Source organism: Buttiauxella cochleicola (genome assembly GCF_021282405.1).
Taxonomy (GTDB): Bacteria; Pseudomonadota; Gammaproteobacteria; order Enterobacterales; family Enterobacteriaceae; genus Buttiauxella; species Buttiauxella massiliensis.
In genome coordinates this window covers 57,672-288,357 of record NZ_JAJSOU010000001.1, presented here as the reverse complement: position 1 = coordinate 288,357, position 230,686 = coordinate 57,672, and the positions used below count along the sequence as shown (strand labels likewise).

General features: G+C 49.3%; 211 protein-coding genes, 2 tRNA genes and 2 pseudogenes (2 of these 215 only partly in view). 98 read left to right on the top strand and 117 right to left on the bottom strand.

The genetic code is table 11. The features are described 5' to 3' along the window. The 5 genes in view from LVQ79_RS01315 to trpA are tightly spaced (at most 7 nt apart) and all read left to right on the top strand, a layout consistent with a single transcriptional unit that may run on beyond the window. Positions 1-182: the 3' portion of an anthranilate synthase component 1 gene (locus LVQ79_RS01315; RefSeq protein WP_232863627.1), read on the top strand. Its footprint begins 1,381 nt before the window's first position; 182 of the gene's 1,563 nt are visible here — the last part of the coding sequence; its start codon lies off the left edge, out of view; it ends in the stop codon at positions 180-182. Continuing rightward, entirely contained in the window at positions 182-1,777 is a 1,596-nt protein-coding gene (gene trpD / locus LVQ79_RS01310) for a bifunctional anthranilate synthase glutamate amidotransferase component TrpG/anthranilate phosphoribosyltransferase TrpD (RefSeq protein WP_151993620.1), read from the top strand. The genes LVQ79_RS01315 and trpD overlap by 1 nt, the downstream gene beginning before the upstream one ends. 3 nt (positions 1,778-1,780) lie before the next feature. Next, complete coding sequence (gene trpCF, locus LVQ79_RS01305) at positions 1,781-3,142, top strand: bifunctional indole-3-glycerol-phosphate synthase TrpC/phosphoribosylanthranilate isomerase TrpF (RefSeq protein WP_232863626.1); 1,362 nt, start codon at positions 1,781-1,783, stop codon at positions 3,140-3,142. Positions 3,143-3,149: 7 nt separating this feature from the next. Next, the gene (gene trpB / locus LVQ79_RS01300; RefSeq protein ID WP_034457050.1) at positions 3,150-4,343 is read left to right on the top strand and encodes a tryptophan synthase subunit beta; all 1,194 of its coding nucleotides are present in this window, start codon (positions 3,150-3,152) and stop codon (positions 4,341-4,343) included. Continuing rightward, positions 4,343-5,152, top strand: coding sequence for a tryptophan synthase subunit alpha (gene trpA, locus LVQ79_RS01295; RefSeq protein ID WP_151993622.1), 810 nt, complete (start codon positions 4,343-4,345; stop codon positions 5,150-5,152). The genes trpB and trpA overlap by 1 nt, the downstream gene beginning before the upstream one ends. 48 nt (positions 5,153-5,200) lie before the next feature. Here trpA and ompW read toward each other — a convergent pair whose 3' ends face one another. Further along, positions 5,201-5,833, bottom strand: a complete 633-nt coding sequence (gene ompW, locus LVQ79_RS01290; RefSeq protein ID WP_232863625.1) for an outer membrane protein OmpW — start codon at positions 5,831-5,833, stop codon at positions 5,201-5,203. Between the two features lie 259 nt (positions 5,834-6,092). Here ompW and LVQ79_RS01285 point away from each other — a divergent pair. The 5 genes and pseudogenes from LVQ79_RS01285 to LVQ79_RS01265 form a co-directional block, all read left to right on the top strand. Further along, a pseudogene (locus tag LVQ79_RS01285) lies at positions 6,093-6,416 on the top strand (type 2 periplasmic-binding domain-containing protein); the annotation flags it as partial. A gap of 278 nt (positions 6,417-6,694) precedes the next feature. Further along, positions 6,695-8,218 carry a DUF1254 domain-containing protein gene (locus tag LVQ79_RS01280; protein ID WP_232863624.1) on the top strand — a complete coding sequence of 508 codons (1,524 nt, stop codon included), beginning with the start codon at positions 6,695-6,697 and terminating at the stop codon, positions 8,216-8,218. A gap of 52 nt (positions 8,219-8,270) precedes the next feature. Further along, positions 8,271-9,689 (top strand): DUF1254 domain-containing protein, encoded by a 1,419-nt coding sequence (locus LVQ79_RS01275; protein WP_232863623.1) that lies wholly within the window; start codon positions 8,271-8,273, stop codon positions 9,687-9,689. A 377-nt stretch (positions 9,690-10,066) separates the two neighbouring features. After that, complete coding sequence (locus tag LVQ79_RS01270; protein ID WP_232863622.1) at positions 10,067-12,046, top strand: alkyl/aryl-sulfatase; 1,980 nt, start codon at positions 10,067-10,069, stop codon at positions 12,044-12,046. A 51-nt stretch (positions 12,047-12,097) separates the two neighbouring features. After that, positions 12,098-12,463 carry a hypothetical protein gene (locus tag LVQ79_RS01265; protein ID WP_232863621.1) on the top strand — a complete coding sequence of 122 codons (366 nt, stop codon included), beginning with the start codon at positions 12,098-12,100 and terminating at the stop codon, positions 12,461-12,463. A gap of 229 nt (positions 12,464-12,692) precedes the next feature. On the opposite strand, the gene LVQ79_RS01260 is transcribed toward LVQ79_RS01265, so the two are convergent. Then, entirely contained in the window at positions 12,693-13,052 is a 360-nt protein-coding gene (locus LVQ79_RS01260) for a hypothetical protein (RefSeq protein ID WP_232863620.1), read from the bottom strand. 277 nt (positions 13,053-13,329) lie between these two features. Continuing rightward, positions 13,330-13,410, bottom strand: coding sequence for a BrnA antitoxin family protein (locus LVQ79_RS01255; protein WP_370639821.1), 81 nt, complete (start codon positions 13,408-13,410; stop codon positions 13,330-13,332). Positions 13,411-13,544: 134 nt separating this feature from the next. Here LVQ79_RS01255 and LVQ79_RS01250 point away from each other — a divergent pair, with 134 nt between their 5' ends. After that, positions 13,545-13,787: a hypothetical protein gene (locus tag LVQ79_RS01250; protein WP_232863619.1), complete on the top strand. Its 243-nt coding sequence runs from the start codon at positions 13,545-13,547 to the stop codon at positions 13,785-13,787. A gap of 209 nt (positions 13,788-13,996) precedes the next feature. Here LVQ79_RS01250 and LVQ79_RS01245 read toward each other — a convergent pair whose 3' ends face one another. Further along, complete coding sequence (locus LVQ79_RS01245) at positions 13,997-14,824, bottom strand: aminoglycoside phosphotransferase family protein (RefSeq protein ID WP_232863618.1); 828 nt, start codon at positions 14,822-14,824, stop codon at positions 13,997-13,999. A gap of 311 nt (positions 14,825-15,135) precedes the next feature. Here LVQ79_RS01245 and ydfZ point away from each other — a divergent pair, with 311 nt between their 5' ends. Then, the gene (ydfZ, locus tag LVQ79_RS01240) at positions 15,136-15,339 is read left to right on the top strand and encodes a putative selenium delivery protein YdfZ (protein ID WP_064511879.1); all 204 of its coding nucleotides are present in this window, start codon (positions 15,136-15,138) and stop codon (positions 15,337-15,339) included. A gap of 142 nt (positions 15,340-15,481) precedes the next feature. Here the strand turns inward: ydfZ and LVQ79_RS01235 are convergent, their stop codons facing one another. Beyond that, positions 15,482-16,006: a lipocalin family protein gene (locus LVQ79_RS01235; protein ID WP_232863617.1), complete on the bottom strand. Its 525-nt coding sequence runs from the start codon at positions 16,004-16,006 to the stop codon at positions 15,482-15,484. 118 nt (positions 16,007-16,124) lie between these two features. Here LVQ79_RS01235 and LVQ79_RS01230 point away from each other — a divergent pair, with 118 nt between their 5' ends. The 4 genes from LVQ79_RS01230 (at position 16,125) to LVQ79_RS01215 (ending at position 20,306) form a co-directional block, all read left to right on the top strand. Beyond that, complete coding sequence (locus LVQ79_RS01230) at positions 16,125-16,853, top strand: MerR family transcriptional regulator (RefSeq protein WP_232863616.1); 729 nt, start codon at positions 16,125-16,127, stop codon at positions 16,851-16,853. Positions 16,854-17,198: 345 nt separating this feature from the next. Next, a complete protein-coding gene (locus tag LVQ79_RS01225; RefSeq protein ID WP_232863615.1) occupies positions 17,199-18,158 on the top strand; it encodes a YbgA family protein in 960 nt (319 codons plus the stop codon). A 276-nt stretch (positions 18,159-18,434) separates the two neighbouring features. Then, a complete protein-coding gene (locus LVQ79_RS01220) occupies positions 18,435-19,214 on the top strand; it encodes an MBL fold metallo-hydrolase (protein ID WP_232863614.1) in 780 nt (259 codons plus the stop codon). Positions 19,215-19,331: 117 nt separating this feature from the next. After that, entirely contained in the window at positions 19,332-20,306 is a 975-nt protein-coding gene (locus tag LVQ79_RS01215) for a GlxA family transcriptional regulator (RefSeq protein ID WP_232863613.1), read from the top strand. A 370-nt stretch (positions 20,307-20,676) separates the two neighbouring features. Here the strand turns inward: LVQ79_RS01215 and LVQ79_RS01210 are convergent, their stop codons facing one another. The 20 genes from LVQ79_RS01210 to LVQ79_RS01115 form a co-directional block, all read right to left on the bottom strand. Beyond that, complete coding sequence (locus LVQ79_RS01210; RefSeq protein WP_232863612.1) at positions 20,677-21,246, bottom strand: hypothetical protein; 570 nt, start codon at positions 21,244-21,246, stop codon at positions 20,677-20,679. An 81-nt stretch (positions 21,247-21,327) separates the two neighbouring features. Beyond that, positions 21,328-21,912, bottom strand: a complete 585-nt coding sequence (locus tag LVQ79_RS01205) for a hypothetical protein (protein WP_232863611.1) — start codon at positions 21,910-21,912, stop codon at positions 21,328-21,330. A 121-nt stretch (positions 21,913-22,033) separates the two neighbouring features. Next, a complete protein-coding gene (locus LVQ79_RS22530) occupies positions 22,034-23,341 on the bottom strand; it encodes a VasL domain-containing protein (RefSeq protein WP_232863610.1) in 1,308 nt (435 codons plus the stop codon). Next, complete coding sequence (gene tssH, locus LVQ79_RS01195; protein ID WP_232863609.1) at positions 23,338-25,890, bottom strand: type VI secretion system ATPase TssH; 2,553 nt, start codon at positions 25,888-25,890, stop codon at positions 23,338-23,340. The genes LVQ79_RS22530 and tssH (LVQ79_RS01195) overlap by 4 nt, the downstream gene beginning before the upstream one ends. 15 nt (positions 25,891-25,905) lie before the next feature. Then, positions 25,906-29,211, bottom strand: a complete 3,306-nt coding sequence (locus tag LVQ79_RS01190; RefSeq protein WP_232863608.1) for a type VI secretion system protein — start codon at positions 29,209-29,211, stop codon at positions 25,906-25,908. 136 nt (positions 29,212-29,347) lie between these two features. Next, on the bottom strand, positions 29,348-29,971 hold the full coding sequence (locus LVQ79_RS01185; protein WP_232863607.1) for a DotU family type IV/VI secretion system protein: 624 nt from the start codon (positions 29,969-29,971) through the stop codon (positions 29,348-29,350). Continuing rightward, positions 29,968-31,362 (bottom strand): type VI secretion system baseplate subunit TssK, encoded by a 1,395-nt coding sequence (tssK, locus tag LVQ79_RS01180; RefSeq protein ID WP_232863606.1) that lies wholly within the window; start codon positions 31,360-31,362, stop codon positions 29,968-29,970. The genes LVQ79_RS01185 and tssK (LVQ79_RS01180) overlap by 4 nt, the downstream gene beginning before the upstream one ends. 1 nt (position 31,363) lies before the next feature. Further along, the gene (locus tag LVQ79_RS01175) at positions 31,364-31,963 is read right to left on the bottom strand and encodes a type VI secretion lipoprotein TssJ (protein ID WP_232863605.1); all 600 of its coding nucleotides are present in this window, start codon (positions 31,961-31,963) and stop codon (positions 31,364-31,366) included. Next, a complete protein-coding gene (gene tssA, locus LVQ79_RS01170) occupies positions 31,960-33,021 on the bottom strand; it encodes a type VI secretion system protein TssA (RefSeq protein ID WP_232863604.1) in 1,062 nt (353 codons plus the stop codon). Before tssA (LVQ79_RS01170) ends, LVQ79_RS01175 begins: the two co-directional genes overlap by 4 nt. Positions 33,022-33,028: 7 nt before the next feature. Further along, positions 33,029-33,328, bottom strand: a complete 300-nt coding sequence (locus LVQ79_RS01165) for a PAAR domain-containing protein (protein WP_232863603.1) — start codon at positions 33,326-33,328, stop codon at positions 33,029-33,031. Positions 33,329-33,342: 14 nt separating this feature from the next. Next, the gene (locus LVQ79_RS01160) at positions 33,343-35,265 is read right to left on the bottom strand and encodes a type VI secretion system Vgr family protein (RefSeq protein ID WP_232863602.1); all 1,923 of its coding nucleotides are present in this window, start codon (positions 35,263-35,265) and stop codon (positions 33,343-33,345) included. Continuing rightward, positions 35,253-36,206, bottom strand: coding sequence for a type VI secretion system baseplate subunit TssG (tssG, locus tag LVQ79_RS01155; RefSeq protein WP_232863601.1), 954 nt, complete (start codon positions 36,204-36,206; stop codon positions 35,253-35,255). The genes LVQ79_RS01160 and tssG (LVQ79_RS01155) overlap by 13 nt, the downstream gene beginning before the upstream one ends. Next, positions 36,197-37,996, bottom strand: coding sequence for a type VI secretion system baseplate subunit TssF (gene tssF, locus LVQ79_RS01150; protein WP_232863600.1), 1,800 nt, complete (start codon positions 37,994-37,996; stop codon positions 36,197-36,199). Before tssF (LVQ79_RS01150) ends, tssG (LVQ79_RS01155) begins: the two co-directional genes overlap by 10 nt. A gap of 8 nt (positions 37,997-38,004) precedes the next feature. Then, complete coding sequence (locus LVQ79_RS01145; RefSeq protein ID WP_232863599.1) at positions 38,005-38,388, bottom strand: GPW/gp25 family protein; 384 nt, start codon at positions 38,386-38,388, stop codon at positions 38,005-38,007. An 84-nt stretch (positions 38,389-38,472) separates the two neighbouring features. Continuing rightward, on the bottom strand, positions 38,473-38,964 hold the full coding sequence (locus tag LVQ79_RS01140) for a type VI secretion system tube protein Hcp (RefSeq protein ID WP_232863598.1): 492 nt from the start codon (positions 38,962-38,964) through the stop codon (positions 38,473-38,475). 27 nt (positions 38,965-38,991) lie between these two features. Next, on the bottom strand, positions 38,992-40,464 hold the full coding sequence (tssC, locus tag LVQ79_RS01135; protein WP_370639820.1) for a type VI secretion system contractile sheath large subunit: 1,473 nt from the start codon (positions 40,462-40,464) through the stop codon (positions 38,992-38,994). 5 nt (positions 40,465-40,469) lie between these two features. Beyond that, on the bottom strand, positions 40,470-40,934 hold the full coding sequence (gene tssB / locus LVQ79_RS01130; protein WP_232863596.1) for a type VI secretion system contractile sheath small subunit: 465 nt from the start codon (positions 40,932-40,934) through the stop codon (positions 40,470-40,472). Positions 40,935-41,282: 348 nt separating this feature from the next. Further along, positions 41,283-41,786 carry a hypothetical protein gene (locus tag LVQ79_RS01125; protein ID WP_232863595.1) on the bottom strand — a complete coding sequence of 168 codons (504 nt, stop codon included), beginning with the start codon at positions 41,784-41,786 and terminating at the stop codon, positions 41,283-41,285. Then, positions 41,787-42,641, bottom strand: a complete 855-nt coding sequence (locus LVQ79_RS01120; protein ID WP_232863594.1) for a winged helix-turn-helix domain-containing protein — start codon at positions 42,639-42,641, stop codon at positions 41,787-41,789. It lies immediately after the preceding gene. 160 nt (positions 42,642-42,801) lie between these two features. Then, positions 42,802-43,464 carry a LuxR C-terminal-related transcriptional regulator gene (locus tag LVQ79_RS01115; RefSeq protein WP_232863593.1) on the bottom strand — a complete coding sequence of 221 codons (663 nt, stop codon included), beginning with the start codon at positions 43,462-43,464 and terminating at the stop codon, positions 42,802-42,804. A gap of 424 nt (positions 43,465-43,888) precedes the next feature. Here LVQ79_RS01115 and LVQ79_RS01110 point away from each other — a divergent pair, with 424 nt between their 5' ends. Both LVQ79_RS01110 and LVQ79_RS01105 read left to right on the top strand, forming a co-directional pair. Continuing rightward, positions 43,889-44,737, top strand: a complete 849-nt coding sequence (locus LVQ79_RS01110; RefSeq protein WP_232863592.1) for a transcriptional regulator — start codon at positions 43,889-43,891, stop codon at positions 44,735-44,737. Beyond that, positions 44,734-45,228 (top strand): hypothetical protein, encoded by a 495-nt coding sequence (locus LVQ79_RS01105; RefSeq protein ID WP_232863591.1) that lies wholly within the window; start codon positions 44,734-44,736, stop codon positions 45,226-45,228. The genes LVQ79_RS01110 and LVQ79_RS01105 overlap by 4 nt, the downstream gene beginning before the upstream one ends. Positions 45,229-45,273: 45 nt before the next feature. Here LVQ79_RS01105 and LVQ79_RS01100 read toward each other — a convergent pair whose 3' ends face one another. The 12 genes from LVQ79_RS01100 to LVQ79_RS01045 all read right to left on the bottom strand — a co-directional run bounded on the left by LVQ79_RS01100 (position 45,274) and on the right by LVQ79_RS01045 (position 59,474). Beyond that, the gene (locus LVQ79_RS01100) at positions 45,274-46,455 is read right to left on the bottom strand and encodes a DUF1120 domain-containing protein (protein WP_232863590.1); all 1,182 of its coding nucleotides are present in this window, start codon (positions 46,453-46,455) and stop codon (positions 45,274-45,276) included. 13 nt (positions 46,456-46,468) lie between these two features. Further along, on the bottom strand, positions 46,469-48,937 hold the full coding sequence (locus LVQ79_RS01095) for a fimbria/pilus outer membrane usher protein (RefSeq protein WP_232863589.1): 2,469 nt from the start codon (positions 48,935-48,937) through the stop codon (positions 46,469-46,471). A gap of 26 nt (positions 48,938-48,963) precedes the next feature. Beyond that, a complete protein-coding gene (locus LVQ79_RS01090; RefSeq protein WP_370639819.1) occupies positions 48,964-49,674 on the bottom strand; it encodes a fimbria/pilus chaperone family protein in 711 nt (236 codons plus the stop codon). A gap of 484 nt (positions 49,675-50,158) precedes the next feature. After that, positions 50,159-50,836 carry a fimbrial protein gene (locus LVQ79_RS01085; RefSeq protein ID WP_232863587.1) on the bottom strand — a complete coding sequence of 226 codons (678 nt, stop codon included), beginning with the start codon at positions 50,834-50,836 and terminating at the stop codon, positions 50,159-50,161. Positions 50,837-50,906: 70 nt separating this feature from the next. Beyond that, positions 50,907-51,557 carry a DUF1120 domain-containing protein gene (locus tag LVQ79_RS01080; RefSeq protein ID WP_232863586.1) on the bottom strand — a complete coding sequence of 217 codons (651 nt, stop codon included), beginning with the start codon at positions 51,555-51,557 and terminating at the stop codon, positions 50,907-50,909. 552 nt (positions 51,558-52,109) lie between these two features. Next, positions 52,110-52,787 carry a hypothetical protein gene (locus LVQ79_RS01075; RefSeq protein ID WP_232863585.1) on the bottom strand — a complete coding sequence of 226 codons (678 nt, stop codon included), beginning with the start codon at positions 52,785-52,787 and terminating at the stop codon, positions 52,110-52,112. A 70-nt stretch (positions 52,788-52,857) separates the two neighbouring features. Next, complete coding sequence (locus tag LVQ79_RS01070; RefSeq protein WP_232863584.1) at positions 52,858-53,505, bottom strand: DUF1120 domain-containing protein; 648 nt, start codon at positions 53,503-53,505, stop codon at positions 52,858-52,860. A 318-nt stretch (positions 53,506-53,823) separates the two neighbouring features. Next, positions 53,824-54,972 (bottom strand): hypothetical protein, encoded by a 1,149-nt coding sequence (locus LVQ79_RS01065; protein WP_232863583.1) that lies wholly within the window; start codon positions 54,970-54,972, stop codon positions 53,824-53,826. A gap of 45 nt (positions 54,973-55,017) precedes the next feature. Further along, entirely contained in the window at positions 55,018-57,525 is a 2,508-nt protein-coding gene (locus LVQ79_RS01060; RefSeq protein WP_232863582.1) for a TcfC E-set like domain-containing protein, read from the bottom strand. A gap of 28 nt (positions 57,526-57,553) precedes the next feature. Beyond that, on the bottom strand, positions 57,554-58,045 hold the full coding sequence (locus LVQ79_RS01055) for a CS1 type fimbrial major subunit (protein ID WP_232863581.1): 492 nt from the start codon (positions 58,043-58,045) through the stop codon (positions 57,554-57,556). A gap of 41 nt (positions 58,046-58,086) precedes the next feature. Next, the gene (locus LVQ79_RS01050; RefSeq protein ID WP_232863580.1) at positions 58,087-58,821 is read right to left on the bottom strand and encodes a hypothetical protein; all 735 of its coding nucleotides are present in this window, start codon (positions 58,819-58,821) and stop codon (positions 58,087-58,089) included. A 440-nt stretch (positions 58,822-59,261) separates the two neighbouring features. Continuing rightward, a complete protein-coding gene (locus tag LVQ79_RS01045) occupies positions 59,262-59,474 on the bottom strand; it encodes a ubiquitin-like domain-containing protein (RefSeq protein WP_232863579.1) in 213 nt (70 codons plus the stop codon). A 219-nt stretch (positions 59,475-59,693) separates the two neighbouring features. On the opposite strand from LVQ79_RS01045, the gene LVQ79_RS01040 reads away from it, so the two are divergent. Continuing rightward, a complete protein-coding gene (locus LVQ79_RS01040) occupies positions 59,694-60,437 on the top strand; it encodes a YciC family protein (RefSeq protein WP_151995899.1) in 744 nt (247 codons plus the stop codon). Positions 60,438-60,496: 59 nt separating this feature from the next. Further along, a complete protein-coding gene (locus LVQ79_RS01035; RefSeq protein ID WP_064511702.1) occupies positions 60,497-61,033 on the top strand; it encodes a septation protein A in 537 nt (178 codons plus the stop codon). A gap of 153 nt (positions 61,034-61,186) precedes the next feature. On the opposite strand, the gene LVQ79_RS01030 is transcribed toward LVQ79_RS01035, so the two are convergent. After that, positions 61,187-61,465 (bottom strand): hypothetical protein, encoded by a 279-nt coding sequence (locus tag LVQ79_RS01030; RefSeq protein WP_232863578.1) that lies wholly within the window; start codon positions 61,463-61,465, stop codon positions 61,187-61,189. Positions 61,466-61,798: 333 nt separating this feature from the next. On the opposite strand from LVQ79_RS01030, the gene yciA reads away from it, so the two are divergent. Further along, positions 61,799-62,191 carry an acyl-CoA thioester hydrolase YciA gene (yciA, locus tag LVQ79_RS01025; protein ID WP_232863756.1) on the top strand — a complete coding sequence of 131 codons (393 nt, stop codon included), beginning with the start codon at positions 61,799-61,801 and terminating at the stop codon, positions 62,189-62,191. 58 nt (positions 62,192-62,249) lie between these two features. On the opposite strand, the gene dcp is transcribed toward yciA, so the two are convergent. Genes dcp through guaD form a run of 5 tightly spaced genes read right to left on the bottom strand, consistent with a single transcriptional unit; the run spans position 62,250 to position 70,199 of the window. After that, positions 62,250-64,295: a peptidyl-dipeptidase Dcp gene (gene dcp, locus LVQ79_RS01020; protein ID WP_232863577.1), complete on the bottom strand. Its 2,046-nt coding sequence runs from the start codon at positions 64,293-64,295 to the stop codon at positions 62,250-62,252. 37 nt (positions 64,296-64,332) lie between these two features. After that, positions 64,333-65,103, bottom strand: coding sequence for a xanthine dehydrogenase accessory protein XdhC (gene xdhC / locus LVQ79_RS01015; RefSeq protein WP_232863576.1), 771 nt, complete (start codon positions 65,101-65,103; stop codon positions 64,333-64,335). Next, positions 65,100-67,445: a xanthine dehydrogenase molybdopterin binding subunit gene (xdhB, locus tag LVQ79_RS01010; RefSeq protein WP_232863575.1), complete on the bottom strand. Its 2,346-nt coding sequence runs from the start codon at positions 67,443-67,445 to the stop codon at positions 65,100-65,102. Before xdhB ends, xdhC begins: the two co-directional genes overlap by 4 nt. Next, positions 67,435-68,871: a xanthine dehydrogenase small subunit gene (gene xdhA / locus LVQ79_RS01005; RefSeq protein WP_232863574.1), complete on the bottom strand. Its 1,437-nt coding sequence runs from the start codon at positions 68,869-68,871 to the stop codon at positions 67,435-67,437. Before xdhA ends, xdhB begins: the two co-directional genes overlap by 11 nt. Next, on the bottom strand, positions 68,868-70,199 hold the full coding sequence (gene guaD, locus LVQ79_RS01000) for a guanine deaminase (protein WP_232863573.1): 1,332 nt from the start codon (positions 70,197-70,199) through the stop codon (positions 68,868-68,870). The genes xdhA and guaD overlap by 4 nt, the downstream gene beginning before the upstream one ends. 356 nt (positions 70,200-70,555) lie before the next feature. Here guaD and ydfG point away from each other — a divergent pair, with 356 nt between their 5' ends. Then, positions 70,556-71,305: a bifunctional NADP-dependent 3-hydroxy acid dehydrogenase/3-hydroxypropionate dehydrogenase YdfG gene (ydfG, locus tag LVQ79_RS00995; protein ID WP_232863572.1), complete on the top strand. Its 750-nt coding sequence runs from the start codon at positions 70,556-70,558 to the stop codon at positions 71,303-71,305. Between the two features lie 95 nt (positions 71,306-71,400). Then, entirely contained in the window at positions 71,401-72,087 is a 687-nt protein-coding gene (locus tag LVQ79_RS00990; protein WP_064511730.1) for a GntR family transcriptional regulator, read from the top strand. Between the two features lie 38 nt (positions 72,088-72,125). Here LVQ79_RS00990 and LVQ79_RS00985 read toward each other — a convergent pair whose 3' ends face one another. Then, on the bottom strand, positions 72,126-73,577 hold the full coding sequence (locus LVQ79_RS00985) for a mannitol dehydrogenase family protein (RefSeq protein ID WP_232863571.1): 1,452 nt from the start codon (positions 73,575-73,577) through the stop codon (positions 72,126-72,128). A gap of 226 nt (positions 73,578-73,803) precedes the next feature. Continuing rightward, a complete protein-coding gene (locus tag LVQ79_RS00980; RefSeq protein WP_232863570.1) occupies positions 73,804-74,130 on the bottom strand; it encodes a YnfA family protein in 327 nt (108 codons plus the stop codon). Between the two features lie 110 nt (positions 74,131-74,240). Here LVQ79_RS00980 and LVQ79_RS00975 point away from each other — a divergent pair, with 110 nt between their 5' ends. Continuing rightward, a complete protein-coding gene (locus LVQ79_RS00975) occupies positions 74,241-74,591 on the top strand; it encodes a DUF1283 family protein (protein WP_134182297.1) in 351 nt (116 codons plus the stop codon). Between the two features lie 63 nt (positions 74,592-74,654). After that, positions 74,655-75,212, top strand: coding sequence for a spermidine N1-acetyltransferase (gene speG / locus LVQ79_RS00970; RefSeq protein WP_232863569.1), 558 nt, complete (start codon positions 74,655-74,657; stop codon positions 75,210-75,212). Positions 75,213-75,259: 47 nt separating this feature from the next. Here the strand turns inward: speG and LVQ79_RS00965 are convergent, their stop codons facing one another. Beyond that, a complete protein-coding gene (locus LVQ79_RS00965) occupies positions 75,260-76,300 on the bottom strand; it encodes an oxidoreductase (protein WP_232863568.1) in 1,041 nt (346 codons plus the stop codon). A 280-nt stretch (positions 76,301-76,580) separates the two neighbouring features. Between LVQ79_RS00965 and ydgT the strand changes: the two genes are divergently transcribed. The 11 genes from ydgT to gstA all read left to right on the top strand — a co-directional run bounded on the left by ydgT (position 76,581) and on the right by gstA (position 86,484). Further along, positions 76,581-76,796, top strand: a complete 216-nt coding sequence (gene ydgT, locus LVQ79_RS00960; protein ID WP_134182293.1) for a transcription modulator YdgT — start codon at positions 76,581-76,583, stop codon at positions 76,794-76,796. Between the two features lie 92 nt (positions 76,797-76,888). Next, positions 76,889-77,341 (top strand): DUF2569 domain-containing protein, encoded by a 453-nt coding sequence (locus LVQ79_RS00955; protein ID WP_151995878.1) that lies wholly within the window; start codon positions 76,889-76,891, stop codon positions 77,339-77,341. Between the two features lie 90 nt (positions 77,342-77,431). Then, positions 77,432-78,013: an electron transport complex subunit RsxA gene (gene rsxA, locus LVQ79_RS00950; RefSeq protein ID WP_034455395.1), complete on the top strand. Its 582-nt coding sequence runs from the start codon at positions 77,432-77,434 to the stop codon at positions 78,011-78,013. Continuing rightward, positions 78,013-78,591, top strand: a complete 579-nt coding sequence (gene rsxB / locus LVQ79_RS00945) for an electron transport complex subunit RsxB (protein WP_232863567.1) — start codon at positions 78,013-78,015, stop codon at positions 78,589-78,591. The genes rsxA and rsxB overlap by 1 nt, the downstream gene beginning before the upstream one ends. Then, positions 78,584-80,641, top strand: coding sequence for an electron transport complex subunit RsxC (rsxC, locus tag LVQ79_RS00940; protein WP_232863566.1), 2,058 nt, complete (start codon positions 78,584-78,586; stop codon positions 80,639-80,641). The genes rsxB and rsxC overlap by 8 nt, the downstream gene beginning before the upstream one ends. After that, entirely contained in the window at positions 80,642-81,691 is a 1,050-nt protein-coding gene (rsxD, locus tag LVQ79_RS00935; protein ID WP_151995875.1) for an electron transport complex subunit RsxD, read from the top strand. It begins immediately after the preceding gene. A 9-nt stretch (positions 81,692-81,700) separates the two neighbouring features. Next, positions 81,701-82,327, top strand: a complete 627-nt coding sequence (rsxG, locus tag LVQ79_RS00930) for an electron transport complex subunit RsxG (protein ID WP_232863565.1) — start codon at positions 81,701-81,703, stop codon at positions 82,325-82,327. Continuing rightward, positions 82,324-83,013 (top strand): electron transport complex subunit E, encoded by a 690-nt coding sequence (locus LVQ79_RS00925; protein WP_232863564.1) that lies wholly within the window; start codon positions 82,324-82,326, stop codon positions 83,011-83,013. The genes rsxG and LVQ79_RS00925 overlap by 4 nt, the downstream gene beginning before the upstream one ends. Next, positions 83,010-83,645, top strand: coding sequence for an endonuclease III (nth, locus tag LVQ79_RS00920; protein ID WP_232863563.1), 636 nt, complete (start codon positions 83,010-83,012; stop codon positions 83,643-83,645). The genes LVQ79_RS00925 and nth overlap by 4 nt, the downstream gene beginning before the upstream one ends. A 616-nt stretch (positions 83,646-84,261) precedes the next feature. Then, entirely contained in the window at positions 84,262-85,770 is a 1,509-nt protein-coding gene (gene dtpA / locus LVQ79_RS00915; RefSeq protein ID WP_232863562.1) for a dipeptide/tripeptide permease DtpA, read from the top strand. A gap of 111 nt (positions 85,771-85,881) precedes the next feature. Beyond that, positions 85,882-86,484, top strand: coding sequence for a glutathione transferase GstA (gene gstA / locus LVQ79_RS00910; RefSeq protein ID WP_232863561.1), 603 nt, complete (start codon positions 85,882-85,884; stop codon positions 86,482-86,484). A 44-nt stretch (positions 86,485-86,528) separates the two neighbouring features. Here gstA and pdxY read toward each other — a convergent pair whose 3' ends face one another. The 5 genes from pdxY to anmK form a co-directional block, all read right to left on the bottom strand. Next, positions 86,529-87,389 (bottom strand): pyridoxal kinase PdxY, encoded by an 861-nt coding sequence (gene pdxY / locus LVQ79_RS00905; protein WP_151995868.1) that lies wholly within the window; start codon positions 87,387-87,389, stop codon positions 86,529-86,531. 99 nt (positions 87,390-87,488) lie between these two features. Next, positions 87,489-88,763 carry a tyrosine--tRNA ligase gene (gene tyrS / locus LVQ79_RS00900; protein WP_232863560.1) on the bottom strand — a complete coding sequence of 425 codons (1,275 nt, stop codon included), beginning with the start codon at positions 88,761-88,763 and terminating at the stop codon, positions 87,489-87,491. Positions 88,764-88,905: 142 nt separating this feature from the next. After that, complete coding sequence (gene pdxH / locus LVQ79_RS00895) at positions 88,906-89,562, bottom strand: pyridoxamine 5'-phosphate oxidase (protein ID WP_232863559.1); 657 nt, start codon at positions 89,560-89,562, stop codon at positions 88,906-88,908. A 182-nt stretch (positions 89,563-89,744) separates the two neighbouring features. After that, positions 89,745-90,068, bottom strand: a complete 324-nt coding sequence (mliC, locus tag LVQ79_RS00890; protein ID WP_232863558.1) for a C-type lysozyme inhibitor — start codon at positions 90,066-90,068, stop codon at positions 89,745-89,747. 162 nt (positions 90,069-90,230) lie between these two features. Then, positions 90,231-91,352: an anhydro-N-acetylmuramic acid kinase gene (gene anmK / locus LVQ79_RS00885; protein WP_232863557.1), complete on the bottom strand. Its 1,122-nt coding sequence runs from the start codon at positions 91,350-91,352 to the stop codon at positions 90,231-90,233. Between the two features lie 282 nt (positions 91,353-91,634). On the opposite strand from anmK, the gene slyB reads away from it, so the two are divergent. Next, complete coding sequence (gene slyB / locus LVQ79_RS00880; RefSeq protein ID WP_064511755.1) at positions 91,635-92,102, top strand: outer membrane lipoprotein SlyB; 468 nt, start codon at positions 91,635-91,637, stop codon at positions 92,100-92,102. A gap of 104 nt (positions 92,103-92,206) precedes the next feature. Here the strand turns inward: slyB and slyA are convergent, their stop codons facing one another. Further along, complete coding sequence (slyA, locus tag LVQ79_RS00875) at positions 92,207-92,647, bottom strand: transcriptional regulator SlyA (RefSeq protein WP_232863556.1); 441 nt, start codon at positions 92,645-92,647, stop codon at positions 92,207-92,209. 174 nt (positions 92,648-92,821) lie between these two features. Between slyA and LVQ79_RS00870 the strand changes: the two genes are divergently transcribed. From LVQ79_RS00870 to LVQ79_RS00860, 3 genes are read left to right on the top strand one after another with little or no spacing between them, the layout of a single operon-like run. Further along, positions 92,822-93,058 (top strand): DUF1656 domain-containing protein, encoded by a 237-nt coding sequence (locus tag LVQ79_RS00870; RefSeq protein WP_034455380.1) that lies wholly within the window; start codon positions 92,822-92,824, stop codon positions 93,056-93,058. A 3-nt stretch (positions 93,059-93,061) separates the two neighbouring features. Further along, complete coding sequence (locus LVQ79_RS00865; protein WP_232863555.1) at positions 93,062-93,919, top strand: efflux RND transporter periplasmic adaptor subunit; 858 nt, start codon at positions 93,062-93,064, stop codon at positions 93,917-93,919. A gap of 8 nt (positions 93,920-93,927) precedes the next feature. After that, a complete protein-coding gene (locus tag LVQ79_RS00860; RefSeq protein ID WP_232863554.1) occupies positions 93,928-95,949 on the top strand; it encodes an FUSC family protein in 2,022 nt (673 codons plus the stop codon). Between the two features lie 2 nt (positions 95,950-95,951). Here LVQ79_RS00860 and sodC read toward each other — a convergent pair whose 3' ends face one another. From sodC to LVQ79_RS00845, 3 genes are all read right to left on the bottom strand, one after another. Continuing rightward, positions 95,952-96,473: a superoxide dismutase [Cu-Zn] SodC gene (gene sodC, locus LVQ79_RS00855; protein WP_064511759.1), complete on the bottom strand. Its 522-nt coding sequence runs from the start codon at positions 96,471-96,473 to the stop codon at positions 95,952-95,954. 81 nt (positions 96,474-96,554) lie between these two features. Further along, positions 96,555-97,451: an aldo/keto reductase gene (locus LVQ79_RS00850; protein WP_232863553.1), complete on the bottom strand. Its 897-nt coding sequence runs from the start codon at positions 97,449-97,451 to the stop codon at positions 96,555-96,557. 57 nt (positions 97,452-97,508) lie between these two features. Then, positions 97,509-97,748 (bottom strand): DUF1289 domain-containing protein, encoded by a 240-nt coding sequence (locus LVQ79_RS00845; protein WP_232863552.1) that lies wholly within the window; start codon positions 97,746-97,748, stop codon positions 97,509-97,511. A 185-nt stretch (positions 97,749-97,933) separates the two neighbouring features. On the opposite strand from LVQ79_RS00845, the gene eptA reads away from it, so the two are divergent. The 5 genes from eptA to rnt all read left to right on the top strand — a co-directional run bounded on the left by eptA (position 97,934) and on the right by rnt (position 102,629). Beyond that, the gene (gene eptA / locus LVQ79_RS00840) at positions 97,934-99,562 is read left to right on the top strand and encodes a phosphoethanolamine transferase EptA (RefSeq protein ID WP_232863754.1); all 1,629 of its coding nucleotides are present in this window, start codon (positions 97,934-97,936) and stop codon (positions 99,560-99,562) included. 72 nt (positions 99,563-99,634) lie between these two features. Next, complete coding sequence (locus tag LVQ79_RS00835) at positions 99,635-100,234, top strand: TetR/AcrR family transcriptional regulator (RefSeq protein ID WP_232863551.1); 600 nt, start codon at positions 99,635-99,637, stop codon at positions 100,232-100,234. A 54-nt stretch (positions 100,235-100,288) separates the two neighbouring features. Further along, positions 100,289-101,386, top strand: coding sequence for an alkene reductase (locus LVQ79_RS00830; RefSeq protein ID WP_232863550.1), 1,098 nt, complete (start codon positions 100,289-100,291; stop codon positions 101,384-101,386). 89 nt (positions 101,387-101,475) lie between these two features. Beyond that, a complete protein-coding gene (gene gloA, locus LVQ79_RS00825) occupies positions 101,476-101,883 on the top strand; it encodes a lactoylglutathione lyase (RefSeq protein ID WP_064511763.1) in 408 nt (135 codons plus the stop codon). Positions 101,884-101,975: 92 nt separating this feature from the next. After that, complete coding sequence (rnt, locus tag LVQ79_RS00820) at positions 101,976-102,629, top strand: ribonuclease T (protein ID WP_151995854.1); 654 nt, start codon at positions 101,976-101,978, stop codon at positions 102,627-102,629. Between the two features lie 66 nt (positions 102,630-102,695). Here the strand turns inward: rnt and LVQ79_RS00815 are convergent, their stop codons facing one another. Continuing rightward, complete coding sequence (locus tag LVQ79_RS00815) at positions 102,696-103,040, bottom strand: Grx4 family monothiol glutaredoxin (RefSeq protein ID WP_232863549.1); 345 nt, start codon at positions 103,038-103,040, stop codon at positions 102,696-102,698. Positions 103,041-103,402: 362 nt separating this feature from the next. Between LVQ79_RS00815 and LVQ79_RS00810 the strand changes: the two genes are divergently transcribed. Together LVQ79_RS00810 and sodB are read left to right on the top strand one after the other, a co-directional pair. Next, a complete protein-coding gene (locus tag LVQ79_RS00810) occupies positions 103,403-104,251 on the top strand; it encodes a C40 family peptidase (protein WP_232863548.1) in 849 nt (282 codons plus the stop codon). A 192-nt stretch (positions 104,252-104,443) separates the two neighbouring features. Beyond that, positions 104,444-105,025, top strand: coding sequence for a superoxide dismutase [Fe] (gene sodB / locus LVQ79_RS00805; protein ID WP_034455367.1), 582 nt, complete (start codon positions 104,444-104,446; stop codon positions 105,023-105,025). Between the two features lie 52 nt (positions 105,026-105,077). Here the strand turns inward: sodB and cydH are convergent, their stop codons facing one another. Then, positions 105,078-105,167, bottom strand: coding sequence for a cytochrome bd-I oxidase subunit CydH (gene cydH / locus LVQ79_RS00800; protein ID WP_034455366.1), 90 nt, complete (start codon positions 105,165-105,167; stop codon positions 105,078-105,080). A gap of 295 nt (positions 105,168-105,462) precedes the next feature. Between cydH and purR the strand changes: the two genes are divergently transcribed. Then, positions 105,463-106,488 carry an HTH-type transcriptional repressor PurR gene (purR, locus tag LVQ79_RS00795; RefSeq protein WP_232863547.1) on the top strand — a complete coding sequence of 342 codons (1,026 nt, stop codon included), beginning with the start codon at positions 105,463-105,465 and terminating at the stop codon, positions 106,486-106,488. A gap of 20 nt (positions 106,489-106,508) precedes the next feature. Here the strand turns inward: purR and punR are convergent, their stop codons facing one another. Continuing rightward, positions 106,509-107,420: a DNA-binding transcriptional activator PunR gene (punR, locus tag LVQ79_RS00790; RefSeq protein WP_064511769.1), complete on the bottom strand. Its 912-nt coding sequence runs from the start codon at positions 107,418-107,420 to the stop codon at positions 106,509-106,511. A 115-nt stretch (positions 107,421-107,535) separates the two neighbouring features. On the opposite strand from punR, the gene punC reads away from it, so the two are divergent. The 5 genes from punC to LVQ79_RS00765 all read left to right on the top strand — a co-directional run bounded on the left by punC (position 107,536) and on the right by LVQ79_RS00765 (position 114,123). Beyond that, a complete protein-coding gene (punC, locus tag LVQ79_RS00785; protein ID WP_232863546.1) occupies positions 107,536-108,729 on the top strand; it encodes a purine nucleoside transporter PunC in 1,194 nt (397 codons plus the stop codon). 297 nt (positions 108,730-109,026) lie between these two features. Continuing rightward, positions 109,027-110,175, top strand: coding sequence for a cyclopropane fatty acyl phospholipid synthase (gene cfa, locus LVQ79_RS00780; protein ID WP_232863545.1), 1,149 nt, complete (start codon positions 109,027-109,029; stop codon positions 110,173-110,175). A gap of 206 nt (positions 110,176-110,381) precedes the next feature. After that, entirely contained in the window at positions 110,382-111,701 is a 1,320-nt protein-coding gene (locus LVQ79_RS00775) for a PTS sugar transporter subunit IIC (RefSeq protein ID WP_232863544.1), read from the top strand. A gap of 50 nt (positions 111,702-111,751) precedes the next feature. Beyond that, positions 111,752-113,143: a glycoside hydrolase family 1 protein gene (gene gmuD / locus LVQ79_RS00770; protein WP_232863543.1), complete on the top strand. Its 1,392-nt coding sequence runs from the start codon at positions 111,752-111,754 to the stop codon at positions 113,141-113,143. 56 nt (positions 113,144-113,199) lie between these two features. Beyond that, complete coding sequence (locus LVQ79_RS00765; protein WP_232863542.1) at positions 113,200-114,123, top strand: LacI family DNA-binding transcriptional regulator; 924 nt, start codon at positions 113,200-113,202, stop codon at positions 114,121-114,123. A 44-nt stretch (positions 114,124-114,167) separates the two neighbouring features. Here LVQ79_RS00765 and LVQ79_RS00760 read toward each other — a convergent pair whose 3' ends face one another. Further along, the gene (locus LVQ79_RS00760; RefSeq protein ID WP_064511775.1) at positions 114,168-114,809 is read right to left on the bottom strand and encodes a riboflavin synthase; all 642 of its coding nucleotides are present in this window, start codon (positions 114,807-114,809) and stop codon (positions 114,168-114,170) included. Between the two features lie 351 nt (positions 114,810-115,160). On the opposite strand from LVQ79_RS00760, the gene mdtK reads away from it, so the two are divergent. From mdtK to LVQ79_RS00745, 3 genes are all read left to right on the top strand, one after another. Continuing rightward, positions 115,161-116,534 carry an MdtK family multidrug efflux MATE transporter gene (gene mdtK / locus LVQ79_RS00755; protein WP_064511776.1) on the top strand — a complete coding sequence of 458 codons (1,374 nt, stop codon included), beginning with the start codon at positions 115,161-115,163 and terminating at the stop codon, positions 116,532-116,534. A gap of 153 nt (positions 116,535-116,687) precedes the next feature. Continuing rightward, positions 116,688-116,764: transfer RNA gene (locus LVQ79_RS00750), tRNA-Val, on the top strand. A 26-nt stretch (positions 116,765-116,790) separates the two neighbouring features. Next, a tRNA-Val gene (locus LVQ79_RS00745) sits at positions 116,791-116,867 on the top strand. Positions 116,868-117,087: 220 nt separating this feature from the next. Here the strand turns inward: LVQ79_RS00745 and LVQ79_RS00740 are convergent. The 30 genes and pseudogenes from LVQ79_RS00740 to LVQ79_RS00595 all read right to left on the bottom strand — a co-directional run bounded on the left by LVQ79_RS00740 (position 117,088) and on the right by LVQ79_RS00595 (position 153,618). After that, a complete protein-coding gene (locus LVQ79_RS00740; protein ID WP_232863541.1) occupies positions 117,088-118,425 on the bottom strand; it encodes a VasL domain-containing protein in 1,338 nt (445 codons plus the stop codon). Between the two features lie 38 nt (positions 118,426-118,463). Beyond that, positions 118,464-118,907, bottom strand: coding sequence for a type VI secretion system baseplate subunit TssE (tssE, locus tag LVQ79_RS00735; protein ID WP_232863540.1), 444 nt, complete (start codon positions 118,905-118,907; stop codon positions 118,464-118,466). Between the two features lies 1 nt (position 118,908). Continuing rightward, positions 118,909-119,445 (bottom strand): type VI secretion system lipoprotein TssJ, encoded by a 537-nt coding sequence (gene tssJ / locus LVQ79_RS00730; RefSeq protein ID WP_232863753.1) that lies wholly within the window; start codon positions 119,443-119,445, stop codon positions 118,909-118,911. Further along, positions 119,426-120,526, bottom strand: coding sequence for a type VI secretion system baseplate subunit TssG (gene tssG, locus LVQ79_RS00725; RefSeq protein WP_232863539.1), 1,101 nt, complete (start codon positions 120,524-120,526; stop codon positions 119,426-119,428). The genes tssJ and tssG (LVQ79_RS00725) overlap by 20 nt, the downstream gene beginning before the upstream one ends. Further along, a complete protein-coding gene (gene tssF, locus LVQ79_RS00720; RefSeq protein WP_232863538.1) occupies positions 120,481-122,244 on the bottom strand; it encodes a type VI secretion system baseplate subunit TssF in 1,764 nt (587 codons plus the stop codon). Before tssF (LVQ79_RS00720) ends, tssG (LVQ79_RS00725) begins: the two co-directional genes overlap by 46 nt. Before the next feature lie 31 nt (positions 122,245-122,275). Then, positions 122,276-123,874: a type VI secretion system protein TssA gene (gene tssA / locus LVQ79_RS00715; RefSeq protein ID WP_232863537.1), complete on the bottom strand. Its 1,599-nt coding sequence runs from the start codon at positions 123,872-123,874 to the stop codon at positions 122,276-122,278. Next, positions 123,874-126,960: an ImcF-related family protein gene (locus tag LVQ79_RS00710; protein ID WP_370639814.1), complete on the bottom strand. Its 3,087-nt coding sequence runs from the start codon at positions 126,958-126,960 to the stop codon at positions 123,874-123,876. Before LVQ79_RS00710 ends, tssA (LVQ79_RS00715) begins: the two co-directional genes overlap by 1 nt. A gap of 326 nt (positions 126,961-127,286) precedes the next feature. Then, positions 127,287-128,456, bottom strand: a complete 1,170-nt coding sequence (locus tag LVQ79_RS00705) for a KPHS_23130 family T6SS system protein (RefSeq protein WP_232863536.1) — start codon at positions 128,454-128,456, stop codon at positions 127,287-127,289. 4 nt (positions 128,457-128,460) lie between these two features. Next, on the bottom strand, positions 128,461-128,727 hold the full coding sequence (locus LVQ79_RS00700; RefSeq protein WP_232863535.1) for a PAAR domain-containing protein: 267 nt from the start codon (positions 128,725-128,727) through the stop codon (positions 128,461-128,463). 44 nt (positions 128,728-128,771) lie between these two features. Then, positions 128,772-129,812, bottom strand: coding sequence for a putative type VI secretion system effector (locus tag LVQ79_RS00695; RefSeq protein WP_232863534.1), 1,041 nt, complete (start codon positions 129,810-129,812; stop codon positions 128,772-128,774). A gap of 219 nt (positions 129,813-130,031) precedes the next feature. Continuing rightward, entirely contained in the window at positions 130,032-131,066 is a 1,035-nt protein-coding gene (locus tag LVQ79_RS00690) for a putative type VI secretion system effector (protein ID WP_232863533.1), read from the bottom strand. 12 nt (positions 131,067-131,078) lie between these two features. Next, a complete protein-coding gene (locus LVQ79_RS00685; protein ID WP_232863532.1) occupies positions 131,079-132,119 on the bottom strand; it encodes a putative type VI secretion system effector in 1,041 nt (346 codons plus the stop codon). A gap of 12 nt (positions 132,120-132,131) precedes the next feature. Beyond that, on the bottom strand, positions 132,132-133,172 hold the full coding sequence (locus LVQ79_RS00680) for a putative type VI secretion system effector (protein ID WP_232863531.1): 1,041 nt from the start codon (positions 133,170-133,172) through the stop codon (positions 132,132-132,134). 41 nt (positions 133,173-133,213) lie between these two features. Continuing rightward, positions 133,214-135,991: a T6SS effector BTH_I2691 family protein gene (locus tag LVQ79_RS00675; RefSeq protein WP_232863530.1), complete on the bottom strand. Its 2,778-nt coding sequence runs from the start codon at positions 135,989-135,991 to the stop codon at positions 133,214-133,216. Positions 135,992-136,032: 41 nt separating this feature from the next. Then, positions 136,033-136,998: a DUF4123 domain-containing protein gene (locus LVQ79_RS00670; RefSeq protein ID WP_232863529.1), complete on the bottom strand. Its 966-nt coding sequence runs from the start codon at positions 136,996-136,998 to the stop codon at positions 136,033-136,035. 12 nt (positions 136,999-137,010) lie between these two features. Then, positions 137,011-139,392, bottom strand: coding sequence for a type VI secretion system Vgr family protein (locus LVQ79_RS00665; protein WP_232863528.1), 2,382 nt, complete (start codon positions 139,390-139,392; stop codon positions 137,011-137,013). Positions 139,393-139,610: 218 nt separating this feature from the next. After that, positions 139,611-139,967 carry a putative T6SS immunity periplasmic lipoprotein gene (locus LVQ79_RS00660; RefSeq protein WP_232863527.1) on the bottom strand — a complete coding sequence of 119 codons (357 nt, stop codon included), beginning with the start codon at positions 139,965-139,967 and terminating at the stop codon, positions 139,611-139,613. Further along, positions 139,964-140,494, bottom strand: a complete 531-nt coding sequence (locus tag LVQ79_RS00655; RefSeq protein ID WP_232863526.1) for a type IV secretion protein Rhs — start codon at positions 140,492-140,494, stop codon at positions 139,964-139,966. Before LVQ79_RS00655 ends, LVQ79_RS00660 begins: the two co-directional genes overlap by 4 nt. A 9-nt stretch (positions 140,495-140,503) precedes the next feature. After that, on the bottom strand, positions 140,504-140,953 hold the full coding sequence (locus LVQ79_RS00650; RefSeq protein WP_232863525.1) for a putative T6SS immunity periplasmic lipoprotein: 450 nt from the start codon (positions 140,951-140,953) through the stop codon (positions 140,504-140,506). Beyond that, positions 140,947-141,129: pseudogene (locus LVQ79_RS00645) on the bottom strand (type VI secretion protein); the annotation flags it as partial. The gene LVQ79_RS00650 and the pseudogene LVQ79_RS00645, both read right to left, overlap by 7 nt. After that, positions 141,128-141,562 carry a putative T6SS immunity periplasmic lipoprotein gene (locus LVQ79_RS00640; protein WP_232863524.1) on the bottom strand — a complete coding sequence of 145 codons (435 nt, stop codon included), beginning with the start codon at positions 141,560-141,562 and terminating at the stop codon, positions 141,128-141,130. The gene LVQ79_RS00640 and the pseudogene LVQ79_RS00645, both read right to left, overlap by 2 nt. Beyond that, a complete protein-coding gene (locus tag LVQ79_RS00635) occupies positions 141,559-142,089 on the bottom strand; it encodes a type IV secretion protein Rhs (RefSeq protein ID WP_232863523.1) in 531 nt (176 codons plus the stop codon). Before LVQ79_RS00635 ends, LVQ79_RS00640 begins: the two co-directional genes overlap by 4 nt. A gap of 12 nt (positions 142,090-142,101) precedes the next feature. Then, the gene (tssH, locus tag LVQ79_RS00630; protein ID WP_232863522.1) at positions 142,102-144,735 is read right to left on the bottom strand and encodes a type VI secretion system ATPase TssH; all 2,634 of its coding nucleotides are present in this window, start codon (positions 144,733-144,735) and stop codon (positions 142,102-142,104) included. A 194-nt stretch (positions 144,736-144,929) separates the two neighbouring features. Next, the gene (gene hcp, locus LVQ79_RS00625; protein WP_151995764.1) at positions 144,930-145,421 is read right to left on the bottom strand and encodes a type VI secretion system effector Hcp; all 492 of its coding nucleotides are present in this window, start codon (positions 145,419-145,421) and stop codon (positions 144,930-144,932) included. A 2-nt stretch (positions 145,422-145,423) separates the two neighbouring features. Next, positions 145,424-147,148, bottom strand: a complete 1,725-nt coding sequence (locus LVQ79_RS00620) for an OmpA family protein (protein ID WP_232863521.1) — start codon at positions 147,146-147,148, stop codon at positions 145,424-145,426. Positions 147,149-147,151: 3 nt separating this feature from the next. Beyond that, positions 147,152-147,805 (bottom strand): type VI secretion system protein TssL, short form, encoded by a 654-nt coding sequence (tssL, locus tag LVQ79_RS00615; protein WP_232863520.1) that lies wholly within the window; start codon positions 147,803-147,805, stop codon positions 147,152-147,154. Further along, entirely contained in the window at positions 147,802-149,139 is a 1,338-nt protein-coding gene (tssK, locus tag LVQ79_RS00610; RefSeq protein WP_232863519.1) for a type VI secretion system baseplate subunit TssK, read from the bottom strand. Before tssK (LVQ79_RS00610) ends, tssL begins: the two co-directional genes overlap by 4 nt. Positions 149,140-149,151: 12 nt before the next feature. After that, positions 149,152-150,702 (bottom strand): type VI secretion system contractile sheath large subunit, encoded by a 1,551-nt coding sequence (gene tssC / locus LVQ79_RS00605; protein ID WP_232863518.1) that lies wholly within the window; start codon positions 150,700-150,702, stop codon positions 149,152-149,154. A 31-nt stretch (positions 150,703-150,733) separates the two neighbouring features. Then, positions 150,734-151,228: a type VI secretion system contractile sheath small subunit gene (tssB, locus tag LVQ79_RS00600; protein ID WP_232863517.1), complete on the bottom strand. Its 495-nt coding sequence runs from the start codon at positions 151,226-151,228 to the stop codon at positions 150,734-150,736. A gap of 425 nt (positions 151,229-151,653) precedes the next feature. Further along, positions 151,654-153,618, bottom strand: coding sequence for a PhoX family protein (locus LVQ79_RS00595; RefSeq protein WP_232863751.1), 1,965 nt, complete (start codon positions 153,616-153,618; stop codon positions 151,654-151,656). A 675-nt stretch (positions 153,619-154,293) separates the two neighbouring features. Here LVQ79_RS00595 and LVQ79_RS00590 point away from each other — a divergent pair. From LVQ79_RS00590 to LVQ79_RS00575, 4 genes are read left to right on the top strand one after another with little or no spacing between them, the layout of a single operon-like run. After that, a complete protein-coding gene (locus LVQ79_RS00590) occupies positions 154,294-154,824 on the top strand; it encodes a Csu type fimbrial protein (RefSeq protein ID WP_370639813.1) in 531 nt (176 codons plus the stop codon). 21 nt (positions 154,825-154,845) lie between these two features. Then, positions 154,846-155,565: a fimbrial biogenesis chaperone gene (locus LVQ79_RS00585; RefSeq protein ID WP_370639812.1), complete on the top strand. Its 720-nt coding sequence runs from the start codon at positions 154,846-154,848 to the stop codon at positions 155,563-155,565. 16 nt (positions 155,566-155,581) lie between these two features. Further along, positions 155,582-157,903 carry a fimbria/pilus outer membrane usher protein gene (locus LVQ79_RS00580; protein WP_370639811.1) on the top strand — a complete coding sequence of 774 codons (2,322 nt, stop codon included), beginning with the start codon at positions 155,582-155,584 and terminating at the stop codon, positions 157,901-157,903. Positions 157,904-157,944: 41 nt separating this feature from the next. After that, positions 157,945-158,916: a Csu type fimbrial protein gene (locus LVQ79_RS00575; RefSeq protein WP_151995755.1), complete on the top strand. Its 972-nt coding sequence runs from the start codon at positions 157,945-157,947 to the stop codon at positions 158,914-158,916. A gap of 25 nt (positions 158,917-158,941) precedes the next feature. Here the strand turns inward: LVQ79_RS00575 and LVQ79_RS00570 are convergent, their stop codons facing one another. Further along, the gene (locus LVQ79_RS00570; RefSeq protein WP_232863516.1) at positions 158,942-159,877 is read right to left on the bottom strand and encodes a LysR family transcriptional regulator; all 936 of its coding nucleotides are present in this window, start codon (positions 159,875-159,877) and stop codon (positions 158,942-158,944) included. A 94-nt stretch (positions 159,878-159,971) separates the two neighbouring features. On the opposite strand from LVQ79_RS00570, the gene LVQ79_RS00565 reads away from it, so the two are divergent. After that, complete coding sequence (locus tag LVQ79_RS00565; protein ID WP_232863515.1) at positions 159,972-161,180, top strand: MFS transporter; 1,209 nt, start codon at positions 159,972-159,974, stop codon at positions 161,178-161,180. Positions 161,181-161,255: 75 nt separating this feature from the next. Here LVQ79_RS00565 and LVQ79_RS00560 read toward each other — a convergent pair whose 3' ends face one another. The 4 genes from LVQ79_RS00560 to LVQ79_RS00545 form a co-directional block, all read right to left on the bottom strand. Then, positions 161,256-161,540, bottom strand: a complete 285-nt coding sequence (locus tag LVQ79_RS00560; RefSeq protein ID WP_232863514.1) for a heavy-metal-associated domain-containing protein — start codon at positions 161,538-161,540, stop codon at positions 161,256-161,258. Further along, entirely contained in the window at positions 161,537-161,899 is a 363-nt protein-coding gene (locus LVQ79_RS00555) for a mercuric transporter MerT family protein (protein ID WP_232863513.1), read from the bottom strand. Before LVQ79_RS00555 ends, LVQ79_RS00560 begins: the two co-directional genes overlap by 4 nt. Further along, positions 161,871-163,016: a transglutaminase-like domain-containing protein gene (locus LVQ79_RS00550; protein WP_232863512.1), complete on the bottom strand. Its 1,146-nt coding sequence runs from the start codon at positions 163,014-163,016 to the stop codon at positions 161,871-161,873. The genes LVQ79_RS00555 and LVQ79_RS00550 overlap by 29 nt, the downstream gene beginning before the upstream one ends. Before the next feature lie 183 nt (positions 163,017-163,199). Next, positions 163,200-164,063, bottom strand: a complete 864-nt coding sequence (locus tag LVQ79_RS00545) for a helix-turn-helix domain-containing protein (protein ID WP_232863511.1) — start codon at positions 164,061-164,063, stop codon at positions 163,200-163,202. A gap of 257 nt (positions 164,064-164,320) precedes the next feature. Here LVQ79_RS00545 and deoC point away from each other — a divergent pair, with 257 nt between their 5' ends. The 14 genes from deoC to LVQ79_RS00475 all read left to right on the top strand — a co-directional run bounded on the left by deoC (position 164,321) and on the right by LVQ79_RS00475 (position 178,359). Continuing rightward, positions 164,321-165,022, top strand: coding sequence for a deoxyribose-phosphate aldolase (gene deoC, locus LVQ79_RS00540; RefSeq protein ID WP_232863510.1), 702 nt, complete (start codon positions 164,321-164,323; stop codon positions 165,020-165,022). Between the two features lie 73 nt (positions 165,023-165,095). Continuing rightward, positions 165,096-166,025 carry a ribokinase gene (locus LVQ79_RS00535; protein ID WP_232863509.1) on the top strand — a complete coding sequence of 310 codons (930 nt, stop codon included), beginning with the start codon at positions 165,096-165,098 and terminating at the stop codon, positions 166,023-166,025. Positions 166,026-166,030: 5 nt separating this feature from the next. Continuing rightward, positions 166,031-166,531, top strand: a complete 501-nt coding sequence (locus LVQ79_RS00530) for an RbsD/FucU domain-containing protein (protein ID WP_232863508.1) — start codon at positions 166,031-166,033, stop codon at positions 166,529-166,531. 12 nt (positions 166,532-166,543) lie between these two features. Beyond that, positions 166,544-167,605, top strand: coding sequence for an alcohol dehydrogenase AdhP (adhP, locus tag LVQ79_RS00525; protein ID WP_232863507.1), 1,062 nt, complete (start codon positions 166,544-166,546; stop codon positions 167,603-167,605). Continuing rightward, entirely contained in the window at positions 167,602-168,756 is a 1,155-nt protein-coding gene (locus tag LVQ79_RS00520; RefSeq protein WP_232863506.1) for a mandelate racemase/muconate lactonizing enzyme family protein, read from the top strand. The genes adhP and LVQ79_RS00520 overlap by 4 nt, the downstream gene beginning before the upstream one ends. A gap of 16 nt (positions 168,757-168,772) precedes the next feature. After that, a complete protein-coding gene (locus tag LVQ79_RS00515; RefSeq protein WP_232863505.1) occupies positions 168,773-169,723 on the top strand; it encodes an aldo/keto reductase in 951 nt (316 codons plus the stop codon). Next, complete coding sequence (locus LVQ79_RS00510; protein ID WP_232863504.1) at positions 169,720-170,583, top strand: amidohydrolase family protein; 864 nt, start codon at positions 169,720-169,722, stop codon at positions 170,581-170,583. The genes LVQ79_RS00515 and LVQ79_RS00510 overlap by 4 nt, the downstream gene beginning before the upstream one ends. Positions 170,584-170,656: 73 nt before the next feature. Beyond that, complete coding sequence (locus LVQ79_RS00505) at positions 170,657-171,961, top strand: MFS transporter (protein WP_232863503.1); 1,305 nt, start codon at positions 170,657-170,659, stop codon at positions 171,959-171,961. 84 nt (positions 171,962-172,045) lie between these two features. Beyond that, the gene (gene fucO / locus LVQ79_RS00500; protein WP_232863502.1) at positions 172,046-173,215 is read left to right on the top strand and encodes a lactaldehyde reductase; all 1,170 of its coding nucleotides are present in this window, start codon (positions 172,046-172,048) and stop codon (positions 173,213-173,215) included. 16 nt (positions 173,216-173,231) lie between these two features. Beyond that, on the top strand, positions 173,232-174,149 hold the full coding sequence (locus LVQ79_RS00495) for a dihydrodipicolinate synthase family protein (RefSeq protein WP_232863501.1): 918 nt from the start codon (positions 173,232-173,234) through the stop codon (positions 174,147-174,149). Between the two features lie 4 nt (positions 174,150-174,153). Next, positions 174,154-174,486: an L-rhamnose mutarotase gene (locus LVQ79_RS00490; protein WP_232863500.1), complete on the top strand. Its 333-nt coding sequence runs from the start codon at positions 174,154-174,156 to the stop codon at positions 174,484-174,486. Positions 174,487-174,586: 100 nt separating this feature from the next. Then, positions 174,587-176,107 (top strand): carbohydrate porin, encoded by a 1,521-nt coding sequence (locus LVQ79_RS00485; RefSeq protein ID WP_232863499.1) that lies wholly within the window; start codon positions 174,587-174,589, stop codon positions 176,105-176,107. 225 nt (positions 176,108-176,332) lie between these two features. Next, positions 176,333-177,463 (top strand): Gfo/Idh/MocA family protein, encoded by a 1,131-nt coding sequence (locus LVQ79_RS00480; RefSeq protein ID WP_232863498.1) that lies wholly within the window; start codon positions 176,333-176,335, stop codon positions 177,461-177,463. Next, positions 177,460-178,359: a sugar phosphate isomerase/epimerase family protein gene (locus tag LVQ79_RS00475; protein WP_232863497.1), complete on the top strand. Its 900-nt coding sequence runs from the start codon at positions 177,460-177,462 to the stop codon at positions 178,357-178,359. Before LVQ79_RS00480 ends, LVQ79_RS00475 begins: the two co-directional genes overlap by 4 nt. Positions 178,360-178,545: 186 nt before the next feature. Here LVQ79_RS00475 and LVQ79_RS00470 read toward each other — a convergent pair whose 3' ends face one another. The 3 genes from LVQ79_RS00470 to LVQ79_RS00460 all read right to left on the bottom strand — a co-directional run bounded on the left by LVQ79_RS00470 (position 178,546) and on the right by LVQ79_RS00460 (position 180,999). Continuing rightward, positions 178,546-179,634 (bottom strand): FUSC family protein, encoded by a 1,089-nt coding sequence (locus LVQ79_RS00470; RefSeq protein WP_232863496.1) that lies wholly within the window; start codon positions 179,632-179,634, stop codon positions 178,546-178,548. A gap of 157 nt (positions 179,635-179,791) precedes the next feature. Then, positions 179,792-180,703: a LysR family transcriptional regulator gene (locus tag LVQ79_RS00465; RefSeq protein WP_232863495.1), complete on the bottom strand. Its 912-nt coding sequence runs from the start codon at positions 180,701-180,703 to the stop codon at positions 179,792-179,794. 92 nt (positions 180,704-180,795) lie between these two features. After that, on the bottom strand, positions 180,796-180,999 hold the full coding sequence (locus LVQ79_RS00460) for a hypothetical protein (RefSeq protein WP_232863494.1): 204 nt from the start codon (positions 180,997-180,999) through the stop codon (positions 180,796-180,798). A gap of 561 nt (positions 181,000-181,560) precedes the next feature. On the opposite strand from LVQ79_RS00460, the gene paoA reads away from it, so the two are divergent. From paoA to LVQ79_RS00440, 4 genes are all read left to right on the top strand, one after another. Next, positions 181,561-182,184 carry an aldehyde dehydrogenase iron-sulfur subunit PaoA gene (paoA, locus tag LVQ79_RS00455; RefSeq protein WP_255668710.1) on the top strand — a complete coding sequence of 208 codons (624 nt, stop codon included), beginning with the start codon at positions 181,561-181,563 and terminating at the stop codon, positions 182,182-182,184. After that, positions 182,181-183,131: an FAD binding domain-containing protein gene (locus LVQ79_RS00450; RefSeq protein ID WP_232863493.1), complete on the top strand. Its 951-nt coding sequence runs from the start codon at positions 182,181-182,183 to the stop codon at positions 183,129-183,131. The genes paoA and LVQ79_RS00450 overlap by 4 nt, the downstream gene beginning before the upstream one ends. Before the next feature lie 4 nt (positions 183,132-183,135). Continuing rightward, positions 183,136-185,334 carry an aldehyde oxidoreductase molybdenum-binding subunit PaoC gene (paoC, locus tag LVQ79_RS00445; protein ID WP_232863492.1) on the top strand — a complete coding sequence of 733 codons (2,199 nt, stop codon included), beginning with the start codon at positions 183,136-183,138 and terminating at the stop codon, positions 185,332-185,334. Positions 185,335-185,545: 211 nt separating this feature from the next. Then, positions 185,546-185,794: an ElaB/YgaM/YqjD family protein gene (locus tag LVQ79_RS00440; protein ID WP_064511796.1), complete on the top strand. Its 249-nt coding sequence runs from the start codon at positions 185,546-185,548 to the stop codon at positions 185,792-185,794. Positions 185,795-185,853: 59 nt separating this feature from the next. Here the strand turns inward: LVQ79_RS00440 and nlpA are convergent, their stop codons facing one another. The 8 genes from nlpA to arnB all read right to left on the bottom strand — a co-directional run bounded on the left by nlpA (position 185,854) and on the right by arnB (position 194,146). Then, positions 185,854-186,669, bottom strand: a complete 816-nt coding sequence (gene nlpA, locus LVQ79_RS00435) for a lipoprotein NlpA (protein ID WP_232863491.1) — start codon at positions 186,667-186,669, stop codon at positions 185,854-185,856. Positions 186,670-186,783: 114 nt separating this feature from the next. Beyond that, the gene (gene arnF / locus LVQ79_RS00430) at positions 186,784-187,164 is read right to left on the bottom strand and encodes a 4-amino-4-deoxy-L-arabinose-phosphoundecaprenol flippase subunit ArnF (RefSeq protein ID WP_232863490.1); all 381 of its coding nucleotides are present in this window, start codon (positions 187,162-187,164) and stop codon (positions 186,784-186,786) included. Beyond that, the gene (gene arnE / locus LVQ79_RS00425) at positions 187,164-187,487 is read right to left on the bottom strand and encodes a 4-amino-4-deoxy-L-arabinose-phosphoundecaprenol flippase subunit ArnE (RefSeq protein ID WP_134182216.1); all 324 of its coding nucleotides are present in this window, start codon (positions 187,485-187,487) and stop codon (positions 187,164-187,166) included. Before arnE ends, arnF begins: the two co-directional genes overlap by 1 nt. Next, positions 187,484-189,145 (bottom strand): lipid IV(A) 4-amino-4-deoxy-L-arabinosyltransferase, encoded by a 1,662-nt coding sequence (gene arnT, locus LVQ79_RS00420; protein WP_232863489.1) that lies wholly within the window; start codon positions 189,143-189,145, stop codon positions 187,484-187,486. The genes arnE and arnT overlap by 4 nt, the downstream gene beginning before the upstream one ends. 4 nt (positions 189,146-189,149) lie before the next feature. Then, on the bottom strand, positions 189,150-190,046 hold the full coding sequence (arnD, locus tag LVQ79_RS00415) for a 4-deoxy-4-formamido-L-arabinose-phosphoundecaprenol deformylase (protein WP_232863488.1): 897 nt from the start codon (positions 190,044-190,046) through the stop codon (positions 189,150-189,152). Next, complete coding sequence (gene arnA, locus LVQ79_RS00410; RefSeq protein ID WP_232863487.1) at positions 190,043-192,025, bottom strand: bifunctional UDP-4-amino-4-deoxy-L-arabinose formyltransferase/UDP-glucuronic acid oxidase ArnA; 1,983 nt, start codon at positions 192,023-192,025, stop codon at positions 190,043-190,045. Before arnA ends, arnD begins: the two co-directional genes overlap by 4 nt. Next, positions 192,022-193,005, bottom strand: a complete 984-nt coding sequence (arnC, locus tag LVQ79_RS00405; RefSeq protein WP_232863486.1) for an undecaprenyl-phosphate 4-deoxy-4-formamido-L-arabinose transferase — start codon at positions 193,003-193,005, stop codon at positions 192,022-192,024. Before arnC ends, arnA begins: the two co-directional genes overlap by 4 nt. Position 193,006: 1 nt before the next feature. Next, complete coding sequence (arnB, locus tag LVQ79_RS00400) at positions 193,007-194,146, bottom strand: UDP-4-amino-4-deoxy-L-arabinose aminotransferase (RefSeq protein ID WP_232863485.1); 1,140 nt, start codon at positions 194,144-194,146, stop codon at positions 193,007-193,009. A gap of 441 nt (positions 194,147-194,587) precedes the next feature. On the opposite strand from arnB, the gene LVQ79_RS00395 reads away from it, so the two are divergent. Continuing rightward, a complete protein-coding gene (locus LVQ79_RS00395) occupies positions 194,588-196,207 on the top strand; it encodes a phosphoethanolamine transferase (protein ID WP_232863484.1) in 1,620 nt (539 codons plus the stop codon). Between the two features lie 19 nt (positions 196,208-196,226). Here LVQ79_RS00395 and LVQ79_RS00390 read toward each other — a convergent pair whose 3' ends face one another. Further along, on the bottom strand, positions 196,227-196,784 hold the full coding sequence (locus LVQ79_RS00390; protein ID WP_232863483.1) for a helix-turn-helix domain-containing protein: 558 nt from the start codon (positions 196,782-196,784) through the stop codon (positions 196,227-196,229). A gap of 726 nt (positions 196,785-197,510) precedes the next feature. Between LVQ79_RS00390 and LVQ79_RS00385 the strand changes: the two genes are divergently transcribed. From LVQ79_RS00385 to LVQ79_RS00315, 15 genes are read left to right on the top strand one after another with little or no spacing between them, the layout of a single operon-like run. After that, positions 197,511-199,961, top strand: a complete 2,451-nt coding sequence (locus LVQ79_RS00385; RefSeq protein WP_232863482.1) for a beta-glucosidase — start codon at positions 197,511-197,513, stop codon at positions 199,959-199,961. A gap of 53 nt (positions 199,962-200,014) precedes the next feature. After that, the gene (gene gspC / locus LVQ79_RS00380; protein ID WP_232863481.1) at positions 200,015-200,803 is read left to right on the top strand and encodes a type II secretion system protein GspC; all 789 of its coding nucleotides are present in this window, start codon (positions 200,015-200,017) and stop codon (positions 200,801-200,803) included. A gap of 8 nt (positions 200,804-200,811) precedes the next feature. Further along, the gene (gspD, locus tag LVQ79_RS00375) at positions 200,812-202,773 is read left to right on the top strand and encodes a type II secretion system secretin GspD (RefSeq protein WP_370639810.1); all 1,962 of its coding nucleotides are present in this window, start codon (positions 200,812-200,814) and stop codon (positions 202,771-202,773) included. Continuing rightward, the gene (gspE, locus tag LVQ79_RS00370) at positions 202,766-204,244 is read left to right on the top strand and encodes a type II secretion system ATPase GspE (protein ID WP_232863480.1); all 1,479 of its coding nucleotides are present in this window, start codon (positions 202,766-202,768) and stop codon (positions 204,242-204,244) included. The genes gspD and gspE overlap by 8 nt, the downstream gene beginning before the upstream one ends. Positions 204,245-204,246: 2 nt before the next feature. Beyond that, complete coding sequence (gene gspF, locus LVQ79_RS00365; protein ID WP_232863479.1) at positions 204,247-205,467, top strand: type II secretion system inner membrane protein GspF; 1,221 nt, start codon at positions 204,247-204,249, stop codon at positions 205,465-205,467. Between the two features lie 12 nt (positions 205,468-205,479). Beyond that, complete coding sequence (gene gspG / locus LVQ79_RS00360; RefSeq protein ID WP_232863478.1) at positions 205,480-205,914, top strand: type II secretion system major pseudopilin GspG; 435 nt, start codon at positions 205,480-205,482, stop codon at positions 205,912-205,914. Continuing rightward, positions 205,914-206,429: a type II secretion system minor pseudopilin GspH gene (gene gspH / locus LVQ79_RS00355; RefSeq protein WP_232863477.1), complete on the top strand. Its 516-nt coding sequence runs from the start codon at positions 205,914-205,916 to the stop codon at positions 206,427-206,429. Before gspG ends, gspH begins: the two co-directional genes overlap by 1 nt. Then, a complete protein-coding gene (gene gspI / locus LVQ79_RS00350) occupies positions 206,426-206,788 on the top strand; it encodes a type II secretion system minor pseudopilin GspI (protein ID WP_232863476.1) in 363 nt (120 codons plus the stop codon). Before gspH ends, gspI begins: the two co-directional genes overlap by 4 nt. Beyond that, entirely contained in the window at positions 206,785-207,396 is a 612-nt protein-coding gene (gspJ, locus tag LVQ79_RS00345) for a type II secretion system minor pseudopilin GspJ (protein ID WP_232863475.1), read from the top strand. Before gspI ends, gspJ begins: the two co-directional genes overlap by 4 nt. Further along, on the top strand, positions 207,393-208,370 hold the full coding sequence (gene gspK / locus LVQ79_RS00340; RefSeq protein ID WP_232863474.1) for a type II secretion system minor pseudopilin GspK: 978 nt from the start codon (positions 207,393-207,395) through the stop codon (positions 208,368-208,370). The genes gspJ and gspK overlap by 4 nt, the downstream gene beginning before the upstream one ends. Continuing rightward, the gene (gene gspL / locus LVQ79_RS00335; RefSeq protein ID WP_232863473.1) at positions 208,367-209,815 is read left to right on the top strand and encodes a type II secretion system protein GspL; all 1,449 of its coding nucleotides are present in this window, start codon (positions 208,367-208,369) and stop codon (positions 209,813-209,815) included. Before gspK ends, gspL begins: the two co-directional genes overlap by 4 nt. Further along, complete coding sequence (locus LVQ79_RS00330; protein ID WP_232863472.1) at positions 209,812-210,552, top strand: type II secretion system protein N; 741 nt, start codon at positions 209,812-209,814, stop codon at positions 210,550-210,552. The genes gspL and LVQ79_RS00330 overlap by 4 nt, the downstream gene beginning before the upstream one ends. A gap of 24 nt (positions 210,553-210,576) precedes the next feature. After that, positions 210,577-212,154, top strand: a complete 1,578-nt coding sequence (locus LVQ79_RS00325; RefSeq protein WP_232863471.1) for an ExeA family protein — start codon at positions 210,577-210,579, stop codon at positions 212,152-212,154. Then, positions 212,151-212,726 carry a general secretion pathway protein GspB gene (locus tag LVQ79_RS00320; RefSeq protein WP_232863470.1) on the top strand — a complete coding sequence of 192 codons (576 nt, stop codon included), beginning with the start codon at positions 212,151-212,153 and terminating at the stop codon, positions 212,724-212,726. The genes LVQ79_RS00325 and LVQ79_RS00320 overlap by 4 nt, the downstream gene beginning before the upstream one ends. Positions 212,727-212,731: 5 nt before the next feature. Beyond that, a complete protein-coding gene (locus LVQ79_RS00315) occupies positions 212,732-213,562 on the top strand; it encodes a prepilin peptidase (protein WP_232863469.1) in 831 nt (276 codons plus the stop codon). A gap of 18 nt (positions 213,563-213,580) precedes the next feature. Here LVQ79_RS00315 and LVQ79_RS00310 read toward each other — a convergent pair whose 3' ends face one another. From LVQ79_RS00310 to LVQ79_RS00290, 5 genes are all read right to left on the bottom strand, one after another. After that, a complete protein-coding gene (locus tag LVQ79_RS00310) occupies positions 213,581-214,477 on the bottom strand; it encodes a transporter substrate-binding domain-containing protein (RefSeq protein WP_232863468.1) in 897 nt (298 codons plus the stop codon). Between the two features lie 270 nt (positions 214,478-214,747). After that, positions 214,748-215,950, bottom strand: a complete 1,203-nt coding sequence (locus LVQ79_RS00305; RefSeq protein WP_232863467.1) for a cytochrome c — start codon at positions 215,948-215,950, stop codon at positions 214,748-214,750. 6 nt (positions 215,951-215,956) lie between these two features. Next, positions 215,957-217,849, bottom strand: a complete 1,893-nt coding sequence (locus LVQ79_RS00300) for an NAD(P)/FAD-dependent oxidoreductase (protein ID WP_232863466.1) — start codon at positions 217,847-217,849, stop codon at positions 215,957-215,959. Positions 217,850-217,861: 12 nt separating this feature from the next. After that, positions 217,862-218,338 carry an ester cyclase gene (locus LVQ79_RS00295; RefSeq protein WP_232863465.1) on the bottom strand — a complete coding sequence of 159 codons (477 nt, stop codon included), beginning with the start codon at positions 218,336-218,338 and terminating at the stop codon, positions 217,862-217,864. Between the two features lie 15 nt (positions 218,339-218,353). Continuing rightward, entirely contained in the window at positions 218,354-219,784 is a 1,431-nt protein-coding gene (locus tag LVQ79_RS00290) for a gamma-aminobutyraldehyde dehydrogenase (protein ID WP_232863464.1), read from the bottom strand. A gap of 279 nt (positions 219,785-220,063) precedes the next feature. Here LVQ79_RS00290 and LVQ79_RS00285 point away from each other — a divergent pair, with 279 nt between their 5' ends. Both LVQ79_RS00285 and LVQ79_RS00280 read left to right on the top strand, forming a co-directional pair. After that, the gene (locus LVQ79_RS00285; RefSeq protein ID WP_232863463.1) at positions 220,064-220,789 is read left to right on the top strand and encodes a FadR/GntR family transcriptional regulator; all 726 of its coding nucleotides are present in this window, start codon (positions 220,064-220,066) and stop codon (positions 220,787-220,789) included. Positions 220,790-220,813: 24 nt separating this feature from the next. Then, on the top strand, positions 220,814-221,509 hold the full coding sequence (locus tag LVQ79_RS00280) for a cache domain-containing protein (RefSeq protein ID WP_232863462.1): 696 nt from the start codon (positions 220,814-220,816) through the stop codon (positions 221,507-221,509). Positions 221,510-221,561: 52 nt separating this feature from the next. Here the strand turns inward: LVQ79_RS00280 and LVQ79_RS00275 are convergent, their stop codons facing one another. The 3 genes from LVQ79_RS00275 to puuE form a co-directional block, all read right to left on the bottom strand. Continuing rightward, positions 221,562-223,040, bottom strand: a complete 1,479-nt coding sequence (locus tag LVQ79_RS00275) for an APC family permease (protein ID WP_232863461.1) — start codon at positions 223,038-223,040, stop codon at positions 221,562-221,564. A 230-nt stretch (positions 223,041-223,270) separates the two neighbouring features. Then, positions 223,271-224,719: an NAD-dependent succinate-semialdehyde dehydrogenase gene (locus LVQ79_RS00270; protein ID WP_232863746.1), complete on the bottom strand. Its 1,449-nt coding sequence runs from the start codon at positions 224,717-224,719 to the stop codon at positions 223,271-223,273. Positions 224,720-224,730: 11 nt separating this feature from the next. Continuing rightward, positions 224,731-225,996, bottom strand: coding sequence for a 4-aminobutyrate transaminase (gene puuE, locus LVQ79_RS00265; protein ID WP_232863460.1), 1,266 nt, complete (start codon positions 225,994-225,996; stop codon positions 224,731-224,733). A 110-nt stretch (positions 225,997-226,106) separates the two neighbouring features. Here puuE and pdxR point away from each other — a divergent pair, with 110 nt between their 5' ends. Further along, complete coding sequence (gene pdxR, locus LVQ79_RS00260) at positions 226,107-227,588, top strand: MocR-like pyridoxine biosynthesis transcription factor PdxR (RefSeq protein WP_232863459.1); 1,482 nt, start codon at positions 226,107-226,109, stop codon at positions 227,586-227,588. Here pdxR and LVQ79_RS00255 read toward each other — a convergent pair. The 3 genes in view from LVQ79_RS00255 to LVQ79_RS00245 are tightly spaced (at most 14 nt apart) and all read right to left on the bottom strand, a layout consistent with a single transcriptional unit that may run on beyond the window. Then, a complete protein-coding gene (locus tag LVQ79_RS00255) occupies positions 227,585-228,685 on the bottom strand; it encodes a type 1 fimbrial protein (protein ID WP_232863458.1) in 1,101 nt (366 codons plus the stop codon). The genes pdxR and LVQ79_RS00255 overlap by 4 nt on opposite strands. A gap of 14 nt (positions 228,686-228,699) precedes the next feature. Beyond that, positions 228,700-229,242, bottom strand: a complete 543-nt coding sequence (locus tag LVQ79_RS00250) for a fimbrial protein (RefSeq protein WP_232863457.1) — start codon at positions 229,240-229,242, stop codon at positions 228,700-228,702. Further along, positions 229,226-230,686: the 3' portion of a fimbria/pilus outer membrane usher protein gene (locus LVQ79_RS00245; RefSeq protein WP_232863456.1), read on the bottom strand. 1,074 nt of this gene lie beyond the right edge of the window; only the last 1,461 of its 2,535 coding nucleotides appear in the window; its start codon lies off the right edge, out of view; it ends in the stop codon at positions 229,226-229,228. The genes LVQ79_RS00250 and LVQ79_RS00245 overlap by 17 nt, the downstream gene beginning before the upstream one ends.

The window sequence follows — 230,686 nt, the reverse complement described above, 5'->3', positions numbered from 1 at the left end:
ATCTAGACACCTGCATCGTTATCCGCTCCGCCTACGTCGAAAACGGCATTGCCACCGTACAGGCTGGGGCTGGCGTGGTGCTAGATTCCGTACCGCAGTCCGAAGCTGACGAAACACGTAACAAAGCCCGCGCTGTACTGCGCGCTATCGCTACCGCGCATCATGCACAGGAGATTTTCTGATGGCTGACATTCTGCTGCTCGATAATATCGACTCGTTTACCTATAACCTGGCCGATCAGCTGCGTGCTAACGGACACAATGTCGTCATCTACCGTAACCATGTTCCAGCACAGACCTTAATTGAGCGTCTGGAAACCATGGACAACCCGGTACTGATGCTCTCACCAGGTCCTGGTGCGCCTAGTGAAGCGGGCTGTATGCCTGAATTGTTGACGCGTCTACGTGGCAAATTGCCGATTATCGGTATCTGCCTCGGTCACCAGGCGATTGTTGAAGCGTACGGTGGTTATGTCGGCCAGGCGGGTGAAATCTTGCATGGTAAAGCGTCGATTATTTCCCATGACGGCGAAGCGATGTTTGCCGGTTTACCGAATCCGCTGCCGGTTGCACGCTACCACTCACTGGTTGGCAGCAACATTCCGGCGGGTTTAACGATTAACGCTCATTTCGACGGTATGGTGATGGCGGTTCGTCACGACGCCGACCGCGTGTGTGGTTTCCAGTTCCACCCGGAATCTATTCTGACCACGCACGGCGCGCGCCTGCTGGAACAAACGCTCGACTGGGCGCTGCTGAAGTTAAAACAAGCCAACACGCTGCAACCGATTCTCGACAAGCTGTACAAAGCACAGACGCTGAGCCGTGAAGAAAGCCACCAGCTATTTGCTGCGATTGTGCGCGGCGAGCTGAAGCCAGAACAACTGGCTGCGGCGCTGGTCAGCATGAAAGTTCGCGGTGAGCATCCCAACGAAATTGCCGGTGCCGCGACTGCAATGCTTGAAGCCGCAGCGCCATTCCCAAGCCCGGATTATCCGTTTGCCGATATCGTCGGCACCGGCGGTGACGGCAGCAATAGCATTAATATTTCCACCGCCAGCGCCTTTGTGGCCGCCGCTGTGGGCCTGAAAGTCGCCAAACACGGTAACCGGAGTGTTTCCAGTAAATCTGGCTCTTCCGACTTACTGGCCGCGTTTGGTATTAATCTGGAAATGAGTGCTGAAGCGTCCCGTAAAGCACTTGATGATTTGGGCGTCTGTTTCCTGTTCGCACCGAAATACCACACTGGTTTCCGCCATGCGATGCCCGTGCGCCAGCAGTTAAAAACCCGCACCCTGTTTAACGTGCTCGGGCCGCTGATTAACCCGGCTCACCCGCAAATGGCGCTGATTGGCGTTTACAGTGCAGAACTGGTGTTGCCGATTGCCGAAACCCTGCGAGTCCTGGGTTACAAACGTGCGGCAGTGGTACACAGCGGTGGAATGGACGAAGTGTCTCTGCATGCCACCACGCAAGTTGCTGAGCTGCATGACGGCGAGATCAAAAGCTACCAACTGGAAGCGACTGACTTTGGCCTTCCTGCTTATCACCAGGACCAGCTTGCAGGCGGCACACCGGAAGAAAACCGTGACATTCTCAGCCGCCTGTTACAAGGTAAAGGAGAGACAGCTCATGAGTCCGCTGTAGCGGCAAACGTCGCAATGTTAATGCGCCTGCATGGGCAAGAAGATCTTAAAGCGAACGCACAACGAGTGCTGGAAGTACTGCGCAGCGGTGCTGCGTATGACCGGGTTACAGCGCTGGCAGGAAGAGGATAAGTCATGCAGGAAACAGTATTAAAGAAGATCGTCGACGATAAGGCGATTTGGGTTGAAGCACGCAAGCAACAACAACCCCTGGCAAGTTTCCAGAACAACATCGTACCGGCAACACGCAATTTTTATCATGCTCTGCAAGGTGCCCGTACAGCCTTTATTCTGGAGTGTAAAAAAGCCTCTCCATCTAAAGGCGTGATTCGTGATGATTTTGACCCGGCGCGTATTGCTAATGTTTATAAACACTACGCTTCCGCCATTTCAGTACTGACTGACGAGAAATATTTCCAGGGCAGCTTCGATTTCCTGCCAATTGTCAGCGACATCGTCACGCAGCCAGTATTGTGCAAAGACTTTATTATCGACGCGTATCAGATTCACCTGGCGCGTTTTTATCAGGCCGATGCCTGCCTGCTGATGTTATCGGTACTCGACGACGAACAATATCGCCAGCTCGCTGCCGTTGCGCACAGCCTGAATATGGGCGTGCTGACCGAAGTGAGTAATGAAGAAGAATTGGAACGTGCGATTGAGCTGAAAGCAAAAGTTGTCGGTATCAACAACCGCGACCTGCGCGATTTATCCATCGACCTCAACCGCACACGCCAGTTAGCGCCGCGATTAGGCCATGGCGTGACGGTCATCAGCGAGTCCGGCATCAGCAATTACGGCCAGATTCGTGAACTAAGCCATTTTGCCAACGGCTTCCTGATTGGCTCCGCCTTAATGGGCGAAGACGATCTCAATGCAGCGGTTCGCCGCGTCACATTAGGCAACAACAAAGTTTGCGGCCTGACCCGTGCGCAAGATGCTCGCGCCGCCTATGAAGCGGGTGCCATTTATGGCGGCCTGATTTTTGTGCCAACATCACCGCGTTTCGTTAGCGATGAAACCGCCGCATCGGTGATTGCTGGCGCACCGCTGAAATATGCAGGCGTATTCCGCAATACTCCAGTTAATGAAGTCGTGCAAAAAGCTGAGGCATTCTCGCTTAATGCTGTTCAATTGCATGGCGACGAAGATCAGACGTACATCGACGAGCTACGTGCCATCCTGCCTGCGAACGTGCAAATCTGGAAAGCACTTAGCGTTAAAGAGAGTTTACCGGCGCGTGATTTAAACCACGTCGACAAATATCTCTTCGACAATGGCCAGGGCGGCAGCGGGCAAAGCTTCGATTGGTCCCTCCTGGCAGGTCAGAATCTGGAAAACGTCATTCTGGCTGGCGGACTGGGTGCAGATAACTGCGTCGAAGCGGCAAAAACAGGCTGCATAGGTTTAGATTTCAACTCAGGTGTCGAAAGCGCACCGGGTATTAAAGATGCTAACAAGCTGGCTGCCGTCTTTCAGACGCTGCGGGCTTACTAAGGAAAATATCATGACTTTACTTAATCCCTATTTCGGTGAGTTTGGTGGCATGTACGTGCCACAAATCCTGATGCCTGCACTGCGTCAGTTAGAAGAAGCTTTTGTAGCCGCACAAAGCGATGCTGAGTTTCAGGCTGAATTTAACGACCTGCTAAAAAACTATGCCGGCCGCCCAACAGCACTGACCAAATGTCGTAACCTGACAGCTGGCACCAAAACCACCTTGTATTTAAAACGTGAAGATTTACTGCACGGCGGCGCACACAAAACCAACCAGGTTCTCGGCCAGGCGCTGCTTGCCAAGAAAATGGGCAAAACTGAAATCATCGCCGAAACCGGTGCCGGTCAACATGGCGTGGCTTCCGCATTAGCCAGCGCCCTGCTCGGCCTTAAATGTCGCATTTATATGGGTGCAAAAGACGTAGAGCGCCAGTCGCCGAACGTGTTCCGTATGCGCCTGATGGGTGCTGAAGTGATTCCTGTACATAGCGGCTCTGCCACGCTCAAAGATGCCTGTAACGAAGCATTGCGCGACTGGTCTGGAAGCTACGACACCGCGCACTATATGCTCGGCACCGCAGCAGGCCCACATCCATTCCCGACCATCGTGCGAGAGTTCCAGCGCATGATCGGTGAAGAAACCAAAGCGCAGATCCTTGAAAAAGAAGGCCGCCTGCCAGATGCAGTTATCGCCTGTGTAGGCGGTGGTTCTAACGCAATCGGCATGTTTGCAGACTTTATCAACGATGCAAAAGTCGGCCTGATTGGTGTTGAACCAGCCGGGCACGGCATCGAAAGTGGTGAGCACGGCGCACCATTGAAACATGGTCGTGTTGGCATCTATTTCGGGATGAAATCCCCAATGATGCAAACTGACGAAGGCCAGATTGAAGAGTCTTACTCTATCTCTGCCGGTCTGGATTTCCCGTCTGTCGGCCCTCAACATGCGCACCTGAACAGCATCGGTCGTGCCGATTATGTTTCAATCACCGATGACGAAGCGCTTGAAGCCTTCAAAACGCTGTGCCGTAGTGAAGGTATTATCCCGGCGCTGGAATCTTCCCACGCACTGGCTCACGCGTTGAAAATGATCAAAGAGAACCCGGAAAAAGAACAGCTGCTGGTGGTAAACCTCTCCGGCCGTGGTGACAAAGACATCTTCACCGTTCACGACATTCTTAAAGCGCGAGGGGAAATCTAATGGAACGTTATCAACACGCATTTGAACAGTTGCAAGCTCGTGGTGAAGGCGCTTTTGTTCCCTTCGTTACTCTGGGCGATCCATCGCCAGAGCAGTCACTAAAGATTATCGACACGCTGATTGAAGCGGGTGCAGATGCGCTGGAGTTGGGCATTCCCTTCTCCGACCCGCTGGCAGATGGCCCGACCATTCAAAACGCGGCTCTGCGTGCTTTTGCCGCTGGTGTCACACCAACGCAGTGTTTCGAAATGCTGGCGGTAATTCGTCAGAAGCACCCGACGATTCCGATTGGCTTGCTGATGTATGCCAACCTGGTGTTTAGCCGTGGGATTGATGAGTTTTATGCGCTTTGCGAGAAAGTGGGTGTCGATTCTGTATTGATTGCTGATGTGCCAATCGAAGAGTCTGCGCCATTCCGCCAGGCAGCAATGCGCCACAACGTCGCACCAATCTTTATCTGCCCGCCAAATGCGGATGACGCGCTGCTGCGTGAAATCGCGACCCATGGCCGTGGTTATACCTACCTGCTTTCTCGTGCCGGTGTCACGGGTGCAGAAACGCGCGCCCAATTGCCGCTGCATCATCTGGTAGAAAAACTGACTGAATTTGGTGCCGCACCATCACTTCAGGGCTTTGGGATTTCTGAACCATCGCAGGTGAAAGATGCCATTGACGCGGGCGCTGCGGGTGCAATCTCTGGCTCAGCGATCGTGAAGATTATTGAGAAGAACCTTGATAAGCCTGACGTGATGTTAAGTGAGCTGAAAGCGTTTGTTCAGAGTTTGAAAGCTGCGACAGTCGCAGCCTAAGTCGACAAAAGGCCGGAGCAATTCCGGCCTCTTTTCATCACAAATACATTAAAAACGATAACCTGCCGAGAACATAAATACCCACGGGTCAATCCGCGTCTTGATATTCTGCTCTTCACCACCAGCTTTAAACTTCACTTCGGTATCGATATCCATATACCAGACGGACATGTTCAACAGCCAATTATCGTTGACCATATAATCCAGCCCAACCTGACCCGCAGCCCCCCAGGAATCTTTCACGCTAAGATCGGTTAAGCCTGCATCTTTGCCAGTCTGATTAAAGTCGGTATCAAAAAAGGTGGTGTAGTTAATGCCGGCGCCAACATACGGACGCACTTTGCTTTTCGCATCACCAAAGTACCACTGTGCCATCAGTGTTGGCGGCAGTTGGCGAACGGTAGCCAGATCACCTGTCGCACCTAAACCAACACGGTGGCGAAATGGTGTAGCCGCAAGCAACTCGATACCGATGTTATCGGTCACCATATAGTCAAATGTCAGTCCCAGTTGGGTATTGTTGCTGACGCTAAAACCGCCCATGCCAAGCACATTGTCAGAGCCTTCCGTTGGGCGAACGGTTGCTGAACCCGCGCGCATGAAGAATTCCCCTTGTTGATGCGCCAATGCTTCGCCAGATAAACAGGTTAATGCAAGTAACGCCATAGACAACTTTTTCATAGCCCTCTCCTTGTTATGGTTTTATAAGCGGGCTGAATATACTCAATTTTGGGTACAAATTGATCTAACACCGATCACACTTCGCCGGGTAATTTAACATTTAATGATCTGGATTAATTTTTCGCATTTTGCTTAAAGTCGTAACTTTGGTGTCGTTTGATCCATAACCCGACATAATCTGGCACGGGTAATATTATTTAGAACCAAATACAAAATGGGCAGTACTGTTCAGTAACAGTGCTGCCCATTTGTCTAAGATGTGATGAATTATCGCTTTATCACTAATAACCGCATCCTACCTTTGATGCTGGAAGATACAGATGAGCAATTAACCGTTGAGATGCGAGGACAACTTATCAGCAACGATATTGATGTCATGGCTGACGGAATACGCAGCGGTCTGGGAATAGGAAGAATGTTTGAGCCGGTGTATGAATTTCAGCCCGATAAAGAGCAATTTATCCCGGTGATGATGCCTTACTGGAAAACCTATCCACCGGTTTATCTTTACTATTTAAAAAGCACCGGCAAAGCAAAGCGAGTCAAGGCGCTGATTGATTTCTTAATAATGAAAACAAAATAATAGCCATCAACATAACCTGTTTTAACGTGCGCGGCCGTTTGTTGCGCTAGCTGAATGAAAGATGCGCTGATGTATTTTCTATCATTTATTAAAATTTAAAATTAAATACATTTTTTAAATTATCCCATTATTTTGGGGGAGCATTGTGCAATGCTTAATACTCAACAGACATTGTGGAGCAGTTTTTTGAGGATATCTTCTGCAGTAAGTTAAACCTCGATTTCCAGCTACACTGAACTATAAATTTATCTTAGTTCATCATTTGTTTAAGGGATAACATGGCTTTAACGCGCAGAGAGTTTTATAAATTCGCTCTGGGATCGGTGGTCGGTTTAGCCGTCCTCAGACAATCCCCCTCAGTGCTTGCGGACTCACGTCCACTACAAATCACCTTAAAGCATGGAGCAGGAGATAAAGGGGAAACTCTCGGTGGTCTCCCTCCCGCTAACTCCATGTGTTCGGTCACTGACTTTGATTATCAACTTAAGTATCAGCGCGCTTTCGAAGCGGTGTTGTGCTACATGCCTGCGGTAGCGATTTACAGTTTTCGCCGCGCAGCATTTGAAAATTTGGGGCTAAAGGATAATGACATAATCGCTTACTCAGCCCCGGCAACACCTAAGCTTGAAGCCATTACCGCGAACAGCACTACACCTTACATCACCGCTTTTACCGACTTGCGCAATGGGCCGGTTGTTCTGGAATTACCCGCAGCGGGAAGCGATGGCAGCCTGTACGGGCAGATTGTGGATGCCTGGCAATTCACCATTGCCGACGTTGGCCCGGCGGGGCTTGATAAAGGCAAAGGGGGCAAGTTTTTATTAACTCCGCCAGGCTATAAAGAGGCGGTGCCACCGGGTTATATCCATATCCCGTCGCCTAATTACCGCGTTGCTTTCGCTTTCCGTTCTGTACCTGTTGCAGGCAAAACCTCGCAAGATGCCTACCATTATTCAAAACGCCTGCGGATGTACAATTTATCGCAAGCGGATTCACCGCCCACGCAGCGCTTTGTCGATCCCATCAATGACCGTTACCCGACGCTGCCCTATTACGATGAGCGGCATTTCAAAGATTTGCATGCAATAGCCAGCGTAGAGCCTGTCAGGGAACAGGACAAAATCATGATGGGCATGCTTTCTTCTCTGGGAATTCATCAAGGCGAGGCTTTTAATCCTGACGAGAAAACCACCAAAGCATTACGCCAGGCGGCCATTGATGCCTGGTTTTACCTGCAAAACTGGTTCGATAATATTCCCAAAGACAAGCTGTACTGGCCGGACAGGCATTATGCGTCACTGCTGATGGCCGATAAAAATAAAACATTCACCTTCGTCTACGACGATAAGACCGACATTATTGAACGGGCCGCAGAGTATTTCTGGTGTACTTATATGCCGAAAGAACTGACCGACTCTCCCGCGACGCAATATCTGATGTCGATGGCTGATAATAATGGCAACCTACTCGCGGCGGGTAAGCTATATAAAATTAATATCCCTGCCAAAATACCGGTTAAACAATTCTGGGCATTAACCGTTTATAACCGTGACACCATGTCCTTTATTTACAGCCCATCAGAAAGAACCACCTTGTCGTCGTATGACCTGGAAAAAATGAAAAAAGAAGCCGATGGCAGCGTCGATATTTACGTCGGGCCGCAAGCGCCTCAGGGGCTGGAAAATAACTGGATCCCCACCAGCGGGAAACGTCCATTACCCGCGATGCGTTTTTATGGCCCAACGGAAGAATTAAACAATAAAACTTTTAAGTTGAATGACTTCGAGTTAGTCAGCATGTGATTCATGTGAAAACCAGACATGACCAAACATATTTTCCTGAAAGGAAACACCTATGATTAATCTAAAACCTTTAGCCAAAGCGATACTGTTAACCGGATTGCTTGGTGCCTCTTCGCTCACGCTGGCACAGACTCAGGCGCAGACCTGGCATGATCCATTGCTCACATTGCAGGGCACGCCGGACGTGGTTAACAAAGGCCTTGATGTTGACGGTTACAGCTCGGCAATTTCTGCCTGGAGCTGGGGATACCCGATCGTGCGTATGGAACAAGTAGTGCGTGATTACACCAACGTGCCGTCACCCAAACCGGCAACCAGTTACCGCGCCCCTCTGAACCAGATTGGCTGGGCGACAGAACTGGCGACACCTGACGCAAAAGATATGCCGACCGCCAACAATGACACGCTGTACATGAGCGCCGTCGTGAAGTTGGATGAGCCTTATATTCTCACCGTTCCTGATACGCATGACCGCTATTACGTGGTTGATGTATTCGATATGTGGCAGGAGCTGGAGCACTACATCGGCAGAAGAACCACCGGCACGCAGGCGGGGAAATTCGTCTTAGTCCCACCAGGCTGGAAAGGCGAGCTGCCCGCTGATGCGAAAGTACTGCATGTTTCAACCAACAAAATCTGGCTGTGGGGGCGTTTGCGCGTCAAACAGGGCGAGGACATGGCGCCTCTTCATCAGCTACAAAATGAATTTAAACTCACTTCACTTAGCGGGAAAGTTTATTCCGACACCCTGCCACCGCTGCCTGAATTGAAAAATGATGGCCTCGATTTCTTCCGCCTGTTAGCCGCTGCGCTGAAAGAGAACCCGGTCAAACCTGAGGATAAAGGTTTATTCGGCCAGTTCAGTCGTATTGGCCTGACGGACAGCGGATTTAATCCTGAAGCTGTGCCAAAGGTGATGACTGATGGCGTGAAGCGCGGTCTGGCAGATGCGCCAAACGTAGCGGCTTCAACGTTAACCAGCACCTCTGAAGACCGAAACGGCTGGAGTTACGTGCGGGGGCTGGATTCCTTCGGCTATAACTACCCACTGCGCGCGTTAGTTTCCGGGCCGTACCTTGGTGGACAGGGTGAGAAAGAGGCCGTCTACCCGATCCGCTATAACGACAGCGAGAATCAGCCACTGACCGGAGCTAATGATTACACCATCAAGCTGCCGAGCGAGCCTCCGGTGAACGCCTTCTGGTCAATCACCATGTACGATGCCAAAACCAAAATGCTGGTTAGCAACGAGCTGAATCGCTACAAAGTGGGCACCGACACGGAAGGCCTGGTTAAGGGTTCTGATGGCAGTATTACTGTTTCTCTTAGCCACAAAAAACCTACCGACCCGAACGTAAACTGGTTGCCTGCACCTGAGGGCAACTTCTATCTGCTATTCCGTATGTATCAACCTAAAGACGCGGTCATGAATAATGAATGGAAGCTGCCGCAGGTGACAAAAAGTCAATGATGATAGTTGGTCTTGATGCAGTGTAAATCACTCAGGGACAGGCTGAGAGAGTCGCTGTGTAAGGGTCCGTAATATCTTTAATTACGGACCCTTTGGGCTGACTTGTTTTCGAGTATACAGAGTCTGCCAGCAACAACGCTTTCAGACTGCGCTGAGCATGAAGCGGACATATTCCACTTGCTAAAAGAGTTAAAGAACTAGAGTCGTGCAAACATAATTTATTTGTATCCATAAGTGGCGAAATGTAACTCCTTGGTTATATTTAAAAAATGAAAATGGTCAGCGGACATTTTTATTATTTGAATTAATGAATGATTTCCAGAAGTAATTATTCGGTAAGGCTGAGTAGTTAGAAGATTTTCACATGAGGGGTTCAAATGAGACTTACGTTGATCGTCAAAAGTCTTGCACTGGCAGGGTTACTCTCTTCCAGCGCACTGACACCTTTATTCGCGCAGGAAGCACCAAAAGGTGCCACCGCGTCAACAAAACAAGCTAACGATGCACTTTATAACCAGCTTCCTTTCTCCGATAACACCGATTTCACGAATGCCCACAAAGGCTTTATCGCCGCTTTACCTCAGGACGTGATTAAAGGCGAACAGGGAAATGTTATCTGGAACCCACAACAGTATGCATTTATCAAAGAAGGGGAAAAATCCCCTGACACTGTAAACCCGAGCCTTTGGCGACAGTCTCAGTTGATCAATATCAGCGGTCTGTTTGAAGTGACTGAGGGCGTTTACCAGATCCGTAACCTCGATTTATCCAACATGACCATCATTGAGGGTAAAGAAGGGATCACCGTCGTTGACCCGCTGGTTTCCGCAGAAACCGCAAAAGTCGGCATGGATTTGTACTTCAAAAATCGCGGTAATAAACCTGTTGTCGCCATCATTTATACCCATAGCCACGTTGACCATTATGGCGGCGTGCGTGGTGTGGTAGATGAAGCGGATGTGATATCCGGAAAGGTAAAAGTTTATGCGCCAGCAGGCTTCATGGAAGCAGCGGTCGCGGAAAACATTATGGCCGGTAACGTCATGAGCCGCCGTGCCAGCTATATGTATGGCAACCTTCTGAAACCTGAAGCCACCGGCCAGGTCGGCGCGGGTCTGGGTACTACCACCTCAGCGGGTACCGTGACGCTGATTGCCCCCACCAACATCATTGAAAAAGATGGTCAGAAGGAAGTCATTGATGGTCTGACTTATGACTTCATGCTGGCACCGGGTTCAGAAGCCCCGTCTGAAATGCTGTGGTATATCGAAGAGAAGAAACTCATCGAAGCCGCAGAGGATGTGACTCACACTCTGCACAATACTTACTCCCTGCGCGGTGCGAAAATTCGTGAACCGCTACCATGGTCAAAATACATCAACGAAGCCATCGTGCGTTGGGGTGACAAAGCCGAAATCATTATGGCTCAGCACCACTGGCCGACATGGGGTAACGAAAACGTGGTTGGCCTGCTGAAAAGCCAGCGTGACCTGTATCGTTATATCAACGACCAGACCCTGCGCATGGCCAACGAAGGTCTGACACGCGATGAAATTGCTGCCAACTTCAAACTGCCAGACAGCCTGGCGAAGACCTGGGCTAACCGCGGCTATTACGGCTCCATCAGCCATGACGTGAAAGCAACGTATGTGCTGTATCTCGGCTGGTTCGACGGCAACCCGGCAACGCTTGATGAATTACCGCCGGAAGAAGCGGCTAAGAAATTTGTTGAATACATGGGCGGTGCCGATGCGATTCTTCAGAAAGCGAAAACCGACTTTGACCAGGGTAACTACCGTTGGGTTGCTCAGGTAGTGAGTAAAGTGGTGTTTGCCGATCCAAATAACCAGAATGCGCGTAACCTGGAAGCGGACGCACTGGAGCAACTGGGTTACCAGGCTGAGTCTGGCCCATGGCGTAACTTCTACCTGACCGGTGCTCAGGAGTTGCGTAATGGTGTGGTTAAAGGTCCAACCCCAAATACCGCAAGCCCGGATACCGTTCGTGCGATGACACCAGAAATGTTCTTCGATTTCCTGGCGGTACATATCAACGGTGAAAAAGCGGGTAATGCCAAGGCGGTATTTAATATCGACCTGGGCAGCGACGGCGGTAAGTACAAGCTGGAGCTGGAAAACGGCGTGCTAAACCATACGCCAAATGCTGAAGCGAAAGACGCTGATGCCACGATTGCGCTGAACCGTGACACGCTGAATAAAATCATCCTGAAAGAAGAAACCCTGAAGCAGGCTGAAGATAAAGGCGAGGTTAAGGTCACCGGTAATGGTGCGAAGCTCGATGAGATGTTGGGCTATATGGACAAGTTCGAGTTCTGGTTCAATATCGTTACACCATAAATAATTCCCCTGCGGCCTCAGTGCTGCAGGGGATTTTTTTCAGCTAATCCTATGCGTCTTTCATACTCGATTTTGCCTTCAATATTATGCCTTGGTTCCTCTTATGCCTATGCCGCGCAAGACCATGCCCCGGATGCAGCGCAGGCAAATAACCCTCTGGCGAATATGACTGCATTTAATATGCAGAACTATTACATCGGGGATGTGAGCGGTACGGACCAGGATGCCAATCAGTTCTGGTTCCGTTATGCGCAACCTTTTTCATTAGGTGACAGCAAATGGCTGTTGCGTGGTTCATTACCGATTAATACCTACCCTGTTGCACCTACTGGTGGTCATAAAACAGGTTTAGGTGATCTGAATTTATTTGCATCATGGCTTATTGATACCGGCAATCCGGCAGTGAGTTTTGGATGAGTTTTGGTTTCGGTCCGCAAATTACGGCGCCGACAGCAACTGAAGATGCGCTGGGAACTGAGAAATGGTCTGCAGGTCTGGTTAATGTGCTCTTCGATGCCAGTTCGCCAAAATTCCAGTACGGTTATCTGGCCTCATGGCAGCATAGCTTTGCCGGAGAAGACAACCGCAGTGATGTGAATCTGGGCACTTTCCAGCCATTTTTATTCTACCAGTTGGGTGGCGGCACTTACGTATCAGCTGTTACAAACGCGTTAATCTTGTTGATGATCTCTGAGGTATCCATAGAAACGTACTCCATTACACCTAACCAGATAATGTTACTTTTATCAAAACCTTGATAATGAAACTGGTATTTAAGCCCTGGAGCACAGACAAGCAAATCAGCCTTACGGGCAATCAGTACTTCAATATCAGACTCCGTGTCATCTGAGACCGCCTCCCAAAGCAACCCCTTTCTGTCGAGCTCTCTTTGCAACGCTTTGATAAACTTCTCGGTAAGAAAGTAAGGAAAATATCCGCCTTGTAACGGCGAACGACCTAACATTGGGCTTGGGCGATGGATAAAGTAAATCGTTCTGTTGGCCATAAGTCTCCCTGAAAACACGATTCTTTAATGCTGCGGCTTCCATTTTATGAGCTTTGAGATTTTTTTTTCAATATCCAAGTCGCTTTATTGGTTAATTGCAGTTACCTGATAAAGGGCCAGTTAATGTTATGTAACCACTCTTCTCCAGCATAACGCTGACTCCCTTCAACGCTACATTGACAGACAGCTTTTGGCACTCACCAGCCCACCAGGCAGAACCACGTCGTCTATGAGAGACAACTGATTGTTTCCGATTTAAATCGCACAACATGGCTGTTCATATGATCTCATTCAGTCGGGTCAAATAGCCCTTACCTAGTGCTTTCAGCCAGGCCATAACGTCAGCATCAATTCGCATGCGATATATATGAAATCGTTTGAGAAAGGGTAATTCGATGATTTTAATCCATAATAATCAAACTTCAGGTGTACAAAACCTCACCGGTTCAGATATGTTATTCCCTGACACCCACACTATTCAGAGGGCTTCCGATGACCGATTTCGTTTTTTTCAAAAAGGGTAAGCAAATCACCGCACTGGAAAAATCAGATGCTGATGGTGCTGCTCAGCTTGCAAATCAGGGCTATGAAAAACAGTTTGAAGAAATAGACGCGCCCGATCCTGAAAAAGCTCTTCTTCGTTTTGTAGATATCCGAAATGAAGAGGTCGAGACAGAGCATGCATTCACAACAGGTGCCGTATTCAGTGCTATCTGCAGCGTATTTCTTAAATAGCCTTCATCCGGCGGTTTTTCACCTGACGTCGTCATGAGGTTTATTGCCATAAAGCCTCATTTAACGAAACATGAGTTACTAATTGTAGTGTTTTACTAAAAGTGGCCAACGCATTGCTTTAACGTGAGTCCAGGGCGTTAACCCTGGGCACGATGCCGACTGCCAGGAGTTACAGTCCGCTCTGAGCGAAAGATGACTAAATTGTCTAATCACTTATCCAATTCGGTAATTGCCAGCTTAGCAACATTTAGTGCAATTGATGTTGCATCATTACTTTCGAGGGACCATGTTGTTGAAAGCCCACACCATGCAATTATCCATTTGAGAAGACGATCTCTATCCAGATCTGCCGTCTCGGCAACAATACTTAACCGCTGTTTAAATATCGTCGGTACAGTCGCGACACGAGGCACTGGATTACCAAGATCCGGATTAGTGAAAATATTGGCAAAGTCGAATCCCCGTTCCCCTATTAGTCCTTTTGGGTCAATGGCCAACCAGCCAGACGTTTCAAAATCAAGTACGTTACCGTGATGTAAGTCACCATGTAATGCAACCACATCACGTGGAGAAGAAAGCAATTCTTCTGAGATTTCTGCGCAACGTGTCAGGACACCACCATACTTCAGCGCTGCTGGTTTTAGAGGGTAAAACCACTCATGTAGTGATGTAAGCTGGGGTAATGGTTTTTTTGGGAATGTATGAAGCCTGTTCGCAGTAGTACACAAAATACGACAAGCAACATCATCCTGACCTTCTCGTGACATAGCTGACAGTGACGCGGTACCTGTGGCTCTTGAGAGAAGAATGGCTTCATTTTCATGTGCAATAACCTGCGCCGCGCCATTTCCTTCCCACCATGCCATTAGTGCATTGCCGGATTGTTCATCCTTATCATCCGTAACTTTTAACATGGCTTTAATACCATGTGTTGCTGTTTTGACCGGGAGTAACTGTGACGTATGAGTGATGAATGGAGTGCCATCAGGAATGAGATTCCAGCGGTTTAGCCAAGGTTTTAACTTGAACGTATCCATATAACTTTCTTTAGTATCCTAATAATTAAAGCGAGAAACAGGCATGCATTCATGCATTTTAACCCAAAGGTGATGAGCTTTCCTGGATGCTGTTTTAAGGCAACGTCCGCTCACACCCTGTCAACTCAGACCTCAATGGACTCAGATATCTCCAGAGCATCATCTACTTCAATATCCAGATAGCGGACATGGCTGCTCAGGCCAAAAATTTACAAAATTTTGACTTGGCTCAACACTTTTTTACCAACGAAGAGCTATTTATTTGCCGTTAAATCATATCGTCTCAATACAACAAAAAAGGAGGAATGATGATGTTGACCTATGATTGCTACCGTAACGCTATCACAACTGGCAGCCGTGTTATGGTGTTCAATAAAGGTCTGACTGGTGTTATTAAGACCATTCACGGCGAAGGTAAAACAGCCGAACAAATTCGTCGTTCTGAATGTGTTGAAATCGAAGGTTGCGAAGGTGTGTTCTGCCCGATGGAGTTGGTTAGACTTGAACTTCACTGATAGGGCTTATCGAGTCAACACATTGCTTTTACAAATAAGATAACCCTGAAACATATTGTTTAAGGCCACCGAATTGGTGGCCTTTTTTGAATTAGGCAACAGAGCACCGACGTTTTAAATATTCCCTTCTAATCCGGGTGATTTATTGCTTCACCCATACCAATTGATCAACTTTGAATCCCAGGCTGCGCGCAGTGTTCAGGTAATCCTGCTTTACCGCATCCGGAATGGTTGGTGTACGCGACAGTATCCATAGATAGTCACGGTTCGGACCACTCACCAGCGCGTACTGGTACTCATCATCGAGCCTTATCACGTTATAACCGCCGTAGAACGGACCAAAGAATGAAACCTTCAGCGCAGCGGTTGTAGGTGCGCCGGTGAATGAGGCTTTCCCTTCACTCTCATTCCACTTGTTGTTAATCGGATCATACCCACGATTGAGCACGCTAATAGCGCCATCGCTGCGCGTGCCATAGGTGGCAGTGACCTTCTCAAGGCCGCGTTCAAAGCGGTTTTCAAGGCGAGCGACTTCATACCATTTGCCAAGATAGCGGTTGGCATCAAAGTTAGTTATCGGTTGAACGCCTTTCGGTGGCGTGGGAGATTTACAAGCAACCAGTGTCAGTGCGATAGCAACGCCGGTTACAACGGGCCATAGCTTCATAAGACCTCCTTTCATCTGCGCGGTTGGAAGTAAAGTGTAGTGCAAACACCCTGCTCTTCATTCAGGCTGCAAATATTCGTAGTATATTGAGAATATTCTTTGTCATCAGGTGTACCTCATGCCCTATTCCATCGGTGAATTTGCCCGGCTTTGCGGGATAAACGCGACCACACTACGCGCCTGGCAGCGTCGTTACGGTTTAATCAAACCGTTGCGCACCGATGGCGGGCACCGCTTATATAGTGATGACGATGTCCAGCAGGCGCTTAAAATTCTCGACTGGGTGAAAAAGGGAGTCCCCGTCAGTCAGGTGAAGCCCTTATTGGCCCGTCCTGAAGCTCGCCGCACAAACAACTGGCTCACCCTTCAGGAGAGCATGTTGCAGAAGTTGAAAGAGGGAAAGATCGAATCTCTGCGCCAGCAGATTTACGATTCGGGCCGCGAGTATCCGCGCCTGGAAATAGTTACTGAAGTATTACGCCCGCTGCGCAGTAAAGTCTCAGCCAACATCCCCGCAATGATGACGCTGCGCGAAATCCTCGATGGCATCATTATCTCCTACACCTCGTTTTGTCTCGAAGGTGATAAAAAAGCACCTGGAGATAATTACCTCATCACCGGCTGGCACCTTAGCGACCCATGTGAAATCTGGCTCGAAGCACTTAAACGTACGGGCCAAGGGTATCGCATTGATGTGCTCCCCGTGCCGCCTGCCATGCTGGCACCCGAGATCTTCCCTGAGCGAAACTGGCTACTGGTCACCACCGGAAAAGTTACCGCTGCCCGCAAAAAACAGATCGAAATTTGGCAGCAGCAGGTCGTTTCGCTCGACGTCATTCCGCTCTAAAAACCTTTCCCCCACACCCGTTCCCTTTCCATGATGAGCAGCCGTAAAAAGTTGCGTATCTGGCCTGTCTTTATAAAAAGCCCATCAAACCAAGCAAAAGAAGACATTGCTAATCAATTGAAATAATTGATAAATAAAAACACCCTTACCATAAACTTGTACAAACATTAGTGATTGTCTAAGTTTTACTTATACGATTACATCACGTTTTACATCCAGGGTGAGACTCATGAGCACAATGCCATCCGCCATCGATCGATCTTTTGATTACTACACCCCCCTGGATAACCAATCGCCTCTGGCGCTAGCGGCGCTACACGCAAAGAGCATTAAGAGGATTACACCATGAACACTAAACCTATCATTGGGATCAGCGGATGTTTAACCGGCTCGGCAGTCAGATTTGACGGCGGTCATAAGCGTATGGGTTTTGTCATGGACGAGTTATCTCAGTGGGTGACCTGCAAACCCGTCTGCCCCGAGATGGCCATCGGCCTGCCCGTTCCGCGGCCGGCGTTGCGCCTGGTTCAGACTACCGAAGGCGATATCCGGATGCGCTTTAGCCATGCCCCTCACGATGACGTGACCCAGAAAATGGCCAAATTCGCGGACTCCTGGTTACCACAGCAGGCTAATTTGTCCGGCTTTATCGTCTGCGCGAAATCGCCGAGCTGCGGCATGGAGCGGGTAAGGCTGTATGACGAAAAAGGGAATCGTGGACGCAAAGAGGGAGTGGGTCTGTTTACCGGTGCGCTACTGGAAAAATTCCCGTGGCTGCCCGTAGAGGAGGACGGCCGCCTGCATGACGCCGTGCTGCGGGAAAACTTTGTCGAGCGGGTCTTTGCCCTGCACGAATTGAACACTTTACGGGCCAGCGGCCTGACTCGCCGCGCACTTCTGGATTTCCACAGCCGCTACAAACTCCAGTTATTGGCGCACCACCAACCGGGATATCGGGAAATCGGGCCTTTCGTCGCCTCGTTGCACGAGTGGGAAGACCTGGATACTTTCTTCGTTGAATATCGCGAAAAGCTCATGACTATCCTGAAAAACCCCGCGTCACGTAAAAATCACACTAACGTACTCATGCATATTCAGGGCTACTTCCGTAAACAACTGAATACTCGCCAGCGCGGGGAGCTGCGCGACGTGATCCTTCACTACCGTGATGGGCTGTTACCGCTACTCGCCCCACTCACCCTGTTGAATCATTATCTGGGCGAGTACCCAGACAGATACCTGCTGACGCAAAACTACTTTTCCCCCTACCCCGAAAATTTATGTCTGCGTCTGTCGGTTAACTGAGCGCTTAACGCATTCAGACCTGACGGAAAATAGTTAACCTCAAATACTAACCCTTAAGTCAGTATTTGAGGTTCAGCCCGCTTTTCACGCAGTGAAAGAAAATAACTGGTAAAAAAGTGCGCAATCGTGATTGACCTGATTCCATCGACTAATGGCCTGTGAGCATGTCACTGCCTGCCCCTTCTTCAGCATACAGTAAGCCCACTCGCAGCCCCTGCATGGCAAAAGAAAATGCGGTGGCTGAATCTCAACTTTGATTAATGACTGGAGCCATCTATGAAATTAACGCAAATTCGCAATGCGACACTGATGCTGGAATATGCGGGTAACAAATTCTTAATAGACCCGATGTTGGCTGAAAAGGAAGCATGGGATGGATTTGCCGGAAACGCACGACCTCACCTGCGTAACCCTATGGTTTCCTTGCCTGTAGCGATTGAAGATTTGCTGGCCGTTGATGCCGTTATTCTGACGCATACGCATACTGATCACTGGGATGAGGCAGCGCAACAGGCGGTGCCTAAAGACATGCTGATCTACACACAGGATGAGAACGATGCGACCCTGATCCGTTCCCAGGGATTTCTAAATATTCGTGTTTTGAAAGATGAAAATCATTTCGTGGATGGTCTGACTATCTATAAAACTGACGGTCAGCACGGCAGCAACGAATTATATGCAGATGCAGTATTCGGCGATTTACTGGGTGATGCATGTGGGCTGGTCTTTACCCATCATGATGAAAAAACCCTTTATATTGCAGGTGACACCGTCTGGGTTAAGCCATATGTAAGAAGCCTACAGCGCTTCAAGCCAGAAATTGTGGTGCTTAACACCGGCTATGCTGTTAACGATCTTTACGGGCCAATTATAATGGGCAAAGAGGACACTCTGCGCACGCATAAGATGTTGCCAGAGGCGACCATTGTTGCTTCTCATATGGAGTCGGTTAACCATTGCCTTCTCACACGCACGGAGTTACGTGAGTTCACTCGTGAACATGGCATTGAAGATAACGTTCTTATTCCTGAAGACGGTGAGACAATGGCTTTCTGATAAGTGCCTGTGTCTGAAAGATACATCCCGGAACATCACCTGTTATTCTTTAGCCTCTCAAATTCAGTGTGTTAGCAGCTGGTAAACAGTGGCTATCCTTACAATAAGGTTAACTTTATGTCTGCACTGACGGTCGCCGTGATTGCCACGGCAGGCTTCAGCCCGTTTCACTTCTCAGTGCCCTGTATTATTTTCGGACCTTCTATGCCGCAACCGGATTTATTCCGTGTAGAGATCTGTGCCGAAAAACCGGGCATTGTTCTGTCTGATATTGGGTTATCCATCAACGTGGATCATGGTCTTGAGAGGCTTGATGTTGCAGACATTATTATTGTGCCCTACTGGAATAATCCGGATGAATTACCCTCTCCGTTATTGCTGGATAAACTTATCCACGCATGGCAGCGCGGCGCTGAAGTGGTCGGCCTTTGTCTAGGCACATACGTTCTTGCTTACTCTGGTTTGCTAGATGGGCACCGTGCAGCCACGCACTGGGAATATGAAAGGGACTTCATTGAACGTTTTCCTGCGGTGCATCTGGACCGCAACTCGCTGTATACCAGCGATGAACGTCTTATTACCTCTGCCGGTACGGCCGCCGGTATCGACTGTTGTCTGAGCATCATTCGTGATCATTACGGCTCTGCGATTGCCAACCGGGTTGCCAGAAGAATGGTTGTCCCCCCTTACCGGGAAGGTGGTCAGGCTCAGTTTATTGAACGCCCAATCCCGTTGACAACGCGGGACAGCAAAATGAACGAACTGATGGATTATCTGCGCCGCAATCTGGATAAGCCCCACGATCTCGACTCTCTGTCCGGGTTTGTCAGTATGAGTCGACGAACACTAACCCGCCATTTTTTAAAGGCAACCGGGACAACGCTGGGAGAATGGCTGAACGCGGAGCGTCTTCAAAGAAGCCAGGAATTACTGGAAACCACGGATAGCAGCATTGAAACCGTGTCCGACATGGTTGGTTTTCAGTCACCGATATCTTTCCGTCAGAGTTTTAAGGCGAGATTCGGCGTCAGCCCTAGCGAATGGCGCCGCACATTCCGTGGCCCTGCGTCTGTTGATCAGGAAAAGAGTTAAGCCCAGTTTAAGAAATCCGAAAAGAGCGTTATTCAACGACCAATCGCCGTGCCGTGTTGCTACTGGCTGGGTTGTTGCGTTATTGCCAGGTTTATGGCAACTGATTTCGACTGCTGCCCCAGGCTCCTTGCCCCCAGTCTCACCGATATTGAGCTGATTAAGGCGGGCAACTCATAGGGATAAAATTGAGGCTGCATTATTAAGGCACTTTTAGCCGTGTACGTAATGAGTGGTTAAACTTACCCTTTCAATACGAGTAAAAATCCACCTTCGTAGAAGGTGGCATTGCTTTGGCGCCCAATAGGAGCGTGCTAAGCTCCAGACCGTAGGGTCTTCGCTTCACATTCCATTCAGACTTATTTGACTGCCTTTAAGCATTGACTCTAATTTTGGTGCTTGCCCTTAGCAAAGAGATATTTTTCAAATTATTCCTTTCATTTATTGCTGAAAAAAACTCATTTAACTCTTCTCTATTACGCATAAATCGCATCAACCCAAAATCAGGATCATAAAGATAAAGATATTTATCATCAGAACCATAGGCCATGGCATGATCTCTGAGATGGATAGTTCCACAAGGGTATAATGACTTGCCTAATTCCTCGATTATGACGTTTCTGTTCATAGTATAGTCCGAGGGGGATAAGTTAAACCATTTGAAGGTAATAATACTCCCACTGTATTTATTAACTAGCTCTAATGTATCAAATTTATTAATCTCATCATTATTTAAATCATTAACGGTTTTATTTTTTACGTAGTTCTTGTGCATAAGTTCAATTTCGCGGATGTTGAAATGATTAACATCGATCAATTGATTCCTCATGATTTTATCGAGAAAATAAAATGATGCCCCTCGGCAGGATTGAGAAGAGTAGCGTTTTCTGTAACTCGCTCCGTTACCAAAACCATACATCTCTCTATATGTTAGTGAATTCATATAACCTCACAGACTTACATTCATAAATGCCAGCCATATAATGACTGGCATTACCTAAACATTTCTTAATTAATTTAAATTTTAACTTTCTGCAATATAACGAGAGCCGTTAAACTTCCTGGGTATATTCCCTTTTACAATATGATATTCACCAGTGCGCATTTGTTCCTTATACGTTTCTGCACCTTCGCGACTTGCCCAGCGGTGAAAAGCCGTATAGATATAATACCCTCTGGGTGCGCTGACCCAAGAAAAACGAACTCCATTCATCATCATTTTTTTAGCAAAATTATCAATCCATGTCTTTTGACCTAATTCACACGAATGGAATTTGATAACCCCCACCTCTTTCAAACCGTACTGAAGCAATCTCTCAACCAGTTTATTTTGCTTTATTTCCTCCAGACCATCAGAAGATGCATGGGAAACGATGATTAACTTATCGGATAATGTTAAATCACTCAGTAAGGTTTTCATTTCCACTGACTCTGGTTCAGGGATAATGCATACAGGATTTTTGTAGGCTGAATCCATAAATTTTTTCTGATATTTTGTATCAGGAGCCGAGTAATCGTAGGCGTATACGACCCTTGTTTTCCCATATTTCCATTTTGCACTTGGATGTAAATATCCGGCCACTTTAGAAAGTCGACTAGTAAAGGACATAAAACCTCTTAAGTTTAGTTATGTATCAAGAAAGACAAAAGCAATGAACAAAATAATTAGTTCATTACATGACAAACAACATGAAATATAATCTTATCTAGAAAGATATTTAGTTATAAAATCAATATTCCGTTAATACCTCATGACGTAAAAATTCGTTAAACCGGCTCTTAATTTCATCATTTAAAGTATTATCCTTAATCCCTGACGCACGCTGCTGCTCACGTTCTAACAGTAATACACTTACCGGCGTTTCCATGTTTTGTAGTGCCTGTTTCATTTCGTAGATTTCAGTTTTTAATTCAGAAATGGTGATATGGCTGCGCTGTTTCTTTTCCGATTCCAGTAGACGTTGCTCTAAAGCAACGAGTCGTCGCTGCACTTCAAACCAGCCTTCAGCTCGCTTAAGGTTTTCTGAGTTTTTCTCAAGCATGGCTTTCCAGTGGGTCGATGCAGGATTTCCAGGAGCCGCCGCCTCCAGACGCTTTGCAAGATTGTTCCCCTGCGCCAGCAGCCAGGTGGCAGGCATTTGTCCCAGCGCCTGAAGATTGTCGTCGATTTTCCGGAACTGCTCCTCGCTCAGCTTCTCAGCAGCCAGGTCAGGTACATTGAACAACTGCTCAACTTGCTTAAGCGCGCTAAAAGGAGCCAACACCGCAGGTTGTGCGACCAGATGCTGGAATAGCCACAACCCACCGGCCGGGATAGTGATAAGCAACGTTGCTGCCAACGCACCTGCAGCAAGCCAGTGCCAACGGCGGTCAGGAATATCGTTAACCAACACGGGTGTGGGTTCTTCAGGAACAGAAACGTCAGCCACTGGTTCAATGGGTAGCACGACCGTAGGGGTTTTACACACCAGTTGAATTTGCTGCGCCGGGTCGACATCCAGAACAATGTTTTGCGAAGTACGGGAGCGCACCTGCAAGAAATAACAGAGGTTGTTCAGCATATCTGCACCTCTCACCTGCAGCTTCTGCGCCTGCCGACCAATAATCTCCAGCGCGGACTCCGCGCGTGACAGCGACTGAGCATCATCTGTCGACTGCGCCTGGGTGTACATCGGCGTAATGACATTGCCGGTAAACCACTCCAGCGCGTAACGACGCAGACCCAGATCGGCAACTTCGCTGCCGTGACGCTCGCCGAAGCTCAATGCCGACGCCAGTAGCTCCAATGATTTGGCCAGGCCAGACCAACCCGCAAGGCGCATCTGGATCAAACAGAACCATGCCCCCGTGTGCAAATCGTAACCATGACGCAGGAAGATACGTTGGCAAAGTTTATCCAGTTCAATCCAGTTCAACGATGCATTTGGCGTACGCTGTAGTTTGCTAATTTCGCTACTGAGCAATAAAAATGCCTTGCTGTGCTTTGGCACGCCTGGATTAAACTTCACCTCACTGAGCGTCTTTAATTTCTCACTCACGCCCCGTCCTTAATGGCCTTCCTGGCCAGCGCAATTTGCCCCTTGCTGACCGTCAACGTCAGCTTCTGGTCAATAACACCCGAATTATCCAACAAGATATCTGCCAGCAACGGCATCAGCATCTTATTGATCACCGCATCAATATCACGGGCACCGCTCTGAGCGACCAGACAATGCTCAGCGATAAATGCCACCACTTTGGGCTGGTACTTCAACTGACTTTCACCGTTTGCTGCAGCCACACGCTTACCCACTTTATCGAGCTTGAGGCGAATGATTTGTTGCAGACTTTCACCCTGAATCGGCAGATAAGGAATAAGCTGAACTCGGCCCATCAGCGCCGGGCGGAAAACGCGCTCAAACTCTGGACGGATCAGCGCACACAGCGCTTCACTGGTCATTTCTTTTTGCTCGCAGGCCGTCATAATTTGCTCGGATGCCAGATTACTGGTCAAAATAATCAACGTATTACGGAAATTAACCTGCTGCCCCTCGGCATCTTCCATCCAGCCTTTATCGAATACCTGATAGAACAGTTCCATCACGTCCGGGTGAGCTTTTTCGACTTCGTCGAGTAGCACCACGCTATGCGGATTACGGCGCACGGCTTCGGTCAACACACCGCCCTGCCCATAACCCACGTATCCCGGTGGGGAACCTTTCAGACCAGAAACAGAATGTGCTTCCTGGTATTCAGACATATTGATGGTGATTAAGCCGCGTTCGCCGCCATACATCAGCTCTGCGAGGGTTAAAGCTGTTTCGGTTTTCCCCACGCCACTTGGCCCCGCCAGCATAAACACGCCGGTCGGTTTTACCGGATCGTTAATACCAGCCTGAGCAATGCGAATCTGCTGTGCAATAGCGTTTAGGGCCGCGTCCTGACCGATGACCCGTTGTTGCAGGCGTTTTGGCAGCTCATTAATGCGTTCGGATGATTTTTCCAGCATGCGGCCCAGCGGTATGCCGGTCCAGCCCGCGACCACATCCGCCACGCAAACATCATCAACACAATCAAACACCAGCGCATATCGGCGGTGAGATTCTTTCAGTTCCTCACGTAACTCAGTGAGCCGCTGTTCGTCCGTGCAACTCTGAATGTCATTGACTAAAAGGCGCTGTTGCTGCCAGACAGGTTGTAATTCAGCCAGGTTTGCGCTCAGTTCAGACTCGCGCTGGGCTATCCATGCCAGCCGAGGCTGATGTTTGCCCTCAGCCAGTAAACAATCACGCTCGCAGCGCAGGTTATTTAACAGCGCGTGGAGATCTTCAATCTCTTTAGGTTGATGGCACTGGGAAACTGCAACGCGTGCGCAGGCTGTATCTAGCAAAGACACGGACTTATCCGGCAACTGACGGCCAACAATGTAACGCGATGAAAGCTGAACAGCCGCGGTCAGCGCGCTATTCATAATTTGTACTTTATGATGGCGAGCCATCACGGGAGCCATAGACCGTAGCATCGCTGTCGCCATCTCCTCATCAGGTTCCGCGACCTTGACGACCTGGAAGCGCCGGGCCAAAGCGGCATCTTTTTCGAAGTATTTCTTGTACTCAGCCCAGGTCGTGGCGGCAATAACGCGGACTTCTCCACGTGCCAGTGCCGGTTTGAGCAGATTGGCCGCATCGTTCTGGCCCGCCGTGCCGCCAGCCCCAATCAAGGTGTGGGCTTCATCGATAAACAGGAGGATCGGCTGCGGATGTTGCTTGACCTCTTTAAGTAACTTCTGCAAACGATTTTCAAATTCGCCTTTTACACTCGCACCGGCTTGTAGCAGCCCCATATCCAGGGTGAATACTTCAAGCGTCTTTAATGCATCAGGCACGCTGCCCGCGACAATGCGCTGGGCCAGACCCTCTGCCAGTGCGGTTTTTCCGACACCCGGCTCTCCGGTGAGTACTGGATTGTTCTGACGCCGACGCAACAGAATATCTATCGTCTGGCGGATTTCGACTTCACGTCCCAGTACCGGGTCTAGTTGTCCGGTGCGCGCTTGCTCCGTCAAATTATGCGTATATTTTGCCAGTGCACTATTTTCGTTGAGTGGCGACCCACTTTCCGGGCGGGCTTCAGATGGCCTGTCACTCGCTGCACTTTTGAGCAGGGAATCAGCCTCATTGGTATCGCATTCAAGCGCCTGTTGAACTTTCACCGGCAGTTTTTGTTGCAGGCCCTTTTCGTCCGTTAGCAGACAGGCAAACAAAGCACTACTGGCAATATTCTTTTGTTGCCAGTTCACGCTGGCGTGGAGCCACGCAGCTTCAATAAACTGCGTTAAAGACTCGGACAGCACCGGCCCGCGAGTATTGCCGGTGCGGAAACTGTCCAAAGCCTTTTGCAGAGCGCTAACCAACTGGTCTCCATGGAGCCCGGTATTCAGGCACAGTCCTTCAACCAGGTCTGCATGATTGCTGACTAACGCCAGCAACAGGTGCTCAACATCAACTTCGTGATGCGTTCGGGCAACAGCAAGCCCAATCGCTTTATCAAGCGAGCTTCGGGCGTCAGCGCGTAGAAGATGAAGAATACTTTTTAAATAATTGCTCATGATTTCACTTACTCCTTAATTGACGCACATGGCGACCGAGGTCGGTAACGTGGCGAGTTTTCCCTGGAAATAGCCTGGCTGCTGGCGACTGCGCTGACGCTCTAACTGCTCTTCTCGCAACGCTTTCAGCGTTTCGACTTCGTCATTTAAGCTTTTCCACTGTTGCCAGTGCGCCTGAACCGTCTGTTGACCGCGCAGACCGAAACGCACCAGCACTTTTTCAATTGCCAGATCTTTTAATGACTGAACGCCCGCAGGCTCAAATTCATCAAGCGCAAAAGCACGCTCTCCCTGGTCGAAATCTGCCAGGAAATCGGTCCATGCGCTGTCGCCGAAATAGCGGTGTTTAATGTCCGCCCCGGGGAATTTCACGGTCAGCGTCACGGCGTTGCATTGATTTGGCGACCAGTTAAAACGCGCTTCTTCACGCAAATTGCCGCTATCAAGTTGCGAGGAACCCGTTGCGCAGTGCAGGTCCAGTCGGGTACCGACAGGCATCAGGCGCGCCCCGCCAGGGATAGTGGCCGGTAAGCTTGCAACTTCAACGGTCAGCGCTTTTTTCTCAAGTGACGCAAGCTGTGTTTCGCGCAAAGAAATCTGTTCTTCGAGACGACTTATTTCATCGTGGCTGCGGGTTTGCTCGCGCTCTGGCATCAGCGCCAGGTCATCGGGCTCCACCACATAATTGACGACCTGCATAAAGTCAGAGGTAAAGGGAATGCTGTGCCCATGGAAGTCGCCCGCACGCAGCCCCATCGCGGTAGCCTTCATCACGTTGATTGCCGACTCCTGAAGGAAGTCAGAAACATATCGCCAGGCTTTTTCTTGCTGCTGTTTTGGATCGCGCTGCTCGGCGCGGTTGCCCAATGGCTGTAGCACCTTGCTTTGCCAGTTTTCTTCAATCCAGCATGCAGAAGTGGCCATCGCATTGGCGGTCAGGGTATTAAGCTGACTCTCCAGCAGAGCCCAAACAGCGCCACGACCGATGTTATTTTCAGGCAGTTCCATCTGTTTACGCAGTTGGGTATAGGTCAGCCAAAGCGTATTTAGCGGGTTAGGTTTTCCCACCACACCCGTGTTAAACAGCCCTAGAGTCAATGCGGGTGAATGGCCATGTGTTGCAATCGCCTGATTAACGGATTCTTCCACAGCGCCTCGCCATTGTTGCCAACTGGCAACATCGCCACTATTCACCACGGGCATAGTGGCGTCACCGCGCACCATGCGTCGAAGCGCTGAACGCAGGCTTTTCTCTTTATCATCCAGGGATTCCAGCCATGAAAATCTGCCAGGAAAGCGTTGGAGAACGTTGATGCGGCGCATTTCTGCCAGCCACGGATATGCTTCCCCGTCACGGACATCGGCAAGTTCGCGTTGGGCACGACGCATAAATTCAGCGACAGGATCCTGACCCTTGGCTATCGCCATCAGTTGAGCCGAGGTGGCTTTTTGGCCAGGTAATAGCGCCTCCTGGCGAGCCATCACCAGTAAAAATGCCAACCATGCATCTTGCTTTAAGCCCGACCATTGTTCCCAAAAGGCGCTAAAAACGGGCAGCGTTTGCTCTTCACCACTGGCCTGCTGGATAAGTGCAATATGTTGCGTAATGACACGTTGCCCTTCTTCGAGCCAGATGCCGGACAATGCTTTATTGCTGTCAGAATGGGGCCAGAAGTGAGTCAGGCTCAGGCTATTTAGCTGGCTGTCGTCGGCGATTAACCAACGCCATTTTGGATCGCTGTTCACGAGTTCTTTAAGAATGAGCTGCATCGCGGCAATGCCACTGGTCTTATTGCCATAGCGAAGGATCGCGCGCTCAAGCACCAGTTGCTCTTTTTCGCTCAAGTTCTCGGGAGCGGAGATCAATCGTAGTGCATCCGGGGTTCTCGGCAGATCGACAAGTTTTTCCACCGCCAGGCCTTTTAACATTTCGTGACGCGTCAAAATGCTTTGCGCCAAGGCCAGAATCATCTGGCGCTGCTGCTGAGGCTCAACGCCATAAAACTCGCGACGATAAGCCTTCAGTTGGCCATAGATATCATTGACCTGACCGTTATGGTTCACAGCAATCTCAGTTTCCAGTGCGGTATGGCGCTGGCGTAGCAGAGGAATAAACGGGGTATAACGCAACGGACTGGACATCCACTTTTCGTTATATTCAACGCCCTGGGCCAACATAGGGAGTGTATTACCCTTCACCGGAACCATTAGCTGACGAGTTTCCCAGGCGCTGAACAGCAAGGCACATGTCAGTACGCCGGTCAGCGCGGGGATTGCCCATTTGTCCAGCCACTGCTGACGTTTGCCAAACGCCTCCGGGACACGGGTTGTGCTGTTTTCAGGCAGTACCTGCGAGAGCAATTCCTGGACAAAAAGCGCATCGCGAGTCTGATGTTGTTGTGGACGCTCAACACTTGCCGTCAGCCAGATACCCGCCAACGAACCACTGGCGAAGTAGGCATCAGGCTCACAGAGCGCAGCAACATAGTGATGTAACGGCCCCTGTAACAATGAAAGGTTATGGGAAAAGTTCAGCATTGCGCCCAGGCTGGCATCTGGCAATGCGCCCGTCATCATGCTTAAACGACTCATATCGATCCCCTGCTTCAGTGAAGCAAACATCGGGTCCAACAGGGTCATGTCCTGTCTGTCGGCAACGGGCGCTTTACGCCAGCTATAGCCCAGCGCCTGTTGGCGTTGCTGCTCAGACAATTTGTTCGCCCACAGCGTAAAACCATCAAGCTTGTCGCACTCGGTCAGCACCACATAAATCGGGAGTCTGCGGCGAACAGATCTCATCACCGGTTCAAGTTGAGTGCGCAACTGGCGCGCCTGCTGATGGAGTTCAAGCACCGATTTTGTTTGCAGGTCGCGACAGGAGACGCACACCACCACGCCTGCCGGTGCGGTTATTTTTCCACACCAGTTAGCCAGTTTGAGCCAGGCCGCTTTCGCAGCTGGTTTCCCGTGCAGGAAATAGCTAGAGATATCAAGGAAGCCTCCCGTTTTAAAGAACCACCAGCGCAGGGTTCTCGTTGGCACAACCTGCTCATTTTCAGGTTGATGCGACATAATTGGCAGCCTTGCCGATGCCATTAATGTCGTTTTACCGCAGCGTTCACCCATTAATAAAAACCACGGCACGCTACGACGTTTGCGGCTAATACGTTTAATTACCGCAGAACCACTTCGCCAGTGCTCATATAACACCTGTTCCAGGCGCGAAAATTGTAGCGGCGCATAAAAACGACTCAGATTTCTTTTTTTCCATAATAAAGCAACACCCGACCAGGCCGCGCGGAAAATTAACAATATAAGCAACTGCGCAAGCCATAAAATTATCGCCAGATAAAGAGACTCATCTAACCATATTGTTATGACCACAGAGATTAATAATATTATGCAGAGCAGCATCGCCCACCCTGCAAAAGAGAGTAATTTCTTTAACATAATTCACTCAGACTAAGGTAAGCAGCATTCCACTTAATACGCCATATCCAATAGCGAGGAGCCATAACATGGAATACTTGCTATTAACCATACGAGATAATATCCCGCTTGCTTTTTTTGAAGCCGAATAACAAAGCGGAGTTATCTCGCCATCATTTGGCCATTCATGCCAGGGGTTGGGCAAACTCTGGCGCTCAGTTTCAATTTTCTTAATGAGTTCACTGCTATCCTGATAATGGTATTTCCCATGAAACCCCATGAGTAAACAATGTAAATAGACCATGCGCAGCGCAGTATTTTCACTGTCAATATTATCGAGACGAGTAAAGAACTCCTCACCGCCTATAACCGTGTTGAAATAATGCATCTGCAATAACTCATTGCGCCATCCCTGCTTAACAGGAAGATCTGAGCGCAATATCACTTCATCAAACCAGACGGCCATAGCAAATAATGCATCGTCAGCATCGGTTTCTGGAATCGCTAATTGTCGGGACGCATGAATGGCTTGTTGAAATGTCTCCAGCGTTTTCTGACGAAAACTATCATCATCTAAAGGTTGCACATCCTGATGTGATAATTCGCTTACCAGCTTTAAAACCGGCAGGTAGCAATCCACTAAATACATCATGGTGCCCCCATATACAGCAGTTGAACCTGCAAATCATCCGGCGCCTGAGTCCAGAAGAATCCAGCCTGGCGATCACGTTCGATTTTCTGCCACAGTTCGCTGCTTTGATCGATCTGCAAATAGCGCGAGTCGCTGCGTTTTGGCACACCCCGTGGCGGCTGGCTGCACAACTGAAGCGGCACGCCAGGAAGCGCGTGCTGAATAATGGCATCCAGCGCCTGCCGGGAAGCCAGTTTCATACTTTGCACAGCGTTGCTCAAGGTGCTCATTTTGCAAAATTGCGCAGAACGCACCAACAGGTAAATTGTGCCCGCCAGCTCCGCTTGCGGCCTGTCAACTTCGGCACTGTAGACATCATGCTCGTCACGTTGCAGCGTAACGTAAGTGTTCTCTTCCAGCACCAGGCTGTTCAAGAGTGCGAGAAGCACACGCCTTGCACTGTCAAAACAGACTATCAGGTTGTGGTGATCGTACGGCAGCAAAGCATCATCGCCATGGCTCCACTCGCCGCTGAAATTACAGTCATCGTTAAAAGATGAAAGCTCACCAATAAGCTGGCTAAGCTGGGCATACATCATCCATGGATGCAGTTGTGGAGCATTGCGGTACAGCGTCAGCAGCGGCAGAGCACGGTTGAGTGAACGCATCGCCAGCAGCTGAATCACCGACTCTGTATTTTCGTCGCTGTTCACCAACCTTTCTGAGCGTTTGTACTCTTCCAACATCCGCGCACGGCTACTCAACTCGTAATAAATATGATCGATTAGCTTCGTTAAGCTTGTGCAACCTTTAAGGCTGATGGACGCCGGAGCAAAACTGTGGTCGGCCACCACGTTCTGGCCGTCAAAGCGAAAACGAGCTAATGGGAAGCAGGCGTAATCTACCGCTTCGGTCTGCTCTTCATCCCACATCAGGCGCAGGTTATACGTCACGTGGGGTACCGAGGTTTCTGGTCCCTGGTGATAGACATCTTTCATCACGTGCTCATCGCGACTGTTTATCCAGCGCGTAACTGCGTGCTGCTGTTCGTCTTCGACCATGCTGACATTTTGTCGCTGCGGATCAAACTTGCGCAGCGCAAGCCATAACGTGAAAGGACGATCACGATGTTTCCAGGCGTTGCGGAAATTACGCTTCTCTATCTGGCAATTGCCCGGATATTCGAGATACAAACCCTCAGGCAGCAACAGTCGCAGCTTGCTGATGTCAGCAGTAAAGTCGATCAACGCCTCTTCATTGAGCTGGTAATCCAAAACGCCGTAATTCCATGGTTGGGCCAGTTGATGATGGCGACTGTGGATCCAGTTCTGATGCAGATCGGCGGACTGAAAGTGCTGAGGCTGTAGATAAAGCCCTGAGTACCAGTAAATGGCTTGTTGTTCAGGTAACATCTTATTTTGCCTCCTGGCTTTCTGAGGCTGGCTTATACAGGTTATCTGCACCGCTGATACTTACGATTCGGCTTTTTCCCAAGGTCAATGACACCTGCAAAGGCGCCAGTTGGGCGTCCCACTCGCTGCTCCACCAGTTTTTTTTGTGAGCGGTCTCAGGCACGGCAAAACGGGTGATATGCCCTTCACCTGGGGACGGGTAATAGCCGGCCACCACCGCCACCTGGCGAACATTCTCCGCACGGTCAATGTGCAAAGTATGCTGCTGGCCTGGCATCAACATATAGCGATCAACTTTCAGAACCTTATCGTTTGCCGAAGCGCCGTTGAACAACGCGTGCAGTTCGGACTTATTCTTCAGGACATCTTCCAGTTGGCTTTTATTGCCTCCCTGAATCACCAAAACCTGAACGCTGTTCGACATCTCTTTCCAACTGTTCAAACCCGGCTCTGCGGTCAGCTGAATATTGACGGCTCCTTCTGCATAAGGCGCTGAGATGTTATCCAGCGCTAACTGGCGCTGGCCGCTATCGTGGCTACAACTGGCAATAAAAGGCATAAAGAACGCCAGCAATAAATACAAATGACTGTTTTTATTCATTTTGCGGGTCCATTTAACACAAAATTAATCTCGGCAAGGCTTCGCTCATCCCCCACCATTTCCTCAAGCCATTCAGCAAGTTGCATGTTGGCCCAGCGCGCCGCTCGTTCCATTAACATCGGTACCGGACTTGAAGGTTCGGTCTGGCGGAAATAGTGCGCAATGGTCAGCATCTGAGTGATAGCCAGATCGCGTGACATCACTTGCTGCGTTTGCGACGTTTGCGTTGATTTCCCCTCAGCTTGAGTCACGACATCGGGGTCGAGTACGTTCAGCATCATGATCTCGTCCTGCTGCGAGCTGCTACAGCATTGGTTAATACGAACAAAAAAGTCATTCAGGTCGGTTAACTGCTCGTCGGTCTGGCGTAATACACTCCCTTCGCTCTGGGGATTGTGCCAGGCATAATCTTTATCAAGCTGGCCGATAAGCTGCTGAGCTTTATCAATTTGCCAGGCCACCGTTGCCACGCGCGCGGCATCCAGCTTTCCCGCCCATAGCGTAAAGCTGCCCATGCTGTAATCTTCTGCTGGCTGATCCTGGTCGCCCTTTTTACCGTGATGCTCAAAGCTGAGCACCTTTTGCCACCACGCCAGCGAACTTTGCTCATCCCCGAGCATCGGCTTTAACGCCAGCTGCAGGCTGATATCCCGGTCCAGACGGTTGAGCATGCCGTAACGATAGCTCGAGCCGTCTTCATCCAACGCCGGCCAGCAATCGTTCCACCAGTTGCTGATAAAGTGATCGAGTAACTCCAGACCCGCGACCAGTCCCTCAGTCTGATAAAGCTGAGTCCATGCCTCCACCAGCCAGCAAGTGACTTGCAGATCTTTACTATGCTGAACCAGCACCTCTTCACTGAGCTTGGCCACCAGCATCCAGTCTGCTTTACGCGGGGTGGTAGACCATTCGTCCTGAGGCAAATAATCCGGGTCGCTTTCGCGTGCCTGACGGATTCGCTCAAAAATCGGTTCGTATTCGATGTTGCAGCCAGCCGGATTCGCGGTGGAAATCGGTTGTAGCAGTGCTTCGATGTTGAAATTTCTTACGGTTGTCATTTTCTATCTATCCAATTAAAACCTTCGGGAAACCAGCGACAATCTTCCCGCCATGGGCACAGAGGTCGCCTACGCGTGCGGCTGGTTTTCCGCCAATTTTCACTTTACTACTGCCCTTTTTGATGGAGTCTGGTGGCCCATTACACACCGCAACATCCCCTTCGGTAGCGGCAGTCATCCCCCCAATCTTCACTTTGGCAATGCCCGGTCCTTGAATCGGCCCACCCACATGGGGCACCGGCACGGTACCGGGGATCACCATCGGACAGACGTGCATATCGTTGACTCGCGCTGCGGGTTGTTTCATAACGTTTATCCCTGTTAACCCAATTCGATCTGGCTACCATCGATGGCCACTTTTCCGGAGCCTTTGATATTGACCTCTGCGGCTTTCATCGCCATAGGTCCCTTACTTTCGAAGGTAATTTCCGCGCCGTTGATCGTGATCCCATCAGTAGTGATAGCAATCTCGTTTTTACCGACCTTGAAAATGATTTTTTCTTTGGACTCGATAACGCAGGCTTTATCGGTGGTTAGTTGGCTCCCACCACCCTTCACGGTGGTGGTTTGATCGCCCTTCTTAAGCTCAATAGTTTGATTGCCTTTTTGCAGCGTCAGGCCGTAATTACCTTCATCCAGAATGATGCTGTAATTCCCCTTTTGCAGTGACTGCGCCTGATTACCGTCTTCAAGAACGAGGTCGCTATTGCCTTTTTTTAGCGTCAGATGGTCGTTACCTTCCGTAATTTCGCTGGTGCGATTCGCACCAATGGTGATTTGCGCTTCGTTGAGAACCGTCAACAACAGGTCTTTTTGCGACCCGACGATCAACTTTTCTTCGTCTTTTTTATCGTCAAACACCAGGCGGTGACCGTCCGTGACTTCGCCGTCCTGGGTGCTGCGGGAAACAAAGCCAGACTGTGTTTTTTCATCTGGCAGCGCGATCGGCTGCGGGTTCTCATCGCTGTAGACCGATCCGGTGACCACTGGATGATCGGGATGGCCTTGAATGAAACTCACCAATACTTCGCTACCAATACGCGGTAAAAATAGTGCGCCAAAGTTGCCACCCGCCCAGGGCTGTGACACACGTATCCAGCAGGAGCTGCTATCGTCCTGCTTGTTTTCCAAATCCCATGGGAACTGGATTTTGATACGACCAAACTCGTCGGTATGAATTTCTTCAGAATCAGGCCCTACGACGGTTGCCGTCAGCATGCCGGCAATGCTCGGCACAGGTGTTACACACTCCGGACGGAAAGGTTGACTCTGCGGCCAACACTCCACCGAGCAGCTATAGCTGTCCGTCGTAAGCAGGTTATTGCTGGCAGTAAATGACAGTTTATTAATGGCGTATCGTGCGCTGGCCGTCGGGTGGTCAGTCAATTCAAAGCTTTCACCCGCGCTTAAAAAGAAGGCATTCATCTCACCACTAAAGCGCTGGCTACCCAGTTCGTTGCACTGAAGACGCAGTTCGCTGTATTGCCCCTGGCGTTCGCTGTTCTTCTCGCCATTGGCATCCAGATGATGTAGCTGTGCCACGCTGGCATGACCAAAATCATTGAGGTCTGCCGCATTACTGGCGATAAGTTGACTCTTCACCGCCCAGCCCAACACGCCGACATGCTCCTGTGTGCCGCTAAGCGGGTGAAAAGGCAGGGACGGGACTTTCGCGTCATTCCAGGCTTTATCGTGGTCGGCTAATACCAGTTCATGCTTGTCTTCGCCGTGAGTGAAGAAGTAGCCGATCCCCGCGTTTTCCAACAGTCGAGAGATAAAATCGAAATCAGTTTCACGATACTGAATGAAGTACTCCTGCTCGGCGTATTCAGCGCTCAGGCTCAGTTTTACGTCATTGATGTCATGTTCTTTCAACAGCGCCACGACTAAATCCGGCACCGTGGTGCGCTGAAATACCCGTAGGTTTTTACGCAGCCGCGTCAGCACCAAACGAGGTTCAATCACCGCATGGAAATATCCCAGCCCATTACGGTCGTATAAGTGCTGTAATTGCGTGACCACGCCTTGTACAAAGCGCTGTTGCTCAGCGTCACCTATCCGGCAGGCCACTTCTTCACCTAAGCGAGTATTCGCATCAACCCCTTCAGCCGTTGTGAATTGGGCATTCCAGTAATAAGGCGATGAAATAGCCTCTTCACCTTTAAGGGATAACAACACCCACTCTTTCGCGCAGTCACCTACCCACCCGATAAAGCGGCTATCCTGTTTCATTAATACTGACATTCAGTTAACTCCTTTGGTAAACGCAACACCCGCACCGGCTGCGACAGATCGTCACCCAAACGGGCATCTCGACCCAATTGACTTCCTGTCAACGTATTCAACGGCGAAGTCGTATTCTCAATCTGCAACTCAATAGTGAATTCAAGCCCCAATCCGAGGTAATCACGCAGCAAGCGAGACAGGCGGATAAATCCTTTTTCACCAGGGAAAAAGCTCAGTGCCTGGCACTGGCTAATCGGCCCTATCGTCACCAGGAATGCGCTCTGATGCTCCCAGCGCAGCCGACCCAACATGGGGGAATTTCCCAGTTGCTGCTCGTTGTTTCCCAGTTGGCAACACCAACGCTCATCGGTAGGTAGCCAGTGGCGGCTAAAGGGTGTGATGCTGGTCGTCACTGCAAGCGCATGCCCTAACAGAGTTTCCAGATTGACCATCGAGCGCACTGCCGGGGCGAGTAATGACGCGTAGCGACCATCGGCAAGTTCAGAAGGCTCATTAAGCACACCGCTCAGCGCCCGTGTTGCCTGCGACAAAGGCATCTCTTCACGCAGCTCAGCTCGTGCGTAGTAATGGTATTTTTCCCATGCTAAATAACGCAGACACTGCATGCGATGGGTGAAAATATCGAAAAAGGCTTTTCCCGCACGGTCGCCATAGCGGTAGTAGCGTTCAACCAGCCATTCGGTATACACCGTGGGTAACGCGCCCAGCGCCCCGGTTAAGCCCTGCGACCAGACTTCTAGCTGCCAGCGGCCATCGGCGGTTCGGGATATCTCCCCCACCTCACCTTTTGGTGCATCCAGCGACATAGGCGAGACAAAACGGATGGCATCATCCAAGAGTTGCTCCTTGTCACCTTCTTGCTGACGGGACACCGCCTGTAACAGCAGACGAACCTGTTGATAAAAGCTCAGGCGATTACCACGGCGGCTTAAATCCATGACAACCTCCCGGCTCGAATAGGCCATATCCGGCAAGACTCAGGGTCACCACCTATCTGCGTCACCAACCGCGAAAAACTATTTACCGGCGCATAGAGTCCGAGGAGACGATCGAGGAAACGGCAGAGTAAAAAATATTCGCTTTCGTACTGTGCTTCTGCCGTAAACGTCAGGTTAATTTCCACGCCACGGGCTAACGAATGCGGATCGCCTGCCACTAAACGGGTATTGACTGGCTTCACGTTCAGCGATGCGATCATCGTCACCAGCCGGTTTATCGCGCTGTTGTTAGTAAAGTTGTACAACGCGAGCGTTTCTTTGAGTACCTGACAACCCTGAGGGCCGCTGAGCAGGACGTGATTAAGTGTTAGCTGCGAGATAAGTCGCCAGCGCGACGGCGTGTTTCCCGGCGGAGACTGGGGTTCGCTGGGGCGAGTCAATGCGTTAATCGTTACACCAGCAAGGGGTAAATCAGCCTCAAAATCGCCCTGCGGATTGCCGTTTGCCATGCGAGTAGGAATGCTGCCGTTGTGACAGGTCACTTCCAGCAAGGCCACGTCACCTTCCGGTTGCAGGTTATCGCCCTGGCGGTCGGCAAAGGCGAGCACACACTGCTTGCGTGGCTTTCCGTTGACGATGGCATCGCGCTGCAACTGTTGCCAGAGCAAGCCGTTTTGCGCATCAATTCCCGCTTCATCCAGGCCCAGTAACGAATAGACATGCAGTGACTCGGTTTGATTATCCCGGGTACGCTGGAGCTTGACCTGATTAATAGACCAGACTTCTACCCCCTGCTGCCCGCGTACATCGGCAATAACCGGATACTCAGCAATCTCAGGGCTCAGATTGAGGGGCTCGGCACGCTGGGTGTACAAATTAATGGCCGGCGTACAGTTCAGGCGGAAACAACTGGTGTTGATCATTGCCGCCTGACTGTCGAGCTGACGGGCAAGTGCACAACGGTTAAACACGATTTTGTAGCTAAACTGGCTCCCTGCGGCGGCGGAAAAATTCTCCGGCAATGGCAAGTCGATAAAGTGAAACTTCTGCGGGAACAATAAATAGTCGTGCATCAGACTGTGCGTCGCCGCGACGCGTGCATCACGGTTATATAACGCTTCACCTGCAGCAAAACCCACCTCGCCAATCATTCTCACGGGTAAGTCGCTCTGTTGCTGATCCTGAATCACAGCCAGTTGGTTCACTTCCGAGCTTATAAGCGCATAAAGCATGTTTACCAGGTTAGCGCTGCCATGCAGATGCAAACGTAGCCGGCTGTCTTCGACCTTTGCTCCCGGCCAAACGGAGAAATGTAACTGCAGACACCAGTACATCTGATTGCTGTCCAGCGCCAGGTCCACGTTATCCAGAGACGCCGGCCAAAGGCTAAGCGGATAAAGGGTTTCAAAGCGACAGGGCTGACCATCAATCGGTTTTGAAACGATACCCAAACCCGCAGCCAGCTCTTTTTTGGCCGTCATTCCGCTGGCTTTACGCTGGGGCATGAACTGTACAATGCAGGCTGATGGGAAGGTGCGTAACAACTGTGGTGCCAGAGTTTGCATTAAACCGCTGGTGACCTGATGCATATCGTCATCCAGGCGCTGGTGAATCTGCGCTGTTAATAACGCGAAGGATTCAATTAAGCGTTCAACATGCGGATCTTCAGAACGACCTTCAGAAAAACCTAAACGACGAGCAATCTTAGGGAACAGGTGTGCGAAAGCCTTACCGTGCTGATGCAGAGTGCTTAATTCTTTCTGATAATAGGAAAGCAATTTTTTCATCATAACAATGGCTACGCTTGCTCGTTTAAATAAAAAGTACTCATCGCATCGTCCCAGATTAATGTGCAACTGAGCGATTGATCATTCCATTGCGCCTGAATAATAAATTCAACACGCGGCAAATTAGGTTGATGGATATTCACAGAGACATCTATTAATCTGGGTTCGAAACGCGCCAATAAGTTTTCAATACGTAGCCGCATAATCTCTCCACGAGCAATTGAACTCTCCTGTGAATAAAACCCTTCATCTAACCCATAATTAATTACCGTACTATTTACTGCGTTATTTTCTTCCAGTGAACGGATGCGCGGACGTGAATCAAAAAGCATCCGGAGTTCATCAAAGATCCAGTGACTTTTTGTTTCCCATTCGTCTTCAATACTGTCTGGCATATCGTCTGCCAAACGCTGCAGTAAGGAATTATTCATATTTATTGGTGAAACTGGCGCAGCACGCTACGCCAGTTTCAAACTTAATTACATTTTAGTATTTTCGATGTTACTCCAGGACATTTCGCCCTCTTTATTTGTTTTTGGATCGACTGGTACGGCAACTTTGAAGAGCATCGTGTCATATGCCATAACATAATCCTCTTGCGGCACCCCACCACTATTTCTGGCTTCTAATGAATGAGCTATAAACAAACATTTCCCAAATGTATATTTCATAAGCTCTTTATCGTCGCTGCCAAGTTTTGTCATTTGTTTGACAATAACTTCTTCGATCTCTGTCGCTTCTGCAATTTTGTTCAGAAGTTTTGGTGAACGCTCATCCAGAGACTTCTTAAATGACAGATTTTCAAAATGTGGCGAACCGTCATTAGTGACTTTGCCACTGCTGCCATCAATTCTTGCAGAACTGAAAGCGTGCATAGACATGTTTTCCAGTGGGATCCACTCTTTAATATCGTCGGGAGGCGTGTCACCCGTAAAACCTTTGATATGCATGAAAAGGGTATTAGTAGACATAATTTAACTCCATGTTAAACAGTTTATTTAAGCACCAGTTGATGCTGGAAGTTCTGCGACCAGGCGCAGAGAAAGTGTCAATCCTTCAAGTTGGAAATGCGGTTTCAAATAGGCAATGGCGCGGTATTGACCTGGGGCACCGGGCACTTCATAAACGTCTACCCGAGCTTCGCGTAGAGGCTTTTTAGCTTTAGTTGCCGGCCCCACGTCGTCAGAAGCGGTCACATACTGGCTAATCCACTTTTGCAGATAGCGCTGGCATTCGTCTTTGGACATAAAGCTACCGACCTTGTCGCGGACGATGGCCTTCAGATAATGAGCAAAGCGCGAGGTGGTCATGATGTACTGCAGTTGGCTTGACAGACGCGCATTAGCATTAGCCAGGTCCGAATCATATTTGCGCGGCTTGTTTACCGACTGCACGGCAAAGAAAGCGGCGTAATCTGTCCCTTTGCAGTAAACCAGCGGGATAAAACCGAGGTCAGCCAGCTCTTTTTCGCGACGGTCTGAAATGGCGACTTCCGTCGGGCACTGCAGCACATTTTCACCACTGCTGGCGGTATAGCTGTGTGCTGGCAGAGATTTCACCAGGCCACCCCCTTCAACGCCGCGGATTGCCGCACACCAACCGTATTGTTCGAATGCTTCAACCATGCGGCCAGCCAGCTCATAAGCTGCGTTCACCCACAGGTAGCTTTCGTTAACATCCTGCTCGTTATGGCTTTCTTCAAAGTTGAAGCTTTCTACAGAAATCGTTTTTGCGCCGTATGGCAGACGGCCAATCACGCGTGGCAAGGTCAGACCCACATAGCGAGCATCATCGGTCAGGCGGAATGACTTCCAACGCGCATAGTCGGAGGTATCGAACAGCTTGCCCAAATCACGAGGACGCGGCATTTCGCCGAAGCTGTTCATGGCAAACATGCCAGGATTTGCCGCACTCAGGAAAGGCGCATGGGCCGCGGCTGCAACATGTGAGATCTGCTCCAGCAACATGATGTCTTCAGCGGTATTATCGAACTCAAAATCGCCGACAAACGCGGAATATGGCAGGCCGCCAAAGGTGCCGTATTCACTTTCATAAATCGCTTTAAACATCACTGACTGATCAAAGTCAGAGGCGGATTTAAAGTCTTTGAGTAACTCTTTTTTGGTGCAGTTGAACATGCGCACATGCGTATTTTCTGTCACGCTGCTCTGGACCAGTTTGTGCAGGCCACGCCAGGAAGATTCCATTTTCTGGAATTCTGCTGCGTGCATGATGTTGCTCACCTGCTCAGAAAGCAGTTCGTCAATTGCCGCAATGCGCTGTTCAATGCTGCCAACCAAATCGTGCGAAACGACTACCGCACCGGTCGCGACTTGTGCCAGAAAGCTATCAAGCTGACTTTTAACTTTCGGGCGGTCAGTTTCTTTACGAATCGCCTGGGTGTTGTTGATAATCTCATCCAGATAATCAAGCTCAGCCCCTGATTGCTCAACAACTGGATTCACGGTCATATCACTCATTCCGTTTCTCCTGAGTTATTTTGCTGATTCAGCATTTCAATCAACTGTTCTTTTAGGCGGTCATTACTGGCTGTACGATTGCGTAAATCACTCAACTGTTCACGCAATTCGAGTAATTTACGTAACGGTTCAACCTGCGCGACAATATTGTCCGGAGTAAAGTCATCCAGTGAATTAAACTTAAGTTCCACGGCCAGCTTCCCTTCATTTTCTGGCAATGCACTGTCAACCAACAATTCAACTTTCGGCGCCATCCCTTCCATCACTTCATTAAAATTGTCTTTATCAATTTTAATGAAGTTGCGATCGCGAAACTCTGTATCATCTTTGGTGAATTCACCCATGACACCAATAACCAGCGGCAGTTCTTTACTTTCCTGCGCGCCTCCAGTTTCTACGTCATAACTTATTTGCACACGAGGTGGGCGTGCCTTCGATAATTTACTCTGCGTATTACTCATTAATCTTCACCAATGCTGATATAAGGCTGTGGATTATCCGTTCTCGCCTGATTAAGTACTTTCTAAAGAGACGAAGCTGTCAACCTACGGTGGATGACAACAGCCACAAACTTATGCCTGCCTCCCCCTCTCATTGGAAAGTGGGTGAAATTTACCGGTCATCTAGGAAGTTTCCCACTGAGAAAACCTGAATTAATCTCATGGAAGGGTAATCTGATTTAAAACCAACGAAATCAGTAGATTGAGGTGATATTTGAAATAAAAATACCGCCTGATTACTGGGAGATATGGCGGTTATCAAACCAGTAAGCTAAGCGGTAAGATTTATTCAGGAAAGTGTTTTACCGTTCAGCCAACATTCGTCTGGCTGTGGCAATATAAACGCGGCATGCCGGCAACGCTGACAATGACATCGTCATTCGCCAAACGACTGAGCTGATAATAATCACGATATTGTACTTTATAGGTGGGGAACAGATAAGCCTCTGCCAACGAATGAGGTAAATTATCGCCAAATGCAGGATGCACTTCGTGGGTTATAGAATGCAGATAGTTTTGATTCATATACCACGTAAACTCAGCCCGACGATTAATGCGCCAGATGGCTTCAGTGCTACCATCTTCCTGCAGCTGCACTAAATTCCCGCTGATGAAACTAATTGCAGAACGATCGGCATAGTAATGGGTTTTAATCGCACCCTGTAATCTTACCGATTGCTGTTTTTCAATACGAATATTAAAGGGAACCTGGCAATAGAGATCCAACTCTGACTTGGGTGATAATGCAAAAAGCGCCAACCAGGGCGCTATGTTTAGTGTGATAAACAGACTGACTACAGCTTTCTTTTTCATTTAAAGACTCGTTTTATCCACCATAACTGAGGTGATACATCCATTATCTCGTTCAGTAATTTCACGCTTACATAAAAAATAGCTGCTAAGCGTTTTATCAGACGTATTATTGATATAAATATATGAAGCGAGTGTTCCATCTGGTAGCCCAATGTTATCTGGAAGACGAGCAACGGCGCGTTCTGTTAGATAAGTCATGGAGGGTTTATTATTTTGGACATAAACCGCGGCATTATTGAATTCTTGTGAAAAATGCCAGCGCTGTGCCAGCATTGGCAATGAGGCTGGTAATCGTTGATAAAGATAAAAACCACATAGCAATACCAGGTTTAGTAAAACTAAAGCCAAACCGATTTTAAGTGGTTGGCTCAGCCATCTCTTATGCAGTTTTTTTGTGGGGGCCGTTTTCTCGGAAAGAATATCAGGACTGGAGGGAGTCTCATTCTCTACTATCATCGGCAAGTCATCAGCTCTTAGAATAATCTCTGCTGATAGACTTTCTGCCTGCTCCGTAATACTCAAACGTTCAACGGTGAGTTCTGACGATAATTTATAACCAATGCGCGGAACCGTGATGATTAAGCCACCATCAAGTTGAAAGTGCTCAAAAGCTTTGCGCAGCTGAGAAATAACTTGCCACATGCTACCTTCCGCCACGACGGTACCAAATTTCCCCCAACCATTATGCAGCAAGTCCTTCTTATAAATAACCTCGCCTTGGTTCGCGATAAACAACCCCAAACAACGACTGGTTGTTGCACCTAAAATAATGACATCACTTTCAGACTCGCAGTGGCTCAAGGTATATTTTTCTTCATCAAATATGATGGTGCCGTTTAAGCTAACTTTCGCCATACCCTATCCCGTTCTACAGCGCCCAATATGAATTTGTCATTACATACTATATTAGTGACTGCAATCACAAAATGACACTCACTCTTCCTGAAATAAACTTTTAAAGAAAACACAAACAAATATAAAACAACCAATTAGGTAGTAAGCTTAAGTAAGATACTTATGCATTCTCTTTTGAGGAACGATCGTGAGACCATCGATGATTGCTCATCTCTTTTCGCTGGTGATACCCAAAACGCCCCAACAGATTGCTGAATAGCTCTGTTTTATAGACTTCAAGTTTTTTTAGCCCAAGAGATTTTTGCGAATATATGGTCTTGACGCTACGCTGCGAGCTCTCAGCAATTTCCCTGATCGTCTTGCCCTGGGCTAACGCCAATAGAACCATTTTTTCCTGAGGTGACAGAGGGAAATAGAGTCCCGATGACCTACGCGAACGTGTGTGAATTTCAGATTTACCATCTAAAAGTTTAAAGAGTTCAGAGGCTCTCATTTCTTTAGAATAACAGCTTAGTTTCTCGGCTTTATTAATACCGGGGTTAGATGACAATAGCGCCACCGACGCGTTCGGGAAAAGACTGCAGATCCATTTGATAGCAAAATCGCTGTAGTTTTCAGAAATATATTGAGTATCAGCATCAAAACAAATCATGCCATTAAAATGTGAACAAAGGGCTTCATGTATGAATGCCAATTCACTTAGCCTAAAATGGAGGATTTCCCTGTTTCTACTATCGTATTTATTCAATTGCGAGATAAACGCGATGTCATCCGAGATAACTATTAACGGATGTCGCATGTTCGAATTTAAAGTGCCCATCATCTATCATCCCTCTTAACATAAAGTGACTAACTCTCCTTCCCGGGCGTTGAACTTGTTGCAGTGGTATTGCGCGAATTTAAACATTCATACCATCGTTTTTATTTGGCTTTATGGTAGACACAAGCCCTGGGCAAACACACTCACTTTTCCTCAAATAACCTTTGTGATACGACGTGAGGCTCTTTTTCAGCCCAGCAAAAGTTTACTAAGCAGTTTAAATAAGGTTTTTTTGTGATAAGCGGGATGGTCTATGCTCATTAGAAAGATGAGATGCTCCTCAAGCTCTTCATTTCGCACGGTAAAAGGGCTAGTATGAGTAAGGGATTGTTAAATATTTGTTTTAATTTTGAGGTTCACCAGGTTGACACAATACCGTCTAAATCAAAGCTTAATTTTTGATGATGAGATCTTTCAGTTATCGTCTTTGAGCGCACCGCAGGTAAAGATCAAGCTCAGCGCCACCGCCTCGCGCTGTCTGACGCTTTTTATTGAGCGTCAGGGCGAAACGATTGATAAAGAAACCTTAATGCACGAATGCTGGGGCAAATTTGGCACATTAGTTACCGAAGGCAGCATGTGGAAGAATATCTCCCAGTTACGCCAGGCGTTTCAGAAGCTGAATGTTCCTTATGAGGTGATTGTTACCGTTCCCCGACTTGGCTATACCTTCAGCTCGCAAATCCAGGTTGAAAAGGCTGGCGTTGCGCAACCACTGCAATCCGAAGAATCTGCCATTGTTGAGATAGAACCGGTGACAGACGCGAGTTCTGTGAATAATGAGATAGAGATAGTCACAGACTCAGGGGGGGAAGCTGAAACCGTTGAACAGATAACTCCCCAGCCACCTCAAGCCCTTATTACCGATCGCGAACCGTCGGTGAGCGCTCGAGCCAAAATTCTTCCTGCGCTTTTAACCGCTTTAGTGGTGTTAAATATGGCAGCGGCAGGCGGTTTTTATTTCTATAAAAATCACAATCAGCAGTTACACGATTTTGATGTGCGTGAGCAATATCGCCCGACCGCTTCGCTGGGTGAAACTCAGGTTTATTTACAAGCGCCACTCAATGAGCAGTCTGTCTATGCGAAAGAAGCTGTTAATCGTTTTAATCACGACAAACCGCAAACCCTGGCTGGCAAATCCGTCAATTATCTCTACATCAATAAGGTCAGCAGCCGCAATTTGAGCAGCTATTTCCTTTGTGATGCTCCGATAACTGAAAAAGACAACGGCTGTAGCGCTTATTTTAGTCTGCGAAATGGGGCGGAAAAATGAAAAAAGTCCTGCTGAGTATACTGGTGCTAGTGTTGTTAGTTGCCCCCTGGCTTGTTGTCCGCCATTTTGATGCCCACAGTAGCCTCGCTTTCTATTGCCAGGTGCCTTATGCGATTAACTCGCAGAAAGACGACAATATGCTGCTTAAAGGTTCGATCAAAACCCACTATTACGCTAATGGCAGCGGGATTGGTATTCTTAGCGGCACGATGCAGTATCAGGCTCGGGAAGGTGATAAACCGGCTCTCTACACTATTCACCGTAATACTCGTTTTAACTGGAAAGTGAGCCATTCTTATATCACTACCCACACCGATAGCATGCACCCGGCCTTTGGCGAGAATATTCCTGCGACACTGGCTGAAGAGTTTATTTTCCCAAGTTTTAAAACGAAATTTAACGATTATTACCAGATTGAGAAAATAGCTAATGGCGACAGTATTGTGAGTGTGGCAAATATGCCACGGCTTTATTGTCATTCCGGGGCATAAAATCATGCTCCGGAGGGCTAACCCTAATGACTGTCAAAAACAGCGTTAAATATAGAAAACTTCAAGGGTCGCTGAGCCTTTAATCTCTATTTCATCGGTGACCTTCAGGCTGCCAGTCGGGGCAATTTCTACATCAACTGTTAGCGTCGTGTTGAGTTGCTCCAGTGGTGCAGGCCCAGCATTGCTGGCCACCGCTGGGGTAAAGCCAGACAACGAATCGGTGCTCAATTGCTGGCTTCCAGTAGCAGATTCACTCCAGGTACTGGCCGACAACGGAGCCTGAGTCAAATACAAACTGGAATGGCTGTCCGCATGACTGGTGGTGCTGTTGATACTGAGCGTATAAGAGCCAATCGGGTTAGCGCTGTTGTCCAGACCCAATCCAAATTGTTCAGTGCCGCTGCGCGTCGCAGTGCCCTGTTGATTATCAATGGTTTTTATCGCAAAACTGACCGGTGCTTCGCAGGCGACATTAAGTTCAATACTGCGAGGTTGCAACTGGCTAGCCTGGTTCAGACTGAGATCACTTTGCGAGATCTTACCCAATTTCACTGTCCCCCCCTGGCTGAGAGTTGGAACGCAGGAAACAGGTTGAATACTGGCTTTCAGACTGAGCGTTCGACTTTCCCCTCCGGGTACGATTTCCAGTCGGCCACTGCTTTGCCAGTTTGTTGCCGAGCGCAGACGGAGCTGTGACTCAGACATACTGGCAGCCACATCCAGCGTTGCACGCAAACTGGTCCCTTTCACCGGTGAACCATTGTGTACTGCCGTGATCCCCTGCTCGCCTTCCCATGTCAGAGAGGGTTCACTGTGGGATGGCATCTGACCCGATGCAGAGACGCGCCCTAAGTTTACGGGCTGACCATCCACCGTGGCATCGCGTAACTTAAGCTGGTAGTTCCCCGCAGAACCAAACGTGTATCCCGGCTGATTGATACTGGCAACTGCGCGATAAAACAGCGTCATCTCCGTTGGGTTAGCACAGTTTACCGTCAGATTCAGGCTGCGCTGCCCTATCGATACCTTCTGCTGCGCCCGAGTTAACAAGCTGCGTTTGAGCTGGCCAAAATCAATGTCGCTGTTACTGACTGTCATAGAACACTCTGCTGTCTGTGCGGCAGCGACGTTTACGGGGGCAACAGCAATCCAACAAAACGCCCCCAGAATGCTGGAACCGAGCACACGTTGGGTGAATCGATTAGCTAAACTAACGAATTTATTCATCATATTACCTGCATTAGTTTGCCCGACAGACGGCCGGAACAGTTTCATAATAGTTAAGCTCATCTGCCTGTTTCGGCAGTGTAATGTCCACGCGACAACGCTGTATGCCGGCTCCAGTGACCCACAACGTTTTAAGTTCTGTGGCATTTTCAAGGAACATTTCACCCGCTCGTTCTACCATGCCTACCGGTTGGTTATTCTGATCGGTAATTAACGCTCCGGTTGGAAGCGGCTGCCCGGTGGCTGTGGTTATTTGCATCAACACACGACGGGTCGTCGTCGCATGAAAATCAACACGCTGTACCGATCCTCGTCCCGGCCGGACTTCTGCAAAACCTTGCTGAATATCGACATTTCGAGGCAGGCTATTATTCGCGACGTCTACTGTATTGCGACCGAAGCCATTGAGCTGGGAAAGTACCGCATTGCCTTTGCTGTCAGTCCATACCGGGCCGCTTGGGGTGTTGAGCTTCACGCCAGAAACATCACCGACATTGACCAATCCAAAGGTCTCTTTCACCGTATAAGGTGACGCGGTTACGCCATTAGCATGTGCAACTACTCCACCACGCATCCCGCCACTAAAGCTATTTAGTTTCTTGCCATCGCCGCTGTAATCAAGGTCAACCGACATATAGCGGGGAATAAATGAGGTCCCGGCGCTGAGTGAAGTGGTGTTATCACGCGAGTCTTGCTCACCACCTACCCTATAACTGAAAGCATCATTCACGGAGTCGCTGGCGTTGATGCCGTAACGGCGGGAACCGCCGCTTTCACGCATAGTGGTAGTGATTCGCGGTCGGTCGCCAAATGGGATATTCAGGCTGACATAATAGCTGTTACTGTTCTTTGACATCCCCTCAACCCATGAAGAGCTGCCCAAATCACGTTCAGCAGACAAGTTGAGTGACACATAGCGAAAACTGATCCCCCAGTTTGCCGTCGCGCGTCGCGTCATGCTGCCATCTGAGTATGTCGCCTGGGAAAAACCGGTGGAGAAACTGCCGAGCCATGGATGACTCCAGCCCAAACGAGTATCCAACTGCTGACGCTGATGCAAGCGCGTATCGTCATCAGATGGCGAATAACTCACGTCAATCAATTCACGAAATCCAGGGCTTTGCAGACTGGCCGCAGCTTCCACATTCCAGTTTGCACCGAGGTTTTGCGTCAGCGACAGGCGCGTTAACCCGCCCTGTTTACCTTCACGATTGGCCCGCGAACCGACCATATCCCACTGGGCCAAAGCGCCTTCCCACGGGCTGTGTCCTATGCCGCTCCCCACTGAGGCATAGTGGGTTGCCAGCATTACGCCATTGGATATTGAGGTATCCGGCCCCAGCGCACCGCTCCAGCCAGCGCTTGCCACCAAAGGTTTTTCCGTCGTGCCGGAAAGGTTACGCACCTGACCTATTGCGTAGGCATAACCACTCTCCGGCGAAGCGATACCCGCTACCGCCGCAGAAACCGTAAAGCTGTGCTCGCTACCATCAGCCTCAATCACCTTCACATTGAGATCAAAGCGCTGGCTGATGCGCGGAACATCGGTCAACACGAACGGGCCACCTGGAACCACAGTGGTATAAATCAGCGATCCCATCTGCGACACTTCAACTCTGGCCGTCCCTTGGGCGATACCTTCCACTCTACCTGGCATGTTCTGCTGTGAAAGAGCTTGCTCATTCATCCACTGAAAACCTGTGATTTGCGCCCCGCTGAGCACCGGGTTCACCAATCTGATTTGGCCGGTCTGCAAGACGGCTCCCTGCTCGGCGAAACTACGCTGAGCATAGGCTTCCATATGCTGAAACTGATTATTCCCATTACTACTACTGTAAATCTGGCGGCTTCGCACAATCCAGTCCGCGGCATTGAAACCCAACTCTGTGGTCGCGGAATAACTGTTGCTCGAGCCTCCGGCATACTGGCTATTCACTCCCAGAAGCTCATAGTTGAGCAAAGCCGCCGTGCCACCGGTGGTATATCCGCTCACATCTTGCGCGCTGTTCAGTGCTTGTGTTGGCACCACCAGATCAACTTCATTCTCACCAGTACGCAATTCCACCAGCGTCAACGGATAAGCCTCAAGAAATGCCTGACAGGCGGAGCTTGCCACAGCGCTTTGCGCCGCATCCGGGTCGCGATTTAACGGATCTTTTAATCCCGCAGCAGCCAGCAGCGCCGGATCAAAGCAAAGCTGCCCTTCCTGATTGAAGCTGGCGTTCAGTTTTCCCTTGTCAGTGCCGTTAACGATTATCCGCACGTTATGTTTACCGGGGGTAAATCGCGGGCTACCACTAAAGTAGTCGGCGAGTTGCGGATCAATACCACGCTGTTTGAGGATTTCTGCCGAAAACTCCTCCTCTTCGCGGCTGAGCTTTTCGCTCTCATTAGCCAGCGCAACGGGTAGAACGATGCTTGCAGGGATCAGCATCCCCGCCGTGAGCAGTTGCCAGGTATTAGGTGTCAAAAATGCAGTCATAGCGGAGAGTTCTGTTCCTGAAAGAATTAACGAGTAATGTTTTTGCCGTTCAGCGGCGCGTCATAGTGTTTGACGGCAAAACCATAAACGGTGGCAGGAACAAAGCGCACCGCACTTGCAGAAGCCGCAGCACCGGTGACAGAAACATCAAGCTTTTCACCCGGCAGAACATAGCTTTTGGTCATCTGCGCCCGCGTTTGGGATGGCATCAATGTCACATCAGGAGACAGACGCACGACATAAGCCGTTGGGTTACTGACGGTCAACTTGCCGTTAGCCAGCGACCATTGCAGACCTGTCCACGGGGAATCATTGCGCGCCAGCCCCTTTGGATGAATGATGACCGGCAAATTTTGGCGTACGCCAACCCCAACTCGCGACTCCCCGGCTTCATTCTCACGTTTCTGAGATGCGATGCCTTCGAAGCTGGCTCGTTTCATGCGCTGGGTTTTTAACGGCGCATTACCGGTACGCAGAATAAAACGCACCTGCTGGGTTTTACCCGCTTCAACGCGGGCCACCGATGGGGTTACCAGCAGCAACGGCTCTTTGTCTTCCGGAATATCTAATACTTTGACATGCAACAACGAAGCAACGGCGTCGCTGTTGGTCACCTTCATGGTGGCTTCGCCATCGGCTTCATTGACGATAACCACGGAGGTTTCAGGGATCATTCCATCGGCCAGCACAGGTTTCGCAGCGGTCAGCACCAGCGCACCCAGCAGCGTCATAGTCATTACGGTCGTTGTATTCTTTTGCGTGAATTTCATAATCTGAACTCTTTCATAAATGTGAGTGAGGCTTCAGGCGTAGGCCGTTCCCTGCTCCGCCAAAGCAATGTGTGGTTAAGCACCACATTGGTATTAACGAGTCAGTTTGCTGAACAATTCTTGTACTGCCTCCTGACGTGACTGAATCCTACGCAGCAGGCGCAGTAAGGAACACGGAATAAACCTGAAAAGGTCTTACCGGAATATATTTATTTTAAATCAATAGATTATGTTTTGTTTCAGCATAATCCTGACCGAGCCTTCCCGTTGAATACTCCAGAGGTATCCAGACTGTCCCAAAGATGAATACACAAGCACACAGTGCGGGGGGAGAGATTGTTGCTGCCCGCATCCGTTAGTCGGGAACGGGCAATAAATCGAGACTTTTGTGCTCAGGAAAGTGGGATTGATTTATTGCTCATTAATACGCGAAAAGGATTTCTGCCGGGCATTAAAAATAATTCACCACCACGGTTGCCGCACCTTCCAGTTGAATGGCTCCGGCGGTATCTAAATCATCCCGTGGGTTAATGCTCATTCTTAAATGCCGGGGAATCTGCATCCTTTTAACTGCTGGGTGACCGAGGTAATGTCTATCTTCCGCGCCATTTCCATCCGATGCCAACTCAATAAAAGAGGTTGCCGGACAACTGAGAGGGAACACCCTACCTCTGAAGATACGGACAAATTTATCCAATCCCATCAGGTTGCCGTCACCGACATCAACCTTGGTCTGCTCAGCATCTGGCAAAACAGGATCGCATCCGCCGTCAGGCAAAGCCTCGTTAGTTGAAGGCTTCCACCACGCCAGTGAACCGGTGGCCGTTCCACCGGCATGGGGTTTTAGCTGCCCACCGTTGTCAAACGGAAAAGCGACCCAAAGTCCGGTTGGCGCCGGGCATTCAATCGAGATCGTTTTTGAGAGATCCCGATGGGTAGGCGCATCGCTGTTGAGTTCATCCGCCATCATGGTGCCGAAGCGGTAGTCTTTGCCACCGGCAATCACCACCGTACAGGGGGCCGGAGCAACAGACCCCATCACGGTAAGATCGGCTTGGCTCGCTGCGAACACGGGTTGCGACAGGTTCAAGATAATGGCTAGTACGGTAAGTTTTGTTGGCATTTTCATAGTGATACCCGCTAATAATCTTCAAGTCAGGAAGAGTAGCCGGTCCTTGTTGGACCGGCGCTGTTTCTGATTAGAGGTACTCGACAATCAGGGTGGCAGAGCCAGCAAAATTGAAGTTAGTTGTCGTATCCAGAGTGTTAAGCGGTGCGATAACCGGCTCAATGTCAAGCTGGGTAACTAGCGTACTGAGCGGTTTAGGGGCGGTAGATGAGGTGTTTTCGCCATATGCATACAATATCCCCCCATGAACAATCACTGTAGGATCTATACCATTTGCCGTGGTCCAGTTTTTACCGCCATTTATTGAACGCATAGTAATAACATTACTGCCATCCCCTTGCGCGGTCCCCTGCATACTTAAAGTATATTGACCGATATTATTTGTACCTTGCTTACCCAGGCCAAAAATGGCGCCGTTATTTAGGTCCAGCGTCGAATCCATAGCATTATCCACTGCTCTAATAGCAAATGGAGCGGTCGCGCCGGCACAATCAACTGTTAAATCAAGGGATTTCTTATCCAGAGTGGTTCGTGCCGTCTCAGAAAGATCGGAGGTGGAGATTGAACCGTAGTTAATGGCGCCGCCACCGCTCAAGGTTGGCGTACAGGCCACCGGAGTGATAGTGCCCGTAACGTTCAGCGTGACGTTACTTGCAGCAAAAGCCTGAGAAGAAACCAGCATGCCGAAAGCCAGTGCAGATAAAGTGAACTTATTAGTCATGTACATAAAAATTCCAACATTAAATAGAGGTTAATTAGAAAGCAGGCTCCTGCCGCTTCACTCGCCGCCTTATTCAGAACCCGAAAGATAAATGGGCTAGCGGCAACGACGGCAAAATTAGCACGCAGGGTGGAGGGCAGGAACTGAATAAACCTTATTTAAAATATACATATTTATCAGATGGTTATTTATTTAATTCAGGTTTAGTAAGGCTGACTGAACGTCTTAACAATGCTTACCTTGCCCGCAGCAACTTCTCGTGACGCACGTGGGCAGAGGCGCCATACAAAGACCCCTCTTTTTTATCAACCTACAACTTTAAAAATCCAGCATCTGTTCAAAGACAACCGTAATATTGCCTGACCACTCGGACCCTGGCTGGGTCAGCATTTTATCCAGTTCGCCACCTGCGACTTCAATGGTTAACTTCCCGGAAGAGGTGACCGGCGTTAAACCAGCAAGGATATAGGACGAGTAAGCCCCTTTATATGTAGTTACCGGATGCTTATTGACTGGACTGCCGGAATACGCGAAACGGATTTCTGCCGGGTATTAAAAATAATTCACTACCACGGTTGCCGCACCTTCCAGTTGAATGGCTCCGGCGGTATCTAAATCATCCCGTGGGTTAATGCTCATTCTTAAATGCCGGGGAATCTGCATCCTTTTAACTGCTGGATGACCGAGGTAATAACCATCTTCTGCGCCATTTCCATCCGATGCATAATCACTAAAAGAGGTTACCGGACAACTGGGACGGAGCACGCTACCTCTGAAGATACGAACATATTTATCCAATCCCATCAGGTTGCCGTCACCAACATCAACCTTGGTCTGCTCAGCATCTGGCAAAACAGGATCGCATCCGCGGTCAGACAAAGCCTCGTTAGTTGAAGGCTTCCACCACGCCAGTGAACCGGTGGCCGTTCCACCGGCATGGGGTTTTAGCTGCCCACCGTTGTCAAACGGAAAAGCGACCCAAAGTCCGGTTGGCGCCGGGCATTCAATCGAGATCGTTTTTGAGAGATCCCGATGGGTAGGCGCATCGCTGTTGAGTTCATCCGCCATCATGGTGCCGAAGCGGTAGTCTTTGCCACCGGCAATCACCACCGTACAGGGGGCCGGGGCAACAGACCCCATCACGGTAAGATCGGCTTGGCTCGCTGCGAACACGGGTTGCAACAGGTTCAAGACAATGGCTAGTGTGGTAAGTTTTGTTGGCATTTTCATAGTGATACCCGCTAATAATCTTCAAGTCAGGAAGAACTGCCGGCCCTTATTTGACCGGCACTGTTTCTGATTAGAGGTACTCGACAATCAGGGTGGTGGAACCAGCAAAATTGAAGTTATTGGTGGTATCCAGGGTGTTGAGTGGCGCGATAGTCGCCTCAATGTCAAGTTGGGTAACTAGCTTACTGACCGGCGTAGGAGTGTTAGCTGTGCTGTTACCATATGCATGCAGTTTCCCCCCATGTATTACCATTACCGGATTGACACCCGATGTTTTGTTCCAGCTTGTACCGCCATTTATTGAAGTCATAGCGTGAACATCATTTCCATCTCCTTGCGCGGTCCCCGCAATGTACACAGTATATTGACCGATATTACTTGTTCCCTGCTTACCCAGGCCAAAATAGCCGCCAGTATTTAGGTCCAGCGTCGAATCCATATTGTTATCCACCGCTGTAATAGCAAATGGAGCCGTCGCACCGGCACAATCGACCGTTAAATTAAGGGATTTCTTATCCAGAGTGGTTCTTGCCGTCTCAGAAAGATCGGAAGTGGAGATTGAACCGTACTTAATGGCGCCGCCACCGCTCAAGGTTGGCGTACAGGCCACTGGAGTGATGGTGCCCCTGACGTTCAGCGTGACGTTACTTGCAGCAAAAGCCTGAGAAGAAACCAGCATGCCGAAAGCCAGTGCAGATAAAGTGAACTTATTAGTCATGTACATAAAAATTCCAACATTAAATAGAGATTAATTAGAAAGCAGGCTCCTGCCGCTTCACTCGCCGCCTTATTCAGAACCCGAAAGATAAATGGGCTAGCGGCAACGACGGCAAAATTAGCACGCAGGGTGAAGGGCAGGAACTGAATAAACCTTATTTGAAATATGCATATTTATCAGATGGTTATTTATTTAATTCAGGTTTAGTAAGGCTGACTGAACGTCTTAACAATGCTTACCTTGCCCGCAGCAACGTCTCGTGACGCACGTGGGCAGAGGCGCCATACAAAGACCCCTCTTTTTTATCAACCTACAACTTTAAAAATCCAGCATCTGTTCAAACACAACCGTAATATTGCCTGACCACTCGGACCCTGGCTGGGCCAACATTTTATCCAGTTCGCCACCTGCGACTTCAATGGTTAACTTCCCGGAAGAGGTGACCGGCGTTAAACCAGCAAGGAGATAGGACGAGTAAGCCCCTTTATATGTAGTTACCGGATGCTTATTGACTGAACTGCCGGGGTAGTTTCTCCACGGTTCGGGGAGCGTGATGGACACATTCAAATTAGCCAGATTTCCTTTTCCATCAGAAATCTGACAAATATTTGACGAAAGATAACTGCAATTCTCTAACGAAACCGCCACCCACCCCTGGGCGGTAATGGTAAAAGGTATATTTCGATATATTCTGTCGGGCTTGACGCTGCGGTTGATCCAACTGCTCCAGCCGTCTTGCGGGGTTAATACTGCCCGCTCAGAACCCGGTGGAAGGCGGAGCTTCATGGGAACGGTAGAAACATAAACAACAAACGGAATTTCGATGCGGTCGGTGTGGTAGATAGCTTCCGGCCCCATATCAAAATCTTTGCCAGGTCCCAGCGTATAATAAATGCTGCCTCGATAAATACCGGGCTCGGTAGCCGGGGTTCTTAAATCCCAATTAGTGGGAAACCCAACAACACTTCTGGCTCCAAAGATTAATGCCGTATAGTGGATATGATCAGGCCCACGTGTAGAAGCATAATTACATTCTGCAGCACCTCTAAAAGTTATAGAACCACTCTTCCCGACGGTGGCTGAAACTGGGTTACATGCGGGGTAGTCATATATTGGCGATGAAAAACCTGATTCATATCTGAAATGCCAGTTTTGTTCGTTGCCTGAAGTACCATCAAGGGCTGCCCCTTGAGAAAGACTAATCGTACTGCCTCTTTCATTAGTCAGCACAACAATAGAATTTGGCATTTTTGCTTTAATTAACAGTTGGCCACTTCCTGAGGTGAAACTTTTTTCAACATTAATCGGCACCTCATGATTATTTATCGTGGTGACCTGAGTACTGACCCCTACAATGGCGTAACCTTCGATGATATTTGAAACACCCGCATAGACAAACCCAGGTAATAACAAGAGCGTGGCGATAAGCTGCAAATAGATCAGATTTAAATAGATGAAGCGCTTCATAAAGATAACCAACCAGGATTTAAATAATTGAATTAGCCGAATGCGTTAACTTTTCACACACTGAATATCACCCACCATCAGCGCATCGTTCTCCTGCGGATGGGCGTTAATGTCGAGGGTTAACTCGCACAGCTGTTTATTCTGATGATGAATGGCAAGCGTAGGCGAAGAGGCGTTCATTTCTACGGCAAAAAAACCACCGTGTTCCGTAACGCTGCGACTGGCATGGTTAATTACCTGACCGCCGCGAATAGGCTCACCCTGAGCATCCAGTACTCGCCCGATAACCGTGACAGTTTTCATTACCTGTATTTTGCGATATTCCACGCCGCCACGATTGAGCTGATAGCGGGTGCTCTGCGGCTTGATGGTGACGGCGTGGTCGTCTTTCTCTACATCAAACTGTATATGACCCGTTTTATAAGGGGCGACGGGAATAAAGTTGCGCCCGGGGCGCAGTGGTGTGCTGCTTCCACTATGTTCATCGGCGCGTAAAAGCACCTCTGGCACATCGGACTCCACGTCAATAATCATTCCTGCGCCGCTGTAGTGAGATTCGCCACTGGCTGCCAGCTTATTGCGCCCCATCGCAACGGTACTTTCTAAATTCACACCGCCGCTTAAACCCGAGTTGTAGCTGGATTTTTGGGCGTAAGCATCGCCACGTAATACGCTGTTCTGGAAACCGGCTCCCACATCAAGGCCCGTACCATAACGGTCGGCGGTCAGGGTGCCGTTAAGATTGCGCACAAAACCCTGGTCATAATCCTGCTGCCAGCCAACTGCCGCGTTGTTATCACGCTCACCATCGCGAGCGGTACGGCTACCCAGTCGGGTGGTGACGCGGCCTTTTTCCGTGCTGAGATTCCAGCTAAGGTTAATATCAATGCCCCGGTTGCGCCCGTTACCACTGCTGTAGCTGCCGGGACGATCGAACAACGACACGCGCCACAAAGCGCTATTGCCGTACAGTTCACCGTTATGCTGCCAACCAAGATCCACACCGGTGCCATTACTGTTGCCACTATTATTGCTGACCCGCCCGGTCAGGCTGTTCTTGTTGGACAGACGATGATGCAGGTTGGCGGAGCTGGTGCGGTTTTCTTCTTTATAGCTACCGTAGCGGGTACGGGTATCCAGCCACGATTGGTTGTGGCTTAAGACGATGCTGCCGCTGCCATAACTATAAATACCCTGTAGATCGGCCGCCTGACCGTAGTTTTCTGCCCATGACAGATTGTTATAGAAACTTAAACTGTCGCTGATTCGCCAGTCCAGCGTGGTGCCGTACTGCATATTGCCCTGCACCTGCTGGGCTGAAAGGCCGCCGATCAGACGAGGATTAATCAGATAATTAAGCAAGACTCCGGCATTCAGCTCGCCTTGTTCGCGTTTATCCCAGTTGCTTATTATCTGGCTCGACTTACCGGCAAACAGGTTGTAACGCCAGCGGTTGGTTGGGTCTGCCCAATTTTCCGGTTTGTAGATGGTTTCTTCACGGCGGTAAGTGACATCACCATCTTCTACAAGACGCACTTCAATCGGGTAGATCCCCCCCGGCAACGAGCGTGTATCAATCGTTTGTAAGCCTGGCTGTACCGACTGACTGTTGATTAACTGCTGGTTTCGGTAAATTTCGACCATACCCGGGCGGTTAACTGTCACATAAATAGGCGTCGCGCTTGGGCGATCGTTACGGATGGCAAGAGTATCGGAACTGCCGAGCATCACCCCCAGCGTGGTGTCCGGACGACCGCCTAAAGTCATGGGCTGTAGGCCAATGTTATTGCTGTCGGGCGTAAAGTAGCCAAGCCGCAGGAAGCGGCCTTCATATTCACGCTGCCCGTAAAGGTCCTGCATGCTGTAATGCATTTCATCGTCATAACCGCTGCTTTTCGCCATCTGCCAGCTGCTTTGCATACTCCAGGTGCCGAGACTTGCAGTTGCATTCAGCCAGTAGTTGCCGGAGGTTTCGCCCTCCCCGCTATTCACCAGGTTGAGCTGATTACGGACGATCAGACCTGGAGCGCTCTCCTGCGGCAAAAGATAATATTTCGCTTCACCGTCGATAACTTCCGCATCCGCCGTGACGATAGATAACTGTGAATTTTCGATGCTGTAATGAATCGCGAGCAGCTTTTCAGGACAGTCGGCGCTGCATTCACCGAGTTTGCGTTCCTGTTGCAGGATTTGCCCCCACAACTCCTGACGGCGCAGCATTTCCCCCTGCACATCCACGCTGTGGGTAAATTCCAACAGGCGGACTCGTTCATCGCGCGAGAGCGTGATCATTCCCTCCCCCAGCAACTGCCCGTTGAGTTCGATACGCACGGCCAGCGGCACGTCGAAGAAATGCTCGGCAAACCCAGCGGGCAGTTGCTCAGTTTGTTTTAATAAGCTGGCGGTGGTCATTGGGGCAGCAGAAGCAGAATAAGGAGCAGAAAGCGCAACGGCGATACAGCCCGCCAGGCATGTCTGTTGAAAAATACGTGGGTTATTCATAGTCAGCCATTCGTGAGAAAGAATCTCTTGTGCCAGTAAAGGCACTGACACAAGAGAAAAAAGAAATGCTGAAGAGTACTTACGGCGTTACCGTTTCAAACAGCATGCCGACCAGGCCGGTATAGCTACCTGGAGCATACCCACCCGTTGGCGCTGCTGCGGCACGAACCTGGAAAGGTACCGTCTGGCCAGTCGCTGCAGCTGTCGCTGCAAGCACTTCTGCCGACGTAGTGGTTAATGCCACGTTATTAACCAGAACGCTCAGGCCGATATTTTGCGCCGGCGTTCCGTTGCTCATTTCGATTGGCGAGGTCAGTTTTGCGGAGATGGCACCCGTGGTGCTTTTCATATTTAACTGGCGGGAGAAAGTGGCCAGCGTTTTAGTCTGTGAGTCGTAATCGAGGTTCTGCGGGTCGTTCATCCAGTTACCGCCGCCTGCTGGAGTCACATAAAAATCAGCGGTAGGGATGGTGGCGGTTACCGTCATTTGGTGAGCAATGGGGTCAACTGCCTGCACGCTTACAGAAGACAGGATCAGAGCCAGAGGTGCCAAAGCAATAAGTTTTTTCATACTATTAATTCCATTTGTTTGTTAAAAATAAAATACCCAGGTTAATATTTTTTGGTTTTGTCACCTTCAATTAAATGAAAATGAAAAACCTGATTTACTTCTTTGCTAAAATTACGGCTGGCGCCGGGTAATACATGGTGCTTGCTTGAGACATCACAGTTTGTTCCGTTGCTGTCACAGGCTTTAAAATGGTCTAAAAAGACAACGCTATTACCGTTATTACGCACAGTCATACCGCTCTCACCTTGCGTAATATCCGTGTTAAACCTGACCTGACTCGGGCGAACATAAATAATGGTGCCGTAGCCCGCCATAATATTCACCCCGGCACTAAGGGTTTTGCCGTAATCGTTCACGTCTTTTTCGGAGACATTAAAATCCCCTTTACTGTCTGGCATTACCGGAACATATCTCACGCGGTAATAGCGTTCCACCTGGCGCTCGCCCATAACTAATAAACGTACGGTTTGCATGCCCTTCGCAGGAATAATTAAACGCGCAGGGCTGGCAATCAGGGTATAACCGCCGGGTGCTTTTGCCTGATTGATATCCATTACCGGTTTTTCTTGATTGCCATTTTTCTTATCAAGAATAATTTCACTGACATCAACCTTAACGAAAGCTGTCGCATCACCTTCATTACGAATACGTTTTAGAAAAGTTGATTTATCTGCATCAATATAATCCTGCATAGTGCCTACATTGATGTCAGGCGCAGCGGCATGACCTGTCAATGGAATTAAAATCCCGACAAGTAACAAAACAGTTATCTTCATTACTTTAACTCTCTTCTGCTTAATGGTTTATTACCCACCATCATTCGCATTGCGTTTAGCTATATGTAAAAGACGCTACTTAATGGTCGTACTGCCTGTCCGACACACAATAATGATTAGAGAAGCATAAGGACACTGATATGTACTGAAAACAACCAACTCAAAAACACTCAAAATACCTACAATCAAATATTCAGTTAATAAGGGGAAATAAGGTCATATTTCTTCTTCTCACCACAACATAGAGTTACAGGAACTGGATGATTGAGAGGATAGAAGCGTTCATAAAATTGATAGGTTTGTTAGGACGTGGGTCAGGACAAAGTTCGACGCGTTTTTTAACCGAGCATGAGCAACTGAATATACCTCAAAATAAAGCCACCTCAGTACAACTGCGGTGGCTTTATTTAAGTGAATCGTCCAGATAATAAGGTGATGTTTTACACGATATTTATCGTAGCACCATCTGCAATATTATAAACACCTAAGGTAAGGCCTTCATCAAGAACCTTTCCGTTGTATACCAATCTGATTCTGTCAATTGAGACACCAGTATTATCTGCAATACGTGATTTTACATTCAATATCGTATCCGCACTTTCTAAATCCAGGCTGAATTCTCTGTCGTTTTCATCCACGAAATTAATCTGCATAGTTAGCTCCCAAGTGTTGTTGCTGTACGACAAATTTAGGTCAAGCAAACCTTTACTGCAATGTTATGTCAATTTATGGGCAAAACGACAACCCCGCTCCAGATCAATTTTTCACATTGACAGTAACTTACTTTCACCGCGCATCTTGTCGGTGCCAGCGTCATTCATCCAGGGTACAATCCCCGCTGTTTTTTAACCGAGCAACATCAAGGAGAGTGCATGTCTATCACGGCAGGTTCTGTGTACCGTGACACGGGGAATTTTCTACGCAATCAGTTTGTTACTGTCTTACTGATCGCTTTACTTTGTGCCTTTATTTCGGTTGTGATCGGTCACGCCTTTTCACCCAGCGACGAGCAAATGTCTATCCTTAGTGAGGGAGATAATTTATCGAATAGCATGGGGCTGTTTGATCTTGTGCAAAACATGACACCTGAGCAGCAGCAAATGTTACTTAAAGCCTCTGCGGCATCGACATTTGCGGGTCTGATTGGCAATGCAATCCTTGCGGGTAGTGTGCTGGTTTTAATTCAGATGGTGAGTGCCGGGCAACGCGTGAGCGCGCTGCGTGCGATTGGTACATCGGCTCCTGTATTGCCTAAGATCTTTATTTTGATGTTCCTGACAACCTTCCTGGTGCAAATCGGCATCATGCTGATTGTGGTACCGGGCGTGCTGTTAGCAATTCTGCTTTCATTCGCGCCAGTTATGGTTGTGCAGGATAAAGTAGGAATTTTCCAGTCGATGCGCGGCAGTATGCGTCTTGCCTGGGGAAATATGCGCCTTGTTGCACCTGCGGTGATTAGCTGGTTACTGGCAAAAACTGCACTCCTGATGCTCGCATCTTCATTTGCAGCACTGTCACCTGCGGTTGGCGGGGTGGTAGCAAATACGATAAGCAACCTGATTTCTGCTGTGTTGCTCATCTACGTATTCCGTTTGTATATGCTGGTACGCCAATAACACTCACTTACTCCTGAACCTCTAACTGAAGGTTCAGGAGTCATTTTACGGAACAGATTATGAAGCAGTTTCTCGACTTCCTGCCCCTGATTGTTTTCTTCGCATTCTATAAAATGTACGACATTTATGTGGCCTCTGGTGCGCTGATCGTCGCCACCGGTTTTGCACTGATCTATAGCTGGTATAAATTCCGCAAGATAGAAAAAATGGCGCTGATCACCTTCCTGATGGTGGCCGTTTTCGGCGGCCTGACGCTGTTCTTCCATAATGATGAATTTATCAAATGGAAAGTCACCGTGATCTACGGCCTGTTTGCTGCCGCACTTCTGATTAGCCAGTTGGTGATGGGAAAACCGTTGATTCAACGCATGTTGGGGAAAGAGATCTCTCTACCGCAAGGTGTATGGTCACGTTTGAACGTCGCATGGGCGTTATTTTTCATCGTCTGTGGCGCACTGAATATTTACGTTGCGTTCTGGCTACCACAAAGCGTGTGGGTCAACTTTAAAGTGTTCGGCCTGACGGCGGCGACGCTGGTGTTTACGCTGTTGAGCGGTGTTTATATCTATAAGCACATGCCTCAAGAAGAAAAGTAAACATTCGCGGACGCGTTTAAATATTTTCTGTTCTCGAGCACACGTTGATAAATCCAAAAGCAACGTGTGCTTTTTTCTTTTAAATCCCCCAGATGCAAAAATGCCCCAGCGGTTACCGAGGCATTGTCATTAAAATTCTGCTTTCAAACAAAATTAATGATGGTCGTCATATTGGTGCTCAATCACCATCCCTTCTGCCACGCTGGCAACATGACGTGCGCGCGGATGATATGCCGCGACAGGCGCTGGAGCCGGGGTGACGTATACTGTTTGAGGCGGCGTGGTTGTTACGTTGATAGCCTGGGAAACAGTGACTGAAGAAGGCACTACCACCACTTTATATCCGCTCGGAACATCTACAGTGACATTTTGCGCCATTGCTGAACCTATCCCGCCAATCATAACAACTGTCAAAAGAAGAAACTTTTTCATATAAACATTAACCCACGAAATAATTAGAGTATGTAATACGCCGAAGGGAGCTTAAATAAACGGATACCGCTCTTTTGTAGGAGCGACAGTGATGCGGATAGTAGACAGTTTATCAATGTGATTATTAGCTTTGTGTGCTTAAGGTTTTTCACTCATTATTAGCATATATAAACAGTGCTTATGGACATATCCAGGCACAAACCCATACGAGCCATGGGAATCACAAATGTGATAAATTGCTGATATAGCACCATAAGTGCAAAAGCAATGGCCATGCCCGCTGCAAGCGAATTCAATAACGATGAAATCCATGACTACTTTTTGGAAAGTGATATGACTCCACAAGACACTCCCGCAGGCGAACTGGTTCTGCGCACACTAGCCATGCCGGCGGATACCAACGCCAACGGCGATATTTTTGGTGGCTGGCTGATGGCGCAGATGGATATGGGCGGCGCGATTATGGCCAAAGAAATTGCCCAAGGCCGTGTGGTAACTGTCCGGGTTGATGGGATGACGTTTCTAAAGCCCGTCGCCGTTGGTGATGTGGTGTGTTGCTACGCCAACTGCATCAAACGCGGAAATAGTTCCATTACCATTAACGTGGAAGTATGGGTGAAAAAGGTCTCGTCTGAACCGATTGGCCAGCGCTACAAAGCGACAGAAGCCATTTTTATCTATGTCGCTGTCGATAATGACGGTAAACCGCGCCCTATTCCGCGCTAAGTTAGTTTTCAATAAAAAATGCGCCGAATGGCGCATTTTTTATTATCTTTGACCTGATTCAGCTTTTTAAACCGCGATTTTCCAGCATCGGTTCACTGTAAGGCGCATGCCCACGCCAGTCGTTATACAGCGTTTTGAGTTCCTTACTGTTCCCTCGAGACAAAATCGCTTCACGGAAGCGCTGACCATTTTGTGCCGTTAGCCCGCCCTGTTCCACAAACCATTGATAGCCATCATCGGCCAACATTTGTGTCCAGATATACGCGTAATAGCCCGCCGCATAACCTCCCCCGAAGATATGCGCGAAGTAGCTACTGCGATAACGCGGAGGAACGGTTGGCAGATTAATGTGCTCACTTTCCAGTGCGTGCGCTTCAAACTGCGCCACATCATCGACAGCACTTCCGGCCGGTAAACTGTGCCAGTTCATATCCAGTAGTGCTGCGGCAAGCAATTCTGTCATGTCGTAGCCTTTGTTAAAGCGGGCGGCACGGAATAGCTTATCTTTCAATGCATCAGGCATCGCCTCGCCAGTCTGATAATGGCGAGCATAGTTAGCAAACACCTGGGATTGGCTCGCCCAGTGTTCATTGATTTGCGAAGGGAACTCCACGAAGTCGCGCGGCGTATTCGTCCCAGAAAGTGTTGCATAGCATTGGGTCGCAAATAGCCCATGTAACGTATGACCAAATTCATGGAATAACGTCACCACATCGTCCCAGGATATAAGTGCGGCTTCCCCGGCTGCCGGTTTGTTGTAATTACAAACGTTGTATATCACCGGAGAGTTATCCAGCAGCGTGGATTGTTCAACAAAGTTGCCCATCCATGCTCCGCCACCTTTACTGTCGCGAGCAAAGAAATCGCCATAGAACAGCGCCATGCCGCGCCCGTCTTTATCAAAGATTTCCCACACGCGCACGTCATCGTGATAGACAGGGATATCAAAGCGCTCGACAAAATTCAGACCAAATAGCTGGCTGGCTGCCCAAAAAACACCATTGCTTAGAACATTGTTCAACTCGAAGTAAGGCTTAATTTGCCCTTCATCAAGGTCGTATTTCGCTCGTCTGACTTGCTCTGCGTAGAATGCCCAGTCCCATGCTTCGGCTTTAAATCCACCCTGTTGTGCGTCAATCACCTGCTGAATATCCACAAGTTCGCGTTGCGCACGTGCGGTGGCAGCAGGCACGATGTCACGCATGAATTGCAGTGCTGCTTGCGGCTTTTCTGCCATTTGGTCGGCAATTTTCCAGGCCGCGTAATTCTCGAAACCAAGCAATTGCGCCTGTTCTGCACGCAGTATGGCCAGGCGCGCGACAATAGCTCGCGTATCGTTGCCGTCATTTTGCTGAGTGCGATCCCAACCCGCTTTAAACAGTTTTTCACGCGTCTGGCGGTTTTGCAGTGATTGCAGCGCGGGCTGTTGGGTGAAATTAAGCAATGGAATTAAGTATTTTCCATTCAGCCCCTTAGCACTGGCATGTTGTGCTGCAGATGCAATTTCTGCCGGCGTTAAGCCCGCCAGTTGCTCTACATCGCCAACCACCAGACCTGCGGCTTTATCTGCTGCATGCAGGCGATTATTAAACTGGCTACTAAGCTGGGCGGCTTCCTTATTCAGCACCTTAAGACGTGCTTTTTTCTCATCATTTAATGTTGCGCCCGAGAACCTAAAACTCTGCCAGACAACTTCAACTAAACGCCGCGATTCTTCATCAAGCGCTGATGCGTTGCGGTGTTGGTAAACGCTATCCAGACGCTCAAACAGCAGGGTATTAAGGCGCATTTCATCGGCGAGCTCTGCCAGTTCTGTGGCAAATTCTTCATCCAACTGTTGCAGATAATCGTTGGTGTGCGCAGATGTCATGGCAAAGAAAACGTTGGTTACTCGCCCTAACATCTGCCCGGTTTTTTCCAGCGCAAGGAAGGTATTTTCAAAAGTGGGTGCCGCAGTGTCATTGGCAATCGCCGCTATTTCTGCGCGCTTGATGCGTTTAGCTTCGTCAAATGCCGGACGATAGTGGCTGTCCTGAATGTCATCAAAGTGAGGTGCCTGGTAAGGCAATAAACTGATGTGATAAAACGGATTTTCCATCTGCATTCTTTAATTCCTGCTGACCGCAAAACTAATTTATAGCTCAACTCGCTACCTGATACACAGCAATAATCTCGGCGGCAATGGCCACGGCGATTTCTGCCGGGAGTTTCCCTTTCACATCCGGCAACCCCACCGGGCAACGCAAGGTGCTCAGTTGTTGCTCAGTAATCCCTTTCCCCGAAAGCCGATATTCAAAGCGTTGCCGTTTGGTTTGCGAACCAATCAAGCCCAGATAGCGGTAATCACCACGTTTAAGTATCGCTTCGGTCAGTTCAAGATCGCGCGGATGGTGGTGGGTCATCACAATAAAATAGCTTTGCGCGGCCGCCGATTTCACCGCATCCAATGGGTCTTCAGCCTGCCAGGTTGTTACCCCTTTTGGAGCCGCTGAAAACATATCAGGTCGTTCATCTACCCAGGTGATGTGACAGGGTAACGTTGATAATAATGCCACCAGCGCTTGCCCTACATGACCTGCGCCGAAAACCATGATTTGTGGCTGCGACTGAATTAGCGGTTCAAATAAAACGGTGGTCATGCCGCCACAACACTGCCCTAGCCGCGCTCCAAGATTAAAATACTCGGTATGTGGTGCCGTAGCCTGCTTTTCCAGCATCTCGCGTGCCAGCGCAATGCACTGGAATTCAAGATGCCCGCCACCGATAGTCAGGAAGCTCTGATTTCGCCCGACAATCATCTTCGTGCCGCAATTTCTCGGCACTGAGCCTTTGTCAGCCAGCAGCGTGAGTAATACGCACGGTTCGCGGCGCTCGCGAAGCTGCATCAGAATGCTGATCCATTCATCATTCATGGCACCTCCTGACAGCCCCAGAAAACACATTCTGGTGTTGCGGGTGCATCTAACAGCGGGTGTTTCTGATAATCCGTGACGCTTGCCACAGCATCTTGCAAAGCACACCACACTGAAATTCCTAACATAAATGGCGGTTCACCCACTGCTTTGGAGCGATAAACCGTGTGCTGCGGGTTGGCATGATTCTCAAGCAACTGGACTCTGAAGTCGGCTGGTGCATCGCTGATAGCCGGGATTTTGTAACTCATCGGGCTGTCAGTCAGCAGTCGCCCTTTTTCATCCCATACCAACTCTTCACAAGTCAGCCAGCCTGCGCCCTGCACAAACCCGCCTTCGATTTGGCCAATATCCAGCGCCGGGTTCAGAGAGTTGCCAACATCATGCAGAATATCGGTACGTAGCAGGCGATACTCTCCAGTTAGTGTGTCAATAACCACTTCAGAACACGCCGCACCATATGAGAAGTAATAGAACGGTTGCCCACGCCCGGCGGCGCGATCGTAGTGGATACCCGGCACTTTGTAGAAGCCCGTTGCTGAAAGTGGTACCTGGTTTAGCCACGCAAGATTCGCGATTTCAGTAAAGGTGAAATGGTGGCCTGGCACTTTCACCACGCCATTACGGAATTCCACCTGTTCAGTGGTGCATTTGTGCAAGCGGGATAGCATTTCCACCAGCCGTTCTTTAATTGTCAGCGCCGCAATTTCAGCTGCTTTGCCATTGAGATCAGCACCAGACGACGCCGCCGTTGGCGAGGTATTCGGCACTTTCCCCGTATTGGTTGCCGTAACCTGAATCTGTTCCACAGGAATTTGCAGCACTTCGGCAACCACCTGCGCCACCTTAGTATTCAAACCCTGTCCCATCTCCGTGCCACCGTGGTTAAGCTGCACAGTGCCATCGGTATAAATCAGCAACAGTGCTCCGGCCTGGTTGAGAAAACTGGAGGTGAAAGAGATGCCAAATTTGACCGGCGTAAGAGCCAGCCCGCGTTTTAACACTGGACTACTGCGATTGTATTCGCTGATTTGTTCGCGCCTGGAGTGGTAATCGGCACTTGCTTCAAGCTGGCGGGTGATTTCCGGCATGATGTTGTGTTCAACAGTCTGATGATAGTGCGTGACGTTACGCTCAGTATCGCCGTAGTAATTACGTTTACGCACTTCCAGCGGGTCGAGGCCGAGTTCACGGGCAATGTGATCCATAATCTGCTCAATGGCGACCATGCCCTGTGGTCCGCCAAACCCGCGATATGCCGTATTGGAAGCCAGATTCGTACGACAGCGGTAGCCCGTTATTCTCGCATCACCCAGATAGTAGGCATTATCGGCATGGAACATGGCGCGATCGCAGATCGATCCTGAAAGATCCAACGAGTAACCGCAATTAGCCGCCAGATCGATGACTACCCCATTGAGCATTCCTTCATCCGTAAAACCAACATCGTAGCGGACAAAAAATGGATGCCGTTTACCGGTGATACGCATATCGTCACGACGCGAAAGACGCATTTTGGCTGGTCGGCCAGTTAATGCCGCAGCCAGCGCCGCGTGGCAGGCAATGCCCGCAGCCTGTGTCTCTTTGCCACCAAAACCACCGCCCATACGGCGCATATCTACAGTAACTCTATTCATTGTTACACCGAGCACTGATGCCACGAGTTTTTGTACTTCAGTGGGGTGCTGAGTCGACGACCAGACAGTAACGCAACCATCCTCCCCCGGTTTCACCACGGCAATTTGCCCTTCGAGATAAAAGTGTTCCTGCCCGCCGATATGAAATTGCCCCTGAATACGATGCATAGCAGAAGCCAACGCTCGGTCTGCATCACCACGCTGATGAACGTGCGGTTCTTGCACATATTGCTCGCGGCGCAAGGCTTCTTCGACATCCAGCACCGGCTCAAGAAGTTCATATTCAATGACCGCTTTGAGTGCTGCCTCACGTGCAGCTTCGGGCGTTTCCGCAGCTACAGTCAGTACAACCTGGCCATGGTATTCAACCAAATCTCGGGCAAATAGTGGGTCGCCAGGTGCCAGTGGGCCAATATCCAACTCACCGGGAACATCCTGCCAGCTAAAGACTCGCACCACGCCAGCAATGGAGTAACACTCGGCAGTGTCGATTCTGGTAATTCGCGCATGAGCATGTTGGCTAAGAACCGGGCACAGATACAACATACCCGGCAATGTTAGCTTATCGTCAATGTACTCAGCTTTGCCGCTCGCATGCTTATCGGCACTTTCATGTTTGCGACTTTTGCCCGCACCACCGTTCATCTCGCGGGAAAATTGCTCGATTAATGCCTGCTCTGAAAGGCGTGCCGGGTTAATTGACATAGTTTTGTACCTCCAGCACATAACCGGGTTCGGTTTGTTGCAACAGCAAACGCCTCAGCAGATTTTGCGCAACAGTCAAACGGTAGCGCCCAGAACCCCGGAAATCAGTTAACGGCTGGAAGTCTGCGGCCAGTGCATGACATGCAAGGTCTAATGTTTGTTGGGTGAATGGTTGGCCTGACAGTTTTTGCTCAGCACTTTTAGCCCGCGCCGGGACAGCAGCCATGCCGCCAAATGCCAGTTTCGCACTTGTCACAACGCCATCATTAAAATGCAGGTTAAAAGCGCCAAATACCGTCGAAATATCATCATCCATACGCTTTGATATTTTCCACGCGGCAAATGTCGGGGAGATAGCAGTACGGTCAATCAGCACCGCACTGATAAATTCACCTGGTTGCAAAGCGGTTTTACGATAGCTCAGGAAGAACTCATCAAGCGGCAGTATGCGCACGGTTTCGCCGCAACGTAGCTCGAGTTCGGCACCCAGAGCCAGTAACATCGGTGCACCATCGCCGATGGGCGAGGCATTCGCCAAATTCCCTGCCAGTGTGCCGTGGTTGCGAATTTGTGCGGAAGCAAAACGATCCAGCACCTGTGCAAACGCCGGAATCAAAGGTTGTAAGGCGTCCTGACAAGCCTGCAACGTTGCCATCGCACCAATACGAATCTGGCTCTCCGCCACCGTAATCGTCTTAAGTTCGTCAATCTGGTTAAGCCCGATAATCAATGGCAGTGTCTGATACTGCTGGGTAATCGCCAGCGCCAGATCGGTGCCCCCAGCCAGTAATCGTGCCTGAGGATTTTGCTGATAAAGTCCTGCCAACTGGGAAACTGTTTTAGGTAACAGGCAACGGTTGGATTTTGTAAGTTCTCCCACGCCCGTTGGTTGCAGCGCTTTTAATCGCGAAACAGTTTGAGGCTCAGTCTGCGTGAACTGATCTTGCGTGGTTGCGCAGCTTTGCTCCATGGCGTCAATAATTGGGCGATAGCCAGTACAGCGGCAAAGATTCCCCGCAAGACTCTTTTCGATCTCATGGCGCTGTACGGCTGTGTGCGATTTTTGCAGCGCAAATCCCGACATAACAAAACCTGGAGTACAAAAACCGCACTGTGATGCATGGCAATCGGCCATCGCTTGCTGCACCGGGTGCAATTCATTGCCTTGCGATAAATCTTCCACCGTCAGCAATTGTTTGCCAGCAAGCTGGCTGATGAGCGTGATACAACCATTTGCCGTCTGGTAACGCATGTTCTCACCGTCTACTTGACCGAGAACGACCGTACAAGCGCCGCAATCACCAGATGCACATCCTTCTTTGCTGCCGCAGCGCTGTTCACTGCCGCGCAGCCAGTTCAGTACCGTGGTATTCGGGTCCACATCATCGAGGGTTTTTAACGTTTGATTTAGCAAAAATTGAATCATGCTGCGACCTCCAGCGTATCTCGCTGCCACACGCATTTGCCGTTGACCCAGGTGTGCCAGATGTTGCGATCGTCACCAAGCGTCATCAGCACGAACAGTTTTTCGTAAATGTCGCGGCTATTGGCGTGGCGCATCTTCTGTAGCGGAGATACAGCCAGGTCGAGAACCACGAAGTCGGCCTCTTTGCCGGGTAAGAAATTGCCAATTTTGTCATCGAGATCCAACGCGTGAGCTCCGCCAAGGGTTGCGTGATAAAACGCTTCGCTGGCACACAAACGGTAGCCTTGAAGTTGCGCGACTTTGTACGCCTCAGCCAGTGTTTGCAGCATATTAAAAGTGGTGCCTGCGCCAACATCAGTACCAATACCCATGCGGATCCCTCGGTCATGGCACTGCTTTAAGTTAAACAAGCCACTCCCGAGAAACAGGTTAGAGGTTGGACAGAAGGCGATTGCCGATTCGGTTCGATGCAGACAATCCCACTCGCACTCTTGCAAGTGGATGGCATGCGCAAAAACGCTACGTTTGCCAGTCAATTGGTACTGGTGATAGACGCCCAAATAGCTTTCGGATTCCGGCCACAGACTTTTTACCCAGGCGACTTCATCGCTGTTCTCACTAAGATGAGTGTGCAGCCAGGTATCGGGAAATTCTTCACGTAACGTTTGCACCGCTGCGAGTAATTCAGGTGAGGAGGTTGGCGCAAAACGAGGCGTCAGGGCATAGTTCAGCCGCCCTTTTTTGTGCCAGCGTTGAATAAGCTCACGGGTTTGCAGGTAGCTTTGCTCGGGTGTTTCCGTGAGATAGTCTGGCGCGTTACGATCCATCATCACTTTACCGGCAATAAGCCGCATCGAGAGATGTTCCGCCGCGCTAAAAAGCGCATCGACCGATTGCGGATGCACGGTGCCAAATACCAGAGCCGTGGTTGTACCATTACTGAGTAACTGGCTAAGAAAGAAGGCTGACATTTTTGCCGCGTGCGAACTATCCTGATATTGGCTTTCAACCGGGAAGGTATAAGTCTGCAGCCATTCCAATAGTTGTTCACCATAGGCACCTATCATTTCTGTTTGCGGATAATGCAGATGGGTATCAACGAAGCCCGGAATAATCAGCTTACCGCGATAATCAATGTAATCATTTTCAGCACGCAGATGGCTGCGCCCTTCTTCCCACGGTAACAACGCGACGACAGTGCCATCATTAAGGAACAGCACAGCATCTTCGTGATGACGAGCATTAGCCAGTAATTCGTCGGGATTCGTCCCGGTTTGAGTAATATCGAAAAACTGACCGCGTAGCGCTTGCGTGTAATTAACTGTCATCGCCGTACCTGTAATTGGTTTGTGAAGAATGAGTTAATAGTTGCAATGTTGATGCCATGTTGGAATTTAGATTTAATCATTTTGATAACAGTAGCTTAGATTACACACCCTCTTGTTGCGCAACATTTACGCAACTTTTTAGCATGCAAACGATTGCTCAACCATGCAAACGGTTGCCTTTTGGTATCATGAGCTGGATTGTTAAAAATTGAGGAATTGCCCGCACCAACAAGTTGCACAGACATGGTCTTGTTGCACCAGTAATGCACAGGTGCTGCCATACTAAAGTTCAATTATCACTAACTGCCTTAGCGTGCTAAGGTATTGCGACATAAAAAGCGTTGAGGAACAGTGAGATGATTATTCTGGTAACCGGCGCCACTGCCGGGTTTGGTGAGAGTATTACCCGTCGTTTCGTGCAACAGGGCCATAAAGTGATTGCCACTGGTCGCCGTCATGAACGTCTACAAGAGCTTAAAGAAGAACTGGGCGATAGCATCATTACGCTGCAACTTGATGTTCGTAATCGCGCGGCTATCGAACAAGCGATGGAGCAGTTGCCTGCCGAATGGCGCAATATCGATGTTCTGGTCAACAATGCAGGTCTGGCGCTGGGCATGGAGCCTGCACACAAAGCCGACCCGGATGACTGGGAAACGATGATCGATACCAATAATAAAGGTTTGGTCTATATGACTCGCGCCGTGCTGCCTGGCATGGTTGAGCGTAATCGTGGTCATATCATCAATATCGGCTCTACCGCAGGTAGCTGGCCATATGCCGGTGGCAACGTCTATGGCGCGACTAAAGCGTTCGTACGCCAGTTCAGCCTGAATCTGCGTGCAGATCTGCATAAAACTGCCATCCGCGTGACGGATATTGAACCGGGTCTGGTGGGTGGTACTGAGTTTTCTAACGTGCGGTTCAAAGGTGATGACGGCAAGGTTGAAAAAACCTACGAAAATGCCAACGCACTGACCGCAGAAGATGTCACTGAAGCTGTCTGGTGGGTTGCCACTCTACCAAAGCACGTCAACATCAACACGCTTGAGATGATGCCTGTTAGCCAGTCGTTTGCAGGACTTAGTGTTCACCGCGAAGGTTAATCACCCAGCCCATACCCACAACGCGCTTCTGGGTATGGGCGATCGTACAAATAAATGTTAAATTTGCACGGCTCATCAACGATAAGAAAAAATTCATGTCACCGTCAAACTTGCTCAACCCCACACAACCTGTAAACCAACAAATCTACCGCATTTTGCGTCGTGATATTGTTCGTTGCTTAATACCGCCTGGAACGCCCCTTTCTGAAAAAGAAGTGTCAATACGTTTTGAAGTATCGCGCCAACCGGTGCGCGAAGCCTTTATTAAACTGGCAGAAACAGGGCTGGTACAAATTCGCCCGCAGCGTGGCACTTATGTTAATAAAATTTCTGTAAACCAGGTAAAGAATGGTTGTTTCGTCCGTGAAGCAATTGAACGTGCCGTGGTGAAACGTGCAGCGAGTATGGCCACAGATGAACATCTGTATATGCTTGAGCAGTTATTGAACCAGCAACGAACCGCCATTGATCGCAATCAGATGGATGATTTTTTCCAGTTGGACGATGAGTTCCATCAGCAGTTAGCTCTGGTCGCCGATTGCAGCCTGGCGTGGGACACCGTCGAAAATATCAAAGCGACCATGGACCGTGTGCGTTATATGAGCCTTGATCACGTCACACCACCGGAAATGTTGCTTTCACAGCATCACGATATTTTTGAGGCGCTTAAACGCAAAGATGAAGAGAGTGTGGATCAGGCGATGCATCGCCATCTGCATGAGATAAGCCAGTCAATATTGTTGATTCGCAAAGAAAAGCGCGACTGGTTTAGTGAAGAGTAATATCTCGCCCGTTGCCGGGCGAGTTTAGAGCTTTATATTTAGAACTTAGCAACCGTCGCTTTCGCGCCGTTTTCACGCAGTGCCAGATAAGTTTCAGTAACCTGGGCTACGAATTTCTCGTTAGCAGGTAAATCTTCACCAAAGATTGTTTTTAGCCCCAGCAGAGCTTTAACACGGGTTTCCCCTTCCTGGCTCGCGCTAACCGCTTGCTCGATTGTAGAAAGCAGCGGGTCACTGACTTCGATTGTATTGCCCTGCTCGTCAACACCGCCAACGTAACGCATCCAACCTGCAACACCCAGTGCCAGCAGATCAAATTTGCTGCCGTTCGCCAAATGCCAGCGAATGGAGTCTAACCAGCGCTGTGGCAGTTTCTGGCTACCATCCATGGCGATTTGCCAGGTACGGTGGCGCAGTGCCGGGTTGGTATAACGTGCAATCAATGAATCGGCATATTTCGCCAGATCAACACCCTGCACTTTCAGAGTTGGCGCTTGTTCTTGCAGCATTAATGCGTGCGCAGTACGACGATAGTTCTCATCCAGCATGCATTCAGAAATGTGCTGATAACCCGCCAGGTAGCCGAGATATGCCAGGAATGAGTGGCTGCCGTTCAACATGCGCAGTTTCATTTCTTCGTATGGCAGAACATCTTTAACCAGTTCAGCACCGGCTTTTTCCCACTCAGGACGACCCGCGACGAAGTTATCTTCAATGACCCACTGGCGGAATGGTTCGCATGCGATAGCCACAGGGTCAGCTACACCCGTCGCTTTTGCTACTTGCTCCAGTGTTTCTGCAGTAGCAGCCGGAACGATACGGTCAACCATGGTGGATGGGAATGTTACGTGAGTTTCAATCCACGCCGCCAGCTCTGGGTTAATTGCCTGAGCGTATGCGGTGATAACGTTACGGGTTACGTGGCCGTTTTCTGGCATGTTATCGCACGACATCACGCTAAACGCAGGCAGACCTGCCGCTTTACGACGAGCCAGCGCTTCAACAATTACACCCGGCGCAGATTTCGGCTGCTGCGGATTGGCCAGGTCGTGTGCAATTAATGGATGATCCAGCAAGATAGTGCCGGTTGCCGGAGTATGGCAGTAGCCTTTTTCAGTCACGGTTAATGAGACAATCGCAACTTCAGGTTGAGTCATTGCGGTAAATACCGCTTCCAGGCCATCAACCTGAGCGTGAATGGCATCTTTCACCACACCTACAACGCGGCAATGCCATGCGTCGGCTGACATTTCAGCCACGCTATAAAGGTTGTCTTGCTGTTTCAAATCAGCAATTTGCTGTTCGCCACCAATCAGGTTGACTTCGCAGTAACCCCAATCGCTACCATGTTCATTTGCCAGGATATCGGCGTAAACCGCCTGATGAGCGCGATGGAATGCACCGAATCCAAGATGAACGATACGGGATACCAGTTTGCTACGGTCGTATTGTGGGAGAATAGCTTTTGCAGATAAGAGCTTGTTTTCCATTTTAAAACTCGCTGAGTAGTGAACTTGGGGACTGCCACAGACTACCTGACATGGTAGTCTGCATATTGATTTGCATTAAACTTTAGTGCTTTTGGTATGACACGAAAATTAAAGTTGTATAACAGCTCTTGTTTTATGTGTTCATACCGGCAGTCCCTTTACTACCCGCTGCGCTTTTGATGTTTCCGCAGCCTCTTCTATAAATGTGTTTAGAAGAGAGGACTAGTCAGCCCCGGCTCCAGCCAGCAACAATGATCAACATGCCGCAGAATGCGACTGTGGCACCTATCCAGTCATAAGTGCTTAATTTGACGCCATCCACCCAACGTAACCACAGCAAAGCGGTCACAACGTACACCCCGCCGTATGCGGCATAAACGCGCCCACTGGCAGCTGGGTGTAGGGTTAACAACCAGACAAATACCGCAAGGGAGAAGGCGGCGGGGATCAGCAATAGTGGGGAACCTTCGCGCTTTAACCACAGCCACGGTAAAAAGCAGCCGATGATTTCAGCAAGAGCAGTGGCAAAAAAAAGCACGGTTGTTTTGATCATATTGAACAATCTCTGGGATAATGAGGTCAATAATGGGTCGTCTGGTACGTACCCCACTCCATAATTTATTTACTTTAATAAGTCGGGCTTCACCCTAAAAGGAAACAGCAATGAACACAATCCTTCGCAAACGTCTCACCATGGCAACACTGCCGTTGGCGTTGCTGCTGAGTGCATTTGCGTTTGTTCAACCACTCCATGCTCAGACCAATAAGCTGATCATTGAATCTGGTGACAATGCGCAGACTCGCCAGGATGCGGCGATGGACAAAGAGCAATGGAATGACACACGCTCTCTGCGCCAAAAAGTGAACAAACGCGCCGAAAAAGAGTGGGACAAAACCGACACGGCTTTTGATGCCCGCGATAATTGCCAGAAAAGTGCTAACGTTAACGCTTACTGGGAACCTAACACCCTACGTTGCCTGGACCGCCGAACTGGTCGAACTGTCGCACCGTAATTTTGTCCTGTTACCCAATAAGGCTTCTTAACAGGAGCCTTATTCACTTTGAAAGGAATTCAAATGAGCCACGATCTACAAATCAAGCTTCGCCCACTTGAGCGCGAAGATCTCCGCTTCGTCCATCAACTGGACAACAACGCAAGCGTGATGCGCTACTGGTTTGAAGAGCCTTATGAAGCGTTTGTCGAGCTGTCGGACCTTTATGACAAACATATTCACGATCAAAGTGAGCGTCGTTTTGTTATCGAGTGTAACGGCGAAAAAGCAGGCCTGGTTGAACTGGTAGAAATTAACCACGTTCACCGCCGCGCTGAATTCCAGATAATTATTTCTCCTGACTATCAGGGCAAAGGCCTGGCATCGCGCGCCGCAAAACTTGCAATGGATTATGGGTTTATGGTGTTAAACCTGTACAAGCTCTATTTGATTGTCGATAAAGAAAATGAAAAAGCCGTGCATATATATAAGAAGCTGGGCTTTATGGTGGAAGGTGAATTAATCCATGAATTCTTTATCAATGGCGAATACCGCAACACAATTCGTATGTGTATTTTCCAGCATCAATATCTGGCGGAACACAAAAGTAGTGGCACGATTTTAAAACCGACTGCGCAGTAATCAATGTGGTGGATGTCGCTTACGCTAATCCACCCTACAAATCCCTGTTACGCCAGATTCAACGTAGCGCGGTGTTTCGCAGATTCCATACCCAGCTCGATCATTTCCATGACTTGAATCGCCTGTGCCGCAGGTACCGGGTTCTCTCCGTGTCCGGTCAATGCATCACGAATCCCGGCATAATAAGCCGGATAATTACCCGGGACCGTCAGCAAGGTTTGCTCGGTCATAACCTCACCCTGCGCTAACGTTAATACGCCATCACGCATATCGTAGCCCCAATCCTCTTGCGGCAAACGTTCGCCAGATTTGAGGCGATCTTCCTGCGGATCCAAACCATATTTGATATAGCTGCCGCGCGTACCATGCACGATATAGCGAGCGGTTTCTGCCGCAGCAAGCAACGTGCCATGCAGCACGACACGACGCTGTGGATAGGCCAGCACAGCATGGAAGTAGTCTGTCGCTTGTGCGCCTGGACGCAACTGACCTAAATCCACCGTCAGACTAACCGGTAGCCCGAAAAGATTCAGCGCCTGGTCGATAAGATGTGGCCCTAAATCGTACCAAATCCCGCTCCCCACACCGGCCTGCTCACGCCAGCGGTTGCGCACCTGTGGGCGGTAGCGGTCAAAATGCGACTCAAAGTACGCGACCTCACCTAGCGTCCCATCTGCCAGTAACGTTTTCAGCGTTAAGAAATCGCTGTCCCAGCGGCGATTATGGAACACTGAAAGCAGTAAACCGCAGCTTTTAGCCAGCGCATCAAGCTCACGAGCTTGTGACAACGTCACGGTAAAGGGTTTATCGACAACGACATGCTTACCGGCTTCCAGCGCTGCTTTAGCCAGTGGGAAGTGCGTATCGTTTGGGGTCGGAATAACAATTAAATCGATATTTGGGTCATTGAACAGATGATGAGGATCAGAGACTACCGGCATATTTGGCCAGTCAGCATGAACTTTCGTGGCATCGCTGCTGGAAACACCGGCCAGAACCATACCCGGCGTGCCCACAATTAAGGGGGCATGAAACGTCTTGCTGGCATAACCGTAACCGATTAATCCGACACGAATGTTATCACTCATTTTCTTTCCTCAAATTTTTGGACAACCTATTGGATACTATCCTGGGGATTGTAACAACAGGTAATTATATTGTTGCGTTCTGGTTGCGCATTCATCAGACAACCGTCTTGTAGCCAGCGCTCTTGGGCATCAGTTATGTCACTTACCTGCTCATGAAAACTCCTAAAAAATCAATCATGAGCATTAGGTTATATATATGAATAAGCATTTCCGTTTATTATTCATGCACACCCTACGCACAGCGTGCCCTGGTCATTTACTGCATGGATAACTACACCTCATGACTGCTCTCGATTATTTAATGAAGTTTCGTAAAATCAGCTCGCCTGAAAGCCTTGAAAAACTCTTCGACCATCTTAATTACACTCTGACTGATGATACTGACCTGATGAATATGTATCGCGCGGCCGATCACCGTCGTGCTGAATTAGTTTCTGGTGGGCGGCTGTTTGATTTAGGTTGTGTCCCAAAATCCGTCTGGCGATATGTTGTCTAGTGCCGCGACGGTAGCAAAGTGTTGAAAAAACCTTATAATCCCCCCGCCTTATGAATCGCATAAGGAAAGTCTTATTATTTTCGGGAGGAAACATGGCGACTACCCAAGTCCCTACGCAGGCACCACGTATTGCAGGCTGGCTCCTGGCCCCTCTCGCATGGCTATTAATGACCTTACTCAGCAGCAGTATTGCTCTGGCCATTTATCTTATGATGCTTATCTCCCCAGAAAGCCATCGACTTATGAGCGCACAAGGCCCCAAAATGGTCGTGCTCTGGTACACCTCTATCGCCTGTGCGATTGCCATGTGGGGTTATACCGTGTGGTTGACTATTGCCTTCTTCAAACGCCGTAAGAATGTGGTACGTCATTATATTCTTTGGTTATTGCTGTCTGTGTTGTTGGCGATTAAAACCTTCGCGTTTTCCCCAGTGAGTGACGATCTGGCATTACGTCAGCTGATGTTCCCTCTGTTGGCTGCAGCCTTGCTGGTTCCTTACCTCAAGCGCTCGAAACGCGTGAAGCAAACATTTATTAAGCCTTAACTACGCTGTAATAACCCTATAAACGCCCAGTTGTCGTCATCTTGCGGTTAGACGATAATAGGCGGCTTTTTTTTGTTTCAGGTCTCATTCATGACAGATTATCTGCTGCTCTTTGTTGGTACGGTTCTGGTCAATAACTTCGTATTAGTGAAGTTTCTTGGCCTGTGTCCGTTTATGGGCGTTTCCAAAAAACTGGAGACGGCTATTGGCATGGGGCTGGCGACCACTTTTGTACTGACTCTGGCGTCAATTTGCGCATGGCTGGTCAATGAGTTGATCCTTATTCCTCTTGATTTGGTCTATCTGCGCACCCTGGCGTTTATTCTGGTGATTGCAGTAGTCGTGCAATTTACCGAAATGGTGGTGCGTAAAACCAGCCCGGCGCTCTATCGCCTGTTGGGTATCTTTTTACCGCTAATCACCACTAACTGCGCGGTACTTGGTGTTGCGTTGCTAAATATCAATCTAGGTCATAACTTCCTGCAATCGGCACTCTACGGCTTTTCAGCAGCGGTAGGCTTCTCACTGGTAATGGTGCTGTTTGCTGCTATTCGCGAACGCCTTGCGGTAGCCGATGTTCCTGCACCTTTTCGTGGTAATGCCATCGCGCTTATCACCGCAGGCTTAATGTCTCTGGCGTTTATGGGCTTTAGCGGATTGGTGAAGTTCTGATGAGTACGATTTGGATTGCTGTGGTTGCTCTGGGCCTGTTAGGCCTGATATTCGGGCTTATCCTGGGTTATGCCTCACGCCGCTTTCAGGTTCAGGAAGACCCTATCGTTGATAAAATCGATGAATTGCTGCCACAAAGCCAGTGCGGGCAATGCGGCTACCCGGGTTGCCGTCCTTATGCGGAAGCTGTCGGCAATCAAGGATCGAGAATCAATCTGTGCGCCCCCGGTGGCGAAGCCGTGATGCTAAAGATCGCCACGTTGCTTAATGTCGACCCGCAGCCGATTGAAGGCGATGCAGTAGCCCAGGAGCCTGTGCGCATGTTGGCGGTTATCGACGAACCCAACTGTATTGGCTGCACAAAATGTATTCAGGCCTGCCCGGTAGATGCCATTGTTGGCGCGACCCGCGCAATGCATACCGTTATTAGTGACCTTTGCACCGGATGCAATTTATGTGTCGACCCATGTCCTACGCGCTGTATTGAGCTGCGACCGGTCGAAACCACCACAGAAAGCTGGAAGTGGGATCTGCAAACAATCCCGGTTCGTATCATTCCGGTGGAGCAACATGCTTAAGTTATTTACCCGTTTTAAAAAAGATAAAATCTGGGATTTCGATGGTGGCATTCACCCACCAGAAATGAAAACTCAGTCCAACGGCACGCCACTGCGCCAGGTTCCGTTACCGCAAAAACTGGTTATTCCTTTGAAGCAGCATATTGGTGCTGAAGGCGAACTGTGCGTAAAACCTGGCGATTATGTGTTACGAGGGCAACCTTTGACTCGTGGGCGTGGCCGTATGTTACCTGTTCACGCACCGACATCCGGATCCGTAACTGCCATTACCCCCCACTCCACTGCCCATCCTTCTGCGCTGGCGGAACTAAGCGTTATTATTGAAGCCGATGGTGAAGATAAGTGGATTGAGCGTGATGGCTGGCAAGACTACACCTCCCGCAGTCGCGATGAGTTGATTACCCGCATTCACCAGTTTGGTGTTGCAGGCTTAGGTGGCGCAGGTTTCCCGACCGGCAACAAATTACAAGGCGGTGGCGATAAAATCGACACGCTGATTATCAATGCTGCCGAGTGCGAACCGTACATCACTGCCGATGACCGCCTGATGCAGGATTGCGCTGCGCAAATCATCGATGGTGTGCGAATTCTTGCGCATATTCTGCAACCCCAGCGCGTATTAATCGGTATTGAAGATAATAAACCGCAGGCGATTTCTATGCTGCGTGCAGTGCTTTGCAATACACAGGGTATTGAACTGCGGGTGATCCCAACCAAATACCCGTCCGGTGGTGCCAAGCAGCTGACGCAAATTCTGACGGGTAAGCAGGTTCCACAAGGCGGCCGTTCTTCCGATATCGGTGTACTGATGCAAAACGTCGGTACTGCGTTTGCGGTAAAGCGCGCCATTATAGACGGCGAGCCATTAACCGAGCGCGTGGTGACGTTAACTGGCGGCGCAGTTCAACAGCCAGGCAATGTATGGGCACGACTGGGGACCCCTGTTCGTCATCTGCTCGACTTTGCCGGATTCCGTCCGGGGCACGATCAGCAAGTGATTATGGGTGGCCCACTAATGGGCTTTAGCCTGCCGTGGCTCGATGTGCCGGTCGTCAAAATCACCAACTGTTTGCTGGCACCGAACGCCAATGAAATGGGTGAACTACAGGAAGAACAGGGTTGCATTCGTTGTAGCGCCTGTGCTGACTCCTGTCCGGCAGATTTGTTACCGCAACAACTTTACTGGTTCAGCCGGGGGCAGCAGCACGATAAAGCCCAGGCCCATAATCTTAAAGACTGCATTGAATGCGGCGCTTGTGCCTACGTCTGCCCCAGCAATATTCCGCTAGTGCAGTATTTCCGCCAGGAAAAATCGGAGATCCGCGAAATTGAGCTGGAAGCCAAACGTACAGCTGAAGCAAAAGTTCGCTTTGAAGCTCGTCAGGCTCGGCTTGAGCGCGAAAAGGCTGCTCGTCTTGAACGCCATAAGCAGGCTGCTGTTCAACCGACAGCGAAAGATAATGATGCTATTCAGGCGGCCCTTGCCCGAGTGAAAAATAAAAAAGCTCAGGGTAGTGAGCCAATTGTTATTAAGCCGGGTAGCTTGCCTGATAACCAGCAAGTGATTGCGGCGCGTGAAGCGCGCAAAGCGCAAGCTCGGGCTCGTCAGGCTGAAAAAGAAGCGCAAGACAGCGCGAGCTCGGACCCTCGCAAAGCGGCGGTTGAAGCAGCGATTGCCCGTGCCAAAGCCCGCAAAGCAGTGCAAGCTCAAGTATCGGCTTCAGATGCTGAAGCGGCTGAAGTCGAAACCATCGACCCACGCAAAGCGGCAGTTGAAGCCGCTATTGCCCGTGCCAAAGCCCGTAAAGCAGTGCAAGCTCAAGTATCGGCTGCAGATGCTGAAGCGGCTGAGGTCGAAATCATCGACCCACGCAAAGCGGCGGTTGAAGCAGCTATTGCCCGAGCCAAAGCCCGTAAAGCGGCCCAGGCTGAACAACAATCTGTAGAAACACCTGCCGAAGAACAAGATCCGCGCAAAGCCGCAGTGGCCGCCGCGATTGCCCGTGTTCAGGCACGTAAAGCTGTGCTTCAAATGGCATCAGAGGAATAGATGGTTTTCAAGATAGCAAGCTCCCCTTATACCCATAACCAGCGCAGCACCTCACAGATTATGCTGCTGGTGACCTGGGCCACGTTGCCTGGCATGGCAATGCTTTGGTATTGGTTCGGCTGGGGTAGCCTGGTGCAAATAGCATTAGGCATTCTGACCGCAGTTGCTGCAGAACTGTTGGTACTTAAACTTCGCAAACAACCACTGAGAATCCTCGGTGACAATTCTGCCGCATTAACCGGTCTGCTATTAGGGATGAGCATTCCACCTTTTGCTCCGTGGTGGATGGTGGTACTTGGAACCGTTTTTGCGGTTATTATCGCAAAACAATTGTATGGCGGACTTGGTCACAACCCATTTAACCCGGCAATGGTCGGGTATGTCGTACTGCTGATTGCCTTCCCGGTGCAAATGACATCCTGGTTACCGCCACACACACTGGCCGCTACGGTTCCCGGCTTTGCTGATTCCCTGCACGTTATTTTCTCCGGCTCCACTCTGGCTGGTGACACTATGACACAATTGCGCATGGGTATTGATGGGATAAGTCAGGCAACACCACTGGATACCTTTAAAACAGGCTTACGCGCCGGGCATTCCGCCAACGATCTGTTACAAGAGCCAATTTATAACGGTGTCCTGGCTGGTATCGGCTGGCAATGGGTTAACCTCGCTTTCCTGGCGGGCGGCCTGTTTATGCTCCTCAAAGGTGCCATTCGTTGGCATATTCCGGTTAGTTTCCTGCTCACACTTGCCGTGTGTTCCACGCTCGGCTGGATGTTTGCTCCGGAAAAATGTGCATCTCCGCTGATTCACCTGTTCTCAGGTGCCACTATGCTCGGCGCATTTTTCATTCTCACCGACCCGGTAACGGCCTCGACCACCAATCGTGGGCGCCTGATTTTCGGTGCATTGGCCGGATTACTGGTCTGGCTGATTCGTACATTTGGTGGTTATCCGGATGGTATTGCTTTCGCCGTTTTGCTGGCAAACATCACTGTTCCGTTGATCGATTATTACACCCGCCCACGTGCTTACGGGCATCGCTAAGGAGCCGTCATGCTAAAAACGATGCAAAAACATGGCGTTACTTTGGCTCTGTTTGCGATATTGGCAACCGGACTAACTGCGGTCGTCAATGCCTTAACGAAAGACACTATCGAACAGCAAGCTGTTGCACAGCAGAAGCTATTGTTTGATCAGGTGATTTCGACCGATATCTATGACAACAATATTCAGGCCAGTTGTGTCGTCGTCAATGATTCACCGTTAGGTAAAGGCGAACGCCATATTTATGTGGCGCGTAAAAGTGAACAACCGGTTGCGGTTGTCATGGAAACCACCGCCCCTGATGGCTATTCTGGCGCCATTCAATTGCTGGTCGCGGCTGATTTTAACGGCAAAGTGTTGGGTTCACGTGTCACTGAACATCATGAAACACCCGGCCTTGGCGATAAAATCGAAACACGTCTGAGTGATTGGATCACGCATTTTGCCGGTAAGACAATTCAAGGCAATGATGATTCAAGCTGGGCGGTAAAAAAGGATGGCGGTCAGTTTGATCAGTTTACCGGCGCGACCATTACCCCTCGCGCAGTTGTCAATGCGGTAAAACGAGCGGGATTATTCGCCAAAACACTGCCATCGCAAGTTGATAATCTTCCAGCCTGTGGAGCTCAACCATGAGCGAAGTAAAAGATATTGTCGTTCAGGGATTATGGAAAAATAACTCGGCTCTGGTGCAGTTATTAGGCCTTTGCCCACTGTTGGCGGTCACCTCTACTGCCACCAACGCCCTTGGACTGGGACTTGCGACTACGCTGGTGTTGGTATTGACCAACAGTGCCGTATCCGCCCTACGTCGTTGGGTCCCGACAGAAATTCGTATTCCAATTTATGTCATGATCATCGCCTCGGTAGTCAGTACCGTTCAGATGCTGATCAATGCCTACGCTTACGGTCTGTATCAATCGTTGGGGATTTTCATTCCATTGATTGTTACCAACTGCATCGTTATTGGACGAGCCGAGGCGTTTGCTGCAAAAAGTAGTGTGCCGCTCGCCGCTTTGGATGGTTTAGCTATAGGCATGGGTGCCACCAGCGCAATGTTTGTTTTAGGCTCGTTGCGTGAAATCATTGGCAATGGGACCTTGTTCGACGGTGCCGATGCGCTGCTGGGTAGTTGGGCAAAAGTCCTGCGCATTGAGGTTTTCCACACTGATACCCCTTTCCTGCTGGCAATGTTGCCACCTGGCGCATTTATCGGCCTGGGTTTAATGCTGGCAGTTAAGTATCTTATTGATGAAAAAATGAAAACGCGCCGCGCAGCGAAAGCTGCTGCAATGGAAGGTAATCCAGAGAAAGCGTTATGAATAAGAGCAAACGGTTAGAGATCCTCACGCGCCTGCGTGACAACAATCCTCACCCTACCACTGAGTTACAATTCAATTCTCCATTCGAATTGCTGATAGCTGTGTTGCTTTCAGCTCAGGCGACGGATGTCAGCGTCAATAAGGCAACAGCGAAGCTCTACCCTGTAGCTAATACACCGCAGGCCATGTTGGATCTGGGTGTTGACGGTATTAAGTCATACATCAGAACCATCGGCCTCTTTAACAGCAAGGCTGAAAACGTCATCAAGACATGCCGGATGTTGATTGATCTGCATAACGGTGAGGTACCCGAAGACAGGGCGGCACTCGAAGCCCTACCGGGCGTTGGTCGCAAAACCGCGAACGTGGTACTTAATACTGCCTTTGGATGGCCAACTATCGCCGTAGATACTCATATCTTCCGTGTATGTAACCGCACCAACTTTGCGCCTGGGAAGAACGTTGAGCAGGTCGAGGAAAAACTACTGAAAGTCGTTCCGGCAGAATTTAAAGTCGATTGCCATCACTGGCTCATTTTGCACGGCCGTTATACCTGTATAGCTCGCAAGCCGCGCTGTGGTTCGTGCATCATTGAAGATCTGTGTGAATTCAAAGAGAAAGTCGATATCTAATCCCCCTCCCACCTGCTGCGTAAGTGGCAGGTTAGGTTCATGTTCATTCCCACATCGCTGTCTGCCGTATCTAATCTATTGTTTTATTCTACGAATCATTACCGTTTCGGTTTAATCATGTGGTGAATAATCACCCCAACAGGTTAATCGTTTTTTTACGATAAGAATTTTCCATAACTATGTGACACAGATCACACTGATAACACAGTGTTAAATTTAGGTCATCAAAATGAAACAAATAACCTCGCATTCATCAGTGATTAGCTAACTTAAGCAGTACAATAGGCTGCACAAATCTTTACACCCCGCCCATATCACTACACATTAAGCCATAAAGCAGAATATATAACTAAAATGAATTTTTTTTAGCATTACCAAAGAGAATAAATCGGTAAAGCCCATTTTGATAAAATTTAACGCTGAATAACAATTTGCTTTTTGGAGCTTTATTCCGTGAGAGATATATGTAACAGAGTATTACAAAGCCCTTGCCTGAAGCCGCAGGATAGTGAACATTACCCGCCGTTTCCCCTTTCTTATAACTAAAAAAGCGAATGCCGCTGGCGTGACGCTTAGAAAACTCCTGTTAAATTGGGATGTAAAAAAAGAGGTATATGTGTCGACTGCAAACAAGAAACCAGCAGAAAGCATTAGTCTGAATGCTTTCAAACAACCTAAATCGTTCTATCTGATTTTCTCTATCGAATTGTGGGAGCGTTTTGGCTACTACGGTCTGCAAGGTATTATGGCCGTTTACCTGGTCAAAATGCTGGGTATGTCCGAAGCTGACTCCATCACCCTGTTCTCTTCCTTTAGCGCACTGGTCTACGGAATGGTCGCTATCGGTGGTTGGTTAGGCGATAAAGTCCTCGGCACCAAGCGCGTCATTGTGCTCGGTACTATCGTACTGGCTATCGGTTACGCGCTGGTAGCTTACTCCGGTCACGATGTGGCTGTGGTGTACATGGGTATGGCGACTATCGCTGTGGGTAACGGTCTGTTTAAGGCTAACCCGTCCTCCCTGCTTTCTACTTGCTATGAAAAAGATGATCCGCGTTTGGACGGTGCATTTACTATGTACTACATGTCCATCAACATCGGTTCATTCTTCTCTATGCTTGCCACTCCATGGCTTGCAGCAAAGTATGGCTGGAGCGTTGCGTTCTCCCTGAGCTTCGTGGGTATGCTGATCACTCTCGTGAACTTCATGTTCTGTAAGAAGTGGGTCAAAAACCACGGTTCTAAACCTGACTTCCAGCCGGTGCATTTCGGCAAACTGGCGACCACTATTGTTGGTGTGCTGGTGCTGGTGACTGCGGCAACCTGGCTGCTGCACAACCAGGGCATCGCACGTATGGTTCTGGGCGTAGTCGCTCTGGGCATCGTGATTATCTTTGCTAAAGAAGCTTTCGCAATGCAGGGTGCTGCTCGTCGTAAGATGATTGTTGCATTCATTCTGATGGTTGAAGCGATTGTGTTCTTCGTGCTGTATAGCCAGATGCCAACCTCTCTGAACTTCTTTGCGATTCGTAACGTTGAACACTCCATTCTGGGTGTGATGTTCGAACCTGAGCAGTTCCAGGCACTGAACCCATTCTGGATCATGATTGGTAGCCCGATTCTGGCTGCTATCTACAACAAAATGGGCGACCGCATGCCGATGCCGCACAAATTTGCGTTCGGTATGATCCTGTGTTCTCTGGCCTTCCTGGTGCTGCCACTGGGTGCGAAGTTCGCATCTGATGCAGGTATCGTGTCTGTAAGCTGGTTGATTCTGAGCTATGCGCTGCAGAGTATCGGTGAGCTGATGATTTCTGGTCTGGGTCTGGCGATGGTTGCACAACTGGTTCCACAGCGCCTGATGGGCTTCATCATGGGTAGCTGGTTCCTGACTACCGCGGGTGCTGCAATCATTGCTGGTAAAGTTGCGAACCTGATGGCTGTTCCAGAAAACGTAACCGACCCACTGCAATCACTGGCTGTATATGGTCACGTGTTCATGCAGATTGGTATTGCTACCGCTGTTATCGCGGTTCTGATGATGCTCACTGCGCCTAAGCTGAACCGTATGGCACAGCAGGTTGACGAAAAAGCTGAGACCTCTAAGGAAACAGCTACCGCGTAATGTAGCGGGGAACATGTTATTTTCAGCCGTTAGCTTTTATCGCTAACGGCTTTTTTTTTGCCCATATGCGCACTAACATAGGGTATCTTAGCGCCCCATAGGAGTTCAGTAATGAAACTGTATTATAAAGCTGGTGCCTGTTCCCTCTCCCCACACATTATCCTGCGCGAAACCGGTGTTGATTTCTCCCTGGTGAAAGTCGATTTAGCGGCGAAGAAAACCGAAGACGGCGGTGATTATCTTGAGGTCAATTCCAAAGGCCAGGTTCCAGCACTGCTGATGGATGACGGATCGCTGCTCACCGAAGGCGTAGCGATTGTGCAGTATCTGGCAGATAAAGTGCCTGACCGCCAGTTACTAGCCCCTTCAGGTAGCATGACGCGCTACCACACGCTGGAATGGTTGAACTACATCGCGACAGAACTGCATAAAGGTTTCTCCCCGTTGTTCAACCCTGCAACGCCAGATGATTTTAAAACCCTCACTCGCGCAGCACTTGAGAAGAAATTCAAGTACGTCAATGAAGAGCTGAATGACAAACAGTGGCTGATGGGTCTGCGTTTTAGCGTGGCGGATGCGTATCTGTTCACCGTGCTGCGCTGGGCGCAGGCGCTGAAACTCAATCTGGAAGGGCTAAGCAATATTGATGCGTTTATGGAGCGAATGAAAGCGCGTCCGGCAGTTGCGGCGGCTTTAACAGCTGAAGGGATTTAACGCGTCCGTAATTGAAAACGCCCTCTGTTGAGGGCGTTTGTGTTTTAAAGCTTCACAGCTGTGAAATAATGCTCTGGTTTCGCAATGCCTTCTTGGGCCGCAACCAGTTGCAGTTCGTACTCTTCCATTTTCTTCGTCACGACCATAATGTCGTAAACCGCAGCAGTAACATGCTCCAGAGCCTCACGAAGCGTTGCACCTTGCAGCAATTTCACCAACAGCAGACCACTGGTCACATCGCCAACGCCGACGGGCTGACGATCGCCAAAATCCACCAGCGGACGGTGAATATGCCAGGCTTCGTCTGCAGTCACTAACAACATCTCAAAGCGATCCTGCTGATATGCCGCACGTGCAAGGTGTTTCACCAGCACGATTTCCGGGCCTTTCGCGATGAGTTCTCTCGCAGTCGAAACCGCTTCGTCAACGGAGTTAACCGCATGACCGCTCAGGATCTCAAGCTCGATCAGGTTTGGAGCAATAATATCACTGGCTGGTAATGCGTAGCGCGTATGGAATTCGGCAACACCTGGGGCGACGATGCAGCCTTTTTCAGGATGGCCCATTACCGGATCGCAGAAATACTTCGCCTGCGGATTGGCCTCTTTCGTTTTACGAACAATAGAAAGAATATGTTCGCCCTGCTCAGCAGAGCCAAGGTAACCACTCAACACCGCATCGCAACGTTTAAGCTGCCCGATGTCCGCAATTCCTTGCACAATGTCGCTTAGGTGGCTGGCAGGCATCACGCTGCCCGTCCATTTTCCGTATTGGGTATGGTTGGAGAACTGGACAGTGTTCAGTGACCATACATTAGCGCCCAGACGGCGCATCGGGAATTCGGCGGCACTATTGCCTGCGTGACCGAAAACCACATGGGACTGGATGGCAAGGATGTTTTTCATTTTTCTACTCGGATGGAACGATATTGGTTCTGGTTGTGTGTAAACAAATCGGACAAAAATAAAGGGCGTGGTTTCCCACGCCCTTCTGGTCTTTCTTAATTACTTCCAGCAAACGAGGCAGTAATTTTTCTTACCCCGGCGCAGCAAGGTGTAGCGATTGAACAGAATATCGCTATCAGCAAAGGTATATTCCGGGTCAGACTGCTTCTCACCGTTGATGGTGATAGCATTTTGCGCGATGGTTTTACGCGCCTGGCCACGAGATGGTTGCAGTTCGGAGTCAACCAACGCTTGCTGTAAATCTGCACCACGATCCATTTCAACCATCGGTACACCATCTTGAGCCAGTTGTTCAAGGTCAGCTTCGGTCAAATCACTCAGGTTGCCGTTAAACAGGCTGCTGGTAATACGCTTGGCCGCTTCAAGACCCTCTTCACCGTGAACCAGACGAGTGACCTGTTCAGCCAGCACATATTGCGCACGAGGAGCGGTACCGCTGTTTTTATCTTCTTGTTCCAGCGCATCGATCTCTTCGAGGCTCATGAAGGTGAAGAATTTCAAGAAGCGATACACATCAGAGTCAGCGGTGTTGATCCAGAACTGGTAGAACTTGTACGGGCTGGTTTTCTTCGGATCAAGCCATACTGCGCCGCCTTCGGTTTTACCGAATTTGGTGCCATCTGATTTAGTAATCAACGGCACAGTCAGACCAAACGCTTGCTGCTGATGCAGACGGCGAGTTAAGTCGATACCAGAGGTGATGTTACCCCACTGGTCGGAACCGCCAATTTGCAGCACCACACCGTGCAGCTTGTTCAGGCAGGCGAAGTCATAACCTTGCAGCAGGTTGTAGGAAAACTCGGTGAAAGAAATGCCCACGTCATCACGGTTCAGACGCTGCTTCACCGCTTCTTTGTTGATCATCTGGTTAACAGAGAAGTGTTTGCCGATATCACGCAGGAAGGTCAGCACGCTCATGCCGCCAAACCAGTCGTAGTTATTCGCAGCAACCGCTGAGTTTTCGCCACAGTTGAAATCGAGGAACGGTGCAACCTGGCGGCGGATTTTTTCCACCCACTCTTGCACGGTATCTTCAGTGTTGAGCTTACGCTCAACCGCTTTAAAACTTGGGTCGCCAATCAGACCTGTCGCACCACCTACCAGCGCAACCGGTTTGTGGCCCGCTTCCTGGAAGCGTTTCAGGCACAGCAGTGGAACCAGATGGCCCAAGTGCAAGCTGTCAGCGGTAGGATCGAAGCCGCAATACAGCGCAATTGGCCCTTGCGCCAGTCGCTGTGCTAACGCTTCTTCATCCGTTACCTGGGCGACTAAGCCCCGCTCTTGCAATTGTTTTATCAAATTGATGCCTGCCATCAAATTCTCCATCTATATACGACTGCACCTATACCGGTACACGGCTTTTCGCCTGGTGGCGAAAGAAGTTAATTTCTTAGGGGACATAGAATAAAGCGCAGACAGCAGGAGTGCCAGCGCTTAACACAACAAATTCCCGATGTTATGGGGCCAGGCGGTCTATTTTCCAGGCACTACCATCGCGCTGGTATAAAAAACGATCGTGCAGACGATGTTCACCGCCCTGCCAGAATTCCATTTGCTCGATTGTTACGCGATAACCGCCCCAAAAACTCGGTAATGGAATTTCGCCCTGCTGGAATTTCTGTTTCAGTTCGAGGAATTTGCTTTCCAGAATACCGCGCGCGGAAATACGGCTGGATTGCTTTGAAACCCAGGCGCCAATCTGGCTATCACGCGGGCGACTGTGGAAATATTTCATCACTTCAAGAGTCGATAAACGCTCCGCTGTGCCTTGTACCATCACCTGGCGATCCAGCATATGCCACGGGAAATGCAGGCTGATGCGCGGATTAGTTTCCAGATGATGTGCTTTGCGGGAGCCGAGATTGGTGTAAAAAACCAAACCACGGTCATCGAAATGTTTGAGCAACACAATGCGCTGATACGGCTGGCCGGTTTCATCAACGGTTGCCACGACCATTGCGGTAGGGTCGGCAAGTTTTGCATCACATGCCTGAGCTAACCATCGCTCAAACAATGGCAGAGGTTGTTCGGTAAGATCATTGCGGCGCAAACCACCTTTGGTGTATTCGCGGCGCAAGTGCGCAATTTGTTGCAAAGAGTCGTTATCAGACATGGCTTTACGTCAGGCAATTGTCAGGTGGAGCTATTGTGCGCTCCACCCTCAAAAATCTCTACTCAAAATAATTCAGGTTGCAGGCAGGCGGCAAACGAACGAGGCCCCAGGAGCTTACTTGAGTAAGTGACTGGGGTGAGTAAGCGCAGCGAACGTCCCTGCAACCTGAAGTATGAAGAGTATCAATGTTTCGGGTTTTGTAACTGGCAATTATCCATCACAACCGTGTCTTTGCGGTACACCGTTGCGGTATCACCTTTAGACCAGAATACGTAAACACCATCGGTATAGCGCGCACCTGATGCAGACAACCCTTGTGTCAGCGACAAATATTCGTTGTCATAGACAAAGTTCACCATCTGCTTTTGGTTATTTAATTTAACGGTAAGCGGTTTTTCATCACACTGATATTGCAGAGTGTCCGTCTGCATCTTCTCAACAAAGGTGTTGTAGTAGCTACATCCTGAAAGCATGAAGGGAATGGCGGCAATAAGTAGTTTTTTCATCTGCATGTCCTGAAGTTCTTTTTTTTATAGCGGGGGATAATAACGTCCCCCATTCCCTTCAGTGTAGAGATTTAGTGCGGTAGTGAATTTCAGTTAACTCTGATTATGTTCATCATAATTCAAGTTACCTTTTTATTGGCGACGTTCATCCGCTCGAACAATTTAGGCTAAGTACAGCGGGTTGGCAGGGAAAATTGCACCAATCACGCTTGCTGCAGACGCCCCGGTTACCGAAGGCAAGTTTCCAGGCAGACCTGACATAGTGCGATAAGCAAGCCAGGCAAACGCCAGCGCCTCCATATCGTCACCGCTAATTCCTGCTTCATCAGTCGTCGTGACTTCGATACCCGGCAGCAACCCACTCAAACGAGCCATTAACAATGGATTACGGCTTCCACCACCGCATACCATCAACCTCTCACAACCGCCGCTCAGCAATACTTGCTCTGAAATAGTGACGGCAGTCAGCTCTGTGAGCGTTGCCTGGACATCTTCTCCGGCAAGCCCCGGGAATGCGGCTAACTGGCGCTCAAGCCAACCATAATTGAAATACTCACGGCCAGTGCTCTTTGGCGCAGGCATGGCAAAATATGGATCGCTTAGCATCTGCTGCAATAATGGGAGAATGACTTTGCCGCTGCTCGCCCATTGAGCGTCTTTATCATATGCTTTGCCACGTTGACGCCAGATCCACGCATCAATAAGCATGTTTCCTGGACCAGTATCAAACCCGCGTACTGGCTGTTCAGGGATGAGCAGAGAGAGATTGGCGATCCCGCCAATATTTAGCACCATGCGATGCTCCGAAGGATGCGCCAGTAAAGCATGATGGAATGCAGGCACCAGAGGAGCGCCCTGCCCACCCAAAGCCATATCCCGACGGCGGAAATCACCAACCACAGTGACGCCTGTTCGCGCAACGATTTGATTGTTATCCCCAATTTGCATGGTATGCGCAGCTTCACCTTGTGGCTCGTGCCAGACGGTTTGCCCGTGGCAGCCAATCGCGGTGATATCGGTATAGGTAAGCCCCTGGTTGTTCATCAATGTCTGAACAGCTTCAGCGAATAATTTACCAAGGCGATTATCAAGTTGGCCTAGCTGAGAAAGGGTTAATGGCTGCCCCTGGCAAATCGCCAGAATGGCATTTTTTATCTTTAAAGGAATGGGATGGCTGTAACTTGCCTGTTGTGCAACAAGATGTTCATCAATTGCGGCCAGAACGACATCAATCCCGTCCAGGCTGGTGCCTGACATCACACCGATATAACGCCCTGATTTCATCGGTTACTCCTTTCGACTTGCCAAATTGGGGATAAACTCAACCATAAACTAGCATTCTATGCGATGGTTACTTAATAATTTTTAACAAAAATACTCTATAAATAGGTATTAATGCCGCAGTCACTTTAATTTATGAATGGTTGATGCTCGGTTAAGTGAGGCTTTTCTAATATGAATGCTATTAATAGTCTGAACTTATTTTAAATTCAGCACCTAAATACCATATAATTTAGCCATGAAGGATGCTCAGTTGAGCGTTTCAAGTGTTCAGGAGAGTCACAAATGATTTCACGTATACTGGTAGTCTCGTTAGTTGGGTTAACTCTGGCTGGTTGCGCTAATACCAGCTCACTTTCAGGCGACGTATATAGCGCTTCTGATGCTAAACAAGTACAAAGCGTCACTTATGGTACTTTGGTATCTGCTCGCCCGGTTCAGATTCAGGCCGGTAACGATTCAAATGTGATGGGCGCAATTGGTGGCGCTGTGCTGGGTGGTTTCCTGGGTAATACTGTTGGTGGCGGTACAGGTCGTTCACTGGCGACCGCTGCGGGCGCAGTGGCAGGTGGAGTAGCGGGTCAGAGTGTTCAGGGCGCGATGAACAAAACTCAGGGTGTGGAACTGGAAATCCGTAAGGACGATGGCAACACCATTCTGGTCGTTCAGAAACAAGGTGATACCAAATTTACTGTGGGCCAACGTGTAAGACTTGCCAGCAACGGCAGCCAGGTAACCGTTTCGCCAAACTAATTATGAAGGGTGACTTGTTTACAGGTCACCCCTCTTCGCTTCTTTGCCAGCCAAATAATCAAAACAGAAAACCTCACCGAATGATGAGGCTTACAATAAACAACTTATTCTTTCGTCTGCAAATCAACGATATTTTTTTCCAGCCGATTTATCAAATTAAGCAACAGCGCCTGCTCTTCAGCATTGATACCTAACAAAATTTCCTCGCGCGTTTTCTTGATAACCGTCTCCATCTCGTTGATGATAGGCTCAGCACGCTCAGTGAGCTTGATGCGTTTTGCCCTACGGTCATTCGCGCAGGTTTGACGAGAAATCAGCCCTTTCTCTTCGAGTTGATCAAGCGTTCTGACCAGTGACGGTTGCTCTATGCCGATCGCTTTGGCCAACTGAATCTGCGACTGCTCGGGCGGCAACTGATGAATATTATGCAGCGTTACCCAATGTGTCTGTGTCAATTCCAGAGGTTTCAGGCGATGGTCAATCAGAGCACGCCAAATGCGCACCAACCGTGCCAGATCTGATCCTAATGGCGATTCCAATTTCATCTCCTTATAATTAGCTTGCTAACTTATTATACTGATTTTAAACTATTGTGCAGGCTTTACTTGAAAAAACAAAATCCTTATTTTTGCTGATGTTATGCAACCAGCTATACTTTTAGTTTACATCTAAGTCTGGGGAAACGGCAGTCTTCCCGGTATTTTAAAGGATTATCTGACGTGAGCTTCAATTTTTTAACATCAGGCCTACCTCTTCAGGACCTGGTGTTTGGCGCTTCTATCTATTTCCCTCCTCTTTTTAAAGCGGTTATCGTCGGCTTTTTTATCTGGCTAATTTTGCATCATCTGCTGCGTGACTGGATGTACTCCGGCGAGATCTGGCATCCAACGTTAATGGATTTGTCATTATTCTCGCTGTCAGTTAGTGCAGCCCTTGTAATTTTGGTGGTGTGGTAAAGCATGAATATGAAAACAATAAAGTACTTTTCCACGCTAGTGATTTTCGCGGCAGCCCTTATTGTTGGCTGGCTGTTATGGAATTATTACATGCAATCCCCCTGGACGCGAGACGGGAAAGTCCGTGCGGAGCAAGTCAGCATCACGCCGCAGGTGTCCGGAACGATAACTCAGCTGAATATCGAAGATAACCAGTTCGTCAAAGCGGGAACCATTCTCTTCACCATTGACTCTACGCCCTACCACATCGCGCAACTCAATGCCCAAGCGCAATTAGCTCAGTCTCAGTCAGAATTATCAAAAGCCAGCAATGAAGCGAATCGCCGCAAAAATCTGCCGCGTAACTACATTTCCGCAGAAGATATGGACACGGCAAATATTAATGTCAAAGCCGCGCAAGCTGCGGTAAAAGCCGCTGAAGCTACTGTTGAACAGGCGAAATGGCAGATCTCTCAAACAACAGTTACCGCACCTGTTGATGGCTGGGTAACCAATCTGTCAACGCGTACTGGTAATTATGCGACCGCAGGACAGCCCGTATTTGCGCTGGTCGACAGTCATTCTTTCTATGTTGTAGGTTATTTTGAAGAAACCAAACTGCGCCATATTCAACCCGGTGATCTAGCAGAAATTGTTCTCTATAGCGGGCATGTACCGTTATCAGGCAAAGTGCAAAGTATTGGCCGTGCCATTTATGACCAAAGTGTTGAAAGCGATAGCGATCTGGTGGCGGATATCAAACCCAATGTGCCGTGGGTGCGCCTTGCTCAGCGTGTGCCGGTACGCATTCAGCTAAACCAAATCCCGCAAGGTATTACGCTGGTTTCCGGTACCACCTGCACCGTTTCAATTAAACACTGAATCCAGCGATGAAACTCTCGTCACTGGCATGGAAAAATACGCCCTGGGGAAAAGCAAACGCCGGGCAATGGCGCTATGCCCTGCGTAATGCCATTGCGATGTGCCTCGCATTAACCATCGCTTACTACCTGGATTTAGATGAACCTTATTGGGCGATGACCTCCGCGGCGGTCGTCAGTTTCCCCACTGTCGGTGGCGTGGTCAGTAAAAGTCTCGGACGAGTCGCCGGTAGCCTGATTGGCGCAATGGCCTCTTTGATTATTGCGGGAAACACACTCAACGACCCCTGGTTGTTTACCTTTGCGATGGCATCCTGGCTCGCACTGTGCACATGGAGCTCCAGCCATTTCCAGAACAACGTAGCCTATGCTTTTATGCTGGCGGGCTACACCGCTGCGATCATCGCTTTCCCGATGGTCAATACCGTCGAAACAACCCAGCTTTGGGACATCACTCAGGCGCGTGTTTGTGAGGTAATTGTCGGAATTTTGTGTGGTGGATTTATGATGATGGTACTACCCAGTACCTCAGATGGCACCACCCTTCTTAGTGCGTTGCGAAATATGCATGCCCGGTTGTTAGAGCATGCATCAATGTTATGGAAACCAGAAACCACAGATGCCATTCGTACTGCACACGAAGGTGTTATTGGGCAGATTCTAACCATGAATCTATTGAGAATTCAGGCGTTCTGGAGCCATTACCGCTTCCGCCGCCAGAATAATTTGCTCAATTATTTAATCCATCAACAATTACGTCTGACCAGCGTAATCTCAAGCCTTAGACGCATGCTAATGAACTGGCCAAATCCCCCGGAAAACCTATGGCCGGTTCTTGAAGCATTGATTAATGAACTGGCGCGGGAAGGCACCCATAAATATACCGTCGCCCGGCTGTTGCAACAGATTGCCCCAGGGTCCGAAGCTGATTACCGTCATCAGGCATTCTGGCTGCGTTTACGGTATTTCTGTTGGTTATATCTGAACAGTAGCCGCTGGTTGCGTGAACTAGAAAATGCCACCCCGGTTTCAGAGCTCACTCCGCCCAAAACGCCGCCGCTGGCACGTCATACCGATAATACCGAAGCATTGTGGAGCGCGTTACGTACCTTTTGCGTGATAACCGTAACCGGAGCATGGTGCATTAACACTCAATGGGACGCCGGGAGTGGCGCGTTGTCGTTGGCGGCGATAAGTTGCGTGCTCTATTCGTCGGTCGCCTCACCGCTTAACTCACTTACGCTACTGATGCGCACCTTGCTATGGCTGTCATTATTCAGCTTCCTGGTCAAATTTGGCCTGATGGTACAGATTACCGATCTCTGGCAATTCCTGGTTTTCCTGCTGCCGTTGCTGGCGACAATGCAACTGCTGAAACTGCAACAACCTAAGTTTGCCGGGCTGTGGGGGCAATTAATTGTTTTTATGGGGTCATTTATCGCCGTCACTAATCCACCGGTTTATGACTTAGCTGACTTCCTCAATGACAATCTGGCAAAAGTCATTGGTGTAGGTCTTTCCTGGGTTGCGTTTTCTGTGCTTCGCCCGGGCTCCGACACACGCAAAGGCCGCCGTCATATTCGTGCCTTACGGCGCGGTTTTGTCGATCAGTTAAGCCGTAAGCCGCAACACTCTGAGAACCAGTTCGAATCGCTGGTTTATCACCACATCAGCCAATTGAGTAACAGTAAAGATGACGTGGCGCGCCGCTGGTTGCTGCGCTGGGGAGTGGTTTTACTCAATTGTTCTCATGTGGTGTGGCAATTACGAGTATGGGAAACACGCTCCGACCCGCTCTCGCAAGTCCGCGATGTGTGTATTCATACCTTGAGGGATGTCATGAGTGAGCGCGGAGTACAACAACGCTCGTTAGCAGCCACGTTACAGGAATTGCAGCGAATGTCTGAGACGCTCGCACATCATCACAATCCGGCAGCACGAGAGCTTGCGGGAATTATCTGGCGGCTCTACTGCTCACTTTCACAGCTGGAACAGGCGCCACCTGCCGGAACTCTGGCAGGTAGCCACTGATTTTATTGAATGACACCGCAAGCGTAACGTGCTCCACCACCACCAAGTGGTTTAGGTTGATCGGACATATTATCGCCGTCAACATGCACCATCAGCGCTTTGCCTTTTACTTCATCAAGTGTTTTCAGGCGAGGTGCGGTGACCGGTTCGGTAGCGCTTCCATCATTATCGACCACAAGTACAGGCAAATCACCCAGGTGCCCAACACCCATCGGCCCCATGTGTTTCCCAGTGTGATCAGGATCCAGGTGGCCACCAGCAGCCTCTGCAGCTGAAGGTTTTCCAGCTTTCATTGCAGGTTCACAGCTGCCATTGGTGTGAACATGAAAACCATGTTCGCCTGGAGGAAGGGTTCTAAGATCGGGTGCAAAGACCAGCCCTTTGTCGGTTTCGGTGATTTTCACGGTACCAAGAGAATGTCCAATCCCTTTAGGCGTGACGAGATTCATTTGAACTTCGGTGCTCGCAGCCTGAACAGCCGCACAGCTAAACAACGTTAAAAAAGCCAGACTTATTCGCTTCATATTAACTCCCGGATTCACGTTCAACCTGTTAAGCATAGGTCAGACAAGTTGAATCCTCCGGGAGATAACTGTTTTTGTGGGTTATGGCACGTCGTAACCCAACGCAGCTTTACGGATACGGAACCACTGCTGGCGGCTCATATCGAGGCTTAAGGAGTGAATCGCTGAACGCACGCGTTCAATTTTACCGGAACCGATGATTGGCAACGGTTTAGACGGCAATCTCATCACCCATGCGTAAACTACCTGTTCAATAGTTTCCGCACCGATTTCATTTGCGACGGCTTGCAGCTCATCACGCAGCGGCTGGAACGCCTCGTCGTTAAACAGGCTACCACCACCCAGACATGACCATGCCATCGGGTGAATGCGCAACTGTTGGCATTGGTCCAGCGTACCGTCGAGAATAGCAGGCTGATGTACTGGGGAGATTTCTACCTGATTGGTCGCAAGCGTGAAAGGCAAACGTGATTGCAACAAAGCAAACTGCGCAGGTGTAAAGTTAGACACGCCAAAGTGACGCACTTTTCCACTCTGATGCAGCGAAGTGAAGGCTTCTGCAACTTCATCAGCATCCATCAAAGGATCAGGTCGGTGGATCAACAGAAGATCGAGATAATCGGTTGCCAGATTCTCAAGCGATTTTTCAGTCTGGCTGATGATGTGTGATTTATCGGTAATGTAGTGACCCAGTGCGTGTCCCGGGTTTGCCGTGGTGGCAATACCACACTTGGTGACAATTTCCATTTTCTGACGCAAATGTGGCGCCAGGCGCATCGCTTCGCCAAATGCCGCTTCGCACTGATAACCGCCATAAATATCGGCGTGATCGGCAGTAGTAATTCCTAAATCGACATGCTCTTCAATAAAGCTGGCTAGCTGAGGCGCGGACATGTTCCACTCCATCAAACGCCAATACCCCATGACCAGGCGTGAAAATTCTGGGCCCTGCGGGGAAATCGTAATGCGCTGTACCATAAAGCCTGTCCTCAGTAGTAAACGAATTCTGCGACTGAGTATAACGGCATCAAGGAATTAAAAAAGTGAGGGTTGTTGCGGTTCTTCAGGGGAATCAGGCTTGTTTGCGCGTAATTTGCGCATCAATCTCTGGCGGCATAACCGAAGCACGTCTTGTTTTTGCCCATCGCTTAATTGCTGCCACTGAAATCGTTCATCACGGCTGCGCATACAGCCACGGCAAAAACCGCGTTCATCTGACTGGCAGATCCCACGACACGGGCTTTGAATCGGGAAAAATTCTAACTGTTCAGACACCCTCACACCTCTTTCGTAGCATTGCTTCAATTGAAGTCCGACAAATAAAATGTTGCAAGCGGTGCGGTAAATATTCTTAGTGCTTGTCCCGCAAACAAAGATATGAATGAATTTTTTGAAACTAAGGTTCACCTAATCTTTATTTATTAGTCTAAGCGCATTCTTTATGATCTTTTATGGCTGTTATGGAATCCCTGAAAAAGTTACAGTGTAACGATTCTAAGTTTAATATTTGCTGTGCTCTCTTCTTCACTTTAATCAATTTCTTGTTCATAAAACGCACCTGGGAAATCATTGCTCCAGTTTCCTTCCATAGCTGGCTCTTCGCAATTTCTGTACCAGTGGTGTTATTCAGCGCCTGGTTGACTATTTTCAGCATGATTAACCTGCCGTGGTTGCGTAAGCCTGTGCTGGTGATACTGATAATTGGCTGTGCTGCCAGTAACTATTTTATGTACACCTACGGCGCCGTCATCGACAAAAACATGATGACGAACGTTTTTGAAACCGACTCCCAGGAAGCTGTAGCACTGGTTACACCACAGTTGCTTATTTGGCTCAGCCTTGCGGGCATCGTGCCTGCGCTCATCCTTGCATCAATTAAAATCAAACCTTCACGTTGGTGGTATACCCTCCTGACTCGATTGGTAGGCGTCTTAGCTGGCCTGCTGATCATTATTCTTGTCGCATCCGTATTTTATAAAGACTACGCCTCACTGTTCCGTAACAACAAAGGCGTGGTGAAAATGGTGACACCTGCCAACTACATTAGCGCGATAAGCCGCTACAGCTTGACTCGCTGGTTTGCCGGCGATCAAACGCTGGTAAAAATTGGTGAAGATGCGAAAAAAGGCACCTTGATTAGCCAACAGAAAAAGAAAACCGTTGTTGTCTTTGTTGTGGGGGAAGCCTCGCGCGCTGAAAACTATTCACTGAATGGTTACACTCGTGATACCAATCCGGAACTGAAAAAACGCGACGTTATTTATTTCCCTAATGCATCATCTTGCGGTACCGAAACGGCTGTTTCCGTTCCATGCATGTTCTCTAATATGCCACGCAAAAATTACGATGCATCGTTGGCTCGTCACCAGGAAGGGTTGCTTGATGTCATGGCACATGCAGGAATCAATCTGCTATGGCGTGATAATGATGGCGGTTGTAAAGGGGCTTGTGACCGTATCCCGCATACCGATATGACCCAATGGAATTTAGACGCGTTGTGCAAAGACAAATCCTGCTGGGATGACGCGATTTTGCATCGTTTTGGTAACGTGTTGGATGGTTTGCAGCAAGATTCCGTCATTGTATTGCACCTGATGGGTAGCCATGGCCCGGCCTACTATCGCCGCTACCCGGATAAATTCCGCAAGTTCACACCAACGTGTGACAGTAACCAGATTCAGGACTGCGATCGCCAGTCGCTCATCAATACCTATGACAACACCATTTTGTATACCGACGATATTGTTAGCCGCACCATCGATGAATTGAACGCACATGGCGACAAATTCAATACCGCACTGGTCTATCTTTCCGACCACGGTGAATCACTGGGTGAAAACGGTATTTATTTGCATGGCACGCCATATATGCTGGCCCCTTCACAGCAAACGCACATTCCGTTCCTGTTCTGGCTATCGAAAGATTACCAACAAAATTTTGCCGTCAATGCTGATTGCCTGGCAAAGAAAGCTGCTGCTGAACAAGTTTCTCAGGATAATATTTTCTCAACGCTGCTGGGAATGATGGATATTAAAACCTCAGAATATCAATCTGATCTGGATATTATTGCCACATGCCGTAAAGCCTGACCCTTCAGGCGGCAGGAAAATTCTGCCGCCTGAGCCTTGCCTTAGACCGACTGGTCTATTACAGTATTCCCCATGAACAGACATCCTGAACATGACACTCGTGAACACCTCCTTGCTACCGGCGAGCAGCTTTGTCTGCAACGTGGGTTTACTGGCATGGGATTGAGCGAGCTGTTAAGCACAGCTGAAGTACCGAAAGGCTCGTTTTATCATTACTTTCGGTCAAAAGAAGCATTTGGCGTGGCGATGCTTGAGCGTTACTACACTGCTTATAACCTGCGATTACAGCAGCACTTTTCCCACGATAGCGGTAATTATCGAGAAAAATTGCTGGCCTGGTACCAGGAAACGGTGACATGGTTTTGCCAGCACGGCAGCTTGATCAGTTGTTTAACGGTAAAGCTTTCGGCTGAAGTGTGTGATCTTTCAGAAGATATGCGCGCGGCCCTGAACAAAGGTGCCGCACAAATTGTCTCCCAGATTGCTGATGCACTGGAAAAAGGTGATGCCGAATCAAGCTTGAAATTAACCGGCTCAGCGTTAAGCCAGGCCCAGGTAATTTATGCTTTGTGGCTAGGAGCAAGTCTTCAGGCGAAGATTTCACGTAGCGCGGTACCGCTAGAATGCGCCCTCGCCCACGTAACTCAATTATTAGCGGAGTCTGTCTCCTGACAGGCTTTTTATTTAATCAAACAGTAGACGACCGGTCTATTAGAGGCGTTTTATATGTCAGCAGATAAATTATTTACTCCACTGAAAGTCGGCGCGATTACCACGCCTAACCGTATCTTTATGGCACCATTAACCCGCCTGCGTAGCATTGTGCCTGGCGATATTCCAACGCCATTGATGGGTGAGTACTACCGTCAGCGTGCAAGTTCTGGGTTAATTATCAGCGAAGCAACGCAAATTTCAGCGCAAGCTAAAGGCTATGAAGGTGCTCCTGGTCTGCATAGCGATGAGCAAATCGCAGCATGGAAGAAAATTACCGCAGGCGTTCACGCCGCAGACGGTCGTATTGCAGTACAGCTGTGGCATACCGGCCGTATCTCCCACACCAGTATTCAGCCAGACCAGCAAGCACCGGTTGCGCCATCTGCAATTTCTGCCGGAACGCGCACCTCATTACGTGATGAAAATGGCCATGCCATTCGCGTCGATACCTCAATGCCACGTGCTCTTGAGCTTAATGAAATCCCAGGTATTGTGAATGACTTCCGCCAGGCTGTAGGTAATGCACGTGATGCTGGCTTTGATATGGTCGAATTACACTCTGCACACGGTTACTTACTGCATCAATTCCTGTCACCAACATCTAACCATCGTACTGATGAATACGGTGGCAGCCGCGAAAACCGCGCACGTCTGGTATTAGAAGTGGTTGATGCTGCAAGCAAAGAGTGGAGTGCCGATCGCATTGGTATTCGCGTCTCGCCAATCGGTTCTTTCCAGAATGTCGATAACGGCCCGGACGAAGAAGCCGATGCACTGTATCTGATTGAAGAATTGAGCAAACGTGGCATCGCGTATCTGCACATGTCTGAACCAGACTGGGCTGGTGGTCAACCTTATACCGAAGAGTTCCGTCAGAAAGTACGTGACCGCTTTAACGGTGTGATCATCGGTGCTGGTGCTTACACGCCAGAAAAAGCCGAAACATTAATCGAGAAAGGCCTAATCGACGCAGTAGCCTTTGGCCGTGACTATATTGCTAACCCGGATCTGGTTGAACGCCTGCATCACAATGCAGAACTCAACGCCCAGCGCCCTGAAACTTTCTATGGTGGTGGTGCAGAAGGTTATACCGACTACCCGACTTTATAGACCCTCTCATTGATAGCGGCGCTAGTTCGCCGCTATACTTACCTCACATTTAGAAATTAACCCTTTAATTCTAAGAGGATTTTGTAAATATGCGCTTACTTCACACCATGCTGCGTGTCGGCGATCTGCAACGCTCCATCGAATTTTACACTAACGTGCTGGGCATGACTCTGCTGCGTACCAGTGAAAACCCTGAATACAAATACTCTCTGGCATTCGTTGGCTACGGCCCGGAAACCGAAGAAGCGGTTATCGAACTGACCTATAACTGGGGCACCGATAGCTACGATTTAGGCAATGCTTATGGTCACATCGCTCTGAGCGTTGATGACGCGGCTGAAGCCTGCGAACGTATTCGTAAAAACGGTGGCAATGTCACCCGTGAAGCTGGCCCGGTAAAAGGCGGCTCCACCGTTATCGCTTTTGTTGAAGATCCAGACGGCTACAAAATTGAGCTGATCGAAAGCAAAGACGCAGGTAAAGGGTTGGGTAATTAATATCCTGTTACGGGTGCTCTCTGCACCCGTTAGCTTCCCTTGTTAAAATTTGCCATAATGCGCGCTGCTTTTTCCCGTATTAAGAGATCCTGATGTCTGACAACACGCAACTGCATAGCCTGTGCGACCGTTTTCGTGGTTTTTATCCGGTAGTCATTGACGTTGAAACCGCCGGGTTTAACGCTAAAACCGATGCTTTACTTGAAGTCGCAGCCATCACTTTAAAGATGGATCAAGACGGCTGGTTATCGATTGACGAAACCCTGCATTTCCATGTTGAACCTTTTGAAGGCGCAATTCTTCAACCTGAAGCGCTGGCCTTTAATGGTATCGACCCGCATAACCCTTTGCGTGGTGCAGTGAGTGAATATGACGCGCTACACGCAATTTTTAAAATGGTGCGCAAAGGCATTAAAGACAGCGGTTGTAACCGCGCGATCATGGTCGCCCATAATGCGACATTCGATCACAGCTTTATGATGGCAGCGGCAGAACGTGCTTCATTAAAACGTAACCCGTTCCATCCATTTGTGACCTTTGACACTGCCGCACTAAGCGGGTTAGCACTGGGCCAGACGGTGCTCGCCAAAGCATGTATCGCCGCTGGCATGCCATTTGACAGCAGCCAGGCGCACTCGGCTCTATATGATACTGAGCAAACCGCCGAGCTTTTTTGCGAAATCGTTAACCGTTGGAAACGTTTAGGCGGCTGGCCTTTACCGCTGCCAGCGGACCCCGAATCCTGAGCATAAAAAAAGCGACTTTGATAAGTCGCTTTTTTATTTCTGGCAATTACTTAGTCCAGTTGCAAATTACTCTGCGTCTGGCTCTTCAGATTTGTGTTTGGCAGCAGATTCTTTAATCAGTGTCTGCAACTCGCCACGCTGATACATCTCAATAATGATGTCGCAGCCGCCAACCAGTTCACCATCAACCCACAGCTGCGGGAAAGTAGGCCAGTTAGCGTATTTTGGCAGCTCAGCACGGATGTCTGGGTTCTGTAAAATATCAACGTACGCGAAACGCTCACCACAAGCGGATAGCGCCTGCACAGCCTGGGCGGAGAAGCCACAGCTAGGCAGTTTCGGAGAACCTTTCATATAAAGAAGAATTGGGTTCTCAGTAATCTGTTGTTGGATTTTTTCAATAGTGCTCATTGCTTGCTTCCTCAAACCAAGTACTGGCATTAGTCTGCCATTGTAGCGATTGACGCCCTCTCCAGAAAACACCATTTTTTAAAGGGTTTTTCTGTCATACGCGATGGAGGGACAACATGTATTAAGAATAACACTTTTCCCGCCACTGAAAATCAGCAAATGACCCTATGCCTGATCAATAAATAGCCTTACAACCATTAGTTTGGTTAATTTTTTTGCGTCCGGTAACGAAACAGCAAGGCGAATAGTAAAAGGTTATTAACTTTATCGTGGTTAATAGATTAGAATCGGCGGGTTTCGCAAAATCATACACGGGCATGATGGTTTTTCTCATGCATTCATTTTCACCAGGGGATTGTCGAGTGGCGCGGATAACAAAAATTTCTATCACGCTCTGTGCTCTGCTATTTACCTTGCCGTATACACCATTGACGCAGGCGTCTGAGCACGCTCGTCCCGTGGCTGCGCAAAAAGCGCACGTTGTGAAAAGCACAACGAAGAGCACAGAAAAGAGCAGTAAGAGTAAAACCACCACCGCCAGCAAAAAAAGCACCACCTCAGTCAAAACAGCCAGCAAGAAAAAAGAAGCAACTGCCGCAAAAAGTAAAACTGCCAAAAATGCCAGCAGCGCTAAAACAAAGAATCTTGCAAAAAACTCCCGCAATAAAACCTCTAAGCTCGCAAAAGCTCAGCCTGTTACTTTCACCGAAAAATGCAGCAAGCCACGTAAAGGCCATAAAGCGCATTGTGTAAAAGTTAAATCAGAGCAGCCAACGACGATTGCTGCGGCGCATAAAGTCCGTGTGCAAAAAGCACAAAAAACGGCAATGAATAAATTGATGGGCCAGATTGGTAAACCGTATCGTTGGGGTGGCACCTCGCCGGTTACCGGTTTCGATTGTAGTGGTCTGGTTTACTACGCATACAAAGATTTAGTGAAGTTCCGTATTCCTCGTACCGCTAATGAGATGTATCACCTGCGTGATGCCTCATCTGTAGATCGTGGGGAATTGGAAACTGGCGATTTGGTCTTCTTCCGCACCCAAGGTCGAGGCACCGCTGACCATGTTGGCGTGTACGTGGGCAACGGTAAATTTATTCAGTCACCGCGTACCGGGCAGGATATCCAGATCACCTCATTGAGCGAAGACTACTGGCAGCGCCACTATGTCGGTGCCAAACGCGTTATGACCCCTAAAACCATTCGTTAAACGCTCTTATTAGAAAACCTGCACCTGCCCTTCCCTGGGCAGGTGAGTTCCCTCTTTTGCTTATCCTTTCAATTTGTTACCCTAAACCCGCACTAAAAGTGATGTTTAACAATAGATACCCAAATTAATTCGAGTTGCATCGCAGCCAACAAAGATGCGGCTCGAAGTATGAAGGGTAATAAGGAGTCAGCAATGTCGTTCGAACTACCTGCACTACCATATGCAAAAGATGCTTTAGCACCGCATATCTCCGCCGAAACTCTGGAATACCATTACGGTAAACACCATCAAACCTATGTCACTAACCTGAACAATCTGGTTAAGGGCACCGCGTTTGAAGGTAAAACTCTCGAAGAGATCGTTCGTACTTCCGAAGGTGGCGTGTTTAACAACGCAGCTCAGGTTTGGAACCACACCTTCTATTGGAATTGCCTGGCACCAAATGCAGGCGGTGAACCAACTGGGGAGCTTCTGGAAGCCATTAATAAGTCGTTTGGGAGCTTTGCTGAGTTTAAACAGCAGTTCACTGATGCGGCTATTAAAAACTTTGGCGCTGGCTGGACCTGGCTTGTCAAACAAGAAGATGGCGCTCTGGCGATTGTCTCTACCTCAAACGCGGGTACCCCATTAACAACAGCGGCAACACCGTTATTGACTGTGGATGTGTGGGAACATGCGTACTACATCGACTACCGCAATGCTCGTGCTGGCTATCTTGAGCATTTCTGGGCGTTGGTGAACTGGGAGTTTGTTGCTAAGAATCTGGCAGCATAAAACCAAAAAGATATGGGCCGCGATTGCGGCCCATTTTAATCAGAGCGATGTATCAATGCAGTACGGCGGTTAACGCGCCACACACAATCAGAGCCAAAACAACAACCGTGGTCATGATTGAAAATTTCAGATCGGTACTCATTAGCAAACTCCTTTTATTACCCTACAATCGGTGTGTCGGATTGATTTTCCCACAATCAGACATAAAAATCCCCCTGGTTTTAACCTGATATCGCTTTTCCCTCTTTCACTTTTCTCCAGGATAGGCCAAAATCCCACGCTAATTTGTTGCGTACCATCTATTCAACGCCCTCCTCCCGTTTTATGTCGCAATCCCGGCATACCTGCAACCTTAACGTTGCCTCAGGAGTTAGCGTACGCAAACGTTTAACACATTGGTTATCAGGGGTTTACGATATGGCCCGGAGTGAAATTTAATGGCGACAATCAAGGACGTAGCGAAGCTCGCAAACGTTTCCACTACAACCGTATCACATGTGATTAACAAGACCCGTTTTGTGGCGGAAGAAACACGCAATGCGGTCTGGGCAGCAATTAAACAATTGCATTATTCGCCTAGCGCCGTCGCACGTAGCTTGAAAGTTAATCACACCAAAACGATTGGTTTGCTAGCCACTTCTAGCGAAGCACCCTATTTTGCCGAGATAATCGAAGCTGTCGAAAATAGCTGCTTTGAAAAAGGCTACACCCTGATTTTGGGTAATGCGCACAATAATTTCGAAAAACAGCGCGCCTATTTATCCATGATGGCGCAAAAACGCGTCGATGGGCTGTTGGTGATGTGTTCTGAATACCCGGAATCATTACTGACTATGCTTGAAGAGTATCGTCACATCCCAATGGTTGTGATGGACTGGGGCGAAGCCCGCGCGGATTTCACCGACTCCGTTGTCGATAATGCCTTCCACGGTGGCTATCTGGCTGGCCGTTATTTGATTGAGCGTGGTCACCGCGAAATTGGTGCAATTCCCGGTCAAATGGAACGTAATACCGGTGGCGGCCGCCATGCTGGTTTTATGAAAGCGCTGGAAGAGGCTGGTATCGCTATTCCTGAGAACTGGATTGTGCAGGGTGACTTTGAACCTGAGTCAGGCTACCGCGCCATGCAGCAGATAATTGGGCAGTCCCATCGCCCTACCGCGATATTCTGCGGCGGTGACATTATGGCGATGGGCGCAATTTGTGCTGCTGATGAAATGGGTTTACGCGTGCCGCAAGATATTTCCATTATCGGCTACGACAACGTGCGTAACGCGCGTTACTTCTCACCGGCATTGACCACCATTCATCAGCCGAAGGATTCACTGGGTGAAACAGCATTCAATATGCTGCTGGATAGAATCGTCAATAAACGCGAAGAGTCGCAGTCGATTGAAGTACATCCACGCTTAATTGAACGCCGTTCAGTGGCAGATGGTCCATTCCGCGATTATCGTCGCTAAAAACAGTCAATGGAGCCTGCCTAAGCAGGCTCCTGCAACCACTCCTGATTCATCGTCTCACTATCCCCCAAATACTCCAACAACCAGGCCAAAGCTGGCGAAGCATCATTTTGCCGCCATGTCAGGCAACATGCCGCGTCCGGGAATGGGTTATCGAGCGTCAGCTCACTCCACTGCCCCGAAGCTAACCACGGCTTTGCTATATGCAGCGGCACCATACCAATACATAAACCCGCGCTAAGACAATCAGAGCCAGATTCCCAGTCTGGAACCACAACTCGACGCTGATTATCCAAAAGCCAGGTAATGCGCTTCGGTAGCGAGCGGGAAGTATCTTCCAGTACTAACGACGGCCAGGCCCGTAGATCATCATCACTTAAGGTTCCGCCCTGCTGTGCCAGCGGGTGATTTGATGACACCACACAGCGCCAACTCAACGTCCCCATATCGCGGAACGCATAACGCCCCCCGACGGGAATAGCTTGTGTCGCACCAATCGCGACTTCAACTCGCCCATCAGCCAGCGCATCCCACACGCCGTTAAACACTTCCTGGAAGATACGCAGTTCGATATCCGGAAAATGACGATAAAAATCCAACACTAACTGACGTGTTCGTTCAGGTTTAACGATGTTATCGACTGCAATCGCCAGGTGCCCGCGCCATCCATTTGCGATCTGTTGACACTGCTGCCGTGTCGTCATCATTTTTTTGATAACAGAACGGCCTTCTTTCAGGAAAAAGACGCCAGCGGGGGTTAATTCAACATCACGATGGCGACGTTCGAATAACGGAACCGCTAACCAATCTTCCAGTTGCCGTACCGTATAGCTGATAGCTGACGGAACGCGGTGCAACTCTTGTGCTGCACCACTGAAGCTGCCATTGCGCGCTACCGCATCTATCACTTCCAGCGAATATTCTGACCACATTTCTCTGCTCACAAATTTTTTGAACGCAACCTACAAATATTAGCGTTTCACAAGCCTATTTGCACTCCGTACACTCTTGCAGCGATCAACCTGCAAGATAAAACAAGAGAAAATTATGCAACCATCAAAAGGATTTCTTATCTGGCTGGCTGGATTAAGTGTTCTGGGCTTCCTTGCCACAGACATGTATCTGCCTGCTTTCGCTGCCATTCAGCAAGATTTACAGACCGATGCCTCCGCCGTCAGTGCGAGCCTGAGCCTGTTCCTTGCGGGCTTTGCGTTTGCCCAGTTAATGTGGGGGCCGCTGTCAGACCATTTCGGACGTAAACCAGTTTTGCTGGCAGGTCTAAGTCTGTTCGCCGTCGGTTGTATTGGAATGTTGTGGGTAGAAAGTGCTACTGCTCTGCTGGTGCTGCGCTTCGTTCAGGCCGTTGGTGTTTGTTCTGCCGCGGTAAGCTGGCAGGCACTGGTGACCGATTACTACCCGGCAAACCGTGCAAATCGCATTTTTGCAACGATTATGCCGCTGGTTGGTCTATCTCCAGCACTGGCTCCACTGTTGGGTAGTTGGATTTTGACCCACTTTGACTGGCAGGCGATTTTCGCCACACTATTTGCCATCACGCTGGTGCTGATGATACCAACTCTGCGCCTGAAACCACGTACCCAGCATCACCCGCAAACAGAAGACAACAAAGTCAGCTTTATGTCGTTGCTGCGTAATCGCGTGTATAGCGGCAACGTGTTGATTTATGCGGCCTGCTCCGCAAGCTTCTTTGCCTGGCTGACCGGTTCCCCGTTCATTCTGAATGATATGGGCTACAGCCCGGCGGCGATTGGCCTGAGCTATGTGCCACAAACTATCGCCTTCCTGATTGGTGGTTACGGCTGCCGTAGCGCACTGCAAAAATGGCAAGGCAAGCAAATGCTGCCGTGGTTGCTGGCGTTATATACGTTGAGCATTTTCGGCACCTGGGCGGTTGCGGTAAGCGGCCACGCCACACTCACGTTATTGCTGATTCCGTTCTGTGTAATGGCGATTGCCAACGGTGCGATTTACCCAATCGTGGTTGCTTCCGCACTGTTGCCTTTCCCGCAAGCCACGGGTAAAGCCGCTGCGCTGCAAAACACGCTGCAATTGGGCCTGTGCTTCCTGGCAAGTTTGATGGTGTCGTGGTTGGTCGCTACACCACTGCTTACAACCACCAGTGTCATGTTGGTAACAATTGTTCTGGCCATGCTGGGTTATCTGCTTCAGCGTCGTAAAAATGCCGAGGTCTGGCAACCGGCTGAATCGGATGCACATTAAGATTAAAATTGCTCAGCCTCAACATGGTTAGCTTGCTAAGAATATGTGATTGAATCACCGCTTAAGCGAGCCTATACTCATAAACGGCTCAACAAATAACACCATAATAATCACATTAAAACGGGAGCCTCTTGGCTCCCGTTTTTGTTTTACATCTGTTTTTTTGGGGCGCCAAGCCCCCTTTCTCTGTTCTACGTCGGATATCAGGCACACGGAATTTTCCGTGACATTTCTCACATGCCCAAAATAGCGTCTACGCTGTTTTAAGGTTCCTTTCACATTGGTGATGGAGAAGCTATGAGTTCATCGTGTATAGAAGAAGTCAGAATAAGAAATAACCCGTGGTATCGGATTGTGAACGATATGCTCACGCGTGCAGGGGTAGAAATTAATGGCCCACGCCCTTTCGATATACAGGTTAAGCATCCCGATTTTTTTAAGCGTGTTCTGCAAGAGGGTACACTGGGTCTTGGTGAAAGCTATATGGACGGCTGGTGGGACTGCGAACGACTGGATATTTTTTTCCATAACGCCATTCGCGCCGGACTTGAGCGGCAACTCCCCCACCATTTAAAAGACACGCTACGTGTAGCCGCCGCGCGCTTAGTTAATCTGCAATCCAAAAAACGTGCGTGGATAGTCGGTAAAGAACATTATGATCTGGGCAATGACTTATTTAGCCGCATGCTTGATGAACATATGCAATATTCCTGCGGTTATTGGAAAGACGCTACCACGCTAAGTGATGCACAAAACGCCAAGCTTAAAATGATTTGCGATAAGCTGCATCTTGAGCCAGGAATGACGTTACTTGATATTGGTTGCGGCTGGGGCGGTCTGGCAGAATTTGCTGCCCGGAATTACGGCGTAGCCGTTCATGGTGTAACCATCTCCGCCGAACAACAAAAACTGGCGCAAGAGCGTTGTGCCGGGCTTAACGTTAATATTGCGCTGCAAGATTATCGCGAACTGGATATGCAATTTGACCGCATTGTTTCTGTCGGCATGTTCGAACATGTTGGGCCGAAAAACTATGCCACCTATTTTAATGTTGCCGACCGCAATCTAAAACCTGACGGTATTTTCCTGCTACATACCATTGGCTCGAATAAAACCTTTAACGGTGTTGACCCATGGATAGACAAGTACATTTTCCCTAATGGCTGTCTGCCGTCAGTGCGCCAGATTGCCGATGCCAGCGAAGGTCATTTTGTGATGGAAGATTGGCATAACTTTGGTGCCGACTACGACAAAACATTGATGGCCTGGCATGAACGCTTCAATAACTTTTGGCCGGAAATTGCCGATAACTATTCAGAACGATTCAAACGCATGTTTAGTTATTATCTGAATGCTTGTGCCGGTGCCTTCCGTGCACGTGATATCCAGCTCTGGCAAGTCGTCTTCACTCGTGGCGTCGAAAACGGTTTACGGGTTCCGCACTGATTTCCACCCCGGCAATGCCGGGGTAAATTCAATCCTCGCAAGCATGTAGCATTTTCTTAACAAAATGTGAGTCCCTTCACGTTTCCTGCGCTCCTTTCTTCACGAGTTTGATCCCGTTAACACTTATCTCTTTATTCATTGGAAACCGGTTTCCATCTTGTTTCACAATCACTCTACTTCCCAAAAACAATAGCAAGGATACCGCCATGAGCATGTACCAAAAAATGGTCAATGTGATTGAGCAAAAAGTCACGCCAATGGCAGGAGCAATGGGCTCTCAGCGCCATGTCATCGCCATTCGCGACGGTTTTATCTCCGCCCTTCCGTTTATGATTATCGGATCATTCTTGTTAGTGTTTATCTTCCCGCCGTTCTCGCCAGACAGCACCTGGGGCTTTGCCCGCTCGTGGCTTAACTTCTCGCAGACCTACCGCGAACAGTTAATGCTGCCGTTTAACCTCAGCATGGGCGTGATGACGTTCTTTATCTCCGTCGGTATCGGCGCAAGCCTCGGGAAGCACTATAAGCTCGACCCGATTATGACTGGCCTACTGGCGTTTATGGCCTTTTTACTGGTCGCCGCACCGTATAAAGACGGGCAGATCTCAACGCAGTATTTCTCCGGCCAGGGCATTTTCACTGCGCTGATTACGGCGATTTACGCCAGCGAAATATACGCGTTATTAAAACGCCACAACATTACCATCCGTTTGCCGAAAGAAGTGCCGACAGGCGTTGCGCGCTCATTTGAAATTCTGATTCCGGTTGTGGTGATTGTTGCAACCCTGCACCCGCTGAATTTGTTTATCGAGTCCACCACTGGGATGATTATTCCCGAAGCAATCATGCATCTGCTGGCACCGTTAGTATCCGCATCCGACTCGCTGCCGGCGATTTTGATTTCCGTCTTTATTTGCCAGATTTTATGGTTCGCCGGTATTCACGGCGCGCTTATTGTCACCGGGATTATGAACCCTTTCTGGATGGCGAACCTGTCAGCTAACCAGACTGCACTGGCTGCGGGCAATGTTCTGCCGCATATCTATTTGCAAGGTTTCTGGGACCACTACCTGTTGATTGGCGGCGTTGGCTCAACACTTCCATTAGCCTTCCTGCTATTGCGTAGCCGTGCGATTCACCTGCGTACCATTGGCAAAATGGGCGTGGTGCCTAGCTTCTTTAACATCAACGAACCCATTTTGTTCGGCACACCAATCATCATGAACCCAATGTTCTTCTTGCCGTTTACTTTGGTGCCAATGATTAACGCAACGCTTGCTTATATCGCGACAAAATTAGGTTGGGTTGCACAGGTTGTCTCTCTGACACCATGGACAACACCTGCGCCAATTGGTGCTTCATGGGCCGCAAACTGGGCGGTAAGTCCCGTAATCATGTGCCTGATTTGTATGGTCATGTCGGCTGTGATGTATTACCCATTCCTGAAAGCTTACGAACGCACCCTGCTGAAACAGGATGAAGAACGTAATACACAGGAAAATGACAGCCCGATTGCAGCAAACTGATATTTTTTATTGCCTGCCCGGATGGCAGGCACGTCAAACGAGGAACGAAAATGAAATACCTATTTCCTGATAATTTTTGGTGGGGCAGCGCCAGTTCAGCACCGCAAACTGAAGGTGAAACGCTCTCTTTTGGCAAGTCTGCCACCATTTGGGATCAGTGGTTTAAAGAACAACCAACCCGTTTCCATAACGGCGTAGGCCCTGCGGATACCTCCACGTTCTACAAGAATTGGAAACAGGACATCGCGCTGCTAAAAGAGCTGAACCATAATACTTTCCGTACCTCAATTTCCTGGGCACGCCTGATCCCTGAAGGGCGCGGCGCGGTAAATCAGGAAGCTGTGACCTTCTATAATCAGGTTATTGACGAGCTGCTGGCGCAAGGTATTAAGCCATTTATCAACCTGTTCCACTTTGATATGCCGATGGTAATGCAGCAGCAAGGCGGCTGGGAAAACCGTGACGTTGTCACGGCATATGCTGAATTTGCTAATGTTTGCTTTGACCTGTTTGGCGACCGCGTGAAGCATTGGTTTACCTTTAACGAGCCGGTAGTACCTGTCGAAGGGGGCTATCTGTACGATTTCCATTATCCGAACGTGGTGGATTTTAAACGCGCAGCCACTGTCGCTTATCACACCATGATCGCCCACTCTCTGGCGGTAAAGGCTTATCACGAGCGTAATGACGGCGGCGAAATCGGTATTATTCTCAACCTCACCCCTTCTTACCCACGTTCGCAAAACCCTGCGGATGTGAAAGCGGCGAACATCGCTGACCTGATGTTTAACCGCAGCTTCCTTGACCCTGCTTTGCGTGGTGAATATCCGCAAGAGTTGGTGGCCTTGTTGAAAGAGCATGGCCAGTTGCCTCAATGCCAGCCTGGCGATAAAGAGTTGTTGGCAGCAGGTGTCGTCGATTTACTCGGTATCAACTACTACCAGCCGCGCCGCATCAAATGCCGCGATTCACTGGTAAACCCTGACAGTCCGTTTATGCCAGAGTGGTTCTTCGAGTCCTACGAAATGCCAGGCCGCAAAATGAACCCGTATCGCGGCTGGGAAATCTACGAGCAAGGGATTTACGACATTCTCACCAACTTGCGTGAGAATTATGGCAACCCAAATTGCTATATTTCCGAGAATGGCATGGGCGTTGAAAACGAACAGCGCTTCGACGAAAACGGCCAGATTCAGGATGACTACCGCATTGATTTCGTGCGCGACCACCTGAAATGGCTGCATAAAGGCATCAGTGAAGGCAGTAACTGCCTTGGTTATCACATGTGGACGTTTATTGATAACTGGTCCTGGTGCAACGCCTATAAAAACCGTTACGGTTTTGTCTCGTTAAATCTCGAGACTCAGCAACGCACCATCAAGAAAAGCGGCGAGTGGTACAAAGCAACCGCCGCAGAAAATGGCTTTAACGATCGTACGTAATCTCCGCATACGGGCCGCGAGGCCCGTTTCTGGCTGAGAAGCGGGAAACTCACACCATGTCGAATATTAATGATGTAGCACGCCTGGCACAGGTTTCTAAAGCAACCGTTTCGCGTGTTTTAAGCGGCAGTCGCGGCGTGAAAGAAGAGAGTCGCCAGGCCGTTTTACGCGCGGCGGAAATACTTAACTACAAGCCGAATGCTATCGCTCAATCTTTGAGTTCCCAGTCAACTAATTGCATTGGCGTTATCTGCGCAACCGAACATATTCAGCAGTCAACTGGCTATCTGCAAGCACTTGAGAAACAGCTTAATCAGCATCAGAAACATTTGCTGTTACGCTTTGCCAATGACCATGACAGTGTGGCTCAGGCGGCACAGGAACTTTCTAACGGGTTATGTGATGCATTGGTGGTGGTGGGGGCTCGTTTTCCGTTACCGGAACTTGATGACGACATCATGTTGATTGATTGCCTGAGCGGTTCACATAACCTCAGTATTCAGTGTGACTATATTTTTGCTGCAGAAACGGCAGTGCATTATTTATGTAATCAAAAGCGGCGACAAATCGCTTTGATTAACTTTGCCAGTGGTGAAGCGGCAGCGCTCACACTTGAAGGTTATCATCAGGCGCTTCACAACCATGTCGTGCCCTTCAACCGCCAGTTGGTGATTGACGATGAATCATCGGTGCGCATTGCACTGCAACGCTTGATAAACCGTGGAGTGAAGTTTTCTGCACTGCTGGTCACCGATGATACGCAGGCGCAAGAAGCAGTAATGATGCTCAATCAATACCAGTTAAAAGTACCTGAGCAGGTGATGGTGTTCAGTCTTGACGGCTCAACCCGAATGCCTGGTTCGAATACTATTCCCGCCATTAAATATCCGCTGGAGAGTATTGCCCGTCGGGCAGTAGAGTTGTTGCTTGGTGAACGGCATACCAGTGATTTGGTGCGCGGAAGTTTGTTGATTGCTTAATACAGTCGGATGTCGCCTAAACGACATCCGACAAAAACCGTTTATCACGCCTTCGGTAGCAACGCATCCAAAGTCGCTTCACGTTGTGCGAGCACGCGCTCAACGGTATCTACAATTGCCTGGGTTTGTGGGTCAATTTCAATATTAATACGATTGCCGAGTTTCTTGCTGCCAAGCGTGGTGCGCTCAAGCGTTTCTGGAATTAAATGCACGCAGAAACGCGATGCTGTAACTTCACCCACCGTCAGGCTAATACCATCAATGCCGATATATCCTTTATGCAGGATATATTTCATCAACGTTTTATCGCGCATTTTAAACCAGATTTGGCGGTTATTTTCTGAAGTCAAAATTTTCGCCACTTCGGCGGTGGTCATAATATGACCGGACATGAGGTGCCCACCGATTTCATCATTAAATTTGGCAGCGCGTTCAACGTTGACACTGTCGCCCACCACTAGCTCGCCGAGGTTGGTGATGCGCAGCGTCTCTTTCATAAGATCAAAGCTGACGTGGTTGCCATTGATTTCTGTGACCGTCAAACAACAGCCGTTGTGCGCAACCGACGCCCCTGTTTCAAGGCCGGGTAACATCGCGTCGGGCATTTCAATGACGTGCGTACGGAAGTTAGGTTTCTCATCAATGGAGACCAGGGTCGCAGTGCCCTGCACAATACCTGTAAACATCGTAAAGCTCCTGGTAATTAAATGGTATTGAACATACCCGTTAGCATTCCAGTTACAGGTAGGCGGCCAGGGAGCAAATCCGCAGGAGCTTACTTGAGTAAGTGACTGGGGTTTGTGAGTGCAGCCAACACCCCTGTAGCTCGAAGGATGACGGGTATAATAGATAACGCAACACTTTAACAGTTGGAAAAAATGCTTACCAGCTATCCGCACTACCCCACCATTATTTGGCTGGCGTATTCGTTTTCAGCCGCTACAATAGTCAGGCTAATTCCCCTGCGATTCCTATTTTTCTGCCATTTCTGGCGGTCTTGCTGTCTTTCTAATAACTAAAAATATTCAGGTGTTCAAATGCAGAAGTACATAGTTGAAGCCCGCCAGTTACTCGCACTGGCGATACCCGTGATCCTCGCGCAGATTGCACAAACCTCAATGGGTTTTGTCGATACCGTGATGGCCGGTGGCTACAGCGCAACCGATATGGCCGCTGTGGCAATCGGTACATCCATCTGGCTACCCGCCATTCTCTTTGGTCATGGCTTGTTAATGGCGCTGACGCCAACCGTCGCGCAACTCAACGGTTCAGGGCGTCGTGAGCGTATTGCTCACCAGATTCGCCAGGGCTTCTGGTTGGCGGGATTTGTCTCGGCGCTGATCATGATTGTCCTGTGGAATGCGGGCCATATTATTCATGCGATGAAAAATATCGACCCGGAACTTGCCGATAAAGCCGTGGGTTATTTACGCGCGCTGCTGTGGGGCGTTCCGGGTTATTTGTTCTTCCAGGTTGCCCGTAACCAATGCGAAGGACTGGCAAAAACCAAACCCGGCATGGTGATGGGCTTTATTGGTCTGTTGGTCAATATTCCGGTCAACTACATCTTTATTTACGGCCACTTTGGCATGCCAGAACTCGGCGGTGTCGGTTGCGGTGTTGCAACTGCTGCGGTGTATTGGGTGATGTTTTTCTTCATGATTTCTTATGTGCGAAAAGCCCGCTCAATGCGCGATTTGAAATTGCCGAAAGGCTTTATCAAGCCCGACTGGAAAGTTATATATCGCCTTACCCAACTGGGTCTGCCGATTGCCCTGGCTCTGTTCTTTGAAGTGACACTGTTTGCGGTCGTCGCACTGCTGGTCGCGCCGCTGGGTATTGTTGACGTTGCAGGTCACCAGATAGCCCTGAACTTCAGCTCGCTGATGTTCGTTTTGCCAATGTCACTTTCAGCAGCAGTCACTATCCGCGTGGGCTTCCGTCTGGGCCAGGGTTCAACACTCGATGCGCAAACCGCCGCCTGGACAGGTATTGGTGTTGGTATGTGCATGGCAACCCTCACGGCTATCTTTACCATCGTGATGCGTGAGCACATCGCCCTGCTCTACAACAGTAATCCAGAAGTTGTCGCGCTGGCGGCGCATCTGATGTTACTGGCAGCGGTTTACCAACTTTCCGATTCCGTGCAGGTTATCGGCAGCGGTGTGCTACGTGGTTATAAAGATACACGCTCCATTTTCTTTATAACGTTTATCGCCTACTGGGTGCTGGGATTGCCAAGCGGCTATATTCTTGCACTCACCGATTGGGTTGTAGAACCGATGGGGCCAGCAGGATTCTGGACCGGCTTTATCATCGGTCTGACGTCTGCTGCGATTATGATGATGCTGCGGATGCGTTGGTTGCAACGTCAGCCTTCAATCACTATTTTGCAGCGCGCCGCACGATAAACCCGAATAGCCGCCGTTTTGGCGGCTATTTTTCCAGCGGGTTGTGCAGATGCGCAGCAAACGAGTGAAATATGGAAGAAAATTGTGGTTTAACGCTTGCAAGGCTCGGGGGCTGCCGCTAATATTCGTCCCCGTTGTCACAGACAACACAGTGCGTCCGTAGCTCAGTTGGTTAGAGCACTACCTTGACATGGTAGGGGTCGGTGGTTCGAGTCCACTCGGACGCACCATTCTAAGTTTTACCGCAACAAACAGTGCGTCCGTAGCTCAGTTGGTTAGAGCACCACCTTGACATGGTGGGGGTCGGTGGTTCGAGTCCACTCGGACGCACCATTCATAAAGAAACATTCAAAGCTTCATCTCTCCGGTCATCAAATCTTAACTAATCCAGCTATATTTCGACTATTCAACTCAATTCCTATTAAAACTCTTTTCTTAGTATCTCTGATTTTTGTTGCTTACCAGGGCAATGAAGACAATGTGTTACTAATGCTCCAGGCAACATTCACCAGATAACTAAATGAAGCTGGAGCCAAAAGATAGCCTCATTGGGCTACCCTTTTTGTTTAATCAGCACGTAGCGGTTGAGTAGCTGATTCAGATGCATATCCGTCTGAGTGGCCAATGCCTGTGATGGAGTCTCATCAAGCTGCCGTAACTGCTCTTCCACAGGAATCGTTTTGTTGAACGACTGTTGGATGCCAAACACCATCGTCTTAAGCTCACTGACCGTCATGTATTTGCCATGCTGCTCGTCCAATCCGTTCAGGCGGCTAGCGAGTTGCTGGAGTTGCTCCATTCCCTGATGCCAGTCATTCATCTTTTCCGTCGGCAATGCTGACTCCTTTAATTGCTGCTGCCAGCGTGAGGATATTTGCATCGCAAGCGGTGTCTGTGGCCACAATGCCTTTACCTGCCCAACGAGCTGATTACCATAATTCAGCGCCCAGTCTGGTTGGAGCATAGTGAGCTGTTTCAATCGCTGCTCTACCGCCTCAGGATAAGCGTTATCGCTAAGCCATTCGGGTTTCTTCTGCTGTAAACTTTGGATTTGCCCGGCCGAAAGAGCGGCTGGCCATGGCGCGATTAATGCCTGTAACTGAGCCAATTCAGGATCTTGTCGATGCATATAATTCCAACCGTACAGCGACATCCCACCGACCACCAGCATAGTGGCGACCCCAGAGATAAATGGCTTCCACGGTTTTACCGGCACAGAAATACTGACGATTTCGCCCTTCGCTTGCGGCTCTGCCTGAGCAACGTACACCCATGTAGTGCGCGAACTGTTACTGGCCGTCGTTGCGGATACGTTTGCTGGCAGGACAATACCTGTAGTAGTCGCACCGTTGTTACCTGCTTTAACATCACTGTTTTCCAGCCGTATGGCCGACGCCTGTAGCTGGTTACGTAATACGTCCATCTGGCTTAAATGTTTTAGCTCGAGGCGTTGCAGCACATCACCCAGATTAGCGAGATGTTTTTCTGCCTGATAAAGCGCGCCGAGATCAGCATATTCCAGTGTAAAAGTACGCACCATCTGCTGCACTCTTTGGCTTAAACCGCTAAGAACGTCCATCCGTGCATGCGTGGCCTGCGGCCATATTGCGCCCCACTGGTAGGTAATCAGCGCCACCACAATCGCTAGTCCTTCGTTTAGCCCATAAAGCCCGGCAAGACGAGTGCGCGCCTGGGTGTACCAGGCCGCAGTCTGAAGCTCTACGCCGTTACGCTCAAACAGATTCAGGCACAACGTTTCCACAAGCTGCCAGTTCACATCCGGCCGAGCCGGATGAGTAAGTTTGCTCAGTTCTTCGCGCAGTGCCGCAAAATCGGCAAGGCCACGCGGGTCGCCACCGGTTTTCAGCGTGTGTGGGTTTTTATCATTCATGGTTTTATTCTTGAGAAGAGGAAAAGAGAACGAACCCACTACATCCGGGTAGTGGTATCAAGGTAGTTCTGCTGTTTAAGATGGCGGATAAGCACCCGCCCTTCCGGCATAAAATCAGTGCCATAGCGCACCAGACCAATACCTTTCAACTCAGCATCAATCGCATAAGCAAGTTCACCCGGCATTTTTTGCTCAAGCAGCGTAATCGTCAGGCTTTTTAGACGTGGCTCGTATTTCAACAGCACGCTGGAAATCGTGTTCATCAACTGGTGCGCAGTCCCCGGTAAACCCTGCAGAATTTTGCTCATATCTGGCAGGCCATAATCCGGCAAGTGGCTTAATGTCCCCTGGCGGGCATTGAGAATGCGCTGCATATTGTCGAGCACCGAGAGAATGACCTGGTTTTGCTCGCTGACCTGATGGAGCTCAAGACCACCGGTGAAGTTCCCCGTGAGCATTTCATAAAGCGAAGGCTGCGCCATATTATTTATCCTTCAACGCAGTCAGCGTCATGCCCTGGTTATTCAGCTCAATCTGGCGCGCATTGTCCGGGTCCAGGTCATCACGGCTCAATACCACACGCCATGTGTCGTTGGTAAAATCTGGAGACATGAACATCCCCGCCACAGCTACAAAGTGAGCTTTCTCATCCAACGGCACATCAATAGTTACAGCCGCTCCTGGGCGAATACGTATATCCTTCTCGGTGATTAAATCAGCCTTAATCGCCTGGCTGTCGTCAGCAAATAGCGACGGATAATCCGTACCATCAAAAACCTTGCGGTCTTTTAACTGATAGATACGCACCACCATGGCCAACGGTGCGCCACCTGCGTTGTTGTTGATCGCGTCACGCGCTGTGATATCCAGATGCAGCATTTTTACCTGCTTATAAAAAATGGATTTCGTCATTGCCACAGTGCTATCGCTCACTTTCTGAGTCAGGCCGCAGCCGCTCAAGGTGGCAACTATTGCCAGCGGAAGTAACACGCCATATTTTTTACCAGCGATAATCGCCATGCTCATCGGTATCCCTCCGGTTAAGATTTTCCTGAACGCGCAGATAGCGACCCAGGTTAATAGTGATCAGTTCATCTTTATGATTTGTTGTAATGTCACGCGCACGCATCACCGCAGTTCTGCCGAGCAGCACGCCACTGAGCTGTGGCTGGCAGGAGAGCTGTGCATCCGGCAGCAAACTTCGCAGCACCGAAAGCTGAAAACGCACATTCAGCCGCGAGCCAAGATAGACCTGCAACAATGCCTGCAAATCTGTGTACAGTTGCCCGCCAGGCAGCCATTCATGGGCTTCATCGGCATTGTTTGTCTGCAGTCTCAGTAGTACCTGGCTATTCACATCAAGCGCGTGGCTGCCCATAACCGGGCTGTTGCTCATACTGACAGGATTACGCGCACTCATTGCAAGCTGCTTACGCAGCGGAATACGGCAGCGATCATGTGCAATTACACGCGCTTTGGTATCCGGAGCTAACAATTGGACAAGCGCGATAATCCCTTCGCTGGTCCGGGTCGGCAAACGCATCATGCCGGTCAGCGCAAGAAAACGAGAAACAGGCGTGGCGATATTCTGCGCGCAGCCTTTAATTCCCAGGCCGCACAAACTCAGCAGATAGCGGGATGTCTTGTCCGTACCACCAGGTGCGAAGGTGGCCGGATAAGAGTATTTACGCCAGATGCGGTAGTGTTGGGTGATTAACCGGTGGTTAAAAATATCCAGAAAATCGCTGACCGCCTCATGCCCATCGCGGCGCTGAGTAATATCGTCGATATAGGCAGTAGGCAGCGGTGACTCCACACCATACAGCCCCATAAAAGTGGTGCGGATAGTAGGCGGTAGATGCGCTTGTTCCGGTATTTCCACTCGTTTAAATTCACTGGCCGGAAACCCCATGCCCGGATGAGGACGAAAACGCACCGGGTCGTGTTTAACCTCCCAGTGGCTTCCCAGGGCTGGCGCTTCGGGCTGACTGCGCTCCAGTAGCTGGCAAAAACGATAAAACTGGGTATACGGCAGTTTATCCTGGAGCTGTGCGATTAACCGGGCAGACGCTGGTTGTGATTCTCGTTCCATCGGATACATTTCCCGGCAGGCTGGACAATAAGGGTGAGTTGATTAAACAGGTGAATATCGGCATACAGTGCAAGGAAGCGGTTGAGCATTTCACCAAACAGGTGGATATCACCCTCACCTGTAAAGCCATTGCTATCCAGCGTCACTTCGATATCAAGACCGCGTAGCAAGAAACCTTTTTCAAAACGCTGAATCTGGTGATGCTGCACTTCAAGAATGGCGTCCAGACGGCGGTTATTGAGTTCATCGCCCTGCCAGTTGTACAACTCTAACGTGCCACGCAACACCTCAGCGCTGCTCATCAGGTTCAGATAACTCGAACCCAGATGACTCAGCACACGCCACTGGAAACTGTCTTCAGCGGGAGGATACGACGGCAAAGTTGGTTTGCAGAGATTGCGAACTTTCAGCGGTGTTTGCAGTACGACCTCGCAACGATCAAGCAATGTGCTCTGAAGTGCTTTACGCGGTAACTGGCCATTGGTGCCGGTGATTTTTAGCGAGACAGGTTCGCGGGAAATCAGTTTATCTGCTTCCCACATCTCACCGCCAAGAATAAGCCATGTGTCATGCAACCCGGTAACACCTCGCCTCACACGAGTATGGAAGTAACGCTCCGGTGCATGGCGGCGCTGCATTCCTCCCCGATGGCGGAAACTGGTAAACGGGACATAAGTTGCGTCCGATGTTCGGTTTGAACCGGTTACGGAATCCACGGAGTAAATCTCAGTATGCCCGTCTTGCAGGCGGCGTGGACGCAACAGGTATTCATTTTCCAGACCGTTGATAATCAACGGGTCCGCTTCAAGTGAGAACAGGTTAACCACCGGCACGCAGTGCAGCATCAGGGCATCATCCGTCACCGGTAAATCGCTCGGCCACTGACTGTTTAGCACCACTTCGATATCCAGATGCGTGATTCCGGCAGGCAATGTCACGGTTTCCAGACCATTGAGATGCACAAACATAAACTTCTCGCGGAAGGTGAAATACTCCAGCAGTAATTGATATCCACTGAATGCGCTTTCCCCTTTTGGCCACAGTAAGTCTTCATCGGCAAACCCGCCGGGTGAGAACCAGCCATCCACTTTTATGCGATCTGTCTGATTAGGCAGGCGCAAATAAAACGCCGCCTGCCGACGAGTTAGCGCCAGATGTAACGCGCTACTTACCACCGCTTCACCCGACAGATAAAAACACAGACGCTTCAAATCCACCTGTGCCCAGTCCGCCTGCGTGCTGCATGCGAGACGCAGGCGTAACAAAGATCGACCATCAGGCTCTGTTGTCATCACCACTTTTGAAACTTCAAGCGGGTTCAACACCATATTGCGCGTGGTGCGGTACTGGCAGACGGTTTTCTTTGGTCCAACGGGGCGAGAATAAACTTCCATACCAACAGGTACCGTTTCGGCTATTTTCATCGCCGGAACATCTGGCGTGAGCGCCACAATCGCAAGCGATGGAATGGTACGCAGATAATGCGGCCACAACATGCTCACCAGCCCTTCGGTTAGTTCCGGAAGGTCGTCATCAATTTTTTCGCGCAGTCGCCCCATCGAGAAGGCGAAACCTTCGAACAGGCGCTCAACATAAGGGTCGGGAATACCCGGCTTATCGAGGTCGAGCATCGCAGCCCTATCAGGGTGAGTTTGTGCAAATTCTTTTGCCGCATCGCGAAGATAACGCATTTCGGCATCGTAATAACGCAGGGTTAGGTCTTTCATGGTTTTCTTTTTGGTCAGGAAGGATTATTGATTAACCACACAACACCGCAGCACGTGCCGGGTCGATAGTAATTAGCCCGGCGAGCAACTGTTCCATTTCATTATTTAGCCGCGCTTTATCGGAATCCGCTCGCCCTGCTTTCATGCGCAGCAGCTTCAGGCGACGGGCTTTCACTTCGAACAACAGTTCCGGCTCCCACTGCGTGAGGGTTAGCTGCGTGGCGTTGCCGTCCAGTTCACCCAGCAGATGCAGCGCCATTTCGTTTTTGCCGTACTGCTCGGCGACGCGGGCCATTAACAGGCGCAGCAGCCATTGGTGGCGTGGCGTGCGGGTGCCAGGGCGGTTCTGTAACCAGTTCAGTGCGGCTTCAACGCCTTCGCTGTCCGCCTGGGCCAGGGCTTCCGGTTCAAGTTGCAGGATATCGTCATCGCCCGCTGCGCTGGCAGAGGCGGCGGGTTCGTTACCCCAGCCGGACGAAGCCGTGACGTGCTGAGTTATCCAGTTCATCGTCACTTCGTCGGCAAACGGCGTGCCGTCGTTAAACGCCAGCCCTTCCAGACCTGGCAGGCGGGTCAGCAGGCCATTCAAATCCTGCTTAATGATTTCCGCCCAGCCTTCGTAAGGTGCACCCGCTTTTGACAGCGCCTGATGGGTATACCACTGCAGATCCAGCCACAGGTGATTCACCCCCTGGCCAAACAGGCTGTCGGCTTGCTCCAACAATTCCAACCAGCTTTGTTGCAGATACAAACGTTTCAGTAGCGCACGGTTTTCGGGTTTAGGCGGTGCCAGTCGGGTGCGACCATCCGCTGCCAGAGGTGGGAGTTCATGGAGGGTATCCAGGCGAAGACTTTTCATCAGATGATGGCCTGAAAGCCAACCGTCTGGCTGGTCGCGCAAATATTTCGCCAGCAGTTTTGCCTGGTCGAGTAAATCCCGCCCTGAAACAACAGGTTTCAATGCCAGCGCATCTGATGATGAGGATGCGTAGTGACTTGCCGCCGTGCTGCTGTTTTGTGGGATAACCGCATCGACACCGCCAGACTGTGCCAGGCGGTTTTCCAGTGCGGCATAGAGGCCGCTGAATTGCGGGCGGGAGGCGTCATCCCACTTCGCAACACCCTCTTCCACTAATGACAGCGCCCCGGCGATGCGTTCAAAGTCTGTTTTTGCGACTTCCGGATACAGAGACAAACTATCCAATACCCGGCTGCCTGCCATCCATTCCAGTGCCAGTTTGCGGCTGTTAGCACGCAGTGGATGCAAAGCATCGCCAAAACGCTGGATTAGCCCGGCCAGCAGGGCCAGACCATCAGCCAGCCCGGCTTCACCATCAGTATGCAACCTTGCCCAGATGTAGTACGTCGCGACGCGCACATCTTTGCAGGTGGTCGTCAGCAGTTTTTCAGCCAGCCCACAGACCAGTTCAGTGTTGGCGCCAGAAAGTTTGTTAACCTCTTCACGCATCTGCTGGAAATCGTCGTCATAGCCAGGATCATCCCCGGTCGGGGAGCTCGCTGAAATGGGAGCTAACCACTTATCCCACAACAGGAGTTGTTGTTGTGCCTGCTGCGTTAGGTTCACCCCATCAGAATGACAGGCGTTCAGTAAGGTGTGCAGTGTGGACATCAGTTTTCACCTTCGGTGATGGAACTGGTTGCAGCGTTGACGCTGAATATTTGTGTCGGTAACACGAAGTTGCGCAGCTTCAGTAGCTCCAGTGGACCGTCTCCAGCTTCGGTACGCAGGGTGTAGTTCAGCGGCCTGCCGTCCTGAGCAGTCCAGGTGATATTAAAGCTGCTACTCACGCCTGGATATGGTCTGACACTGGCTTTATCGAGTAGGCGTATCAGCCCCCAGGTGCCTGGCATATCCGCAAACTGGCGGGTACCGGCCTGAGTACTAATCCAGCTCAGACTTGCTCCTGATGCTTCAGTATCATGTGGCCAGGTGAAGCGCTTCCAGGCCGGGAGCTGGTTGTAATAACTGAGTTTCTGGCTATCGACAACCAGGTCAGTCTGCATCACATCCTTCGCTGTACCTGGACGTATTTCGAATCGAATGCTGGCTTCACCATCGACAAACACCACATCAGACAGATGACTCAGGGTGTCCATTGCATTGAGGAACGCCGGGCTGAAAGTCAGCCCCTGAGCATTAATACTGTCTGGCACCCAGCGGCGCCCTTCTTTATGCAGTACACCGTTCAGACGAGTCTGCAGGAAGCGTGAGATGCGCCCACTGTCGCTATTTAGATAGCGCGCCAACAGAGGAAGTGATACCTCACTGCTGGTGTCTTTCAGCGGATAACGGCCGCCAAAGGTACTGTTCCAGTCATCAACAATCGCCGCCTGCCATTGGGTATTCAGGCTCTCTGCCGCAGGTGTTAACACCTGTTGCCATGCCTGGTCCATCGGCTGCACAAACAAAGCGTGTCCAAATCCTCTCCATTCCTGGCCAAGGCTTGCCGCCACCAGGCTGCCGTAATCACGGGTTTCAGTCAGGTCAATGGCTTTGCCCTGGAACACCGTTTGCGCCAGGGTTTGCGCCATCGCTTGCGGGTCAGCAGCATTAACGACTTGTTGAAGTTTGAGACGAACCTGGGTGACGCGAGTCAGGAAAGTTTGCAGGCTAAGGTTCGAGCTTCCTTGTCCACGAGCGTTGATATCCATAAGTGCCAGGACCGGGCCAAAGGTCTCATCCAGCGGCCCCTGCGCTCCGGCTTGTTGGTCAATCGTCGGTTGCTCATCGCGGTTTAATAGATTCTTGGCTGATTTCACCAGGGAATCCGACAACCCAGCGCCAGTCTGACCAGTTTTACCCTGAATGCTCAGCGTATTCATCAATGCAACCAGCGGCGACTGTCGTACGTCCGCCATCAGAGTGAGCTGGTCAATGGAATCCGATAATGTCTGCGCCTGTTGCCAGTGCAGACTGTTTAAAAACTCAAGCCAACTGCCGGAGAAATCAGCGAAGTAACGCTCTTTTAACCGTTGCTGCAACTCTTCTGGCGAACTCTGTTCGACAACGGAGACTTTGTTTTCACTCAACACCCAGTCCATCTCTTCACGCCGGCCGGTAACCACTTTCTCGATTGCCGGTTCAACCGCTTCATCCCACGCTTTACGGGTGAACATGCCGGGTACTACCGCATCAGTTGTGAAAATACGTTCTGCGTCGGTGTCGCCGGTCATATCTGCCAGACTCAAATCGGCATATTGATGGGCAACCTGAACCAGTATTTTTTGATAGAGCGAGGATTCACTGTTGCGCGCCCCCATCTGTCGCACTAATAACGTCCGCACTTGATTTACCATGTTCATATCCGGTGCCAGACTCCACTCCGCATGGTGAGCCAGATTTGCCGCGTAAAACGCCAGTAGCGACGGGCCGCTTCCTTGCCAGATACCATTTACTACGCCAGCACGTTGTGGCCAGTCGGAGAGCAGCGTTTTGCTGAACCAGGCCGCATCCATTCGGTCCGGGTGGGCCAGCATCAGATAGAGTTTTAACTGGTCGTAAGCGGGTTTAATCAGTTTCTCGCGTTGTGAATCGTCCGGAGGAAGCTGTGCCAGTAAAGTGAGTTGCCCTTCAAGGTGCTCTGCGCTTGCGTCTCGCAACAGGGGAATAGCGCTGGCACCATAGTGCGGCCAGAGTGATGCCAGCAGCGCATCATTTTGGCTCAGACCAAAGCGGCTATACCATGGCGCACCTTCCTGCTGGCGGTACTGCAACCGGCCAAGAATTTGCTGCAAATCCAGCTGTGCCTGTAAACGCGAAGGCAATGGCTGCTTTACATCTGCCGCACGTTTAACTTGTGATTCACTGGTATTGATAGCATCGCGGTTAACCAGGAATGAGACCACCATTCCTGCGCCCCACAGCACCATTACCCCGGCAACAGCGGTTGCCAGCGTTCTACGCCAGGCAAAACCTAACGCCTTTGGTGCGAGGGCTGCGGGTAAAGATGGGAGGGAGTTCAGCAGTACATCCCAACGGTTATCCTTGCCCCAGTGATGTTTCACTGAGCGCTCTGCATCCATCGACACCGGGCTGAATATCACTCCGGCCAATGGTAAAGGGCGATAGGGATTGAGCAAAGTGGCAAGCGGTGCTGCCACGGAGTCAGGGTTATTGGCTACCTGGTCAGCGAGCTGCAGTAAAAACAGGTGTTGCGAACTGGTGATGACCTGCTGTGTCCCTTGTTCAATTAGCTCAGGAACCAACCCTGCAAGCAGAACGCTAAACTCTTCAGGTTTACAGCTTGCAGGGAGTAAACAGCCGACAGATTGCGTAATGCGCTCGGACTGTGTGGATTCAGAAGGATGTAGCGACCAGACATACAACGGCAAACGCCAGCCAAGTTGTTCATAACGCGTAGCAAATGCCTGCGACACGTTGTCCATCATATCGGCGGAGAGCGTATTTTTAGTTTCGCTCTGGCAGACAAATGCAGAGGTCACCCACACCACGCCATCCAGCGGACGGCGGCGCAGTTTACGCAACGCGCTCAACCACTCGCTGTCAGCCGGTGCGCCCAGGTCGCCGCCCCACAGCAGCACGGTGCCGCTGTCTTCCTGCCAGTATTGAGAAGTCAGATTAGGAGCAAGCTGTTCGACGTCGGCTGCGCTGCCGGTTAACAGCAGAATGCGGACTTTACGGGGCCAGAAGCGACCGTAGATCTGGCGCAAAGCTTGTTGGGGGGCTATCTGCATGGGACTTTGATTAGCTCTGACTCTAGATTCATCTGCTGAAGATGTATGGTTAAACATTGAATTGAGCTTCTGCCCATTTTTTCCCCGAAAGGAGGAAAGAAACTGATATGACGGCAATGATCGCAGCACTGATTGTCGGGAGCCTAACCGGATAAATTTGAGCCCCACCATGATTACCAGCATAGTGATACACCATGCACCAAACTGCATTTTATATCCGTCCAATTTGAAATAACTTCTGCCAAAGTAAATAGTCATCGCAACGACTAACCCCAGGAAGCAGACAAGTAATATCAGCCCCCACAGCCTCATTGACCGACTATTGCTCACAACGCCCCCTCATGAAGTGATATATTTTTCATCTGCACAAGTAATGTTTTGGCCCCACACTGGGAAACAATTAAATTACTCGCATTATTATTTTTTCCATGCAGAAGCACTAATGCCATTGTTATCCATATGCTATCGTCCCCCTGCCTGCCCAAAATGAGTTCCGTAAAATGTTGTGATAACAGGTTTGAGTCCTCCCCGGATTTCAAGGCTTCATTGCATATTTGAGATACTTTATTAACAATATTTTTTTCAGTTAATTTATCAAACCATAATTTTTCTATTCCCGTAGTACCGTCCTGATATTTCAGCAGGTTGGATAAATCAGACTGAAGTTCGGTGCTGTCAGTATCCATGGCCCGGTACAAACGTGCTTTTTGTGGGAGTTGTTCTGCTGTACCAGTAGGTGCCAATAACCAGGCGCAGGCAGCATCGCTTGTTACATGTTGAGCATCATCAGATGCCAGAGGATTACAAATGACAACCAGTCGATACTTATCTCCTGGATGCTCAAGCCACTCATTAATTTGATTTGTAAAGTTTTTAACAAGAAAAACGGGAACTGCTACCGCTTCTGCGGGCAGGCCGAGAGTTATCCAGGCATGAGAAAATGATCGCCAAAGAGAAAGATAGGATGTCTCAGTACCTGACAACCTAATTTCGATTTTTTCTGCTTGAGAAAGGGTCAGCAATTTATAACGTAAAGATGATAGAAGCTCTTGAAAAACAGCGGTGTAATCAATTCCTTCAGAGAACTTTATTGATTTATCACCAATGATATTAAACTCAACACCCCGACTGAATTTATCAATTTCAATCGTATCTGGAAAGACAGAGGAACAATCAATAACAGGAATGAATTCAGATGCCCATTTACTACATATGTTCTCTACTTTTTTATTGCTTACTTCAATGAGTTCATTGTTCTCCATTAACATTCCTGTACGGAGAATAATCCATCCAGCAACAATGCCAAATAAAATAGATAATGTCAGGCTCAAGGTAAATAAGAACAAAAATGCGTTTGTATTATGGCTTGAGTAGTAATAAATCATGCACCCAAGAACAACAACCAACAGACATAAAAAAAACACACTGAACAATTTATTAATTTTCAGTGTAGGTGTTTTCTGAGGTTTTTCTAAAGCAGGTATATCCCATGACATATATTCAACCTATCCCTGTACCAGGAATACTCGTAATAACATAACATCCACAAAGGCATTTGCATTGATGGAATGCCACAAGTTTCCCATCGGAAACCCATTCACTTGAACCCTCTATAATTTTATTTTTGCCATGCCCTACAATCGGACATATGACATCATCACCAACTAATGCGGCTTTTATGCCATCAATAATCATTGTGGAGGATGCAGATGTGACAATGCCGCCACTACTCAGTTTATCATTTAATCTTACAATTCCGGAAAACACATTCACCTCTTTATAATTACATCGACCCAATGCCTGGTAAATAATTAATAGTAATAAAATTCCCTTCCCCAGCCGGTATAGAGAAATGGTGTCTGGTCTTTAAATGGGTTTTCCGGTTTCCCCGTGCGTTTCCACTGTCTTTTTCGCTGCCGGTTTAGTTTGCACAGATTAATATCGGTGACGTTCTTCCAGCCCATCACGGTAAATATTTCTTCGGCCAGGTCTGCCTCCGGGAAAGGATGGCGTCGCCATACGCTGTATAATGCCGGGCCGATCATAAAGACTCCTCCCGATAAAATACCGATAAGTAAAGATTCATAAAGATCCTGTGAGAATAACCCCGCAAGACCATCGGTAATAAGCCAGGTGATTATAACTCCAGCGAGTGCAACGCCCAAAATACCCAACCAAAACCAGGCTCCTCCCCAGCGCGCCTGCCTTTTCCCACGGTAACAACCCGGCGTCATGCTGATGGAGCGCTCCTGAGGTTTAGCCAGAGCGTACACCAGATATTTATCCCCTACTGGCGCAACAATCAGTTCAACCTCCTCGCCCACCTGACAAAAGGTATAACCTAACCAACCCGAAAAACGTTTACCATTGATTTGCCCTGTCACATGCCAGGCGAGTTTACGTATCCTGTCACTGTTAAGCACCATCCCTTGTGCTGTGGCGCTTTGCCCACCGGCAGCAATGACCACAGCAGCATTGGCCACCCGCTCTTCGTGGAGGGCAAAATAGTCATGAGTCTGTGGATAAGCCTTCGGATCAAAGTAGTGTGGAATTAACCGAGCATGAAATGCTTCCAGCTTTCCAGTCATTTTTATCAGCGGTGCAGGAGGCGGTAAAATCGGATCTGGCGGAGCATCCTGAAGCTGTAGCTCAAGTATTTGCTCTTGTTTACGTAATCCTGGCAACAGATTCCGCTCCCCATGGGTAGATTCGATTCGTGCAATACGTTCTTTTAAAATCACCCGCTCACTTTGGAGCTTGAGATAATCCACGCAAGGGTACTTTTCTTTATCGTTAAATTCTTTCCAGGTAGGGCGGGGGGTATCAGAAAATTTTATGGTTTCGTATGTCATTATCTCTCCCTGAGCAAATTGATTAGGCCTTTTGCTAACGTTTATGCCTCGTAATCTTCTGTTTCGGTATTGATGTTAAACGGCCAGAACATAATTGTTTTTGGCATTACTGGCGTTACTTCCTGAGGTGGAGAGGCCATTTTCTGTAAACAGACCATTAAAAAATTTCTGCGTTCTTCAATAAAAATCGTTATTTTTTTCGGTTTTAGTCCGTCACTATTAATAGTAATAAAACTCCCTTCCCCAGCCGGTATACAGAAACGGCGTCTGGTCCTTAAACGGATTTTCCGGTTTCCCTGTGCGTTTCCATTGTCTTTTTCTTTTCCAGTTAAGTTTACGCAGATTAATATCCGTTACGTTCTTCCAGCCCATCACGGTGAATATTTCTTCGGCCAGGTCTTCTTCCGGGAAAGGATGACGGCACCATACGCTGTATAATGCCGGGCCGATCATGAATACCCCTCCCGAAAAGATACCGATAAGTAAAGATTCATAAAGATCCTGTGAGAATAATCCCACAAAACCATCGGTAATAAGCCAGGTGATTATAACTCCGGCGAGTGCAACGCTTAGAATTCCCAACCAGAACCAGGTCCCTCCCCAGCGTGCCTGTCTTTTCCCGCGATAGCAACCTGGTGTCATACTGATAGAGCGCTCCCGAGGTTTAGCTAGGGCGTACACCAGATATTCATCCCCTACAGAGGCTGCTATTAATTCTACCTCTTCTCCCACCTTGCAAAAACAGCGTCCTAGCCAACCGGAAAAGCGTTTGCCGTTGATTGTCCCCGTGACATGCCATGACGTAGTCAGCAACCGGTCACCGTTTAACACCATCCCCTGCGCCGTAGCGCTTTCCCCCGTGACTGCCATTACCACAGCGGCATTGGCCACTCGCTCTTCGTGACGGGCAAAATATTCCTGGGTCTGCGGGTAAGCTAAAGGGTCAAAATAGTGTACAACGCGCCGCCAGTTGAAAGCCTCGAGCACGCCGGTGATTTTTATCAGCGGAGCCGGGGGCGGTAATACCGGGTCTGGGGGAGCCTCTTTAAGCTCCTGCTCCAGGTTGTTTGCCTGAAGACGTAATTCAGGCAACAGATTGCGCTCTCCGCGAGTGGATTCGATTCGTGCTATACGTTCCTGCAGGGCAACCAGTTCACTGCGTGTTTTCAGAAAATTATAAGCCGGGTGTTTTTCTTTTAACATTGTCCGGGTAGGACGTGGGGCATCAGAAAATTTTAAATTCGTATTATTCATGGCCAGACCCTGCTAATAGTAATAAAAATCCATTCCCCAACCGGTATATAAAAACGGCGTCTGGTCCTTAAAGGGGTTTTCCGGTTTCCCCGTACGTTTCCATTGTCTTTTTCGCTGCCTGTTTAGTTTGCACAGATTAATATTCGTAATATTCCTCCACCCCATTACGGTGAATATTTCTTCGGCCAGGTCTTCTTCCGGGAAAGGATGGCGTCGCCATACGCTGTATAAAGCAGGACCTAAAATGATACTCCCCCCCAGTCCAAAACTGGTTATTAACATTTCATATAGATCTAGATTAATAAGCATCCTGAGGCCATCATTCACCACAGCAATAACTACAACTGAGAAAATAGCGACCCCAAGAATTCCCAACCAGAACCAGGTCCCCCCCCAGCGCGCCTGTCTTTTCCCGCGGTAGCAGCCGGGCGTCATACTAATGGAACGCTCCTGAGGTTTAGCCAGCGCGTACACCAGATATTCATCTCCCACTGGCGCGACAATCAGTTCAACTTCTTCGCCCACCTGACAAAAGGTATATCCCAACCAGCCAGAAAAACGTTTACCGTTTATTTGCCCTGTCACATGCCACGCAAGCCGACTAATTCTGTCACTGCTAACCACCATTCCCTGCGCAGTAGCACTTTGCCCACTGGCAGCAATGACCACAGCAGCATTGGCCACCCGCTCTTCGTGGCGGGCAAAATAGTCATGAGTCTGTGGATAAGCCTTCGGATCAAAGTAGTGTGGAATTAACCGAGCCTGAAATGCTTCCAGCTTTCCAGTCATTTTTATCAGCGGTGCAGGAGGTGGTAAAATCGGATCTGGCGGAGCATCCTGAAGCTGTAGCTCAAGTGTTTGCTCTTGTTTACGTAATCCTGGCAACAGATTCCGCTCCCCACGGGTAGATTCGATTCGTGCAATACGTTCTTTTAAAATCACCAGCTCACTTTGGAGCTTGAGATAATCCACGCAAGGGTACTTTTCTTTATCGTTAAATTCTTTCCAGGTAGGGCGGGGTGTATCAGAAAACGTTAAATTCGTATTGTACATAGCCAGTCCCTGCTAATAGTAATAAAATTCCCTTCCCCAGCCGGTATAGAGAAATGGTGTCTGGTCTTTAAAGGGGTTTTCCGGTTTTCCCGTGCGTTTCCATTGTCTTTTTCGCCGCCGGTTTAGTTTGCACAGATTAATATCTGTGACGTTCTTCCAGCCCATCACGGTAAATATTTCTTCTGCAAGGTCTTCTTCCGGGAAAGGGTGGCGTCGCCATACGCTGTATAAAGCAGGACCTAAAATGATACTACCTCCAAGTCCAAAACTGGTTATTAACATTTCATATAGATCTAGATTTATAAGCATCCTGAGGCCATCGTTCGCCGCAGCAATAAGTACAACCGAGAAAATAGCGACCCCGAGAATTCCCAACCAGAACCAAGTCCCTCCCCAGCGCGCCTGCCTTTTCCCACGGTAACAACCCGGCGTCATGCTGATGGAGCGCTCCTGAGGTTTAGCCAGCGCGTACACCAGATATTTATCCCCTACTGGCGCAACAATCAGTTCAACCTCCTCGCCCACCTGACAAAAGGTATAACCTAACCAACCCGAAAAACGTTTACCATTGATTTGCCCTGTCACATGCCAGGCGAGTTTACGTATCCTGCCACTGTTAAGCACCATCCCTTGTGCTGTGGCGCTTTGCCCACTGGCAGCAATGACCACAGCAGCATTGGTCACCCGCTCTTCGTGGCGGGCAAAATAGTCATGAGTCTGTGGATAAGCCTTCGGATCAAAGTAGTGTGGAATTAACCGAGCCTGAAATGCTTCCAGCTTTCCAGTCATTTTTATCAGCGGTGCAGGAGGTGGTAAAATCGGATCTGGCGGAGCATCCTGAAGCTGTAGCTCAAGTGTTTGCTCTTGTTTACGTAATCCTGGCAACAGATTCCGCTCCCCACGGGTAGATTCGATTCGTGCAATACGTTCTTTTAAAATCACCAGCTCACTTTGGAGCTTGAGATAATCCACGCAAGGGTACTTTTCTTTATCGTTAAATTCTTTCCAGGTAGGGCGGGGGGTATCAGAAAATTTTATGGTTTCGTATGTCATTATCTCTCCCTGAGCAAATTGATTAGGCTTTTTGCTAACGGTTATGCCTCGTAATCTTTTGTTTCGGTATTGATGTTAAACGGCCAGAACATAATTGTTTTTGGCATTACTGGCGTTACTTCCTGAGGTGGAGAGGCCATTTTCTGTAAACAGGCCATTAGCGAATTTCTACGTTCTTCAATCAGAACCGTCATTTTTTCCGGCTTTAGTCCGTCGCTGTTCAGGGTATTATCATTGCCAAAAATGCCTTGTTCATACCAGATCTGTAAATCGTCACGGGAAAAGTATTCAGTGACAACATATTCAGCCACCATAACCCCAATTGCAAACCACCAGGAGGACAATACCCCAATCCATTCAATCCCGAGAAAAATGAGTTGAGGAGCAGCAGCCCTACCAAGCCACACTCCCATTGATCCTCTTGTTGTATCCCAACCAAACCGGGTAATTAACGCACTCATCAGCTTCCCTTCAGCACTTAGTAAAATCGCAACATCAGTCAGCATTTTTGCAGAATAAAGCGCTTTGTATGCCAGTCTATTACGCTCATTCCATTCTTTATAAAGAGCCATACCATCCAACCCCAACGATATTCCCGAAGCAACTAATGAACTCCCTGCCCCGATGAATTTTAAACGATGCAGAGTATTACCTGCAGCCACACCATGCTCAAATGCCGGCGTTGCAATATCAGCCATCCCTCCTGCGGTGGCGAGAATGGCGCTGGATATTTTCGCATAACTGACGGCATCACCTTTGTAATGGTCTAACTGGTTATACAGTTCAACCACATTAAAAATTAACACCAGGATCTTAATACTGGTGGCTTTAGCCGCATACTGGTTGCGATCCTTCATTTCATAGTTGCTGTAGGCTTTATCCATCTCAGTAAATTTATTACTGGCAACCCGCAGCTTTTCACTGATTTCACGTCGCACAGGGCCAAAGAAACCCAGGCCATCCAGGTAAACACGCCGTTCCGTAGCCCAGCCGAAGTAAGTGGAGAGGAATGCTTTTGTCTGCGCCACCGATTTTCCTGAGACCAAAGAGAAGATGGTCCGGTTAATCGCATCTCCTGTAGTGTCCATAACAAAACCCACGCGAGTGGAAGAGAAAACCCGCTCTCCAACCGTGGCCATATACTGATCGACGGTATAGAGCAAACGCGTTGATAGCAACGCATCTGGCTTTGGGGGTTTCGCAAGCGCGGCCGTCGCTTTCTCGAAACCTTTAAAGATCTTATTGAGCTTGGCGCCGTTGGTTTCGAAGAAATAAAGCAGGCCGCTCTGGCTCATTGGGTCAGACGTACACTGGCGGCATTGCCCCAATAATGACTCCCCCTCTGCCATCAGTTCCGGGTTATTGTAAAAATGCGTTCGCCAGACAAGATTTTTTTCACTGGAAGTGGTGTAAGCATTTATCCACTCATCCAGCAAAGATTTTCCCGCGTTCACAATGTTTATCCCAGAAATCGCAAACGCGACAATTTCACGGTAAGTAAGATTATCGACTGCGTAATCAGAATAAAAATCCTGGGTGGCGGCAATAAACGCCTCATCCTGCAGCCATTTGATTCTGAAGCCGATAAGGCTTGTTACCTTTTCATCAACCTGATCGATTAATGTCTCGCCGCAAGCAATGAACGAATCCAGTTTCGTCTGATTCAGCATGCGTTTGTACTTCGCCAGGTCGTCCGCAACCTGGAATCTCAGGCTAGTTTTTTGCTGAGTTTCCTTTCCCTGATTTTCGTATTCCTCACGGCTCATGATCTCGTTGGCAGGAACCCCTTTACTCCGCTCATTGGCGTAATACATCTGATAAGCCATATCTAGCCCGACAGGATTTTCATCAAAAGTGACCTTCAGCCGAGCCGCCACTTTTTGTTCTGCCGTTTTGGAAATGATCTGTTCCGCACCATTAATCAGACTCTGCGTTGAAAATTCCAGGGCCCGTTCATCACCAAATATTTTCGGTAATGCAAGAACATCATTCGTCCAGCCAGTCAGTTCATGGGCAATCCCTACAGTGTCATGTAAAGCAAAAATGAGCGGCGTAACTTTCGTACCGTCAGCTTTGACTCCTCGCTGTTTCATTTGTTGTGCTGTACTGCTGGCAACCCCCTCACTCATACTCTTCCATGGATAAAGTGTTTCCAGTGGTTGCACTTTTGTTACAAGACTGTAGTTGCCTTCACTTGTTACATGGCTCACCCGAAACTCCCCTGGAGTTCCCCACGGCAGTGATGCTGCGGGAGAAAGTCCCCCGCTGCTGGCTGCCATATAATCCAGAATGACTGAAATGTTTTCCTCTGTAGCTTCCTCTGCACAGGGGGCCGCTGTTGGCGTAATCCACTGTGATGAACTTAGGCATTGCATTCTTTTGCTGCGATCGCTTTCATTCTGATAGCGTGCAAGTGTCGATGCCGTCCAGGGAGATTGTGAAAAGGCTACCCAAATATCGTTATCCATGACCTCGGGAATTAGCGTAATAAAATCTTTGCCCCCCTGGTTGTAAGTACCTTGCCTACAGTCCGGTTCGGTTTTTTTTATCGCATTGTCAGGAGAAAACTGTTTCCACAAACTGCCATCGTCGCTGATAGACCAGGCATCCCATTTAGATAAGAATGGATAATAAATATATAAAAATCCCCGGCGCATAGCCCTTAGCGCATAATGATATTTTTCATGATCGGGGTATTTTTTTGCGCCGGAAGCGGCCCAACCGGGCAGAGAACCTGGTTGGTGGTCAGGTGCAACTACATATCTTACCGGCAATAGTGCTGGCCCTTGAGACTTGCAGTCACAATGATGATCTGCCATGAATTAATTCCTTATATTATCTCAACAAAAGCCTGTGATTTTTAATGATCACCTGTTCGGATTTTTTCCCAGAGCGTTTCACTGACTGTTGCAATCGCATCCAGATAACTTGGATCCTGTTTTGAGCACTCAATTTTCAGGCGTCGTAATATATCCGGATGGAGGTCAAAATCGGATGAAATCGTCAGAGCGTGCATTCCATAAGCAGTAAGATCACTTTTTTTCCAAAATGAATAATTGCTGGCTCGTTTAAGTGCAGGCAATACTTTCTGCAACACTGACAACTCTCCCAGACGTAATTCATTTATATTCTCTTGCCGATAATCACAGAGGATGGAATTAATGGCCGTGATTAATTTTATATCCCGCCAGCATTCAGGACTCAGTGATATAGAATGCGACATCTGAACTGTCTGTTGCTCAAGCCCTGTTCTCTTAATGAGTTGCCCATCACCATCAACAGTCAACCAACCCGTCACAGGGCCCATGAGTCGCTGTTTTTGCCAGCTGTCCAGTATGCCCCAAAGCAATAGTGCTACGGCGGGATCATAATAACGGAGTAAAATATCTTTTTCGTTATTGCTTTGCAGTGCACTTTTTCCGATGTGAAGCGCCGTTTCCTCTGCCGAGGCGTTACTTGCTAACCAGCCGCTAATTAACCTTCCACTTCCATTTTTAATTTTCTGCGGTTCTATTTCACTCAGAGCCTGGCTAATACTCTCATCAAAAATTTGAACATCACCCGGCAAGGACAAATCCAGAGAAATTAAGCAAGGGAAAAATTCATCCGTTAGATATTGTGGTGCCACAGGAATTTTAATTAAACTCTGAACGTTTAGCGTATCAAAAAACTCAGATTTATTACGACGACGAAGTACTGCAACATCAATCATTAAAATGCAACGTATACCTAACCGTAAAAAATGATGGAGAAGTTGCTCCTTTATTAGTTGGTGCTGCTCTAGTCGTTTTTGCAATGAATAGTTATATGAAATGGTAGCCGTCATTGGTGATGTTCCTTAATTCATCGTTACATCGGGGCTTTGCTCCGATCCTGCACCATCCATTGCCGTGGCACAGGGGTCAGTCAGTTCGACCGTTTTGGTAACAGATGCCGGTCCCATCTTTTGTAAATTCCCACATTTCATCCTGATGTTACCTGGTGTACCAATTTCTACATCTCCATCTTTCAATCGAATATAGGCTCCGCCACAGTTCAAAGTGAGTTCTGTTTTCGCTGTAATAAATACCTGTTTATCCCTACTGGCAATAGTCAGCGTATTTCTTGCAAAGAGATCCATAGCATCATCCTGAGCCTGAATTTCAACTTTTCCCTGGCTGGCAAAAATTTTAATACCCATTTTTTGAGCAAATAAACTGATCGTTTCTTTTACACCCAGGCGGAATTTTTTCGCAACACTAACATCTGCATCAGCCCCTGTAGTCACAATCAAATTTTCACCCGATGAGAGTTGTATACTGGCAGGCGTTATTTGAGCTATGCCCGCGGGTGCTGATAAAAGTAAAGCTTGTTTCTTCAGTTCAGTCAGTGCATCTGTCATGAGTGCTTTTTGACGTGCAATGTCCGCCAGTTCCGCTTTCGCCATTTCTGCTGCAAAGCGGATCCCCTCAGCGTCCTGCAATGCTGCTTTGAGGCCATCAAGGGCAACCTGCATTTCAAGCTGTAATCCGGCAGCATTCTCCTGCTGGTCGGCGGTTATAAATACACCTGCACCACCGCGTATGGTTACCCATTTATCCGTACGCAGCTCGGCACCTTCCCCGCGCTTCGCCTTCCCGCCGTCCACGTTATGCCCCAGGTTCAGCTGCGTTTTGCCGCCGTACTCGGTGCTGAGCTTGATATGCTCTTCGCCGCGCTTGTCTTCCATGCGCAGCTTGTTGTTCGCCGGGGTGCGCACCACGTTGCGGGTATTGTTCGCTTCCGTGACGTGGTCGGTGTGCCGCGAGTCATGCAGCGCATGGGCGATATACGGGCGGTCGGGGTCGCCGTCGTGGAAGGCAATCGCCACTTCCGTACCCTGAATCAGCGGGAAGTGAATGCCGTACACATCGCCGCCGTAGGGTTTGGCGAGGCGCACCGGCATGCTTTCCTGGCCCTGCGCTTTGTCGTCCTGGTCGGCGTCGAACTTCACGCGGTACAGACCAGATGCATCCTGCCAGGCGTAAATGTCGTTGGCTTTTGCGCTGGTGACGCGCGCCATCATGGTGCCGCTGACTTTAGGCCGCGGCAGTAATGTCGGGCGCCAGCACAGCGTTTCGCTGTAGGGAACCGCCATCCAGTTCACCACCAGGGCATTTTTACGGCTGCCGCTGTAGAAGGCTCTGGTGATGACAACACCGTTATTCAGCGCTGAAGGCAGCGTCGGGACAAGGGCCGATTCCGTCACCGTCAGCACCTGAGTGGGGCTGAGGTTCGCGTCATTCGCGGAGCCGGTAATCAGCGTCTGGTTGGACAGAAAACGCTCATGGTCGAGACGTGCCAGGAAGTTACCGGTTTCGGCGGTCGGGTCGCTTTTCGCCCCTGTGTCCAGGTGGCGCGGCTTATAGTGATACACCTCGCCGTAGGTGGTGCCTTCACCTTCGCCACGCGTCATATCCGCTTTCGCGGACTGCAGTACTTTCTGCGCTTCACGGTGGTTGTAGTCTTTGGCGGTCACGCTCGCCTCAACCACGTTGTGCTGTACATTCAGCCCCCACACCGATTCCACGCCGTTGTCATTCATGCCCGACGGACTGTTCAGCGGCAGGGTTTTGCCGAATTCATAGGCACTTTGTTTATCGGCAAAATGCACCACTTCGGTCTGTGTGTCGGGCTGCAGGGTGAAGAAGTAAAAGATCCCCACCTCCGAGAGCAGGCGCTGAATAAAAGCCAGGTCGCTTTCCTGATACTGGTTTATCTGCTCGCGTGTCGTATAGCTTTGTTTCAGGGAAAATTCATATTCCCAGCCCTTCAGACCATGCTCATCGAGTATCTGCGCCACCAGGTCCGGCACCGATTTATTCACGAAGAAACGATGGGTGCGGAACTGTTTGTCCAGCAGGGCGAGGAAGGGCTCGAGCGTAATGACATATTTGGCTTCATCGGCCGAACTGCTGATGCGTTCAAAACCCGTCACGACACCGTGCACAACCTTCTGCTCAGTCAGGCTCTGTAATAAACCCGTCCCCATCGTCAGGCTGACCGGTTTATTCAGTAACTGAGTGGCATCAAGGTCTTTGTCCGAGCTGGTGAAATGAATGGTGTAATAATACAGTTCACTCAGTGCTTCCAAACCCGAAAAATTTTCCACATCGAGCGGAGAATGACAGGAAGGAATATCAAGATGGTAACGGTTAAGAGTAGTTCCTGTTATTTTTGATAAGGTATCAGTAAGATTCATGAATATCACTCCATGGTAGTGGTCTATATACACTAGCCGTTACGTTATATAGCTATTAAATGATAGAGGTTTATCGTTATGTTTTTAATATGTATTTAGTTGTAAAGCCATTATTTAAAATTGGCCACATCAATAAAAATTTTATCATTAATGGTGCTTTACTTTACACAGGCAGGTTTGTAGAAAATTACACAGCGGACCTGGCTGTGTAATTTCATTTATCGCCTTACCCCTGTTACATTCCAGTTATTATCGATGAAAAATTCATAATGGTAGTCAATACTATTCAGACTATAACTTGAGGAATATCGATAGCCAGCATCAAGATCTACATTTACGCATGTATCAGGATAAGAAAGTTTAAGCCCCTCGTTAACAGCAAGCCTTTTTTCACCATCATAGTTAGAATATAAACTATAACGACTTAATACATCCCTCTTATCTACACTAAAACATACCCTTCCTTTATCCACATAAAATGGTTTAAATTCCCCGATTTCTTTTCCTTCACGCTCTCCCCCAGGGCAACCAGTTATTAAAGCGCATAAAGAAATTACCAATATTATTTTTTTCATCCTGGAAATTTCCCTAACACCTTTTCATACTTAGCAATTAGATCTTTTATCGGTTCAGCTGGATTGTAGTCTCTATAATCATAAAGATTGCTATGCCCAAAGAAACCATAATGTTTTAATAACCAAAAATCACTAACAATACTTGCCTGTTGTTCTAGTCCATAATCAAGCAAGTTAGGCTTATCTAAACTATAAGTGTAATCAGCAGCCCATGACATTAATCCTCTGGTTCTTACCCACATCCCACGTTGATGTTGCCAAACGTGCATCATTTCATGAAGAAAAAGGTGTTTGAAGCTCGGTCCAGGAGAACGTGAAAAATCATTCTGATATTTCGCCTCCAGAAACCACATTTCACCATTCGGACTCATTGCCTGCTGCGGATTCTGTAGATTAAAAGGTAGATAACTATCTAAATGTATCCATACTTTATTGTAGTGAATACTGAAACCGTAAACAGAACTGGCAAGATTTATCTCTCCTACTGTTAAGAGGCGCAGCCCTCCTTTTTGAATACTTTTATTCATACCTATTCCCTAGTGACTATATGGCAGTGATATTTCTCTTTCGGTCGGTGTCACGTTATAAATACGCCCGCCGTTTATTTCCAGGGTGATAACGAAACTCCGCGGCTCATCATATTTTTTTGAAATTAATAGATACTCGATTATGAACTGTCCCTTATCCGGGAAATGGTAAAAAGAAGGTGGAATACATAATGTCCCATCAGCAACAGTAAGGCCTGGTGAGAAATTAAAGTTCTTTTCTTTTGAAGGTGTGCTGCGGGGATTGATCCCCATATTTGCAGGCTGATAATCCCGAGCATCTGTAATGTTAAAACATACATTGTCCCCCTGCTGACTGACCTGTGCTGTTTCATCAAAACGCATTCTGTCGCCCGGCCCCGGACATCCAGTCAGCATCAATAAACACAAGGCAAGCGAACAAGCAGGCCATAACACACGAAAGCCTGTCGTCTTCACCATGGGAAACCCCGTAATTCGTTTTTGTATTGTTTACGTATCATTGGTTCAGAAATATCGCCATCAAGGGTATAGCGATAGCTGACCATCCGGCTGATAAAGCCCCTACCAATAACATTCATCCCTTTAGCCCGTTGCCAGACATGGCTCATTTCATGGATAAACAGATGTTGAAAGTTATCTCAAAGCCTCTTGATCAGTTAATGAGATGCCAAAAACTTGTCCATTCGAAACTTCAATTCCTGTGACAACTCTCTTGGGAGGTGAACTCTGTGTTACAGATGTCAGAATATATCTGACAATAAATTGTCCTTTATCCGGCAAAGGCCAGAAGGATGGAGGAATACACAACTTTCCATCAGCTATTTTCAAATAAGAGCCGAACATAAATTTCTGTTGATTAAAAGGTGTACCTCTGGGGCTAATAGCGATAGCTGAAAGTTGATAATTGTCTGCATCACCGATTTCAAAACATACTCTATTACTCATCATGCTGACGCGGGCTTCCTCATCAGGTTGCAATCTGTCGCCTGACCCCGGGCAACCAGCCAGTGTTGTCAGACTGGAAAGGAGAAGTGTTGTATGTAAAAGGCGAGTTTTTTTCCTTTTCACCAAGGGAACCCCCGCAGAGTGTCTTTATATCTCTGCCGGATGATAGTTTCGCTGATATCCCCATCTAGAGTTATATCGTTATTTATTATCAGGTTACACCATCCTCTATAACCTTCTGTTTGTAGGGAAAAATGATCAGCTATTATTTGAGCCTGCTGTTCCATGGGATATTCATTTAAAAGTCGACCATCAAGCCTATATCGATAGCTCACCATCCAGCTGATTAAGCCCCTGCCAATAACATTCATCCCTTTCGTCCGTTGCCAGACATGGCTCATTTCATGGATAAACAAATGTTTAAGAAAAGGAAGTGCTGTCGAAAAATCATCCCTGTACCAGTCACGAAAATACAGCTCCCCATTTGGCGTCATCGCAGTATTCACATCCTGCAGATCAAAAGGCAGATAGCTGCCCTTGTGGATCCACACCGTGCTGTAATCTATGGTGGAACCAAATACCGTTTTTGCTAAACCAATCTCGCCAGAAGTCAGTAACCGAGCCCCGCCTTCTTTTAATTGATCGACCATCTGAAACCTCCGTTATTGCTCGTCAAACTCCAGCACAATCCCCTCTTCCTCATCCCAGCCCAGCGCCAGGCTGTGGGTTTTCTGCTGCCCGGCTTTGCGTTGCAGAAGTTGTTGACTGAGTACCGGCAGGATTTGCTGGTTCAGCAGGCTGTCGATATTGCGCGCGCCAGTGTCTGGCAGCAGGCAGGCGGCAACCAGGGTGTCATAAAGGCTTTCGTCAATGGTTGTTTGCAGGCCGTAGTGGTTTTTCAGGCGCTTCGCGACCTGTGCCAGCTTCATTTCCACAATGATTCTTAACGCTTTAGCATCCAGTGGACGGTAAATCAGCGTCTGGAAGCGGGCCAGCAGAGCGGGTTGGAAATGATCGCGTAGGATCGGTCGCAGTAATTCTTGTAGATCGCTGTCGGTGGCTTCCGGTTGTTCGTCCAGCAATTGCATGATGTGGTCGCTGCCAAGGTTGGCGGTCATCAGGATCACAGTGTTGCGGAAGTCGATTTCACGCCCTTCGCCGTCACGCATAAAGCCACGGTCAAACACCTGGTAGAACAGGTTGATGACGTCGCGGTGCGCTTTTTCCACTTCATCAAGCAGCACCACGCTGTACGGACGTTTGCGCACTGCTTCGGTCAGAATGCCGCCCTGACCGTAGCCCACGTAGCCCGGAGGCGAGCCTTTAAGCTGGGAAACGGTGTGCGCTTCCTGGTATTCGGATAAGTTGATAGTGATCAGGGATTTCTCGCCGCCGAACAGGCTGTCGGCCAGGGCCAGCGCTGTTTCGGTTTTACCCACACCGCTCGGGCCGACCAACAGGAACACGCCCAGCGGGCCGTTTTCTGGCGTAAGTCCAGTTTTCGCGGCACGCAGGCGTTGCGCCATATCGATAAGCGCCGTGTCCTGGCCGACCACGCGGTTGGCGAGGTGGTTTTCCAGCATCAGCAAATCGGTCTGTTCGTCTTTGAGCAGACTGGTCAGCGGCACGCCGGTCCAGTCTGCAATCACGGTGGCGACAGTGCGCACATCCACATCCAGCGACAGCAGTGGAGCACTACCTTGTAAATCTTTGAGTTGCTGTTGTAGCGCATTGACGTCGGCCTGGCGGCTAATGTCCTGGCGAACTTCCAGCAGTTGTTGGGTGAGCGCTTTTTCCGCGTGGTACTGGGTTTCCAGCGCGGCGAGGTGTTCGTTCAGCGCAGAAGTCTGTTGCTCAATTTGCTCCAGGCGCTCGCCATGGCTGTTGCTACCCAGCGCGATATCTTCCAGCAGCGCATGGTTTTCCATTTCCAGCGCAGTGATTTGCGCTTTGAGGCGGGTGAGTTCTTCCGGTAGCGTGTCGAGGCTCATACGCACGCGGGCAGACGCGGTGTCAAGCAAGTCAACCGCTTTGTCCGGCAACTGGCGGCCCGTGATGTAGCGGCGCGACAGACTGACTGCGGATTTCACGGCTTCATCGGTAATATGCACGCCGTGATGTTGCGCGTAACGGGATTTCAGGCCGCGCAACATCAGGCAGGCCATCTCATCATCCGGTTCGTCTACCTTAACTATCTGGAAACGGCGCTCCAATGCAGCATCACGCTCGAAATACTGTTTGTATTCAGACCAGGTGGTGGCCGCGATAGTGCGCAACTCGCCACGTGCCAGTGCTGGTTTCAGCAGGTTGGCGGCATCTGCTCCGCCCGCCTGGTTGCCTGCGCCGATAATGGTGTGCGCTTCGTCGATAAACAGCAGCACTGGCGTCGGGGAGTGTTGTACCGCGTCGATGACGTTTTTCAGGCGCTGTTCAAATTCGCCTTTTACGCCTGCGCCCGCCTGCAAGAGGCCAAGATCCAGAGTACGAAGGCTGACGGTTTTCAGGCTGTCCGGCACGTTGCCTTCAGCAATGCGTAGCGCGAGTCCTTCCACCAATGCGGTTTTGCCCACGCCCGGCTCGCCCACCAGAATCGGGTTGTTTTTACGGCGGCGCGAGAGAATGTCGACCATCTGGCGGATTTCGTTGTCGCGGCCAAAGACCGGGTCGATTTTCCCTTCTTGCGCTTTGGCTGTTACATCGAGAGTGAATTTATCGAGTGCGGCCTGTAGTGCTTCGCTCAGGGTGTTGCCGGAAACACTGGTCGGTTTTTCTTCCGTAAGTGAGGACGGTTCGCGGTTCAGGCTTTCTTGCTGTTGCAGTTCGGCACGTTCATCTGACTGCACATCCAACAGTGGTTTCAGGCGCTCAAGCTGCGAGCGGGAGAGACTCAGCAGCGGCCACAAACTGTCGCAGACCAGAATTGACGGTTTATCAGTTAACGCCGCAAGCAGATGATGACTGCGGATTTGTGCATCGTCGTCTTCAAGCGATGCAATCAGCCATGCCTGTTTAATCAGATTCAGTAGAAGTTCGGCCAATTGTGGTCGGGTGCGCACGGAGCGCGGCATGGTATCAAGGTGTGCCAGCAAACTCTGCCAAATATTGTCCATGTCCCATTCGTAACGGCGGGCCAGCACAGTGATGTCCCCCTCCCCGAGCTCAAGCAGTTTAAGCAACCAGTGTTCGACAGTAATTTCCGCATGTGCCCGGCTCTGGCACAGCGTGGCGGCTGCTTCCAGCGCGCGGGCACAGTACGGGTTTAAACGACGAAGTAATACGGCTGACTGGTTATCCATGCTGGCTCCTTGATTGGGTACGCTACCGCCCTTAGCCTTCTCCTTTGCAGGAAACCCAGGCCCATAAGGTCGATGATTTTTTTGCTGTTTTTGTTTGCCCACACTTTGTCGGATGGCGAGTTGCGTATTCGCCCTACGCTTCGTTCGGGCAAACAAAAACAGCAGACGGTTTCCCGTCTGCTGTGAGTGCAGCCTTACGCGGTAGTACGTTCGTTCCAGGAGTCGGAATGAATGATGTTGCCGTCTTTGTAAGTCCAGGTGATTTTTTCGTAACGCAGTTCAATCATTTCCAGATGGTTGTGTTTTTCCATCGCAGGATTTTTGATGTCATGCATTTTTGGTGCGACTTTCACCAGCTTGACGTTTTCCAGTTTGGTGTTGAAGTACTCAACTTCCTGGCCTGCGTCATTGATGCGATACCATTTGAATTCAGCAGATTTCAGCGTCTGGCCAGTCGTTACCGCTTTGTAGAGGTATGGACTTGAAGAGTCGATTTCTTTGGTAAACAGGAATGGGGTATGGATACGGGTGCCCGTTAATTTTCCGGTGTTGTTATCGGTCGGGATGTACAGGTTGTGTTCCTGCGCCACCACTTCGATGCTGCCTTCACGGTCTTTAACATCTACGGAGCCTTTAATATCCGCACCGCCGTCGTCTTTCAGCCACAGGTAGACTGGAATAGCCATGTTTACTTCTCCATTTCGTAGGTTGTGACATCACCCTTAGCCGGTGATGTTGTTTTGCCCGGTACCTGGCAAGCATCTGCCTGAGGCACCAGACTGATTTCAACGCGGCGGTTAACCGCGCGATTTGAATCTGAATCATTGGGTTCCAGTGGACGGCTTTCGCCGTAGCCCTGTACCGCAAAGCAACTTTCCGGCACATCACCGGTGTCACGCATCCAGTCACGGACTGATTCAGCGCGTTTGAGGGAAAGAATCTGGTTGGACTTGTCATCGCCGGTATCATCGGTGTGCCCAGCGACAACAATCAGCCAGCCTGGTTTGACTTTGATATTGACGAGCGCACTCACCAGCACTTTGGTAGAGCCTGGTTTAAGCTGCCATTTGCCCACATCGAACAGCGACATGCTGTCAAGACGCACGGTTTTCGGACCCTGAACAATTTTATTGATGACCAGAGGCGGCGGAGGCGGTGGAGCCCAACTATTGATGGCGGCCTCAAGTGGCGCGATGAGGCGCATCCCCTGATAGAGTCCCAAAGACATGCGTATGGGCGCACCACTACGTTGCCACTGATCAAGCAAACGGGCATCAGCACGTAACTGTTGCTGAGCAATCGTTTTTGGGGATGCGGGTGTTCCTGTAAGCCGGTGATACAACGCCAGGTGATCGCCTACGTTGCGAATTAATCGTTGGTTATTGATATATGAGGCCAGCAAGGCAAACAGCAGGAATAACCCACACAGTAAGCCGGCAATCTGCCAGGTCTGCATCAGTTGGGAGACACCCCGGCGGCGAGGAATAAATGGCAGCAGCACATCTGGTAATGGCAGGTAACTCTGCGTTGCAGATGCAGTTGGTGGCAACGAGGTTACGCCTGCAACATGTGTCTGCCAGAGATTGTTGGAACGCCCCGTAACCGGGGTCAAGCAGGCCCCCCATGCGCATGGAATCAGCGCCGGGAGATCTCCCTGACGCTGTGCCAGAACATCCTGAACGTGAGTCTTAGCCCACGCCACCAGGCACTCAATCCAGAAAACTGAACTGAGTTTTTCCTGACTGTTGCGGCCATCTTGTTCACGCTCCCACTCAACCAGCGGTATCACAACCGCACCCGCCTCACGCATCTGAATGGCTTTCTGGCCTGGAGTGGCGGTATACCAGCATTCCATTTCAGTTGATTCCATTGCTGGCGGTGAAACCCAGATGCCAATCCACATCGGCGGAATCCCGGCAAGCCAACCTTTGCACTGCACAATCGCACGATGCCAGATGCGCAGTTTTTGAATGAAATCGTCCTCGTCCTGATGTTGTTCCGGCGCAACGGCCAGTAGCACGGAGATCTGGGCAATCAGTGCCGGGCGAACCTCAGCCAGATGCTGTGCCAATAGTGGAAGCTGTTCTGGTGCTTTGACCTGCAAATACCAGCCCTGACGGGTTTCCCTGAAGAGAACTGAAGCTGAAAACAGCGATTCGCTGTCACCACAAACCAGCACCACTGCACCCTGGAAATCTTCCGGTGGCAGGATGGAGTCCGCAATATGCTGATGGGCAATTTTATTGTTGCGGTCTTTACGCCACTGAAAATAGCCAGCAGCACCGCTTAAAATGACAACCAGCAGACTCAGCACCACGCGGCTGCCCGTTCCCAGCGGCCAGAAGCCAAGAATCAGCAACAGCGCGAGGCCGGTACCAAGCAGCAGCAACAGGAATTGCGTTAACCTGCGCATCAGTTATTTGATCCCTGCCAGTTGAGAGAGCTGATTCGCGAGCGTGCTTGACAGGAAAAACCACAGTGCGACCAGTATTGCGACGCCAAGTACCCACGAAAACCAGTACGTTTTGCGCCCGGTGCGCAAACGCGATGATCGGGAAACCACAGGGGTTTCCTGAACGGAGGAAAAAGGCGGCACCTGCTGGCTCAGCTTACGCACCACATCTTCACGGCGTTCGTCGCCCTGCTCGCGATAGCGGCCCGCAAATCCTAACGTCAGTGCACGGTAGAAACAGGTTAGTACGGCGGTATCGGGCGCAGGCTCCTGCAAAACGGCGCGAATACGCTCCCACAGCTCCTCACCAGCGTTCAGCGTATTGAAATAGCGCGCCTGAAGAGGATTCTGCAGCCATTTAGTGTTCCCACTGTCCGGCTTCGGACGGTTCAGCACACTCTCATCAAGTAACGCACAAAGGGTATAAAGCATATGCTCCGTGCTGGTTTCGTTGAAACCGTTACGAGAAAGAGCTTCACGCGCATCGTCCACCCAACCGCAGGCACGACGATACAACGCTTCTCCGTCCTTAATTTCCTGGCCATTACGCAACTGGCTGACCATCAGCCAGCAGGGATAAAAGATCTCATCAACGACAGAAGGTTTTATTTTGCTCATGAGCGTAATACCGCAAACAGTTCGAGTTGGATATCACCAAGTGATCCTGGCGTGTAGAACGCGCAGTTACCCGCTTCCAGCATGGCCTGCGCCGCCAGGCCATTCAGATCGAGGGCGAAATACTGGTTCTCCAGACGCAGAGGAATGGCCGCCGGAACATGTGACAGTGGTTTCATCACCACACCGTTCAGCGCCACGTTCACCACATCGGATACATCTTCAAAACTGCCCGCTTTACACAGCAGCGGGAACTGCGTCTGCAATAGATGATTGGGAATAGTTGAGCGAACAGAAAGGTAGAAATCAGCCCCTTCGCGCAGGCGAGCATCATGCAGTGAACCTGTCCAGAATTGCCCTTCGCGGATAAGCTCAATGGCCACCATCCGTGATGGCAGGCTAGCTTCAAGTAACGCATCCAGCAGAGTAAATAGTGGCGGGAAAACCTGTTCAGGTGCGTGATGTTGATAAAGCGGAATGTCTTCAGCTTTATGTTCAAGGGAGAACGTCAACAAACTGCCAGCCAGGCGCACCAGTTCACGATAGAACAACTCAGGATGACGCGTAGGTGCCTGATGAAGTTCAGTCAACACGGGTTCAGCGCTGTTTAATGCATTGAGCAGCCAAAACAATGACACATCTGCCACAACGAAATCGGCCATACGTTCATTGCTTTCGCGACGCATGGCCATCAGACGGCGGCGACGTGCCTGCAGGCGATGGAGAAGGTCCCCTAGCGCTGTCAACACAACGGGGCTTGCTGACAATCGCAACATCGGCGGGATGAAATTCGCATCCTGGATCCATTGCCCTTGTGCATTACGCAGCAGGCGCACCACCGGACATGTCAGGTAAGCGCTATTTTCCTGGTGAGCAAAACGCAGTGTGACGGCATGGCGCATAACAGCCAGTTCGGTACGTTCATGACCGGCAAGCTCCTGTACCGTCACCCACTCTTGTCGCCAGCGGCGAGGACGTTCACTGTCCTGCCCATCATCAAGATTACCGCCATTAGCTGACAACAGCGGCAGGGCAAGCACAACGTCCACACTTTCGCGATCAGACACCAATGACAAATCGCAAGCCGGTGGCAGATTATCCGCCAGCTCAGTGTCAATCAGCGTGCCATCTGGAAAACGAATCACCAGATGCAGTGCATTCAGCCGTGAAAGTGCCAACGAGCCGTTATCAAATGCCACATCGATAACACCCCACGGGTTTGCCAACCCCATCTGGGCCACGTTTTCAGCGACAAAAGCATCCCAACGGGATTGTTGCTGAAATTGCTGTGGGGCCAGAAATGCCCCGTCAGTCCATAATGGACGGTAAATTTTCATCCCTGCTCCTGATTACGCTTTCGCTTTAGGCATCTGCGAAACAAGGGATAAATTCACGTCCATTCCTTCAACCTGGAAGTGCGGTACGGCGTACAGTTTCACGCGGAAGAAGCCTGGGTTATCTTCAATATCCTCCACGGTCACTTTCGCATCACGCAACGGGTGAGAAGCCTGCAGGTCGTCACCTGGATCGGTCATTTCAGTGACCAGACCACGTACCCAGGTATTCAGCTCCAGTTCAAGCAAACGGCGGTCTTTAGTAGTACCAATGTTTTCACGCTGAATAAGCTTCAGGTAGTGAGCAATACGTGACAGCAGGAAGATATATGGCAGGCGTGCGTTGATGCGGCTGTTAGCTGTCGCATCGGCTGTGTCATACAAGGCAGGTTTCTGCGCAGAGTTCGCAGAGAAGAAGCATGAGTAATCGCGGTTTTTGTAGTACGACAACGGGATAAAGCCCAGGTTGGCGAACTCAAATTCACGGGTTTCGGGAATCATCACTTCACTCGGAATTTTAACCTGATTGCCGGTGCCGAGATCATATAAGTGGATTGGCAGGTCAGTCACTGCACCACCCGCTTGCGGGCCACGGATCTGCACACACCAGCCGTTTTTGATGAAGCTTTTCACCATATTGGCAGCAAATGCGAATGATGCGTTGGTCCACAGGTATTTGTCGTGATCCGGGCCTTTCACTTCTTCAACATAGTTGAAGCTGCGGACTGGCACCGTGTCCGGGCCATATGGCAGACGGCCAAGTACACGTGGCATCACCAGACCGAGGTAACGGGAATCATCAGACTCGCGGAAAGATTTCCACTTGATGTATTCAGCACGGTCAAAGTAGTTGCCGATGTCTTTAATCGCAGCCACTTCTTCCATGGAATCTTTCAGGAAGAATTTCGGGCCAACAGAGGCGATAAACGGCATGTGTGCCGCAGCAGACACTTTAGAGATGTTGCGCATCAGCGCCACGTCTTGTGGGCTTGCGTCGAATTCGTAGTTGGAAATCACTGAACCAATTGGCTCACCACCTGGGGTGTCGTATTCAGCGATATAGGTGTGCGCGTACAAGCCACTCTGGATGATTTCCGGGGAGTCTTCGAAATCCTCACGCAGATCATCTTTGGAAACGTCCAACACTTCGATTTTCACATTCTGACGAAAATCAGTACGGTCAACCAGGTGCTTGAGGCCACGCCATGCCGATTCGACTTTCTGGAAATCGTCGTGATGCATTACTGCATCAAGCTGGCGGCTAATCTGGTAATCCAGCTCAGCAATATGGTAATCCAGCAGAGTTTTATCGAGTTTTTCAACGCTCTGACCGGAGTTTTTCAGACGCTGTAACAGCACCTGCACGGCCGCGGTTACACGTTCATCAGCAGTGGCATCAGCCAGCGCTTGATTGTCCTGCCAGACATTAATATCAGACAGACCGGAAACCGGGTTGAGGTTTATTTTTTCAAACAAAGAAGCGTAAACACCACCAGCTTCAGAGCGCTCCAGTACAGTGGTCTGGGTACCGGATGAAGTATTTTCATTATTAACTGACATCAGCATTATCTCGTGTTAATCCGTTAATTCGGGAGGGTTACGCTTTCGGTGCGAGGGCATTAAGTTCATCGCGCAGTTCATTGCTCAGCGATGGGTCTTTCAGGATATTTTCAAGCTCTTTTCGGAAAGTAACGTTATCCAACAAATTAGATTTAAGGTCGCGTAATAAATTACGCATAGCCAGCATGGCTTTTAATTGCGGGATCTGCCGAGCAACCTGTTCCGGCTCAAAATCTTTCATCTCACTGAAAGAAAGCCTGACGCTTTCTTCTGAGCCATCACCAGTAAGAGTATTTTCAACAGTAATATTTACAGTCGGGGAAAATTCCGAAAGCACGCTATTGAAGTTATTTTTATTGATATTTATCTTTTCACGTTCAGACAGTGGGCGACTCTCCTGCCCGTTGCTGTAATCACCCATAACAACTAATTTAAGAGGTAATTCAACTTTCTTTTGTGCTCCCCCTGTGTGCAAATCTAATTTTATATTTACGCGTGCTTTAGGTACTTCATTTTGAAAAGAACTTGACACAATTAACTCCTTTTATGGCATCCATGGCAAATCACCGGCGACAAAAAATGCGCTCAGCAATCCAAACGTTAAAATAAGAAGGAAATTCAAGACAAGGCAATATTCTGAGTAAAATAGCATTAACAACTGAGGGGGTGAATAATAATTCCTTATAAAGTACTTTTTCAGAATTATGACTGCATAATAAAAGCACATTACATTTTATAAACTGATATATAGAAGCGTCACCATTTTCATGATGAATACTTTAGTGGTTGATATTTTTACTACAGTGCGTTTGCTACTCTTTGATTATTTAAGAGATGATTCTCCTGTAACAGGAACATGGGATTAACGTACTTAATGTCAGACTGCCGTTATCCCCTCGCCTTTTCTTCAGGCTTTGAGCAAAACATCCCTGTTCCGCTGACCTGTAAAGCTGTTAATTAGCTACCAATCACCCCGCCATCAGCTTTAACAATAACCACAGTGGAAGATCGTGGGCGACTGTTTTTATCACCGTCAGGCCAGGTGGAGACGGCTGTAGGATTTGCCGGATCGCTGATATCGTCACCTGGTTCACCGGGGTGTTGAATATTAATAAATAGCGTGCGGTTATCTGGAGTAAAGGCGATGCCAGTTATCTCACAGCCTCGCGGACCTGTCAGGAAACGACGATATTCGTTGGTACCAGGAACAGTGGCGAGCATCTGGTTGTTGCCCATTCCCTCATAGGCTTTTTTGTTGATAGTGCTGGAGGAGACATCGGTCTGAATCCACAGTACACCGCGATGGTCGAACGATAACCCATCTGCACTGCCAAACTCCGCCCCTTTCATTGAGCCTTTGGTTTTCTCATCTGCACTATCCGGTCTGCCGCCTAGCACCAGGATATCCCACTTGAAGGCGGTTGATGCAGGGTCACCGTTCTCTTCCGTCCAGTGCATGATGTGGCCGTAGACATTATTAGCGCGCGGGTTGGCGGCATCGACGGCTGCTTTGCCCTCCTTGCCACGGTCACTATTGTTGGTCAAGGTGCAATAAACACTGCCTTTTGCATGCGAGTCGACCGCAATCCACTCAGGGCGGTCCATTTTTGTGGCACCCACGGCATCAGCAGCGAGACGCGTTTTAATTAGCAACTCACCCTGACTGGCAAATCCCTTAGTTTCATCAAGGCCCGATTGCCCGTATACCAGCGGCAGCCAGGTGCCACTACCATCGTCATTGAATTTCGCCACATACAGCGTGCCTTCGGAGAGCAGGTCCATGGCAGCATCTCGCAGGCTGGCATCATATTGATTTGTAGAAATGAACTTATAGATGTATTCGAATTTCTGATCATCACCCATGTAAGCAACTACACGGTTATCCGCCGCCAGGGTAATCGCAGCGCCTTCATGCTTGAAGCGCCCTAATGCCGTATGTTTACGCGGAGTCGATGACGGATTATAAGGGTCGATTTCTACCACCCAGCCGAAACGGTTAGGCTCATTAGGCGTTGCATCCACGCTAAAGCGTGGATCGACTTCGTTCCAGCGGTAAGATTCATCGCTGTCGCTAATGCCATAGCGCTTTTCAAGGGCATTTGGCGCAGCTTTTTTAACGAAAATATCCGACCAGTTTTCTTCGCAAGTCAGGTAAGTACCCCATGGTGTATGGCCGTTGGCACAATTTTGCATAGTACCAAGCACTCGTTCACCCTGCGGATCGTCCGCAGTTTGCATTAATGCATGATTTTTGGCAGGCCCCGTGAGTGTCATCGGTGTGTTCACAGTAATACGACGCGCAAACTCAGATGGACGAACCACGCTCCAGTTATCGCCCTCTTTTTTCACTTCAATAACCGAAATGCCCATCGCATTTTGGCCCTTGCGCACTTTATCCAGATTCCAGTTCGCCACACCGTCTTTAAACAGCAAACCGTTGTCGATATATTCGTGGTTCATCGCCAGCAAACCGTGATTGGGATCGGTTCCTCCCTGCGGCAAACTAAACCATGCCATACCATCATGGTGCATTCCCGCCTGAGCGGCCTGTTCATCAGTAGTGTTACTGCCGTCGGTTTTAAATTCCGGCAGGTTACCCTTTAAACCTACGGCGTCTCCCCAGCGATAAAATGGTCGCGCGATGTAGCCTTCCGGCACCCGCACGGTATCATCCGTTGAAACTTCAATACTGGTAAAACCAAGGGAAGAAGGACGTGCCAGAGCCGTCTCTACCGCCCATGCAGCATGGGATTTTAATAACGTCGGGAAGGCTACTGCGGCGCCCGCGACTGCCCCCATTTGCAGGAATCGGCGGCGGCTCAAATACGCACTGGCAACATCGGAAAAAACGGGGTTGGCGCTGCGGTTACTGATTTCGTCGTTGTGTTCCTGTTTAAACAACGGCTTAAGAGGTCTGCTCATCATGGCTTCCTTTCGATATTGTTATCAGAAGTGAGCAGTGTAAGAAGGTTTTGTTACACATTTATAACAGCATGAGAAGGCCCTGGCTGTTTGATTACTTATGAACAAACATCCAGTATTAACTTCACCACCCTGTAACAGGCTTAATGTTTTTCGACTAAGGTTTGGTTATTTTTAATAGCGGAATTTAATGTCTGGGCCGAAGTTTTAGCTTTATTTCGTTTTTTCACGACTGAATAGTTTCGGATGCATCAACATATATTAGCTTCAACAATGTGAAAAGCCTGCCACCATAAATACCTCACGCACTCCCCCTTTTCAATAATCCCAACCTTGAGCTATTACGTTATCTAAATAGAGAATATCTTTCTTAATTAGAATGTTAAGACACCATATCTCCTTTACTTTTGTGATTGTTTACAACTGAAATTATTCTAATTTTGCCAGTTTTTATATCCTGCATTTCAGCCCGAAATGACTTATAGCAGACTTTCCTGGATGCAATTATCAAACTCGCCTAATAAAACTTAAAGTGCGCATCTGATCATATTAAAAAACTTAATACATCCTGAAATTGGCATAAAAATGCACCTCATTCTATGGTTTTAATAGACATACAACATTCATCCGTATGCATTATTGACAAACCGCAAGTATCTGAATAGGTGCAAAGATATGAAATCAATCATTAAAATGCGCATATTTTTTCCTTTCATGTTTTTTGCTTTTGTTCCATCTGCAAATGCCGTCGTGGCAACCAACACATTTCAGGTACAAATTACTATTACTGCTTCGTGCGTTGTAACCACAGGCGCGGGCGCAAATATTAATCTGGGCTCTGTCGGTAGTACTGCAACTAACACAACCGGGAATAGCTCCTTTACTGTCCAGTGCTCAAGAACCACTCCTTATTTCATCGGCCTTGCACCATCCACAGCTAATGGAGGCAATACAACAGGTGCTGGGTCTATGTCATCAGTCGCTAACAGTGGAACAAACAGCGATAAAGTCCCTTATCAGTTACATCAAACATCAGGCACAGGTCCCGTCTGGGGTAATACTGCCACCACCACAGCAGTAGGTAACGGTGTTGGAGGAACTGGCTCAGGAGTGGCGCAAACCTATACGGTTTATGCCGTCGCCGCCAGCGCCAACTTTGCACCTGATAGCTATGCGGACACCGTAACCGTTAACGTAAATTATTAATACAAAGGGTTATTTATAAAAATGAAGCCACAGACGCGAACGGCTGTTGGGGTGATGTGCCTGTTATTGGCGGCAATCTTTCCACAAAATACAGTGGCAAGCGGTCTACAAGTTTCGCCTGTGACACTGACCCTTCAAAATATACAAAATGCTGATGGCATCTGGTTAATGAACCAGGGTGAAGAGACCATAAATGCGCAAGTTCGCGTTTATAGCTGGAACCAGCAAAGTTATGAAGACCAGCTCAACTCTTCTCAGAATCTGGTTATTAGCCCGCCAATGCTCAAACTGGCACCCGGAGAGAAACAGTTAATTCGAGTGATTCACATGGGGCCCGCCTCAAATAACGTGGAAGAAGCTTATAGGCTGTCAATCAATGAACTACCTCCAGCCGAACTACAAAAAAATAAAATTCAGTTCGTTTTGCATTATTCAGTTCCCGTTTTTATTCAACCGAAGGGTACCAGCGATCATACAGCAAAATTGCAGTGGGGAATCCAACGTATTGGTGGTGAAGCATTTCTTGAAGTGAGCAATCAGGGGAATAGCCATGCTCAGTTGTCTGGTGCTTCATATATCAACACGCAAGGTAGAAGAAAAGAGATAACACAAGGGCTATTGGGATACGTTCTTCCAGGCGCTACCATGCGCTGGAAATTGCCTTTCCCTGCCTCGGATACTGCCCCCGGAAGCAAATTAGAAGTTACTATAAATGGACAAAAAAAGGTGCAGGAACTTTAAGGTAATCATTAGAATAATGATAGTTCTTCTGCTCGGTGGAATGTTAACGCCAGGAATTACCTCGGCCAATGATAATAATCCCATCACACAAGTGATGAGTAACGATAACGAGCATTCTAATGCAATAGACTTGTATCTTGATGTCACCCTGAATGGAAACCATATTGGCATCGAACATTTTCGTGAGCTTGCAGGTAAATTATATAGCAACAAAGAAACACTACAAAAAATAGGGTTTAAATTACCTGGTGAATCGGCCCAATCGATTCGTCTGGATAGTTTAAGCCAATTACAATTTGATTATGATGTTTCATTGCAAACACTGAAATTGACCGCCCCTCTTAGCACCTTGAATTTAAATACCACCAAAATCAATCAAGTTGATATTCCTCCGCCCGTCGTCTCCACATCGCGGGGGATGTTACTCAATTATGATATTTACGCAGCGCAAGGCGATGGAAGTAACGTCAGCAGTTTTACTGAATTACGCACATTTAATTCTGCAGGCGTGCTGAGCTCGACTCAATTAACTCAATACTCCACGCAAACTGATGGAGTTACGGCCGATAACAATTTCAGTCGTCTTGATACGCAGTGGCGGTCATCGTTTCCTGACAGCCTCCTTAGCTTAACCCTCGGTGACACACTCACCAGCAGCCTTACCTGGTCGCGCCCGACACGCATCGCGGGTATTCAAATTGGCACTGATTTCAACCTGCAACCTAATATGCCGACCACACCGCTACCCTCTTTTTTAGGTTCGGCAACGGTGCCTTCAAATGTGGAATTATTTATAAATGGCATGAAATATTATAACGGCGAAGTCCCTGCGGGTAATTTTGAAATCAACACCCAGCCAAATATCAGCGGTGCGGGCTACGCACAGGTGAATATGACTGATGCGTTGGGACGAACGACGACACAGAGCTTTTCCTTTTACCAGGATCAGCAGCTATTACGCGAAGGCCTGACACAATGGTCAGCTGAACTGGGTGTGGTACGCGAAAATTACGGGATCACTTCATTTGATTACGCCAGCACACCTTCGTTTAGTGGAACCTGGCGGCGGGGTATCAGTAACAGTTTTACAGGTGGCGTTCATTCTGAGGTAAGCAAACAGCTGCTCAATTCTGGATTCAGTATGGACTGGATACCTGGCGGTCGTGTTGGCACCCTATCAACGTCTCTGGCGATGAGCACAGACGCGGGAGACAACGGAATATTGTACAGCCTGGGTTATCGCTGGATTGGCGGCAACTTTAACTTCAGCACCTCGACGATTGCCACCGCAGGTGATTACCGTGATATCGCCAGCCGCTATGGTTCAGCACCACCATCACTTAATAGCAATGTTGTCGTTGGGTACAACATGCCCTCATATGGCAATGTCAGTCTGAGCTACCTGCAATATCGCTACCCACATGAAACGTCAGTACGTTACGCGGGTGCAAACTGGTATGCCGCGGTGGCAAATAATATCTACCTCACTGCTGGCGTGAATCAAAACGTAGACGACAGCCGGGATCGGAACCTCTACCTGACTGCCACATTTATCCTTAGTAATAACCTTACCGCCAGCAGCACAGTACAACGCACGAATGAGGAAACCGGTTATATGGTTAATGCCAGCCGTACCCAGCCTTCAGATGGGGGTTGGGGCTGGAACCTGGCAGCAAGCCAACAATCGTCCCAACAAAACGGCCAGGGAGAATTGGGTTACCTGGGTCGCTATGGCAAAGTTTACAGCGGTTTTAATCGCACCTCCGATACACAGTATGCCTATGCTGGGGGTAGCGGTTCCCTGGTGATGATGGGTGGCGGTTTGTTTGCCGCGCGCACAATTGATGATGGCTTTGCCGTTGTCTCCACCGACGGTATTCCTGATTTACCCATCAAACTGCAAAACAATCTCATCGGCACCAGCAACAGCCAGGGCTTGCTGTTAGTCACACCAATTAAAAGCTATGAAAATAATCTGTTAAGCATCGACCCAATGAACCTACCCGCCAACACGCGTATCGACCAGGTTAATGCTTACGCAACGCCTGCCGACCGTTCTGGCTCGCTAGTCAAATTTGGTATTACACCGGTTCGCGCCGCGCAAATAATCGTGGTTGATGCACAAGGAAAACCGATTGAGGAAGGGACACAGGTAGAGCTGAATGCTAAGCAAAGCCAGCAAACCATCGTGGGTTTTGATGGGCTGGTTTATTTCGATACGCTGGAACTGCATAACAGATTAAAAGTGATGGCCACCAAAGGCACTTGCTCAGTGCAGTTCGATTACCCGCAGAAGGCTGCCAGCATTGCGCAACTTGGCCCATTTGTTTGTCGCTAAGGACGAGATGAATTGGACCTCTTAACAGAAAGGAAACCTGTATGCGTTTAAGAGAGTTATTTTTCTTTGCCGCCTTAAGTTTGTGTCCTGGTGTTAGCCACGCGCTGAGTTGCTCAATAAGTGGCGTGCAGCCCATTAATTTTGGGAATGTAAATCCACTGTCCAGCACAGGTGCTGAAACGTCGATGACGTTCAGCTATTCGTGCAGCAAAGTCCTTACAGATGTGCTTAGCGCGATCACTCTTTGCTTTAATATTGGCGCGTCGAGTAATGGCCAGACTAACCCTCACGGCATGTCTTTTGCTGGCCCACCAGCCAGCACATTAAACTATCAACTCTATCAAAACCAAGCTCATACTGTCGTTTGGGGAAATCAGAACCAGGCTGGAACCCCTCCTCCCATGGCCCAAATAACACTCCTCAATCTCACGCCAGTAACGGGTAGTCTGACGGTTTACGCAAAGCTTACGACACCCCAAATTACCGCTGCTCCCGGTAGCTATTTAGATGTTTTTAATTCAGCCACCGCAAGTGTTACCACGAATACAGGCCTGGCCCTCCCCCCAGCTGACTGCGGCAATGGGACCGGCCCGAGTTTCCCGTTTAACGTGACCGCTGTCGTGACTAAGCAATGCAACATTAGCTTCGTCAATAATATAAGTATTGGCCCGGTAACAATGAATCAATCCAATATCGCATCGAGTAATACTCTTGGTGTCGCCTGCTCGAATAACACCCCTTATTCGATAGGGCTTAGTCCATCGAACGGCAGTACTACAGGAAGTGGGCAAATGAAAACCAGCGGGAGCGGGAGCAATACCGATTTAGTCCCTTATCAGCTGCGTTCAACGTCGGGCCAGGCCGGGACTCCATGGGGAAGTATTACAGCAAACAGTGTCAATGGCACCGGTACCGGATCGACCACTGCATATACCGTTTACGCAACCGTACCCAATGCAAACTACGCCCCGGATAATTACGCCGATACCGTTACCATTAATGTGACGTACTGAAAAAGGGAAATGGCTCACGACCTGATTAACGCGCAGAGCGGGTGCCGGTTAGACCAGGCATCACCTCTTTCATTAGCTCAATAAATTTGCGCAGACGGGCCGGGTAGTAACTCGCGTAAGGATAGAGCAGATAGATGGGTAAAGGTGCAGCCTGCCAATTAGGGAGAACATGCTGCAACGTGCCTTCCGCCAAATCCTCTTTCACAACCCATGATGAAACCATCCCTACACCCAATCCGTTTAAAGCCGCCTTACGCACCGCATACAGGCTATCAGTGCTCAGTCTTGGCGTAATATCGAAGCGGAAAGGGTCACCGCTGGTTACCTCGTTTAACGTCACTTCGTTGCGATAAAAACTACTCAGTGCCACCCAGGGGAGTGTCACCAAGTCCGTGGCTTCATTGACCGGCCCATGGCTTGCAAGCAGTGAAGGAGCAGCCACCACGATACGCGGTACTTCCGCCAGTAGGATGGCAACCACTGAAGGATCGGTGATTGCCCCAACATGAATCGCGCAATCAATCCCTTCAGGGATAAAATCCGGTGAACGATCGTTGAGAATCCACTCAATATTGATTTGCGGATAGCGCGTCAGGTAATCGCCAAGCGGCCCAATCAGCTGATCCTGCCCGAATGCGTGTGGCGCACGCACGCGCAGCACCCCGGCAGGTTCATCCCTGGCACCACTGACTTCATCTTCCAGAAGGTGCCAGTTTTCAATCAACCTGCACGCATGCTGATAGCAACGTTCGCCATCATCAGTCAACTTCATGGTGTGGGTCGTACGCTGGATTAACTTAACGCCAAGCATTTGTTCAAGGCTTTGTAAGCGTCGGCTTATTGTTGGCTGGGTAGTATCCATTTGTGCGGCTGCGGCTGAAAGGCTGCCGCTCTCAACGATTCGCACAAAGGTTTGCAAAATGGCTATACGGTCGCCAGCAGGATTAAAGTTTTTATTCATACTTTAAGTGTATAACAGTTTTACCCCTGCGGGGGCTACAGCCGAAAGCAAAAAACGACAAGAATGGCCGCACATTAACCCACTGGAGCGAGCCATGAGCCAGCTTTCCACAATGACCACATCAACGTCCAACACCATGCTGTCTGGCAAAATTGTTTTTCTTCTCGCCCTTGGCGCGGGTCTTAGTGTTGCCTCAATTTATTATAGCCAGCCAATGCTGGAGATTATCGGCAGCACGTTCCATGCCCGTGTCGGTGATGTCGGTCTGGTACCCACACTGACGCAAATTGGTTATGCGCTCGGCATTTTGTTACTCGCCCCACTGGGGGATCGCTTTGACCGCCGTCGTATCATTCTGATTAAAGGCACCCTGCTTTCGTTGACGTTACTGTTGTGCGGATTCTCTTCTTCCTGGCATGTGCTATTGCTCAGCAGTCTGGCGATTGGGCTGGTTGCGACCGTAGCGCAAGATATTATCCCTGCCGCCGCCACACTGGCCTCTGACAGCAATCGCGGTAAAACCGTAGGAATGGTGATGACCGGGCTTCTGGCGGGCATTCTGCTTTCACGTGTATTTAGTGGCATCGTGGCACAACTTTGGGGCTGGCGTAGTGTTTATACTATTGCGGCAGTAGGTGTCTGGGTCGTCACGCTGACACTCTGGTACGTACTGCCCTCTTTCAAGCCGCAAACCACACTCCGCTATCCCGCACTACTGCGCTCATTAGGCAAACTGTGGATGGAGTATTCGGCTTTACGTCGTGCCGCTCTGGCACAAGGGCTGTTGTCGATTGCGTTCAGCGCTTTTTGGTCAACGCTTGCGATTATGCTGGCAGACCGCTTCCATATGGGCTCCGCCGTAGCCGGTACTTTTGGCCTCGCAGGTGCCGCTGGAGCGCTTGCCGCACCGCTGGCAGGGTCACTTGCTGACCGTCGTGGCCCTGATTTCGTCACGAAAATTGCAGCCGCGTTAGTTGTTATCTCCTTTGCGCTGATGTTTGTGATGCCGTTTGTTCCCGTTCCTGTGCAACTGGCTATTATCGCCATTAGTGCGGTCGGGTTTGACCTGGGTATTCAAGCCTCACTGGTGGCACACCAGACCATTATCTACGCGTTAAATCCGGCTGCCCGTAGTCGCCTGAACGCTATTATGTTTACCGTCGTGTTTGTCGGCATGGCAGTAGGTGCAACGCTGGGTAGTAAAGCTCTGGAAACCTTTGGCTGGACGGGAATGGTTGGGCTGGCAACGTTCGCGGCACTGTGTGGGCTGCTTATCCGGTTAATGGGGCGCTCCACCAGATAAACAATCACCACCTCCACGGGAGGTGGTGATTCGCCAATGAGATTCCAGCAATCACAATCGTCGCGGTAACAGGAATTATTGCGCCTCATCCACCGCGTGAATTTGGCCGGTAAATCCTGTTTTAGCAATGGCCGACAGCAGTTGTTGGTTATCAAAATTGTCCGGAACAATGACTTGTGCCTGATGCGTTTTTAATGACGCCTTTGCTTTGATAACACCATCGGTACTGCGCAAAGCCTGATTTATCGAAATCACGCAGAGCGGGCAGTTCATCTGCCCTATATCTATCGTGACCATTTTATTGGCCGCCCAACTCAAAGGCGTCAACAAAAGCAGCCCCAGGCATAAAAATCGCTTCATTCCATACTTTCCCAAATCCAGGGTAAGACATACGGATAAGTGGTCAGGAACAGTACCAGTGGCACTGATAACCAATACAACAAGACCAGCACGCGACGGCTGACAACACTTGTGCATATTGGCTTAGGAGACAAATAGAGCCGCCAGAATCCACGAACCATCAATCCCAGGGAGATGATTACCATGGGAATTTGTAACCAGGGTAGCGTAGGGATCCCTGTGAGTCCTGCCGCTGAAATACCAAACAACAGATACAACAACGGCCCAATGCAGCACAGTGTTGAAGCGCCAGCGGCAATTAATGCCGCCAGCAACGTGACTAAATTACCCTTAATGCTGTTCGGTGCTGACGTAGTCATAGCTAAATGCTGCCGGATCGTAGAAGTTTAAAGGATCGCCATCTACTTCGGCATACGGATAACCCAGGTTGTTGACATCACCTTGTTCTGCTGCAGGATAAAGCGCGAAATCACGTGCGTGATTAAAGCCCACCCAGTTCATTTCCCAATTGCCAAAGAGATAATCGCTAACCGCATTTACAGCCGGGTCACCATTCTCTTTCTTCTCGGTCAGACGCATCTTGGTGACATCTGCCGGGTCGGCCGGGATCCAGCCAAAGCCCGCCAGCCAGAACATCGCGCGGCAATGCTGGCCACCGTTTATTTTTGCAATACCCTGCTCATCCGCGCTACCGAAAGCTTTCTTCGAATACTCGCTAAGCTTGCGGCTGGCACCAAGACGAATACCGAACATTTCGCGCGCAGGAATACCTACTGCACGACACAATGCGACAAAGACGGAGTTAATGTCGGTGCATTTACCACCAAGCTTGCCCGCTTTAAGTATTTCGCCCACATCACCCGTACCGCAACCAATCACAGCATCATCGCGATGCATATGCGTGCTAACCCAGTCGTGAATCAAACGAGCCTGTTTTATCGGTGCTTTTTCGCCAGCGACAATTTTCAGCGCTGTCTCTTTAACGATACCGTCGACAGGAATATGGGGAGTAGCCAGCAAGAAAGGTTTAATTTCGTCCGGGATGACTGCGTCTTGCTCAGGTAGCAACCAGTCGGCCAGTTTATTGTCTTTTAGCACTTCCCAATCACGGGTTTCGACCGTCATATCAACGCGAATATCCAGCGCGCCTTCAGAATCTGGCCAGGTAACAAAAAGCATTCTGGCACCATAACGGTTATTAGCCGTCAGGCTGGCTTTCTGGTAGTTACCGTTGAAGGAAAGGTCGAGCAAGGTCTGAAATGAAGTGTCTTCTGGTACAGGTATCCACAAATTAACTTTGCCCTGGGAGCCTGCCGGCGCTTTGAGACTATACGTTTGTGTGACCACAAAACGGCGGGAGGTATCAGAAGATGCGATTGCCGGGTCATCAACACGTTTGGTTCCTGAAAATGCCGGACGAACCAAACCAATAGTTGATAGTGCTGCAACGCTTTTCAGAAAGTTTCGCCTTTCCATTGAGATATACCTTCGTCGCCAGAAAAAGCTGGCGCTTAACCCCGCACCTGCGGAGGTCGGCCGGTATTATGCAGTTAAGTATTCTGCTCAATTATAAACTGGATCAATTGGTCGACTGTTTCTTGCCTCTGTTTACTGATTGCATTCAACATTTCAGATGCAAACCACGCTCAGCGCTGTTCCTCAATCCATTCGTTGCTCCCGGCGGCGAAACTCACTTGGCGATAACCCAACCGCACGATGAAAATCGCGGGAAAAATGGAGCGGATCGTTATACCCCACCTGCCCTGATATTCGACCTATCGATTCCTGCGTCTCCACCAGCAAGCGGCGTGCCTGCGACAGACGGTAATTTTTTAACCAGCGTAATGGACTTTGGTTAAACGTCATTTGAAATAAACGAAATAGTTGCGACTTACTGACCTGGCAATATTGCATAAACTTATCAATATCCCAGTCATCGCTGTAATGGCTATGTATCTGATAAATCAGCCGACCAAGCCCGCGGTGAGTAATGACTGGAGACTTGGTTACCTCGGAACTGCGATTCTCCAGCAAGGTAAAAATAAGTCTGGAACAGAGTTCGTCACAATGCGCATCAGTTACTAAAGTGTGGCTTTTCATCAAACTAAAAATATGGTGATAAATGTCAGTGACCTTTTCAGGGTTATCGAACTGGAACACTGGGTTTTGCGGAACATCTAATATCTGCATGATATTACTGAGTTTTTCGCTATCAATGCGCAACCACAATATTTCCCATGGTTCATCTTTATGGGGAAAGTGTTCATGTGGCCAACGAACGGGTAACCACACCAGGCAGCCTTCCTTCACTTCATAAAGGTTATGTTCTAACCGGACAAAGCCACTTCCCTTCAGGCAAAAGATCAGCTCATGCCCAACAACCGACTGCCGCCGAACATGAAAATTTCCCGCGGTTTGGATATGGCCTGCGCGCAGAATTTGGTAATTCATCAGGGTTGAAAACTTATCTGACTCCCGATACCAGTTCGCCAGGACCTGTGTTTTTTGCGCAAGTTTTTCCATTCCGGATTTCCATTTTGAACAAGAAAATGCTGCAGACACCTTAGTTCATCGTGGCATGGACTCGCGTCAAAAACATGTTATGTCGCTAGAGCACTGATAGATTTTTGAACAAGCTCACAACTTTGTTGACATGGAAATTCTGTCCATATTGCAGGGAATCCCAACTATCACGCTTTCTGCCAAAGCTGCCTAAAGTAAACGTCAGATTCACCGCATAACTAGCCGTGCGTTAACTTAGCCAACAGGAGTAGAAGTAAATGATTGATTTTAACGATCCCCGCCAGGTAGCCAAGGCTATCCAGTTCACTAACGTCAGCCCAGATTTGACTCGTGAAGGGCTCATCCAGCACCTGAATATTTGCCTGGAGTATCAGTTTGACGCTGCGATGATCGCGCCTTGTTGGGTATCCGTGGCAAAAGATGTACTGAAAGGCAGTGGCGTACGTGTTGCAACCACCGTGAACTTCCCGCAAGCCAATGACACCACCGCAATGAAAATTGCTGTGGTGCGTGAACTGGCTAAAGAAGGTGCGGATGAGTTCGACTTCCCACCAAACCCAGGCTTTTTACTCGGTGGTATGGATGACCTTTATTTTAACGAGCTCAAAGAAGTCACCCACGTGGCACATGATTTGGGCATGAAGGTCAAAGCGATGCTGGAATTTGGCTTCATTACCGAAGAAGCAATGAAAATCAAAGCGACGCGTTTTGCCTACGAAGCAGGCATTGATTGGGTGAAACAATCAAGTGGTTGGGGCAAAGGTGGATGTGCTGCAACCGTGGAAGATGTTCAACTTCTCAAAGCGAATATTCAGGCACCTTGCCGCGTAAAAGTTTCCGGTAAAGTCAACACGCTGGAAAAAATGAGAGAAATGTTCATTGCCGGTGCAGAACTGGTAGGCACCAGCTCAGGCCCTGAACTGGTGAAAGGCCTGACCGGGGACATCAACGCTTACTGATCGATGGAAGCCGTCGGCATCTGACCGACGGCATTCTCAATGAAAACAAACAGCACAATTAACGGAGTATGTGATGAGTGTATTTATTCTCGGTAGCTACGCGAAAGCATTGGTTATGACGGCTGACCGCATTCCATTGGCTGGTGAAACGCTAATTGGCCAGGATTTTCGCCAAACCTGGGGAGGCAAAGGTTCTGACATGGCGGTGCAAGCAGCACGCCTGGGGGCTGATGTCTCTTATGCGGGTGTGGTGGGTGATGATGCGTTTGGACATGAATTTGTCAGCCTGATGCAGCAAGAAGGCGTGGATATTCAGGCGCTGACCCTGTCTGCCGAATTGCCAACGGGCGCCGGGCTCATCATCAAAGATAACGAAGCACGCAATATCATTGTCGTGGATATGGGTGCTAACAAGCTCTTTACCCCAGCGCTGGTAGATCAGGCATTGCCACAACTCAAGCAAAGCAACGTTGCCCTGGCACAGCTTGAAATCCCTTTGGAAACTGCACTCTATGGGCTTCGAAAAGCAAAGGATTTGGGCAAAACAACGATCCTCAACCCTGCACCCGCCCGCAATTTGCGTGGGATTGACCTGAGTGCAATTGATTACCTGACACCCAATGAAACCGAAGCGCGCGTCGCACTGGGACTTGAGCCAGATGATGCCCGCAGCAACCGGGAAATTGCCGATCTCTTGCTGGAAACAGGCTGCAAATATGTCGTGATGACATTAGGTGACGCGGGTTCCGCTGTTTTTAGTCACAACGGCACGCAAGAAATCCCGCCATGTAAAGTCGACGTTGTGGACAGTAATGGCGCAGGCGACAGCTTTAATGCGGCACTCGCCGTTGCACTTGATGAAGGCCAACCGATAGCCGAAGCCGTCTTGCTGGCGAATGCCACTGCGGCCTTGTGTTGTACCGACTGGGAAACTGTCCCTTCCTATCGCTACCGCGCAGATGTGGATGGCTTTATGAAAACCATGCTCGTTGCAGAGGAATAATAAAAATGAGACCCGATAGAATCTTACACCCTGAACTCGCCGCTGCATTAGCCACTCTCGGTCACACCGACATTGTATTAGTGACAGATGCCGGCTTCCCGATCCCACCACATGCAAAACGTATTGATTTGGGATTCTGGCCTGGCACTGTTGATGTACTGGAGATCCTGCGAGTGCTGCGTCAGGAGATGTTTGCCGAAGAAGTGCATTTTGCCAGTGAAGTGCGTGATTGCCATCCGCAGCTTTATCGTGATGTACAAACCATCTACACCGGCTCCGGCGCGGAATTCCACGAAGCCAGCCACGAAATCTTATGCCACGACATTGCCCATCGGGCAAAAGTGGTCATCCGCTCGGGTTCATTCAATCCATGGGCTAATTTTGCACTGATTGCCAGTACTGACCCCTTTGCCTGGTTTACCGAACAATCGGGTGTGCAGCCCCTGCCCGCTTACGTAGCAAGACGCCAGCGTATCCGTGACAACGTTGTACCAGAGCTCAAATAACAGGGAACGATCATGAAAGCAGCCGTCGTTAGCCAGCGCCATCCTGGCAAAGTCGAAATCCAAAAGATAACGCTACGTGCGTTAGAGGCCGGGGAAGCTTTAGTCGAAGTGGAATGCTGTGGCGTATGCCATACCGATTTACATGTAGTTCAGGGAGATTTTGGCCCCGTACCGGGCCGTGTTCCTGGTCACGAAGGTATCGGTATTGTGCGTGCTATCGCCAATGACGTCACCAGTTTGCATATTGGTGACCGCGTCAGTATTGCCTGGTTCTATGAAGGATGTGGAGTCTGTGAATACTGCGTTAGTGGACGAGAAACCTTCTGTCGTAAGGTTAAAAATGCAGGTTATAGCGTTGATGGTGCTATGGCTGAGCAATGTATTGTCAAAGCTGATTACGCGGTAAAAGTGCCTGCCGGGCTTGACCCATTAATCGCCAGCAGTATTACCTGTGCCGGCGTCACCACCTATAAAGCCATCAAAGTGTCAGGTATTCGCCCTGGGCAGTGGCTGGCTATCTGGGGTGCAGGCGGGCTTGGCAACATGGCGATTCAGTATGCACGCAATGTCTTTAACGCCCGGGTTATCGCCATCGATATTCAGGACGATAAACTTGCTCTGGCTCGTGAATCAGGTGCTGAGATAACGCTAAACGCCATGCGTGATGACGTGCCTGCGCGGATCCATGAAATCACCTCGGGTGGGGCGCATAGCGCTGTTGTGGTTGCCGTAGCTCGTAGCGCATTTAATCAAGCGGTCGACAGCCTCCGAGCCGGTGGCAAAGTCGTTTGCGTCGCCGTCCCCCCTGGTAACCTGGACTTGAATATCGTCAAAACTGTTCTTGATGGTATTGAGATTGTCGGCAGCCTGGTCGGTACTCGTCAGGATTTAGCCGAAGCCTTCGAACATGCGCTTGCCGGGCGCGTTAAGCCAGTGGTTCATTCTCGTCAACTCGATGAAATAAATGACATTTTCTCAGAAATGGAGAGCGGCAGCATTCAAGGTCGCATGGTGATTGATTTACGCACGCCCCTTTCCGAAACCCAGGCGCTGGAACAGGAGTTGATCGCATGAAAATCACCGGTTGGCGCACGCTAAAAACTGTTCATCGCTGGGGTCGCCCGATTGGCGATGTTAACGGCACCGTTGAGTCTGGCGTAACAGAAGTTCCCCTGCTTATCCTGGAAACAGATGAGGGAGTTTCTGGCATCGGCCTCGGTGGGCATGCCGATATTGCACGCATCTTTCCGGCAATTGAAGGTGAAGACCCACGCGCGGTAACCGCACTTTATGACCGTATGCAGTCATGGGTATTTAAAAGCGGCCATGCCGGCAGTGTCTTTGGCGCGATTGGCGTGGTGGACATGGCGCTGTGGGACCTGAAAGCGAAACTGGCGAACCAACCGTTGTGGCGGTTACTTGGCGCGCGTCAGCCCTTTGTTCCAGGTTATGCCTCCGGGCTGGATTTCCCTTTATCGCTGGAAGAACTCGTCAACCTGCACAGCCGTTTTGCTGAACGTGGTTTCAGTGCCTTCAAAATTAAAGGTGGCCTCGATGTTGAACAAGATATTGAACGCTTACGAGCGGTGCGGGAAGTGTATCTGCTTAATTCACCGTCTCCCGCAATGATGATTGATGTGAATGAGTCGATGAGCGCCAAACAAGCGGTGCGCTATGTGCGACGCCTTGAAGAAACACTTGATCTGACCTGGATTGAAGAACCTGTCAGACGTTGGGATGCCGCAGGCCACGCGCTTATTCGCCAGCAAACAAACTGTGCTGTCGCTACCGGGGAAAACCTCACGGGTATCGAACAGTTCCAGCCGTTGTTACGCGAACAAGCGGTGGATGTCTTGCAGGCGGGCATGTGTTGGGGAATAAGCCATTTCCTGCGCGTAGCAAACCTTGCTCATGCTTTCAGTTTACCGGTAAGCCCCGTTGGCTATAACGCAAACCCTGTTGCGCACGCTGCAGCGGCTGTTCCCAACCATATGAGCTGTGAAATTCAAGATCTCAGTTTCCCTCTGGGCTTGCACGTCGACCAGCGCATCGAAAATGGCGGGATCATGTTGGGCAACACGCCAGGGCTTGGCATCACGTTTGATGAAACCACGCTTGCACAACAATTGAATGAAGGTAGCTGGACGCTTCCGCAAGGGCCTCATGTTCGTCCAGAACGTGCCGGGCTGCGCTTGTCCCTCAGGGCTGCGCAAAATAATGAATGAAAAAGGAACAGGAAAAATGAAAACAGTAGCTTTAGGGCGCACAGGCATTCAGGTTCCCGTACTGGCAATGGGTGCTGCCTCACTTGGCAGTATTTATCACCCGGTATCACAACAACAAGCTAATGATACGGTAGCCACAGCACTAGAACACGGCGTTAACTATTTCGACGTCGCACCTTATTACGGTTTAACCAAAGCAGAAACCGCATTGGGTGGCGCATTGAAGGGCGTCCCACGCGCAAGTTATACCCTCGCAACCAAAGTAGGTCGCTATGGCGACAGCCAATGGGATTTCTCCCGCGAAGCCACTTTGCGCAGCATTGATGAAAGTCTCGCTCGCCTGGGTGCTGATTACATCGACGTTATTCAGTGTCATGACATCGAATACGGTGATTTGCACCAGTTAGTTGAAGAAGCACTCCCGACGCTTCGTGAACTCCAACAAAGTGGCGTAGTACGGCATGTTGGCATCACTGGCTACGACCTTGCACTGCTTGAAAAACTGGCCGTGGAGCAGAAAGTCGATACCGTCATGGCCTACTGTACCTGGACGTTACAGGACCGCCGGTTAGGCGATGTTGCCAGGCGATTAAACCAGGCCGGGATCGGTGTGTTGAATGCCTCCCCACTTTCGATGGGATTACTCACTCGCGGCGGCGCGCCAGCCTGGCACCCGGCACACGAAGATATACAGAATGCCTGCCGTGCCGTCTCTGCGTTGTGCGATCGTGAAGGCGTGAATATTTCCCAGGTCGCATTGCAGTTTGCACTGACCACGGCGGCTGAACAGGGTATTGCCACCACTGTTATCGGCACCGCCAGCAAAGCAAACATGCTTGATAACGTGCGCTGGTGTGAACAACCGCTGGATGCCGCGTTGCTGCAAAAAATTGATGAGCTGATCGCACCCGTTCTCAATATTGGCTGGGATGTGCTGCCAGGCAATGGGGGAAAGGCCCAAAAATGACGCTAATAGACAGCCACCTGCATCTGTGGGACCCACGTATTCTGCACTACGGCTGGCTTAGTGATGTTCCGGCGCTCAACCATCCACATTTGCCGGAAGATTTAGCCGCAGAAGGTACGGCCCCGAATGCCGCCATTGTGGTACAGGCAGACTGCACAGCGGATCAGGCGCTGGCTGAGGTGAACTGGATTAACGAACGGGCAGAACATTCGCCTTTTCAAATTGCCGGTATCGTGGCCTGGGCACCGCTAGAAAATGGAGAGGCGGTAATACCGCTGCTACGCCAGTTACGCACCCTGCCGCGCGTAGTCGGTATTCGTCGCTCGCTTCAAAATGAACCTGATGCATTGTTTTACGATGCCCATTACCGCGCAGGTTTGCTGGCAGCCGCTCAGGAAGGTTTTGTTCTCGATTTATGTGTCCGGGCACATCAATTACCGGCGGTGCATCATCTGTTGAGTTGGCTATTTGCGCACCAACCGAATGCCTGGGTAGTGCTGGACCATATGGGGAAACCAGGGATTATCAACAATGCCTGGCAAGAATGGCAAGACGCGTTCGCGCAACTGGCTGAGTTCCCTTCCCTGTGCTGCAAGATTTCCGGGCTACCTACCGAGGCGGACTGGCAAACATGGGACGATGAACAACTCGCTCCGTGGATCCATCACGCGATTAACAGCTTTGGGGCTCATCGCTGCTTATTTGGGGGGGACTGGCCAGTGGTCAATTTAGCCGGGGGGTATTCTCGCTGGAAACAATGTGTCGAAAAGGCAATCGCCAATCTGCATGCCCGCGACAAACACGCCATTATGGGTGGGAATGCTCGTAATATTTATTTATCAGATTCAGGAGGGGAATGACAAATAAGGAACAAGGTCTGGATGTCGTTTATTTCGCAGTACCCTACTGAAAAAAATAATTGAGGAAATAAGCATGTCTGATAATAGTAATGCACTGCACCCTACAAATGCAGGCGGTAAGTTTATAGATAAGGCTTCAGAAAATACGCTGCACGTAACCGGGAGAAGAAAGCGGATACTTCTTGCTTCATTGTTTACTAACTTCTTCGTATTACTGGCTCTCTATTGCGGTGTTATTTCTGTTTTATTACCTAACCATATAGCGCAGATCGATCCGGCAAATAAAGCCAATAACCTGGCGATTGTCATGACCTCGGCGCTGTTATTTACCATTTTTGCTCAACCAATTGCAGGCGCCTTATCCGACCGTTGCCGTTCAACCTGGGGGCGGCGTGCGCCGTGGATTGTCGGAGGAGCTCTAATTGGCGGCCTGGCAATTTTTGGGATTTCAATGACCACCACCGTTGCCGGTATCGCCGTGTTTTGGCTTATGGCAGCCGTTTCGCTTAACTGTATGAACGGGCCCCTCGCCACCGTAGTCGCAGACCGCTTCTTACCGGAAAACCGTGGTATTGCTTCTGGGTTTGTGGGGGCTGGCTCAACAGCTGGCGGTACGGTCGGTATTATTGTCGCCGGTTATCTGGCATATAACCTGCAACTCGGTTACCTGGTGTTTGGTCTTGCGATCATCGCCTGTTGTGTAGCGTTTGTCCTGATAAACCGCGAGCCCTCTACCCGCGCACTTGAAGTTGAACCATTCAAATGGGGCACCTTCTTCAAAAGTTTCTGGGTAAGCCCACGCCAATATCCTGATTTTGGATGGGCGTTCTTAGGCCGCTTCGCCATGTTCCTGGGATATCAAGGGGTTGTAACCTATCAGCTGTATATTCTTCAGGACTACATTGGTTTAAGTGTTAAAGACTCTAACTATGCCATCGGGACTATTTCGGTTATTACCCTGGTGACATTACTGTTCTCCGGTCTGGTGTCGGGCTATCTTTCAGATAAGTATCAGCGCCGTAAAATTTTTGTTTTTGCCTCCAGTATTCTGATGGCAATTGGCCTGATGGTCCCGCTATTCGTGCCGACGCTCAACGGTATGTATTATTATGCGGCGATTCTGGGTCTTGGTTACGGTGCTTATACCTCTATTGATATGGCACTGATGACCCAAGTATTACCCGGTGGTGGAAAACAAGCAGGCAAAGACATGGGTATTTTGACCATTGCCACTGTGTTACCGCAATCTTTCAGTCCAATATTATCCGCATGGTTATTATCAACATTTAATAATGACTATTCGACTCTTTTTATTGCCGCAATCATCTTTGTTTTTGCATCATCATTTTTTGTATTACCGATAAAATCAGTTAAATAAAAAATGTTTTAATTGCAGGCAAGGTCACACTTATTAATAGGTGCGAGCGCCTTCGCCTGCGCTTAACGACAAGGAGCAGTAATAATGTCACAACGAATGATATTAAATGAAACATCCTGGTTCGGGCGTGGAAGTCGCAATCAGCTGATTGCAGAAATTGAGCGTCGTGGATTTAAAAAAGCGTTGGTCGTCACTGATTCAGGGCTGGTGAAATGCGGGATCGTCGGGAAGATCACCGAGTTACTCGATAATGCCGATAAAGCCTGGTCACTTTATGATGGCGTCGTCCCTAACCCGGGAATTAACGTGGTGAAACATGGCGTTGAGGCTTTCCGCCAATGCGATGCCGATTATCTGATTGCCATCGGCGGCGGTTCACCACAAGACACCAGCAAAGCGATTGGCATCATTATTAACAATCCTGAATTTGCAGACGTTCGCAGTCTGGAAGGATTCACACCCACCACCAAACCCTGCGTGCCAATTATCGCCATCCCTACCACGGCAGGCACTGCGGCAGAAGTTACCATCAATTACGTGATAACCGACGAAGAAAAGCAGCGTAAATTTGTCTGTATAGACCCGCACGATATTCCACTGGTCGCTATTGTTGATGCCGACTTAATGGATGCCATGCCCGCGACGCTAAAAGCCGCAACCGGAATTGATGCACTCACCCACGCAATCGAAGGATATATCACCCTGGGAGCATGGGCGCTAACAGACGCACTCCATCTAAAAGCGATTGAGCTTATCGCGCAATCGCTGCGTCAATCCGTTGCAGGACAGCCCGAAGCGGTAGAACAAATGGCTCTCGCGCAATACATAGCCGGAATGGGTTTCTCGAATGTTGGGTTAGGACTGGTTCACGGTATGGCTCACCCGCTTGGTGCCTTTTACAACACGCCTCACGGCGTCGCGAATGCGGTTCTGCTGCCCTGGATAATGGAATGGAATGCTGATTTTACCGGTGAAAAATACCGTGATATCGCGCGAGTGATGGGTGTTGAGCACGCCAGTACGTTACCGTTGGCTGAGGTTCGCCAAGCTGCGGTAAATGCCGTCTGGCAGTTAAATAAAGATGTGGATATCCCGGCATCTCTGCGCGAAGTGGGCGTGAAAGAAAAAGATATTTTGACACTCTCACAAGCAGCGCTGGACGATATTTGTACCAGTGGCAACCCACGCGCGGTCACGCTTGAGGCGATAGTCTCGCTTTACCAACAAGCATTCCATGGACCACGTATTCAATAACCTGCTGGAGAAAATCATGAGTCAGCCTCGTTTTAGTGGTGTCATTCCCCCGGTTCCCACTGTGTTTAATGAACAGGGTGAATTTGATAGCGTTGCACAAGCGATACTCATTGAGCATTTGCTGTCATCGCCAGTCGATGGCCTGTTTTTCCTCGGCAGCGCCGGAGAATTCGCCCATATGTCGGAAGCCCAGCGCACGCAAGTTGCTGAGTTTTGCGTACGCCAGGTGGCCGGCAGAAAACCCGTATTGATCGGTATCGCTTACTGTGGCACGCAACAAACGATTGATGCCGGTCTGCATGCCCAGCAAATTGGTGCGAGTGGCGCTGTGGTGGTTAACCCATGGTACAACCCGCTCAGTGAAGCGAACCTGCTAAACCACTACAAAACGATCGCCAATGCACTTGAATTGCCGATTATTCTCTACAACTTCCCTGCGCTGACCGGGCAACCGCTTCCTGTTAACGTGATCCGCGAACTGGCGTTGAGCTGTCCCAACATTGTCGGCCTTAAAGATACCGTCGATACCTTATCGCATATCCGCGAGACGATTCATGCAGTGAAACCGCACCGCCCTGACTTCGCCATTTTCGCCGGTTATGACGAGTACCTGCTAGGCACCTTGATTCTTGGGGGTGACGGTTGTATCCCGGCTAGCGCGAACTTTGCACCCCAACTCACCTGCGGAATTCTTGACGCGTTCCGTAAACAAGATTTCTCGCGAGCAGTTGAATTGCAGCAGTCGCTTTCCTGGATACCGCCTCTTTATAGTATGGATTTGCCATTCTATAACGCAGTGAAATATGCCTTGCAGTTAATTGGGCTAGATATACCTGTGCATTCACTGCCTCCGGCATCCCCATTAACAGAAGAAATGAAAATTGAAATAAAAAATATTCTGCTACGCGCAGGAGTTATTAATAATAAGGAATAGGCCCATGAGTAAATTACGCCGTTTCGGCTGTGTTGTTCAGGTCAGGCCTGAGAAGCTGGAATATTATAAAGCGTTACATGCTAACCCGTGGCCTGAAGTCAATGCCATGATTAAAGAATGTAACTTACGTAACTTCTCTATTTATTATAAAAATGGATTACTGTTCAGTTATCTTGAATATATGGGTGACGATTACGAAGCCGATCAGAAAAAGATGGCTGCACACCTGAAAACTCAAGAGTGGTGGCAAGAAACTGGCCCCTGCCAGAAGCCACTAGATGGAGAGCCAGAAGGAACTCTATGGGTTGAGATGGAAGAAATATATCACCTCGATTAACTGAAAAATAAAATAAATAAACCCTGCGCTTGCGCCATTTAACTGGCGCAGGGCTTTTCATTACCTTTTTTATATCTGACAAACGATTGACGAGAATAATATGAAAATGACTTCTGCTGCACTTATAGGCTGCGGGCTTATAAATATATTATCGATTCCTCATGTCATTGCCGCCCCTGGATTAACCATTGAAGAACGCCTTAATCAATTAGAATTACGACTGCAAAAAGCAGAATCCCGAGCCACTATTGCCGAGCAAAAGAATGAACAATTACAGGCTCAAATACAACACAGCGAACAACAAGCTCAACAGGCGCAAAAAACGACGCAGGATTTAGAAAAACGCACCAAACATATTGAGAAAGTCACCCCGGATGACAATGGTTATTTCGAACTTCATGGCTACGCGCGTTCAGGAATGATGACAACACAAAATGCCCGTCACGCCCAGGGTGGCCCTTATTTGACCCCTGCAGGGCAAACAGGTGGCGCGGTTGGGCGTCTTGGTAATGAACCAGATACCTACGTCGAAGTTTATCTGGAGAAAAAACAACGCCTTGATAACGGCGCAACAACACGCTTTATGACGATGATCGCCGATCAGCAAAAGAGTTATAACGACTGGACAGCAGACTCCAGCACTTTAAACGTCAGCCAGGTGTTCGCGGAAATTGCCTCCTTGCCAAGTTTTACCGGTATTTTTAAAGACACTACGTTATGGGCTGGTAAACGAGTGGATCGTGATAATTTTGAAATCCCATGGCTTGATTCAAAATTTATCGCACTAAATGGTACGGGTGGCGGTATTTACGACATCAAGTGGAGTGACGACATCCACAGTAATTTTTCATTTATTGGTCGTAGTTTTGGTGACGTAGACATCGTAAATAATGACGTTCAGAACTATATCCTGACGGCAAATAACTACGTTGGCCCAGTGCAGTTATATGTCAGTGGAATGAAAGCTAAAGATAATGATGAACGACAAATCCCGAACGGAATAAAAGTCTTTAATGCGGCAGACCAGGGTTACACCACATTGCTGGGCTACAAAACCGATAGCTTCTATGGCCTGACTAAAGGTGAATCACGCAGTGCTATTTCCTGGGGGCAAGGCCTGGGTGCCGAAGTTAAAAATATCGGTACAGACCCTGCATTACTATCGGATGCGAAAACGCTGCGCCTGGCAAGCTACGGTATCGTGAATCTTGCCAAAGACTGGGATTTTGCCCCTTCTGTGCTGGCACAGCATAGTAGCGATCGTTACGTAAAAAATGATGACTACCGCTGGATCACCCTTAATGGTCGCTTAATGCAAAATATCACCGAAAACTTTGTATTAGGATACGAAGCCTCCTGGCAATATATGGATTTAGACCCGAATGGTTATCTTGATTACCAGAAAGTCCACGGTAACTTTTACAAGCTGACCTTTGCCCCAACCTTCCGCGCTGACAATATTTCGCCATTCTTCAGCCGTCCTGAATTGCGCTTCTTCGCAACCTGGATGAACTGGGATAAATCGCTGGATAATTACAGCCCGCACGATACGCTCGGCGAGAAAGACTTTACTGCCGGTGGCGAGTGGAGTTTCGGGATTCAAATGGAAACCTTCTTTTAACAGTAATCTTGCGGCCTCTGGTAATCAGAGGCTGTTTTATTCCCCCCCGCTAGCCCTTTGCAAAATATTCGCACCATAAACTGGTGTATTTATGAACTGACTCACATAACCATTGCCCTGAGATTTGCATCCATGTTGTGGAGAATTCCACCTATGACACTATTTGGCACTGCAGTCTAAAGTGAATCCATCTCTCTCAACTTCACCGCGATTACTGAGGGTTCTATGGATACTTTATTACGTCAATTAGAGCACGCCACGCGACCCGTTCTTCCAAAACGACCGGATTATAAAATCGGGATTATTGGTGCCGGTTTTATTGTTGAACATTGCCACCTGGTGGCATACCAAAAAGCGGGTTTCACAACATACGCCATTACCTCCAGAGAACAGACACATTGTCATCGGCTCGCTGAGTTGTTTGGTATCGAAAAGGTCTATACCACCTGGCAGGAGATGGTCTGCGATCCGCAAATCGAGATTGTAGATATTGCCGTTCCACCCCATGTGCAACTCGAGATTGTGCGCTTTATTTGTGGGCCAGATTCTCCAGCCAAACACATCAAAGGGATTCTTTGCCAAAAACCTCTCGCAATGTCTTTGGAAGATGGACAAGAGATTGTCCGACTTAGTGAAAAAAGTGGCATCCCTGTCGCGGTAAATTCGAATATGCGCTATGACCCGTCGATACGCGCATTGAAATACATTATTGAGAATCAACTGATTGGTACCCCGGTAATTGCCAGTATTGATATGCGTGCAATTCCTGACTGGCAGATCTTTTTACAGCAATATAAAAGGCTTGAGCTGTATGCCATGGCTATCCACCACATTGATGCTTTCCGGTTTTTATTTGGCGACCCTGTAAAAGTCACCGCAGTATGCCGGACTGACCCACGCACTTCATTTGAACATACCGATGGGATCACCCAATACACCTTCCAGTACGCGAACGGCCTGATTGCAACAAGCCTTGATGATGTGTGGGCGTGGCCAGGTGAGCCATGTGCCAAAAATAATTACATCAACTGGCGCGTTGAAGGAACGGCAGGTCTTACCGAAGGCGATTTTGGCTGGCATCGCCGCGAACCGGAATATTGTGGCAGCACATTGAAACTGGCCTCGCACTATTATCCAGGGCAATGGATATCACCCCAATGGGAAAGGCAATGGTTCCCTGATGCCTTCATCGGCACCATGGCAAATTTAATGTGCGCCATTGAAGATCATGTTCCACCACAAATTAGTGCAAAAGATAATCTCAAGACCCTGGCTTGCATTGAAGCAAGCTATGTCTCTATTCAGGAAGAACGAACTGTCTATCTCAACGAAATATTACCGGAGAATACACAATGATTAACGTTGGCATATTTACAGGTTATTACCCCTACACCCTGAGTGAGACTATCCATAAAATTAAGCAGGCGGGTATGGGCTGTGTGCAATTAGACCTTGAGTTTACTGATGTTGATTTACGGCGCGGGCATATTACTCCGGCAAAAGCACATCAGGTACGCGATGCTTTTCGCCGCGCTTCGCTGCCTATCGTAGCTATTTCCGCCTATACCAACTTAGTCCACCCTGACTTGCAAAAACGTGCAGAAAATATTGCCGCAGTGAAGGAAATCCTCGCCCACGCACGTGACTTTGGCACCCCTTATGTGATCAGTGAAACGGGCACCTACAACACAGACAGCGATTGGCTTTACGATCCGAAAAACAGCACCGAAGAGGCTTATCAGGAATTTAAAGCCATCGCCAAAGAGTTAGCGACTTTTGCTTATGAGCACAACGCTGTGTTCCTGGTCGAAAACTACGTCAATAATATCATCGGCTCTGTTAGCCAGGTCGCCCGGTTAATGCGCGAAGTTGACCATCCAGGTTTAGGCCTGGCGCTGGACCCAACCAACTATTTTGATGATAAAAATATCGACGCTATTGATGAAACCCTCTATAGCATTTTTGATGTGCTGGAAAGCAAAATCAAAATTGCCCATGCCAAAGACTGCATACGTACCGATGCGGTTGCCGAAAAGTTTGGCGGCGGCGCAGCTGAACATAACAGCTTCCGTGGCGCAGGTTCGGTGGAATTGCCAGCCGCCGGATTAGGCTCGCTGAATTACCCACTCTATGTAGAACTGTTAGCGCAAAAATACCCGAATATTCCGCTGATCATCGAACATGTTGATGAGCATGATATTTCCCGAGCTAAAAGCTTTGTGGACGAGGTTTTAATGATGACAGGTGGCTAAGCTTTTTCCCGGAGGCCTGTTTAAAGGCCTCCTATTTGGAGCAAAAATATTGAGGTATGAAAATAATCTGCACCCTACCTAAATCACTTTCTTGCATATATGAAAACCCCATCCCACAGTGCCAGGTATCAAAACGAGCCTGGTGTCTGAAATGATTCTACTGAGCTTTGGTTCACCCCAGATGTATTAACCTCTCTGCTCTGTTAAAGCATGAGTGATTAAAGTTGATAGTTTTTCAAGCTTGAGAGCAAGTTGAAGGCTCAACCAGACATACCCGTGGATAGCATTTTCAACGACCTCATCCCCCGGATGGGCTACTAACAACTCATGCAATTCTTTCGTTATATCAGTCAAACGCTCGCTATTTGCCACCGCGGGTGATGGATTTCCCTCATGCAGAGCCATGGCCAGTGTTTGCAACGTTTTCTGAGTCATCTGCTGCACTTGTGCAAGAGTGCGCGAATTCAGAATAAGAAAGCGGCTGCTGCGCGAGGCCCAATGAGCATTAGACTGTAATACTTGCGTAGCGATCATATCTCGGGCAATGGACTGAATCTCGTTTAGAAGCTCTTTAGATATTCCAGCCTCTCGACTTGCCGGCATAATCAGGTTGCGCATATTCACCACATTCCCGAGTATTCGTGAGTCCAGTTTCGTCAGGTTTGGCCGACTCAGAACATTCCAGGAGAAGCCCGTAGCATTTATTTTCGAAAAATCAGTCAAAAAATTCGCTAACTGGATACGCCAGTGAATAAAGGCCCGTTGCGGGTAGATACTGGTAAAAAGCATTGCCAGAATACAGCCAAGGATAATATTTGTACTACGCCATAATGCAGTTTGAAAATCACCAGCCGGAGCACTACTTACTACCGCCATTGTGATACCAATAAGCAAGGCGGCATATGGACGCTTACTCATTGTTAAATAACCACATATAAATAGTGCACAACCGCACCATGCCATCATTAAAGGCAATGAGTACATTTCAATATGCAAGGCGATGATACCCAATATCGCACCGGTTAACGTACCTGCCATACGTTCAAATGCGCGAGGAATAACATTCCCCCAAAAGCTTATTGGCCCCATAACCACCACGAGTGTAATAAGTGGCCAGGAATGGTCTGGTAAATTCGCCATCCTGATTATCAGGAATGTCAATACGAACGCTACAGCGATGCGGATGCCATGTATTATGCGGTAATTGTGATGAATATATAATTCCCGAGGGCCTATCGGCCTGTCACGATGCACCGAAAAAATAGATTTCTTCATTCACTCTTTACTCTGGATAAACAGTACCATGGCAATAAAAATTGACATGCACACTCGATCACCCTGTATTTAAGCTATTGCTTTGAATTCCATAGATTGAACGATACCTGTCGAATGCAAGACAGATACCGTTTTATTTATATATTAAGCGATTTCTTTATTCATCAGACATTATTTCAGCCTGTGCTGCAGCGACATTATTAATAAACTTTTTCACAATTGGCGAGCGCTCATGTACCCGGCTGACTAACGCCAATGGAATATAAGCTCCCTCTTCCGTGATATCATAAAATGCAACACCGGATGATGAGTGACTCATGGCTTTCATTGATGAGGGAACAATCGAGATTCCAACGCCTGCAGAAACCAGATTAATAATGGATGATAATTGTGGTGCAGTTTGCTTCACCGTTGGGACACAACCTGCTTTTTCAAACAACGCAACGATTGTGTCATGCAGGTGCACACTGTAATCTCGCGGACACAGAATCATCTCTTCATTTGCCAACTGATTCAATGTGATATGACTTTGCGCGATATACGGATGTTGCTCAGGCAACACAATTGCCAAAGGCTCCTGGAGAATTAAATGAAGTTCCAGCAGTTCACTATAAAGATGGTCAGTACGGACAAAAGCCACATCAATAGCGCCATTTTCTACGGCTTTAATGAGATTATCGGTATGCGCCTCATCTAATTGCAGGCTGACGTTTTTGTAATCGCTTTTAAATTTTTTAATACTACGCGTGACCACGGAATTAAATGACGAAGATGAAGTAAAACCAACTTTAAGCACCCCAAGTTCGCCACGCGAAGCGAGAAGTGCTGATGATTTTGCTTCTTCTACCAAACCCGGCAACACTTTTACCGCATCATAAAATGCGGTTCCCGCGGAGGTTAATTCAACGCCTCGGGCGATGCGATGAAACAATTTGGTACCAATTTCATTTTCCAGATCTCGTATTTGTATACTGAGAGGCGGTTGGCCAATACCCAGCACTTCTGCTGCATAGGTAAAGCTTTTGGCATCGGCAACGGCCAGAAAATAACGAATATGTCTTAACTCCATTCGCATGCCTATTAAATCAATATTAATTAAAGCGGATTAGATTCTTAAAGATTCTATTGCAACCAGATGATGACCGTATATCTGAAACAAAATTATAGATGGCTCGTAGGTATATATTTAACCCAACACTCTTCGTGCTTATCGGTAGTAGGTTCTTTTTTGTAAACACGATAACCAATTGAAAATGCCCATTCTAATGCGGAATTATAATCATCAAATGTCGATAACTGTTTATCTTCTACACGAACGACAATATTTCCGTCACTATTTTTTTCCACGAATGCATTTTTAATCATGAAAATTAACCTCGTTACATCTGCGTAATATAGTTAAAACCGCGTATTGATCACACCGGTAGGCGATGAGCTGAATATATATATCCCCCTATCCTCAAGCAATGATATGGCGCATAGCTTTGGTATATATATTTTATATGGATGGTATGATTTTGATACAGATCATGAATGCTCATTTGTTGTGATTCGGTGAGTGTGGTGAGCATTTTATGTTAATCACCTTTCACTTCAGCATTAAGCAATGGCAGCCACACTATCTCTGTGTCCGCACAACATGCATGTCATCTCTGGCAGAGTATGCGGTTAGTTATGGATACGCCGCTTGTAACCCCCCTCTTGGCAGAATTCAGGAATAATCCCAACGCCTGCGCCGTCTATGCTTAATAGTTCGTTATAAAAATTTGAGCATCGCAGAGACTTCCATTTTCCTGGTTCAATCTTTCGAACACTGGAGGCGGTATGAGCAACCATGACCATGAAGCGAATAAAAGGCACTTGTATAGTGCAAGCAGCAACAGCAGCGGTAATCACTACCTCAATATTGAGTATTATGGCTTTCGCCTGACCAGGCGGGAGCTTCTCAAGGTTGGTGTTGTGTCGGCCGCGACCGTGGCGATGACGCCATCTCACGCTTTTGGATCGAGCGCAAATACCACCACTCCCCCGCCTGAATTGGCGCGCGTAACATTAAATGTTAACGGCGAATCCCACCAACTGGACGTTGATACGCGAACCACACTGTTGGACGCGCTGCGCGAAAACCTGCATCTTACCGGGACCAAAAAAGGGTGCGACCACGGCCAGTGTGGCGCATGTACAGTGATCGTCGACGGTCGACGGATAAACGCCTGCCTGACCCTTGCCGTGATGCAGCAGGATGCCGAAATCACCACCATTGAAGGTCTCGGTAAACCGGATAACTTGCACCCTATGCAGGCCGCTTTCATCAAGCATGACGGTTTTCAATGTGGGTACTGCACACCTGGGCAAATTTGCTCCTCCGTTATGGTCCTAAAAGAGCTCGAAATGGGCATTCCAAGCCACGTCACCTCCGATTTGAATTCACCTCCTCAGGCCACCGCCGACGAAATACGTGAACGCATGAGCGGCAACATCTGCCGCTGCGGTGCTTATTCCAACATTCTTGCGGCCATTGAAGATGTGGCAGGGAGGCAAAAATCATGAAAGCTTTTACTTTTGAGCGAGTGAAAACCCCGGCTGAAGCGGCTACGAGCGCCCAACGTAATCCTGGTGCCAAATTTATTGCCGGGGGAACGAATCTTCTTGATTTGATGAAGCTTGAAATAGAGACACCAACCCATCTGATTGACGTGAACGCTCTTATGCTGAACAAAATTGAGTCAACGGACGAGGGTGACCTGCGCATTGGCGCGCTGGTGCGCAATACAGATCTCGCGGCAGATACGCGTATTCGTCGCGACTATGCGGTACTTTCCCGAGCGCTGCTCGCGGGAGCATCAGGCCAGTTGCGCAATCAGGCAACCACTGCTGGTAATTTGCTCCAACGCACGCGTTGCCCCTACTTTTATGATACCAATCAACCTTGTAATAAGCGGCTTCCCGGCAGTGGATGTGCCGCTCTTGAGGGTTTTAGCCGCCAGCATGCGGTGGTCGGGGCCAGCCGAGCCTGTATCGCAACCCATCCCAGCGATATGGCCGTCGCCATGCGCCTGCTCGATGCTGCGGTCGAGACGGTCAGTCCCAACGGACAGGTACGCAAAATCCCATTGGCAGATTTCTATCGCGCACCGGGTAACACACCGCATCTGGAAACAGCACTCACTTCAGGTGAACTGATCACTGCCGTTACCTTGCCTCCACCTCTGGGCGGCACACATATCTATCGCAAAGTTCGAGACCGCGCCTCCTACGCCTTTGCTCTGGTTTCGGTTGCCGCAATTGTGCAGCCCGATGGCACCGGACGTGTAGCTCTTGGTGGTGTTGCGCACAAACCGTGGCGGCTTGAAGAAGCTGATCAACTGTTGAGCAATGGTAGCCAAAAGGTTTATGAGCGGCTATTCGCCGATGCGCACCCTACTCCTGAAAACGAGTTCAAACTGATACTGGCGCAGCGCACGCTCGCCTCGGTATTAATGCAAGCACGGGGATAAGCCAATGAAATTTGATACTCCGGCAAAAGATAATCCAATCGACCAGCTCAACGTTGTGGGGCAGCCCCATGATCGTATTGATGGCCACCTGAAAACGACCGGCACTGCTCACTATGCCTACGAATGGCATAACGAAGCAGCCAATGTGGCATATGGCTATGTGGTGGGCTCCGCCATTGCTAAAGGGCATATCAACTCAATTGATTTAGAAGCTGCCCGCGCAGCCCCTGGCGTGATTACTATTGTGACTGTGGATAATGCAGGCCCGCTTGGAAAAGGTGAAAAAAACCCGGCAAAGCTACTCGCAGGCCCGACGATTGAACACTATCACCAGGCCATTGCCGTGGTGGTCGCAGAAACCTTCGAGCAGGCTCGTGCGGCGTCAGAACTGATTAAGGTCGATTACCGCCGCGAACAGGGTGTATACAATCTTGCCGAGGAAAAACCCGCCGTCACCACCGCATCTGAAGAAGAGCCGGACAAATCAACAGGTGATTTTGCCAGTGCTTTCGCCGCTTCTGCGGTGCAGTTTGATGCCACCTACACCACCCCAGACCAAAGCCACATGGCGATGGAACCACACGCCTCTATGGCTGCGTGGGATGGAAATAAGCTTACCTTATGGACCTCCAATCAGATGATTGACTGGTGTCGTAGTGACCTGGCTAAAACTCTGAAACTCCCCAAAGAAGATATAAGGGTTTATTCACCCTATATTGGCGGTGGTTTTGGCGGGAAGCTGTTCCTACGTAGCGATGCGCTGCTGGCAGCACTTGGTGCTCGCGCAGCAAAACGCCCCGTCAAAATTGCTTTGCAAAGACCCTTGATTCCCAATAACACCACTCATCGCCCGGCAACTATTCAGCATATTCAAATCGGTACGGATAAAACCGGGCGGATTAGCGCAATCTCACATGAGAGTTGTTCCGGTAATCTTGCTGGAGGCCCATCGGAAACAGCCGTTCAGCAAAGTGAGTTGTTATACGCAGGTGCCAACCGCCATACCGGGCTGCGTCTGGCCAAACTTGACCTGCCAGAAGGCAATGCCATGCGTGCGCCAGGAGAGGCGCCGGGATTAATGGCGCTGGAAATCGCTATTGATGAGGTGGCCGCCACAGTGGGGATCGACCCGGTTGAGTTTCGCATTCTCAACGATACCCAGGTTGACCCTGCCAACCCTGAGCGATTTTTTTCGCGCCGCCAGTTGGTTGAATGCCTGCGTACCGGAGCCGACCGCTTTGGCTGGAAGCAGCGCAAAGTTCAGCCTGCGCAAGTCCGCGATGGGCACTGGCTTGTCGGCATGGGTGTTGCGGCAGGTTTTCGTAACAACCTGGTGATGAAATCGGGCGCGCGCGTTCATCTTGATGCACAGGGTATCGTCACCGTTGAAACCGATATGACGGATATCGGCACTGGCAGTTACACTATCATTGCCCAGACAGCAGCTGAAATGTTGGGCGTACCGCTGGAAAAAGTCGTGGTGCGGCTGGGGGATTCCGATTTCCCGGTTTCGGCAGGCTCAGGCGGCCAATGGGGTGCCAATAGTTCAACGGCCGGGGTTTATGCCGCCTGTGTGAAGTTGCGCGAGGCCGTGGCAAACAAACTGGGCTTTGACCCGCAACAGGCAGTGTTTGGTAATGAACAAATACGCCAGGGTGACCGCTCAACCCCTCTTAAGGAGGCCGCCGCAACGGGGATAATAACGGTTGAGGATGACATTGAATTTGGTGAGCTCGAAAAGAAATTCCAGCAATCCACTTTTGCAGCACATTTCGTTGAAGTCGGAGTGGATATTGCAACCGGTGAAACGCGCGTTCGCCGAATGTTAGCAGTGTGCGCTGCTGGCCGAATTCTTAACCCTAAAACAGCCCGCAGCCAGGTTATTGGTGCGATGACCATGGGGATCGGGGCCGCGCTAATGGAGGAGTTAGCCGTCGATACCAGGTTAGGCTATTTCGTTAACCACGACCTTGCAGGCTATGAAGTACCGGTACATGCCGATATCCCCGTGCAGGAGGTGATTTTCCTCGACGATACCGATCCTGTCTCCTCACCCATGAAAGCCAAAGGTGTCGGTGAACTGGGGTTGTGTGGCGTGAGCGCTGCCATCGCCAATGCCGTCTATAACGCGACAGGAGTGCGGGTGAGAGATTATCCCGTTACGCTCGATAAGATCCTGAAAGGGCTGCCCGAGTTAATTTGATACGCTTTTTCTGTCTCTGAAAACAGGCAACTGCGAGAAGGAGCAGTTGCCTGTTTTCCTGCCATTTAGACTAATCACCGCTAACGCTATGCCGGGATAAAACGCCCACTTAGCGAGATTTTCTCACATTGTCTGAATTCTCGGTTTAAAACATTTCTCTCCGGTTCTCTCAACTACACTTAGTTGCGCAATTAAATCTAAGGAGCTCAGTATGTTTGACAAAACAACAGACAAACTCAACGAAGCAGCAGGCACTGCCAGGGAGTTATATGGCAGACATACCAATAACCCTGATGATGAATTTAAGGGTGCGGCCAGAAAGTATGCGTCGCAAGCCAGTTACGCAGTAAGAGATGCAACAGATAATGTGCGGGATCAGGTGTCAACCAACCCTATTGCCGGTTTAGCGATTGCCGCGGCGGTTGGTGTGGTATTTGGCTTCTTGCTGGGTCGTAAATAACAAAATGGGCTGTTAGCAACAGCCCATCAATCTACTCGTTTTTGCAATGACTTCAGTGATTACCAGCTAGGAACAGCCCCACCATTAAAGATTTTTTCGGCCGCTTTCGCCACCTCTGGTGACTGATAAGATTGCAGGAACTCTTTCACATTTTCCGCATCTTTGTTGTCTTCACGTGCAACCAGGATGTTCACATATGGCGAGTTTTTATCTTCGATAAAGACGCTATCATGCACCGGCGACAAGCCTGTTTGCTGGATGTAAGTCGTACTAATTATCGCCACATCAACTTTCGCATCGTCCAACACTCGCGGTAACTGTGCTCCTTCAAGCTCCATAATGTTCAGATGGCGCGGGTTTTCAGTAATATCCAACGCGGTCGGCAGCAGTCCTTTCCCCTCTTTCAGGGTGATAAGCTTTTCTTTTTGCAGCAGCAGAAGAGCACGCCCCAGATTGGTTGGGTCATTCGGGATTGCAACAGTGGCACCGTCTTGTAATTGATCTACCGTCTTAATTTTTTTCGAATAACCGGCCATCGGAAACACGAAGGTATTACCCACCGCCACTAATTTGTAGTTATGTGCTTTGTTGTCTTGCTCGAGGAATGGGCGATGCTGGAAAACGTTAGCATCTAACTCTGCATGGTTGGTGGAGTCATTTGGTAGCAATGAACCGCTAAACCCGACCAACTCCACTTCCAGGCCATACTTCTCTTTAGCGACTTTTTTCGCGACTTCCGCCACATCCTGCTCTGCGCCGTTAATCACACCAACTTTAATATGTTTCGCATTACTGCTTTGTTGGTCACAGCCCGCCAGCATCAAACCTGCCAGCAAGACAGCCCCAATCCGTAAGTGAGGTATTGTCAATCGCACGCTTTTTTCCTTAAAAAATAACTGCCAATGTGTAATGAAACGACTATAGCAGGATGCCTGTTGTGGTTTATAAAACCAAAAAGGTATCAGTTAGAAGAAAAAAGCATATTTAGATTATCGCTTTTTTTCTGGCAGACAAACCAACAGCAATCCGATGAAAATCACGCTCACGCCGACAAGTTTGCCCATACTGAAACTCTCGCCCAGCCACGGAACCCAGATAGCCGCAGCCCACACCAGAACGTAACTTAGACTCAGTAGCGGGTAAGCTTTACTCAGCGCTATTTGCCGCAATGCAAAAAACCAACAGGCCATTGAAAAGACATAGGCAAGTAACCCGGCGATTAATGCTTGTGCGCCAGGGGTTGCACTCATAAAAGCGGCAAGCAGTTCGTCGTGCTTTTCAACCGGTGGCAATGCCATCATCGCCCATTTCATGATGAGCTGCGCGCAACTGACTAACAGCACGCTCATCAATGCCCAGAAGTAGCCCATCAGGCAGCCCCTCCCAGAATGGAGATCCCGACGATAATCAACAAAATGCCCAACCAATGCCGAAGCGAAACAACCTCATGCCAGATAAAACGCGCGGCAAGGGTGATAAAGATGAAATTCAGGCTTAGCATCGGATAGGCCACGCTGACGGGAATGCGCTGTAACACCAGCAACCACAACAGCATAGCGCAACCGAGTAACGTAACGCTTAATGCCAGCCAGCCGAATAAGTGGCGACGACCAGGTCGCCAGGTGGCCTGTTTTTGGCAAAGCTGGCCTCCACAACTCAATAGGCTGGCCAGCACAATCAGCAAATAACTCATGGCGTTTGTTCGTAGAAGAAGAGAACGAAGCGCCCTTTGCGATAGAGTTGGTCTGGCGCTGGTACATCATTATCTTCTGGCACTTTATTTTTCGACAGCAACATAACCAAAGAAACATTCCCGTCTTTACGGTGAGTTGCCAGCCAGTGGGCAAAGTCTTCGCGAGAGACAAAGTTATCTTTGGCATCAGCGAAGTTTGTCAGGCCGTAGTTCAGCTCACCTGGTTTTGCATACATCGTAATGTCATCACGCTTTAGCTCCCAGGCAATACCGGCACCCACGCCAACACTATCGGCAAGAATATAGCGGCTGCTCTCCAGTTCCGGGCGTACCACATCGATAAAGGGCTGCGGAAGTTTAGAATCGATAACTTTGTCTGGAACAACCCCGCCAACCAGCAGTGCCAGGCCAAGCGGACACAGCGCGGCCCACTGCCAGAGTTTCGCGTGGTTGCGCGTGGTGAAATACCCTACCAGCGTCCAAACCAGAAACGCGATGCTGGCCTGGATTACTTTGAGTACTTCATTGCTGGCATAGACCGGATGTTTCGCAAGCCCCCATGGTGCCAGCACCAGCAGGATAACCAGCGTACAAATCCCACCAAAAACAGTGTTGATCCAACCATTCACTTTTAAAGTTTTTGATGACGCAGCCAGTTGTGTCGCATGGCGTGCCAGCAAGATGGCCAGCGGTGCGAAGCACGGCAGAATATAGGTGGGCAGCTTGCCTTTCGCGATACTGAAAAACAGCAGCGGCATGACCACCCAACCCAGGACATAAAGCATTCCGCTCTCTATTTTGCGCTCTTGCCAGCCACGCTTTAGCGCGCCAGGCAACAAAGCAACCCACGGCAAACATCCGGCAATCAGGAACGGGATGTAATACCAGAATGGCGCTTTATGCTGCGCATCTTTCTCAGCAAAGCGTTGGATATGCTCAACCCAGAAGAAATAGTGCCAGAAAGTTGGCTCCGCTTTAGCGATAGCCAGTGCCCATGGCAAGGTAATGGCAATCGCACTCAATACTGCAAGTGGTCCAAACAACAGCACCTCTTTCCAGCGTTTTTGGGCAATCACCCACGGCAATACACCTAATACTGGGACCGCCAGCGCCAGAAAACCTTTTGTCATGACTCCCATGCCGCAAGCCAGGCCGAGCAGCAGATAGCCTCCTGCTTTTGCCACCGTCGTTTGCGCATTTGTCGCCCACCAGAAACTGCACATAGCAGCCACCAGCCACAGCGTGATCATCGGGTCGAGAACCGCATAGGTGCCGACACCATAAACCAGCAAACAGGTGAGGAAAATCACACCGGACATAACCGCCGTGGCTTTATCACGCCATAAACGAAATGCCAGCCAGGTGACTAACAATGCGCTAATCGTGATAGAAAACACCGAGCCAAAACGTACCGCAAAGTTGTTATGGCCGAAGAGCATTTGGCTGAGGTTATTGATCCAGTATCCAGCGACCGGTTTTTCAAAATAACGTACATCCAGAAAATGCGGGACAATCCAGTTCCCCGCAGCCAGCATTTCACGGCTGATTTCCGCATAGCGGGTTTCATCCGGTTGCCAGAGCGCGCGAAACTCAATGGGAAGCAGGTAAAGCAGAGCAAAACCCAATAACAGAACTAGCGAATACTTTGCTGATTTCATCTGTTTAACGCTCGATTAATTGTTGGCTTCCTAACCAGCCTTCTCGGCCAGCAATAACACCGCGCACCACTTTGCCCGACGGCAGCGTGGACAAATCCTCCGGCAACAGTTCGCTTAATGGGCAGAACTGAATCCCTTCAAGTGCGGCCATGGTGAGCAATTCGCTAAAGTCTTTACGCATCACAATACCTTCCACTTCGGCGTGGATGGTGTACACCGGCGTGCCAGCGTCTTGTTTGATGCGGTCGAGAATAAAACCGTTGTAGCCTTCACGGCTGACGCCATCACCAATCACTTCATCCCAGGTCGGGAGCGTCACCGGGATTTGCACTGTCCCAAAGCTGCCGTCGGGTAAAAGTGGCCGAAACGGCGTGGTGCCGCGACAGTCGCTGTTGTAGCTAAAACCAAACCGTTCTTTTGCCCGCACCACGAGCTGATCGGCGCGCCAGCCCGCGACAGCGGAACACGTCACTGGCTGCTGGATAATCTGACTCAACGCATCCAACCCAAGCTGAATTTGCTTCTCGAGTTGCGCGGTATCCCAGACACCCGCCCAGGTTTGCCAGGCAAAGTGATCCCAGGCGTGCAGGCCGACTTCATGGTGATCGGCTGCCGCCGCAATAATATCTGCATTACCTGCGCCGATTTTACGACCCGGCCACGCCGTACCCGCCAGCAGAATATCCCAACCGTAGAGCGATGCTGCTTTTGAGCGCAGCATCTTCCACATAAATTGCGGTTTCACCAGCCGCCATAAATGGCGGCCCATGTTATCCGGGCCAACGCTGAAGAAAAATGTGGCCTGAATACCGTGCAAACTTAAGATCTCAAGAAGATGCGCAACCCCCTGTTGGGTGCCTCGCCATGTATCTACATCAATGCGCAGGCCAACTTTTCTCATGCCTGAGGTTCCGTCAGTTCAACTGTTTTAAGGAAGAAATCCAGGGTCTCATCAATGGTTTGTTCCATCTCAACCGTTGGTTTCCAGTTTATTAAGCGATGAGCATTGCGGATGCTCGGCTTGCGATGCTCCACATCCTGATAACCTTTACCGTAATAAGTGCTGCTTTCCACTTCGCGAAAACCGGCAAACGGCGGAAAATGGCTACGTAATGGGTGTTTTTCAAAGCTCTCCAGCAGCATTTGCGCCAGTTCTTTAATGCTCGCTTCGTTATCGGGGTTGCCAATGTTGATGATTTGCCCATCACAGTTGCTGTTTTTGTTCTCGATAATGCGGAACAACGCTTCGATGCCGTCGCTGATATCAGTAAAGCAGCGTTTTTGTTTACCACCATCAATCAGCTTAATCGGCGAACCTTCTACCAGGTTAAGAATCAATTGAGTAATTGCGCGCGAGCTACCGATACGTGCGGCATTAAGGTTATCCAGGCGCGGCCCCATCCAGTTAAACGGACGGAATAACGTGAAGCGCAAGCCCTCTTTTTCGCCATACGCCCAGATAACGCGGTCAAGAAGTTGTTTTGAAACCGAGTAAATCCAGCGCTGTTTATTGATAGGCCCAACAATCAGGTTCGAGTTATCTTCATCGAACACTTTATCGGTGCTCATACCATAAACTTCGGACGTAGATGGGAAGATAATGCGCTTCTGGTATTTCACACAGTCGCGGATGATTTTCAGGTTTTCTTCAAAATCCAACTCGAACACGCGCAGTGGGTTACGGGTGTATTCAATGGGTGTAGCGATGGCAACCAGCGGCAGCACGACATCACATTTCTTAATATGATATTCAATCCATTCGGAGTGAATGCTGATATCACCTTCTACAAAGTGGAAACGCTCATTGCCGATAAAACGGCTGATAGCGTCGGAGCCGATATCCAGGCCGTAAACTTCGAAGTTATCGTCCTGCAACAGGCGTTCGGTCAGGTGGTTGCCGATAAAACCATTCACCCCGAGGATCAGCACGCGAGTGCGACGTTTTATTGCTGATACCGGTTGGTTACTGAGCAATGCACCCGCCATCAGGCCAAGGGTTTGCGCCAGTTGTGAACCCTGCATGTAGACGCCGTTTTCGGTTTGACCGGTAACGATTTCCAGTGCACCGCCACCGGTGGCAATGATAAGCGGACTTACGGATAGCACTGTTCCCGCTTTCGCCGGCTGAAACCCTTCGAGCACGCGCCCTTTCCAGACAACAAATTTAGCGCCACCCACATAGCTAAATGCACCTGGCCACGGGTCGGTCACCGCGCGAATCAGATTATCAATCTCATGAGCCGGGGAATGCCAGTTGATGCAGCCATCCTGCGGCGTGCGGCGGCCAAAAACTGTCGCTTTGCTGTGATCTTGCTCGACCTGCGGGAAATACCCGGTTTTGATCACCGGAAGAATACCTTCCAGCAGGTGAGACGCCGCTTTAGTCAATTTATGATGCAGCGTTAATGCCGTTTCTTCCGGGGCAATAGCCACTCGATGTTGCGCCACAATAGCACCGGCATCTGCACGGCTAACCATACGATGCAGCGTGACGCCCGTTTCAGTTTCGCCTTTCACCAGCACCCAGTTTAGCGGTGCACGGCCACGGTAATGCGGCAACAGCGAACCATGCAGGTTAAAAGCCCCTACCGTCGCGCTATTGAGAATTTCATCGCACAGCAAATTACGATAGTAAAACGAAAAAATCACATCAGGCTCAGCGGATTTAATACGGTCAACCCACAAAGGGTGATTCACATCATCCGGTGCATAAACAGGAATGCCATGTTCTGCGGCGGTACGAGCCACTGACCCAAAAAAATGGTTTTCAGAAGGTGAATCAGGGTGGGTGTAAATAGCTGTAATGTCATAACCGGCAGCTACCAGTGCATTAATGCCTGCACACCCAATGTCGTGATAAGCAAATACAACAGCTTTCATTGATGATTTTCCTTTGAAGTTGAGACTGAGTCGCGGCTAACTACGCGCTGAATAAAATAACGAGGGCGGGCGCGGACATCGGTATAAATTCGGCCGATGTATTCACCCAGCAGTCCCATGCCCACGAATTGCGCGCCGATGAACATAAACAGCACCGCAAACAGCATGAACACCCCTTCCGCCGCCCATTGCGGCCCGAAGGCAAGACGTAAAACAACCAGCAGAACTGAAAGCGTGAAGCCCAGCACCGCAATAATGCTGCCGAAAACACTCAGCATGCGCAGCGGCGTGGTGGTCAGGCAGGTCACCAGGTCGTACATAAGGTTAATTAAACGCATAAAGCTGTATTTGGAATCACCAAACTCGCGCTCGGCGTGATGCACCGGAATCTCGGTCGCTTTACGGGCAAAGGTGTTTGCCAGAATAGGAATAAAAGTGCTGCGTTCATGGCAATTAAGCATCGCGTCAATGATATGGCGGCGATAGGCGCGCAACATGCAGCCGTAATCCCCCATCGCTTTGCCAGTCGTGCTTTGAATCAGGCGATTAATCAGGCGTGAAGCTCGCTTACGGAACCAGGTATCCTGGCGGTTCTGGCGTACTGTCCCCACCACGTCGTAGCCTTCATCAGCTTTTGCCACCAGGCGCGGGATCTCTTCCGGCGGGTTTTGCAGATCAGCGTCGAGGGTAACAATCAAATCCCCGGTGACGTGGCTAAACCCGGCCATTATCGCGTTGTGTTGGCCGTAATTACGGTTGAGCAACACCGCAACAATATGGCTGCCGGGCAACTGGGCAGCATCAGTCAACATGGAGGCGGATTCATCGCTGCTGCCATCATCGACCAGCAAAATTTCGTAATCCTTACCCAAGGTTTCGCACGCGGCCGTAGTGCGCCTGATAAGCTCGGGTATGCTTTCTTGTTCGTTATAAACCGGGATAACCACAGAGACTTTGTGGATCGGTAAAGGGGTCATCATATTATTTTCCTGCAACTTCACGTAATGCATTGATTACGCGCGAGACGTCGTCATCGGACATCGTTGGAAATAACGGAATGGAGCAAATACGGTCGCTGTTCCATTCGGTATCAGGCAAAGAGAGTGTTGGGTAGCGTTCGCGGTAGTATTTCTGTGTATGAGCGGCCCGGAAATGCAGCCCAGTGCCAATTCCCTTCTCTTTTAAAGCCCCCATAAATTCATTGCGGGTAATTCCGCAACGAGATTCATCAATACGTAAAATAAAAAGATGCCAGGCGTGTTTATGTGCCCATTGAGGATGGATAAGCGGTAAATAAGGCGTATTGACCAACTCAGCTAAATAACGTTCAGCTATTTCAGTACGCCGCGCGTTATTTTGTTCAAGCTTGTTTAACTGCACCAGGGCAATTGCTGCATTAATATCGGCGAGATTGTATTTGTACCCTGGAGTGATCACTTCTGCCTGTGGAGCACGCCCTAATGTCTGGCGGTCAAAAGCATCAACACCGAGCCCGTGAAACTTCAGACTACGCATCCGGTTTGCAAGCTGCTCGTCGTCAGTGACAATCAATCCGCCTTCAGCACACGTCATGTTTTTAATGGCATGGAAGGAGAAAATTGCCGTCCCACGGTCGCCAATATGCTTGCCTTTATAGTGGGTTCCAGCGGCATGTGCTGCATCTTCAATTACAGGGATTCCGTGACGCTCACCTATCGCGCGGATAGCGTCGATATCTGCTGGAGCCCCGGCGTAGTGCACAGGAATAATGGCGCGCGTGCGTGGCGTAATCGCCCCTTCAATGCTTTGAGGCGTTACCATCAGGGTATCGCGGTCAACATCGATCATCACCGGTTCGGCACCTAACAACACAATCATGTTGAGAGTGGAAACCCAGGTCAAAGAAGGGGTAATCACTTCATCACCAGCCTGGATGCCCAATGCCATCAACGCCACATGCATGCCTGCCGTCGCGGAGCTGACTGCGATAGCGTGTTTATTGCCTGTTAACTCGCAAAATGCCTGTTCGAGCGCCTGATTTTTGGGGCCTGTTGTTATCCAACCAGACTGCAAAACTTCACTTACAGCAGCGAGTTCTTCTTGTCCCATAGCGGGCCGTGAGAAGGGCAGAAATTCACTCATTGGATATCCCTGTAATTAAGTAGAAACTTTATTAATCATGAAGCAGGTTAATTAAATAAAAGCACAACATGATTGATTCACAATGCTGCTATCTAAACCACTGTTAAATTAAAACCAACTTAGCAGAGATTTCTTAGGTCAATATTAAGATGTAAATAATTTGAATAAATAAACCGAGATAAACACCAGGCAATTAAGTTCACGGAATTGTCACAAAAACCAGAAAACCAAAAAGTTCCCCTCTCCTTTCTTTTATATGCATTCATTTAATAGCCGTTTAATTTTTATCTCATGGAATACATTAAGGTTAAATTAAGGTTGGTCATTAATAATCACACTCACACATACACCTCTGGTGGTCTATGGCAGAAATTCCGATGGCAAACCCATCCTGCTCGCCTGTGTATCAATAGTATAAAAATGAACCTGTTGGAGATGTTAATGCCCGTACTTTTCAGGATGAAGGTCATCCCGCTGATTTTACTGTTGGCGGTCGTCTTTGCCTTCTTACTCAACTGGCCCGTGTTACTGCATTTTTACGATATCTTGACCCATCTTGAGCATGTAAAAATCGGTTTCGTTATCTCCATACCTTTCGTGTTAGTTGCGGCTCTCAATTTTGTCTTCATGCCCTTCTCTATTCGTTTTCTATTGAAGCCATTTTTTGCCTTGCTGCTAATTACTGGCTCAATGGTCAGTTATTCGACGCTGAAATATAAAGTGATGTTTGATCAATCGATGATTGAAAACATCATTGAAACGAACCCGCAAGAAGCGCATTCCTATCTGAATGGTTCGATTATTTTATGGATTCTTTTGACCGGCGTACTGCCTGCTATCTTATTGTTTTTAATTAAAATTGAATATCCAGCAAAATGGTACAAAGGCATCGCATATCGCCTGCTGTCGATGGTGGCATCGCTGGCGCTTATTGCAGGTGTTGCAGCGCTTTACTACCAGGATTACGCCTCGGTTGGGCGTAACAACTCCACGCTCAACAAAGAAATTATCCCGGCTAACTACGTCTACAGTACCGTTCGCTATCTGAAGGATACGTACTTTACGACCAAAGAACCCTTCCAGTCGCTGGGCGATGATGCCAAACGGGTTGCCAATAAAGAAAAACCAACGCTGATGTTCCTGGTGATTGGTGAAACGGCCCGTAGCCAGAATTTCTCGATGAATGGTTATTCGCGAGATACCAACGCCTTTACCAGCAAGTCCGGTGGGGTTATCTCATTTAAAGATGTTCACTCCTGCGGTACCGCCACCGCTGTTTCCGTACCGTGCATGTTCTCGAATATGAACCGCACTGACTACGACGGTAAGAAAGCGTACAACAGCGACAACCTCCTCGACATTGTGCAGAAAACGGGGGTTTCACTGTTGTGGAAAGAGAACGATGGAGGCTGTAAAGGTGTGTGTAGCCGCATTCCGACTATCGAAATCAAGCCAACCGATAACCCGAAACTGTGTGATGGCGAAACCTGTTATGACGATGTGATGCTGGAAAATCTTGATGCTGAAGTGGCTAAAATGGCCGGAGACAAACTGGTCGCCTTCCATATGATTGGCAGCCATGGGCCGACCTATTACCAGCGTTACCCAGCAGAGCATCGCCACTTCATGCCGGAGTGTTCACGCAGTGATATTGAAAACTGTACCCAGGAGCAGTTGGTCAATACCTACGACAACACCATTCGCCACACTGACTATGTGTTAGCGCAAATGATTGAGAAGCTGAAAAAATACAGTGACAAGTACAATACCGTGCTGCTGTACGTTTCCGATCACGGTGAGTCATTAGGAGAAAGTGGCCTGTATCTGCACGGTACGCCGTACAAACTGGCCCCGGATCAGCAAACGCATATCCCAATGCAAGTGTGGATGTCACCGGGCTTTATCGCCGAGAAACACATCAACATCTCTTGTTTACAAGATAATGCGGCGAAAAAACCGTACTCCCATGACAACCTGTTCTCGTCGGTTCTCGGGATTTGGGACATCAGCACCAGTGTCTACCAGCCGGGCAGCGATTTATTCCGCGAATGCCGGGGTTAACTCACAGCGGGTAGAGGCATCAACAACCGCTCTCACAGTCCCGACCTTTATCCCGAAACTGCAAAGGAGATAGCTGGACATGATTCTTAAAGAATCGTGAGTAAACGGAATGCGAAGAGAACCCCAGGCAGTCGCTGATTTCCTGAATCGAGAGCGTCGATTCACGCAGCATACGCATCGACAGTAGCAACTGCTGCTGGTTTAGAAGCTGAGTGAACGTCGCTGACTCGAGTTGCAGGCGGCGGTTGAGCGTCCAGCGGCTAATCCGTAGCTCCTGGCATACCTTTTCCAGTATTGAGTTTGCTGAAGTTTCCTGCCCTGACAAATAACACTGTTCAATAATTGCATTCACCGCCGTGGTCAGCGGTGGCTCTTTGAAAATTTGTTTTTTGAGTGCGCTTACATGGCTCTTTTGTAAGCGATTTAGCAGCGGGTTAAATGAGGCGTTTTCACAATCCAGGTAGCGGTTTTCCAGAATAATGGCATCGTGCTCCTGGCGCAGCAAACAGGTTTTGTTAAACAGATCGTTCACCAGCGTCTGATGGTGAACCGCTGAGTCCGTAAGCTCTATTTGCATACTCATACCTGGGGAATAACTTTTCAATATACTGCCAAGCAACACCAGATTAAAGATGGCTGAAGGGTTATTAACAGAGTGTGGCGCACGGTTTTTATATCTTATGCGAGTATGTGACTGCCCTTTTTCTATAAAAAGATCATCACAATTGCCAATCAAAAACCGGTTATCCGAAAAACTCCATAATGCTGATTCCAGTGTTTTTTCATTCAGGCACAGACCTATTAACTCTGGAAAAATAGCATGGGAATGTTCAACACTATTAATGTAAATAGTTTCCGGAATAGCACTCCCATAGAGCGTTTTATTAAGCCCACTAATTTTTGCCATCAATTGATAATGGTTATGTTCAGTAATACGCCCGTAGGGTTTGTCTATTTCATGAGTTGACAAACCCAGGCCCCCTAACAAGTTATTTGTGTCAATTCCTTTTTGACGTAAATTATTAAGACTTGTCCTATATATTGAATTAGATACGCTTCTGGTAAGCATGTGGACCTTGCACAAAGTTGAACGTTAATATTGTTTTTGTAATGTTAATGTATTGTAGCACCCTGCATTATTTTGAGATACCACTCACAAAAAAACGCCCTGCTCCCAGGAGCACAGAATTAGCTTTCCATTGCAAAGTCGCCCGCCATTTATCTGGTTATTATTCCGCTGCTGTTGATGTACTTACCTTTGCGAAACCTGGATATATACCCTACATAAATAAGGCCAATAACAATGGAATCCTTAAGCGTTAAATCAAAATTGAATACCCTGACAATCTGTCTCACCCTGGCATTAGCTGGGATGGTTTCTGGTTGTAATGACGACGATGATGACGACAGCCAGGAAGAACCGCCTGTCTCACAAGTAAAAGACGCCGCGTATTACCAAAAAATGGCCAAAGAAGCCGCCGGTAAAATGAGCGTTGAAGAAAAGCTTAATATGGTGGTCGGGCCTGGAATGGATCTTGGCAATGGCGAATATCCGGCTACTAATAATAAAAATGATGTATCCGGTGTTGCTGGTTATATCAATGGCGTAAAAAGCGACAAGCTGGATATTCCTGCGGCAAAATTAGCCGATGGTCCCGCCGGATTGCGTATTAATAGTACTCGAAACGGTAGTTCTGAAACTTTCTATGCCACCGCCTGGCCAATTGGTTCTTTGCTGGCTTCATCCTGGGACACAAAATTAGTGGCTCAAGTGGGTAAAGCGATGGGCGAAGAAATTAAAGAATATGGCGTCGACTTTATTCTCGCACCGGGTATGAATATTCAACGTAACCCGCTGAACGGGCGTAATTTTGAATATTACTCTGAAGACCCATTGCTGAGCGGGAAAATTGCCGCCGCTATGGTTGACGGTGTGGAGTCAAATGAAGTCGGCACCACCATTAAGCACTTTGTTGCCAACAACTCAGAAACCAACCGTAACTCCATCGATACCATCGTTTCGCCGCGCGCAATGCGTGAGATTTATCTGCGCGGTTTCCAGATAGCCGTAGAAGAAGCGCAGCCGTGGGCGGTGATGTCGTCATATAACAAACTGAACGGTACTTACACCAACGAACGCCGCGACCTGCTGACCGATATTTTGCGTAATGAGTGGGATTTTAAAGGGCTGGTAATGTCCGACTGGCTCGCCGGGACTCCAGAACTGACCGGCTGGAAACAGCTAAAAGCGGGTAATGACCTGATTGAACCTGGTGGATTTACCGACCCGGTAACCGGTGCTTTCAACAATACCGGTGTGCTGGCCGCACTGAAAGACTCTTATAAAAAGGGGGATATTAGCGAAGCAGATGTCACGGTTAACGTGGAACATATTCTCTCGCAAGTCTTCCAGTCCCCTTCTTATAACAACTACGCCGCGTCCAATAAACCTGACCTCGAACAGCACCGAGTACTGGCACGCCAGGCTGCGGCAGAGAGCATGGTGTTGTTAAAAAATGACAACCAGGCGCTGCCATTAACACCGCGTTTGAAGCTCGCAAGTTTTGGGGTGAGCCAGATTGAAACTATCAAAGGTGGCACAGGTAGCGGCCAGGTTAACAATGAAGCGACCATTATGCTTTCCGAAGGCTTGCAACAGCAGTACACCGTTGATGAGTCGCTAACCTCATTCTATCGCGATTACTACGCGCAAAATAAAGTAGAGCACCCGGGCTTTGTGGCCTCGATCGGCACCTACTTTACCTGTGACGACCCGGCAATTGACCCGGCAGTGGTTGAAAGTGCTGCGCAGAACAATGATGCAGCACTGATCACTATCGGGCGAATCGCGGGTGAAGGTGTGGACCGCACCAATACACGTGGCGACTACCTGCTGACCGAAAATGAACTCAATTTGATTCAAAATACGTCTGATGCATTCCATGCTGCAGGCAAGAAAGTGGTTGTCGTGCTGGATGTCTCTGCCATCGTCGATACCAGCGAGTGGGCCGATAAAGTCGATGCCATTTTGCTGTCGTATCTGCCGGGCCAGGAGGCGGGCTTTGCCATCACCGACGTGCTCTCTGGCGTCGTCAACCCTGGGGGCAAACTGGCACAAACCATTCCGCAGTCTTATGCCGATGTCCCTTCCGCAAACACCTTCCCGGGCAAAGACACCAACGGCGACGGCACACCAGATGAAATCTCTTATAACGATGACATCTACGTGGGCTACCGCTACTACAGCACCTTCAGCAAACCGGTTGCCTGGCCGTTCGGCTACGGCCTTTCCTACACCACCTTTGGTTATGACGGCGCGGCAGTTGAGTCGAACACCCTGAGTAATGGCGCAAAAGGTGGCATCACGTTCAGCGTTTCGGTGACCAACACCGGCAACGTAGCCGGGAAAGAAGCAGCCCAGGTCTATATCAACGCACCAGAAGTTAAGCTGAAAAAACCGGCTCTTGAGCTTAAATCCTTCAGCAAAACAGACAGCCTGCAACCCGGTGCCAGCCAGAAGCTGACCTTCACTATCCCTGCCAAAACGCTGGCAAGCTTTGACCCGCAAAAGAACCAGTGGATTGTTGAGCCAGGCACCTACAAGGCCTGGGTGTCTCCTTCTTCCGACGTAACGGGTCGTGAACCTGTGACCTTCAACGTTAGCGAGGAAATTGTAGTCAGCAGCACCACTCCGGGTGCGCTTGCACTGCCGACGGGTGTGAACGCCGCTGATTTTGTCACCGTAAGTCAATAAGTCAATCCAGGGCGAGTTCGTTCTCGCCCTGGTTAATAAGGCAATCAGTGTTAATGAGTAAACCGGTGTTCAGGCTGAGTTTTTCTCAGCCATTTTTAGCGCAGATGGTGACAGTGGTATTGCTCTGTGGTCTTGGCTATCAGTTGGCTGTCGCTACATGGCGTATTGGTGAAATGCTTTATCCGCAAACACCAATTCCGGCTCAGGCACACAACGCTAACCCGCAGGCCACACCTGCTGAAATCAGGTTCAAGACGCTATTCCCAGGCGGGGATAAAGAGATAGCACAAGTGGCAACACTCTCCTCGCTAAAAGTACGACTGACCGGGGTGATAGTCAGTAGCTCATCAGAAAGTTCACTGGTGATTATTGAGCAAGGTGGACATCAAAATAGTTACGGTATTCATGATGTTATCAACGGAACACAGGCGAGTGTCGTCGCGATTAAAGATGACCATGTTGAACTGCTTAACGGGGGGCAGCATGAAATCCTACGGTTGTATGACGACGCAGCCGCAAGCGTACCTGACACACTTGCGACTACCCGGAATCAGTTACTGAAAGAGCCGAAAAAATTGCTGGAGATGGTGGCAATCACACCGGTGAACAAAGACGGCGTGATGCAGGGATATCGCCTCAATCCAGGCAAAGAGGCCACGCTTTTTCAGCAAAGTGGATTACAGCCCAACGATTTGGCAATCGCCATCAATGGCTTTGACCTACGCGAGCCGCAAGAGGCCGCAAAGTTTATGGGCCAACTCAGCACATTGACGCAGCTTGATATCACTATTGTGCGTGGTGATGCTGAGAAGAACATTTTTGTAGATTTATCAATAAAGTAAGGTTGGGTATGTCATTACAAATAACAAGAATTGCCCAGAGCCTCACTCTGCTGATGGCTCTCTTGCCTGCTGCCTGGGGAGCCAATTACAGCGCCAGTTTCAAAAGTACCGATATTCAGGAATTTATTAATATCGTCAGTAAAAACCTGCATAAAACCATCATTATCGATCCCGCCGTGCGCGGTGTGGTCAACGTTCGTAGCTATGACTCGCTCAATGACGAGCAGTACTACCAGTTCTTCCTGAGTGTGCTGGATGTGTACGGTTTCGCCGTAGTGCCAGGTGCCAGTGGCGTGCTGAAGGTGGTGAAAGCTGCCAATGCCAAAACCGCAGCTATCCCGCTGGCCGATGATTACCATGCGGGAACCGGTGACGAAGTGGTGACGCGCGTTATTCCGGTTTCAAACGTCGATGTGAAAGAACTCGCCCCACTTTTGCGCCAGCTTAACGATAACGCCGGGGCCGGAAATGTGGTGCATTACGAATCCGCTAATGTGCTGCTGGTGACCGGTCGTGCGGCGGTTGTGAATCGTCTGGCAGAAATTGTGCGCCGCGTAGACTCAGCCGGTAATCAGCAATCAGACATCATTAAATTAAAGTACGCCTCTGCACGTGAGATGGGTTTAATCCTTAATGGCTTAAACAAAAACGACCGTAAAGGCAGCGGTCTGGCACCGAACGTGGTGGCTGATGAACGTACCAATAGCGTAGTGATTTCTGGCAGCGCACAGGGCCGTCAGCACTTAATCACTATCGCCCGTCAGCTTGACCGTGAAGAGCAAAATCAGGGGAACACTCGCGTTTTTTATCTTAAATACGCCCAGGCGAAAAACCTGGTTGCGGTCCTGAGCGGCGCAAACTCATCACCATCCCAACCAGCCAAAGGTGAAACCGCGCCTGCCAACTCAGGTGCCGGTGCCAGCAGCACTACATTTAACGGCAAAGAGGTCAGCATTGTTGCCGATGAACAAACCAACTCACTGGTTATTACCACGCAGCCTGATGCCATGCAGGCGCTGGAACAAATCATCAATCGTCTCGATATCCGCCGCGCCCAGGTGTTGATTGAGGCAGTCATTGTAGAAATGCAGGATGGCGACGCGCTCAATTTCGGCGTGCAGTGGTTTAACGAAAATGGTGGCGCAACCCAATTTACCAGCACCGGCCTGCCGATAAGCGCCGTGGTCGCCGCCGAAAACCGGAAAAACGGCTCGTCTGGCAGTGCTGCCTTACTCAGTAGTTTTAACGGTATCGCCGCCGGTTTTTATAACGGTAATTGGGGCGGGCTGGTCACTGCACTTGCCAACAACTCACGCAGCAATATTCTCGCCACGCCAAGCATCGTTACGCTTGATAACAAAGAAGCGGCCATAAACGTTGGCCAGGAAGTCCCGGTCATTACCGGCAGCCAGGCCAGTACAACCGGCAGCGTGTACAACACCGTCGAGCGCAAAACGGTGGGCACTAAGCTCAAGGTTATCCCGCAGATTAATGACGGTGAAAGCGTGTTGCTTAATATTGAGCAGGAGGTTTCAAGCGTGGCCTCTGCCAGTTCCGTTGACTCATCTTCGGCCGGGAGTGACCTGGGTGCCACGTTTAACACCCGCACCATCAACAATGCGGTAATGGTCAGAAGCGGCGAAACCGTGGTGCTCGGCGGCTTGCTGAACAACCAAACCACCGAGAGCGTCAGCAAAGTACCGATCCTCGGTGATATTCCGCTGCTCGGTTATCTGTTCCGCTACAACAGCACCAGCACCAGCAAACAAAACCTGATGGTGTTCATTCATCCGGTCATCCTGCGCGATGGCGCCAGTTATAACGGCGTCTCCAATGAAAAATATCGCCAGTTCCGTGATGAACAAAAATCCGATCGTCTCAATCGTGATCCTCTCGCCCTCCCCACCCCTGACCTGACTCTGCCTGCAACACCGGGTGCCCGACCGCGCGGAGGCTTCTTCAATGAGTGAGGAGCGAAAATGGGTAAAGCTCCCCTTTAGCTTTGCCCGCGATCACGGCGTGCTGGTGCAGTGGCAAAATGAGACGCCAGTGCTGATACATCATGGCGAACTCAGGCCACAAATCCTGCTGGAAATACGTCGTGTCATGCGCCAGTCATTTTCGGTTAACGCCGTCGCCGCAGCGCAATTTGAGCAACTCTTGATCAAAGAGTATCAACGCGATGGCAGCGAAGCGCGCCAGTTAATGGAGGATTTGGGTAACGACGTGAGTTTTAGCGATCTCGCCGGGCAGCTGCCTGGTACGCAAGACCTGCTCGATATGGAGGATGATGCGCCGATAATTCGCCTGATCAACGCCATGCTGGGCGAAGCGATAAAACTTGCTGCCTCCGATATTCATATTGAAACCTACGAGTCCCGGCTTGCGATTCGCTTTCGTATCGATGGTGTTTTACGTGAGGTTATCCAGCCACAGCGCCAACTGGCGGCGGTATTTATCTCACGCATCAAAATCATGGCACGTCTCGATATTGCCGAGAAACGTGTTCCGCAGGATGGGCGTATTAGCCTGCGTATAGGCGGGCGGGCCGTCGATGTCCGTGTCTCAACGCTGCCTTCAAGCCACGGGGAAAGGGTCGTGCTGCGCCTGCTGGATAAAAACACCGTCCATCTGGCGCTCTCTCACTTGGGAATGTCAGCGGGTTTACAGCAGACCATGTCCACACTGGTACGTAAGCCATATGGCATTATTCTGGTCACCGGCCCAACGGGTTCGGGTAAGTCCACCACTCTTTATGCCGCGCTATCTGAAATTAATAACCACGAGCGCAATATTTTGACGGTGGAAGACCCCATCGAATACGACCTTGATGGCATCGGCCAGACGCAGGTCAATAACAAAGTCGATATGACTTTTGCCAGGGGGCTGCGCGCAATCCTACGCCAGGACCCGGATGTGGTAATGATCGGCGAAATCCGCGATACCGAAACCGCGAAGATTGCCGTTCAGGCCTCATTGACCGGGCATTTAGTCTTCTCGACGCTGCATACCAACAGTGCCATTGGTGCCATTGCTCGCTTGCGAGATATGGGCGTGGAGCCGTTTTTGCTCGCCTCTTCACTTACGGCAGTGCTTGCCCAACGCCTGGTGCGCACACTCTGCCTGCACTGCAAAACCCCGCAATTGTTGGATGAACAGCAACGCCTGCGTTACGGCTTTGGCAGCGATGTTACCCACCTATGGCAACCGGTCGGCGGTGAATGCTGCAACCACACCGGCTATCGCGGGCGCACCGCGCTACACGAATTGGTTGTTATCGATGAATCCGTTCGCAAAGCGCTTAACCACGATGCTACGGAGGATGAGCTGGAAGCGCTTATTCGCACCAGTACACCGGCCTTGCGCGATGACGGCCTGGAAAAGGTGCGGCAAGGCGTGACGTCACTCGAAGAAGTGCTCCGCGTGAGCCGGGAGGAATAATCATGGCTGATTTCCGCTGGCAGGCACTGGACAGTAAAGGCAAGTCAAAACAAGGTTCGCTTGAGGCGGATTCCGTCCGTCACGCTCGCCAACAACTGCGCGAAAGGCAATTACTCCCTGTCTCAATTAGCGAAGTGGGCGCATCAACAAGCGCCTCCCGTCATTTTTCATTCCGCCGCGCCCCGGGAATGCGCAAAAGTGAATTAACCCTGTTTACCCGCCAGCTTGCCACGCTTCTGGGATCGGCAATTCCGCTGGAGGAAGCCCTGAATGTGGTCTCGCACCAGACGGAAAAAGCCCGCATCCAGAGTGTGATTAACGGCGTGCGTAGTCGTGTCCTTGAAGGGCAAACGCTGGCAAAAAGCATGGCTGCGAGCCCTGCCGCCTTCGATGACCTTTACTGCGCCATGGTGGCGGCTGGTGAAAAGTCTTCCCACCTCGATGATGTATTAATGCGGCTGGCAAATTACACCGAGCAGCGTCAGCAGATGCAAAACAAGCTGCGCCAGGCGATGGTTTACCCCTGTGTTCTTACCGTGGTGGCTGTAGGTGTCATCGCCATCTTACTGGTGACGGTCGTCCCTAATGTGGTGGAGCAGTTTGTCCACATGAAACAGGAACTGCCGCTCAGTACCCGCCTGCTGATGGGATGCAGCGAAATGCTGCAACGTTTTGGCGTGCTTTTTCTGGTTGCCATAACCGGTGCGGCACTTTACTGGCGTCGCTGGTTAAAAACCCCGGCAAATCGCCTGCGTTATCACAATTTAGTGCTGCGTTTGCCAATAGCAGGCAGGCTTAGCCGGGCCACCAATACCGCCCGTTTTGCCAGCACACTCAGTATTCTCAATGCCAGCACCGTACCGCTACTGGATGCCATGCAGATCAGTGGTGAAGTGCTGCAAAACGCTGAAGCGCGTCTACGCATCAATCTTGCCCAACAACGAGTACGCGAAGGCAGCACCTTGCGCGGAGCCTTAGAACAGACGCGCCTGTTCCCACCGATGATGCTGCATATGATTGCCTCCGGCGAACGAAGCGGCACCCTGGATAGCATGTTGTCTCGTGCAGCTGACAACCAGGATAACGCGTTACAGCAAGAGATGACCCTCGCACTGAGCCTGTTCGAGCCACTGCTGGTGGTCAGTATGGCAAGCGTGGTGCTGTTTATCGTGCTGGCAATTCTCGAACCTATTTTGCAACTAAATAACATGATCAGTCATTGAAAAGGAGTCGTTATGCGTAAGCCTCAGCAGCAAGGTTTTACCTTGCTGGAAATTATGGTGGTGATCGTCATCCTCGGTATTCTTGCCAGCATTGTGGTACCGAATCTGATGGGTAATAAAAATCAGGCCGACCGACAAAAAGCGGTCACCGATATCGTGGCACTCGAAAATGCGCTGGATATGTACACCCTCGACAATGGGCGTTACCCCACCACCGAACAGGGGTTAGATGCGTTACTCAACAAACCGGAAGCCGCACCGGTGCCGAAAAACTACAAACAGAACGGCTATATAAAACGCCTTCCGGAAGATCCATGGCAAAACGCTTATCAACTTGTCAGCCCCGGCGAGCATGGCTCGGTTGATATCTTTTCCGCAGGCCCTGATGGGCAAGCGGGCAACGATGACGATATTGGCAACTGGGATATGAGCGGAGCCAAAAGCTAATGAGCAGGGCTACGAGCAACCGGGGATTTACGCTCATCGAAATGATGCTGGTCGTGGCAATCATCGCTACGGCATCAAGCCTGGTTGTGATGGCGCTACCGGCAAACTCCCCCCAAAAACAGGGGCGCGAAATGCTGGCCCGGCTTGCCGATGCCATTCCAGTGCAACGCATGGAAGCGATGGCTCAGGGTTCATTATTGGGCCTGAGCATCAGGGCTCACGGCTATCAATTTATGGTGCAGGATCTCAGCAGTTCTCGCGGCTGGCGGGCTATATCAGCAGTGGAGCAACCTGATGGCGAAACCATCACATTACAGCTGACGCAACAGGATCTACTGCTTGACGAATCACCAGCAGATGAACAGGACGATAAGCCGCAGTTGCTGCTGTTTCCCGGTGGTGAAGTCACCCCTTTTGAGCTGCGCGCCTTCGCGCAAAAAAAGGCCATCGCGACATTAATCGTCAGCGAAGCCGGTGAAGTGCAGCTGGTTGATGCTACGGACACCACACCATGAAGCAACGCGGAATGACATTACTGGAAGTGATGGTGGCAATGGTCATTTTTGCCGGCGCCAGCCTTGCATTAATGAACAGCCTCAGTAGCCAAATGATGGCACTGCAATCTATGGAAGAAAGCTTGTTTGGCAGTTGGGTCGCGGAAAATCAGATGGTCGATCTGCGCCTGGCTGGAGGTTGGCCAGCGCTGGAAAAAGTTTCCGGAAAAGAGCCGTTCGCAGGGCGTAACTGGTACTGGCAACGCCTGGGAGAGACAACAAGAGATCCATTATTACGCGCCGTTGAAATCCAGGTGCGTTCCACGCCGAACGATGATCCGCGCATTCAACTGCGTAGCTATTTTTTCCGTCAGCCATGAACAGCAATCAGCGGGGTTTTACGCTTTTGGAAGTGCTGGTCGCATTGGTGATTTTCGCCCTACTAACCCTCACGGCTCAGGCGGTATTTCAGGGTGTATTACGTAACAACGCCGTGACCCAGGCGAAGATCTCACGGCTGACCGAGCTCAGTTTTGCCATGCAGCAACTGGAAAATGACTTTATCCAGAGCTTCCCACGCACCGTGCGTGAGGCGGGCGCTCCGGGGAACACGGTGTTTAGCGCAGCCGATGGCCTGCTGCAAAGCAAAGGCGATGGTGTGATGTTTACCCGCAGCGGTTGGTTTAATCCCGATGCCCGCCTGCGCCGTAGCGAACTGCAAAAGTTGGGCTGGCGTTTACAGGATTCACAACTTGAACGAGTGACATGGCGTTACCCGGATAACCTACCGGGCACCGAGCCTAACCAAACTGTGGTGCTGAAGTCGGTGCGGCAATTCCGCCTGCGTTATTACCGTGACGGTCACTGGTTAACACAATGGACGGCGGTGCGCGAACTGCCACAAGCGGTGGAGGTCACGCTGGAGTTACCCGATTACGGTCTCATTACGCGGCGCTTTCTGCTGGCCGCAAGTGAGAATGCCCAATGAAATATCAAAGAGGTATGGCTTTGCTTGTCGTCTTACTTTTGCTTTCTGTTATGGCTCTTCTGGCTTCGCAAATGACGGCCCGTTACCGGCAGATGTGGCAGCGCAGCCATACGCTACTGAGCCAATTACAAATGCATGAGTATCTTCTGGGTGGTGAAGCATTCGTCGCCCGAGTGCTGTATCAGGACATGATAGATAGCCCGCAAAAAACCTCCCGAGCGCAGTATTGGGCCACACAGCAAGAGGTCTGGCCGATTAACGAAGTTGCACTGCGTGCTGAGATCCGTGATGAGCAAGCCTGCTTTAATCTCAACAGCCTACAAAACCATGACGAGAATAACCCGGACAATCTGGCCCAGTATCACGAACAGGTATTTGTCTCGCTTTTACAGGGGATTGAGGTAGACAACCTGCGCGCCCGGAAGCTCGCGGCGACCGTCGAGGATTGGTTGGATGCTAACAGTGACCCACAACTATTAGGAGCAGAAGACCATGACTACATGGCGCTTAATCCGCCCTATTTGCCCGCTAACCAACCGATGAGACACCTGAGCGAATTACGTGCCGTCAAAGGTATAAGTGGAGAGTTATATCGGACACTCAAGCCACTGGTTTGCGCTATTCCCGAGCGATCTCTTGCGGTGAATATCAACACACTTGAGGAGCCACAGGCGCCGCTGTTGTCTGCACTGTTTCTGAATATCCTGTCCGTTCAGTCAGCCCGTGAGCTGATTAAACGCCGCCCGACGGAAGGTTGGAAAAGTGTCGATGAGTTTTTAGCCCTTATTCCTGGCGGCGATGAGCGTATCGCCGGCCCCGAAATTTCTCGATCTCTTACGGTGAACAGTGACTATTTTGTTTCGTCACTCACCATCGAAAACCAACAACAACACAGCCGAATGATCAGCCATTTTTATCGCGCCAGCGACCGCAAGGTTATTGTTCGCAGTCGTGAGACGGGAGTTTGGCCATGAGTGAAACTTTATTAATCCGTCTCGCAAGCCATGCACATCAACCCATGTTCTGGTGGCTATTCTCCGCAGACGATCGGCTGTTGTTTTCCGGCGAGGTGCCCGATGCAGCAATGCTCGCAAGCTTGCAGGAATATGCCAATGGCAACCAGGTAATTGCGCTGGTGCCAGCCTGCGATTTGGTGCTGCGCTCCGTCAACTTGCCAGGAAGACTGACGCATAAAACGCGCAACGCGCTGCCTTTTCTACTCGAAGATGAAGTAGTTGAAGACCCGGCCCGATTGCATGTGGCGGTGCTTGCCCACGAATCACCATCAGTTCATCTGGCCGCGGTAGAACACACCTTAATGCAGGAGTGGTTGCGTTGGCTGGATGAGGCCGGTTTGCAAGCCAGCCGGATGCTGCCTGATGTTTTAGCGCTGCCGCAAACTGTAGGTGGGTATCGCTGGTCACTTGATAAACAGCATCTGATTCGTGAATCGCGCTGGCAAGGCATGGTGCTTGAAGATGAATTGATAACCTGTTTACCCGCAACGCAAGTCTCCGGGTGGCAAACCACAACACAAACCATGCCGCTGCGCGCGGTCCATCTTCCGCCCGTCTCCTTGCTGCAAGGCACATATCGCCCACAGAGGAATAAATCCGGCAGCTTTGGTGTGTGGCGCACGCCAGTGTATTTGCTGGTCGCAAGCCTGGTTATGGTACTTGCAGCCCGTGGGTTGGAGAGTCTCAGCCTGAGCCACCAGCAATCTGCGCTTCAGGAGCAGATGACAGCTGTCTACCGCCACGCCTTCCCGGATAGCAAACCGGTGAGTGACCCGTGGTTTGCATTTAAAAAGAAGATGGAGGAGCGAAACAGCCAATTCCTGCCTTTAGCCCGAACACTAGATAGCGTGCTTCCCTCTACTGTTCGCGTGCAAACATTGCAATTTGATGCTGCGCAAAAGGAGCTGCAAGCGCAACTCTCAGGCACATCGACCATCGCATTACAGGCTATCGAACAGCGAATTCCCGCCGGATTCTCACTGCGCATCGCTGAAGAAAACACCAGGTCGGGAACGGTTACGGTTTATCTCAACCGGAAACCAAAACGCCAAAAAGAGAATCACCCGGCAATGTCGCGCCTTGAGCAAATGAAGGCACAGCTGGCCCAGATGCAAAGTGAGATCGGGCAAAAAACGGCGATTTCGCTGCCAGTCACCAATATGGCCGATGTAATGACCCGCATCAGCACCGATGCACATCTGCCTGCCCCGCCAGTGACGCAAAACGACAATGCGCTGGAGATCAGATACGCCACGCCACTGCCTTTTACCTCGCTGGCAAACTGGCTACAAACCCTTGAACTTCAATATGGCATCGTCCCACAGCAGGTTGAACTGACCGATAAAGGCCAGGGCAATGTGCAGGTGGAACGTTTAGTGCTATCCGGGCGTAGCCGCTCATGAAAAGACGATATTTGCTACTGCCATTATTACTGGGTTACCTGCTGGGGCTGATGTTGATGATACCCGCCCGCCTGGTCATCGCCTGGTTACCTTTGTCCGCGGGAGTCTCATTACTGGGCGCCAGCGGCACGCTCTGGCAAGGCCAGGTGCAGTCCTTAGTGCTGGGCAAGCAACAAGTTGGCCCACTTAGCTGGAACTGGCGTAGTGCGGGATTGTTCGAGGGAAAGATCGCGGCAGATATTGAACTGGCTGATCCTCGCATGATTAACGGTCACGGGATCGTTGGCTGGAACGGCGAATGGAGCATTCAGGAGGCTACGCTGCGTTTCCCGGCAGCGGTTTTGGGCAATGCCATGCGACTTTCAGCCGAACTCAGTGGCGACATAAACGCTCATCTGACACAGCTTCGTTTTACTCCTCGCAACTGTATTGAGGCAGTAGCCGATATTCGCTGGAGTAATGGGAACCTGGTGGATATCGCCGCGACTGTGAATACCGGCGATACCCGCCTGCGCATCAAGTGCGTGAACCAGCAATGGCTTGCCGACATCACGCAAACCTCCGAACAACTTCACAGCAAAGGGCAGCTCTTGTTACAGGGAGTACAACAGTATCGCTTGCAAGGTGAGGTCACGCCCGGCCCTACGTTCCCGACTGCGTTATTGATGCTACTGGCGCAAAGTGCCGGTCATGAATCACAAGGCCGTTATACCTTCGAAACATCAGGGCGTTGGTAAGCGCCTGTAAGAGGAACATGAACCATGTACCAGGATTTTTTCGCGCTGAATGCGGCACCCTTTACGCTCTCGCCCGACCCCGATTATCTCTATCTTAGCCCGGCGCATCGGGAAGCCCTGAACCTGCTGCATCACACCATTGTGTCAGGTGGTTTTATGACCCTGGTAGGTTCACCCGGCACCGGTAAAACCACCCTGACTCGCCATATTTGCCTGCATGCGGGAGTCGAAACCGAAACGGCATATTTGATTGCCCCGTTAAATTCCCCCATAGCGCTAATGACGCAAATTTGCCGCGCGTTTCATCTGCCCGAAGAAACCGATCTGGAGACCTTTTTACGTCATAACCACAGGGGGCGAAAACAGGCGGTATTGCTAATCGATGAAGCGCAGCATCTCACCCTCGCCCAGCTTGAAGCACTGTGCGCCCTGACCAATATTGAAACTGACGACAGAAAATTGTTGTCGATTGTGCTTATCGGCCAACCAGAACTTGAAGATAACCTCGACCACTCCAGCCTGGTTCAGGTTAAGCAACGCGTGACAGCACGCTATTTCCTCACACCGTTGTCGGCCGAAGATGTAGACGCGGCAGTGCGGTTTCGCCTGCAAAAAGCGGGCTGTTTACACCCTATCTTTTCGCGTGGTGCTGTCAGTGTCATTACGCGCATCAGTAAAGGTATTCCACGTATTATCAATCGGCTTTGCGAGCAAATGTTAGTGGATGCAGCGCTGGAAAGGCGCTGGCGCATAACCTCATCACATGCCGCGCAAGCTGCTCACAAGGTCACGGGGCGGGTCGATATTGGCGGAATGCCCGGAGCCATGACCCTCGTCGTGGCCTGCATGCTTGTGTTTGTTGTCGGCGGGTTTGGCTGGAAACAGTGGGGATGGCTGCCGCAACCGCAAGTACGCACCGTCAAAGTTCCGGTGAGTATTGCACCCGACCCTAAAGCTCAGGCGTCGTTTGCGGCTGCTGTAAATAAGGCCCGCAATCAGAGTGATGCTTTTTCGTTACTGAGCGCAACCTGGGGTTATGAGAGTGCGGATGACATATCGCCATGCGAGACAATATCCCTCGCTGCGCTGCGCTGCTTTCGCACTTTTGGCGAGTTAAGTGAGTTAGTTTCCCTGAATTATCCCGCTGTCGTGCATCTCAAAGATAAGACTTTTGGCCACTGGTTTGCGGTGCTCAGCCACGTCAAAGATGGCAAGGCATCACTTCTTTTCGCCAACCAGGAATGGGAGGTTTCCCTCGACTGGCTTAATCAGCGCTTTCAAAAAGATGCCACGTTAATCTGGCAAATGCCTGCCAGCGGCGTGACTCACGTCACCAATCATAGCCCGACAGAAGATATTCAATGGGTGGCTCAACGACTCACGACAGCATTAAAAACGCCGGTGAGTGAAAAGAGTGCAAAAATTCAGGCGGGAATCCTCGCATATCAAAAACTGCAGCACCTGCCTGCTGATGGGATTGCAGGAGAGCAAACATTACTGCGCCTGAGCAATCAGCCCGGACTGGATATTCCCACTCTTGATGGCACGATTCCTGCCCGCGACCAGGCGACCAACAACACGATAGAGCAGGAGAAACCATGAACCTGTCACTTACTCTCAAACCACACTCGAGATTGTCAGCTAAAGGGTTTCTGATTTTAAGCTGGTGTTCAGGCTTGACCTTTGCGGCACTCTCGGGGGCTGCTGCCTGCTACGGCTGGTACAGCCTGCATAATCCACCGACTGTCAAAAGAGTTGAAGTACTACATCAGGCAACCCAACCCTGGCGCATTGTTAGCAACACGCTGACGTTTAATACACAGCCTTTGCCTGCTGAACCAGAAGCCGAACCGGAAGTTGTTCCAGAGGAAGAGTCACCAGAGGCCGAAGAACCAGGCAGCGTCGTGTCGGATGAAAAAATGGCGAATGAAGATACCTATCCAGGCCTTGAGCAGTTATCAGAGGACGCACGGCGGCGAATGCCTTCCATCAAATACAATGCTCACGTCTACTCCAGTGAAACAGGCAAAAGCGTTATCAATCTTAACGGCAATGATTACCACGAGGGAGCCGCTGTCGGTGCTGGAGTAAAGCTTATGAAAATTGAACCGGATGACAGTATTTTCTCGTTTGAAGGGCAAACGTTCCGCGTAACAGCGCTGTCGGACTGGTGATGGTGATGGTGTTAATTGAACTAGCTTCTTTTTATCCCATCACCTGGGGCGCAATGCTGGGTGTTCTGGGGTTACTGATCGGTAGTTTTTTAAATGTTGTCGCCTGGCGTTTACCCAAAATGCTCGCCGACCAATGGCAGGATGAGGCTTTGCTTACGCTGAATATCCCAGCCCCTTCCCGGCCTACCTATAATTTGTGCTGGCCACTCTCAACCTGCTGTTCTTGCCAGCATCCAATATTACGCCGCGATTTACTACCGGTCGTGAGTTGGTGCCTGTTGCGCGGGAGAAGCCGTTGCTGCCAGCAACCCATTCCCGTGCGCTACCCGCTGGTCGAATTAACCTGTGCTACGTTATTTGTCTTTGCAGGAGTGTTATGGCCACCTGGAATACAGCTCGCGGCGAGTTTGTTTTTTATATCTGTGTTATTAACGCTTGCTGTTATAGATGCGCGGACGATGTTATTACCCGATGCCCTCACCCTACCCTTAATTTGGTGTGGTTTGCTGGTGAACTTTAACGGTTGCTTTGTCACCCTACAGGATGCAGTGGTCGGTGCTATGTGCGGCTATCTGGCGTTTGCGTTGCTGTCAGTCATTTTCACAAAATTGACCGGGAGAGCCGCACTTGGCGGTGGCGATGCTAAATTATTGGCGGCTATTGGTGCCTGGTTAGGCTGGGAAGTTTTGCCACAATTAGTCATGATTGCGGCTATGGGTGGCTTATTGGCGGCGGTAATTATGCATTTATTGAAACGCCAAAAGCTAAACCAGCCAGTAGCCTTTGGCCCCTGGCTTATTCTTTCTGCTGGTTATTTTTTGTACCTTACAGCTTAACATTTTGACAACCCGCAGTTATTCAGGTGACGACGCACGGTATGTCGCGCCTGGCGCACTTGCTTTCACATAATGCTGTAATACTTTACTCATTGGCATATGCAAATTTTGCTGTAATGGCGGGACGGGCGACATAAACCATTTGTTATACAGTTCGACGTATTTTCCACTGTTGATAATTTCGCCTAAAGATTGATTAACCAGACCGGTTAATTCAACGGAATCTTTTGCCATCATTAAGCCATAAGCATCCATATCGCCGAAGTCGACATAACTGATGACATAATTCTCGGGGTCACCAGCTTTAAATGCGGCGAGTAAGACCTCGTCGTTAGCTAACATTTTGACGTTTTCAGACTTGAGGAGTGTTAAAGCCGAAGCAAAATCTTGGGTCGTTACCATCAGAAGCGAATAATCCAGTTTACGGTTCAGTTTGTTAACACGCTCAATGGCGGAACCACCAGAAACGGCTGCAATTGTTTTACCCCGCAATTGACTTGCTTCCTGAACAGATTCCTTTTTCTTAGAAAGTAACACTGTCGTGGTAATAAAATAGGGGTTAGAGAAATTATAACTTTTAAGGCGTGAATCTGTACGGGTAATTGCCGAACATGTCATATCAACAGTATGTTCTTTTACTTTTTGTAAAGTTACACTCTGTTTTTCCCCAACCCAATTAATCTCAATATGAGGGATATTTAGCTCTTTTTCTAGCTGTTCAACAACATCACGACATATATCAATCGCCATACCTACTGGCTTGTCATTATCAACATATGAGAAAGGGAAATCATTATACGAATAGCTCAATGTTATTTTGTGATTTTTCTTTATATTCACAAGGCTATCATTTGCATGAGTATAAAACGCTGGAAATGCACACATAACAAATAAAAGAGATAAATACTTTTTCATAAAAATGCCAATATAGAATATATACACCCAATACCTTGAACGTTGCCATCATCGATGATGAGCCACACAACCTTATGCGCGCTGAAGATGACACACAAGCCAGCGACATTAAAGAATTATCCATAAATAAAAATTTAGCTGATGTAGATGTCAATATCCTTCTTGATATTGGTTAATACGAGGAAGGTGATTCGTTAACAGTTGGTTGCCATAGTGATCTATTTGCCTGAGTGGATAAGCCATTACACCGTCCACTCAGGCAATAAATAATTATTTCTGCACTTCTTTAATTTTCACAACATCATCCTTACTGATAGGTGTTGCACCACTCCCCCAATTCCCTCTCACATAATTAACCACATTAGCCATTTCATCAACTGACATCGAATCTTTATATGCTGGCATTCTGAAGGAAATATTACCCTTGGTTTGCGGTGTTTGTGCACCTTGATAAATAACCGAAATCAGTGATGCTGGATCTTTCGCCGTGACTATTGAGTTATTCACTAAAGAAGGCACCGTAAAATCTTTGCCTTTACCGTCATCACCATGGCAGGTCGAACAATACATCGAATAGAGTGTTTTCCCATCCGTCGGTGAATAAGTTATTGAGCCATCTTTTGCAACGGGCGTTGAGTTTTTGTGATTGAAGTTCAGCAAATAAAAGGAAATAGCATCTAAATCACCATCGGTAAGATATTGCGTACTTTGCGTAACGACTTCACTCATTGGCCCCGATATTGCCCCATGCTGGCTTCTTCCCACACGCAGAAGATCTTTTAATTCCTCAGCTGACATCGAGATATTTCGTAGTGATGGCGCATACCAGCCATCAATTGTTGCGCCACTAAGGTAAATATCGCTGGTTCCATCATAGGCTTTTTCCTGCATTGATGCGCCTCTTGGCGTATGACAGGCACCGCAATGGCCTGGACCTTCAACCAAATAAGCACCACGGGCCAGTAACTCTTTATCCTGCTCCGTAGTTTTTAGCGCTGTATTATCGGGATGGGCATCCTCAACATATAACCAATTCCAGATGTGCAGTGGCCACCTGGCGGAGAGCAGCCATGGAATATCATTCTCTTTATTTTTCACGTCAGCGGCGGGAACCTCTTTCATGAAATAGTCATAGAGATCGCGAATGTCCTTATCGGACATCCTGGCATACGAGGGATAAGGCATTGCGGGATAGAGTGGATGACCATCTTTCGCAATCCCCTGTCTTACTGCCTTCTCAAAATCTTCATACGAATACTGACCAATACCGGAGGTTTTATCTGGCGTAATGTTGGTGGCGTAAATATTCCCAAGCGGCGTGGAAAATGCTTTCCCTCCCGCCATCGGTTGGCCACCTTCGGCGGTATGGCAAGCCACACAGTCCGAAACCTTTGCCATGTATTCACCCGTGGAGATGGCCGCGGCATGACCGGTATATAAAATGCATCCGATAGCTAATAAAGTCTGTTTCATGTCAGCTCATCCCATCGCCTTGAGTTCATTGACCGCACGCCACGCCTGGTCAATCGCAGTATGCGCATAGGCGTCCCAGTCTGAATCGGAGTTCGCAATCGCGATTCGCCCGATAGGCTTACGCGCCCGTTCAATAATTTCCGGCATCTTATCCATGTCATCGAACAACGCGCTGGCGTAATAAGCGTAGCCATGAGCCCAGCGGTTCACGGTTATAGCAGTGATATCCCGTTCATGATCAAATCCGGTTTGCCCCAGCATTTCCTGAAGCTGTTCGCGGATCATCTTTTCATGAGCATCAAAAGTGGTGCCGAGCAAATATGCTCGCCCCTGGCGGAACTGTTCGCGGGCACTCATTTTGCTGCCCGGGTATGTGGGTACATAAACCATATGCAGGCACATAGGTTCATCCGGGTTTTGCGGGTGGTGATAACTTCCCATGCTCACCGGATAGTCGAGCTTCACGCGGCTGTAAGGGGCCGCAGGAGAATAGAATTCGTGGATACCTAGCTTGGTGAAAGCATGCCAGTTCTTGACCACCACATTGGTGTATACCAGCGGCGCTTTAACGTTCAGGCGCAAGTCAGCCTTTTGCTCTTCCGGGGTTTCAGGCACCAGATACGGGATCATCATGTTGTAGCCCGCCATGATGGCCTTACGCCCTTTGACGCGATGCGCTTTGCCGTCATTAACGTATGTCACGACCACGCCATCATCGGTATTGGCCGCATTAATCACAATGCTGCTCAGGCGAATGCGGGTACTGTTCTCTTTGTTATCGAGTTTTTGATAATTCAGCCTGGAGGTGATGGAGTCTTCCATCGTGTTGCCAGGTAGCGCTTCAGGCACCAGTTGCCTGACTATCAAACGAGCCAGGCCCGCATTACCATCCGGTAAATGATAGACATAAGGCTCTTCCAAATCGGCAAGGGATTCTTCATCGAGAGGAGGCAAGCCCATCTTGTCCATTCCCGGCAATGCGCAAGTGCGAGCATCACCACAACTCACACCTTCAATGCCGATAGCAAAGAAGTCATTGGTGCGTTGCTGGAAATACATGATGGCCATTTTGCTCAGGCCCACTTTTTCCACCAGGAAATCCCGGTAGCTGTGGGTGTCCATCCATTCGGTTTTCTCGTCTACCGACATCCCTTTCAGGTAATCCTGCGGATTAACATACAAATCCAGAATGGCTTTGCGGTCGCTCTCACTTAACGGGAAATCATTGATAAATGCCTCAAGGCTGCGGCCATTGAGTCTGTCTGGTGGGATATCATCGGCGACTGCGCGCCCAGGATCGCCGCCAACAATTTTGGTTTCACCGAAGTTCTTTTTGTCGAAGAAAACCCCACGGCTCAGATTTAAGTCCGGGTAAAAATTGACCTCAAAGCTCTGCTTCATGCGCGCTACGCTAACGCCAACCTTAGACATCAGGCCATTTACCACCGGGCTAAAGTTACGCGTTGGCGACTGAAAGGCTTCGCTACCGCCATAACCAATGATTTTTTTGCCGCCGGCGTTAAATTCATTGCGCTTCGCGTGGCCGCCAAAATCATCATGGTTATCAAGCACCAGCACTTTGCTCTCTTTACCCATCAGGTCGTGCCAGAAACTGGCTGCCGCAAGGCCGCTTAACCCGCCGCCGACAATAACCAGATCGTACTCTTCTTCAATTGGAAGATGGTCAGTACTGAATTTTTCATGGTCACGGCCAATGGCGTGCGCCATCTCGAATGAGCCGGGATGGTTGCCGCGTAACCCGGTAAGTTGGGGTGGATAGTAATCCTCCCCGATAACCGCGCGGGCATTACCGGCAGCTTTGGCAAGGTCAAGAGGTGTTAACCCTGCTGCAATAGTGATGGCAACTCCGTTGAGAAAATCACGTCTGGTTATGGACATAAAAGACCTTACTTATTTAGCCTGTGGTTTTAATTCTTCATCCAGCTTCTTAGAGTCGTAGTAATCGCCTTGCCATGTAATCTTGCCATTATTGACGGTGATATAGCTGACGCCTTCAAATTTAATCGGGTTATTGGTTGCCGGGCTGCCAGCCCACTCACCGCTATTTTTGCCGCTAAACTCCCAGCGGAAGGCGATGGTGTCGTGGTCATAGACTGGCTTGCTGGTCATTTTCCATGTCAGGTCCGGTACGGCTTTAATAAAAGCACCTATGACATCTTTTTCCGCGTTTGCCTTGCCGTTAACCGGCGTGCCATTTGCTGCATCGTAATAAACCACGTCTGAGGCTAAATATTGTGCAGCTTTTGCCGAATCATGGGCGTTCCATGCGGACATATAATCTTTAACCACCGTCAACGGGGAAACATCCGCCAACGCCAGATTTGAGAATAGAGCAAAGGAGAGTACGGCAACTTTTATTGCTTTCATTTCATCACCTTAATATTAGGAGTCAGAGGTATCGCACATAATGTGTTTCACACGGGTGTACTCATCGAGCGAGTAGGAAGACAAGTCCTTCCCATAACCGGATTTCTTGAAGCCGCCGTGGGGCATTTCAGCGCACAGCGGTATATGGTTGTTAATCCACACCGTGCCAAAATCGAGACGCATGCTGAAGCGTTGGGCGCGGCCGTGATTACTGGTCCAGACACTGGATGCCAGGCCATATTCCACGTCATTCGCCTTATCCAGCGCCTCTTCTTCTGAGGAGAATTTCTGCACGGTCATCACTGGGCCAAAGACTTCGTGCTGAATCGCCTCGTCGCATTGTTCAAGCCCGGAAATAATCGTCGGTTCGAAATAAAAACCAGGGCCAGCGCCAGGCTTACCGCCGGTTTCGATTTTGGCGTGCGCCGGCAGTCGGCTAATAAAACCTTTAACCTGCTCTAACTGATTGCGGCTGTTCAGTGCGCCGTACAACGCATCCTTATCTTCAGGCACGCCAAATTTGATTTCGCGGGTTTTGCTTACCAGCTTTTCGAGGAATGATTCATAAATGGAATCTTCAATCAGAATGCGCGTCGCCGATGTGCAATCCTGGCCTGCGTTGAAGAAGCCCGCGGTGGTGATAATGTCTACCGCTTTATTAATGTCGGCATCGGCAAAAACGATAACCGGTGCTTTGCCGCCAAGTTCGAGGTGAGCTTTGGTGAGGTTTGCAGCAGCAGATGCCGCTACCTGTAAACCCGCACGTACCGAGCCGGTGATTGAAACCAACGACGCTTCTGTGCTCGATACCACCAGGGAGCCAGTTTCAGCTTTGCCAAGCAGCACGTTAAACGCGCCCTGTGGGAAAATTGGCGCGGCAAGTTCTGCCAGAATTAAGGTGCTGATAGGCGTGGTATCGCTAGGTTTAAGCACCACGGTGTTCCCTGCCGCCAATGCTGGGGCAATTTTCCACACCGCCATCATAAACGGGTAGTTCCACGGCGTGACCTGGCCAACAATCCCTAACGGCTCGCGGCGAATAGTTGAAGTTAAACCGGGGGTATATTCATATGAGGCTTTGCCTTCAAGACATCGCGCCGCACCGGCAAAGAAACGCAGCGCATCGCAGGATGCTGCGATCTCTTCCTTTTCGATAAAGTGGCGTAACTGCCCTGTTTCCTGACTTTGCGCTTGCGCGAGTCGGTCCACATTGTGTTCAATCGCGTCGGCCAGTTTTAACAGTGCCAGCTGTCTTTGGGACGGGGTTGAATGTTTCCAGACGGCAAACGCGCTTTTCGCTGCGCTATAGGCCTGATCTACCTCGCTACGGCCTGCACCTGGCGACAGCGCGTAGGTCTCTCCGTTGACCGGGCTTACCAGCTCAAAGAGGTTATCCTCCGAACCTGCTACATATTGCCCATTGATAAAATGCTTCAGGATGTTCATTACGCTCTCCGCTCGTTAAAACATAAACTATATTATGTAATATGTTTTATGTGACGCGAATTCAATAACATTTTGCTAACAACATGATATACATCCCATTCCGACGTGATATTTTAATGTGCAATTGCGCAGCGTTCATAAAGCGCGATGGAAAGGTTCCAAACGAGCGACATATGTTGCATGTGGACCAGCATCAACACATAAGCATTCCTTCATTAACAAGGGGTTGTATGCTATGTTCAGTGAACTATTTAAAGGATTATCTCACCAGGGAAAATTATGATTACTCATGCGGTGATATTCGCGCCAATAGGCCAGGCCAGCCGTTCCGATCAGATAGTTCAGCGTCTTTCAAATGCCATTATTACCGGCTTGCTTGAGGCAAATGAGCAATTACCGAATGAAGCCGACCTCGCAAAAATGATGGGGGTTTCGCACATCACCATCCGTGAAGCGTTAAATACGCTGCGTGCCAACAAATTAATTCACACTGTGCGTGGGCGTAATGGCGGTAGTTTTGTTTGCGAGCAAGTCTGGGAATTCAGTAATACCCTTAATCCATTTAAGACCCTAAGTACCGATTATTTGTCGGATTTAGGTGAAATGCATTGCGCTATTATTAGCCACAGCACACGTCTGGCATCACGTCGTATGACGAACGCAGATATCACTCGCCTACGTGAATTTGTTGAAGTGCTCAATTTAGCGACATCACCTGAAGCACGCACTCAGGCTGATATGCGTTGTTTGTTAGCCATAGCCGCCTGTTCTCAGTCAGCGCGTCTCGCTAACCAGGAGCTAATTTTGCAGTCCGAATGGTCGTCGCTGGTGGCTATTTTGTTCCGTTCAGAAAATATCCACCGTGAGATTGTTGAGCTATACACCACGTTAATTAATACTCTGTCTTCACACAATGAATCCGAGTCAGTTAACATCGCCAAAAAGCTAATCGATACGTTTACTTTCTATCTGATAGAAAATAAATTGAAATACAGTGCAACCTGACAAACTATAAAAATAGGCATAAATATGCTATTAACAACATCACTCCATGCCCTTACCGAAAAAATTGATAGCATCATTAACTCCACCATTGAATCCACCGGTTTGCTTGCCCGCAACATTGAAACGTCACTGGCAGAAATTGAGGATGTTAATCTGGAGCATTTGCTTGAGCCTTCCGTCAGAAAAACCATTCAGGATCATATTAAAGCCACTTTAAACAGCAATGTTTACTGCTCCGGTGCGGGCTTTGCCAGCCATATCGAAGGCTCAGGAAGTAATAAAGAATTTTGGCTGCTCGAGTGGTGGTATAAGAAAGCTGATGGTGTAAAACAGGTGAATCTTGATTTAGACCAGGCCACGCAACAGCGTCTGGATTTCAGAACCTTTGAGTGGTTTAAGCAAGCTCCAGCTGTCGGTAACGCATTTATTCATGGCCCCTACGTCGACTATATCTGTAATACGTCTTACACCATCACTAGCGCTGTACCGGTTTATTTTAATCAGCAATTCTTAGGTGTAGCTGCAATAGATTTATTGGTCAGCCGCGTTGAGGATGAGTTATTACCTTACGCTGCCGATAATAAAGTCATTCTGACCAACAAAGACAGCAGGATTGTTTTTTCAACGCATCCTCGTTTCCGGGTGGGCGATTTGCTGGATATCAGTGTGGCGAAGATTGTCTTTGAGAATGATTACTTTAATTTGTATCAGGCTACATAAATTTAGGGAGGATTAGCGTTTAGCGCTAATCCTCCCTTTAAATACGCATGTATTAGTTCTGTTCAACACTCAGCTTTCGCGCATACTCAATCGCATCATTTTCTGGTGCGTTCGAACGGCCAAACGGCTTAGTGATGAACATGTAAAGCAGTCCTGAGATAATTACAATCGCAAGCCCTACCAATACCGTCCAACGGTCAATAAAGCTTTCACCTGCGGCCGGTTGCGCCAGTAACCAAATACCGCACAGGCCATAGGCTAACGCCAGAACGTTTACGATTAATCCCCATGAACCCACAGTCCACTCACCTGCTGGTTTCCAGCCTTTCAGCCGTTGACGAAGCGCAGCCAGTACGACCATCTGGAATGAAATATAGATTCCAATAACCGCAAAGGCCGTGATACGAGCCAGACTATCCGGCTGGAAGTAGACCCAGACGCAGATAATCACCGGCAATAAACAACTCACAATCATGGCGTTATCCGGCACGCTATGTTTAGAGATTTTGGACATCCACTCGCTACCCGGCAACATCTTATCGCGAGAGAAGGAGAATATCAGACGGCTTAATGCAGCCTGAAGGGACAGAATACAAGAGAGCATGGCGATAATAGCGACCACAATAAAGATGGTTGCACCTGTTTCACCCAGCGCCTGATTCAGAATTGTTGGGATTGGGTCAGCAATTTTACCGTTCACAATGTTAATCAAGTCCGGGGACGACAGCAGATAACCCAGAATCGAAATCACCGCGGAAATTGCGCCAAAGACAATACTCAGAATCATGGCGATTGGAATCTTCTTACCTGGGTTTTTAACCTCTTCAGCCACGTTACCGCATGCTTCAAAGCCAAAGAACATAAACAAACCCATCAGTGATGCAGACATAAATGCAGTGGTGTAATTACCATCGGATGCCAGAACACCCATCGAGTCAAATACCACCGAGAATGGCTGTGAACGGTGGAATATTAACAGATAGATACCTAACGCAATGACGCTGACTATTTCACACCAGAAGCCAATTTTGGCGACACGGGCTAAATTCTTCGTCCCGGACATATTCACGCCCATCATTATCAGCAGCAGCACGACAGATGTGAGCATCATGTTGCCTGCGCTGGTTGCGTAGTGAAATAAGGACGCAACAAAGGTGGAGGTGTATTCAGCGATAGAAGTAATGGTGACGACTAAAGCCCACAGGTAAATCCAGGCTGCAATCCAAGCATATTTTTTCCCCCATAACCTTCTTGCCCATGGGTACAAACCACCAGTAATTGGATATTGGGATGCAACTTCACCGAATACCAGCGCCACCAGCAGCTGGCCACAGGCAACGATAAGAATCCACCAGATTGCCGGTGGCCCGGCAAGCGTTACCGCCAGCGCAAACAGTGAGTAAACCGCTGTCAGTGGTGATAGGTAGGTAAATCCCAGCGCGAAGTTAGACATCAGCCCTATCGAGCGGTTGAATTGCTCGCCTTTAACTGGCTGATGTTGCAGATTTTCTTTGTCTGTCGTCTGATCCATATCTTTTCTCTTTATGTGGCATAAGGGCAGGCAGTGTACATATTTTATAAAACATAATATGTTATATGTATACGTCTAATGTCACATAATTGTTAAGATCGTGAGCATGATTGCAACATTCGCAGATGGGCAGTTTTTTGGGGCTATCTGGGGTGAACAGCTCAGAGAAAAAGTCGGATGTCGCTTGCGCTAATCCGACCTACGGTGCTGCGGCGCGAGGTATGAAGGGTTTAGAGTTTCACGCAGACATATTTCATTTCTAAGTACTCATCAATGCCAAAGCGGGAACCCTCGCGGCCGAGACCTGATTGTTTAATCCCGCCAAATGGCGCCACTTCATTGGAAATCAACCCGGTATTCACTCCCACCATGCCATATTCCAGTGCTTCCGGAATTTGCCACTGGCGTTTCGCATCACGGGAAAAGATATAAGCAGCCAGGCCAAATTCCGTGTCATTGGCGTAATTCACTGCTTCATCATCAGTTTCAAATTTAAATAGCGGAGCAACCGGGCCGAATGTCTCTTCTCTGGCAAAACGCATCTCTTGCGTGACATTGGCCACGACCGTTGGCGAGAAGAAATTCCCACCTGATGTATGTTTTTGCCCGCCCGTTAACACCGTGGCCCCTTTATCCAGAGCATCGCGAATATGAAGCTCAACCTTCTCAATCGCTTTAGCATTAATCAGTGGCCCCTGAGTGACCCCGTCATCCATGCCGTTACCGACTTTCAGAGCCTCAACCGCTTTGACTAGCTCAACACTCAGCGCCTGATAAATTCCGCTCTGAACGTAGATGCGGTTAGCGCATACACAGGTCTGGCCGCTATTGCGGAACTTGGATGCCATGATGCCTTTAACGGCAAGATCGATATCAGCATCATCGAAAATGATAACCGGCGCGTTCCCACCCAGTTCCAGCGACAATTTCTTAATCGTTGGTGCACATTGCGCCATCAATAAGCGCCCTGTCTCGGTTGAGCCCGTGAAGCTGAGTTTACGAACCGTAGCATTGCGACAAAGCTCGCCACCAATCTCTTTTGCATCACCAGTGATGACCTGCAACAACCCCGCAGGAAGCCCTGCTGTTTCAGCCAGTTTTGCCAGTGCCAGTGCGGTTAACGGTGTTTGCTCGGCCGGTTTGACGATAATGGCACAACCCGCCGCTAATGCCGGAGCTACTTTGCGGGTAATCATCGCCGCCGGGAAGTTCCATGGCGTAATGGCTGCACAAACGCCAATTGGCTGTTTGGAGACGATAAAACGCTGATCGGCACTGGTAGGTTGCAACAAGACGCCATCCACCCTTTTCGCTTCTTCAGCAAACCAGGTAATAAACGAAGCAGCATAGTTAATTTCACCCCGCGCTTCAGCAAGCGGTTTGCCACCTTCGAGGGTAATCAATCGGGCTAGATCTTCGCTATTTTCGTGAATCAGGCTTACCCAGCTGTGCAGGATTTTGGCCCGACTTGCCGCAGTCTGTTTTTTCCACTCTTTTTGCGCGACTTCAGCCGCAGTAATTGCCTGCACTGTCTCGGCCTGCCCCATAAAAGGAACCTCAGCGATTTTCTCGCCTGTCGCAGCATTCAAAACTGGGGCTGTTTTACCAGACAGTGCATTACTCCACTCACCATCAAGCGGACAGGTAGTTAGCAGCAAGTCTGCATTGTTTAATTCAATCATCTGTAGTCTCACAATTGCGTCGCGTTCTTAATAATATTTAATGCCTGGTCAAACTGAGCATCCGGAATAGTCAGCGGATAGAGGAAACGAATTACGTTGCCATTTTGGCCGCAGGTCAGTAGCAGTAACCCCTGCTCTAATGCTCGTTTTTGAATCTGTTGAGCAATAGCGGCAGATGGCTCACCTGTTGATGGGTCATAAAACTCAGCGGCGATCATCGAACCCAACCCGCGAATTTCAGCTAATGCTGGGCAACTCTCTTTAATATCAAGCAGCGTTTTTGTCAGCCGCTCACCTAATGTGTCTGCACGTTGGCACAGTTTTTCTTCCGCAATCACATCCAGCACCGCATGAGCCGAAGCAACCGCCAGAGGGTTACCTGCGTAAGTTCCCCCCAGACCGCCAGGTGCTGGCGCGTCCATGATTTCCGCTCGACCCACCACACCTGATAGTGGCATGCCACCTGCCAGGCTTTTCGCCATGGTCATGAGATCGGCTTGATGCGCGTAATGGTCCATGGCAAACATTTTACCGGTACGGGCAAATCCGCTTTGCACTTCATCGGCGATCATCACAATGCCGTGGGTATTACAAATCTGGCGAATCGCAGCCACAAATTCAGGCGGTGCTACATTAAAACCACCTTCGCCCTGTACTGGCTCAAAGATAATCGCGGCTACCTGGGTGGCTTCGATATCGGACTTGAACAGTCGCTCAATGGCTTTCACCGCATCATCAGTCGAAGTACCGTTCAACTGCGACGGATACGGCACGTGATAAATGGAGCCAGGGAATGGCCCGAAGCCGATTTTATAGGGAGCGACTTTGCCGGTTAACGCCATAGTCATATAGGTACGACCGTGGAACCCACCGCTAAAGGCAATCACGCCAGGGCGGCCAGTATGGGCACGGGCGATTTTTACGGCGTTCTCAACAGCTTCAGCGCCAGTGGTGAAAAATGTCGTTTTCTTAGGCCCAAAAATCGGAGCCACTTTGTTAATTTTTTCCGCCAGTGACACATAACTTTCGTAAGGGACTATCTGATAAGCGGTATGTGTAAATGAATGGAGTTGCTGCTCAATAGCCTGTACCAGGCGTGGGTGACGATGACCGGTGTTCAACACGGCGATGCCCGCAGCAAAATCGATATATTGTTTCCCTTCTACATCCGTGATGGTGCTATTTTCTGCCGTCTGGGCAAAGAAATTACACATCACACCTACCCCACGCGGAGTAGCAGCCAGACGACGTTGATGGAGTTCGTTATTGCTCATTTTTTTATCCCTCGCACACAAAACAGATTTACAGGTTGAATTACGAGATCCATTTAGACAGTATCTGGTACCTGAATCGAGTGCCAAATCGTTTTATTATTAGGATCCAAATGCGTTCACTTGCCGTAGATGTGATTAAGCAGGCATTTAGCCAGACACCTGCCGAGAAACTTCATAAGAAACTTTATGTTGCGATATGTAATTGCATTCTCGAGGGGAGTCTACGCCCGGCCACACGGATGCCTCCTTCGCGCGATTTGGCCAGCGAATTGGTGCTGTCGCGTAATACGGTTTTGCGGGTCTACGAGCAGTTGCAGGCTGAAGGCTATATCTCGACGCGCACCAGCAGCGGCACGTTTGTCACCGAAAGTGTGCTTGATAACCTCAACACACAAGTTGCGAAAACACTCCAGACCTCCCAGCCTGAAGACCGCTCGAGCCTGTCGCTACGCGGCCTTGAACTGCTTGAGAACGCCAGTGCCAGCCCTGCACAATGGGGGGACTTTATTCCCGGCGTGCCTGATGTAAACAGCTTCCCGCATCGGACTTTTAAGAAGATTTATGATCGTATTTCCCGGCGCTTAAACCCCGAATATCTCACTTATGATGCGGTAGGTGGGCTGGAGGATTTAAAGGCTGCGCTATCAGATTATCTACGTACCGCGCGCGGTGTGAAATGCTCAACCGATCAAATATTGATAACCGAAGGAATTCATCAGGCGCTGGATTTAGTCACTCGTACGTTGTGTAACCCTGGTGACCATGCCTGGATTGAAGAACCCGGTTATTGGGGAATTAAAAATATCTTACGCATGAACGCCGTGAGTATTTCAGCACTTGAAGTCGATGACCAGGGGCTGGTTCCGCAAGCATTGCCGGTTGAAAAGCCGAAATTGATTTTCGTCACCCCTTCGCATCAATATCCGCTGGGTTCAGTAATGAGTTTACCGCGCCGTCAGTTATTACTCTCCCAAGCGCGGGGGTTCCACAGCTGGATTGTAGAAGATGATTATGACAGCGAGTTTCGTTTCTCAGGCCAGCCCATTCCTTCACTTCAGGGGCTTGAAGAAGATAGCCCGGTTATTTACATCGGCACCTTCAGTAAAACGCTGTATCCCGCGCTACGACTGGGTTACGTGGTGCTTCCTAAACCCTTAGCCGCCCCGTTGAAAAAGGTGCATAACGAGCTATACCGTAGTGGCCATCAGGTCATTCAGGCAGCCCTTGCTGAATTTATCAAAGAAGGATATTACGCCGCGCACATTCGCAAAATGCGCCAGTTATATAGCAAACGTCGTAACCAACTGGTTGAGTTAATTAAGCAGCATTTAGGTGAAGAGTATCTGGGCTATTTCAACAGCAATGCCGGGCTGCATCTGATTATTCAACTTCCGCCCGACGCAGATGATATGCAGATTGCAAAACAGGCGAATGCAGAAGGCATTTTAGTCAGGCCGTTATCGCGTTATTACTTTAATCAACAGAAATCCAAAGGGTTATTAGTTGGATTTGCCAGTATCAAAGATAGCGATATGCTCCCGTCATTTGTACACCTCGCGAACATTATCAAGCAAAAAATTATAATAGATTAGTTATAGGTTAAGGTTAGTGTCGCTGTAGCATTCGCTTTACCAGGTTTTACCACCGCTGCGGTTTTGTAATATACCGCGCTAAAGGTTAATTTTTCCTGCGCAGTAGCTCCACCGGCGGTAACCTTTCCACTACTTCGAGTTGATGTGATGAGTGAGATGGGGGTGTTCAACTGTAAACCATTAGAGCCACTATTGTACTGGCTGGTTTTTAAACCCAACTGCACTCCAACACCGCTGGCAACACCTTCATCCCCAGCCCCGGTAAGCGCTATCACCGTATGATTTACATCATCTTCTTTAGATTCAGCCGCTGTGACAGATAAAGACACATTCGTTCCCGGTTCACAACTCAGATTGACATCCTGTGTGGGTACCGAACCTACCTTAGTTTGCCCATCAAATTGACCCAAGTCGACTTTGCCAAAAGGAAAGCTTATTGCGGAGACATCTGCTGAACATCCCACAGCTTTAATAATCACATCTGCATTGGAAAGGGCCAAGTCTGAAGCAACGACACCAGCAGCACTGCGAGAAGCACTTTCCCGAAATTCAACTTGTGCAACAGGACTCCCAAAAGTTAACGTTCCGGCAGAAATCGGGGCTCCTGTTGCGACAAGCCAGATCATATAGGAGGACCCTCTTAACGTATGGTCACCTCTAGATCCAGATCCATCACGCCAACTGTTATCTACTGTCATCTGTCCATCATAAGGACCCGCCTGGTTATATACCAGGACCTGGACACCTATCCCTTCGATATTTGTTGGCATAACATCGCTATATGTCGCCCCTTCAACCTGGGGGGAATTATTGTAAAAAAAGCCAACTTTATAACCGCTACCACAGTTAGCTATAGTTAGTTGTGGATTGTTACCTTCATGTACGCCGGAAGTATAAAGGACCTCACCAGATACATATTGCCGACTTTCAATAACTATCTCCTCAGGGAGACTAACCATTGATCTTGAAATACTATTGTCAGCAAAAAGACCTCCATTACGTGTACATGTTGCATAGCAATTATGAGAAACAAATGTTCCGCACATTAAAAAAATAACCGCTGTGGTTTTTAGTATTTTATTAAACACATTTTTCATAGGGGATGCCGAAATTATTGATAAGTAAAACCTAGGGTTACTGTTGATTTAAAATCACCCGCGGTAGGTGTACCATGAGGTGAATATAAACGCGATGCAAATTTGAATGTGCCAGTACCCGCCTCAGTATTTATGGGAAAGTTATAGTTGACTCCACTTGCCAGATTAGTAATGGGTTTTCCATCTAAGTTAAACAGTTGAAGACCTATATCCTGGCTACCTTCAACAATATCATTTGCATAAATAACACTCGAGAAACTTGGGTCTGCTGAATAAGGTGTCCCAGAAAATGTAACCGTCGCTAATGATGCCTGATCTGAACAACCACTAAGGTTAATGTCAACAGTAATTAACCCACTGCTCGCTCCGGGACTTGATAGATCAGAGCGTGAAAATTGGCCTAGCTCTACAGTATCAGCCACGGCTACATTACAAGACGGTGCAACAATCTCACCTGTTATATCAATATTTATTTGATCAGAGCTCTTTAATGCAGAAGCATTAGAGGCGACAAATAATAAAATGCATGCGCAGAGTATATTAATTACATTGTTCATGAAGAATTTCCACACCTGATTCGCTTTTCTTTTCTGGCAAATGATAATTCACAGTACATTGTTCATCATTGCCCTCCCCCCAAACAACTAGTAATTTTCCTGCTTCATCAAGTCCGGTAAAGTAAACTTTTTGTTCATCACCAACGATACTACTATGGCGTTTTTCAATGTCAGCAACACTATTCGTCACCGTTGCACCAAATGGTATAGGCTTCCCTTGAGAGCGAGATAATGTTATTAATGCACGATAACCAAGGTTAGCATTATATTTTGCAACAACAACAGCCCCGCGTGTAGGAATAACATTTTTGCTAGTTTCCTCCAATTCCAGATTATTGTCTTCAAGGTTGTCAGTGGAAAGTGAGATGCTATTCTTTCTATAAGGACTTGCATATGGTACAACCGCAAAGCCTTTATTATCAGTTTTAATACCAGCCTGGTTACTTAGTGGTATACCTTCAGCGCCCGATGTATTAACCAAAACAACAGTTTCATTATAAGGTTGAGATAAGGTTATTCCTTCAGAATGAATTAATATCCCACCCTGCACACCATAATTGAGACGATTAACATTTGCATCGTAGGCATAGCCGCCAGTAAGTTGGGTATTTTGCCCCTTATAATTAGCACTTACTCCGCCATTGGTTTTTTTATTAGTCTCTGAATAACCTTCCTGAACATTCCAGTTAAGTGTACGATCATCAAATGCTGTACCATTCATGCCAATATTATGAGTGGCAGGCCCATTTTTACTGGCATTCAGACTATAAGTAGCTGTAGCCGATGGCAGGAATTTATCTAGCGGCACGCTGATATTAAATGAAAATTGTTGATCGTTTTCATCATGCTCGCCTTCGCTGTTTTCAGCGCTAATATTATAAGAATAATTCAAACCATAACTAATCCCATTACAACTATTGTTATAGCTTAAGCTAACAGAGGATTCTTTTTTATTATTCCAATAAGATTCATGGACCAAATTGGCAGATAATGAACCATAAATAATATCTTGCGCAATGGAGAGTTCCGTTCTGTTTTTACGCCTTTTGTTGTCATCAGAATCATCATAATTATAACTCTGCAACGTATCCTGCAATGAATAGTAGCCGGAAGTAGAGTATCTATAACCGGCAATGGTGACATTGGTTCCTGTCTTAAGCATATTTTTGCTATAGCGTAAACGTAGAGACTGACCACTCTCTTTCTGAGTCGTTTCATTCTTTTGGTTTCCACTATTTATCGTCGACCATGCTTGAGTGACGTCAGTAGATATAGCACCAAAGTCACCTAAGTTTACACCCAGCCCCAGAGAAGCAGAGTGAAAATCAATATCTGTGGCCTCAATTCCGCTATAAACAGTAAAACCCTGCGGCAAGCCATAAATGGCCGTTAATTCAGCAAAACTTGCATCTTTACTACCACCTGTTCGCGTATTACCCATCGT

Coding starts and splice junctions, on each gene's coding strand:
- LVQ79_RS00685 (WP_232863532.1), bottom strand. CDS start 132,119: ATGTACAATACGAATTTAACGTTTTCTGATACACCCCGCCCTACCTGG.
- LVQ79_RS01275 (WP_232863623.1), top strand. CDS start 8,271: ATGATTAATCTAAAACCTTTAGCCAAAGCGATACTGTTAACCGGATTG.
- LVQ79_RS01115 (WP_232863593.1), bottom strand. CDS start 43,464: ATGATGGGCACTTTAAATTCGAACATGCGACATCCGTTAATAGTTATC.
- LVQ79_RS01230 (WP_232863616.1), top strand. CDS start 16,125: ATGCCCTATTCCATCGGTGAATTTGCCCGGCTTTGCGGGATAAACGCG.
- LVQ79_RS01145 (WP_232863599.1), bottom strand. CDS start 38,388: ATGCCAGACAGTATTGAAGACGAATGGGAAACAAAAAGTCACTGGATC.
- LVQ79_RS00555 (WP_232863513.1), bottom strand. CDS start 161,899: ATGACTACGTCAGCACCGAACAGCATTAAGGGTAATTTAGTCACGTTG.
- LVQ79_RS00710 (WP_370639814.1), bottom strand. CDS start 126,960: ATGCAGATAGCCCCCCAACAAGCTTTGCGCCAGATCTACGGTCGCTTC.
- tssC (WP_232863518.1), bottom strand. CDS start 150,702: ATGCTGATGTCAGTTAATAATGAAAATACTTCATCCGGTACCCAGACC.
- tssC (WP_370639820.1), bottom strand. CDS start 40,464: ATGACCGTGAATCCAGTTGTTGAGCAATCAGGGGCTGAGCTTGATTAT.
- LVQ79_RS00295 (WP_232863465.1), bottom strand. CDS start 218,338: ATGAAAGCAATAAAAGTTGCCGTACTCTCCTTTGCTCTATTCTCAAAT.
- LVQ79_RS00305 (WP_232863467.1), bottom strand. CDS start 215,950: ATGAAACAGACTTTATTAGCTATCGGATGCATTTTATATACCGGTCAT.
- LVQ79_RS00835 (WP_232863551.1), top strand. CDS start 99,635: ATGAACAGACATCCTGAACATGACACTCGTGAACACCTCCTTGCTACC.
- cfa (WP_232863545.1), top strand. CDS start 109,027: ATGAGTTCATCGTGTATAGAAGAAGTCAGAATAAGAAATAACCCGTGG.
- purR (WP_232863547.1), top strand. CDS start 105,463: ATGGCGACAATCAAGGACGTAGCGAAGCTCGCAAACGTTTCCACTACA.
- LVQ79_RS01220 (WP_232863614.1), top strand. CDS start 18,435: ATGAAATTAACGCAAATTCGCAATGCGACACTGATGCTGGAATATGCG.
- puuE (WP_232863460.1), bottom strand. CDS start 225,996: ATGAGCAATAACGAACTCCATCAACGTCGTCTGGCTGCTACTCCGCGT.
- LVQ79_RS00665 (WP_232863528.1), bottom strand. CDS start 139,392: ATGAATCTTACTGATACCTTATCAAAAATAACAGGAACTACTCTTAAC.
- LVQ79_RS01255 (WP_370639821.1), bottom strand. CDS start 13,410: ATGCGAATTGATGCTGACGTTATGGCCTGGCTGAAAGCACTAGGTAAG.
- tssH (WP_232863609.1), bottom strand. CDS start 25,890: ATGAGCAATTATTTAAAAAGTATTCTTCATCTTCTACGCGCTGACGCC.
- LVQ79_RS01030 (WP_232863578.1), bottom strand. CDS start 61,465: ATGAAAAAGTTTCTTCTTTTGACAGTTGTTATGATTGGCGGGATAGGT.
- LVQ79_RS00465 (WP_232863495.1), bottom strand. CDS start 180,703: ATGGAGTTAAGACATATTCGTTATTTTCTGGCCGTTGCCGATGCCAAA.
- LVQ79_RS00460 (WP_232863494.1), bottom strand. CDS start 180,999: ATGATTAAAAATGCATTCGTGGAAAAAAATAGTGACGGAAATATTGTC.
- xdhB (WP_232863575.1), bottom strand. CDS start 67,445: ATGTCAATTAACCCGGCACGCCTTTCAGAGCAGGCATTAATCGAGCAA.
- rsxD (WP_151995875.1), top strand. CDS start 80,642: ATGGTTTTCAAGATAGCAAGCTCCCCTTATACCCATAACCAGCGCAGC.
- LVQ79_RS00680 (WP_232863531.1), bottom strand. CDS start 133,172: ATGACATACGAAACCATAAAATTTTCTGATACCCCCCGCCCTACCTGG.
- gspI (WP_232863476.1), top strand. CDS start 206,426: ATGAAGCAACGCGGAATGACATTACTGGAAGTGATGGTGGCAATGGTC.
- sodC (WP_064511759.1), bottom strand. CDS start 96,473: ATGAAGCGAATAAGTCTGGCTTTTTTAACGTTGTTTAGCTGTGCGGCT.
- pdxY (WP_151995868.1), bottom strand. CDS start 87,389: ATGAAAAACATCCTTGCCATCCAGTCCCATGTGGTTTTCGGTCACGCA.
- LVQ79_RS00740 (WP_232863541.1), bottom strand. CDS start 118,425: ATGAATGATAAAAACCCACACACGCTGAAAACCGGTGGCGACCCGCGT.
- LVQ79_RS01055 (WP_232863581.1), bottom strand. CDS start 58,045: ATGAAAAAACTTATTGCTTTGGCACCTCTGGCTCTGATCCTGTCTTCT.
- LVQ79_RS00765 (WP_232863542.1), top strand. CDS start 113,200: ATGTCGAATATTAATGATGTAGCACGCCTGGCACAGGTTTCTAAAGCA.
- LVQ79_RS00570 (WP_232863516.1), bottom strand. CDS start 159,877: ATGAATAAAAACTTTAATCCTGCTGGCGACCGTATAGCCATTTTGCAA.
- LVQ79_RS01165 (WP_232863603.1), bottom strand. CDS start 33,328: ATGAAACAACCCGCAGCGCGAGTCAACGATATGCACGTCTGTCCGATG.
- LVQ79_RS00815 (WP_232863549.1), bottom strand. CDS start 103,040: ATGAGCACTATTGAAAAAATCCAACAACAGATTACTGAGAACCCAATT.
- LVQ79_RS00830 (WP_232863550.1), top strand. CDS start 100,289: ATGTCAGCAGATAAATTATTTACTCCACTGAAAGTCGGCGCGATTACC.
- LVQ79_RS01100 (WP_232863590.1), bottom strand. CDS start 46,455: ATGAATAAATTCGTTAGTTTAGCTAATCGATTCACCCAACGTGTGCTC.
- rsxB (WP_232863567.1), top strand. CDS start 78,013: ATGAGTACGATTTGGATTGCTGTGGTTGCTCTGGGCCTGTTAGGCCTG.
- rsxC (WP_232863566.1), top strand. CDS start 78,584: ATGCTTAAGTTATTTACCCGTTTTAAAAAAGATAAAATCTGGGATTTC.
- tssA (WP_232863537.1), bottom strand. CDS start 123,874: ATGTCCACACTGCACACCTTACTGAACGCCTGTCATTCTGATGGGGTG.
- LVQ79_RS00595 (WP_232863751.1), bottom strand. CDS start 153,618: ATGAGCAGACCTCTTAAGCCGTTGTTTAAACAGGAACACAACGACGAA.
- LVQ79_RS01160 (WP_232863602.1), bottom strand. CDS start 35,265: ATGTCAGTATTAATGAAACAGGATAGCCGCTTTATCGGGTGGGTAGGT.
- LVQ79_RS01185 (WP_232863607.1), bottom strand. CDS start 29,971: ATGATGTATTTAGTGGATTGCTACCTGCCGGTTTTAAAGCTGGTAAGC.
- tssG (WP_232863539.1), bottom strand. CDS start 120,526: ATGTATCCGATGGAACGAGAATCACAACCAGCGTCTGCCCGGTTAATC.
- mliC (WP_232863558.1), bottom strand. CDS start 90,068: ATGAAAAAACTACTTATTGCCGCCATTCCCTTCATGCTTTCAGGATGT.
- LVQ79_RS00330 (WP_232863472.1), top strand. CDS start 209,812: ATGAAAAGACGATATTTGCTACTGCCATTATTACTGGGTTACCTGCTG.
- gspF (WP_232863479.1), top strand. CDS start 204,247: ATGGCTGATTTCCGCTGGCAGGCACTGGACAGTAAAGGCAAGTCAAAA.
- pdxH (WP_232863559.1), bottom strand. CDS start 89,562: ATGTCTGATAACGACTCTTTGCAACAAATTGCGCACTTGCGCCGCGAA.
- LVQ79_RS00565 (WP_232863515.1), top strand. CDS start 159,972: ATGAGCCAGCTTTCCACAATGACCACATCAACGTCCAACACCATGCTG.
- arnF (WP_232863490.1), bottom strand. CDS start 187,164: ATGGGCTACTTCTGGGCATTGATGAGCGTGCTGTTAGTCAGTTGCGCG.
- LVQ79_RS00490 (WP_232863500.1), top strand. CDS start 174,154: ATGAGTAAATTACGCCGTTTCGGCTGTGTTGTTCAGGTCAGGCCTGAG.
- LVQ79_RS00850 (WP_232863553.1), bottom strand. CDS start 97,451: ATGGTACAGCGCATTACGATTTCCCCGCAGGGCCCAGAATTTTCACGC.
- LVQ79_RS01215 (WP_232863613.1), top strand. CDS start 19,332: ATGTCTGCACTGACGGTCGCCGTGATTGCCACGGCAGGCTTCAGCCCG.
- arnE (WP_134182216.1), bottom strand. CDS start 187,487: ATGAGTTATTTGCTGATTGTGCTGGCCAGCCTATTGAGTTGTGGAGGC.
- LVQ79_RS00535 (WP_232863509.1), top strand. CDS start 165,096: ATGAGTGTATTTATTCTCGGTAGCTACGCGAAAGCATTGGTTATGACG.
- LVQ79_RS00620 (WP_232863521.1), bottom strand. CDS start 147,148: ATGCGCAGGTTAACGCAATTCCTGTTGCTGCTGCTTGGTACCGGCCTC.
- gspC (WP_232863481.1), top strand. CDS start 200,015: ATGAGTAAACCGGTGTTCAGGCTGAGTTTTTCTCAGCCATTTTTAGCG.
- LVQ79_RS01235 (WP_232863617.1), bottom strand. CDS start 16,006: ATGAAGCTATGGCCCGTTGTAACCGGCGTTGCTATCGCACTGACACTG.
- ydfG (WP_232863572.1), top strand. CDS start 70,556: ATGATTATTCTGGTAACCGGCGCCACTGCCGGGTTTGGTGAGAGTATT.
- tyrS (WP_232863560.1), bottom strand. CDS start 88,763: ATGGCAGGCATCAATTTGATAAAACAATTGCAAGAGCGGGGCTTAGTC.
- speG (WP_232863569.1), top strand. CDS start 74,655: ATGAGCCACGATCTACAAATCAAGCTTCGCCCACTTGAGCGCGAAGAT.
- LVQ79_RS01125 (WP_232863595.1), bottom strand. CDS start 41,786: ATGAAAAAGAAAGCTGTAGTCAGTCTGTTTATCACACTAAACATAGCG.
- LVQ79_RS01175 (WP_232863605.1), bottom strand. CDS start 31,963: ATGAATAAAAACAGTCATTTGTATTTATTGCTGGCGTTCTTTATGCCT.
- yciA (WP_232863756.1), top strand. CDS start 61,799: ATGACTCCACAAGACACTCCCGCAGGCGAACTGGTTCTGCGCACACTA.
- LVQ79_RS00655 (WP_232863526.1), bottom strand. CDS start 140,494: ATGAATAAAAGTATTCAAAAAGGAGGGCTGCGCCTCTTAACAGTAGGA.
- rnt (WP_151995854.1), top strand. CDS start 101,976: ATGTCTGACAACACGCAACTGCATAGCCTGTGCGACCGTTTTCGTGGT.
- arnA (WP_232863487.1), bottom strand. CDS start 192,025: ATGAAAGCTGTTGTATTTGCTTATCACGACATTGGGTGTGCAGGCATT.
- guaD (WP_232863573.1), bottom strand. CDS start 70,199: ATGACAGTTAATTACACGCAAGCGCTACGCGGTCAGTTTTTCGATATT.
- LVQ79_RS01250 (WP_232863619.1), top strand. CDS start 13,545: ATGACCGATTTCGTTTTTTTCAAAAAGGGTAAGCAAATCACCGCACTG.
- LVQ79_RS01035 (WP_064511702.1), top strand. CDS start 60,497: ATGAAGCAGTTTCTCGACTTCCTGCCCCTGATTGTTTTCTTCGCATTC.
- eptA (WP_232863754.1), top strand. CDS start 97,934: ATGGAATCCCTGAAAAAGTTACAGTGTAACGATTCTAAGTTTAATATT.
- LVQ79_RS00480 (WP_232863498.1), top strand. CDS start 176,333: ATGGATACTTTATTACGTCAATTAGAGCACGCCACGCGACCCGTTCTT.
- tssG (WP_232863601.1), bottom strand. CDS start 36,206: ATGGATTTAAGCCGCCGTGGTAATCGCCTGAGCTTTTATCAACAGGTT.
- LVQ79_RS00590 (WP_370639813.1), top strand. CDS start 154,294: ATGAAATCAATCATTAAAATGCGCATATTTTTTCCTTTCATGTTTTTT.
- LVQ79_RS00450 (WP_232863493.1), top strand. CDS start 182,181: ATGAAAGCTTTTACTTTTGAGCGAGTGAAAACCCCGGCTGAAGCGGCT.
- LVQ79_RS00485 (WP_232863499.1), top strand. CDS start 174,587: ATGAAAATGACTTCTGCTGCACTTATAGGCTGCGGGCTTATAAATATA.
- gspD (WP_370639810.1), top strand. CDS start 200,812: ATGTCATTACAAATAACAAGAATTGCCCAGAGCCTCACTCTGCTGATG.
- sodB (WP_034455367.1), top strand. CDS start 104,444: ATGTCGTTCGAACTACCTGCACTACCATATGCAAAAGATGCTTTAGCA.
- LVQ79_RS00690 (WP_232863533.1), bottom strand. CDS start 131,066: ATGAATAATACGAATTTAAAATTTTCTGATGCCCCACGTCCTACCCGG.
- arnD (WP_232863488.1), bottom strand. CDS start 190,046: ATGAGAAAAGTTGGCCTGCGCATTGATGTAGATACATGGCGAGGCACC.
- gspJ (WP_232863475.1), top strand. CDS start 206,785: ATGAACAGCAATCAGCGGGGTTTTACGCTTTTGGAAGTGCTGGTCGCA.
- LVQ79_RS01070 (WP_232863584.1), bottom strand. CDS start 53,505: ATGACTAATAAGTTCACTTTATCTGCACTGGCTTTCGGCATGCTGGTT.
- mdtK (WP_064511776.1), top strand. CDS start 115,161: ATGCAGAAGTACATAGTTGAAGCCCGCCAGTTACTCGCACTGGCGATA.
- LVQ79_RS00545 (WP_232863511.1), bottom strand. CDS start 164,063: ATGGAAAAACTTGCGCAAAAAACACAGGTCCTGGCGAACTGGTATCGG.
- tssA (WP_232863604.1), bottom strand. CDS start 33,021: ATGACAACCGTAAGAAATTTCAACATCGAAGCACTGCTACAACCGATT.
- LVQ79_RS00510 (WP_232863504.1), top strand. CDS start 169,720: ATGACGCTAATAGACAGCCACCTGCATCTGTGGGACCCACGTATTCTG.
- tssL (WP_232863520.1), bottom strand. CDS start 147,805: ATGAGCAAAATAAAACCTTCTGTCGTTGATGAGATCTTTTATCCCTGC.
- LVQ79_RS00955 (WP_151995878.1), top strand. CDS start 76,889: ATGGCGACTACCCAAGTCCCTACGCAGGCACCACGTATTGCAGGCTGG.
- gspE (WP_232863480.1), top strand. CDS start 202,766: ATGAGTGAGGAGCGAAAATGGGTAAAGCTCCCCTTTAGCTTTGCCCGC.
- LVQ79_RS00985 (WP_232863571.1), bottom strand. CDS start 73,577: ATGGAAAACAAGCTCTTATCTGCAAAAGCTATTCTCCCACAATACGAC.
- LVQ79_RS01210 (WP_232863612.1), bottom strand. CDS start 21,246: ATGAATTCACTAACATATAGAGAGATGTATGGTTTTGGTAACGGAGCG.
- LVQ79_RS00580 (WP_370639811.1), top strand. CDS start 155,582: ATGATAGTTCTTCTGCTCGGTGGAATGTTAACGCCAGGAATTACCTCG.
- ydgT (WP_134182293.1), top strand. CDS start 76,581: ATGACTGCTCTCGATTATTTAATGAAGTTTCGTAAAATCAGCTCGCCT.
- anmK (WP_232863557.1), bottom strand. CDS start 91,352: ATGAAATCAGGGCGTTATATCGGTGTGATGTCAGGCACCAGCCTGGAC.
- gstA (WP_232863561.1), top strand. CDS start 85,882: ATGAAACTGTATTATAAAGCTGGTGCCTGTTCCCTCTCCCCACACATT.
- LVQ79_RS01050 (WP_232863580.1), bottom strand. CDS start 58,821: ATGAAGATAACTGTTTTGTTACTTGTCGGGATTTTAATTCCATTGACA.
- fucO (WP_232863502.1), top strand. CDS start 172,046: ATGTCACAACGAATGATATTAAATGAAACATCCTGGTTCGGGCGTGGA.
- xdhA (WP_232863574.1), bottom strand. CDS start 68,871: ATGATTCAATTTTTGCTAAATCAAACGTTAAAAACCCTCGATGATGTG.
- adhP (WP_232863507.1), top strand. CDS start 166,544: ATGAAAGCAGCCGTCGTTAGCCAGCGCCATCCTGGCAAAGTCGAAATC.
- LVQ79_RS00670 (WP_232863529.1), bottom strand. CDS start 136,998: ATGACGGCTACCATTTCATATAACTATTCATTGCAAAAACGACTAGAG.
- LVQ79_RS00575 (WP_151995755.1), top strand. CDS start 157,945: ATGCGTTTAAGAGAGTTATTTTTCTTTGCCGCCTTAAGTTTGTGTCCT.
- LVQ79_RS00385 (WP_232863482.1), top strand. CDS start 197,511: ATGGAATCCTTAAGCGTTAAATCAAAATTGAATACCCTGACAATCTGT.
- LVQ79_RS00550 (WP_232863512.1), bottom strand. CDS start 163,016: ATGGAAAGGCGAAACTTTCTGAAAAGCGTTGCAGCACTATCAACTATT.
- LVQ79_RS00865 (WP_232863555.1), top strand. CDS start 93,062: ATGAATATGAAAACAATAAAGTACTTTTCCACGCTAGTGATTTTCGCG.
- LVQ79_RS00315 (WP_232863469.1), top strand. CDS start 212,732: ATGGTGTTAATTGAACTAGCTTCTTTTTATCCCATCACCTGGGGCGCA.
- LVQ79_RS01120 (WP_232863594.1), bottom strand. CDS start 42,641: ATGGCGAAAGTTAGCTTAAACGGCACCATCATATTTGATGAAGAAAAA.
- LVQ79_RS00515 (WP_232863505.1), top strand. CDS start 168,773: ATGAAAACAGTAGCTTTAGGGCGCACAGGCATTCAGGTTCCCGTACTG.
- gspK (WP_232863474.1), top strand. CDS start 207,393: ATGAAATATCAAAGAGGTATGGCTTTGCTTGTCGTCTTACTTTTGCTT.
- LVQ79_RS00675 (WP_232863530.1), bottom strand. CDS start 135,991: ATGGCAGATCATCATTGTGACTGCAAGTCTCAAGGGCCAGCACTATTG.
- LVQ79_RS00310 (WP_232863468.1), bottom strand. CDS start 214,477: ATGAAAAAGTATTTATCTCTTTTATTTGTTATGTGTGCATTTCCAGCG.
- tssK (WP_232863606.1), bottom strand. CDS start 31,362: ATGTTACCTGAACAACAAGCCATTTACTGGTACTCAGGGCTTTATCTA.
- LVQ79_RS00440 (WP_064511796.1), top strand. CDS start 185,546: ATGTTTGACAAAACAACAGACAAACTCAACGAAGCAGCAGGCACTGCC.
- punC (WP_232863546.1), top strand. CDS start 107,536: ATGCAACCATCAAAAGGATTTCTTATCTGGCTGGCTGGATTAAGTGTT.
- LVQ79_RS00320 (WP_232863470.1), top strand. CDS start 212,151: ATGAACCTGTCACTTACTCTCAAACCACACTCGAGATTGTCAGCTAAA.
- LVQ79_RS00520 (WP_232863506.1), top strand. CDS start 167,602: ATGAAAATCACCGGTTGGCGCACGCTAAAAACTGTTCATCGCTGGGGT.
- LVQ79_RS01105 (WP_232863591.1), top strand. CDS start 44,734: ATGAAAAAAGTCCTGCTGAGTATACTGGTGCTAGTGTTGTTAGTTGCC.
- LVQ79_RS00585 (WP_370639812.1), top strand. CDS start 154,846: ATGAAGCCACAGACGCGAACGGCTGTTGGGGTGATGTGCCTGTTATTG.
- LVQ79_RS00975 (WP_134182297.1), top strand. CDS start 74,241: ATGAACACAATCCTTCGCAAACGTCTCACCATGGCAACACTGCCGTTG.
- arnT (WP_232863489.1), bottom strand. CDS start 189,145: ATGAAATCAGCAAAGTATTCGCTAGTTCTGTTATTGGGTTTTGCTCTG.
- LVQ79_RS01205 (WP_232863611.1), bottom strand. CDS start 21,912: ATGTCCTTTACTAGTCGACTTTCTAAAGTGGCCGGATATTTACATCCA.
- LVQ79_RS00560 (WP_232863514.1), bottom strand. CDS start 161,540: ATGAAGCGATTTTTATGCCTGGGGCTGCTTTTGTTGACGCCTTTGAGT.
- trpCF (WP_232863626.1), top strand. CDS start 1,781: ATGCAGGAAACAGTATTAAAGAAGATCGTCGACGATAAGGCGATTTGG.
- cydH (WP_034455366.1), bottom strand. CDS start 105,167: ATGAGTACCGATCTGAAATTTTCAATCATGACCACGGTTGTTGTTTTG.
- punR (WP_064511769.1), bottom strand. CDS start 107,420: ATGTGGTCAGAATATTCGCTGGAAGTGATAGATGCGGTAGCGCGCAAT.
- LVQ79_RS01065 (WP_232863583.1), bottom strand. CDS start 54,972: ATGAAGCGCTTCATCTATTTAAATCTGATCTATTTGCAGCTTATCGCC.
- tssK (WP_232863519.1), bottom strand. CDS start 149,139: ATGAAAATTTACCGTCCATTATGGACTGACGGGGCATTTCTGGCCCCA.
- LVQ79_RS01265 (WP_232863621.1), top strand. CDS start 12,098: ATGCGTCTTTCATACTCGATTTTGCCTTCAATATTATGCCTTGGTTCC.
- paoC (WP_232863492.1), top strand. CDS start 183,136: ATGAAATTTGATACTCCGGCAAAAGATAATCCAATCGACCAGCTCAAC.
- arnC (WP_232863486.1), bottom strand. CDS start 193,005: ATGATGACCCCTTTACCGATCCACAAAGTCTCTGTGGTTATCCCGGTT.
- LVQ79_RS00925 (WP_232863564.1), top strand. CDS start 82,324: ATGAGCGAAGTAAAAGATATTGTCGTTCAGGGATTATGGAAAAATAAC.
- LVQ79_RS00505 (WP_232863503.1), top strand. CDS start 170,657: ATGTCTGATAATAGTAATGCACTGCACCCTACAAATGCAGGCGGTAAG.
- LVQ79_RS01085 (WP_232863587.1), bottom strand. CDS start 50,836: ATGAAAATGCCAACAAAACTTACCGTACTAGCCATTATCTTGAACCTG.
- LVQ79_RS00470 (WP_232863496.1), bottom strand. CDS start 179,634: ATGAAGAAATCTATTTTTTCGGTGCATCGTGACAGGCCGATAGGCCCT.
- trpD (WP_151993620.1), top strand. CDS start 182: ATGGCTGACATTCTGCTGCTCGATAATATCGACTCGTTTACCTATAAC.
- LVQ79_RS01260 (WP_232863620.1), bottom strand. CDS start 13,052: ATGGCCAACAGAACGATTTACTTTATCCATCGCCCAAGCCCAATGTTA.
- LVQ79_RS00475 (WP_232863497.1), top strand. CDS start 177,460: ATGATTAACGTTGGCATATTTACAGGTTATTACCCCTACACCCTGAGT.
- LVQ79_RS00395 (WP_232863484.1), top strand. CDS start 194,588: ATGCCCGTACTTTTCAGGATGAAGGTCATCCCGCTGATTTTACTGTTG.
- gloA (WP_064511763.1), top strand. CDS start 101,476: ATGCGCTTACTTCACACCATGCTGCGTGTCGGCGATCTGCAACGCTCC.
- nth (WP_232863563.1), top strand. CDS start 83,010: ATGAATAAGAGCAAACGGTTAGAGATCCTCACGCGCCTGCGTGACAAC.
- trpA (WP_151993622.1), top strand. CDS start 4,343: ATGGAACGTTATCAACACGCATTTGAACAGTTGCAAGCTCGTGGTGAA.
- LVQ79_RS00255 (WP_232863458.1), bottom strand. CDS start 228,685: ATGAAAAATGTGTTTAATAAAATACTAAAAACCACAGCGGTTATTTTT.
- LVQ79_RS00650 (WP_232863525.1), bottom strand. CDS start 140,953: ATGGTGAAGACGACAGGCTTTCGTGTGTTATGGCCTGCTTGTTCGCTT.
- tssB (WP_232863596.1), bottom strand. CDS start 40,934: ATGAGTAATACGCAGAGTAAATTATCGAAGGCACGCCCACCTCGTGTG.
- LVQ79_RS00980 (WP_232863570.1), bottom strand. CDS start 74,130: ATGATCAAAACAACCGTGCTTTTTTTTGCCACTGCTCTTGCTGAAATC.
- LVQ79_RS01075 (WP_232863585.1), bottom strand. CDS start 52,787: ATGAAAATGCCAACAAAACTTACCACACTAGCCATTGTCTTGAACCTG.
- LVQ79_RS00775 (WP_232863544.1), top strand. CDS start 110,382: ATGAGCATGTACCAAAAAATGGTCAATGTGATTGAGCAAAAAGTCACG.
- LVQ79_RS00290 (WP_232863464.1), bottom strand. CDS start 219,784: ATGAACATCCTGAAGCATTTTATCAATGGGCAATATGTAGCAGGTTCG.
- LVQ79_RS00495 (WP_232863501.1), top strand. CDS start 173,232: ATGAGTCAGCCTCGTTTTAGTGGTGTCATTCCCCCGGTTCCCACTGTG.
- LVQ79_RS00695 (WP_232863534.1), bottom strand. CDS start 129,812: ATGACATACGAAACCATAAAATTTTCTGATACCCCCCGCCCTACCTGG.
- rsxA (WP_034455395.1), top strand. CDS start 77,432: ATGACAGATTATCTGCTGCTCTTTGTTGGTACGGTTCTGGTCAATAAC.
- LVQ79_RS00660 (WP_232863527.1), bottom strand. CDS start 139,967: ATGAAAAAAATAATATTGGTAATTTCTTTATGCGCTTTAATAACTGGT.
- xdhC (WP_232863576.1), bottom strand. CDS start 65,103: ATGAATGATGAATGGATCAGCATTCTGATGCAGCTTCGCGAGCGCCGC.
- LVQ79_RS00280 (WP_232863462.1), top strand. CDS start 220,814: ATGCTATTAACAACATCACTCCATGCCCTTACCGAAAAAATTGATAGC.
- slyA (WP_232863556.1), bottom strand. CDS start 92,647: ATGAAATTGGAATCGCCATTAGGATCAGATCTGGCACGGTTGGTGCGC.
- gspL (WP_232863473.1), top strand. CDS start 208,367: ATGAGTGAAACTTTATTAATCCGTCTCGCAAGCCATGCACATCAACCC.
- dcp (WP_232863577.1), bottom strand. CDS start 64,295: ATGCAGATGGAAAATCCGTTTTATCACATCAGTTTATTGCCTTACCAG.
- slyB (WP_064511755.1), top strand. CDS start 91,635: ATGATTTCACGTATACTGGTAGTCTCGTTAGTTGGGTTAACTCTGGCT.
- LVQ79_RS00285 (WP_232863463.1), top strand. CDS start 220,064: ATGATTACTCATGCGGTGATATTCGCGCCAATAGGCCAGGCCAGCCGT.
- ompW (WP_232863625.1), bottom strand. CDS start 5,833: ATGAAAAAGTTGTCTATGGCGTTACTTGCATTAACCTGTTTATCTGGC.
- LVQ79_RS01090 (WP_370639819.1), bottom strand. CDS start 49,674: ATGACTATGACGCTGCTGGGTGCGCTGGTGCTGACCGCTGCGAAACCT.
- arnB (WP_232863485.1), bottom strand. CDS start 194,146: ATGAGTGAATTTCTGCCCTTCTCACGGCCCGCTATGGGACAAGAAGAA.
- tssH (WP_232863522.1), bottom strand. CDS start 144,735: ATGGATAACCAGTCAGCCGTATTACTTCGTCGTTTAAACCCGTACTGT.
- gspH (WP_232863477.1), top strand. CDS start 205,914: ATGAGCAGGGCTACGAGCAACCGGGGATTTACGCTCATCGAAATGATG.
- rsxG (WP_232863565.1), top strand. CDS start 81,701: ATGCTAAAAACGATGCAAAAACATGGCGTTACTTTGGCTCTGTTTGCG.
- LVQ79_RS00860 (WP_232863554.1), top strand. CDS start 93,928: ATGAAACTCTCGTCACTGGCATGGAAAAATACGCCCTGGGGAAAAGCA.
- LVQ79_RS00325 (WP_232863471.1), top strand. CDS start 210,577: ATGTACCAGGATTTTTTCGCGCTGAATGCGGCACCCTTTACGCTCTCG.
- pdxR (WP_232863459.1), top strand. CDS start 226,107: ATGCGTTCACTTGCCGTAGATGTGATTAAGCAGGCATTTAGCCAGACA.
- LVQ79_RS01040 (WP_151995899.1), top strand. CDS start 59,694: ATGTCTATCACGGCAGGTTCTGTGTACCGTGACACGGGGAATTTTCTA.
- deoC (WP_232863510.1), top strand. CDS start 164,321: ATGATTGATTTTAACGATCCCCGCCAGGTAGCCAAGGCTATCCAGTTC.
- LVQ79_RS01140 (WP_232863598.1), bottom strand. CDS start 38,964: ATGTCTACTAATACCCTTTTCATGCATATCAAAGGTTTTACGGGTGAC.
- tssJ (WP_232863753.1), bottom strand. CDS start 119,445: ATGGCGATTATCGCTGGTAAAAAATATGGCGTGTTACTTCCGCTGGCA.
- LVQ79_RS01095 (WP_232863589.1), bottom strand. CDS start 48,937: ATGACTGCATTTTTGACACCTAATACCTGGCAACTGCTCACGGCGGGG.
- LVQ79_RS00275 (WP_232863461.1), bottom strand. CDS start 223,040: ATGGATCAGACGACAGACAAAGAAAATCTGCAACATCAGCCAGTTAAA.
- gmuD (WP_232863543.1), top strand. CDS start 111,752: ATGAAATACCTATTTCCTGATAATTTTTGGTGGGGCAGCGCCAGTTCA.
- LVQ79_RS00990 (WP_064511730.1), top strand. CDS start 71,401: ATGTCACCGTCAAACTTGCTCAACCCCACACAACCTGTAAACCAACAA.
- LVQ79_RS00390 (WP_232863483.1), bottom strand. CDS start 196,784: ATGCAAATAGAGCTTACGGACTCAGCGGTTCACCATCAGACGCTGGTG.
- LVQ79_RS00635 (WP_232863523.1), bottom strand. CDS start 142,089: ATGGTCGATCAATTAAAAGAAGGCGGGGCTCGGTTACTGACTTCTGGC.
- LVQ79_RS01280 (WP_232863624.1), top strand. CDS start 6,695: ATGGCTTTAACGCGCAGAGAGTTTTATAAATTCGCTCTGGGATCGGTG.
- LVQ79_RS00705 (WP_232863536.1), bottom strand. CDS start 128,456: ATGTCATGGGATATACCTGCTTTAGAAAAACCTCAGAAAACACCTACA.
- tssF (WP_232863538.1), bottom strand. CDS start 122,244: ATGAAAGACCTAACCCTGCGTTATTACGATGCCGAAATGCGTTATCTT.
- LVQ79_RS01245 (WP_232863618.1), bottom strand. CDS start 14,824: ATGGATACGTTCAAGTTAAAACCTTGGCTAAACCGCTGGAATCTCATT.
- gspG (WP_232863478.1), top strand. CDS start 205,480: ATGCGTAAGCCTCAGCAGCAAGGTTTTACCTTGCTGGAAATTATGGTG.
- ydfZ (WP_064511879.1), top strand. CDS start 15,136: ATGTTGACCTATGATTGCTACCGTAACGCTATCACAACTGGCAGCCGT.
- LVQ79_RS01270 (WP_232863622.1), top strand. CDS start 10,067: ATGAGACTTACGTTGATCGTCAAAAGTCTTGCACTGGCAGGGTTACTC.
- LVQ79_RS01080 (WP_232863586.1), bottom strand. CDS start 51,557: ATGACTAATAAGTTCACTTTATCTGCACTGGCTTTCGGCATGCTGGTT.
- LVQ79_RS01045 (WP_232863579.1), bottom strand. CDS start 59,474: ATGCAGATTAATTTCGTGGATGAAAACGACAGAGAATTCAGCCTGGAT.
- hcp (WP_151995764.1), bottom strand. CDS start 145,421: ATGGCTATTCCAGTCTACCTGTGGCTGAAAGACGACGGCGGTGCGGAT.
- LVQ79_RS00965 (WP_232863568.1), bottom strand. CDS start 76,300: ATGAGTGATAACATTCGTGTCGGATTAATCGGTTACGGTTATGCCAGC.
- LVQ79_RS00250 (WP_232863457.1), bottom strand. CDS start 229,242: ATGAACAATGTAATTAATATACTCTGCGCATGCATTTTATTATTTGTC.
- LVQ79_RS01225 (WP_232863615.1), top strand. CDS start 17,199: ATGAACACTAAACCTATCATTGGGATCAGCGGATGTTTAACCGGCTCG.
- LVQ79_RS00530 (WP_232863508.1), top strand. CDS start 166,031: ATGAGACCCGATAGAATCTTACACCCTGAACTCGCCGCTGCATTAGCC.
- LVQ79_RS00300 (WP_232863466.1), bottom strand. CDS start 217,849: ATGTCCATAACCAGACGTGATTTTCTCAACGGAGTTGCCATCACTATT.
- LVQ79_RS00760 (WP_064511775.1), bottom strand. CDS start 114,809: ATGTTTACAGGTATTGTGCAGGGCACTGCGACCCTGGTCTCCATTGAT.
- tssF (WP_232863600.1), bottom strand. CDS start 37,996: ATGATGAAAAAATTGCTTTCCTATTATCAGAAAGAATTAAGCACTCTG.
- tssE (WP_232863540.1), bottom strand. CDS start 118,907: ATGGCGCAGCCTTCGCTTTATGAAATGCTCACGGGGAACTTCACCGGT.